The organism is Pantoea trifolii (assembly GCF_024506435.1).
Lineage (GTDB): Bacteria > Pseudomonadota > Gammaproteobacteria > Enterobacterales > Enterobacteriaceae > Pantoea > Pantoea trifolii.
The window spans coordinates 1,263,558-1,492,910 of record NZ_JANIET010000001.1; the positions used below are offsets into that span (position 1 = coordinate 1,263,558).

At 55.9% G+C, this 229,353-nt stretch carries 209 protein-coding genes, 3 tRNA genes and 1 riboswitch (2 of these 213 running past the window's edge); of the genes, 133 read left to right on the forward strand and 79 right to left on the reverse strand.

The features are described 5' to 3' along the window. The 6 genes in view from pxpC to nei are tightly spaced (at most 59 nt apart) and all read left to right on the forward strand, a layout consistent with a single transcriptional unit that may run on beyond the window. Positions 1-321, forward strand: partial view of a 5-oxoprolinase subunit PxpC gene (pxpC, locus tag NQH49_RS05810; RefSeq protein WP_256695931.1) — the end only. Its footprint begins 612 nt before the window's first position; only the last 321 of its 933 coding nucleotides appear in the window; the start codon falls outside the window, past its left edge; its stop codon occupies positions 319-321. Then, positions 311-1,048, forward strand: a complete 738-nt coding sequence (gene pxpA / locus NQH49_RS05815) for a 5-oxoprolinase subunit PxpA (RefSeq protein ID WP_256695932.1) — start codon at positions 311-313, stop codon at positions 1,046-1,048. The genes pxpC and pxpA overlap by 11 nt, the downstream gene beginning before the upstream one ends. 59 nt (positions 1,049-1,107) lie before the next feature. Further along, on the forward strand, positions 1,108-1,836 hold the full coding sequence (locus tag NQH49_RS05820; protein WP_008107005.1) for a DUF969 domain-containing protein: 729 nt from the start codon (positions 1,108-1,110) through the stop codon (positions 1,834-1,836). After that, the gene (locus NQH49_RS05825; RefSeq protein ID WP_256695933.1) at positions 1,836-2,852 is read left to right on the forward strand and encodes a DUF979 domain-containing protein; all 1,017 of its coding nucleotides are present in this window, start codon (positions 1,836-1,838) and stop codon (positions 2,850-2,852) included. Before NQH49_RS05820 ends, NQH49_RS05825 begins: the two co-directional genes overlap by 1 nt. Positions 2,853-2,859: 7 nt before the next feature. After that, entirely contained in the window at positions 2,860-3,507 is a 648-nt protein-coding gene (gene pcp / locus NQH49_RS05830; protein ID WP_256695934.1) for a pyroglutamyl-peptidase I, read from the forward strand. Positions 3,508-3,518: 11 nt separating this feature from the next. Continuing rightward, complete coding sequence (gene nei / locus NQH49_RS05835; protein WP_256695935.1) at positions 3,519-4,307, forward strand: endonuclease VIII; 789 nt, start codon at positions 3,519-3,521, stop codon at positions 4,305-4,307. 36 nt (positions 4,308-4,343) lie between these two features. Here nei and NQH49_RS05840 read toward each other — a convergent pair whose 3' ends face one another. After that, positions 4,344-5,627 (reverse strand): citrate synthase, encoded by a 1,284-nt coding sequence (locus tag NQH49_RS05840; RefSeq protein ID WP_008107361.1) that lies wholly within the window; start codon positions 5,625-5,627, stop codon positions 4,344-4,346. Between the two features lie 594 nt (positions 5,628-6,221). Here NQH49_RS05840 and sdhC point away from each other — a divergent pair. The 22 genes from sdhC to NQH49_RS05950 all read left to right on the forward strand — a co-directional run bounded on the left by sdhC (position 6,222) and on the right by NQH49_RS05950 (position 25,955). Then, the gene (gene sdhC / locus NQH49_RS05845; RefSeq protein ID WP_008107362.1) at positions 6,222-6,653 is read left to right on the forward strand and encodes a succinate dehydrogenase cytochrome b556 subunit; all 432 of its coding nucleotides are present in this window, start codon (positions 6,222-6,224) and stop codon (positions 6,651-6,653) included. Beyond that, the gene (sdhD, locus tag NQH49_RS05850; RefSeq protein ID WP_008107364.1) at positions 6,647-6,994 is read left to right on the forward strand and encodes a succinate dehydrogenase membrane anchor subunit; all 348 of its coding nucleotides are present in this window, start codon (positions 6,647-6,649) and stop codon (positions 6,992-6,994) included. Before sdhC ends, sdhD begins: the two co-directional genes overlap by 7 nt. Continuing rightward, positions 6,995-8,761, forward strand: a complete 1,767-nt coding sequence (gene sdhA, locus NQH49_RS05855; protein WP_036649196.1) for a succinate dehydrogenase flavoprotein subunit — start codon at positions 6,995-6,997, stop codon at positions 8,759-8,761. A gap of 14 nt (positions 8,762-8,775) precedes the next feature. Next, a complete protein-coding gene (locus tag NQH49_RS05860) occupies positions 8,776-9,492 on the forward strand; it encodes a succinate dehydrogenase iron-sulfur subunit (protein ID WP_256695936.1) in 717 nt (238 codons plus the stop codon). Between the two features lie 204 nt (positions 9,493-9,696). Then, positions 9,697-12,504 carry a 2-oxoglutarate dehydrogenase E1 component gene (sucA, locus tag NQH49_RS05865; RefSeq protein WP_256695937.1) on the forward strand — a complete coding sequence of 936 codons (2,808 nt, stop codon included), beginning with the start codon at positions 9,697-9,699 and terminating at the stop codon, positions 12,502-12,504. A gap of 15 nt (positions 12,505-12,519) precedes the next feature. Further along, on the forward strand, positions 12,520-13,743 hold the full coding sequence (odhB, locus tag NQH49_RS05870) for a 2-oxoglutarate dehydrogenase complex dihydrolipoyllysine-residue succinyltransferase (protein ID WP_256695938.1): 1,224 nt from the start codon (positions 12,520-12,522) through the stop codon (positions 13,741-13,743). A gap of 60 nt (positions 13,744-13,803) precedes the next feature. Further along, entirely contained in the window at positions 13,804-14,970 is a 1,167-nt protein-coding gene (gene sucC / locus NQH49_RS05875) for an ADP-forming succinate--CoA ligase subunit beta (protein WP_007890646.1), read from the forward strand. Beyond that, a complete protein-coding gene (gene sucD / locus NQH49_RS05880) occupies positions 14,970-15,845 on the forward strand; it encodes a succinate--CoA ligase subunit alpha (RefSeq protein ID WP_101763214.1) in 876 nt (291 codons plus the stop codon). Before sucC ends, sucD begins: the two co-directional genes overlap by 1 nt. A 662-nt stretch (positions 15,846-16,507) precedes the next feature. Further along, positions 16,508-18,079, forward strand: coding sequence for a cytochrome ubiquinol oxidase subunit I (cydA, locus tag NQH49_RS05885; RefSeq protein WP_154153344.1), 1,572 nt, complete (start codon positions 16,508-16,510; stop codon positions 18,077-18,079). Between the two features lie 11 nt (positions 18,080-18,090). Continuing rightward, a complete protein-coding gene (gene cydB / locus NQH49_RS05890) occupies positions 18,091-19,230 on the forward strand; it encodes a cytochrome d ubiquinol oxidase subunit II (protein ID WP_008107378.1) in 1,140 nt (379 codons plus the stop codon). 15 nt (positions 19,231-19,245) lie between these two features. Further along, positions 19,246-19,359, forward strand: coding sequence for a cytochrome bd-I oxidase subunit CydX (gene cydX, locus NQH49_RS05895; RefSeq protein ID WP_007890642.1), 114 nt, complete (start codon positions 19,246-19,248; stop codon positions 19,357-19,359). Further along, positions 19,359-19,652 carry a cyd operon protein YbgE gene (gene ybgE / locus NQH49_RS05900; protein ID WP_256695939.1) on the forward strand — a complete coding sequence of 98 codons (294 nt, stop codon included), beginning with the start codon at positions 19,359-19,361 and terminating at the stop codon, positions 19,650-19,652. Before cydX ends, ybgE begins: the two co-directional genes overlap by 1 nt. Before the next feature lie 198 nt (positions 19,653-19,850). Next, on the forward strand, positions 19,851-20,255 hold the full coding sequence (ybgC, locus tag NQH49_RS05905; RefSeq protein ID WP_008107385.1) for a tol-pal system-associated acyl-CoA thioesterase: 405 nt from the start codon (positions 19,851-19,853) through the stop codon (positions 20,253-20,255). Next, positions 20,252-20,938, forward strand: a complete 687-nt coding sequence (tolQ, locus tag NQH49_RS05910; RefSeq protein ID WP_256695940.1) for a Tol-Pal system protein TolQ — start codon at positions 20,252-20,254, stop codon at positions 20,936-20,938. Before ybgC ends, tolQ begins: the two co-directional genes overlap by 4 nt. Before the next feature lie 13 nt (positions 20,939-20,951). Then, complete coding sequence (tolR, locus tag NQH49_RS05915) at positions 20,952-21,380, forward strand: colicin uptake protein TolR (RefSeq protein ID WP_008107389.1); 429 nt, start codon at positions 20,952-20,954, stop codon at positions 21,378-21,380. Between the two features lie 25 nt (positions 21,381-21,405). After that, positions 21,406-22,683, forward strand: a complete 1,278-nt coding sequence (tolA, locus tag NQH49_RS05920) for a cell envelope integrity protein TolA (protein ID WP_256695941.1) — start codon at positions 21,406-21,408, stop codon at positions 22,681-22,683. Between the two features lie 116 nt (positions 22,684-22,799). Then, positions 22,800-24,095, forward strand: coding sequence for a Tol-Pal system beta propeller repeat protein TolB (gene tolB, locus NQH49_RS05925; RefSeq protein ID WP_101763208.1), 1,296 nt, complete (start codon positions 22,800-22,802; stop codon positions 24,093-24,095). Between the two features lie 64 nt (positions 24,096-24,159). Further along, positions 24,160-24,675, forward strand: a complete 516-nt coding sequence (gene pal, locus NQH49_RS05930; RefSeq protein ID WP_008107396.1) for a peptidoglycan-associated lipoprotein Pal — start codon at positions 24,160-24,162, stop codon at positions 24,673-24,675. Between the two features lie 9 nt (positions 24,676-24,684). Further along, on the forward strand, positions 24,685-25,482 hold the full coding sequence (gene cpoB / locus NQH49_RS05935) for a cell division protein CpoB (protein WP_256695942.1): 798 nt from the start codon (positions 24,685-24,687) through the stop codon (positions 25,480-25,482). Between the two features lie 166 nt (positions 25,483-25,648). Continuing rightward, a tRNA-Lys gene (locus tag NQH49_RS05940) sits at positions 25,649-25,724 on the forward strand. A 53-nt stretch (positions 25,725-25,777) separates the two neighbouring features. Beyond that, positions 25,778-25,853: transfer RNA gene (locus NQH49_RS05945), tRNA-Lys, on the forward strand. A gap of 26 nt (positions 25,854-25,879) precedes the next feature. Beyond that, a tRNA-Lys gene (locus NQH49_RS05950) sits at positions 25,880-25,955 on the forward strand. Between the two features lie 360 nt (positions 25,956-26,315). Here NQH49_RS05950 and NQH49_RS05955 read toward each other — a convergent pair. Further along, positions 26,316-27,782, reverse strand: a complete 1,467-nt coding sequence (locus tag NQH49_RS05955) for an AlkA N-terminal domain-containing protein (protein WP_256695943.1) — start codon at positions 27,780-27,782, stop codon at positions 26,316-26,318. A gap of 158 nt (positions 27,783-27,940) precedes the next feature. On the opposite strand from NQH49_RS05955, the gene NQH49_RS05960 reads away from it, so the two are divergent. The 3 genes from NQH49_RS05960 to pnuC all read left to right on the forward strand — a co-directional run bounded on the left by NQH49_RS05960 (position 27,941) and on the right by pnuC (position 30,385). Next, the gene (locus tag NQH49_RS05960; RefSeq protein ID WP_154153333.1) at positions 27,941-28,438 is read left to right on the forward strand and encodes a methylated-DNA--[protein]-cysteine S-methyltransferase; all 498 of its coding nucleotides are present in this window, start codon (positions 27,941-27,943) and stop codon (positions 28,436-28,438) included. A 135-nt stretch (positions 28,439-28,573) separates the two neighbouring features. Continuing rightward, positions 28,574-29,635 (forward strand): quinolinate synthase NadA, encoded by a 1,062-nt coding sequence (nadA, locus tag NQH49_RS05965; protein ID WP_256695945.1) that lies wholly within the window; start codon positions 28,574-28,576, stop codon positions 29,633-29,635. 27 nt (positions 29,636-29,662) lie between these two features. Then, positions 29,663-30,385, forward strand: a complete 723-nt coding sequence (pnuC, locus tag NQH49_RS05970) for a nicotinamide riboside transporter PnuC (RefSeq protein ID WP_256695946.1) — start codon at positions 29,663-29,665, stop codon at positions 30,383-30,385. On the opposite strand, the gene zitB is transcribed toward pnuC, so the two are convergent. The 4 genes from zitB to NQH49_RS05990 form a co-directional block, all read right to left on the reverse strand. Beyond that, positions 30,379-31,347, reverse strand: coding sequence for a CDF family zinc transporter ZitB (gene zitB, locus NQH49_RS05975; protein ID WP_256695947.1), 969 nt, complete (start codon positions 31,345-31,347; stop codon positions 30,379-30,381). The genes pnuC and zitB overlap by 7 nt on opposite strands. Then, a complete protein-coding gene (locus tag NQH49_RS05980; RefSeq protein WP_256698381.1) occupies positions 31,316-34,357 on the reverse strand; it encodes an ATP-binding protein in 3,042 nt (1,013 codons plus the stop codon). Before NQH49_RS05980 ends, zitB begins: the two co-directional genes overlap by 32 nt. A gap of 26 nt (positions 34,358-34,383) precedes the next feature. After that, positions 34,384-34,968, reverse strand: coding sequence for a response regulator transcription factor (locus tag NQH49_RS05985; RefSeq protein ID WP_256699407.1), 585 nt, complete (start codon positions 34,966-34,968; stop codon positions 34,384-34,386). Between the two features lie 103 nt (positions 34,969-35,071). Next, entirely contained in the window at positions 35,072-35,407 is a 336-nt protein-coding gene (locus tag NQH49_RS05990; RefSeq protein WP_256698382.1) for a YbgS-like family protein, read from the reverse strand. Positions 35,408-35,707: 300 nt separating this feature from the next. On the opposite strand from NQH49_RS05990, the gene aroG reads away from it, so the two are divergent. Then, a complete protein-coding gene (gene aroG, locus NQH49_RS05995; RefSeq protein ID WP_256695949.1) occupies positions 35,708-36,760 on the forward strand; it encodes a 3-deoxy-7-phosphoheptulonate synthase AroG in 1,053 nt (350 codons plus the stop codon). Positions 36,761-36,820: 60 nt separating this feature from the next. Here aroG and gpmA read toward each other — a convergent pair whose 3' ends face one another. The 6 genes from gpmA to modE form a co-directional block, all read right to left on the reverse strand. After that, positions 36,821-37,573, reverse strand: coding sequence for a 2,3-diphosphoglycerate-dependent phosphoglycerate mutase (gpmA, locus tag NQH49_RS06000; protein WP_256695951.1), 753 nt, complete (start codon positions 37,571-37,573; stop codon positions 36,821-36,823). A 150-nt stretch (positions 37,574-37,723) separates the two neighbouring features. After that, complete coding sequence (gene galM, locus NQH49_RS06005) at positions 37,724-38,758, reverse strand: galactose-1-epimerase (protein ID WP_061717349.1); 1,035 nt, start codon at positions 38,756-38,758, stop codon at positions 37,724-37,726. Further along, positions 38,752-39,900 (reverse strand): galactokinase, encoded by a 1,149-nt coding sequence (galK, locus tag NQH49_RS06010; protein WP_256695952.1) that lies wholly within the window; start codon positions 39,898-39,900, stop codon positions 38,752-38,754. Before galK ends, galM begins: the two co-directional genes overlap by 7 nt. After that, the gene (gene galT, locus NQH49_RS06015; protein WP_256695953.1) at positions 39,901-40,944 is read right to left on the reverse strand and encodes a galactose-1-phosphate uridylyltransferase; all 1,044 of its coding nucleotides are present in this window, start codon (positions 40,942-40,944) and stop codon (positions 39,901-39,903) included. A 215-nt stretch (positions 40,945-41,159) separates the two neighbouring features. Beyond that, positions 41,160-42,632: a molybdate ABC transporter ATP-binding protein ModF gene (modF, locus tag NQH49_RS06020; protein ID WP_256695954.1), complete on the reverse strand. Its 1,473-nt coding sequence runs from the start codon at positions 42,630-42,632 to the stop codon at positions 41,160-41,162. A 76-nt stretch (positions 42,633-42,708) separates the two neighbouring features. Next, the gene (gene modE, locus NQH49_RS06025) at positions 42,709-43,491 is read right to left on the reverse strand and encodes a molybdenum-dependent transcriptional regulator (protein WP_256695955.1); all 783 of its coding nucleotides are present in this window, start codon (positions 43,489-43,491) and stop codon (positions 42,709-42,711) included. Positions 43,492-43,609: 118 nt separating this feature from the next. Between modE and NQH49_RS06030 the strand changes: the two genes are divergently transcribed. The 4 genes from NQH49_RS06030 to modC all read left to right on the forward strand — a co-directional run bounded on the left by NQH49_RS06030 (position 43,610) and on the right by modC (position 46,417). Then, the gene (locus tag NQH49_RS06030; RefSeq protein WP_007890616.1) at positions 43,610-43,768 is read left to right on the forward strand and encodes an AcrZ family multidrug efflux pump-associated protein; all 159 of its coding nucleotides are present in this window, start codon (positions 43,610-43,612) and stop codon (positions 43,766-43,768) included. Positions 43,769-43,896: 128 nt separating this feature from the next. Continuing rightward, positions 43,897-44,670, forward strand: a complete 774-nt coding sequence (modA, locus tag NQH49_RS06035; protein WP_256695956.1) for a molybdate ABC transporter substrate-binding protein — start codon at positions 43,897-43,899, stop codon at positions 44,668-44,670. Then, positions 44,667-45,359 (forward strand): molybdate ABC transporter permease subunit, encoded by a 693-nt coding sequence (modB, locus tag NQH49_RS06040; RefSeq protein WP_176971419.1) that lies wholly within the window; start codon positions 44,667-44,669, stop codon positions 45,357-45,359. The genes modA and modB overlap by 4 nt, the downstream gene beginning before the upstream one ends. Beyond that, entirely contained in the window at positions 45,359-46,417 is a 1,059-nt protein-coding gene (modC, locus tag NQH49_RS06045) for a molybdenum ABC transporter ATP-binding protein ModC (protein ID WP_256695957.1), read from the forward strand. Before modB ends, modC begins: the two co-directional genes overlap by 1 nt. Positions 46,418-46,449: 32 nt before the next feature. Here modC and NQH49_RS06050 read toward each other — a convergent pair whose 3' ends face one another. Beyond that, positions 46,450-47,268: a pyridoxal phosphatase gene (locus NQH49_RS06050; protein ID WP_256695958.1), complete on the reverse strand. Its 819-nt coding sequence runs from the start codon at positions 47,266-47,268 to the stop codon at positions 46,450-46,452. Positions 47,269-47,416: 148 nt separating this feature from the next. Here NQH49_RS06050 and pgl point away from each other — a divergent pair, with 148 nt between their 5' ends. Next, positions 47,417-48,409, forward strand: coding sequence for a 6-phosphogluconolactonase (gene pgl, locus NQH49_RS06055; RefSeq protein ID WP_256695959.1), 993 nt, complete (start codon positions 47,417-47,419; stop codon positions 48,407-48,409). 751 nt (positions 48,410-49,160) lie between these two features. On the opposite strand, the gene NQH49_RS06060 is transcribed toward pgl, so the two are convergent. Together NQH49_RS06060 and bioA are read right to left on the reverse strand one after the other, a co-directional pair. Further along, the gene (locus NQH49_RS06060; RefSeq protein ID WP_256695960.1) at positions 49,161-49,637 is read right to left on the reverse strand and encodes a kinase inhibitor; all 477 of its coding nucleotides are present in this window, start codon (positions 49,635-49,637) and stop codon (positions 49,161-49,163) included. Between the two features lie 29 nt (positions 49,638-49,666). After that, positions 49,667-50,962 carry an adenosylmethionine--8-amino-7-oxononanoate transaminase gene (bioA, locus tag NQH49_RS06065; protein WP_256695961.1) on the reverse strand — a complete coding sequence of 432 codons (1,296 nt, stop codon included), beginning with the start codon at positions 50,960-50,962 and terminating at the stop codon, positions 49,667-49,669. Positions 50,963-51,050: 88 nt separating this feature from the next. Between bioA and bioB the strand changes: the two genes are divergently transcribed. The 4 genes from bioB to bioD are packed head-to-tail and all read left to right on the forward strand — an operon-like array spanning position 51,051 to position 54,641. Further along, on the forward strand, positions 51,051-52,082 hold the full coding sequence (gene bioB / locus NQH49_RS06070) for a biotin synthase BioB (RefSeq protein WP_256695962.1): 1,032 nt from the start codon (positions 51,051-51,053) through the stop codon (positions 52,080-52,082). Beyond that, positions 52,083-53,234 carry an 8-amino-7-oxononanoate synthase gene (gene bioF / locus NQH49_RS06075; protein ID WP_256695963.1) on the forward strand — a complete coding sequence of 384 codons (1,152 nt, stop codon included), beginning with the start codon at positions 52,083-52,085 and terminating at the stop codon, positions 53,232-53,234. Beyond that, a complete protein-coding gene (gene bioC, locus NQH49_RS06080) occupies positions 53,218-53,973 on the forward strand; it encodes a malonyl-ACP O-methyltransferase BioC (RefSeq protein ID WP_256695964.1) in 756 nt (251 codons plus the stop codon). Before bioF ends, bioC begins: the two co-directional genes overlap by 17 nt. Beyond that, a complete protein-coding gene (gene bioD, locus NQH49_RS06085) occupies positions 53,970-54,641 on the forward strand; it encodes a dethiobiotin synthase (RefSeq protein ID WP_256695965.1) in 672 nt (223 codons plus the stop codon). The genes bioC and bioD overlap by 4 nt, the downstream gene beginning before the upstream one ends. A 39-nt stretch (positions 54,642-54,680) precedes the next feature. Here the strand turns inward: bioD and NQH49_RS06090 are convergent, their stop codons facing one another. Then, complete coding sequence (locus NQH49_RS06090; RefSeq protein ID WP_008102708.1) at positions 54,681-55,397, reverse strand: ABC transporter ATP-binding protein; 717 nt, start codon at positions 55,395-55,397, stop codon at positions 54,681-54,683. Positions 55,398-56,298: 901 nt separating this feature from the next. On the opposite strand from NQH49_RS06090, the gene uvrB reads away from it, so the two are divergent. Then, a complete protein-coding gene (uvrB, locus tag NQH49_RS06095; RefSeq protein ID WP_256695966.1) occupies positions 56,299-58,320 on the forward strand; it encodes an excinuclease ABC subunit UvrB in 2,022 nt (673 codons plus the stop codon). A 61-nt stretch (positions 58,321-58,381) separates the two neighbouring features. Here the strand turns inward: uvrB and NQH49_RS06100 are convergent, their stop codons facing one another. Continuing rightward, the gene (locus tag NQH49_RS06100) at positions 58,382-59,284 is read right to left on the reverse strand and encodes a gluconeogenesis factor YvcK family protein (protein WP_256695967.1); all 903 of its coding nucleotides are present in this window, start codon (positions 59,282-59,284) and stop codon (positions 58,382-58,384) included. Positions 59,285-59,480: 196 nt separating this feature from the next. Continuing rightward, positions 59,481-59,617, forward strand: a riboswitch (molybdenum cofactor riboswitch). Here NQH49_RS06100 and moaA point away from each other — a divergent pair. From moaA to NQH49_RS06135, 7 genes are all read left to right on the forward strand, one after another. Beyond that, entirely contained in the window at positions 59,606-60,592 is a 987-nt protein-coding gene (gene moaA, locus NQH49_RS06105; protein ID WP_256695968.1) for a GTP 3',8-cyclase MoaA, read from the forward strand. It overlaps the preceding riboswitch by 12 nt. Positions 60,593-60,609: 17 nt before the next feature. Continuing rightward, entirely contained in the window at positions 60,610-61,125 is a 516-nt protein-coding gene (moaB, locus tag NQH49_RS06110; protein ID WP_256695969.1) for a molybdenum cofactor biosynthesis protein B, read from the forward strand. A gap of 2 nt (positions 61,126-61,127) precedes the next feature. Continuing rightward, positions 61,128-61,613, forward strand: a complete 486-nt coding sequence (gene moaC, locus NQH49_RS06115) for a cyclic pyranopterin monophosphate synthase MoaC (protein WP_154153274.1) — start codon at positions 61,128-61,130, stop codon at positions 61,611-61,613. Beyond that, on the forward strand, positions 61,606-61,851 hold the full coding sequence (gene moaD / locus NQH49_RS06120; protein ID WP_256695970.1) for a molybdopterin synthase sulfur carrier subunit: 246 nt from the start codon (positions 61,606-61,608) through the stop codon (positions 61,849-61,851). The genes moaC and moaD overlap by 8 nt, the downstream gene beginning before the upstream one ends. 2 nt (positions 61,852-61,853) lie before the next feature. Continuing rightward, a complete protein-coding gene (gene moaE / locus NQH49_RS06125) occupies positions 61,854-62,306 on the forward strand; it encodes a molybdopterin synthase catalytic subunit MoaE (RefSeq protein ID WP_256698383.1) in 453 nt (150 codons plus the stop codon). A gap of 80 nt (positions 62,307-62,386) precedes the next feature. After that, positions 62,387-63,481: a DUF1615 domain-containing protein gene (locus NQH49_RS06130; RefSeq protein WP_256695971.1), complete on the forward strand. Its 1,095-nt coding sequence runs from the start codon at positions 62,387-62,389 to the stop codon at positions 63,479-63,481. Positions 63,482-63,540: 59 nt separating this feature from the next. Continuing rightward, positions 63,541-64,248 (forward strand): Bax inhibitor-1/YccA family protein, encoded by a 708-nt coding sequence (locus tag NQH49_RS06135; RefSeq protein WP_176970992.1) that lies wholly within the window; start codon positions 63,541-63,543, stop codon positions 64,246-64,248. A 102-nt stretch (positions 64,249-64,350) separates the two neighbouring features. Here the strand turns inward: NQH49_RS06135 and NQH49_RS06140 are convergent, their stop codons facing one another. The 3 genes from NQH49_RS06140 to NQH49_RS06150 are packed head-to-tail and all read right to left on the reverse strand — an operon-like array spanning position 64,351 to position 67,327. Further along, positions 64,351-65,325, reverse strand: a complete 975-nt coding sequence (locus tag NQH49_RS06140; protein ID WP_008102686.1) for a lysylphosphatidylglycerol synthase domain-containing protein — start codon at positions 65,323-65,325, stop codon at positions 64,351-64,353. Beyond that, the gene (gene clsB / locus NQH49_RS06145) at positions 65,325-66,569 is read right to left on the reverse strand and encodes a cardiolipin synthase ClsB (protein ID WP_256695972.1); all 1,245 of its coding nucleotides are present in this window, start codon (positions 66,567-66,569) and stop codon (positions 65,325-65,327) included. Before clsB ends, NQH49_RS06140 begins: the two co-directional genes overlap by 1 nt. Next, positions 66,566-67,327 (reverse strand): endonuclease/exonuclease/phosphatase family protein, encoded by a 762-nt coding sequence (locus NQH49_RS06150; protein WP_256695973.1) that lies wholly within the window; start codon positions 67,325-67,327, stop codon positions 66,566-66,568. The genes clsB and NQH49_RS06150 overlap by 4 nt, the downstream gene beginning before the upstream one ends. Positions 67,328-67,504: 177 nt before the next feature. On the opposite strand from NQH49_RS06150, the gene NQH49_RS06155 reads away from it, so the two are divergent. The 4 genes from NQH49_RS06155 (at position 67,505) to NQH49_RS06170 (ending at position 72,338) form a co-directional block, all read left to right on the forward strand. Further along, positions 67,505-67,897 (forward strand): YbhQ family protein, encoded by a 393-nt coding sequence (locus NQH49_RS06155; RefSeq protein ID WP_007890591.1) that lies wholly within the window; start codon positions 67,505-67,507, stop codon positions 67,895-67,897. Between the two features lie 215 nt (positions 67,898-68,112). After that, positions 68,113-69,501: an ATP-dependent RNA helicase RhlE gene (gene rhlE / locus NQH49_RS06160; protein ID WP_256695974.1), complete on the forward strand. Its 1,389-nt coding sequence runs from the start codon at positions 68,113-68,115 to the stop codon at positions 69,499-69,501. Positions 69,502-69,505: 4 nt separating this feature from the next. Further along, positions 69,506-70,462, forward strand: coding sequence for a tRNA dihydrouridine(16) synthase DusC (dusC, locus tag NQH49_RS06165; protein ID WP_256695975.1), 957 nt, complete (start codon positions 69,506-69,508; stop codon positions 70,460-70,462). A gap of 673 nt (positions 70,463-71,135) precedes the next feature. Next, positions 71,136-72,338, forward strand: a complete 1,203-nt coding sequence (locus NQH49_RS06170) for an MFS transporter (protein WP_256695976.1) — start codon at positions 71,136-71,138, stop codon at positions 72,336-72,338. Here NQH49_RS06170 and ppk2 read toward each other — a convergent pair. Beyond that, positions 72,335-73,255, reverse strand: a complete 921-nt coding sequence (gene ppk2 / locus NQH49_RS06175; RefSeq protein WP_008102671.1) for a polyphosphate kinase 2 — start codon at positions 73,253-73,255, stop codon at positions 72,335-72,337. The genes NQH49_RS06170 and ppk2 overlap by 4 nt on opposite strands. Before the next feature lie 12 nt (positions 73,256-73,267). Then, positions 73,268-74,878 carry an inorganic phosphate transporter gene (locus tag NQH49_RS06180; protein ID WP_256695977.1) on the reverse strand — a complete coding sequence of 537 codons (1,611 nt, stop codon included), beginning with the start codon at positions 74,876-74,878 and terminating at the stop codon, positions 73,268-73,270. A gap of 162 nt (positions 74,879-75,040) precedes the next feature. On the opposite strand from NQH49_RS06180, the gene NQH49_RS06185 reads away from it, so the two are divergent. After that, complete coding sequence (locus NQH49_RS06185; RefSeq protein WP_061717311.1) at positions 75,041-76,066, forward strand: transporter; 1,026 nt, start codon at positions 75,041-75,043, stop codon at positions 76,064-76,066. Positions 76,067-76,118: 52 nt separating this feature from the next. Here NQH49_RS06185 and NQH49_RS06190 read toward each other — a convergent pair whose 3' ends face one another. Together NQH49_RS06190 and NQH49_RS06195 are read right to left on the reverse strand one after the other, a co-directional pair. Further along, on the reverse strand, positions 76,119-77,171 hold the full coding sequence (locus tag NQH49_RS06190; RefSeq protein ID WP_256695978.1) for a L,D-transpeptidase family protein: 1,053 nt from the start codon (positions 77,169-77,171) through the stop codon (positions 76,119-76,121). Between the two features lie 196 nt (positions 77,172-77,367). Then, entirely contained in the window at positions 77,368-79,182 is a 1,815-nt protein-coding gene (locus NQH49_RS06195) for a glycoside hydrolase family 15 protein (protein ID WP_256695979.1), read from the reverse strand. Between the two features lie 117 nt (positions 79,183-79,299). On the opposite strand from NQH49_RS06195, the gene NQH49_RS06200 reads away from it, so the two are divergent. Beyond that, entirely contained in the window at positions 79,300-80,076 is a 777-nt protein-coding gene (locus tag NQH49_RS06200; protein ID WP_256695980.1) for an SDR family oxidoreductase, read from the forward strand. On the opposite strand, the gene NQH49_RS06205 is transcribed toward NQH49_RS06200, so the two are convergent. Next, a complete protein-coding gene (locus NQH49_RS06205) occupies positions 80,077-80,652 on the reverse strand; it encodes a DedA family protein (RefSeq protein ID WP_137385418.1) in 576 nt (191 codons plus the stop codon). A 166-nt stretch (positions 80,653-80,818) separates the two neighbouring features. On the opposite strand from NQH49_RS06205, the gene NQH49_RS06210 reads away from it, so the two are divergent. From NQH49_RS06210 to NQH49_RS06220, 3 genes are all read left to right on the forward strand, one after another. Then, the gene (locus NQH49_RS06210) at positions 80,819-81,406 is read left to right on the forward strand and encodes a Yip1 family protein (protein ID WP_256695981.1); all 588 of its coding nucleotides are present in this window, start codon (positions 80,819-80,821) and stop codon (positions 81,404-81,406) included. 267 nt (positions 81,407-81,673) lie between these two features. After that, positions 81,674-82,603 (forward strand): D-alanyl-D-alanine endopeptidase, encoded by a 930-nt coding sequence (pbpG, locus tag NQH49_RS06215; protein ID WP_256695982.1) that lies wholly within the window; start codon positions 81,674-81,676, stop codon positions 82,601-82,603. A gap of 164 nt (positions 82,604-82,767) precedes the next feature. After that, positions 82,768-85,209 (forward strand): DUF3772 domain-containing protein, encoded by a 2,442-nt coding sequence (locus NQH49_RS06220; RefSeq protein WP_256695983.1) that lies wholly within the window; start codon positions 82,768-82,770, stop codon positions 85,207-85,209. A 48-nt stretch (positions 85,210-85,257) separates the two neighbouring features. On the opposite strand, the gene dld is transcribed toward NQH49_RS06220, so the two are convergent. Beyond that, on the reverse strand, positions 85,258-86,967 hold the full coding sequence (gene dld, locus NQH49_RS06225; RefSeq protein WP_256695984.1) for a D-lactate dehydrogenase: 1,710 nt from the start codon (positions 86,965-86,967) through the stop codon (positions 85,258-85,260). 154 nt (positions 86,968-87,121) lie between these two features. On the opposite strand from dld, the gene bglX reads away from it, so the two are divergent. Next, complete coding sequence (gene bglX / locus NQH49_RS06230; RefSeq protein WP_256695985.1) at positions 87,122-89,419, forward strand: beta-glucosidase BglX; 2,298 nt, start codon at positions 87,122-87,124, stop codon at positions 89,417-89,419. Positions 89,420-89,564: 145 nt separating this feature from the next. After that, positions 89,565-90,428 carry an oxygenase MpaB family protein gene (locus tag NQH49_RS06235; RefSeq protein WP_256695986.1) on the forward strand — a complete coding sequence of 288 codons (864 nt, stop codon included), beginning with the start codon at positions 89,565-89,567 and terminating at the stop codon, positions 90,426-90,428. 3 nt (positions 90,429-90,431) lie between these two features. Here the strand turns inward: NQH49_RS06235 and NQH49_RS06240 are convergent, their stop codons facing one another. Continuing rightward, positions 90,432-90,725 carry a hypothetical protein gene (locus tag NQH49_RS06240; protein WP_008102643.1) on the reverse strand — a complete coding sequence of 98 codons (294 nt, stop codon included), beginning with the start codon at positions 90,723-90,725 and terminating at the stop codon, positions 90,432-90,434. A gap of 225 nt (positions 90,726-90,950) precedes the next feature. On the opposite strand from NQH49_RS06240, the gene NQH49_RS06245 reads away from it, so the two are divergent. The 3 genes from NQH49_RS06245 to idi all read left to right on the forward strand — a co-directional run bounded on the left by NQH49_RS06245 (position 90,951) and on the right by idi (position 94,929). After that, entirely contained in the window at positions 90,951-92,063 is a 1,113-nt protein-coding gene (locus NQH49_RS06245) for a suppressor of fused domain protein (RefSeq protein WP_256695987.1), read from the forward strand. Between the two features lie 152 nt (positions 92,064-92,215). Beyond that, complete coding sequence (locus NQH49_RS06250; protein ID WP_256695988.1) at positions 92,216-94,111, forward strand: methyl-accepting chemotaxis protein; 1,896 nt, start codon at positions 92,216-92,218, stop codon at positions 94,109-94,111. 284 nt (positions 94,112-94,395) lie between these two features. After that, positions 94,396-94,929, forward strand: coding sequence for an isopentenyl-diphosphate Delta-isomerase (gene idi / locus NQH49_RS06255; RefSeq protein WP_256695989.1), 534 nt, complete (start codon positions 94,396-94,398; stop codon positions 94,927-94,929). A gap of 31 nt (positions 94,930-94,960) precedes the next feature. Here the strand turns inward: idi and NQH49_RS06260 are convergent, their stop codons facing one another. Beyond that, positions 94,961-95,467 (reverse strand): DapH/DapD/GlmU-related protein, encoded by a 507-nt coding sequence (locus tag NQH49_RS06260; protein WP_256695990.1) that lies wholly within the window; start codon positions 95,465-95,467, stop codon positions 94,961-94,963. Between the two features lie 318 nt (positions 95,468-95,785). Here NQH49_RS06260 and osmF point away from each other — a divergent pair, with 318 nt between their 5' ends. Genes osmF through NQH49_RS06280 form a run of 4 tightly spaced genes read left to right on the forward strand, consistent with a single transcriptional unit; the run spans position 95,786 to position 99,523 of the window. Next, positions 95,786-96,694 carry a glycine betaine ABC transporter substrate-binding protein OsmF gene (gene osmF, locus NQH49_RS06265; RefSeq protein ID WP_256695991.1) on the forward strand — a complete coding sequence of 303 codons (909 nt, stop codon included), beginning with the start codon at positions 95,786-95,788 and terminating at the stop codon, positions 96,692-96,694. A gap of 3 nt (positions 96,695-96,697) precedes the next feature. Then, positions 96,698-97,864, forward strand: coding sequence for an ABC transporter permease (locus NQH49_RS06270; RefSeq protein WP_256695992.1), 1,167 nt, complete (start codon positions 96,698-96,700; stop codon positions 97,862-97,864). Further along, on the forward strand, positions 97,857-98,792 hold the full coding sequence (locus NQH49_RS06275) for an ABC transporter ATP-binding protein (RefSeq protein ID WP_256695993.1): 936 nt from the start codon (positions 97,857-97,859) through the stop codon (positions 98,790-98,792). Before NQH49_RS06270 ends, NQH49_RS06275 begins: the two co-directional genes overlap by 8 nt. Then, positions 98,792-99,523, forward strand: a complete 732-nt coding sequence (locus tag NQH49_RS06280) for an ABC transporter permease (protein ID WP_256695995.1) — start codon at positions 98,792-98,794, stop codon at positions 99,521-99,523. The genes NQH49_RS06275 and NQH49_RS06280 overlap by 1 nt, the downstream gene beginning before the upstream one ends. A 170-nt stretch (positions 99,524-99,693) precedes the next feature. On the opposite strand, the gene NQH49_RS06285 is transcribed toward NQH49_RS06280, so the two are convergent. Then, positions 99,694-100,428 carry a MerR family transcriptional regulator gene (locus NQH49_RS06285; RefSeq protein ID WP_256698384.1) on the reverse strand — a complete coding sequence of 245 codons (735 nt, stop codon included), beginning with the start codon at positions 100,426-100,428 and terminating at the stop codon, positions 99,694-99,696. Positions 100,429-100,579: 151 nt separating this feature from the next. Here NQH49_RS06285 and NQH49_RS06290 point away from each other — a divergent pair, with 151 nt between their 5' ends. Continuing rightward, the gene (locus tag NQH49_RS06290; RefSeq protein ID WP_256695996.1) at positions 100,580-101,143 is read left to right on the forward strand and encodes a helix-turn-helix domain-containing protein; all 564 of its coding nucleotides are present in this window, start codon (positions 100,580-100,582) and stop codon (positions 101,141-101,143) included. Then, complete coding sequence (locus NQH49_RS06295) at positions 101,140-101,658, forward strand: GNAT family N-acetyltransferase (protein ID WP_256695998.1); 519 nt, start codon at positions 101,140-101,142, stop codon at positions 101,656-101,658. The genes NQH49_RS06290 and NQH49_RS06295 overlap by 4 nt, the downstream gene beginning before the upstream one ends. A 166-nt stretch (positions 101,659-101,824) precedes the next feature. Here the strand turns inward: NQH49_RS06295 and NQH49_RS06300 are convergent, their stop codons facing one another. Next, entirely contained in the window at positions 101,825-102,796 is a 972-nt protein-coding gene (locus NQH49_RS06300; RefSeq protein ID WP_256695999.1) for a LysR family transcriptional regulator, read from the reverse strand. Between the two features lie 157 nt (positions 102,797-102,953). On the opposite strand from NQH49_RS06300, the gene argH reads away from it, so the two are divergent. From argH to NQH49_RS06335, 7 genes are read left to right on the forward strand one after another with little or no spacing between them, the layout of a single operon-like run. Continuing rightward, positions 102,954-104,381 (forward strand): argininosuccinate lyase, encoded by a 1,428-nt coding sequence (argH, locus tag NQH49_RS06305; RefSeq protein WP_256696000.1) that lies wholly within the window; start codon positions 102,954-102,956, stop codon positions 104,379-104,381. A gap of 10 nt (positions 104,382-104,391) precedes the next feature. Further along, entirely contained in the window at positions 104,392-105,270 is an 879-nt protein-coding gene (locus NQH49_RS06310) for an amino acid ABC transporter permease (RefSeq protein ID WP_176970961.1), read from the forward strand. A 13-nt stretch (positions 105,271-105,283) separates the two neighbouring features. Then, positions 105,284-106,048, forward strand: coding sequence for an amino acid ABC transporter ATP-binding protein (locus tag NQH49_RS06315; protein WP_008102604.1), 765 nt, complete (start codon positions 105,284-105,286; stop codon positions 106,046-106,048). Positions 106,049-106,064: 16 nt separating this feature from the next. Then, positions 106,065-106,886, forward strand: coding sequence for an ABC transporter substrate-binding protein (locus NQH49_RS06320; RefSeq protein ID WP_256696001.1), 822 nt, complete (start codon positions 106,065-106,067; stop codon positions 106,884-106,886). Positions 106,887-106,897: 11 nt separating this feature from the next. Beyond that, positions 106,898-107,743: a polysaccharide deacetylase family protein gene (locus NQH49_RS06325; protein WP_256696002.1), complete on the forward strand. Its 846-nt coding sequence runs from the start codon at positions 106,898-106,900 to the stop codon at positions 107,741-107,743. After that, positions 107,736-108,623, forward strand: a complete 888-nt coding sequence (locus tag NQH49_RS06330) for a polysaccharide deacetylase family protein (RefSeq protein WP_256696003.1) — start codon at positions 107,736-107,738, stop codon at positions 108,621-108,623. The genes NQH49_RS06325 and NQH49_RS06330 overlap by 8 nt, the downstream gene beginning before the upstream one ends. Then, complete coding sequence (locus NQH49_RS06335) at positions 108,607-109,968, forward strand: MmgE/PrpD family protein (RefSeq protein WP_256696004.1); 1,362 nt, start codon at positions 108,607-108,609, stop codon at positions 109,966-109,968. Before NQH49_RS06330 ends, NQH49_RS06335 begins: the two co-directional genes overlap by 17 nt. Positions 109,969-110,148: 180 nt before the next feature. On the opposite strand, the gene NQH49_RS06340 is transcribed toward NQH49_RS06335, so the two are convergent. Next, positions 110,149-111,234 (reverse strand): iron-containing alcohol dehydrogenase family protein, encoded by a 1,086-nt coding sequence (locus NQH49_RS06340; protein WP_256696005.1) that lies wholly within the window; start codon positions 111,232-111,234, stop codon positions 110,149-110,151. Next, positions 111,234-112,190, reverse strand: a complete 957-nt coding sequence (gene speB, locus NQH49_RS06345; protein ID WP_305961168.1) for an agmatinase — start codon at positions 112,188-112,190, stop codon at positions 111,234-111,236. The genes NQH49_RS06340 and speB overlap by 1 nt, the downstream gene beginning before the upstream one ends. A 125-nt stretch (positions 112,191-112,315) precedes the next feature. On the opposite strand from speB, the gene NQH49_RS06350 reads away from it, so the two are divergent. From NQH49_RS06350 to ybiB, 3 genes are read left to right on the forward strand one after another with little or no spacing between them, the layout of a single operon-like run. Continuing rightward, positions 112,316-113,212, forward strand: a complete 897-nt coding sequence (locus NQH49_RS06350) for a LysR family transcriptional regulator (RefSeq protein ID WP_256696007.1) — start codon at positions 112,316-112,318, stop codon at positions 113,210-113,212. A gap of 54 nt (positions 113,213-113,266) precedes the next feature. Next, the gene (gene dinG, locus NQH49_RS06355) at positions 113,267-115,411 is read left to right on the forward strand and encodes an ATP-dependent DNA helicase DinG (RefSeq protein WP_256696008.1); all 2,145 of its coding nucleotides are present in this window, start codon (positions 113,267-113,269) and stop codon (positions 115,409-115,411) included. A 45-nt stretch (positions 115,412-115,456) separates the two neighbouring features. Continuing rightward, on the forward strand, positions 115,457-116,425 hold the full coding sequence (gene ybiB / locus NQH49_RS06360) for a DNA-binding protein YbiB (protein WP_256696010.1): 969 nt from the start codon (positions 115,457-115,459) through the stop codon (positions 116,423-116,425). Between the two features lie 64 nt (positions 116,426-116,489). Here ybiB and NQH49_RS06365 read toward each other — a convergent pair whose 3' ends face one another. The 3 genes from NQH49_RS06365 to hutH all read right to left on the reverse strand — a co-directional run bounded on the left by NQH49_RS06365 (position 116,490) and on the right by hutH (position 121,174). Continuing rightward, a complete protein-coding gene (locus tag NQH49_RS06365) occupies positions 116,490-117,647 on the reverse strand; it encodes a M20 aminoacylase family protein (RefSeq protein WP_256696011.1) in 1,158 nt (385 codons plus the stop codon). 277 nt (positions 117,648-117,924) lie between these two features. After that, positions 117,925-119,610, reverse strand: coding sequence for a urocanate hydratase (gene hutU, locus NQH49_RS06370; protein ID WP_256696012.1), 1,686 nt, complete (start codon positions 119,608-119,610; stop codon positions 117,925-117,927). 10 nt (positions 119,611-119,620) lie between these two features. Further along, positions 119,621-121,174 (reverse strand): histidine ammonia-lyase, encoded by a 1,554-nt coding sequence (gene hutH / locus NQH49_RS06375; protein ID WP_256696013.1) that lies wholly within the window; start codon positions 121,172-121,174, stop codon positions 119,621-119,623. Between the two features lie 319 nt (positions 121,175-121,493). Between hutH and hutC the strand changes: the two genes are divergently transcribed. After that, the gene (gene hutC, locus NQH49_RS06380) at positions 121,494-122,249 is read left to right on the forward strand and encodes a histidine utilization transcriptional repressor HutC (RefSeq protein ID WP_008102577.1); all 756 of its coding nucleotides are present in this window, start codon (positions 121,494-121,496) and stop codon (positions 122,247-122,249) included. Here the strand turns inward: hutC and NQH49_RS06385 are convergent. Further along, positions 122,233-122,772 (reverse strand): HutD/Ves family protein, encoded by a 540-nt coding sequence (locus tag NQH49_RS06385; RefSeq protein WP_256696015.1) that lies wholly within the window; start codon positions 122,770-122,772, stop codon positions 122,233-122,235. The genes hutC and NQH49_RS06385 overlap by 17 nt on opposite strands. Beyond that, complete coding sequence (locus NQH49_RS06390; RefSeq protein ID WP_256696016.1) at positions 122,769-124,124, reverse strand: formimidoylglutamate deiminase; 1,356 nt, start codon at positions 124,122-124,124, stop codon at positions 122,769-122,771. Before NQH49_RS06390 ends, NQH49_RS06385 begins: the two co-directional genes overlap by 4 nt. 85 nt (positions 124,125-124,209) lie before the next feature. On the opposite strand from NQH49_RS06390, the gene hutI reads away from it, so the two are divergent. The 7 genes from hutI (at position 124,210) to NQH49_RS06425 (ending at position 131,183) form a co-directional block, all read left to right on the forward strand. Beyond that, positions 124,210-125,427, forward strand: a complete 1,218-nt coding sequence (gene hutI / locus NQH49_RS06395; RefSeq protein WP_256696018.1) for an imidazolonepropionase — start codon at positions 124,210-124,212, stop codon at positions 125,425-125,427. Then, positions 125,424-126,215 (forward strand): N-formylglutamate deformylase, encoded by a 792-nt coding sequence (gene hutG, locus NQH49_RS06400; protein ID WP_256696019.1) that lies wholly within the window; start codon positions 125,424-125,426, stop codon positions 126,213-126,215. Before hutI ends, hutG begins: the two co-directional genes overlap by 4 nt. 370 nt (positions 126,216-126,585) lie before the next feature. After that, positions 126,586-127,437 carry a transporter substrate-binding domain-containing protein gene (locus tag NQH49_RS06405; protein ID WP_256696020.1) on the forward strand — a complete coding sequence of 284 codons (852 nt, stop codon included), beginning with the start codon at positions 126,586-126,588 and terminating at the stop codon, positions 127,435-127,437. Between the two features lie 12 nt (positions 127,438-127,449). Further along, positions 127,450-128,169 (forward strand): ABC transporter permease, encoded by a 720-nt coding sequence (locus NQH49_RS06410; protein ID WP_256696021.1) that lies wholly within the window; start codon positions 127,450-127,452, stop codon positions 128,167-128,169. Between the two features lie 11 nt (positions 128,170-128,180). After that, positions 128,181-128,909 (forward strand): ABC transporter permease, encoded by a 729-nt coding sequence (locus tag NQH49_RS06415; RefSeq protein ID WP_256696022.1) that lies wholly within the window; start codon positions 128,181-128,183, stop codon positions 128,907-128,909. Position 128,910: 1 nt separating this feature from the next. After that, entirely contained in the window at positions 128,911-129,705 is a 795-nt protein-coding gene (locus tag NQH49_RS06420) for an ABC transporter ATP-binding protein (protein WP_256696023.1), read from the forward strand. Then, on the forward strand, positions 129,702-131,183 hold the full coding sequence (locus tag NQH49_RS06425) for an HAL/PAL/TAL family ammonia-lyase (protein ID WP_256696024.1): 1,482 nt from the start codon (positions 129,702-129,704) through the stop codon (positions 131,181-131,183). The genes NQH49_RS06420 and NQH49_RS06425 overlap by 4 nt, the downstream gene beginning before the upstream one ends. Before the next feature lie 71 nt (positions 131,184-131,254). Here the strand turns inward: NQH49_RS06425 and NQH49_RS06430 are convergent, their stop codons facing one another. After that, positions 131,255-131,884, reverse strand: a complete 630-nt coding sequence (locus NQH49_RS06430; protein ID WP_256696025.1) for a flavin reductase family protein — start codon at positions 131,882-131,884, stop codon at positions 131,255-131,257. 127 nt (positions 131,885-132,011) lie between these two features. On the opposite strand from NQH49_RS06430, the gene rlmF reads away from it, so the two are divergent. Beyond that, positions 132,012-132,938, forward strand: coding sequence for a 23S rRNA (adenine(1618)-N(6))-methyltransferase RlmF (rlmF, locus tag NQH49_RS06435; protein WP_256696026.1), 927 nt, complete (start codon positions 132,012-132,014; stop codon positions 132,936-132,938). Between the two features lie 2 nt (positions 132,939-132,940). Here the strand turns inward: rlmF and ybiO are convergent, their stop codons facing one another. The 6 genes from ybiO to rhtA all read right to left on the reverse strand — a co-directional run bounded on the left by ybiO (position 132,941) and on the right by rhtA (position 139,591). Next, positions 132,941-135,217, reverse strand: a complete 2,277-nt coding sequence (gene ybiO / locus NQH49_RS06440) for a mechanosensitive channel protein (RefSeq protein WP_256696028.1) — start codon at positions 135,215-135,217, stop codon at positions 132,941-132,943. Positions 135,218-135,349: 132 nt separating this feature from the next. Then, positions 135,350-136,072: a glutamine ABC transporter ATP-binding protein GlnQ gene (glnQ, locus tag NQH49_RS06445; RefSeq protein ID WP_061723607.1), complete on the reverse strand. Its 723-nt coding sequence runs from the start codon at positions 136,070-136,072 to the stop codon at positions 135,350-135,352. Beyond that, positions 136,069-136,728, reverse strand: a complete 660-nt coding sequence (glnP, locus tag NQH49_RS06450; protein WP_256696029.1) for a glutamine ABC transporter permease GlnP — start codon at positions 136,726-136,728, stop codon at positions 136,069-136,071. The genes glnQ and glnP overlap by 4 nt, the downstream gene beginning before the upstream one ends. An 85-nt stretch (positions 136,729-136,813) precedes the next feature. Next, the gene (gene glnH / locus NQH49_RS06455) at positions 136,814-137,560 is read right to left on the reverse strand and encodes a glutamine ABC transporter substrate-binding protein GlnH (protein WP_036647919.1); all 747 of its coding nucleotides are present in this window, start codon (positions 137,558-137,560) and stop codon (positions 136,814-136,816) included. A gap of 322 nt (positions 137,561-137,882) precedes the next feature. Next, positions 137,883-138,386 carry a DNA starvation/stationary phase protection protein Dps gene (dps, locus tag NQH49_RS06460; protein ID WP_036620516.1) on the reverse strand — a complete coding sequence of 168 codons (504 nt, stop codon included), beginning with the start codon at positions 138,384-138,386 and terminating at the stop codon, positions 137,883-137,885. A 296-nt stretch (positions 138,387-138,682) separates the two neighbouring features. Next, on the reverse strand, positions 138,683-139,591 hold the full coding sequence (gene rhtA / locus NQH49_RS06465; RefSeq protein WP_256696030.1) for a threonine/homoserine exporter RhtA: 909 nt from the start codon (positions 139,589-139,591) through the stop codon (positions 138,683-138,685). Positions 139,592-139,969: 378 nt separating this feature from the next. Here rhtA and ompX point away from each other — a divergent pair, with 378 nt between their 5' ends. After that, on the forward strand, positions 139,970-140,482 hold the full coding sequence (ompX, locus tag NQH49_RS06470; protein ID WP_256696031.1) for an outer membrane protein OmpX: 513 nt from the start codon (positions 139,970-139,972) through the stop codon (positions 140,480-140,482). Positions 140,483-140,614: 132 nt separating this feature from the next. Here the strand turns inward: ompX and NQH49_RS06475 are convergent, their stop codons facing one another. Further along, the gene (locus NQH49_RS06475; protein WP_256696032.1) at positions 140,615-140,809 is read right to left on the reverse strand and encodes a hypothetical protein; all 195 of its coding nucleotides are present in this window, start codon (positions 140,807-140,809) and stop codon (positions 140,615-140,617) included. Positions 140,810-141,011: 202 nt separating this feature from the next. On the opposite strand from NQH49_RS06475, the gene mntR reads away from it, so the two are divergent. The 7 genes from mntR to NQH49_RS06510 all read left to right on the forward strand — a co-directional run bounded on the left by mntR (position 141,012) and on the right by NQH49_RS06510 (position 149,543). Continuing rightward, positions 141,012-141,470 (forward strand): manganese-binding transcriptional regulator MntR, encoded by a 459-nt coding sequence (gene mntR / locus NQH49_RS06480; RefSeq protein ID WP_008102536.1) that lies wholly within the window; start codon positions 141,012-141,014, stop codon positions 141,468-141,470. 20 nt (positions 141,471-141,490) lie between these two features. Further along, positions 141,491-142,600, forward strand: a complete 1,110-nt coding sequence (locus NQH49_RS06485; protein WP_256696034.1) for an SLC13 family permease — start codon at positions 141,491-141,493, stop codon at positions 142,598-142,600. A 115-nt stretch (positions 142,601-142,715) separates the two neighbouring features. Beyond that, positions 142,716-143,843, forward strand: a complete 1,128-nt coding sequence (locus NQH49_RS06490; RefSeq protein WP_256696035.1) for an HlyD family secretion protein — start codon at positions 142,716-142,718, stop codon at positions 143,841-143,843. Further along, entirely contained in the window at positions 143,840-145,408 is a 1,569-nt protein-coding gene (locus tag NQH49_RS06495) for a DHA2 family efflux MFS transporter permease subunit (protein WP_154153149.1), read from the forward strand. Before NQH49_RS06490 ends, NQH49_RS06495 begins: the two co-directional genes overlap by 4 nt. 1 nt (position 145,409) lies before the next feature. Beyond that, positions 145,410-146,939 carry an efflux transporter outer membrane subunit gene (locus NQH49_RS06500; RefSeq protein WP_256696036.1) on the forward strand — a complete coding sequence of 510 codons (1,530 nt, stop codon included), beginning with the start codon at positions 145,410-145,412 and terminating at the stop codon, positions 146,937-146,939. A gap of 417 nt (positions 146,940-147,356) precedes the next feature. Beyond that, entirely contained in the window at positions 147,357-147,758 is a 402-nt protein-coding gene (locus NQH49_RS06505) for an H-NS family histone-like protein (RefSeq protein WP_008102525.1), read from the forward strand. Positions 147,759-147,950: 192 nt separating this feature from the next. Then, positions 147,951-149,543: an ABC-F family ATPase gene (locus tag NQH49_RS06510; RefSeq protein WP_008102523.1), complete on the forward strand. Its 1,593-nt coding sequence runs from the start codon at positions 147,951-147,953 to the stop codon at positions 149,541-149,543. Between the two features lie 312 nt (positions 149,544-149,855). Here NQH49_RS06510 and NQH49_RS06515 read toward each other — a convergent pair whose 3' ends face one another. From NQH49_RS06515 to NQH49_RS06530, 4 genes are read right to left on the reverse strand one after another with little or no spacing between them, the layout of a single operon-like run. Further along, a complete protein-coding gene (locus NQH49_RS06515) occupies positions 149,856-151,298 on the reverse strand; it encodes an NAD-dependent succinate-semialdehyde dehydrogenase (protein ID WP_256696037.1) in 1,443 nt (480 codons plus the stop codon). Beyond that, positions 151,295-152,341 (reverse strand): aldo/keto reductase, encoded by a 1,047-nt coding sequence (locus tag NQH49_RS06520; RefSeq protein ID WP_154153143.1) that lies wholly within the window; start codon positions 152,339-152,341, stop codon positions 151,295-151,297. Before NQH49_RS06520 ends, NQH49_RS06515 begins: the two co-directional genes overlap by 4 nt. Positions 152,342-152,354: 13 nt before the next feature. Beyond that, positions 152,355-152,855 carry a formaldehyde-activating enzyme gene (gene fae / locus NQH49_RS06525; protein ID WP_256698385.1) on the reverse strand — a complete coding sequence of 167 codons (501 nt, stop codon included), beginning with the start codon at positions 152,853-152,855 and terminating at the stop codon, positions 152,355-152,357. A gap of 12 nt (positions 152,856-152,867) precedes the next feature. Next, entirely contained in the window at positions 152,868-154,232 is a 1,365-nt protein-coding gene (locus NQH49_RS06530; protein WP_256696038.1) for an MFS transporter, read from the reverse strand. A 222-nt stretch (positions 154,233-154,454) separates the two neighbouring features. On the opposite strand from NQH49_RS06530, the gene NQH49_RS06535 reads away from it, so the two are divergent. Beyond that, a complete protein-coding gene (locus NQH49_RS06535; RefSeq protein WP_256696039.1) occupies positions 154,455-155,372 on the forward strand; it encodes a LysR substrate-binding domain-containing protein in 918 nt (305 codons plus the stop codon). Positions 155,373-155,390: 18 nt separating this feature from the next. Next, positions 155,391-155,966, forward strand: coding sequence for a glycerol-3-phosphate responsive antiterminator (locus NQH49_RS06540; RefSeq protein ID WP_256696040.1), 576 nt, complete (start codon positions 155,391-155,393; stop codon positions 155,964-155,966). A gap of 24 nt (positions 155,967-155,990) precedes the next feature. On the opposite strand, the gene NQH49_RS06545 is transcribed toward NQH49_RS06540, so the two are convergent. Continuing rightward, a complete protein-coding gene (locus tag NQH49_RS06545) occupies positions 155,991-157,427 on the reverse strand; it encodes an FGGY-family carbohydrate kinase (protein WP_256696041.1) in 1,437 nt (478 codons plus the stop codon). Position 157,428: 1 nt separating this feature from the next. Further along, entirely contained in the window at positions 157,429-158,700 is a 1,272-nt protein-coding gene (locus NQH49_RS06550) for an MFS transporter (RefSeq protein WP_256696042.1), read from the reverse strand. Positions 158,701-159,093: 393 nt separating this feature from the next. On the opposite strand from NQH49_RS06550, the gene NQH49_RS06555 reads away from it, so the two are divergent. Together NQH49_RS06555 and NQH49_RS06560 are read left to right on the forward strand one after the other, a co-directional pair. Further along, positions 159,094-159,879: an SDR family oxidoreductase gene (locus NQH49_RS06555; protein ID WP_256698386.1), complete on the forward strand. Its 786-nt coding sequence runs from the start codon at positions 159,094-159,096 to the stop codon at positions 159,877-159,879. A 17-nt stretch (positions 159,880-159,896) separates the two neighbouring features. Further along, positions 159,897-161,348 (forward strand): FAD-binding oxidoreductase, encoded by a 1,452-nt coding sequence (locus NQH49_RS06560; protein ID WP_256696043.1) that lies wholly within the window; start codon positions 159,897-159,899, stop codon positions 161,346-161,348. Positions 161,349-161,383: 35 nt separating this feature from the next. Here the strand turns inward: NQH49_RS06560 and moeB are convergent, their stop codons facing one another. Together moeB and moeA are read right to left on the reverse strand one after the other, a co-directional pair. After that, positions 161,384-162,133, reverse strand: coding sequence for a molybdopterin-synthase adenylyltransferase MoeB (gene moeB, locus NQH49_RS06565; RefSeq protein WP_256696044.1), 750 nt, complete (start codon positions 162,131-162,133; stop codon positions 161,384-161,386). Beyond that, positions 162,133-163,368 (reverse strand): molybdopterin molybdotransferase MoeA, encoded by a 1,236-nt coding sequence (gene moeA, locus NQH49_RS06570; RefSeq protein WP_256696045.1) that lies wholly within the window; start codon positions 163,366-163,368, stop codon positions 162,133-162,135. The genes moeB and moeA overlap by 1 nt, the downstream gene beginning before the upstream one ends. Positions 163,369-163,657: 289 nt before the next feature. Between moeA and NQH49_RS06575 the strand changes: the two genes are divergently transcribed. The 5 genes from NQH49_RS06575 to gsiD all read left to right on the forward strand — a co-directional run bounded on the left by NQH49_RS06575 (position 163,658) and on the right by gsiD (position 169,974). After that, entirely contained in the window at positions 163,658-164,623 is a 966-nt protein-coding gene (locus NQH49_RS06575; protein WP_256696046.1) for an isoaspartyl peptidase/L-asparaginase family protein, read from the forward strand. 9 nt (positions 164,624-164,632) lie between these two features. Then, positions 164,633-166,489 carry a glutathione ABC transporter ATP-binding protein GsiA gene (gene gsiA, locus NQH49_RS06580; RefSeq protein ID WP_256696047.1) on the forward strand — a complete coding sequence of 619 codons (1,857 nt, stop codon included), beginning with the start codon at positions 164,633-164,635 and terminating at the stop codon, positions 166,487-166,489. 63 nt (positions 166,490-166,552) lie between these two features. Next, positions 166,553-168,088, forward strand: coding sequence for a glutathione ABC transporter substrate-binding protein GsiB (gene gsiB, locus NQH49_RS06585; RefSeq protein ID WP_256696048.1), 1,536 nt, complete (start codon positions 166,553-166,555; stop codon positions 168,086-168,088). Positions 168,089-168,137: 49 nt separating this feature from the next. Beyond that, positions 168,138-169,058 carry a glutathione ABC transporter permease GsiC gene (gene gsiC / locus NQH49_RS06590; RefSeq protein ID WP_256696050.1) on the forward strand — a complete coding sequence of 307 codons (921 nt, stop codon included), beginning with the start codon at positions 168,138-168,140 and terminating at the stop codon, positions 169,056-169,058. Between the two features lie 10 nt (positions 169,059-169,068). Continuing rightward, positions 169,069-169,974: a glutathione ABC transporter permease GsiD gene (gsiD, locus tag NQH49_RS06595; protein ID WP_061717201.1), complete on the forward strand. Its 906-nt coding sequence runs from the start codon at positions 169,069-169,071 to the stop codon at positions 169,972-169,974. A 67-nt stretch (positions 169,975-170,041) separates the two neighbouring features. On the opposite strand, the gene NQH49_RS06600 is transcribed toward gsiD, so the two are convergent. After that, a complete protein-coding gene (locus NQH49_RS06600) occupies positions 170,042-171,703 on the reverse strand; it encodes a methyl-accepting chemotaxis protein (protein WP_256696052.1) in 1,662 nt (553 codons plus the stop codon). A gap of 115 nt (positions 171,704-171,818) precedes the next feature. Between NQH49_RS06600 and NQH49_RS06605 the strand changes: the two genes are divergently transcribed. Then, entirely contained in the window at positions 171,819-172,268 is a 450-nt protein-coding gene (locus tag NQH49_RS06605; RefSeq protein ID WP_008102491.1) for a DUF4385 domain-containing protein, read from the forward strand. Here the strand turns inward: NQH49_RS06605 and rimO are convergent. Further along, the gene (gene rimO, locus NQH49_RS06610) at positions 172,265-173,590 is read right to left on the reverse strand and encodes a 30S ribosomal protein S12 methylthiotransferase RimO (RefSeq protein WP_256696053.1); all 1,326 of its coding nucleotides are present in this window, start codon (positions 173,588-173,590) and stop codon (positions 172,265-172,267) included. The genes NQH49_RS06605 and rimO overlap by 4 nt on opposite strands. Before the next feature lie 326 nt (positions 173,591-173,916). On the opposite strand from rimO, the gene NQH49_RS06615 reads away from it, so the two are divergent. The 3 genes from NQH49_RS06615 (at position 173,917) to NQH49_RS06625 (ending at position 176,565) form a co-directional block, all read left to right on the forward strand. Further along, a complete protein-coding gene (locus NQH49_RS06615) occupies positions 173,917-174,552 on the forward strand; it encodes a carbonic anhydrase (RefSeq protein WP_256696054.1) in 636 nt (211 codons plus the stop codon). 118 nt (positions 174,553-174,670) lie between these two features. Beyond that, positions 174,671-175,327 (forward strand): DUF3313 domain-containing protein, encoded by a 657-nt coding sequence (locus tag NQH49_RS06620; RefSeq protein WP_008102487.1) that lies wholly within the window; start codon positions 174,671-174,673, stop codon positions 175,325-175,327. A gap of 104 nt (positions 175,328-175,431) precedes the next feature. Continuing rightward, complete coding sequence (locus NQH49_RS06625) at positions 175,432-176,565, forward strand: PQQ-dependent sugar dehydrogenase (RefSeq protein ID WP_256696055.1); 1,134 nt, start codon at positions 175,432-175,434, stop codon at positions 176,563-176,565. Position 176,566: 1 nt separating this feature from the next. On the opposite strand, the gene NQH49_RS06630 is transcribed toward NQH49_RS06625, so the two are convergent. Beyond that, on the reverse strand, positions 176,567-177,223 hold the full coding sequence (locus NQH49_RS06630; protein WP_256696056.1) for an HAD family hydrolase: 657 nt from the start codon (positions 177,221-177,223) through the stop codon (positions 176,567-176,569). Between the two features lie 274 nt (positions 177,224-177,497). On the opposite strand from NQH49_RS06630, the gene NQH49_RS06635 reads away from it, so the two are divergent. Then, positions 177,498-178,703 (forward strand): serine hydrolase, encoded by a 1,206-nt coding sequence (locus NQH49_RS06635; RefSeq protein WP_071531640.1) that lies wholly within the window; start codon positions 177,498-177,500, stop codon positions 178,701-178,703. Positions 178,704-178,766: 63 nt separating this feature from the next. On the opposite strand, the gene ybjG is transcribed toward NQH49_RS06635, so the two are convergent. Both ybjG and NQH49_RS06645 read right to left on the reverse strand, forming a co-directional pair. Then, positions 178,767-179,372, reverse strand: coding sequence for an undecaprenyl-diphosphate phosphatase (ybjG, locus tag NQH49_RS06640; RefSeq protein WP_256696058.1), 606 nt, complete (start codon positions 179,370-179,372; stop codon positions 178,767-178,769). A 352-nt stretch (positions 179,373-179,724) separates the two neighbouring features. Next, entirely contained in the window at positions 179,725-181,413 is a 1,689-nt protein-coding gene (locus NQH49_RS06645) for an aspartate:alanine antiporter (RefSeq protein ID WP_061717183.1), read from the reverse strand. Between the two features lie 254 nt (positions 181,414-181,667). Between NQH49_RS06645 and ybjM the strand changes: the two genes are divergently transcribed. Continuing rightward, the gene (gene ybjM / locus NQH49_RS06650) at positions 181,668-182,039 is read left to right on the forward strand and encodes an inner membrane protein YbjM (protein ID WP_256696059.1); all 372 of its coding nucleotides are present in this window, start codon (positions 181,668-181,670) and stop codon (positions 182,037-182,039) included. A gap of 33 nt (positions 182,040-182,072) precedes the next feature. Here the strand turns inward: ybjM and NQH49_RS06655 are convergent, their stop codons facing one another. Beyond that, positions 182,073-182,336 (reverse strand): GrxA family glutaredoxin, encoded by a 264-nt coding sequence (locus NQH49_RS06655; protein ID WP_256696060.1) that lies wholly within the window; start codon positions 182,334-182,336, stop codon positions 182,073-182,075. Between the two features lie 170 nt (positions 182,337-182,506). On the opposite strand from NQH49_RS06655, the gene NQH49_RS06660 reads away from it, so the two are divergent. The 10 genes from NQH49_RS06660 to rlmC all read left to right on the forward strand — a co-directional run bounded on the left by NQH49_RS06660 (position 182,507) and on the right by rlmC (position 191,260). Continuing rightward, positions 182,507-182,758, forward strand: coding sequence for a DUF1418 family protein (locus tag NQH49_RS06660; RefSeq protein ID WP_256696061.1), 252 nt, complete (start codon positions 182,507-182,509; stop codon positions 182,756-182,758). 16 nt (positions 182,759-182,774) lie between these two features. Then, entirely contained in the window at positions 182,775-183,497 is a 723-nt protein-coding gene (gene nfsA / locus NQH49_RS06665; RefSeq protein ID WP_061717179.1) for an oxygen-insensitive NADPH nitroreductase, read from the forward strand. 17 nt (positions 183,498-183,514) lie between these two features. Next, positions 183,515-184,417: a 30S ribosomal protein S6--L-glutamate ligase gene (gene rimK / locus NQH49_RS06670; protein ID WP_256696063.1), complete on the forward strand. Its 903-nt coding sequence runs from the start codon at positions 183,515-183,517 to the stop codon at positions 184,415-184,417. Positions 184,418-184,504: 87 nt separating this feature from the next. Continuing rightward, positions 184,505-184,984, forward strand: coding sequence for a type III secretion system chaperone family protein (locus NQH49_RS06675; protein WP_008102469.1), 480 nt, complete (start codon positions 184,505-184,507; stop codon positions 184,982-184,984). A 372-nt stretch (positions 184,985-185,356) separates the two neighbouring features. Continuing rightward, positions 185,357-186,466, forward strand: a complete 1,110-nt coding sequence (potF, locus tag NQH49_RS06680) for a spermidine/putrescine ABC transporter substrate-binding protein PotF (RefSeq protein ID WP_256696064.1) — start codon at positions 185,357-185,359, stop codon at positions 186,464-186,466. A 114-nt stretch (positions 186,467-186,580) separates the two neighbouring features. Further along, a complete protein-coding gene (potG, locus tag NQH49_RS06685; protein ID WP_158238594.1) occupies positions 186,581-187,714 on the forward strand; it encodes a putrescine ABC transporter ATP-binding subunit PotG in 1,134 nt (377 codons plus the stop codon). A 9-nt stretch (positions 187,715-187,723) separates the two neighbouring features. Further along, positions 187,724-188,680: a putrescine ABC transporter permease PotH gene (gene potH / locus NQH49_RS06690; RefSeq protein WP_256696066.1), complete on the forward strand. Its 957-nt coding sequence runs from the start codon at positions 187,724-187,726 to the stop codon at positions 188,678-188,680. Continuing rightward, a complete protein-coding gene (gene potI, locus NQH49_RS06695) occupies positions 188,677-189,522 on the forward strand; it encodes a putrescine ABC transporter permease PotI (RefSeq protein WP_008102460.1) in 846 nt (281 codons plus the stop codon). The genes potH and potI overlap by 4 nt, the downstream gene beginning before the upstream one ends. A gap of 85 nt (positions 189,523-189,607) precedes the next feature. Next, complete coding sequence (locus tag NQH49_RS06700; RefSeq protein ID WP_256696067.1) at positions 189,608-190,075, forward strand: YbjO family protein; 468 nt, start codon at positions 189,608-189,610, stop codon at positions 190,073-190,075. Between the two features lie 48 nt (positions 190,076-190,123). Then, complete coding sequence (gene rlmC / locus NQH49_RS06705) at positions 190,124-191,260, forward strand: 23S rRNA (uracil(747)-C(5))-methyltransferase RlmC (protein WP_256696069.1); 1,137 nt, start codon at positions 190,124-190,126, stop codon at positions 191,258-191,260. 62 nt (positions 191,261-191,322) lie between these two features. Here rlmC and artJ (NQH49_RS06710) read toward each other — a convergent pair whose 3' ends face one another. The 6 genes from artJ (NQH49_RS06710) to NQH49_RS06735 all read right to left on the reverse strand — a co-directional run bounded on the left by artJ (NQH49_RS06710) (position 191,323) and on the right by NQH49_RS06735 (position 195,832). Continuing rightward, the gene (gene artJ, locus NQH49_RS06710) at positions 191,323-192,054 is read right to left on the reverse strand and encodes an arginine ABC transporter substrate-binding protein (protein ID WP_097094391.1); all 732 of its coding nucleotides are present in this window, start codon (positions 192,052-192,054) and stop codon (positions 191,323-191,325) included. Positions 192,055-192,186: 132 nt separating this feature from the next. Next, positions 192,187-192,855, reverse strand: a complete 669-nt coding sequence (gene artM / locus NQH49_RS06715) for an arginine ABC transporter permease ArtM (RefSeq protein WP_256696070.1) — start codon at positions 192,853-192,855, stop codon at positions 192,187-192,189. Positions 192,856-192,857: 2 nt separating this feature from the next. Next, on the reverse strand, positions 192,858-193,571 hold the full coding sequence (gene artQ, locus NQH49_RS06720) for an arginine ABC transporter permease ArtQ (protein ID WP_256696071.1): 714 nt from the start codon (positions 193,569-193,571) through the stop codon (positions 192,858-192,860). A gap of 6 nt (positions 193,572-193,577) precedes the next feature. After that, a complete protein-coding gene (gene artJ, locus NQH49_RS06725; RefSeq protein WP_008102446.1) occupies positions 193,578-194,309 on the reverse strand; it encodes an arginine ABC transporter substrate-binding protein in 732 nt (243 codons plus the stop codon). Positions 194,310-194,324: 15 nt separating this feature from the next. Then, entirely contained in the window at positions 194,325-195,053 is a 729-nt protein-coding gene (gene artP, locus NQH49_RS06730; protein WP_008102444.1) for an arginine ABC transporter ATP-binding protein ArtP, read from the reverse strand. A 239-nt stretch (positions 195,054-195,292) separates the two neighbouring features. Then, positions 195,293-195,832, reverse strand: a complete 540-nt coding sequence (locus NQH49_RS06735; RefSeq protein WP_256696072.1) for a lipoprotein — start codon at positions 195,830-195,832, stop codon at positions 195,293-195,295. 98 nt (positions 195,833-195,930) lie between these two features. On the opposite strand from NQH49_RS06735, the gene NQH49_RS06740 reads away from it, so the two are divergent. Beyond that, on the forward strand, positions 195,931-196,251 hold the full coding sequence (locus NQH49_RS06740) for a heavy metal-binding domain-containing protein (RefSeq protein WP_256696073.1): 321 nt from the start codon (positions 195,931-195,933) through the stop codon (positions 196,249-196,251). Next, complete coding sequence (locus NQH49_RS06745; RefSeq protein WP_256696074.1) at positions 196,251-197,075, forward strand: N-acetylmuramoyl-L-alanine amidase; 825 nt, start codon at positions 196,251-196,253, stop codon at positions 197,073-197,075. The genes NQH49_RS06740 and NQH49_RS06745 overlap by 1 nt, the downstream gene beginning before the upstream one ends. Positions 197,076-197,418: 343 nt before the next feature. On the opposite strand, the gene ltaE is transcribed toward NQH49_RS06745, so the two are convergent. The 3 genes from ltaE to NQH49_RS06760 form a co-directional block, all read right to left on the reverse strand. Continuing rightward, positions 197,419-198,420, reverse strand: coding sequence for a low-specificity L-threonine aldolase (gene ltaE, locus NQH49_RS06750; protein ID WP_256696075.1), 1,002 nt, complete (start codon positions 198,418-198,420; stop codon positions 197,419-197,421). A gap of 67 nt (positions 198,421-198,487) precedes the next feature. Continuing rightward, complete coding sequence (gene poxB / locus NQH49_RS06755; protein ID WP_256696076.1) at positions 198,488-200,209, reverse strand: ubiquinone-dependent pyruvate dehydrogenase; 1,722 nt, start codon at positions 200,207-200,209, stop codon at positions 198,488-198,490. A 103-nt stretch (positions 200,210-200,312) separates the two neighbouring features. Next, a complete protein-coding gene (locus tag NQH49_RS06760; RefSeq protein WP_256696077.1) occupies positions 200,313-201,209 on the reverse strand; it encodes a LysO family transporter in 897 nt (298 codons plus the stop codon). Between the two features lie 137 nt (positions 201,210-201,346). Here NQH49_RS06760 and NQH49_RS06765 point away from each other — a divergent pair, with 137 nt between their 5' ends. Continuing rightward, positions 201,347-202,987, forward strand: coding sequence for an ATP-dependent nuclease (locus NQH49_RS06765; RefSeq protein WP_256698387.1), 1,641 nt, complete (start codon positions 201,347-201,349; stop codon positions 202,985-202,987). A gap of 92 nt (positions 202,988-203,079) precedes the next feature. Here the strand turns inward: NQH49_RS06765 and cspD are convergent, their stop codons facing one another. After that, the gene (gene cspD / locus NQH49_RS06770) at positions 203,080-203,307 is read right to left on the reverse strand and encodes a cold shock-like protein CspD (protein WP_007887624.1); all 228 of its coding nucleotides are present in this window, start codon (positions 203,305-203,307) and stop codon (positions 203,080-203,082) included. Positions 203,308-203,630: 323 nt separating this feature from the next. Between cspD and clpS the strand changes: the two genes are divergently transcribed. Both clpS and clpA read left to right on the forward strand, forming a co-directional pair. Next, positions 203,631-203,951, forward strand: a complete 321-nt coding sequence (clpS, locus tag NQH49_RS06775) for an ATP-dependent Clp protease adapter ClpS (RefSeq protein WP_007887621.1) — start codon at positions 203,631-203,633, stop codon at positions 203,949-203,951. A gap of 55 nt (positions 203,952-204,006) precedes the next feature. Further along, entirely contained in the window at positions 204,007-206,286 is a 2,280-nt protein-coding gene (clpA, locus tag NQH49_RS06780; RefSeq protein WP_008102430.1) for an ATP-dependent Clp protease ATP-binding subunit ClpA, read from the forward strand. Between the two features lie 89 nt (positions 206,287-206,375). Here clpA and infA read toward each other — a convergent pair whose 3' ends face one another. From infA to trxB, 5 genes are all read right to left on the reverse strand, one after another. After that, complete coding sequence (gene infA, locus NQH49_RS06785) at positions 206,376-206,594, reverse strand: translation initiation factor IF-1 (RefSeq protein WP_002211347.1); 219 nt, start codon at positions 206,592-206,594, stop codon at positions 206,376-206,378. A 346-nt stretch (positions 206,595-206,940) separates the two neighbouring features. Then, positions 206,941-207,633, reverse strand: a complete 693-nt coding sequence (gene aat / locus NQH49_RS06790) for a leucyl/phenylalanyl-tRNA--protein transferase (RefSeq protein ID WP_036647907.1) — start codon at positions 207,631-207,633, stop codon at positions 206,941-206,943. A 33-nt stretch (positions 207,634-207,666) separates the two neighbouring features. Beyond that, on the reverse strand, positions 207,667-209,397 hold the full coding sequence (cydC, locus tag NQH49_RS06795; protein WP_256696079.1) for a heme ABC transporter ATP-binding protein/permease CydC: 1,731 nt from the start codon (positions 209,395-209,397) through the stop codon (positions 207,667-207,669). Then, on the reverse strand, positions 209,397-211,166 hold the full coding sequence (cydD, locus tag NQH49_RS06800) for a heme ABC transporter permease/ATP-binding protein CydD (protein ID WP_256696080.1): 1,770 nt from the start codon (positions 211,164-211,166) through the stop codon (positions 209,397-209,399). The genes cydC and cydD overlap by 1 nt, the downstream gene beginning before the upstream one ends. 145 nt (positions 211,167-211,311) lie before the next feature. Beyond that, entirely contained in the window at positions 211,312-212,277 is a 966-nt protein-coding gene (gene trxB, locus NQH49_RS06805; RefSeq protein WP_256696082.1) for a thioredoxin-disulfide reductase, read from the reverse strand. 519 nt (positions 212,278-212,796) lie between these two features. Here trxB and lrp point away from each other — a divergent pair. From lrp to serS, 5 genes are all read left to right on the forward strand, one after another. Next, positions 212,797-213,291 (forward strand): leucine-responsive transcriptional regulator Lrp, encoded by a 495-nt coding sequence (gene lrp / locus NQH49_RS06810; protein WP_006118610.1) that lies wholly within the window; start codon positions 212,797-212,799, stop codon positions 213,289-213,291. Between the two features lie 119 nt (positions 213,292-213,410). Continuing rightward, the gene (locus NQH49_RS06815) at positions 213,411-216,797 is read left to right on the forward strand and encodes a DNA translocase FtsK 4TM domain-containing protein (RefSeq protein ID WP_256696083.1); all 3,387 of its coding nucleotides are present in this window, start codon (positions 213,411-213,413) and stop codon (positions 216,795-216,797) included. Positions 216,798-216,972: 175 nt separating this feature from the next. After that, positions 216,973-217,584 (forward strand): outer membrane lipoprotein periplasmic chaperone LolA, encoded by a 612-nt coding sequence (gene lolA / locus NQH49_RS06820; protein ID WP_256696084.1) that lies wholly within the window; start codon positions 216,973-216,975, stop codon positions 217,582-217,584. Positions 217,585-217,591: 7 nt separating this feature from the next. Beyond that, a complete protein-coding gene (locus tag NQH49_RS06825) occupies positions 217,592-218,938 on the forward strand; it encodes a replication-associated recombination protein A (RefSeq protein WP_256696086.1) in 1,347 nt (448 codons plus the stop codon). Positions 218,939-219,037: 99 nt separating this feature from the next. Beyond that, entirely contained in the window at positions 219,038-220,330 is a 1,293-nt protein-coding gene (gene serS / locus NQH49_RS06830; RefSeq protein WP_008102413.1) for a serine--tRNA ligase, read from the forward strand. Positions 220,331-220,498: 168 nt separating this feature from the next. Here the strand turns inward: serS and NQH49_RS06835 are convergent, their stop codons facing one another. Next, entirely contained in the window at positions 220,499-220,696 is a 198-nt protein-coding gene (locus tag NQH49_RS06835) for a hypothetical protein (RefSeq protein WP_256698477.1), read from the reverse strand. Here NQH49_RS06835 and NQH49_RS06840 point away from each other — a divergent pair. Continuing rightward, complete coding sequence (locus NQH49_RS06840) at positions 220,644-221,795, forward strand: MFS transporter (RefSeq protein WP_256696087.1); 1,152 nt, start codon at positions 220,644-220,646, stop codon at positions 221,793-221,795. The genes NQH49_RS06835 and NQH49_RS06840 overlap by 53 nt on opposite strands. 55 nt (positions 221,796-221,850) lie before the next feature. On the opposite strand, the gene pflA is transcribed toward NQH49_RS06840, so the two are convergent. From pflA to ycaO, 4 genes are all read right to left on the reverse strand, one after another. Beyond that, positions 221,851-222,591 (reverse strand): pyruvate formate lyase 1-activating protein, encoded by a 741-nt coding sequence (gene pflA, locus NQH49_RS06845; protein ID WP_256696088.1) that lies wholly within the window; start codon positions 222,589-222,591, stop codon positions 221,851-221,853. Positions 222,592-222,755: 164 nt separating this feature from the next. Further along, the gene (gene pflB / locus NQH49_RS06850) at positions 222,756-225,038 is read right to left on the reverse strand and encodes a formate C-acetyltransferase (protein WP_256696089.1); all 2,283 of its coding nucleotides are present in this window, start codon (positions 225,036-225,038) and stop codon (positions 222,756-222,758) included. 69 nt (positions 225,039-225,107) lie between these two features. Next, positions 225,108-225,968: a formate transporter FocA gene (focA, locus tag NQH49_RS06855; protein WP_008102405.1), complete on the reverse strand. Its 861-nt coding sequence runs from the start codon at positions 225,966-225,968 to the stop codon at positions 225,108-225,110. Between the two features lie 357 nt (positions 225,969-226,325). Beyond that, positions 226,326-228,089: a 30S ribosomal protein S12 methylthiotransferase accessory factor YcaO gene (gene ycaO, locus NQH49_RS06860; RefSeq protein WP_256696090.1), complete on the reverse strand. Its 1,764-nt coding sequence runs from the start codon at positions 228,087-228,089 to the stop codon at positions 226,326-226,328. Positions 228,090-228,398: 309 nt separating this feature from the next. On the opposite strand from ycaO, the gene serC reads away from it, so the two are divergent. Then, a protein-coding gene (gene serC, locus NQH49_RS06865; protein WP_256696091.1) for a 3-phosphoserine/phosphohydroxythreonine transaminase crosses the window boundary here: on the forward strand, positions 228,399-229,353 show its 5' portion. 131 nt of this gene lie beyond the right edge of the window; 955 of the gene's 1,086 nt are visible here — the first part of the coding sequence; the start codon lies at positions 228,399-228,401; its stop codon lies off the right edge, out of view.

The window sequence follows — 229,353 nt, forward strand, 5'->3', positions numbered from 1 at the left end:
AACCGCATGGGCTATCGCCTGCAGGGGCGTCAACTGCATCGCGATGCAACGCGCGATTTGCTGTCGCACGGTTTAGTGCCTGGCGTGGTGCAGGTGCCGCCTAATGGTCAGCCGATTGTGTTGATGGCGGACGCACAAACTACCGGCGGCTATCCGCGCATTGCCTGCATCATCGAAGCCGATCTCTATCATCTGGCGCAAATTCGCCTCGGCGAACCGATTCACTTTATCCACTGCACGCTGGAAGATGCGATTCACGCCAAACAGCATCAACAACGTTCCTTCGACCAAATAGCCTGGGGATTGGCACATGAAGATTGATCTTAACGCCGATCTCGGCGAAGGCAGCGCCAGCGATCAGGAACTGCTGACGCTGGTGAGTTCAGCCAATATCGCCTGCGGCTTTCACGCCGGTGATGCGCAAACCATGCTGCAATCGGTGCGCTGGGCCAAAGCGTCTGGCGTGGCGATTGGTGCCCATCCAAGTTTCCCCGATCGGAAAAACTTTGGTCGTACCGCCATGCAGCTGCCGCCAGAAACCGTGTATGCGCAGATGATCTACCAGATTGGTGCGTTGAAAAGCATTGCGGAGAGCGAAGGCGAACGGGTGGTGCACGTCAAACCGCACGGCATGCTGTACAACCAGGCGGCGGGCGATCCGCAGTTGGCGGATGCCATTGCGCGCGCGGTGAAAGCCGTGGATGCCGGATTGATTCTGGTGGGATTGGCGGGCAGCGCGTCGATTGCGGCGGCGGCGCATCATGGTCTGCGCACCCGCGAAGAGGTGTTTGCCGATCGCGGCTATCTGGCGAGCGGGGCGCTAGTGCCACGCAGCCAGCCGCACGCGATGATTGAAGATGCCGACCAGGCGCTGGCGCAAACGCTGGCGATGGTACAGCAGCGTCAGGTGCAGAGCATCAGCGGAGAATGGGTCAAGGTTAACGCTGAAACCGTCTGTTTACATGGCGATGGCGCACATGCGCTGCAGTTTGCCCGCACGCTGCGCGCGGCGTTTGCGACCAATCAGATTGCGGTCACCAGCGCATAACGTTTTTACTCATTGCCCGGCATCACGCCGGGCTTTGTCTTTTCACATAAGGGAACAACATGGATAACGTGGTAAACCTCTGGCCGCTGTTGGGTATCGCCGCCATCATTCTGGGTTTTGTGCTGCGCTTTAACCCGGTGCTGGTGGTAATTGTGGCGGGCTTCGTCACCGGGCTGGCGGCACATCTGCCGCTGGCAGACATTCTGGAAAAACTCGGCTCGGGCTTCCTCAATACGCGTAACCTGCCGCTGATTCTGCTGCTGCCGCTGGCGGTTATCGGCCTGCTGGAGCGTCATGGTCTGAAAGAGCGCGCGCAAAGCTGGATCGCGCAGATCAAAACCGCCACCGCAGGACGCTTACTGATCGTTTACCTGTTTGTGCGTGAAGCCACCGCCGCGCTGGGCTTAACCAGCCTCGGCGGCCATCCACAAATGGTGCGTCCGCTGCTGGCGCCAATGGCTGAAGGCGCTACCGAAAACCGCTACGGTGACGTCCCACCAGACGTGCGCCATCGTCTGCGCGCCATGTCTGCGGCGACCGATAACATCGGTCTGTTCTTCGGCGAGGATATCTTCGTTGCCTTTGGCGCGATTATCTTCATGCATAACTTTATGCAGGAATCTGCCGGTATCAGCACCGAACCGCTGCATATCGCGTTGTGGGGCATTCCGACCGCCCTTTGTGCTTTCCTCATTCACTCTGCTCGTCTGGTGCGCCTTGATCGCCAGCTGTCGCGTGAATTGGGCGCGTTGAACCAGCAGGCGCTGAACGCTAAAGGAGGGAAGTAATGTTCCAGCAACAATATTTGATGTGGCTGGCAGGCGTGATCCTGCTGGTGGTTGCCGTGCTTTCCTGGCGTGACAGCGCTAACCCGCGTCGTTTTACCACCGGCCTGTTCTGGGCGCTGTATGGTCTGATTTTCCTGATTGGTGATGGTGCCTATCAGCTGATGGGACAATGGGCGGGCGATGCCGAACTGGGCCGCCGCTGGTTGCATATCGGCGTGGGCGTGGCCGTGGTGTTAATGGCGCTGATTGCCGGTTTCGGTGGCGTGCGTCTGGGGCGTTATCATCAACGTAGCGATGAGCAGAAGCAGGAGAGCGCTAAACGCCTGCATAACAAACTGTTCCTGCCAGCGCTGGCGATTCCGCTGGTAACGGTGATTGGCGTGCTGGCGTTTAACCATATTCCCGGTTTGCAGGACAGCGTGTTTGGTCCAGGTAATCACTCCACATTGGTGACGCTATTCTCCATGATGATTGGTTGCCTGCTGGGCTGGCTGATCGCGTTGAAAATTACCCATGAAAAGCCGTTGCAGTCGATGCAGGAAACCCGTCGCCTGCTGGATGCGGTGGGTTGGGCGTTTATCCTGCCGCAGATTCTGGCCACGCTTGGCCTGCTATTCACCAGCGCCGGTGTCGGCACGGCGATTTCGCATCTCACCGAGCAGTATCTGGCGGTGGATAATCGCCTGATTGCCGTCGCGGTCTATGCGGTAGGTATGGCTTTGCTGACCATGGTGATGGGCAATGCGTTCGCTGCCTTCCCGATTGTGACCGCCGGCATTGGTATTCCGATTCTGGTGCTGCAACACGGCGGCAATCCGGCGGTCATGGCGGCGATTGGTATGTTCTCCGGCTATTGCGGCACGCTGATGACGCCGATGGCGGCCAACTTCAACATCGTGCCCGCGCGCCTGCTGGAGCTGCCGGACCGCAACGCGGTGATCAAAGCTCAGGTGCCAACCGGTGTGCTACTGTTGGTAGTGAATATTTTCCTGCTCTACTTCCTGATGTTCTTGTGAGGTTGCAATGAAAACGGTGTTAATGACGGCGTTTGAGCCTTTTGGTGGCGAAACCATCAACCCTTCGTGGGAAGCAGTGCGTACCTTCGACGGCAAAGAGATCGCCGGTGCGCGCATTGTGGTACGCCAGCTGCCGGTGGTGTTTGCCACCTGCGGTGAAGTGCTGACGCGCGCGCTGGACGAGATTCAACCCGATCGCGTGCTGTGCGTCGGGCAAGCTGGCGGTCGCGCTGACATCACGGTTGAACGTGTCGCGATCAACGTGGATGACGCCCGTATTCCGGATAACAACCAGCAGCAACCGATCGATCAGCCGATTGAGGCGGATGGCCCGGCGGCCTATTTCTCCACGCTGCCGATCAAAGCGATGGTTGCCGCGCTGCGTGAAGTAGGCGTACCGGCTTCGGTATCGCAAACGGCCGGCACCTTCACCTGTAATCACGTCATGTACAGCCTGCTGCACTGGATTCACACCACCAACAGCAAGGCGCGCGGCGGTTTTATCCACATCCCGTATATGCCGGAGCAAGCGGTGCATCATCCGGGTGTGGCCAGTATGGCCACTTCCAGTGTGATTAAGGCGCTGGAAACCTCGCTGCAGGTGATCCTGAGTACCGAAAATGATATCCGCGTCGTCGGTGGCGCCACGCATTAACAGGAGTTTTTATGCCTGAGGGACCGGAGATCCGCCGCGCGGCGGATCAACTGGCAGAGGCGATGGTCGGCAAACCACTTACCGATGTGTGGTTTGCCTTTCCACAGCTGAAAACCTACGAACCGGCGCTGATGGATGCCACCATCAACGCCTTTGAAACACGCGGTAAAGCGCTGCTCACCCACTTCTCCAACGGGCTAACGCTCTACAGCCACAATCAGCTGTACGGCGTGTGGCGCGTGGTGCCAACCGGCACGCAGCCGAATACCACGCGCCAGCTGCGCGTACGGCTCGCTACCGCAGATAAAACCATTTTGCTGTATAGCGCGTCGGATATTGAGCTGCTCAATGCTGATACCTTAGCGGCGCATCCGTTTTTGCAACGGGTAGGCCCGGATGTGCTGGATGCCAGTTTAACGGTGGAGGAGGTGCGCGAGCGTTTGCTGTCGCCGCGTTTTCGCCGTCGCCAGTTCAGCGGCTTGTTACTCGACCAGGCCTTTTTAGCCGGCCTCGGCAACTATCTGCGCGTGGAGATTTTGTGGCACGCCGGATTGCTGGCGTCGCATCGGGCGCAGGATCTCAGCGAGCAGCAGCTGACGGCATTAAGTGAAGCGATGTTGGCGGTGCCGCGTTTGTCGTATCAGATGCGTGGCAGCATGAAGAAATATCACGAAGAGGCAGCGTTTCGCTTCGAGGTGTTTCATCGGCAGGGCAAAAAATGTCGGCGGTGTGGCGCGGCTATAGAAAAGGGCGTGCTGTCATCGCGGCCGTTTTATTGGTGTCCGGGATGCCAGTTGTAGCGCAATAAAAAAGGCGGCCAGATGGCCGCCTTTCTCTTATTTATCCAGCGCCGAGGTGAATGGACGCTCGGTGTAACCGGTATACAGCTGACGCGGACGGGCGATTTTCATGCCTTCGTCATGCATCTCTTTCCAGTGTGCAATCCAACCCACGGTACGCGCCATCGCGAAGATCACGGTAAACATGGAAGACGGAATGCCCATCGCTTTCAGAATGATGCCTGAATAGAAATCGACGTTTGGATAGAGTTTACGCTCGATGAAGTACGGGTCGTTCAGCGCGATGTGTTCCAGCTCCATCGCCACTTCCAGTAGATCATCTTTCATGCCCAGTTCGTTCAGCACTTCGTGACAGGTGTCGCGCATCACGGTGGCACGGGGATCGTAGTTTTTATACACGCGGTGGCCGAAGCCCATCAGACGGAACGAATCGTTCTTATCTTTCGCACGTTTAACAAACTCAGGGATATGATCAACGGTGCTGATCTCTTCCAGCATACGCAGTGTCGCTTCGTTAGCACCACCGTGCGCCGGTCCCCACAGTGAAGCGATACCGGCGGCGATACAGGCAAACGGGTTTGCGCCTGAGGATCCTGCGGTACGCACGGTAGAGGTTGAAGCATTCTGCTCATGGTCGGCGTGCAGAATCAGAATACGGTCCATCGCGCGTTCCAGTACTGGATTCACTTTGTACTCTTCGCACGGCGTGGCGAACATCATGTGCAGGAAGTTACCGGCATAAGAGAGGTCGTTACGCGGATACACAAACGGCTGGCCAATCGAGTACTTGTAGCACATCGCTGCCATGGTCGGCATTTTCGACAGCAGGCGGAACGCTGCGATTTCACGGTGACGTTCAATGTTGACGTCTAAAGAGTCGTGATAAAACGCTGCCAGCGCACCGGTCACACCACACATTACTGCCATTGGATGCGAATCGCGGCGGAAGCCGTGGAACAGTCGGGTGATTTGCTCGTGAATCATGGTGTGGCGGGTAACGGTGGTGCGGAACTCTTCAAACTGGGCTTGGGTCGGGGCTTCGCCATTCAGCAGGATGTAACACACTTCAAGATAGTTAGAGTGGGTTGCCAGCTGATCAATCGGGAAACCGCGGTGTAACAGAATACCTTCGTCACCATCAATAAAGGTGATTTTAGACTCGCAGGACGCCGTAGAGGTGAAGCCGGGATCGAAGGTGAACAGGCCTTGTGAGCCAAGGGCGCGGACATCAACAACATCTTGTCCCAGCGTGCCTTGCATCACGTCCAGTTCAACAGAAGTATTATCTTGTAGGGTTAGCGTCACTTTTTTATCTGTCATTATTTCGTCTCCATAGCGCCTTTAAGGTAAGGATCTTAGACACCAGAATAGCCATGTTGTTACGTAAAACCACAATCTTCACAGCATCACTCTGCGGTAACGTTGGTCGTGCAGGGTTACAGAGTGAATGCTGAGCTGGGCCATTCGGTGGCATCGGGGCATGACATGCTGCACATCGAGGATGTTAAAGTTCCTGTCACGACATAACTTCTTGGTAACCAATAACCTGATGCTTTATATAACTTGTATTGGCAATGTTACATAACTTGAGCTTAGGGGAAAGTGTATCCCCATAACTTTTGTGCATCATAGGGCTTTAATGCGATTGTTTGTAACTGAAATGTTGATTCTTTGTCAAATCAGATAATTAAAAATGTATAAATTGTGAAATTCGTGAAGGTGATCACTGTTCAGCCTAAATGTGACCAAAGAGATTGTAGGGGAATTGTAATCAGAATGTGATCCTCCTATACTGCGGCCAGGTCTCCGGAACACCCTGACACCAGGAGCCACCCAGCGTTTTACCCGCTTTATTTAACACTGGATGTTGCTATTTTGGTGGCGGTTGCAGTCTGAACACACGCTGTGTCTCTGATGCAACTCAGGACCGGAGGAAGCAAAATAAAAAAGAGCTGTGTGGGCAAAACCGTGAAAAAACAAAGACCTGTTAACTTGGATCTCTCGACGATCCGGTTTCCCGTTACTGCAATATCGTCCATTCTCCACCGCGTCTCCGGCGTGATTACCTTTGTCGCTCTCGGAATTCTGCTCTGGTTACTGGGTCTCTCCCTCTCTTCTCCTGAAGGCTTCCTGCAAGCGGCATCCATCATGGATAGCTTCTTCGCCAAATTCATCATGTGGGGCATTTTAACTGCGCTGGCTTATCACGTCGTGGGCGGTATTCGTCATATGTTGGCTGATTTTGGCTTTATGGAAGAAACCCTGCAGGTGGGAACCCGTTCCGCGCAAGCGGCTTTTGTTATCACTGTCGTGCTCTCAATTTTGGCTGGAGTCCTCGTATGGTAAGCAATGCTTCTGCATTAGGACGCAACGGTATCCATGACTGGCTGTTACTGCGTGCTGCTGCAATCTTAATGACGCTTTACATCATCTACATCCTCGGTTTTGTCGTGATGACAGGCACGCTGACGTATGACGTCTGGCATGGCTTCTTCTCATCCGCCTTCACGAAAGTGTTCACCATGTTGACGCTGTTCTCGATTCTCATCCACGGTTGGATTGGAATGTGGCAGGTGCTGACTGACTACGTGAAACCGGTAGCAACCCGTTTGCTGCTGCAGTTTGTGATTGTGGTTGCGCTGCTGTCGTACGCAATTTATGGATTTGTTGTGGTGTGGGGTGTGTAAATGAGTTTGCCAGTCAGAGAATTTGATGCCGTGGTGATCGGCGCGGGTGGCGCAGGTATGCGTGCCGCCTTGCAAATCTCCCAATCGGGCCAGACTTGTGCCCTGTTATCCAAAGTTTTCCCAACCCGTTCCCATACCGTATCGGCGCAGGGCGGTATCACCGTTGCGCTGGGTAACACCCATGACGATAACTGGGAATGGCACATGTACGATACCGTCAAAGGTTCCGACTTTATCGGCGACCAGGACGCGATCGAATATATGTGTCATGTCGGTCCAGAAGCGATTCTGGAACTGGAACATATGGGATTGCCTTTCTCCCGTCTTGATGACGGCCGCGTTTATCAGCGTCCGTTTGGTGGTCAGTCGAAGAATTTCGGCGGTGAGCAGGCGGCGCGTACCGCGGCGGCTGCTGACCGTACCGGCCACGCCTTGCTGCATACGCTGTATCAGCAGAACCTGAAGAACAAAACCACCATCTTCTCCGAATGGTATGCGCTGGATCTGGTGAAAAACGAGGACGGTGCGATTGTCGGCTGTACGGCTATCTGCATGGAAACCGGCGAAACCGTCTATTTCAAAGCCAAGGCCACCATTCTGGCGACCGGCGGCGCGGGCCGTATTTACCAGTCCACCACTAATGCTCACATCAACACCGGTGACGGCGTTGGTATGGCGCTGCGCGCAGGCGTGCCGGTGCAGGATATGGAAATGTGGCAGTTCCACCCAACCGGTATTGCCGGTGCGGGCGTGCTGGTGACCGAAGGTTGCCGTGGTGAAGGTGGTTATCTGCTGAATAAGCACGGTGAACGTTTCATGGAACGTTACGCGCCAAACGCCAAAGATCTGGCGGGTCGTGATGTGGTTGCACGTTCAATGATGGTGGAAATCCGTGAAGGTCGCGGTTGCGATGGCCCTTGGGGTCCGCACATTAAACTGAAGCTCGACCATCTCGGTGCCGATGTACTGGAATCGCGACTGCCAGGCATCCTTGAGCTGTCGCGCACTTTTGCGCACGTTGACCCCATTAAAGAACCGATTCCAGTGATCCCAACCTGCCACTACATGATGGGCGGCGTGCCGACCAAAGTGACCGGTCAGGCGCTGCGCGTGAACGAGCAGGGCCAGGATGAGGTGATTCCAGGTCTGTTCGCTGTCGGCGAAATCGCCTGCGTATCGGTACACGGCGCAAACCGCCTCGGCGGCAACTCGCTGCTCGATCTGGTGGTGTTCGGCCGCGCAGCCGGTGTGCATCTGCTGGAGTGTATTGAAGAGCAGGGCGAACTGCGTGAAGCCACGCAGGAAAATCTTGATGAAGCGATGGCGCGATTTAACCGTTGGGAAAATAACACCACTGGTGAAGATCCGGTCGAAATCCGTAAAGCGCTGCAGCGCTGCATGCAGAACAACTTCTCGGTATTCCGCGATGGCGATGCGATGCGTGAAGGTCTGGAAGAGCTGAAAGTGATTCGTGAGCGATTGAAATCGGCGCGTCTGGATGACCGTTCGCCGGACTTCAACACCCAGCGTATCGAGTGCCTTGAGCTGGATAACCTGATGGAAACCGCTTACGCCACCGCTGTCGCCGCCAACTTCCGTACCGAAAGCCGTGGCGCGCATAGCCGCTTCGACTTCCCGGATCGCGATGATGAAAACTGGCTGTGCCACAGTCTCTATGTTCCGCAGACGGAAAGCATGACGCGCCGTGAGGTGAACATGCAACCGAAACTGCGTGCGGCCTTCCCGCCAAAAGCGCGTACCTACTAATTGCGGAGATCATCATGAGACTCGAATTTTCTATTTATCGTTACAATCCGGAAGTCGACGACAAACCGCGTATGCAGGAATACACGCTGGAGTCGGAAGATGGTCGCGACATGATGCTGTTGGATGCGCTGATCCGTCTGAAAGAGAAAGACCCAACGCTGGCTTTCCGTCGCTCATGCCGTGAAGGCGTGTGCGGTTCAGATGGTCTGAACATGAACGGTAAAAACGGTCTGGCATGTATCACGCCGGTCTCTGCGCTGGGTAACGGCACGAAGAAAATTGTTATCCGTCCACTGCCTGGTTTACCGGTGATCCGCGACCTCGTGGTAGACATGGGACAATTCTATGCACAGTATGAGAAGATTAAGCCTTTCCTGTTGAATAATGGGGAAAATCCTCCGGCGCGCGAGCATTTACAGAGCCCAGCCGAGCGTGAGCATCTGGACGGTTTGTACGAGTGTATTCTCTGCGCCTGCTGCTCAACGTCGTGCCCGTCGTTCTGGTGGAATCCGGACAAGTTTGTCGGTCCGGCTGGCCTGCTGGCCGCTTACCGTTTCCTGATCGACAGCCGCGACACGGAAACCAATGCGCGTCTCGACAATCTCAATGATGCTTTCAGTGTTTTCCGCTGTCACAGCATCATGAACTGTGTGAGCGTGTGCCCGAAAGGCCTAAACCCAACGCGCGCCATCGGCCATATTAAGTCGATGCTGCTGCAACGCGGGGCGTAACAAAAGTCACTGTCCGGGAACCCAGGTTCCCGGATGTTTACGGAAGCCTCTATAAGCGCGGTGCTGACCACGCTTATAAAGGTTCCCTTACGAGCCAGGCGCCGGTAGCGCACAGGTTCGTATCGCTGAACTCACTACGGCAAGCCGCGTAAGCGGTAAAAAATGAAACCTCATAAAAAGCAGATTAATGCTTAAGGGATCACAATGCAGAACAGCGCGATGAAACCCTGGCTGGACTCCTCCTGGCTGGCCGGCGCGAACCAATCTTACATAGAGCAACTCTATGAGGATTTCCTGACCGATCCTGACTCAGTTGATGACATGTGGCGCGAGCTGTTCCAACAGCTGCCGGGCACTGGCGTGAAACCTGAGCAATTTCACTCCACCACGCGTGATTACTTCCGCCGCCTGGCTAAAGACGCCACGCGTTACACATCAACCGTGACCGATCCGGCAACCAACTCCAAACAGGTTAAAGTGCTGCAGCTGATTAATGCGTTCCGCTTCCGCGGCCATCAGCATGCCAACCTCGATCCGCTTGGCCTGTGGAAACAGGACAGGGTAGCCGACCTCGATCCGGCTTATCACGATCTGACCGACGCCGATTTTCAGGAAAGCTTTAACGTAGGTTCTTTTGCTATCGGCAAAGAGACTATGAGGCTGGCCGATCTGTTTGCGGCGCTGCAGCAGACTTACTGTGGCTCGATTGGTGCAGAGTACATGCACATCAACAACACCGATGAGAAGCGCTGGATTCAGCAGCGTCTGGAATCGGTGGTGGGCCATGCGTCTTTCAGCAGCGACGAGAAAAAAGGTTTCCTGAAAGAGCTGACCGCGGCAGAAGGCCTGGAAAAATATCTGGGCGCGAAATTCCCGGGTGCGAAGCGCTTCTCGCTGGAAGGCGGTGATGCGCTGGTGCCCATGCTGCGCGAGATGATTCGTCACGCCGGCAAGAGCGGTACGCGCGAAGTGGTGCTGGGTATGGCGCACCGCGGTCGTCTCAACGTACTGATCAACGTATTAGGTAAGAAGCCGCAGGATCTGTTTGACGAATTCTCCGGCAAGCACAAAGAACACCTCGGCACCGGCGATGTGAAATACCACATGGGCTTCTCGTCTGACGTCGAAACCGAAGGCGGCCTGGTGCATCTGGCGCTGGCGTTCAACCCGTCGCATCTGGAAATCGTGAGCCCGGTAGTGATGGGTTCGGTGCGTGCGCGTCTGGATCGTCTGGCTGAGCCAAGCAGCAACAAAGTTCTGCCAATCACCATTCACGGTGATGCTGCCGTTATCGGCCAGGGCGTGGTGCAGGAAACCCTGAACATGTCCCAGGCGCGTGGTTACGAAGTGGGCGGTACCGTTCGCATCGTGATTAACAACCAGGTTGGTTTCACCACCTCCAACCCGAAAGATGCGCGTTCTACGCCGTACTGCACTGATATCGGCAAGATGGTGCTGGCACCGATTTTCCACGTTAACGCGGACGATCCAGAAGCGGTGGCGTTTGTGACTCGCCTGGCGCTGGATTATCGCAACACCTTTAAACGTGATGTGTTCATCGATCTGGTGTGCTACCGCCGTCACGGCCACAACGAAGCCGACGAGCCAAGCGCAACTCAGCCGTTGATGTACCAGAAAATCAAAAAGCATCCAACGCCGCGTAAAATCTACGCCGATCAGCTGGAAAGCGAAGGTGTTGCGACCACCGAAGATGCCACCGAGATGGTTAACCTGTACCGCGACGCGCTGGATGAAGGCGAATGCGTGGTGCCGGAATGGCGTCCGATGAGCCTGCATTCGTTCACCTGGTCGCCATATCTGAACCACGAGTGGGACGAAAGCTACCCGGCAACCGTGGAACTGAAACGCCTGCAGGAACTGGCGCGCCGCATCAGCAGCGTACCGGAATCGGTAGAAGTGCAGTCTCGCGTGGCCAAGATCTACAACGATCGCAAAGAGATGGCCGAAGGTAACAAAGCGTTCGATTGGGGCGGTGCAGAAAACCTCGCCTACGCCACGCTGGTTGACGAAGGGATTCCGGTGCGTCTTTCCGGTGAAGATACCGGTCGCGGTACCTTCTTCCACCGTCATGCGGTGATCCACAACCAGTCCAACGGCTCAACCTACACGCCGCTGCACCATGTCCATAACGGTCAAGGTCAGTTCAAAGTGTGGGATTCCGTGCTGTCTGAAGAAGCGGTACTGGCCTTCGAATACGGTTACGCCACCGCAGAACCGCGCGTGCTGACCATTTGGGAAGCACAGTTCGGCGATTTCGCCAACGGCGCACAGGTAGTGATCGACCAGTTCATCAGCTCCGGCGAGCAGAAATGGGGCCGTATGTGTGGCTTGGTCATGTTGCTGCCGCACGGTTATGAAGGTCAGGGTCCTGAGCACTCCTCAGCGCGTCTGGAGCGTTATCTGCAACTCTGTGCTGAACAGAACATGCAGGTGTGCGTGCCTTCAACCCCAGCGCAGGTTTACCACATGCTGCGTCGTCAGGCGCTGCGCGGTATGCGCCGTCCGCTGATCGTCATGTCACCAAAATCACTGCTGCGTCATCCACTGGCGATTTCCAGCCTGGAAGAGTTGGCCACCGGCAGCTTCCAGCCGGCGATTGGTGAGATCGACGATCTCGATCCGCAGCAGGTTAAACGCGTCGTACTGTGTTCGGGCAAAGTTTATTACGATCTGCTGGAGCAGCGTCGTAAAAACGAGCAGACCGACGTGGCTATCGTGCGTATCGAACAACTCTATCCGTTCCCGCACAAAGTCGTGCAGGACGTATTGAAAAACTATGCTCATGTGCAGGATTTCGTGTGGTGTCAGGAAGAGCCGCTGAATCAGGGCGCATGGTATTGCAGTCAGCATCATTTCCGCGAAGTGGTTCCATTTGGTGCGTCACTGCGTTATGCAGGCCGTCCGGCTTCTGCTTCACCGGCCGTGGGCTACATGTCCGTACATCAAAAACAGCAGCAAGACCTGGTTAATGACGCGCTGAACCTTGGTTAATAAAAAGGAAAGAAAATGAGTAGCGTAGAAATTCTCGTTCCCGATTTGCCTGAATCCGTAGCGGACGCAACGGTTGCAACCTGGCACAAAAAACCTGGCGACTCCGTGAGCCGCGATGAAGTACTGGTAGAGATTGAAACTGACAAAGTGGTGCTGGAAGTGCCTGCTTCAGCGGACGGCATTCTGGAAGCCGTGCTGGAAGAGGAAGGCGCTACCGTCACTTCTCGTCAGATTCTGGGCCGTCTGAAAGAGGGCAACAGCGGCGGGAAAGAGACTGCGGCAAAAGCGGAAAGCAAAGAGTCTACACCAGCACAGCGTCAGACCGCTTCTCTGGAAGAAGAGAGCAACGATGCGCTCAGCCCAGCGGTTCGCCGTCTGATTGCTGAAAACAACCTCGATGCCAGCCAGATCAAAGGCACCGGCGTTGGCGGCCGTCTGACGCGTGAAGATGTGGAAAAACATCTGGCGAAGAAAGCCGACAGTGGCAAAGCCGCACCAGCGCCAGCCGCTGCTGCTGCACCGCAGGCCGCTGTGGCTAACCGCAGCGAAAAACGCGTACCGATGACACGTCTGCGTAAGCGTGTTGCCGAGCGTCTGCTGGAAGCGAAAAACAGCACCGCGATGTTGACCACGTTCAACGAAATCAACATGAAGCCAATCATGGACCTGCGCAAGCAGTACGGCGATGCGTTCGAGAAGCGTCATGGCGTGCGTCTGGGCTTCATGTCCTTCTACATCAAAGCGGTGGTTGAAGCGCTGAAACGCTTCCCGGAAGTGAACGCGTCCATTGATGGCGAAGATGTGGTTTACCACAACTATTTCGATGTGAGCATTGCGGTTTCTACTCCGCGTGGTCTGGTAACGCCAGTGCTGAAAGATGTTGATGCGCTGAGCATGGCCGACATTGAGAAGAAAATTAAAGAGCTGGCGGTGAAAGGCCGTGACGGCAAGTTGACGGTTGAAGAGCTGACCGGCGGTAACTTCACCATCACCAACGGTGGTGTGTTTGGTTCGCTGATGTCGACACCAATTATCAACCCACCGCAGAGCGCGATTCTGGGCATGCACGCCATCAAAGAGCGCCCAATGGCGGTCAATGGTCAGGTTGTGATTCTGCCAATGATGTATCTGGCGCTCTCTTACGATCACCGTTTGATTGATGGTCGTGAATCCGTTGGCTATCTGGTCGCGGTGAAAGAGATGCTGGAAGATCCAGCTCGCCTGCTGCTGGACGTCTAATTTCGCCGGGCGCGCGGTGTGAAGGCGCGCCCAAACTCATACCTGAATGGATAGAACATCATGAATTTACATGAATACCAGGCGAAGCAGCTGTTTGCACGCTATGGCATGCCAGCACCGACAGGCTACGCCTGCACCACGCCACGTGAAGCCGAAGAAGCCGCGTCTAAAATCGGCGCAGGCCCGTGGGTGGTGAAATGTCAGGTTCATGCCGGTGGCCGCGGTAAAGCGGGTGGCGTGAAAGTGGTTAACAGCAAAGAAGACATTCGTGCTTTTGCTGAGCATTGGCTGGGCAAGCGTCTGGTGACCTATCAAACGGATGCGCACGGTCAGCCGGTAAACCAGATTCTGGTTGAAGCCGCGACTGATATCGATCAGGAGCTGTATCTGGGTGCGGTGGTTGACCGTGCGACTCGTCGCGTGATCTTCATGGCCTCGACGGAAGGCGGTGTTGAGATTGAGAAAGTGGCAGAAGAAACGCCACACTTGATCCACAAGATGGCACTGGATCCATTAGCGGGTCCACAGCCGTATCAGGGCCGCGAGTTGGCGTTCAAACTCGGCCTGACCGGTAAGCAAGTTAGCCAGTTCACCAAAATCTTTATGGGTCTGGCGACCATGTTCCTTGAGCGCGATCTGGCGATGGTTGAGATCAACCCGCTGGTGATCACCAAGCAGGGCGACCTGATCTGCCTCGACGGCAAACTGGGTGCAGACGGTAACGCACTGTTCCGTCAACCGGAACTGCGTGAAATGCGCGATCCGAGCCAGGAAGATCCCCGTGAAGCACACGCTACGCAGTGGGAACTGAACTACGTTGCGCTGGATGGCAACATCGGCTGTATGGTGAACGGCGCCGGTCTGGCAATGGGCACCATGGACATCGTGAAACACCACGGTGGTGAGCCAGCAAACTTCCTGGACGTTGGCGGCGGCGCAACCAAAGAGCGCGTAACCGAAGCCTTCAAAATCATCCTGTCTGACGATGCGGTAAAAGCCGTGTTCGTTAACATCTTCGGCGGCATCGTGCGTTGCGACCTGATCGCAGACGGCATCATCGGTGCAGTGGCAGAAGTGGGTGTAAACGTGCCAGTTGTGGTACGTCTGGAAGGTAACAACGCCGAGCTGGGCGCTAAGAAACTGGCGGACAGCGGTCTGAACATCATTGCAGCAACCAGCCTGACAGACGCTGCACAGCGTGTTGTAGCTGCAGCGGAGGGTAAATAATGTCCATTTTGATCGACAAAAACACCAAAGTCATTTGCCAGGGTTTCACCGGTGGTCAAGGGACGTTCCACTCTGAGCAGGCGCTGGCCTATGGTACGCAGCTGGTTGGCGGTGTCACGCCAGGCAAAGGCGGCACCACGCATCTCGGCCTGCCGGTGTTCAACACCGTGCGTGAAGCAGTAGAAGCGACTGGCGCAACCGCCACGGTTATCTACGTTCCAGCGCCGTTCTGCAAAGACGGTATTCTGGAAGCGATCGATGCGGGTATCAAACTGATCATCACCATCACCGAAGGTATCCCAACGCTGGATATGCTGACCGTGAAAGTGAAGCTGGATGAAGCTGGCGTACGCATGATCGGCCCGAATTGCCCAGGCGTGATCACCCCAGGCGAATGTAAGATCGGTATCATGCCGGGCCACATTCACCAGCCAGGCCGCGTCGGTATCGTATCGCGTTCAGGTACGCTGACTTATGAAGCCGTTAAGCAGACCACTGACATCGGCTACGGCCAGTCTACCTGCGTGGGTATCGGTGGCGACCCGATCCCAGGCTCTAACTTCATCGACATCCTGAAACTGTTCCAGGAAGATCCACAGACCGAAGCGATCGTGATGATCGGTGAGATCGGTGGTAGTGCGGAAGAAGAAGCAGCAGCCTACATCAAAGCACACGTGACCAAGCCGGTTGTCGGCTACATCGCGGGTGTGACTGCACCGAAAGGCAAACGTATGGGCCACGCAGGCGCCATTATTGCCGGTGGTAAAGGTACTGCTGATGAGAAATTTGCTGCGCTGGAAGCGGCTGGTGTGAAAACCGTACGCAGCCTGGCAGACATTGGTGACGCGGTTAAAGCGGTTCTGCCAATCAAATAAGCCAGTATTGACGGATATTGAAAAGCCACCTTCGGGTGGCTTTTTTTTGGGTAATAACCCGCCGAAAACAGGGGCAAAAAGCGCAACGGTTTCAAGAACAGCGGCTATGCTTACTCTGTCCTCAGGGTAAAGAAGGGAAAAATCACTGGATCTTCTTCAAACAATTGGCGCACGACTTTCCAGAACGAGGTTAAATAATTGTGGAAAAGGTAATTATATTCTTAATTATAAGGCGATGTTTTGACATCTAATTAACAACCACACTAACACTACATATCTGGAAATTTATAGTCTTAATCCAGATCAATAAATAGCGTGTTATAGGAAACTTTACCGCTAGCAAAACAGCGACTAACCGGTATAAATTGCGCTGCATCAATTCAGTCTTCGTCATAATTTTTCGGGAGTTTGTGCCAGGCGTTGTTATATCAATTCTGCCGCCTCCTCATTCCACTCCTGCTTAAAATTGACTGAAAGGATCGGTTTTTAAGGGAATTTTATCACTGTTACTCGCCATCTTCGGGCAACAGCTTTCTCTGTTCTATCAGTAACAAAACTGGAATCAATAATCAGTCGTTCCTGAATCTTATTCTGCGCGTCAATGTCTGTTGTTTGCCGTTGTCATCCGCAGGGGAAGTTCATGCGAGGAGCAAGGAGTCATCATGTTAGATATTGTCGAGCTGTCGCGTTTACAGTTTGCCCTGACGGCGATGTACCATTTCCTGTTCGTGCCATTAACGCTGGGTATGGCGTTTTTATTGGCGATCATGGAAACCGTATATGTCCTGACGGGGAAACAAATTTATAAAGATATGACTAAGTTCTGGGGCAAGTTGTTTGGTATCAACTTTGCGCTTGGCGTGGCTACCGGCCTGACCATGGAATTCCAGTTCGGTACCAACTGGTCATATTACTCACATTACGTCGGCGATATCTTCGGTGCGCCGCTCGCCATTGAAGGATTAATGGCGTTCTTCCTCGAATCCACCTTTGTTGGCCTGTTCTTCTTCGGCTGGGATCGTCTGGGCAAGGTGCAACACCTTGCTGTGACCTGGCTGGTGGCGCTCGGTTCCAATATGTCCGCGCTGTGGATTCTGGTGGCGAACGGCTGGATGCAAAACCCGATTGCTTCCGAGTTCAATTTTGAAACCATGCGTATGGAGATGCTGAGCTTCTCCGAGCTGGTGCTAAACCCGGTTGCGCAGGTGAAGTTTGTGCATACCGTGGCCGCTGGCTACACCACAGGTGCAATGTTCATCCTGGGTATCAGCGCATGGTATCTGCTGAAAGGGCGCGATATTGCTTTCGCTAAACGCTCTTTCGCTATCGCAGCCAGCTTCGGTATGGCGGCGATTTTGTCGGTGATCGTGCTGGGTGACGAATCTGGTTATGAAATCGGCGACGTGCAGAAAACCAAACTGGCGGCGATTGAAGCAGAATGGGAAACCCAACCGGCTCCAGCTGCGTTTACGCTGTTTGGTATTCCGGACCAGGAAACGCAGGAAAACAAATATGCGATTCAGATTCCGTATCTGCTCGGTTTGATCGCCACGCGTTCTGTTGATACGCCCGTGACCGGTTTGAAAGATCTGCTGGCGCAGCATGAAGTTCGTATTCGTAACGGCATGAAAGCCTACGCGCTGCTGAACGAACTGCGTGGTGGTAGTAAAGATCCTGCTGTGCGCAGCCAGTTTGAAGCCAGCAAAAAGGATCTGGGTTATGGCCTGCTGCTGAAGCGCTATACACCGGATGTGGCTAACGCCAGCGAAGAGCAGATTCAGAAAGCCACGAAAGACTCAATCCCACGCGTTGCACCGCTGTACTTCGCCTTCCGCATCATGGTGCTGGGCGGCGTGCTGATGCTGGGCATCATTGCACTCTCCTTCTGGAGCGTGATTCGTAACCGCATCGGTAAGTCGCGCTGGTTACTGAAAGCCGCGTTGTATGGCATTCCATTGCCATGGATTGCGATTGAAGCGGGTTGGTTCGTTGCCGAGTATGGTCGTCAGCCGTGGGCAATTGGTGAAGTGCTGCCAACCGCAGTCGCTAACTCCTCATTGACCGTCGGCGATCTGCTGTTCTCAATGACGCTGATTTGCGGTCTCTACACTTTGTTCCTCGTGGCGGAAATGTACCTGATGTTCAAGTTCGCGCGCCTCGGTCCAAGCAGCCTGAAAACCGGCCGCTATCATCATGAAACGCTGAAGACATCATCTCAGCCGGCGCGTGGATAAGGAGAGCGACCATGTTTGATTACGAAGTATTGCGCTTTGTCTGGTGGCTGCTGATTGGCGTGTTGCTGATTGGTTTTGCGGTCACCGATGGCTTTGATATGGGCGTCGGTATGCTGACCCGCATTCTCGGACGCACCGATACCGAACGTCGCATCATGATTAACAGCATTGCGCCGCACTGGGACGGCAACCAGGTTTGGCTGATCACCGCCGGTGGCGCGCTGTTCGCCGCCTGGCCAATGGTGTATGCGGCTGCGTTCTCCGGCTTCTATGTGGCAATGATTCTGGTGCTGGCTTCACTGTTCTTCCGTCCGGTGGGTTTTGATTACCGTTCGAAGATTGAAGATATGCGCTGGCGTGGCATGTGGGATTGGGGCATTTTCATCGGCAGCTTTGTCCCGCCGCTGGTAATTGGTGTGGCATTCGGCAACCTGCTGCAAGGCGTGCCGTTCCATGCTGACGAATATCTGCGCCTCTTCTATACCGGCAACTTCTTCCAGCTGCTGAATCCGTTTGGCTTGCTGGCCGGCGTGGTGAGTGTGGCGATGATTCTGACGCAGGGCGCAACTTATCTGCAGATGCGTACTGCCGGCGAGTTGCACGTTCGCAGCCGCAGCACCGCGCAAATCTCGGCGCTGGTGATGATGGTGTGCTTCATCCTTGCCGGTGTGTGGGTGAAATACGGTATTGACGGTTATGTGCTGAAGAGCGTTATCGATCATCACGCCGCATCCAACCCGTTGGGTAAAGATGTGGTGCGTGAGGCTGGCGCATGGATGGTGAACTTCGAGCAGATGCCAGTGTTGTGGCTGTTCCCGCTGTTGGGCGTTGTGTTACCGCTGCTGACCATTCTCTTTTCGCGTATCGAGAAGGGCGCTCTGGCGTTTATCTCTTCTTCACTGACGTTAGCGTGCGTGATCATGACGGCCGGGATTGCGATGTTCCCGTTCATCATGCCATCCAGCACTGTGCCAGGCATCAGCCTGACGATGTGGGATGCCACGTCTAGCCTGCTGACGCTGAAAGTGATGACCATTGCCGCCATCATCTTTGTACCGATTATCCTGGCGTACACCGCCTGGTGTTATTACAAGATGTTTGGTCGTATCACCAAAGAACACATTGAGAGCAATACGCACTCCCTGTACTGATTAAGGAGATTGAGCATGTGGTATTTTGCCTGGATTCTTGGCACCTTGCTGGCCTGTGCGTTCGGTGTGATTACGGCGCTGGCGCTGGAGCATGTTGAAGAGAGCAGCGCCAAGGACGAGCAAGTCTGATGCGCACACTGATTCAGACGCTGTATCGTCTGATGGACAAGGGCCCACTTCGGGCCCTTTCGCTAATCCTCGCGTTGTGGCTGGCAGGCTGTGTGATTTGGCAGCCAACGCGCTTTGCCGCGCGTACCAGTGATTTAGCGATATGGCATGGAATGCTGCTGATTTGGGCCGTTTGCACCGGCGTGATTCACGGCACCGGCTTCCGCCCGCAGCGCCTGCGCTGGCAAGCGCTGTTTTCTCCGCTGCCGGCAATGTTGGTGTTAATCGTGGGAATTTTCTGGTTCTACCATTAAGTCCAGGCTCAGAACTTAAAAACGCTGCATTTTCAGGCGCTGACGTGAGGTTTTGTCAGCGTCCGGTCAAGAAACATCCTATAAATCCTTCCAGTTGTTAACGTGTGATAATTATTTTCGCCTGGCTCTGGCGGACCATTCCCAAGCCGATCTCACTTGCGTATAGTAGCAACGTTTAAAATGAGACCGGGATGTAGAGTGAGTACTACGCTGTTTCGCTGGCCGGTTCGTGTCTATTACGAAGACACCGATGCCGGTGGTGTGGTTTACCACGCCAGTTATCTTGCTTTCTATGAACGAGCACGTACCGAAATGTTGCGCCAGCACCATTTCAATCAGCAGGTCCTGTTGGAAGAGCAGGTGGCTTTTGTGGTACGACGCATGACGATCGATTTTGTTGCGGCTGCACGTCTGGACGATCTTTTGGAAATTCAAACCGAAGTGACCTCAATGACGCGTGCTACGATGACGTTCTCGCAGCGTATCGTGAATGCAGAAGGCAAAGTGCTAAATGAAGCAGAAGTCCTGATTGCCTGCATCAACCCACATCTAATGAAGCCAATTGCGCTTCCCAAGTCTATTGTCGCGGAGTTTAAGCAGTGACTGACATGAATGTTCTTGATTTGTTCCTGAAGGCGAGCCTTCTGGTCAAACTTATCATGTTGATTTTGATCGGCTTTTCTATTGCCTCATGGGCGATCATTATTCAGCGTACGCGCATTTTGAATGCGGCGGGGCGCGAAGCCGAAGCCTTTGAAGATAAGTTCTGGTCGGGTATCGAGCTGTCACGCCTGTATCAGGAAAGCCAGGGACGCCGCGACGAATTGAGCGGATCTGAGCAAATTTTCTATTCGGGTTTCAAAGAGTTTGCGCGCTTGCACCGTGCTAACAACCATGCGCCGGAAGCGGTTGTAGAGGGCGCGAGCCGTGCGATGCGTATCTCCTTCAATCGCGAACTGGAAACGCTGGAAACTCACATTCCTTTCCTTGGCACCGTTGGCTCCATCAGCCCGTATATCGGTCTGTTTGGTACGGTGTGGGGGATCATGCACGCCTTTATCGCCCTCGGTGCGGTAAAACAGGCCACGCTGCAGATGGTTGCTCCGGGTATTGCCGAAGCGTTGATCGCGACCGCAATCGGTCTGTTTGCGGCCATTCCTGCCGTTATGGCGTACAACCGTCTGAACCAGCGCGTTAACAAGCTGGAACAGGGCTACGACAACTTCATGGAAGAGTTCACGGCTATCCTGCATCGTCAGGCTTTCTCCACCGAAAACACGAAGTAAGTCGAGGTTTACGATGGCCAGAACCCGTGGTCGCGGTAAACGCGACCTTAAGTCGGAAATCAACATTGTTCCACTGCTGGACGTGCTGTTGGTGTTGCTGCTCATCTTTATGGCAACCGCGCCGATTATTACCCAGAGCGTGGAAGTGGATCTGCCGGATGCGACAGATTCCAAAACCGTCTCAACTGATGATAATCCACCGGTGATTGTTGAAGTGTCTGGTGTTGGCCAGTACAGCCTGGTGGTGGATCACGATCGTATGACGCAGTTGCCGCCGGAGCAGGTGGTGAGCGAAGCGCAGCGCCGGATTGAAGCCAATCCGAAAACGGTCTTCCTGATCGGCGGTGCGAAAGACGTCCCTTACGACGAAATCATCAAGGCGCTGAACCTGTTACATCAGGCAGGCGTGAAATCTGTCGGTTTGATGACGCAGCCGATTTAAAGCGAACCGTTTTTGGGAACCGAGTGTGTCGAAGGCAACCGAGCAGAACGACAAGTTAAAACGCGCAATAATCGTTTCGGTGATTCTGCACATCGTGCTGATCGCCTTACTGATTTGGAGCTCGTTTAACGAAAAAATCGAATCCAGCGGTGGTGGCGGTGGCAGTGATATTGACGCAGTGATGGTCGATTCCGGCGCCGTGGTTGAACAGTATAACCGCCAGCAGAATCAGCAACGAGACAGCCAACGCGCCGAGCAGCAGCGTCAGAAACAGTCGCAGCAGCAGGCCGAAGAGTTACAGCAGAAACAAGCTGCTGAGCAGCAGCGCCTGAAAGAGATGGAAAAAGAGCGCTTGCAGGCCCAACAGGAAGCCAAAGAGCAGGCGAAGCAGCAGGCTGAGCAGCAGAAAGCCGCTGAAGCCGCCGCTAAGCAGGCGCAGGAACAGCAGAAAACTGCCGAAGCTGCCGCAGCGAAAGCCAAGGCCGATGCTAAAGCGGAAGCCGATGCGCAAGCAAAAGCGGCCGCCGACGCCAAAGCCAAAGCGGCAGAAGAAGCTAAGCAAGCCGCAGCTGACGCGAAGAAGAAAGCGGACGCGGAAGCCAAAGCTGCCGCTGCTGAAGCGGCCAAAGAGAAAGCGGCGCAGCAGGCAAAAGCGGCCGCAGAATCGAAAGCCAAAGCGGATGCTGAAGCCAAAGCTCAGGCTGCTGCCGATGCAAAGGCGAAAGCGGCTCAGGAAGCGAAAGAAGCTAAAGAGCAAGCGGCTGCTGAGGCGAAAGAAAAAGCCGCTGCAGAAGCGAAAGAAAAGGCTGCTGCCGAGGCGAAAGCCAAGGCCGATGCAGCTGCGAAGGCCAAAGCGGATGCAAAAGCGAAAGCCGCTGCTGATGCCAAAAAAGCCGCCGCGGAAGCTGCGAAGAACGCAAACGCCGTTGACGATCTGTTAGGTGGTTTGTCTTCTGGTAAGAATGCACCGAAAAGTGGTACTGCGTCGGGTGGCGCTGCAGGGCAGGGCAATCAGAAGAAAGCGGGTGCATCCGGCGCGGACATCAACAATTACCTGGGCCAGGTGGTTGGCGCAATTCAAAGCCGTTTCTACGATGCGGATTTGTATAAAGGTAAAGAGTGCAACCTGCGCATCAAGCTGGCACCGGATGGTTTACTGATTGATGTTAAATCGGAAGGCGGCGACCCAGCCTTGTGTCAGGCCGCTATCGCTGCCGCGAAGCAGGCGCGTATTCCAAAGCCGCCTTCGCAGGCGGTGTATGAAGTGTTTAAAAACGCACCTATGCGTTTCAAACCAGAATAATGCAGTAACGTACGGCAGGTTGAACTAAGGTTAGCTCGCCGTACTCTATAAGTACTCGTGTTTTTCAGGAACTGTGCGAATTATCATGAACCTCTGGTTCAGGTAAGGGAGAAAAAATGAAGCAGGCACTTCGTGTAACCTTAGGTTTTTTTGTACTGCTGTGGGCAGCAATGCTTCATGCAGAAGTCCGTATTGAAATTACGCAGGGCGTTAACACCGCACGCCCTATTGGTGTGGTTCCGTTCCAATGGGCTGGCCCAGGCGCGGCACCAGAAGACATCGGCGGGATCGTTTCTGCTGACTTACGCAACAGCGGTAAATTCAATCCGCTGGACCGTTCACGTCTGCCACAACAGCCAGCCAGCGCGCAGGAAGTTCAACCTGCCGCATGGAGCGCATTGGGTATTGATGCGGTCGTGGTCGGCCAGGTAACGCCAAACGCTGACGGCAGCTATCAAGTTGCCTATCAGCTGGTGGATACCGGCGGCGCGCCAGGCACCGTGCTGGCACAGAACTCTTACAAAGTGACTAAACAGTGGCTGCGTTATGCGGCGCACACTGCCAGTGACGAAGTGTTCGAGAAGCTGACCGGCATCAAAGGCGCATTCCGCACCCGTATTGCCTATGTGGTGCAGACCAATGGCGGTCAGTTCCCGTATGAGTTGCGCGTGTCGGATTACGATGGCTACAACCAGTTTGTGGTTCACCGTTCACCGCAGCCATTGATGTCTCCGGCCTGGTCGCCAGATGGCAGTAAAGTGGCTTACGTGACCTTCGAAAGCGGCAAATCTGCGCTGGTCGTGCAGACGCTGTCCAACGGTGCAATCCGTCAGGTGGCTTCGTATCCGCGTCACAACGGTGCGCCAGCCTTCTCACCAGACGGTTCTAAACTGGCCTTCGCGCTGTCGAAAACCGGTAGCCTGAACCTGTACGTGATGGATCTGGCTTCTGGGCAGACGCGTCAGGTGACGGATGGTCGTTACAACAGCACTGAACCGACATGGTTCCCGGATAGCCAGACGCTGGCTTACACCTCGGACCAGGCCGGTGCGCCACAAATTTATAAAGTTGGTATCAACGGCGGTGCGCCACAACGTATTACCTGGGAAGGTGCGCAAAACCAGGATGCGGATGTGTCAACCGACGGCAAAACTATGGTGATGATCAGCAGCGCCGGTGGCGCTCAGCACGTCGCCAAACAGGATCTGGTAACGGGAGCCGTTCAAACAATAACGGACACGTTCCTGGATGAAACGCCGAGTCTGGCGCCAAACGGCACAATGGTAATCTATAGCTCTACTCAGGGGATGGGTTCCGTGTTGCAGTTGGTTTCAACCGACGGGCGTTTCAAAGCGCGTCTTCCGGCAACTGATGGACAGGTCAAATTCCCTGCCTGGTCGCCGTATCTGTGATGCATAGATCCCCTGCACGGCGGGGGATTAAAATGTATGGCAAACAAAATAATAGGATAAAGAAATGCAACTGAACAAAGTGCTGAAGGGTTTGATGCTGGCTCTGCCGGTTATCGCAGTAGCTGCATGTAGCTCACACAAAAACAACAACAACGATCAGACTGGTATGGGCGCTAACGACGGTGCTTACGGTGCTGGTCAGAACGGTAACATGTCTTCTGACGAGCAAGCGCGCCTGCAGATGCAGCAGCTGCAGCAGAACAACATCGTTTACTTCGGTCTGGACAAGTATGACGTGGCTTCTGACTACGCTCAGATGCTGGATCAGCACGCGGCATTCCTGCGTGGCAACCCGTCTTACAAAGTGACCATCGAAGGTCATGCGGATGAGCGCGGTACTCCAGAATACAACATCGCCCTGGGCGAACGTCGTGCAAGCGCCGTTAAGATGTATCTGCAAGGCAAAGGCGTTTCTGCTGACCAGATGTCTATCGTATCTTACGGTAAAGAAAAACCAGCTGTACTGGGTCATGACGAAGCGGCTTACGCTAAAAACCGTCGTGCCGTACTGGTTTACTAAGAAAATATCATGATGAGTAACTTCAGACTTCATCTGTTGAGTCTGTCGTTACTGGTTGGTTTAGCGGCCCCTTTGGGGGCTGCTAATGCCCAGGCGTCAATCAGTAGCGTTGGCTCAGGCTCGGTCGAAGACCGCGTCACCACTCTTGAACGTATCTCTAATGCCCAGGCTCAGCTTCTGCAGCAATTGCAGCAGCAAATGAGCGATAACCAAAGCGATATCGATTCGCTGCGCGGGCAAATCCAGCAAAACAGCTATCAGCTTAATCAGGTGATTGAGCGCCAGAAACAGCTTTATCAGCAAATCGACAGCCTCAGCTCCGGCAGTAACGGTGCGCAGGCCGGCGGTAGTACTGATGCCGCTGCTGCGGGTGCTACAGCGGCTGATAGCGGTAGCAGCGATAGCGCCAGTGCGGCCGCGCCAGCACAAACCGGCGATGCCAACACGGATTACAATGCTGCAGTTGCGCTGATTCTGGAGAAGAAGCAGTACGATCAGGCGATTACTGCCCTGCAGGCTTGGGTGAAGAAATATCCTGATTCTACCTATCAGCCTAATGCCAATTACTGGCTGGGTCAGCTGTATTACAACAAGGGTAAAAAAGACGATTCGGCCTATTATTTTGCCACTGTGGTAAAAAATTACGCGAAATCGCCAAAAGCCCCGGAAGCGCTGTTTAAGGTTGGCGTGATCATGCAAGAGAAGAACGACACGGCGAAAGCCAAGGCTGTCTTCCAGCAAGTGATCAAACAATTCCCAAATAGTGATTCTGCTAAGCAGGCGCAAAAACGTCTTGCCGGGTTGTAATTTGTGCTTAAAAGACCGGATTTCGTGTGATTTCTGGTCTTGCAGCATGAAAGGTAAGCAATTGAGACATTTAGTGGAAAATAAGGGTTGCGCCCTCCCGCTAAATCAGTAATATATGCCGCCGTTGCCGGGACATATCTTAACAAGTATCGGCAGCACTGAAGATGGGTCGTTAGCTCAGTTGGTAGAGCAGTTGACTTTTAATCAATTGGTCGCAGGTTCGAATCCTGCACGACCCACCATCTCAACCCGTTGTAAGTGAGATGATTTCTTCAGTAAGCTTCACAACCTTGATGGGTCGTTAGCTCAGTTGGTAGAGCAGTTGACTTTTAATCAATTGGTCGCAGGTTCGAATCCTGCACGACCCACCATCAAATAAAGGTTGTAAGCCCAGAGCGGGTCGTTAGCTCAGTTGGTAGAGCAGTTGACTTTTAATCAATTGGTCGCAGGTTCGAATCCTGCACGACCCACCAGTTATGTAGAAAGGCGCCCTAAAGGCGCCTTTTTGCTTTTCTACATTTAGAAAAAATTCTAGCGATGTTGCTTTGGGTTCGGTGCCGGGCTCTAAAAGGCGGGACGGATCGCGAAGACACAACACATCCCTGTGGATCGGCCTCGCCATCCATGGCTCGGACGCTTCGCTCCTTCCGCTCCCGCCTTTCAGAGCTTTCAGGCTCAAAAGTCGCTTCTAAAATTAGTGCACATTTTTGCATAAAGGCGGGGATAAGGGGCGGTGGAGTAAAGCTTCCGGCGCATGGATGCGCCGGCAGAGCCTACAGGGATGTATCCACGGCGACTTTACGCAACCGCCCCTTATTTCCGCCTGAAACGCACTATTTAGATTTCTTAACCGGTGTCAGACTTTTCCAGATATGCAGCACCGCATAGCTGCGCCACGGTCGCCAAACCTGCGATAACTGCTCCGCCACTTTGGCACTCACGCCGCCGAGGTTATTACGAATCGCAATATCCTCTTTGGGGAACGCATCAGGCCAACGCAGTGCGCGCATCGCGATATAACTTGCCGTCCACGGCCCAATCCCTTTCAGTGCCAGTAACTGCTGCTGAACCACATCAGGATTCACCGCACCGTTGAAGCGCAATGCGCCAGAAGCACAGGCCTGAGCCAGTGCCTGAATGGCATGTGAACGCGCATTGACAATCCCCAGGCTGGCGATATCATCGATGCTCGCCGCCGCAAGCGACTCCGCATTCGGCGGCAAACGCGAAAGTTCTGGCCACGGCGTTACCAGCGGCTCACCAAAGCGCTGTGCCATTCGGCTACTTAACGTGGTTGCCGCTTTAACCGTAACCTGCTGTCCGAGTATCGCGCGCACACCCAACTCAAAGCCGTCAAACGCACCAGGAACGCGTAAACCGGGGAAGCGCGACAAGCTCTCGGCTAAAAGCGGATCGTGGCTTAGATGCTCTGCTATGCGCTGTGGCTGAGCATCCAGGTCAAACAGATCGCGCAGACGACGCAGCAAAGCGGGCAGCACCGGCGTCAATGACGTTGTGAATTGCACCTTCAGCGACTGTTTCTCCGCAACATGGCTCACGCGCACCCAGCCGCGACAGTTGCCCAGCGCCACGGTGCGGTGATAAATGCCCTCGTTCACCCATTCCACTTCCTTCATCACGCGCTGCTGCAGGAAATCGAGCATCGCATCCCAATCGTAAGGCGGCCGATAACTCAGGCGCAGTTCAGCGCTCTCCTGCGTGCTCTTCACGGCGTCGGGTTGATTCTGTTTGCGCAGGCGGGAAGGCGTCATGCGATAGCGCGCCTGGAAGACATCGTTGAAACGCCTCAGACTGCGAAAGCCGCTGGCATAAGCAATTTCCGTAACCGGCAGAGAGGTTTCCGTCAGAAGTTGCTTAGCGAGCAGCATACGACGTGTCTGACGCAGCTCTAAAGGCGATACGCCGAGCTCCTGCTGCACCACGCGACGTAATTGACGTTCACTCAGGTCAAACTCGCTAGCGATGTCTGCCAGCGTTTCCTGTTCTTCCAGCATGCCCTCTTCGATGCGGCGTATTAAACGGTCGGCAATGCGGTGATGGCTATCCACCGGCGCAGATCCGGGTGCCAGTTCCGGACGGCAGCGTAAACACGGACGGAAGTGCGCTTTCTCGGCGGCCTCTGCGCTGTTAAAAAACAGGCAGTTCTTCTGCATCGGCGCTTTTACCGGACAAATGGGGCGGCAATAAATGCCGGTGGATGTCACGCCAACAAAAAACAGCCCGTCGAAGCGGCTATCGCGCGACGTCAGGGCCTGGTAAGCAATTTCAGCATCAAACATCATTGTCTCCGGCAAATAAACGGCATAGTCGCGCAAGCTGAACAGGAAAACTCGCTGCTTTCGGACAGCTAACCAGTTTATGCTGATGACCGAAAACAGCCAGTTTCCTGCGGCGGAAATGCGATAATCGCCAGCAGAGATTAAGCCGGAGGTGCACCATGTATCATGCCAAAATCATCGCAACGCCCGTTGGCGAGCTCACGCTTGTTGCCACCGATAAGGGATTGTCGGCGATTCTGTGGGAAAACGAAGGCGCGCAGCGCGTGCCGTTGAAGCCGATTAGCCGTAACGATCAGCATCCGATTCTGTGTGAGGCTGAACGCCAGCTGCGCGAATATTTCGCCGGTGAACGTCAGCAGTTTGATATGCCGTACGACACTGTCGGCACCGAGTTTCAGAAAAAAGTGTGGCAAGCGTTACTGACTATTCCGTTTGGTGAAACGCGCAGCTACCTGCAAATCGCCGAGCAGATCGGCAATCCCAAAGCGGTGCGCGCCGTGGGCGCAGCCAACGGTAAAAATCCGCTATCAATTATGGCGCCATGCCATCGCGTGATTGGCAGCAACGGCAAACTCACCGGTTTTGCAGGCGGACTCAGCGTCAAAGCCTTCCTGCTGGAGCTGGAAAGTCCACAGAAGAGCACATTGTTGCTGTAGAGCGCGCAAAAAAGAGACGACACTCTCGCGCAATTCCGTTATCGTGTTTAGCATATAAAACACGATGGCGGTTTTGATGCCGCATCATTGCCGTAAAAGGCAATTTTGTTAAATTGATAAAACGAGAGCCGTGTCATGAGTCTGATGTTTGATCCTGAAAGCGCGATCTATCCTTTCCCGCCGAAACCGGCACGTCTCAGTGACGATGAGAAATCCCACTACAAAAACAAAATCAAACGCTTGCTGAAAGAACGTGATGCGGTGATAGTGGCGCATTACTATACCGATCCAGAAATTCAGGCGCTGGCGGAAGAGACCGGCGGCTGCGTATCGGACTCACTGGAAATGGCGCGTTTCGGCAGCACCCATCCCGCCAAAACCTTGCTGGTGGCGGGCGTGCGTTTTATGGGCGAAACTGCAAAAATCCTTAGCCCGGAAAAAACCGTGCTGATGCCCACCTTGCAGGCGGAATGCTCGCTCGATCTCGGTTGCCCGATTGAGGAATTTAACCGCTTCTGCGATCAGCATCCCGATCGCACCGTGGTGGTGTATGCCAACACCTCGGCGGCGGTGAAGGCGCGCGCGGATTGGGTCGTCACCTCAAGCATCGCGGTTGAGCTGATTGAACATCTCGACAGCCTTGGCGAGAAAATTATCTGGGCACCGGATCGCCATCTTGGCCGCTACGTCACGCAAAAATCCGGCGCAGATGTGCTGTGCTGGCAGGGCGCTTGTATCGTGCATGACGAGTTCAAAACGCAGGCTTTGCAACGTATGAAGGCGCTCTATCCGGATGCGGCGGTGCTGGTGCATCCTGAATCACCGCAGGCGATTGTCGATCTGGCCGATGCGGTGGGATCGACCAGCCAGCTGATTCAGGCGGCGCAAAGCTTGCCGCATCCACAGATGATCGTCGCCACCGATCGCGGCATCTTCTACAAAATGCAGCAGGCGGTGCCGAACAAAGAGTTGCTGGAAGCGCCAACTGCAGGCGAGGGCGCAACCTGCCGCAGCTGTGCGCACTGTCCGTGGATGGCGATGAACGGCCTGAAAGCGATTGCCGAAGGACTGGAACGTGGCGGCAGCGAGCATGAAATCCATGTCGATGCTGCGCTGCGCGAGGCCGCGTTGATCCCGCTTAATCGCATGCTATCCTTTGCTGCAGATCTCAAACTTAAAATCAAAGGGAATGCATGACGGGCTCCCGTTACACAGGCACCTTATATGGACTTCTTTAGCACGCAAAATATTCTGGTTCACATTCCGCTTGGCGTTGGCGGCTACGATCTGTCATGGATCGAAGCCGTTGGCACGATTGCGGGCTTGCTGTGTATCTGGCTCGCCAGCCTCGAAAAAATCATCAACTACTTTTTCGGGCTGATTAACGTCACGCTGTTTGCGGTGATCTTCTTCCAGATTCAGCTCTACGCCAGCTTATTGCTGCAGCTGTTCTTCTTCGTCGCCAACGTTTACGGCTGGTACGCGTGGAGTCGGCAAACCGCCAATAACGAAACTGAGCTGAGAATTCGCTGGCTGCCGCGCTCAAAAGCCTTGGGTTGGGGCGCGGCGTGCGTGGTGGCGATTGCGCTGATGACGGTGTATATCGATCCGGTGTTTGCCTTCCTGACCAAAACCGCAGTCGGCATCATGCAGAGTCTTGGCCTCAACGTGGCGATGCCGCAGCTGCAGCCGGACGCTTTCCCGTTCTGGGATTCGTGCATGATGGTGCTGTCGATTGTGGCGATGATTCTGATGACGCGAAAATACGTTGAGAACTGGCTGCTGTGGGTGGTGATCAACGTGATTAGCGTGATGATCTTTGCGCGTCAGGGCGTTTATGCCATGTCACTGGAGTACGTCATTCTGACGCTGATTGCGCTCAACGGTTCGCGTCTGTGGATGCAAAGCGCACGCGAACATGGCTCGCGCGCGCTGTCACATCAGTGATGATGATGAGCATGACCTTCCAGCGCAGCATGATCGTGGTGATCGTGCTGCGCAGCGCTATTATTTAAACACAACTCGCAGTCCGGTCCGCTGCACGGTTGATACTCCATCTGCACCGTGGCGTGGGCAATCTGATAGTGCTCATGTAGATATTTGTGGATGCGCTTAAGCAGGCCGTCATGATCGTAAGGCGGAATCACCTGTACATGCAGCGTCAGCACCGGCTTCTCACCCACTTGCCACAGATGAACGTGATGCACGTTACGCACTTCATCGATATTGCGCGTCAGCTCGCGCGACAATTTATCCGCGTTGATATGACCCGGCGCACCTTCCAGCAGCTCATGCAGACTCTCGCGCAGCAGCGACCAGGCACTGCGCACCACCAGCAATGACACCAGCAGCGACAGAATCGGGTCGATTGGCGTCCAGCCGGTCAGCATGATGATCACCGCCGCGACAATCGCACCGACCGAACCCAGTAAATCGCCCAGCACATGCAACGCCGCCGCACGCACGTTGAGGTTTTTCTCTTCGCTGCCGCGATGCAGCAGCCAGAATGACAGCAGATTCGCCAGCAATCCGGCAATGGCGATGCCGAGCATCAATCCGCCGGCAATTGGCTGTGGCTCGTAGAAGCGACGCAGCGCTTCCCAGACAATCAGCACCGTTATCACTAAAAGCGCAATGGCGTTGACGAACGCCGCTAAGGTGGTAAGACGCAGCAAGCCGAAGGTATGACGTGCGTTGGGTTTACGCTGGGCAAATTGCACCGCAAGCAACGCCATCAGTAGCGCGGCGGCATCGGTCAACATATGCCCGGCATCAGCCAGCAGCGCCAGCGAGCCAGAAACCAGCCCGCCAATCACTTCTGCCACCATAAACACTGCCGTTACGCCAAACGCCGCGGCCAGCCGCGTGCGGTTACTGTTAGCTGCGCCGTGGGAATGAGTGTGTGCCATAATTTTCCAGTTGTTTAAGTAACCTGTTTGTTAATGATATCAGTAAATTGAGATCCTCAAGCGGCAACTGCTGCCGTTGGGTCTGCACAATCAACTGCTGACAGCGCTCGGCAACCTCATCCATACCGAGCATCAACCAGCTGCCTTTCATGCGGTGCGCCGCCTGTTCCAGCGCTGACCAGTTTTGCGCATCGCGCGCGCTGAGCAGCGAATCCCGATCCTGTTGCAGCGTGCGCTGCAAGGTCTGGCAGATGCGCGGAATAAACGCCTGATTATTGTGCGCCAGAATCAGCAGGCTGTTTGGCAACGCATCCAGTGGATCTTTTATCGCGCGCGCCAGCAACGGTGCCAGATGATCGAGCTCGATGGGTTTAAGCAGCAAGGCTTCGTCATCCTGCAGGGCGATTTTCAGCAACTGAACATCCGCAGAGCACAGCACGCGCAGCGTGGCGGTGCCGCGCTGGCGCTGACGGCGGCGCAGAATGCGCAGCAGCGTTAAGCCATCCGGACGCGGCATCATTTGATCGATAAACAGAATATCGAAGGCGCGCTGGGCATCGGCGCGCAGCAGCGAACGGCCCTCTTCAAACACCTGCGCCTGCACACCAAAGTTCGCCAGCTGCTGCTGCATCACCAAAAGATTGGTTGGATGATCGTCCACGATCGCTACGCGCAGCTGCGGGTAACGTGGCCAGCTTGCTGTACGCTCGGTTAATGGCTCTTCGCTCAGTACTAACGGCAACTGCACGCTGACCGTGGTGCCGCTGCCAGGTTGTGAAGTGAGTGTTAGCGTACCGCCCATTCGCTGCACAATCTCGCGACAGATAAACAAACCCAACCCGCTACCTTGTACCGCATGGCTTTTGCCGGATGGCGCCTGATACCAGGGTTCAAACAGCTCTGCCTGCTCGTTAAGCGGAATACCGCTGCCGGTGTCGGCCACCGTAAGTTGAATATGCGCATCAACCGCCAGCGACAGGCGCACTTCGCCTTCGCGGGTAAACTTCAGGGCGTTGGCCACCAGATTATTCACCACCTGCTGCAGGCGATCGCCATCCAGCAGCACGCTGGCAGGCAGCGGCGTCAGCGCTTCGGCAATCAGGTTTGGCCCGGCATCGCGCATCAAGGGATGATAGAACTGCTGCTGTTGCTGCAGCCAGAGCGTCAGATTGAGCGGGCGCGGCGCCAGGCGGAAGCTCTGGCTCTCAATGCGAGCGTGATCCTGCAAGTCGTTTAGCAGCGCCATCAGCGAGCGCGCACTGCTGTGCATCAGCGCCAGCCGTTCGCTCGGGTGCTGCTGCTGTTCCAGCTCCAGCAAACCGAGAATCGCCTGCATCGGCGTGCGCAGTTCGTGGCTGGCGGTGGCGAGAAACTGGCTCTTGGCGGCATTGGCGCGTTCGGCCTGTTCACGCTGCAATCGGTCACGACGCTGTTGCCAGTAACGACGCGTCAGCAAGCCCAACAGCAAAAGAATAATCACGCCTGCCGCAATCAAGATCATCAGCGGGATATTGCGCATCGCCATCGTCGTACCGGGCTGCGGCGGCTGTGACCAACTGACGCGCATCTGATTAAGCGTATCGGGCGGGATCTGCTGTAATGCATGGTCGAGCAGGGCGCGCAGCTCGGGTTGTTGTGCACTGACCTGCGGCGCCAGCGGCCAGGCGATATCGCTGGCGGCAAACGCCAGATGCACACGATTATCTTCGTGACTCGCCATGCGCCAGCGTGCGGACAGCACGTTATCCACCAGCGCATCAATCTGGCCGCTATTCAGCGCTTGCCACAGCTGCGCCCGGTCGTCGAACGGTTGTGGCGTAAAGCCCGATGGCAGTAAACGCGAGGCTAAATCGTCACGCAACACACCCACGCGCTGGCCTTGTAACGATTGCCAGTTCATCGGTTGATGGGTGGCGAGCGTGTAAATCCCCCAAATGGCGCGCCATACCGGCAAGGTGTTGCTGCCGGGATCGTCGCCGTACAGCGGCTGTAACAGATTCAGCATCACCTGCTGTTGCTGCAAAAGCGTGGCGGCCTGCTGCGGATTGTTGACCCAGCGCGGAGTAAAACGCAGGCCGGTACTTTGGCTCAAGGCGTTGAGCAGGTCGATGCCGAAGCCGCGCGCATTGCCGCTGCTGTCGCGATAACTCCATGGCGCGTTATCTGCCTCAACCGCATAGGGAATTTCGTTGTGCTGTGCCAGCCACTGCTTTTCGCCGGCCGACAGCATCAATGTTTGCGTGTCCTGATAGCGCAGCAGCGGCGGGCTCCAGCGCTGCTGGACGCGACTGCTGAACTCGGCGGGAAGCAGGCGCAGCTGACTGTTAAGCCAGTGGATCAAGGCGGCATCGCGCGCCAGCGCACGTAGCGTCAGTTCACCCGCGCCGGGATCGGCGGTGATTTGGTAGATTTGTCCTTGCTGCAGCTGGCCCAGCAGGAAACCGGCGCTGGCTTCATCGGCGACCAGGTAATCGCTCTGCTGATTGAGCAGCGCGTACAGCGCCTGCAGATCGCCCGGCAAAGTATGCCAGCGATGCTGCTGGACAAATTCGGCGGGCAATTGCGCTAACGTCGCCTCGGCAATGGTTAGCTGCGCGGTATCGCTGTTGAACATCACCGCGCGCTGATTATCCCGGTTGCGATAGATACGAATTGGGCTGCTGTACCAGCTGTCGCTGAGCAAAACATCGGGCGGTAGCTCGGCGTGTTGATTACTTAACACCAAATCCACCTCGCCGCGCTGCAAGGCTTTCAGTTGCTGCGCGCGATCGGCATAGCTTTGCAGCGTGAAACGGGTGCCGGTCAGCTGGCTAAGCGCGCTGAGATAATCGGCGTCGATGCCCCAAATGTGATCGCCAATGCGCATCGCCCAGGGCGCGCTGTTTTGTGCCGGCACCGCGACGCGCAAAGTTGCCCCCGGCCACGGCTCGGCGTGCGGCGCTGGCATCATCGCGGGTAACATCACGCTGCTGGCGGGTTGCAGATCGGCTTTCGCCAGCACACTCAGCATCAGCAGGCTGAGCAGTAGCCAAATCCTCACTGCTGCGCTTTCCACAGCTCAGCCAGCTCAACCACCGATTGCACGCCGGTTTTCTCCAGGATGTTTTTCTTGTGGGTGCTGACGGTTTTATTGCTGATGTGCAGCTGCTCGCCAATCTGCAGATTCGATAAGCCGCGCACCAGCAGCGCCACAATCTGCTGCTCTTTCTCGGTTAACGGCAGTTCGATACGCTCTGGCAGCGGCGGAAAAGCCTGTTGTCCGCCAAGTACTGCCAGAATCGCACTCAATAGTTGCGCCATGCTTTGGCTTTTCACCACGTAACCGGCGGCGCCCAGCGATACCGCGCTGAGCAGCGTGTGGCGGCTCTGCTGCGCGGAATAGATTAATACCGGGCAGTGCTGATTGCGCACGCGTAACCGGCGCAGCAGCTCAAGGCCGTCGCAATCGGGTAAGCCTATATCCAGCACAATTAAATCGATGGGATGATGCTGCAGCAGTTGGCGTGCCTGAGCTTCGTCGCCAGCGGCGTGAATTTTCAGCGTGATGGGAGCATTAACGCAAGCCGCTTCCAGTGCGACTTCAACTAACGGGTGATCATCAATAAGCAGCAATGAAGCCATGAATCAGTTCCTGTGAATTTCATTGCTTCAGCATAGCGGAAAAGGGCGGGGGGCAAAATAAAAGGGAGAGCCGAAGCTCTCCCGATTGATACCAATGACTTACTTATTGCGTGGTGCCATCGGTCTTATGATGCTTGGTTCCGACTTTTTTGTTCATGTCAGGGCATTTGCCCTCTTTACACATTGAATTTTTATGAACCTGTTCCGCAGACATATTGCTGGTGTCGGTGCCGGATGTTGCAGCGCTATTGGTGTTCATGCTGCCGCTGTTGATTTTGCTATTATCAACTTTATTCGGTGGCAGATTTTGTTTTGCACCACCGGCTGCTGCGCCTGCTTCTGCTGAAGCGTTAGCCGCGCCATTATTGTCTGCAGCCATTACAACACCGCTACCTAAAGTCATCGCTGCCGTCAGAAAGATCATTGCAAACTTATTCATCATTATGCTCCAGTAATTAATGGATAGTTGCCGTCAAACACGCACGGGTGTTAAGTGACGAAAATAGCGTGCCGCGATGGAATAAAATTCCACCTTATACGCTTCGCTTAAATATTAAATTTTGTAAACACTTCATTCCTTAGTGCTTACATTTAAAAAGCTTAGTGCATGGATATATAAATGCAAATTTGAGATGTACATTTTAAGCGCGGTGCGTAATTTACAGCTACCGCGCGAAGGGCTAAAGTGGGCGGGTTGCGCCCGACGGACGTTGGGCCAGAAATTTGAATGGAATTGTGTATGGATTACCAGAACGACGACTTACGCATCAGAGAGATCAAAGAGTTACTTCCTCCTGTTGCCTTGCTTGAAAAATTCCCCGCCACCGATAAAGCAGCCCAAACCGTTGCGCAGTCACGTCAGGCGATTCACCGCATTCTGCATGGCGAGGATGATCGTCTGCTGGTGGTGATCGGTCCGTGCTCGATTCACGATACTCAGGCTGCGCAAGAGTATGCGTCGCGTCTGCTGACATTGCGTGATGAGTTGAAAGACGATCTCGAAGTGGTGATGCGCGTTTATTTTGAAAAACCGCGCACCACGGTGGGCTGGAAAGGGCTGATCAACGATCCCTTTATGGATGGCAGCTTCCAGATCAACGACGGCCTGCGCCTGGCGCGCAAGCTGCTGGTGGATATCAACGACATCGGTTTGCCTGCAGCGGGTGAGTTCCTCGATATGATCACGCCACAATATATGGCCGATCTGATGAGCTGGGGCGCGATTGGCGCGCGTACCACCGAATCGCAGGTGCACCGTGAACTCTCTTCCGGTCTCTCTTGCCCGGTGGGCTTCAAAAACGGTACCGACGGCACCATCAAAGTGGCGATTGACGCGATTGGTGCCGCCAGCGCGCCACACTGCTTCTTGTCGGTCACCAAATATGGTCATTCGGCGATTGTCGAAACCAGCGGTAACGAAGATTGCCACATCATTCTGCGCGGCGGCAAAGAGCCGAACTACAGCGCTGAACACGTGGCGGCAGTGAAAACCGGTCTGGAGAAAGCAGGCTTGCGTCCGCAGGTGATGATCGACTTCAGCCATGCCAACAGCAGCAAGCAGTTCCAGCGTCAGATGGTCGTTGCTGATGACGTGGCGCAGCAAATTGCCGGCGGTGAGCAGGCGATTACCGGCGTAATGATCGAGAGTCATCTGGTGGAAGGCAATCAGAGCCTTGAAAGCGGCAAACCGCTGGTGTACGGGCAGAGCGTGACCGATGCCTGCATCGGCTGGGAAGACACTGAGAAAGCGTTGCGTCAGCTGGCTCAGGCGGTCAAACAGCGTCGCGGTTAAGATTTGTGGCAATAAAAAAGGCCAGACTTGCGTCTGGCCTTTTTGCGTTTCAGCGGTCGCTTACTTCGCTTTACCCTGGTTTGCTACGGCTGCGGCTTTCGCAGCGATCTCGTCAGCATCACCCAGATAGTAACGTTTGAGCGGCTTGAAGTTCTCGTCGAACTCATACACCAATGGCACGCCAGTTGGGATGTTCAGTTCGAGAATCTCGTCTTCGCTCAGGTTGTCGAGGTATTTAACCAGCGCACGCAGTGAGTTGCCGTGTGCAGCAATAATCACTTTCTCACCGCTCTTAATACGCGGCAGAATGCTTTCGTTCCAGTAAGGAATCACGCGTTCGATGGTCAGCGCCAGGCTTTCGGTGGTTGGCAGCTGCGCGTCAGTCAGTGAAGCGTAACGCGGATCGTGGCCAGGGAAACGCTCATCAGCGCGATCCAGCTCTGGTGGAGTGATGGCAAAGCCACGACGCCACTGTTTCACTTGCTCGTCACCGTATTTTGCGGCGGTTTCAGCTTTATCCAGACCTTGCAGCGCACCGTAGTGACGCTCGTTCAGACGCCAGGTTTTCTCAACCGGCAGCCAAGCCTGATCCAGCTCATCCAGCACGTTCCACAGGGTGTGGATAGCGCGCTTCAGCACTGAGGTGTAAGCGAAATCAAACACGAAACCTTCTTTCTTCAGCAGCTGACCGGCTGCTTTGGCTTCAGTGCGACCTTTGTCAGACAGATCAACGTCGTACCATCCGGTGAAGCGGTTTTCCTGGTTCCACTGGCTTTCGCCGTGTCGCACCAGTACCAGCTTAGTTACGGCCATAGCTTTACTCCTTAATGCTCGATTTACGATTAGTATTGAAACCGGCTGCGGCCGCTGAGAAGCGGCTCACTAATAGCGCCATACCATAGCGGAAAACAACGCACGGCGTAAGCCTGTCGGCAGCGCAGTGCGCGTTTTTCATCCGGTGGCTCAGTGCGGCGTGAAGCGATAACGCGTCACGGACTGCCAGCTGTCGCCGGGTTGCAGCCAGCAATCGGGCTGCGGCCACTCTGCATGGTTGGGCGAATCCGGTAAAAATTCGCTCTCCAGAGCGATGCCCTGGAAAGCAGTATAGCTGTCCTGCTCACGGGCGCGTGTTCCCGCCAGATAGTTGCCGCTGTAGAACTGCAGTGCCGGGGCGGCAGTAAACACGCTCAGCTCCAGCTTGCCATCCGCAGACCACAAATGGGCCGCAGGCTGGCTGCTGTCGCCAGCGGTGTTGAGCAAAAAGGCATGGTCATAGCCTTTCACCGCTTTTTGATCGTCATCGGCGAGGAACTCATCAGCGACGCGCTTCGGCTGGCGGAAATCAAAACTGTTTCCCGCTACCTCTTTCAGCGGCGCGTTAGGAATCCCTTCGCTATCCACCGGCAAGTAACGATCGGCGTGCAGTTGTAAGCGATGCTGGCGCGCATCACCATGATGCGCATCAAGATTAAAGTAAGCATGGTTGGTCAGGTTGACCGGGCAGGGCTTGTCGGTTTGCGCTTCGTAGCGAATTGACAGGCAATTATCATCATCAAGTTGATAGATGACATCGGCGATTAAATTGCCGGGATAGCCCTGATCGCCATCCGGCGAATCGAGGCGATAGTGCACTTCGCTTTCGCTCTGACTGAGGATCTGCCAGCGACGCTTATCGAAACCTTCCGGTCCGCCGTGCAGCTGATGTGCGCCCTGATTCGCCGCCAGCAACAGATTAAGCGGCTTCAGTTCGGCCGAGGCGATGCGGTTTGCGTAGCGGCCAATGGTCGCGCCAAGATAAGCATCCTGATGCAGATAATCAGACGGCGTGGCGCAGCCGAGCAGCGCTTCACGCACGCTGTGATCCAACATGGGCACGCGCGCTGACAACCAGGTCGCGCCCCAATCCATAAAGGTCGCGACCATGCCGTTGCGATTGCGCAGCACGGTGATGCGCCACGGTTGCCCGTCTGGCGCGTGGGAATTCACATCACTTACCATTGGCCTGCTCCTGCGGACGCTTTGCACACGTAGAAAGTCTCTTTGATGCCGGTTTGCGCCTCATACTTCTCGGCCACCACCGCTTTCACGGCATCGACCAGATCGGTCGGCATCAGCGCCACGATGCAGCCACCAAAGCCGCCACCGGTCATACGCACGCCGCCGCGCGGGCCGATTTGTGCTTTCACAATCTCAACCAGCTGATCGATTTGCGGCACGGTGATTTCGAAATCGTCACGCATCGAGGCGTGCGATTCAGCCATCAGTTCGCCCATACGTTTCAAATCGCCAGCGCTTAACGCATCGGCTGCTTCCAGCGTGCGTGCATTCTCGGTGATGACGTGACGTACACGTTTCGCTACCAACGCATCCAGTTCGCCTGCTGAGGCTTCGAACTCTTCCAGCGTCACATCGCGCAGCGCCGGCTTATTGAAGAAGCGCGCGCCGGTTTCACACTGTTCACGACGCGTATTGTATTCGCTGCCCACCAGGCTGCGACGGAAGTTGGAGTTGATGATCACCACTGCGACATCTTCCGGCATCGATACCGCGCGCGTACCGAGCGTGCGGCAATCCAGCAGCATGGCGTGATCCGGCTGACCGAGCGCGGAGATCAGCTGATCCATGATGCCGCAGTTGCAGCCGACAAACTGGTTTTCCGCTTCCTGACCGTTCACCGCAATCGCTGCGCCGTCGAGGTTCAACGCATACAGCTGCTGGAATACGGTGCCGACCGCCACTTCCAGCGACGCCGAAGAGCTCAGGCCCGCGCCTTGTGGCACGTTGCCGCTGATCACCATATCGACGCCACCAAAGCTGGCATCGCGTTTCTGCAGATGTTTCACCACGCCGCGCACGTAGTTGGCCCACATTGGTTCTTTCAACGGCTCGATCGGCGCATCCAGCGAGAAGCTATCCTGCTGATTGTCGTAATCGACGGCAATCACGCGCACCTGACGATCGTCGCGTTTGGCGCAGGCGATCACGGTTTGATAATCGATGGCGCACGGCAGCACGAAGCCATCGTTGTAATCAGTGTGTTCGCCGATCAGATTGACGCGGCCCGGCGCCTGAATGCTGTGCGTGGCTGGATAGCCGAAGGTGTCAGCGAATACCTGTTGAGTAATGGATTTTAATGACATTTATTGCGCCTCGCGGAAATGGACATCGCTGACAGAACGCAGACGTTCAGCTGCCTGTTCCGCCGTTAAATCACGTTGGGTTTCGGCCAGCATTTCATAGCCAACCATAAATTTGCGTACCGTGGCTGAACGCAGTAACGGTGGATAGAAGTGCGCATGCAGCTGCCAGTGATCGTTACTTTCGCCGTTGAACGGCGCGCCGTGCCAGCCCATCGAATAGGGGAAAGAGCACTGGAACAGGTTGTCGTAGCGGCTGGTGAGCTGCTTGAGCGCCAGCGCCAGATCGGTGCGCTGCGGCTCGGTGAGATCGGTGATGCGTTTCACATGGGCTTTCGGCAGCAGCAAGGTTTCAAACGGCCACGCCGCCCACCACGGCACCACCGCCAGCCAGTGTTCGGTTTCCACCACCGTGCGGCTGCCATCGCTCATCTCACGCGCCGCGTAATCGACCAGCATCGGCGTGCCTTTTTCGGCAAAATAGTGACGCTGATGATCATCTTCTTTCTGCGCTTCGTTCGGCAGGAAGCTGTTGGCCCAAATCTGACCGTGCGGATGCGGGTTGGAGCAACCCATCGCCGCACCTTTGTTTTCAAACACCTGCACCCACGGATAGTGCTGGCCGAGATCGGCGGTCTGTTCCTGCCAGGTACGCACGATATCTTCCAGTCCGCTCAGTGGCAGCTCCGGCAGCGTTTTGCTGTGGTCCGGCGAGAAGCAGATCACCCGGCTGGTGCCACGCGCGCTTTCGCAGCGCATCAACAGGTCGTCGCTCTGCGGTGCATCTGGCGTGTTGGTCATCAGCGCGGCAAAGTCATTGGTGAACACGTAAGTGCTTTTATAGTTAGGGTTTTTGTCACCGGTAATGCGGGTGTTTCCCGCACAGAGGAAGCAGTCAGGATCGTGCGCCGGCAGTTGCTCCAGCGCCGGGGTTTCCTGCGCACCTTGCCACGGACGCTTAGCGCGATGGGGTGAGACCAGCACCCATTGATCGATCAATGGGTTATAACGGCGATGCGGATGATCGACCGGGTTAAATTTTTCCATGATGAGTCCTGGTAAACGGCAAACAGATAAAAATGATTTTGATCAAAGTAGCACAAAGACCAGCGTGAAAGCGTGATCCAGTCTGGATAAATGGTATCGTTTACACAAGGTGACGATTCTCATTTTGTGGGGTTGTTGCGTGTGTTTGTTGAATTACCAGGCGATGAAATGGTAGCGGTTACATTCGTAGGGTCGCCATTAATGGCGACCGCTATTTAACGCAGCGACTCTTGCAGAAAACCGTAACCCTGTTCCTGCGCGACAAAACTCAGGCGGTGAGTGATGCACTGCGGCGCATCTTCGGCGTGGTGGGAAACAAACAGCAGCTGCGTGCGACCTTCGCCAATCAGCACATCGACAAAGCGACGCACCAGCTGGCGGTTAATCGGATCCAGCCCTTGCAGCGGTTCATCGAGGATCAACAGCGTAGGATGCTTCACCAACGCGCGCGCAATCAACACCAGCCGCTGCTGTCCCCACGACAAACTGTGGAACGGCGCATCGGCCAGCTGATTATCCATACCGAGCAACGCCAGCCACTGACGCGCCAGCGCTTTTTGCCGATCGGACACCGCCTGATACACACCAATCGAGTCAAAGAAGCCGGAGAGCACCACGGTGCGCACATTGCAGCTGACGCGATAATCGAGGTGCAGGCTGCTGCTGACGTAGCCGATATGCTGCTTGATATCCCAGATGGTTTCACCGCTACCGCGTCGGATGCCGAACAGCGTCAAATCGTTGCTGTAACCCTGCGGATGATCGCCGGTCACTAAACTGAGCAGAGTAGATTTACCCGCGCCGTTCGGCCCCACGATTTGCCAGTGTTCGCCGGGATTAACCTGCCAGTTCAGGCCATCAATCACCGCTTTATCGTTGTACGACACCACGCCATTGCGCAGAACCACGCGCGGCGCGTCTTCGGCCAGCTGCGGCAGCTGATCGGGTTGATCCGCTTCCGGCAGCGCCATGCCATCAAGCGTTTCGCTGTGCGCCAGCTGCGCCACCAGCGCTTCAGCCAGAATCGCGCGACGCTCGCCCACGTGGGTTAACGTGCATTCCGCCAATACGCCAACCTTCTCGACAAACTCAGGAATATCATCAAAGCGATTGAGCACCAGCACCACGCTATAACCGCTTTGATGCAAATCGTTGAGGGTTTGCGCCAGGCTGGCGCGCGACGCCACATCTAACCCATCGAAAGGTTCATCGAGGATCAGCAGATCCGGCTGCGCCATCAGCGCCTGACACAGCAGCGTTTTGCGCGTCTCGCCGGTGGAGAGATATTTGAAGCGACGATCGAGCAGGTAAGTGATGCCAAACTGCTGCGCCAGCGCCTGACAGCGCACCTCATCTTTCACTTCGTCCTGAATGATTTGCGCGGCGGTGCGGCCGGTATCGTCTTCGCCTTCACTCAGCAGATCGGTGTTATTGCGTTCCCACTCATCGCTGACCAGTTTTTGCAGCTGCTCTAACGAAAGACGCGTGCGGCGCTGAAAATCCTGCTGCACGTTGCCTTTGCCGGGCAGCAACTCGCCGGAGAGGGCGCGCGCCAGCGATGACTTGCCGCTGCCGTTGGCGCCGACGAACGCCCAGCTTTCGCCGCTGTTGAGAATTAAATCGTTGAGGGAGAGTGCTCGGGTGTCGCTAAGGTGAAACGTGCCTTGCGAAATTTGCAATGAAGCCATGATTTATTCCGTTTTATGCATCGTGCTGCTCAGTTTTAGCCAGCGATGCAAGCGAAGTCAAATCATGGCGTGGATTTCAGAGCAGTGTGGCGATGATGGCGTGTTCGGCATTAAAACTGGCGGTGACGCTGGCGCCAACCTGCAGATTCTGCTGTTTCACCGCGTCATTGCTGACGGTCGCGCACAGCGTTTCGCCGCTCGGCAACGCCATCAATACTTCGCTGACCTGATCGCCAGGCTCAATCGCGCTGATCTGCGCGGCCAGCTGATTATCGCTGCTATCGGCGGCGTGACTGACGTGAATCCACGGTGCTTTAATCAGCACCAGCACCTCTTTGCCGCTGTCGAGTTGCAGGCGTTCAGCGCTGCGGGCGGTAATTGCCACCTGCAGGCGCGTCACGCCATCGGCAAGCAGCACCTCAATGTGTTGCTGTATCTGCTGATGATCGCTGGCCAGCACCGTACCAAACAGCTGATTGCGCGCGCTGGTTTGCAGCGAGAAGCGCGCAATCGCTGCCAGCAAACTGTCGAGCGGCAAGCTGTCGTTTTGCAGCGCATTGAAGGCTTTCTGTTGAATTTGCTCCATCAATTGGAACAGCTGAATCAAGCGCTCGCCATAACGCGTAAGCTGCGCACCGCCGCCGCCTTTGCCGCCAGTCGCGCGATCCACCAGCGTTTGATCGGCCAGCTGATTCATCTCATTGATCGCATCCCAGGCACTTTTGTAGCTGATGCCCGCCAGTTTCGCGCCCTGGCTAATCGAGCCGGTTTGCTGCACGCGTTTCAGTAATTCGATGCGACGCGGATCGGCAAACAGCTTTTGCTGAAGACGAATATGGAGAGAAAGTTCTGCCTGCATGTCAGCTCCTTAGGTTAATCAGCTCAGTTTACTGCTTAAAAGTAAAAGCACGAAAAGGGCAGTGCGTTTTTTTCGCTAAACGTTACAATCACTTTTTTATTTTCTGCGTGAGGTTTCCATGCTGGAACTGTTAAAAAGCCTGGCTGTGGCTATCATCATGGTGCCGATTGTGATGGCTATTATGCTCGGTCTGATTTACGGCCTGGGTGAAGTTTTCAACGTCATCTCAAAATTTGGCCGCCGCGACGATCGTCCTGCCAACAGCTCACAACACTAATTTCTCAACGCCCGCTTCCTGCGGGCGTTTTGTTTCTGAACTTCCGTAAAATCCTGCCGATATAAAGCTCATGACGCATTTGTGCGTACGTTGTATTATCAAATATATAACGTAATGAGGAGCAACAAATGCCAACAATCAATTACCGCTGGGCTGCTGCAACCGTTTTAGGTGTTTCGTTGGCGGGTCACGCCGTGGCCGCAGAAAAAATTACCGTGTTCGCGGCGGCGTCGCTGACCAATGCGCTGCAGGAGATTGCGACGCAGTATCAGAAGAAAAGTGGCGTAGAAGTGGTCTCGTCTTTTGCCTCTTCTTCGGTGCTGGCGCGCCAGATTGATCAGGGCGCACCGGCCGATCTGTTCATCTCTGCCGATCAGCAGTGGATGGACGATGTGGTGGCGAAAAACAGCGTGGTGACCAGCACGCGCTATACGCTGCTCGGCAATGATCTGGTGCTGATTGCGCCGAAAAGCGCTGGGGCTAAAGCGGTCACCATTGACAGCAAAACCGACTGGAAAAGCCTGCTGAAAGGCGAGCGTCTGGCGGTGGGCGATCCGGATCACGTGCCCGCTGGCATTTATGCCAAAGAAGCATTACAAAAACTCGGCGCGTGGGACGCTTTATCCCCGCAGCTAGCGCCGGCTAATAATGTGCGTGCCGCGCTGGCGCTGGTTGAGCGTAATGAAACGCCGTACGGCATCGTGTATGGTTCGGACGCGGTGGCCAGCCAAAACGTGCAGGTCGTGGGACGATTCCCGGAAGATAGCCACAAGCCAGTGGAATATCCGATGGCGATTGTCAAAGAACATCAGAACGCAACGGTAGAAGCCTTCTACAACTATTTGCAGGGGCCGGATGCCGCTGCCGTGTTTAAACAGTATGGATTCACGCCGAAGAAATGATATTGAGCGATCCCGAATGGCAGGCCGTTTTTCTCAGCCTGAAAGTGTCCTGTGTAGCTGTGATCTGCAGCTTGCCGTTTGGCATCCTAATGGCCTGGATTCTGGCGCGCTGCCGCTTTCCGGGCAAAACCCTGTTGGACAGCATCGTCCATTTGCCGCTGGTGCTGCCGCCGGTGGTGGTGGGTTATCTGCTGCTGATCGCTTTAGGCCGTCGCGGTTTTATCGGCGAATGGCTGTATGACTGGTTTGGCTTCACCTTTGCCTTTAGCTGGCGCGGCGCGGTGATCGCTTCGGCCGTGATGGCGTTTCCGCTAATGGTGCGCGCGATTCGTCTCGCGCTGGAAGCGGTGGATACCAAACTGGAGCTGGCCGCCCGTACGCTGGGTGCCGGGCGCTGGCGCGTGTTTTTCACCATCACACTACCGCTCACCTTGCCAGGCATTATTGTCGGCACGGTGCTGGCCTTCGCCCGTTCGCTGGGCGAATTTGGCGCCACCATCACGTTTGTCTCCAACATTCCCGGCGAGACGCGCACCATTCCGTCGGCAATGTTCACCCTGATTGAGACGCCGGGTGCGGAAGGCACCGCAGCGCGACTTTGTGCGGTGGCGATAGCGTTAGCGCTGATGTCGCTGGTGGCGTCTGAGCTGCTGGCGCGCTGGGGCCGTAAACGGCTGGGAGCGGCATAATGCTAAATCTGCAGCTTTCTCAGCAGTTGGGCGATCACCTGCTCGACGTCAACGTCAACATTCCCGCCAGCGGCATCACCGCCATTTTCGGCGTGTCGGGTGCGGGCAAAACCTCATTAATTAACGCGATTGGCGGATTAACCCAGCCGCAAAGCGGGCGCATCGAGTTAAACGATCGCCTGCTGTTCGATTCGGCCACGCGCGTGAATTTGCCGCCAGAGAAGCGCCGTATCGGCTATGTGTTTCAGGATGCGCGACTGTTCCCGCACTATCGCGTGCGCGGCAATCTGCAATACGGCATGTCGCCCTCAATGAAGCCGCAGTTCAACGCGCTGGTGGCGCTGCTCGGTTTAGAGTCGCTGCTAACGCGTTTTCCCGCGTCGCTTTCGGGCGGTGAAAAACAGCGCGTGGCAATTGGCCGCGCTTTGCTGACCGCGCCCGATATTCTGCTGATGGACGAACCGCTGGCATCGCTCGATCTGCCGCGCAAACGTGAGCTGATGCCCTATCTGCAAAAGCTGGCAAAGCAGGTCGATATTCCGATTCTTTATGTGTCGCACAGCCTCGATGAAATCCTGCAGTTGGCGGACAACGTGCTGGTGCTGGATGCCGGCCAGGTGAAAGCCTTTGGTCCGCTGGAGAAAGTGTGGAGCAGTTCGGCGATGCGTCCGTGGCTGCCGCTCGCCGAGCGCACCAGCGTGCTGCGCGTGCAGGTGCTGGAGCAGCATCCCGATTACCCGATGACCGCGCTGTCGCTGGGCGATCAGCATATTTGGGTGAGCCGGGTGAATCAGCCGCTGAAAACGCCGCTGCGTATTCGTATCGCCTCGGCCGATGTGTCGCTGGCCTTGCAGCCGCCGCACAATACTTCGATCCGCAATATTTTGCCGGCGCAGGTGGTTGAGCTGCTGGAGATTGACGATCAGGTGGAAGTGAAGCTGCGTATTGGCATCAGCGAGTTATGGGCGCGCATTTCACCGTGGGCGCGCGATGAGTTGGGGATTCGTCCCGATCAGTGGCTGTATGCGCAGATTAAGAGCGTGTCGATAGCGGCATAACAAGCGGTCGCCATGAATGGCGACCCTACGGATTACAATACTTCCTGATAAATCACTTCGGCGATACCCGGCTCCAGGTTGGTGCCAATCACTTTTTTGGCGCGCGATTTGATGGCGTCATCGGCATTGCCCATCGCCACGCCTAATCCCACCTGTTCCAGCATGCTGAGATCGTTGTAGTTGTCGCCAAACGCCAGCACGTCTTGCATGCTAAAGCCCTGACTTTCAACCCATTGCGCCAGACGCTTGCCTTTGCTGTTGCCGCCTTTGGCGATATCCACCTGATCGTGCCACGACCATTCACACGCCAGACCGAGTTCGGCTTCGGTTCGTTCGGCAAACTGCTGCAGCGCGCGCGTGTCGGGATGCGACAGCGCGAATTTCCAGATCGAATCAGCGTCAATCGCCGCCTGCGCCAGGCTTGGCACCTGCAGGAACAGCGGACGCTGCGCTTCCGGCAATGATTGCGCCCAGTTAAGCGTCCGCGTCACATGGCCGGTTGGCGTCTGGTAGAGCATCGCATCATCGACATACAGCAGACCGTGGATGTTCTCCTCATCCAGCATCTTAATCACACGCGCGGCTTTGCTTTTATCCAGCGGATCGGCGGCCAGCACCTGTTTCGCCGGATAATCATACAAATAGGTGCCATTACAGCAGATTGCGGGTGTATCCAGCTTAAGTGCCTGATAAAAAGGGTGGATAGCGCAGTGGTGGCGACCGGTAACGATCAACACTTTCACGCCCGCCTGTTGCGCGCGGGCCAGCGCTTCGATGGATTCAGGCAAGATGGTTTTGTTCGGGGTCAGCAGGGTGCCGTCGAGGTCAAGGGCGATTACGCGGTAGCTCATTACACTTTCCGTCCGGGAGTTGGCAAAGCATTGAGTCTACACCCGGCAGCGGCCCTGAGACAAAAAACAGGGCACAAATGAATCCAGCGCGACAAAATGAAACGCGCTACAGTTATCCCTTTCATCAGGCAGCGAATAAGGAAAACGCATGAAACAAGTCGTGTATACCGCCAGTCCCGAGAGCCAGCAGATTCATGCCTGGCAGTTGCAGGAAGATGGCGCACTGACGTTATTGCAGGTAACGGATGTTGCCGGCCAGGTGCAGCCGATGGTGGTGAGCCCGAAGAAAGATTTCCTCTATGTAGGTGTTCGTCCGAATTTTCGCGTGCTGGCGTTCCGCATTGCGGCCGACGGTTCGCTGAGCCTGGCCGGTGAAGCGCCGCTGCCGGGCAGCCCAACCCACATCTCCACCGATCGTCACGGCAATTATCTGTTCTGCGGCTCGTACAATGATGCCTGCGTCAGCATCAGCCCGATTGGCAGCGAGGGTTTGCCGCAAGCGCCGAGTCAGGTGATCAGCGGCTTGGACGGCTGCCACTCCGCCAATATCGACCTGAACAACCAAACGCTGTTTGTTCCGGCACTGAAGCAGGATCGCATCTGCCTGTATCAACTCAACGCAGACGGTACGCTGTCCCCGCGTGAACAAGCGCAGGTCACCACCGTTGAAGGTGCGGGTCCGCGTCACATGGCTTTCCACCCGAACGGCGCGTATGGCTACGTGGTGAACGAACTGGATAGCAGCGTCGATGTCTGGGCGCTGAACAATGTGCACGGCCAGGTTGAGCGCGTGCAGAGCCTCGACATGATGCCGAAGGATTTCAGCGATACGCGTTGGGCGGCGGACATCCACATCACGCCGGATGGCCGATTCCTTTATGCCTGCGACCGCACCAGCAGCACCATTACGGTGTTCAGCATCAGTGAAGATGGTTCGGTATTGGCGATTGAAGGCTACCAGCCGACGGAAACCCAGCCGCGCGGCTTCAATATTGATCACAGCGGTCAATATCTGGTGGCAGCGGGACAGAAATCGCACCATATAGAAGTGTATAAGATTCAGGAGCGCGGCCTGCTTAATCCGCTGGCGCGTTACGCGGTAGGACAAGGCCCAATGTGGGTGGTTATCCACCAGCTGTGATATCTCGTAGGGTCGCCATTCATGGCGTAATGCATGTCAGATAAGCAGTGTGCTGACATCGCAGGGATTCCGCCCGCTAAGCATCTGGCAGTTTCAGAATGCCAAAAGCAGGCGGCCGGGCTAAGGTCCGAAGGCGCGGACCTTAGCAATCCGCGCCTGCGCCGTCCTCGCTGTTCCCTCGCTTATCCTTCCGGCCTGACGGACCGCGCGGATTCGCCTTCCTGGCTCATGCCGCGCTTTCGCCGACGTCCTGTCGGCTCATCCTGGCCGTCACTCTGCGCTCGGCGCTGCGAATGGCGCTCAACACCGCCGCCTGTGATAACAGTGCCCGAATTGGTTTTTTCGTAGGGTGTGCATTTATGCGCACCAGGTTGCCATGAATGGCAACCCTACGGGATTTATAGCGATTTTGAGTTAAGAATACACACGACTGCTGCAGGGCGGGTGTTGAGGCGACATCCCAAAACGCTGAACGAGTGAGGGATTCCAGGGCGAGCCGCATGGATGCGGCGAGAGGTGGCGCTAAGCAGGAGCGAATCGCCGCCGGTCCGTCAGGAATCGTGAATGAGTGAAGGTACCGCGCAGCGGCGGGTTGGGCTGGCGCAAGGCCCGGGAGTGCAGAGGGCGCGGCCAGGCGTCCTCTGCTCGGTCGCCGCACAAAGGTGCTGCAACTACCTTAGCAAATGGCGAACGAAAGTCGCTCCAGGCTTAACTGAGCGGCATTACGCCATTCATGGCGACCTTTTTTTTATTACGCGTACTTCACCGTAATCGACGCACTGGCCAGCGCATGGAAATGCACGTTAAAGCCTACCATTGCACCGCTCGCGCCTTCGTCTACCTCAATCTTATCCGTGTCCAGCGCATGCACCGTAAAGATGTAGCGATGGGATTCGCCCTGCGGTGGCGCTGCGCCGCCATAGCCGGTTTGGCCAAAATCGGTGCGCGTCTGAATGGCGCTCTCCGGCAGTTCTGCCACGCCGGAACCGGCACCTTGCGGCAACTCGGTGACTTCTGCCGGAATGTTCGCTACCACCCAATGCCACCAGCCGGAACCGGTTGGTGCGTCGGGATCGTAGCAGGTGACCACAAAGCTTTTGGTGCCCGCCGGCACATCATCCCACGCCAGATGCGGTGACAAATTGTCGCCCTGGTAACCCATGCCGTTGAAAACGTGTCGCTCTGGCATTTTATCGCCGTCGTTAAAATCCTGGCTAACTACGCGCATGATCGCTCCTTATTGGTTGTGCAGTGCCCTCAATCATGGTGGAAATGCGCCGCAACATCCAGTGCCGCACCGACCGCTTGCGTCAGTTTCGTCAGTTCGGCGGCAGAAATCAGATAAGGTGGCATCAGGTAAATCAATCGCCCAAACGGACGAATCCACACGCCGCGCTCCACGAAGAAGTGCTGCAACGCCGCCATGTTCACCGCCTGATGGGTTTCGATCACGCCAATCGCCCCCAGCACGCGCGCGTCGGCCACCGCGTGATGACCGCGCAGCGGCAGCAGCTCGGCACGCAGCTGCTGTTCAATCTGTGCCACTTGCCACTGCCAATGCCCTTCATTCACCATTTTCAGACTTTCCACCGCCACCGCGCAGGCCAGCGGATTGCCCATAAAGGTGGGGCCGTGCATAAAGCAGCCCGCAGCGCTGCGGCTGATGGTATCCGCGACGTCACGCGTGGTCAGCGTGGCGGAGAGCGTCATGGTGCCGCCGGTCAGCGCTTTGCCGAGGCAGAGAATGTCTGGCGTGATGCCCGCATGGTCACAGGCAAAAAGTTTGCCGCTGCGGCCAAATCCGGTGGCGATCTCATCGGCAATCAGCAGCAAACCGTAGCGATCGCACAGCTCGCGTACCTGCTGCAGATAGCGCGGATGGTAGAAACGCATGCCGCCCGCGCCTTGCACAATCGGCTCAAGAATCACCGCCGCAATCTCGCGATGGTGGATCTCGGCCAGTTGCGCGAAATCGGCGAAATCCGCCTCATTCCACGCATCATCGAAAGCGCACTGCGGCGCGTGGGCGAACAGATGTTCCGGCAAATAACCGCGCCACAGGCTGTGCATCGAATTCTCCGGATCGCACACCGACATCGCGGCAAAGGTATCGCCGTGATAGCCGCGCTTCAGCGTGAGGAACTTTTGTCGGGTTTGGTTGCGTCCCAGCCAGTATTGCAGCGCCATTTTCATCGACACTTCGACGGCGATCGAACCTGAATCGGCGAGGAACACGCACTCCAGCGCCTCAGGTGTCATGGCAACCAGCTGACGACTCAGCTCCACCGCCGCCGGATGGGTAATGCCGCCAAACATCACATGCGACATCTGCGTCATTTGCTGCTGCAGCGCCTGATTGAGGCGCGGGTGGTTATAGCCGTGGATCGCCGCCCACCACGACGACATGCCGTCCACCAGTTCACGTCCATCGGCCAGCTGCAGCTGGCAGCCGTGCGCCGCGACAACCGGATAACAGGGCAGGGGATCGCGCATCGACGTATAGGGATGCCAGATATGCTGGCGGTCAAAGTTGAGGTCGTCCTGAGTGAACATGCGAGTTGTAAACCATTTTAAAAAGATTTAGTTTACAAGTATAACCACGTTAATCGTCGGGATGAACCCCCTTTTTCTGGAGTAAGCAATGGCAAACCGCTGGACACTGACACAAGCTCAGGCACTGTTCGATAAACCTTTCCTTGAGTTGATGTTTGAAGCGCAGCAAGTGCATCGTCAACATTTCGATCCACGCCAGGTGCAGGTCAGCACGCTGCTATCGATCAAAACCGGCGCCTGTCCGGAAGACTGTAAATACTGTCCGCAGAGCGCACGCTACAAAACCGGTCTGGAATCAGAACGTCTGATGGAAGTGGATGCGGTGCTGGAATCGGCGCGCAAAGCCAAGGCGGCGGGATCGAGCCGCTTCTGCATGGGCGCGGCGTGGAAAAATCCGCACGAGCGCGACATGCCGTACTTGCAGCAGATGGTGCAGGGCGTGAAAGCGATGGGCATGGAAACCTGCATGACGCTCGGCACGCTAGATGGCAGCCAGGCACAACGTCTCGCCGAAGCCGGGCTTGATTTCTACAACCACAACCTCGACACCTCGCCAGAGTTCTACGGCAACATCATCACCACGCGCAGCTATCAGGAACGTCTGGATACGCTGGATAAAGTGCGCGGCGCGGGCATCAAAGTGTGTTCCGGCGGCATCGTGGGGTTGGGTGAAACGGTGCAGGATCGCGCGGGCTTGCTGGTGCAACTCGCGAATCTGCCAACGCCACCCGAGAGCGTACCGATCAACATGCTGGTGAAGGTCAAGGGCACGCCGCTGGCCGATAACGACGACGTGGAACCGTTCGACTTCATCCGCACCATCGCGGTGGCGCGCATTATGATGCCATCCTCGCACGTGCGCCTTTCAGCCGGTCGCGAGCAGATGAGCGAGCAAACGCAGGCAATGTGCTTTATGGCCGGTGCAAACTCAATCTTCTACGGCTGCAAGCTGCTCACCACGCCAAACCCGGAAGAGGATAAAGATCTGATTCTGTTCCGCAAACTGGGCCTGAATCCGGAGCATACCGCGACAACCGCCGGTGACAACGAGCAGCAGTATCAGCTCAGCGAGCAGCTGTTGCACGCGGATACCGAGCAGTTCTATAACGCGGCTGTGTAAATGGGCTGGTCACAACGTATTGATGAGGCGCTGGCGGCGCGGCGCGCCGCGGATGGCTGGCGGCTGCGGCGTCCCGTTGAGCACAACAGCGTGCGGGAAATTACGCTCGAAGGGCAGCGTTATCGCCACTTCTCCAGCAATGACTATCTCGGCTTGAGTCAGCATCCGGCGGTGATCGCTGCCTGGCAGCAGGGCGCGGCCGAGACGGGCGCGGGTGCGGGCGCATCCGGTCATGTCACCGGCTACAGCCGCCATCATGCGCAGCTCGAAGCGGAGCTGGCGGACTGGCTGGGCTATTCGCGCGCGCTGCTGTTCATTTCGGGATTTGCCGCCAATCAGGCGGTGATCCATCTGCTGGCGGAAAAGCAGGATCGCATCTTCGCCGATAAGCTAGCGCATGCTTCACTGCTGGATGCCGCCAGCCACAGCCCCGCCAGCCTGCGTCGTTTTGCCCACAATCAGCCGGAAAGTCTGGCGAAGCTGCTGGCAACGCCGTCGGATGGCGGCACGCTGGTGGTGACCGAAGGCGTGTTCAGCATGGATGGCGACAGCGCACCGCTGGCCGAGATTGCTGAACAGACGCGGCGCGGCAACGGCTGGCTGCTGGTGGATGATGCGCACGGCATTGGCGTCACTGGTGCGCAAGGGCGCGGCAGCTGCTGGCAGCAGCAGGTCAAACCGGAACTGCTGATTGTCACCTTCGGCAAAGGGTTTGGCGTCAGCGGTGCGGCGCTGCTGTGCGATGACGCCACTGCCGATTACGTCGAGCAGTTTTCACGCCATCTGATCTACTCCACCGCGATGCCACCGGCGCAGTGCTACGCGTTGCTGGCGGCACTGCGGCAGATTCAACAAGGCGATGCGCTGCGTGAAAAACTGCACAGCCACATCGCGCGTTTCCGTGCGGGCGCCGCCGATTTGCCATGGCAATTAGGTGCCTCTGCAAGCGCCATCCAACCGCTGATCGTCGGTGAAAACAGCGCGGCGCTGGCGTTGTCACAGCGGCTGGCGCAGGCCGGCTGCTGGGTCAGCGCCATTCGTCCCCCGACCGTGCCGCCGGGCACCGCGCGGCTACGCATCACGCTCACCGCTGCGCATCATACCGATGATATTGATCGTCTGCTGGAGGCGCTATATGACGCTGCAGGTTAACAAGCAGGCCGTGGCAAACGCCTTTGGTCGTGCGGCTGCGCATTACGAGCAGCACGCGCAGTTACAGCGGCTGAGCGGTGATGCGCTGCTGGCGCTGGCGCCCGCCGGTTTTGGCCCGCACCTGCTGGATGCTGGTTGCGGCACCGGCTGGTATAGCCGCTATTGGCGCGATCGCGGGCGCACGCTGACGGCGCTTGATCTGTCGCCCAACATGTTGCAAACCGCGCGCGATCAGCAATCGGCGCAGCACTATCTGCTGGGCGATATTGATGCGGTGCCGCTACCAGATGCCAGCGTTGACGGCGTGTGGAGCAATCTGGCGGTGCAGTGGAGCAGCGACTTGCACACCGCGCTGCTGCAGTTTTTACGCGTCACGCGGCCAGGCGGCACGGTGCTGTTTTCCACGCTGCTCGACGGATCGCTGCACGAAGTGCATCACGCGTGGGCAAAACTGGATGGTCGTCAGCACGCCAATCGTTTCCTCAGCGCCGCGCAGTTTGACACGGCCACCGCGACGCTGCCGATCGCTAAGCAGCAGCAGGTTATCACGCTGCATTTTCCCAGTGCGCTCAGCGCCATGCGCTCGCTGAAAGGCATTGGTGCCACGCATTTGCACGACGGACGCGGCGCCAGCGTACTGACGCGCGCTCAGCTGGCACAACTTGAGCAGCACTGGCCGCAGGACGAGGCGGGTTATCGCCTGAGTTATCACCTGATGTATGGAGTTTTACGCAAATGACACGCTGGTTTATTACCGGAACCGATACCGAAGTGGGCAAAACAGTGGCCAGCGGCGCGCTGCTGCAGGCGGCGAGCGCCGCCGGTTTACGCACCGCAGGCTACAAGCCGGTGGCTTCCGGCTGCGAGATCACGCCGCAAGGCATCCGCAACAGCGACGCGCTGGCGTTACAGCGCTACAGCAGCTTGCCGTTAAGCTATGAGCAGGTGAACCCGCTGGCGTTTGTTGAGCCGACCTCGCCGCATATCATTAGCGCGGAAGAGGGCCGACCGATTACTTTTTCCACGCTTTCAGCAGGCTTGCGCGCGCTAGAGCAGCAGGCGGAATGGGTGCTAGTTGAAGGCGCAGGCGGATGGTTTACGCCGCTGTCGGAAACGCAAACGTACGCCGATTGGGTGGAAGCCGAGCAGTTGCCGGTAATTCTGGTGGTGTGCGTGAAACTGGGTTGCATCAACCATGCGATGCTCACCGCCGAAGCGGTTAAAGCGCGCGGATTGCGCCTTGCGGGCTGGATTGCCAATGATATTCAACCGCCCGGCAAACGCCATCAGGAGTATATGGCTACGCTGCGTCAGCGCATTCATGCGCCGTTCCTTGGTGAGATTCCGCACCTTAGCGATGAGGCCGAGCAGGCCGAATGTGGGCGTTATTTGAGGTTGCCGCAATAAATAACCCAGGTCGCCATTCATGGCGACCTGGCTACATCGTCACGTCGCGGTCAGCCACTTATTCACCGTCAAATCATCCAGCTGCGCCACTTTGCCATGCGCCACGTTACGTCCACGATGCAGCAGCAGGAAATAATCGGCGACGCGGCGCACAAACGACACGTGCTGCTCCAGCAGCAGAATGGTTAAACCATACTCACGGTTTAGCCGACGAATCAGATTGCCCATCTCCTCTTCCAGCCACGGCGACATCCCTTCCGTCGGCTCATCCAGAATCACCAGCTTGGGTTGCAGCACCAGCGCGCGCGCCAGTGCCAAATGTTGCTGTTGCTCCATCGGCAACTCGCCGCTGCGCTGATGGCGCAATGAATAGAGCGCCGGAAAAAGATCAAATACCATTTCCGGAATAGCGCGGCTACGATCGTCCTGCGCCGCCATCAGGGCGATCAGCAGGTTATCCTCCACGCTCATCTGCGAGAAAATATGCCGTCCTTGCGGCACGTAACCAATGCCGGTGCGCGCGCGCAGCTCGGCCGGTTGCAGCAGCAAATCTTCCGGCGGCGCGCCATCTTCCTGCCAGGTCATTGAGCCGCTGTTAATCGGCAGGCGGCCCATAATGCAGTTCACCAACGTGGTTTTGCCCATGCCAGGGCTGCCCAGCACGCCGGTGCAGGTGCCCGGCGGCAGATCGAGATCCACATCCCACAGAATGTGATTTTGACCGTAAAACTGATTCACCGAACGTAAACTCAGCATCTGACATCCTCCTTCCAGATTATAAGCCTGAATGCTCCCGCTCTGTGTCGTCTGGCATACAGTCGTGCACGATTGATGGACACCGCTGTCGTCGGCAAGCGCCGATATGGACTCGTCACTCCATATAGCAAACACTGCAATTCCCAGGCCAGGTTAGGAATTCAGGCCGTTCTGCGTCGCAAACCTGACAAATCAACCGCTAAAAGTTGAGAAATACTTAACAATTGCCGGCGGTGATAAATGAGCTGCACTTTGACGGTGCTAACGGCTTAACGTTTCTGGTGCATTTGATCGTTCGTAAGGCAATAACCGGGGAAATAAATGGCCTAAAGGCTGGCTTTTCTCCAGGTAAGGAGAGGTAAACCGGGAAAAAGAAGGGTTAATGCGACACGCAGGAGGAGAAAAATAAATGCGAAAAAATTTTTTTTCGCGCTTAAGAATGGGCGGGAGAAAATTATACACAGCCGATGGGCTCGGGGCTGGATTCACTTATCCACCATTACTGTGGATAACCTTGTGCATTAGCGACTGAAAACCGTGTGCAAGCGAGTAAATTCGCGGCCTTCATACATTATGATGAGAAACTGGGCTTTTGAGTCAATGTCAGTAAAAACAGCAGGTTAGTTAAAATCAAGCATGCGAATTATCTGGCTTGTCATCGGACTGCAATTTAATGACACTCTATTGACAAATGTTAAAAGCGTCCTCCGCTTGGGGATAACATTGCGCAACAAGCGCTTGCTGGCTGCCGCTTAAATTGCACTGAAGAAAATCCGCTTCAGATTCCATTATCGTGCAAGGTTACTGTAATTATGTCCAGTATTTTTTTCTGGCAAATTCGCCATAGCAGAGTAGAATTAGCAGCCTGCCCGCCGACTTCATCTGCTGGAACCGCTAAAACATGAGCAAAGTCTTTAAACTCAACTCCGCTTTCAAGCCTTCAGGCGATCAACCTGAGGCGATTCGCCGTCTCGAAGAGGGGCTGGAAGATGGACTCGCGCATCAAACGCTGTTGGGCGTGACGGGCTCGGGTAAAACGTTTACCGTGGCGAACGTAATTGCCGACCTTAACCGCCCGACCATGGTGCTGGCACCGAACAAAACCCTGGCGGCGCAGCTCTACGGCGAGATGAAAGAGTTTTTCCCGGATAACGCAGTGGAGTTTTTCGTCTCTTATTACGATTACTACCAGCCTGAAGCCTATGTGCCGAGTTCTGACACCTTTATTGAGAAAGATGCCTCGGTGAATGAGCACATTGAGCAGATGCGTCTGTCGGCGACCAAAGCGCTGCTGGAGCGTCGTGATGTGATTGTGGTGGCATCTGTTTCGGCGATCTACGGTCTGGGCGATCCCGATCTCTACCTGAAAATGATGCTGCACCTGACGCGCGGCATGATTATCGATCAGCGCAGCATTCTGCGTCGCCTGGCGGAACTGCAATATACCCGCAACGATCAAGCCTTCCAGCGCGGCACCTTCCGCGTGCGCGGCGAAGTGATCGATGTATTCCCGGCCGAATCGGACGACATTGCGCTGCGTATTGAGTTGTTCGATGAAGAAGTTGAAAGGCTGTCGCTGTTTGATCCGCTCACCGGTCAGATTGATTCTGTTATCCCACGCTTTACCGTCTATCCCAAAACGCACTACGTGACGCCGCGTGAGCGCATTCTTAAGGCGATGGAAGAGATCAAAGATGAGCTGGTGATCCGCCGCAAAGTGCTGCTGGAGAACAACAAGCTGCTTGAAGAGCAGCGTATTTCCCAGCGTACGCAGTTCGATCTCGAAATGATGAACGAGTTGGGTTACTGCTCCGGCATCGAAAACTACTCGCGCTATCTCTCCGGGCGCGGACCGGGCGAGCCGCCGCCGACTTTGTTCGACTATTTACCGGCGGATGGTTTGCTGGTGGTCGACGAATCGCACGTTACTATTCCGCAGATTGGCGGCATGTATCGTGGTGACCGCGCGCGTAAAGAGACGCTGGTGGAATACGGCTTCCGCCTGCCGTCGGCGCTGGATAACCGCCCGATGAAGTTTGAAGAGTTTGAAGCGGCCGCGCCGCAAACCATTTATGTGTCGGCCACGCCGGGCAATTACGAGCTGGAAAAATCGGGCAGCGAAGTGATTGATCAGCTGGTGCGCCCAACTGGCCTGCTGGATCCGGTGCTGGAAGTGCGTCCGGTGGCGACGCAGGTTGACGATTTGCTGTCGGAAATCCGCAAGCGTGTCGAAATCAACGAGCGCGTGCTGGTGACGGTACTGACCAAGCGTATGGCGGAAGACCTCACCGAATACCTTGTGGAGCACGGCGAGAAGGTGCGCTATCTGCACTCGGATATTGATACCGTAGAACGTATGGAGATCATCCGCGATTTACGCCTCGGCGAATTTGATGTGCTGGTCGGCATCAACTTGCTGCGAGAAGGTCTGGATATGCCAGAAGTATCGCTGGTGGCGATTCTCGATGCCGATAAAGAGGGCTTCCTGCGTTCCGAGCGTTCGCTGATTCAGACCATTGGCCGCGCCGCACGTAACATCAACGGCCGGGCGATTCTCTACGCTGACAAAATCACGCCGTCGATGGAGCGCGCGATGGGCGAAACCGAGCGTCGTCGCGAGAAACAGCAAAAATACAACGAAGAAAACGGTATCGTGCCGCAAGGGCTCAACAAGAAGATCACCGATATTCTTGAGCTCGGTAAAAACGTGGTGAAAACGCGCGGCAAAGGCAAAACCGCGTCACGCACTGCGGCAGAAGCCGAAGCTAACTATATGGCGCTTACGCCGCAGGCGATGCAGAAGAAGATTCACGAGCTGGAAGGGCAGATGCAGCAACACGCGCAGAACCTGGAGTTCGAAGAAGCCGCCAGCGTGCGCGATCAGTTACATCAACTGCGTGAGCTGTTTATTGCGGCTTCGTGATGGTAGTAACCGAGTCGCCATAATCGTAATGGTTGTAACCAGGTCGCCATAAATGGCGACCCTACACGGCCTGAATCGCGTGTTCCAGCGCGATGCGCAGCAGCTGGCGGTCGTGGCGATATTTGATGTCGGCGGCTTCCAGCGGTTCGCGAATGATTAAGCGCTCTTCCACGCCGCGAATATCGGCGGCTGGACTGACTACCACCGCATCAATCACCCGCTTGCCAATCGCTTTCTCCATGATCGCCAATTTATCGGCCACATTCAGGCTGGCTGCCGCCGGGCTCAGTTCGCGGCCCAGATTACCAATAAACACCATGGTGGCAGGTGTACGACGCATCGCGCGCGCCATATCTTCCATCAGCAGAATCGGCATCAGGCTGGTGTAGAAGCTGCCGGGGCCAATCAGAATCAAATCCGCTTCGCCTATCGCCTCAATCGCTTCGCGGGTCGGCAACACGTTGGGATGCAACATCAACTCTTCGGGCGGCTGCTTCATCTCATCAATCGCGGTTTCGCCGTACACCATGTTGCCTTCGCCATCCTGCGCCACCAGATCAACCGGCTGTTCCGACATCGGAATCAGAAACGCATCAACCTTAAGCAGATTGCGAATGATATTGATGGCTTCCAGCGGACGTACGCTTAGGTGATCGAGCGCCTTCAGCATCAGGTTGCCCAGGTTGTGGCCGGCCAGCTCGCCATTGCCGGTGAAGCGATACTCAAACATCGCGGTGGCGACGCTCGGCTCGGTGATCAGCTGATTGATGCAGTTGCGCATATCGCCCCACGCAATGCCGCCTTCCGAGCGGCGAATGCGGCCGGTGGATCCGCCGTTATCGGTGGTGGTGACGATGCCGGTCAGGCGCGAGCCTAACGGTGCCAGCGCCGACATCACGCGGCCCAAACCGTGTCCGCCACCTAATGCCACTACGCGGTCCAAATCTGCCAGGGTTCGATTCATGTTTCTCCTTTGTCACTGACGTCCTCGCGTTGAGGCGTAGTTGAACTGATGTGCATCAATATCTGTGGTGCATTTTACCGTATCCTGTCGCGAAAATGCGGTGAAAAATACGTTATACATCAAGATATATAGCGAAATTCACTGATGGATGCGAATCGCTAATCGCGCTACCATTCGTTTTAACCGTGTTGTCCATAATGACAACAAACTCCCAAGCCTGGTTTCCTAAGTCGTTAACGATATGGAAGGCAGGCCGCAGCCTTGAGCTGCCAGGGTGCAGAAAGAAATGACTGCATCTCCCGACTTTGGAAAGGTGTTCAGGTGCCACAATTTACAGATGCCTACGCGCGCAGCTTTTACTATCTGCGCCTGTCGGTCACGGATGTGTGTAACTTCCGTTGTACCTACTGCTTGCCGAATGGCTACAAGCCGAACGGTTCGAACAATAAAAGCTTTCTCTCGCTGGATGAGATTCGTCGCGTGACGCGTGCCTTTGCGGCTGCGGGCACGGAAAAAGTGCGCCTGACGGGCGGCGAACCTTCTATGCGTCGCGATTTCACCGACATCATCGCCGCCGTGCGTGAAAATGCCGCTATTCGCCAGATCGCGATGACCACCAACGGTTACCGCATGGCGCGTGACGTACGTGCGTGGCGCGCCGCCGGTCTCACTCATATCAACGTTAGCGTCGACAGCCTCGACGCACGCCAGTTTCACGCCATTACCGGCCAGGACAAATTTGCCGAGGTGATGGCGGGAATCGACGCCGCCTTTGATGCCGGTTTCGAGAAAGTGAAAGTGAACAGCGTGCTGATGCGCGATGTGAACAGCCACAGCCTCAGCACCTTCCTCGAGTGGCTGCGCCTGCGACCGATTCAACTGCGCTTTATCGAACTAATGGAAACCGGCGAAGGCAGCGATCTGTTCCGCCGTCATCACATCTCCGGTGAAGTGATCCGCGACCAGCTGATCCTGCAAGGCTGGCAACGCCAGCCGCGCGGCCGCAGCGACGGTCCGGCGCAGGTGTTCCGTCATCCCGATTATCAGGGCGAAGTCGGCCTGATCATGCCGTACGAGAAAGATTTCTGTGCCAGCTGCAACCGCCTGCGCGTCTCGGCGCTGGGCAATTTGCATCTGTGCCTGTTTGGCGATGGCGGCGTGTCGCTGCGCGATCTGCTGGCCTCTGACGATCAGCAAGACGCGTTGCAGGCACGCATTGCGCACAGCCTTGGACAGAAAAAGCAGACGCATTTCCTGCATCAGGGCAACACCGGCATCACACAAAATCTCTCCTTTATTGGTGGCTAAACACAGGAGTTACGGCCATGGGTAAACCTACCGGCGAATTTGTCGCCTTGAATGTGGCGGTGATGACCGTCTCGGATAGCCGCGATGCCAGCAACGACACATCTGGCGATTATCTGCGCGAAGCGCTGGCGGAAGCCGGACATCAGGTGGTGGATCGCGCGCTGGTGCCGGATAACCGCTATCGCATTCGCGCCACGGTGTCGCGCTGGATCGCCAGCGACGATGTGCAAGTGGTGATCGTGAACGGCGGCACCGGTTTCAACAGCCAAAACAGCACGCCAGAAGCGTTGCTGCCGCTGCTGGACCGTGAAATCGAGGGCTTTGGCGAGCTGTTCCGCATGATCTCCTATGAAGAGATCGGCAGCTCAACGCTGCAGTCGCGCGCGGTGGCCGGATTAGCCAATCAGACGCTGATTTTTGCCGTGCCGGGATCGACCAACGCCTGCCGCAGCGCCTGGGAACGCATTATTGAAGATCAGCTGGATGCACGTACGCGTCCGTGTAATTTCGTTTCACATTTGAAGAAGTTGTAAGCATGTCATCGTTAACTCATATCAATGCCGCTGGCGAAGCCCACATGGTGGATGTCTCCGGCAAAACCGAAACGGTACGCGAAGCGCAGGCCGAAGCGCTGGTGCTGATGAGCGCCGAAACGCTGCAGATGATTATTGACGGCAGCCATCACAAAGGTGACGTCTTCGCCACCGCGCGCATCGCCGGTATTCAGGCAGCAAAACGCACCTGGGAACTGATTCCACTCTGTCATCCGCTGATGCTGAGCAAAGTAGAAGTCAGTTTGATTGCTGAACCCGAGCACAATCGCGTGCGCGTCACCTCGCTGTGTCGTCTGACCGGCAAAACCGGCGTCGAGATGGAAGCGTTGACGGCGGCCTCCGTCGCGGCGCTGACCATCTATGACATGTGCAAAGCGGTGCAAAAAGACATTGTCATCGACCAGCTGCGTTTGCTGACTAAAAGCGGCGGCAAGTCTGGCGATTTCAAGGCGGTGAGCCATGATTAAGGTGCTGTTTTTTGCTCAGGTGCGTGAATTGACCGGCACCAGCTCACTGGATTTGGCTCCAGAATATGAGGACGTCGCGACATTGCGCGCGGCATTAGCGGAGAAGGGCGAACGCTGGGCGCTGGCGCTGGAATCCGGCAAGCTGCTGGCGGCGGTTAACCAAACGCTGGTGCCAATGACGCATCCGCTACGTGCCGGTGATGAAGTGGCCTTTTTCCCGCCGGTGACCGGAGGCTGATGATGGAAACGCGGATTCGTGTCGGATCAGAACCTTTCAACGTCGGCGAGGAGTACGGAAAACTCGCCGCCCATGACAGCGATGGCGCGGTCGTCACCTTTACCGGCAAAGTGCGCAATCATAATCTCGGTGCCAGCGTGGCGGCCTTGACGCTGGAGCACTATCCCGGCATGACGGAAAAAGCGCTGGACGATATTGTTGAAGATGCGCGTCAGCGCTGGGCGCTGCAGCAGGTCACGGTAATTCATCGCGTTGGCGAACTGTTCCCCGGCGATGAGATCGTGTTTGTGGGCGTCAGCAGCGCGCATCGGGGCAGTGCATTCGCCGCTACCGAGTTCATCATGGATTACCTGAAAACTCGTGCGCCGTTCTGGAAGCGCGAAGCCACTGTCGCAGGCGAACGCTGGGTTGATGCGCGTGACAGCGATCATCAGGCTGCTGAGCGCTGGAGCTAGCGCGCAAAATCCCCCGGCTCCGATAGCGGCAGGCCACTGAAAACGTTAAGGTACGGTTTTTGTTGGCGTCAGGGAGCAGGATGAACACGAGCAAGATGATGAAAGGCGCAGCATTGCTGGCTGCGCTGGTACTGGTTGGTTGTAGCACTAAAAAAGAGCCGCAGGTGCCAGCGCGTCAGCCCGCCGATGTGAAAAGCCAAATCCAGCAGTTGTTGCCCAGCGACGTGAAGCAAAAATCCGCTTGGGCCGACGACATCTATACCGCGTTCCGCGTGCAGCAAATCGATGCCAGCGTCAGCAACATCTGCGCGGTCATTGCCGTCACCGATCAGGAATCCAACTTCAGTGCTGATGCGGAAGTGCCGGGCTTGCCGAAAATCGCCTGGGGCGAAATCGATCGCCGCGCCGCCAAAGTGCACGTTCCGGCATTTCTGGTGCGCACCGCACTGTTAATCAAATCGCCGAACGGTGAAAGCTATGCCGCGCGTCTGGATAAAGTGCGCAGCGAGAAAGAGCTGAGCGCCATCTTTGATGATTTTATCGATATGGTGCCGATGGGGCAGAAGCTGTTTGGCAATCTTAACCCGATTCATACTGGCGGGCCGATGCAGGTCAGCATTGAGTTTGCGGAAGCGCACGCCAAAGGCTATCCGTATGCGGTTGACGGCTCGATTCGTCGAGAAGTCTTCACGCGTCGCGGTGGTATCTATTTCGGCACGCTGCATCTGCTTGGCTATCCGGCCGATTATAGCCAGCCGCTCTATCGCTTTGCCGACTTCAACGCCGGTTGGTACGCCAGCCGCAACGCGGCATTCCAGGCGGCGATTGCGCGCGCCAGCGGCATCAAGCTGGAACTTGATGGCGATTTGATTATGTATGGCAGCGAGCAGGCCAGCTCCACCGAATTGGCGGTGCGCAGCCTGAGCAAGCAGCTGGATATGAGCAATCGTGAAATCCGCCGCGATTTGGAGAAGGGCGACACTGAAGATTTTGCCAAAAGCACGCTGTGGAAGCAGACCTTTATTCTTGCCGATAAGATGGCCGGAAAACGTCTGCCGCGCGAAATGCTGCCGGGCATCAAGCTGGAGAGCCCGAAAATCACCCGCAATCTCACCACCGCGTGGTTTGCCCAGCGCGTTAATGGCCGCTATCAACAGTGCTTGACGCGCCGTTGACGCAAACGGGTGTACACTCCACACTTACAGAGTTTGTCTAACATTTAATGAGGCGCTTCATGGATCGATATCCACGTAATGATTCAATCGTGCAGCAGGCATCCACTTCGCTGCAGACCTACATGGCGCAGGTGTATGGCTGGATGACCTGTGGCTTGCTGCTCACCGCGTTTGTTTCGTGGTTTGCTGCCCGTACACCTGCAGTAATGGAATTGGTGTTTGCTAACCGTATCACTTTCTTTGGTCTGATCATCGCGCAACTGGCGCTGGTGTTTGTGCTGTCTGGCATGGTGCAACGCATGAGCGGCGCAGTGGCTACCGCGCTGTTTATGCTCTATTCGGCGCTGACCGGTCTGACAATGGCGAGTATTTTCCTCGTCTACACCTACTCATCGATTGCCAGCACCTTCTTTGTGACGGCCGGGATGTTCGGTGCCATGAGCTTCTACGGTTACACCACCAAGCGCGACCTGAGCCGTTTTGGCAGTCTGCTGTTTATGGCGCTGATCGGTATTTTGCTGGCGTCGCTGGTGAACTTCTGGCTGAAAAGCCCGGCGCTGATGTGGGCGATTACCTATATCGGCGTGGTGGTGTTTGTTGGCTTAACCGCCTATGACACGCAGAGGCTGAAGGCGATTGGCGAGAACATCAACGTCAATGACAAAGAGAACCTGCGTCGCGCCTCAATCATGGGCGCGTTAACGCTGTATCTCGACTTTATCAACCTGTTCCTGATGCTGCTGCGCATCTTCGGCAACCGCCGCTAAACCACGCACCAAACTGTTCCCTCTCCCGCGTGCGGTCTGCACCAATCCGTCCCCTCTCCCGCCTGCGGGAGAGGGCCAGGGTGAGGGGAATCCCGCACAAAACTAGCGCGAAACCGATTTCTCCATCTTCTGCTCATTCTTCTGCCGCAAATGCTTCGCGCGGCTCTCCAGCCACAAATAGAGCACCAATGCCACCAACAGCGGCAGGATAAAGTAGAGCACGCGATAAGCCAGCAACGCCGCGATAATGCTGCCGTGCGAGGCATGTTGCCCACTCAGCAGCGCCAAAAATACCGCCTCCAGCACGCCAATCCCCGCGGGAATATGAATAATCACGCCCGCGATACTGCTGATCAACAGCACGCCTAACACAATCGGATAATCCACCTGACGTGCCAGCAGCAGCCAGATAATCATGCCCATCACCATCCAGTTGGCGCAAGAGACGGCAAACTGGAACAGCGCCATGCGCAGCGAAGGCAGCTGCAGATGCTGGCCTTTTACCGTCCAGCGGCGCTTCTTCGCGAAGGCGCACGCCCACAAATAGACGGCCACCATCACCAGCAGCACCGCGCCAATAATGCGCAGGGTGGTTTCGCCAATGAACCAACCAGAAGGAATTGGCACCATGCCCGCCGCAAACACCACGCCGGCCAGCAGAATGTAGCCAAGCCAGTTGGTGGCGATGCTCAGCGAGAAGATGCGTGTAATGGTGTTGCCCGGCAAACCGAGACGCGAGTAGAGCCGATAACGCATCGCCACGCCGCCAACCCAGGTGCTGAGCGTCAGGTTGAAGGCATAGCAGATAAACGACACCAGCATCACCTGACGTTTCGCCAGCTTATGGCCGCAGTAGGCGCGTCCAATCAGGTCGTAAAGGCCGTAAGTCAGATAACTCACCACCACCAGCGCGGCGGCGCTTAGCACTACATAGCGGTTGTAGCCGACGATCACTGTATAAACGTCTTCCCAGTTCACCTTGCGCGCATACACCACCAGCAGCACAATCACCGCGATAAAAAACAGCCAGGTGAGGATTTTCTTCGCCAGTTGCCAGCGCGGATTCTTTTTCGACATTAGGGTTTCGCTCCTGAATTATCGGCTTCAACCCGATCCTGGGTTTCCATTTCAGGCTGCACCGGCGGCGCAACCTGCGACAAGCGCGGCGTATGCGCAGGTAACCAACCGGCGATGGCCGGGAAGTGGCGTAAAAAGTGGAACACAATCACGCCTTTGGTCAGCTGCCACCAGTTGCGCGGCGGCAGCTTGTCATCTTCCACGCGCACACAGTCCTGCTGAATCAGCAGCTCCAGATTGTCGCGCAGCGTCTGATTGAAGGCGCGATCGTGCACCATCAAATTGGCTTCGAGATTGAGGGATAAACTCAGCGGATCAAGGTTGCTGGAACCGACCGTGGACCACTGCTGATCCTGCACCGCAATTTTGCCGTGCAGCGGGCGGCGGCAGTATTCATACACTTCTACGCCACCATCGACCAAATAGTTGTACAGCAGCTCGGCGCCGACTTTAACGATCGGCATATCGGGTTCGCCCTGCACGATCAGCCGGACGCGCACGCCGCGCTGTGCCGCGCTGCGCATCTCGCGCAGCAAACGATAGCCGGGGAAGAAGTAGGCGTTGGCGATGATCACATCCTTCTGGGCTTTGCGCAGCATGGCGAGATAGTGCTGCTCAATGTCGTCACGGTGTTCGTCGTTATCGCGATAAACAAACAGCACCTGCGCTTCACCGGGCATGGCGTTAACCGCCGGACGGTGGGAACGCGCGCCCCACCAGCGCCGCGTGTGCTGTTCGCTGCCCATTTGTTGCTGCACGTATTGGGCAATATCCAAAACCACCGGACCTTTCACCTCCACCGCATAATCCTGCTTGGCTTCTGCACCGAAATCGATGTTGTGTTCAGCGGAGAAGTTGATGCCGCCGACAAAGGCGATCGCTTCATCAATCACCACAATTTTGCGGTGCAGGCGACGAAACACGTTAGTGCGCATACCGAGCACCAGCGGACGCGGATCGTAATAGATAAAGCGCACGCCAGCGGCGGTCAGGCTATTAACAAATCGATCGGAGAGATCCGGCGAGCCGTAACCATCGACCATCACTTCAACTTTCACTCCACGCTGTGCAGCGTTAAGCAACGCTTCGTGCAGGTCGTTGCCCACTTCATCCTCAAACAGAATAAAGGTTTCCAGCAGCAGCGTGCGCTCGGCACGCTGAATCGCGCCCCATACGCGCGGGAAAAATTCGTCACCGTTCTCAAGCAAACGGAGCTGATTACCGTCGCGCCAATTGAAACTCATAGGAAAATCTCCACCGCTAATGGCGCATGATCGGACAGGTGTGACCAGGGTTTAACCGGCAGCGCCCACGGCTTACTGACCGTGGCGTTGCGGATGTAGATACGATCAAGCCGTAACAACGGAAAACGTGCCGGAAAAGTGCGGGCAGGGCGGCCAGTTTTGATACTGAACACTTCCTCTAAGCCCACCGCGCGCTTGAGAAAGCGATTGGCGCTGACCTGCCAGTCATTAAAATCACCGGCCACCACCAAGGGCGCATTGGGCGGCAGCGTATCAATGAAGTCGCACATCATCTTCATCTGCGCCTGACGATGCTTCTCCTTCAGACCGAGATGTACGCAGAACACATGCAGCGGCTCAGCACGATCCGGCAGGCGAATTTGGCAGTGCAACATGCCGCGCTTTTCACTTCCAGCGACGGAAATATCGCGGTTTTCATATTCAACGATGGGAAATCGTGACAATATCGCGTTCCCGTGATGTCCCTCGGGATAAACGGCGTTGCGGCCATAGGCGAAATCGTTCCACATGGTATCGGCCAGAAACTCGTAATGTGAGGTTTCCGGCCAGTTTTCGATGTTCAGTGAATGGATGGCGTGGGTGCCCATCACCTCTTGCAGGAAGACGATATCCGCCGATGTGGCGCGGACTGCGTCGCGCAATTCCGGCAGGATAAAGCGGCGATTAAAGCTGGTGAACCCCTTGTGGGTATTGATCGTCAGGACTTTAAATGAAAATCCTTGCGTATTTTGTGGCATACTTCGACGCGCTCCTTTTCATCATCAACAGCACAAAGTGTAGTCTTTGTCACAAATGGATGGTGTTAAGGGCAGAAAATTAGGGCGTAATCCGAAATTTGCTTTACATTGAGGACGTTCGTCTGGCCTCCAGCCAGATACACTTGGGCGACCTGTTGGGTCTGCCAGGAGAAGAGAATGAAATGGTCTAATCGTGTTCAGATTGTTACCGGACAAACCTGTTTGCACATTGCAATGCACCTGCTGGTGATTGCCGCGCTGGTTTGGGGCTGGAAACATAGGGCGCTGGTTGAAGTGAGCAGTACCCTGGTGGCAGCTTATGCGGTGGTATTCATTACCATGCTGGTCATGCAGCGTAGTGCCCGTTTACGTAGAATGGGTGATTCCCTCGAAGAGGTGACCACCACGTACTACTTTGGCGCAGCGATGTTAACGCTGTTCCTGATCTCCCGCTTTATCCACAACAACCTGCTGATTGGTATTCTCGGCGTGGTGATGTTGGTGGGACCGGCGCTGGTATCACTGCTGGCGAAAGAGCCGGTCCAGCGCATCGAGAAGAAGCGCAGTTGATTGATTAGGGACCGCAATCCTGCGGACCTGACAAAAAGGAGCCGAATGCGGCTCCTTTTTTTATGGATGCTGTACGCGCGGAAAGCTGCTAAACTCGCGCCCTTACGCATGGTAGTTTGTGCCCTTTTCACACGTGAGCCTCGCGCTTGCGTCATATCCCTCCTGAAAACTACATCGCCCACGGCGATCAGGACGGTTCGGAGTAATACACCTGCATGTCATTTGACTCTCTCGGCTTAAGTGCCGATATTTTGCGTGCGGTAGCAGAACAAGGCTACCAAGAGCCGACGCCGATTCAGCGTCAGGCAATTCCTGTGGTGCTGGCTGGTCGTGACCTGCTGGCGAGCGCCCAAACCGGCACCGGTAAAACCGCCGGCTTTACGCTGCCATTGCTGCAGCGTCTGACTGCAAAACCGTCCACGGCGCGTGGCCGCCGTCCGGTGCGTGCGCTGATCCTTACCCCGACCCGCGAACTGGCGGCTCAGGTTGGCGAGAACGTGCGTGAGTACAGCCAATATCTGGATATCCGTTCGCTGGTGGTCTTCGGCGGCGTGAGCATCAACCCGCAGATGATGAAACTGCGCGGCGGCGTTGACGTATTGGTGGCAACACCGGGCCGTCTGCTCGATCTGGCACACCAGAACGCGGTTGATCTGTCACAGGTTGAAATCCTCGTGCTGGATGAAGCGGATCGCATGCTCGACATGGGCTTCATCCACGACATCCGTCGCGTGCTGGCGCGTCTGCCTGCTAAGCGTCAGAACCTGCTGTTCTCGGCCACCTTCTCTGACGAGATCAAAACGCTGGCGGAAAAACTGCTCACCAACCCAGAACAGGTTGAAGTGGCGCGTCGTAATACCGCATCTGAGCAGGTTTCTCAGCAAGTGCACTTCGTGGATAAGAAGCGCAAGCGGGAACTGCTGTCGCTGATGATTGGTCGTGATAACTGGCAGCAAGTGCTGGTGTTCACCCGTACCAAACACGGCGCCAACCACCTGGCTGAACAGCTGAACAAAGACGGCATCACTGCCGCCGCGATCCACGGCAACAAGAGCCAGGGCGCGCGTACCCGTGCATTGGCTGACTTCAAATCTGGCGGCATTCGCGTGTTGGTCGCCACCGACATCGCGGCGCGTGGTCTGGATATCGAAGAGCTGCCACACGTGGTGAACTACGAGCTGCCAAACGTGGCGGAAGATTACGTGCACCGTATCGGTCGTACCGGCCGTGCAGCTGCTACCGGCGCGGCACTGTCGCTGGTGTGTGTGGATGAACACAAACTGCTGCGTGACATTGAGCGTCTGCTGAAGCGTGAAATCCCGCGCATCGAGCTGCCTGGTTTCGAAGTCGATCCAAGCATCAAAGCCGAGCCCATCCAGAACGGTCGTCAGCAGCAGGGCGGCGGTCGCGGCCAAGGTGGACGTGGTCAAGGCCAGGGTCGCGGACAGGGCGGCAACGTCTCTCGTCCACACAGCGGCAATGCACCACGTCCGCAGGGTGAAGCGCGTCCAGCGCGTCGTCCAGCGCAGGGCGCAAGCCAGGCCGCGCCAGCCGCCAACAGCGGTCGTCGTCGTCCGGCACCGAAGAAAACCGGGAACGCCTAACGTCATGAGGGTTTTGCTGGCGCCGATGGAGGGCGTGCTCGATTCGCTGGTGCGTGAGCTGCTCTCCGGGGTTAATGATTATGACTTATGCGTGACCGAGTTTTTGCGCGTGGTCGATCAGCTGCTGCCGGTAAAATCCTTCTATCGTTTGTGTCCTGAGCTGCATAACCACAGCCGCACGCCGTCAGGCACGCGGGTGCGCATGCAGCTGCTCGGGCAATATCCCGAGTGGCTGGCAGAGAACGCCGCGCGCGCGGTGGAACTCGGTTCCTGGGGCGTCGATCTCAACTGCGGCTGTCCGTCGAAGCTGGTAAACGGCAGCGGCGGCGGCGCCACCTTGCTGAAAGATCCCGAACTGATCTATCGCGGCGCGAAAGCGATGCGTGAAGCGGTGCCGGATCATCTGCCGGTGACGGTGAAAGTGCGCCTTGGCTGGGATTCCGGCGATCGTCGCTTTGAGATCGCCGATGCGGTGCAGCAAGCCGGTGCCAGCGAATTGGTGGTGCACGGCCGTACCAAAGAAGATGGCTATCGCGCCGAAAGCATTAACTGGCAGGCGATTGGCGAAATCCGCCAGCGTCTACGCATTCCGGTGATCGCCAACGGTGAAATCTGGAACTGGCAGGATGCGCAGGATTGCATGCGTATTACCGGCTGTGATGCGGTGATGATTGGGCGCGGTGCGCTCAACGTGCCGAATCTGGCGCGCGTGGTGAAGTACAACGAAGCACCGATGCCGTGGCCTGATGTGGTCGCATTGTTACTGAAGTATACCCAGCTGGAAAAGCAGGGCGATACCGGCATGTATCACGTGGCGCGCATCAAGCAGTGGCTTGGCTACCTGCGCAAGGCGTATCACCAAGCCGACGGCTTATTCAGCGAAGTCCGCACCCTCAAAGTCTCCGCCGACATCGCCACCGCAATCGAGCGCCATGCCGCAGCATTAATCAAATCCTCGTAGGGTCGCCATTCATGGCGTAATACTCGTCAGTTAAGAAAGCATGTTGCTTTAAACTGGTGCGGGCTCTGACACATCTGCTGCGTCACGGGCCGTCCTCGCGCCGCTAGCGCGGTGCCTTCGGCTTTCACGTCGTGCCAACGGACCGTTCGCGGATCGGCCGTCCTGGCCGGCCCCGAACTGCCTCACGCATCCATGCGCGAGGCTCCTGGCCCAACGTAAAAGCCGCAGCGCTGCGAATGGCCCTTTTGCCGCAGCAGACGCGCCAGCGCCTCTCAAAATTGAGCCGTTTTCAACAACACGCACGGAAGCTAAGAAGCAGGCCGGGGTCGCTTTTGGGCAGGCAATCCGCAGCGCTGAACGAAGCGAGGAAGCCAGGAGAGCCCGCAGGACGCGGGCGAAAGGCGGAGCCGGGACATGGAGGTCCCGCCTCCGCCGGTCCGTCAGGCAGACGAGCAAAGTGAAGGTACCGCGATAGCGGCGCGAGGACCGCAGGACCAAAAGTGGCCCCGGCCTGCGCACTCATCGTTGGCTTAACTGACAAGCATTACGCCATTCATGGTGACCTCTCCTAAAAAAACGATTAAAACTTTATAACTAAAAAATCCGCGATCTCTTAGCACGCTAAGGTTATAGTTGTCGTTCAATTTCATCATCATGCCCGACGCCACCTTCCATGTCTGACGCCGCTGTACTGAGTAACGCTCAGTTAAATAAACGTATTCTCTCCGTCATTGTCTTCACCTTCTTTTGCTACCTTTCGGTGGGTTTGCCGCTCGCGGTGCTGCCGGGATTCGTGCATAACCAGCTTGGATTCAGCTCATTCATCGCCGGATTGATTATCAGCCTGCAGTACTTCGCCACGCTGTTAAGTCGCCCGCACTCCGGTCGTCTGGCGGATCGCTACGGTCCAAAACGCGTGGTGATGATGGGATTGGTCTTCTGCGGCATGAGCGGCGTGTTATCGATTATCGCCGCGCTGTGCAGCGATATGCCGCTGCTAAGCCTGGCGCTGCTGGCGGCGGGGCGCTTATTCCTCGGCGTCGGCGAAAGCTTCAGCAGCACCGGATCGACGCTGTGGGGCATGAACATTGTCGGCCCGCTGCAAACCGCGCGCGTGATCTCGTGGAACGGCGTGGCGACCTATTTCGCCATGGCGATTGGTGCGCCACTTGGCGTGCTGCTTAATCAGTGGTTTGGCATCAGCGGCTTTGCCGGTTTGGTGGCGATCATGGGCGTTGCCGGATTCTGGATGGCGAGCCGCAAAGCGGGCGTCAGCGTTACCGCCGGCGTGCGCATTCCGTTTCATCGCGTGGTCAGTCGCGTGTGGATGTTTGGCCTGGCGCTCGGCTTTGGCACCATCGGCTTTGGCGTGATCTCCACCTTTATCACCCTCTATTTCGCCAGCCGCGACTGGAGCGGTGCCGCGTTCGCGCTGACACTGTTCAGCCTCGGCTTTGTGATTGTACGCCTCGGTTTTGGCCGCTACATCACGCGTTTAGGTGGCCTGAAAGTGGCGCTGGTGTCGTTTGTGCTGGAGTGTGCTGGATTGCTGCTGATTTGGCAGGCCGACAGTATCTGGCTGGTGGATTTGGGCGCGTTCCTTACCGGCGGCGGTTTCTCGCTGGTGTTCCCGGCGCTGGGCGTGGAAGCAGTGAAGCGCGTCCAGCAGCAGGATCAGGGTTCGGCGCTCGGCACCTATTCGGCGTTTCTTGATTTAGGGCTGGGATTAACTGGGCCGGTAGCGGGCTTGCTGATCGGTCATTGGGGCATGCAATCGGTCTATCTGGCGGCAGCGCTGATGGTGTTGGGCGCGTTTATGATTACGCTGCGCCTGCACCAGCAGCACCGCAGCCAGACGGCCGCGCAAGCGCTTTAGTATTTCTCAGGCACCACCATGTGCTCGGGTACCGGCGCGCGGCGATAGTCTTCAGAACGTTCGCGCGGCGGTAACATAATCGGTTTGGCTTCGCTCTCTTCGTACGGCATCTGCTGCAGCAAATGGCTGATGCAGTTAAGGCGCGCGCGTTTCTTGTCCACGCCTTGCACCACCCACCACGGTGCTTCGGGGATGTTGGTGCGCTCCAGCATCTCCTCTTTCGCCTCGGTGTAATCTTCCCAGCGACGACGGCTTTCGAGATCCATCGGGCTCAGCTTCCACTGTTTAAGCGGATCGTGAATACGGCTGAGGAAGCGCAGCTCCTGCTCCTCATCGGTGATCGAGAACCAGTATTTGATGATCTGGATGCCGCTGCGCGTCAGCATTTTTTCAAACTCCGGCACGCTGCGATAAAACTCTTCCACTTCATCTTCGTTACAGAAACCCATCACGCGCTCAACGCCCGCGCGGTTGTACCAGCTGCGGTCAAACATCACAATCTCACCGGCGGCCGGCAGATGGGCGATATAGCGCTGGAAATACCACTGCGTTTTCTCGCGATCGTTGGGCGCGGGCAGGGCGGCTACGCGACAGGTGCGCGGATTGAGACGCTGAGTGATACGTTTGATGACGCCGCCTTTCCCCGCCGCATCGCGCCCTTCAAACAGGATTACCACGCGATGTCCGGTACGCATCACCCAATCCTGCAGTTTCACCAGCTCGCCTTGCAGATGCAGCAGTTCGCGGAAATAGCGGCGACGAAAGGCTTTATCGTCATCCGCCTGCGGCTCGCCGCTGTCATTAAAACGCAGGTCATCCAGCTCCATCTCCAGCTCTTCGTCGTAGCTGTCGTAAAACTCCTGCAGCAGACGCTGATTAAAGGTCTCGCTGTGGAAGCTATTGTCGTGGGTCGCCATCATTTTCTCCCGTTACAGGTGGATAAACAGGGCGTAAAGGAGCCCCGAAAGTAAAACAGAAACCGGCAGCGTCAGCACCCACGCCATCGCCAGATTGCGGATGGTGGAAAGTTGCAAACCTGAACGGTTGGCAGCCATCGATCCGGCGACGCCCGAAGAGAGCACATGCGTGGTGGAAACCGGCAGGCCAAACACATCCGCCGCGCCAATGGTCGCCATTGCCACCAGTTCGGCGCTGGCCCCTTGCGCGTAGGTGAGATGGGTTTTACCGATGCGTTCGCCCACCGTGACCACAATGCGACGCCAGCCAACCATGGTGCCGAGGCCCAGCGCTATCGCCACCACCACTTTCACCCACATCGGGATAAAGCGCGTCGCGGCATCCAGCTCTTTCTTCACCGCCGCCAGGTTGCGTGCGGTCTCTTCCGGCAGCGTCACTTTGGCATTTTGCAGATGCTTGATGGTTTCCGATGCCAGATACATGTCGTTTCGCGTGTTAGTCACCGCCTGCGCCGGAATATTCTCCACCGCGCCGTAGCGGCGAATCTGATCGCCAATATCGCCGAGCATCATGCCGAGCGCCGGTATCACTTGCGGGCGATTTTGGTTGGTACGCACGAATTCGGTCAGCACTTCACGCGGTGCGGGCATGGCGGCGGGCGCTGGTTGCAGCATCAACAGCTGCTGTTCCGTCACCTGAGTTAAGGCGGCGACGCGCGGAATCTGTTCCGGCGGCAGCGAGCGGTTCAGCGCATAGGCAATCGGCATGGTGCCGACCAGAATCAACATGATTAAGCCCATGCCTTTTTGGCCGTCATTCGAGCCATGCGCGAAAGAGACGCCGGTGCAGGTGAGGATCAGCAAGCCGCGAATCCATACCGGCGGCGGCTGATTGCCCTTCGGCGCTTCATACAGCTGGCGATTGCGGATAAAGGCTTTCATCGCCAGCAGCAGCAGCGCGGCGCAGACGAAGCCAACAATCGGCGACAGCAGCAGCGCGTAACCGACTTTAATCGCCTGATCCCAATCCACGCCGCTGGTGCCGCTGCGGCCATGCAGCAAGGCGTTCGCCACGCCGACGCCGATGATCGAACCGATCAACGTATGCGAAGAGGAGGCCGGCAAACCAAAATACCAGGTGCCGAGGTTCCAGATAATCGCCGAGAACAGCAGCGCATACACCATGGCAAAGCCGTGGCCGCTGCCCGCTTGCAGAATCAACTCTACCGGCAACAGCGAGATGATGCCGAACGCCACCACGCCGCTGGAGAGCAGCACGCCCAAAAAGTTACAGAAACCGGACCACATCACCGCCACGCCCGGCGACAGCGAATGGGTGTAGATCACCGTAGCCACGGCGTTGGCGGTATCGTGGAAACCGTTCACAAATTCAAAGCCGAGCGCGATGATCAGCGCCACGCCAAGCAGTACGAACGGCGTATAACTGGTGACCGGCGCGCCGGTCTCTTCCACGTCGTTAAACAGGTTAATGCCGGCATACATCAGCCCAGCAATCAGCAACAGTACAAAGATCAGGCGTGAGGCTGGACCATTGCCGCGGTTAAGGTTCGGGCGTCCGCTGTGGGACGAGGAGGTCGATGCAGGTAAACTGTTTTCAGCCATAAAACACCTCAGTGTTAAATCACGATGCTCGAACGGCATCCGTTAATGGCAGTGTGATACGTGGTTTGTATGACAGAATGATGATGGCGATCACGCTGTGTCATCGTGCTGCAACAAAGCTGTCGCACGCTGTGGATCTGACCGCTGCGGAATGACCTGCTAATGCTCCAGCCCGTACTACCACTCGCCTCGCTGCCGGACTTCAATAATGAAGTCGCCGGATTGATTCACGGTTATCTGTTTACCCCCACGTCGCCGCCACAGCGGCTCAATGCGCGCGAAGCGGCCCAGCTGGCGCAGCAGCAGCTGCCGGAGTCGTACTTTATCTGGCTGCACATCAACCTGAATCACGCGCGAGCAGAGCGTTGGGTTCAGGACCACTTTGGCGTAGACCACGACTTTTTCGACGAGATACATTCCGCTTCGCCGCGCACCCGTTTAGCCCATCAAAACGATGCGCTGTTGGCGGTGCTCAATGACGTGACTTTCAGTAAGGAGGAGCGCAGCACGCAGAACGCCACGCTGTGGATGTGGTGCTGCCCGCGAGTGGTGGTCACCGCGCGTTTTCGTCCGGTTGGCATGATTGAGCGCATGCATCAGCAGATGGATCGCCTGAAGTTCGCCGAGCCGGATGCGATGCTGCTGTGGCTGCTCGGCGAGCAGGAAGCGCAGCTGGAGCAAGTGGTAAGGCGATCCAGTCAGGCGGTGGATGCGATTGAAGAGCGGTTGCTGAGTGCAGCGATCAAAACTAATCGCCGCGAGCTGGGGCAACTGCGCCGTATGCTGCTGCGCGTGCAGCGTTTGCTGGCACCGGAACCGGCGGCGCTGTTCCGCCTGTTGAATCGTCCGCCCAAATGGCTGAAGCGCGAACCGTTAGGCGAGCTGCGGATTTTTACTGAAGAGTTCAGCGTAGCATTGAATGATTTGGCGAGTTTGATGGAGCGGATTCGTTTGTTGCAGGAAGAGATCGCCGCGCGTTTGATGGAGCAGAGCAACCGCACGCTGTTTTTGCTGACGGTGATTACCGTGCTGGCGCTGCCGATCAATATCGTGGCGGGATTTTTTGGTATGAATGTGGGCGGGATTCCGCTGGCGAATAATCCGCACGGTTTTTTGCTGCTGGTGTTGGTGGTGCTGGCGTTTACGCTGGTGGCGGGGTGGCTGGCGTTTCGACGACCGCGTGATTAAAAATCAATAAAAAACCAGCCCGCAGGCTGGCTCTTCACATCTTCAACCGTGATTACAGGCTGGAGGTCGGCTGCGCCGCTGGCGCTGCACCGTTGATACCTTGCGGTGTCATTGGCTCTTCTTTCGGCAATGCGTCAGAAGACTCCTGAACCGGAACCGGTGCTGGCTGAACCTCGCCTGCTGGACCGTTAATCTTGATCGGCATACCGTTACGCGCCTGGATAGCGTTGTTGACCGCATCCTGGTTGGTGCTGGCATCGGCAATCACTTTGGTCACCGCGGAAGTCAGGTTAATCGGCACCACTTCGCGTGAGTTGAACTGCTCTTCGGTGGTCGACAGCGGATTGTGCACTTCCACATAACGCGAACCATCTGGCTCAACGGTGGCTTTCACCGGCTGATCGATGAACTGAACGCGCGTGCCAACCGGCACGTTGTCGAACAGCCATTTAATGTCGTCAGCACGCAGACGCACGCAGCCGTGGCTCACGCGCAGGCCAATACCGAAGTTGGCGTTAGTACCGTGAATCGCATACAGGCGGCCAATATACAGCGCGTGCAGACCCATCGGGTTATCCGGGCCAGCCGGGAACACCGCAGGAATGCTCTCGCCGCGTGCCGCATATTCTGCGTGCATCGCTTTGGTTGGCGTCCAGGTTGGGCCATCTTTCTTACGCTCAACCGCCGTTGTCCAGTTGATCGGCGTATCTTTACCCAGCTCGCCGATACCGATTGGCAGCACGACCACAGTTTTGGTGCCTTTCGGGTAGTAATAAAGACGCATCTCAGCGCTGTTGATCACGATGCCTTCACGCGGCGCGTCAGGCAGAATCAGTTGCTGTGGGATGATCATTTTAGTGCCAGCTTTCGGCAGATAAACGTCAACGCCCGGATTGGCTTCCAGCATGTTGCTGAGGCCCATCTGATACTGAGCAGCAAAGGCTTCCAGCGGAAGTTTGCTGTCATCAGGGACGGTGATTTCAATGTTTTCGCCGATCAGACGGCTGTTAGCCGGCGGCAGCGGATAGACTACTGCAAATGCCGACTGGCTGAACGCCGCCAGTGCGAGGGCGAGTGAAGCGAACGCGCGAATGCTCATTTTCATGTTTTTCAAGTCGTTATGGCCATGTTTCAGGCTTGTCAGTGTGTCGAATCCATCGTGGTCAGTATGACCCGCTGCGCATTATATGTGCATTGACGCATTGATGGAAATCAGGATTTTTACTGGCTGCAGATACTTTACGCAATTCCTTGTCTTTACCAGACAATTCTCTTGGATCCGCAGCCCAAAAAGTGAATTTTCACGGCTGCCACAGCGTCACTTCATTACTCAGTTTACGATTGAGGAAAAAAGCGGCACTGATTAAGGCCAGATGCGTCAACGCCTGCGGCATGTTACCCAAGGCTTCACCGTGCGAAGTGAACTCTTCGGCATACAGACCAAGCGGGTTGGCGTAACTCAGCAGCTTTTCAAACTCAAAATGCGCCTCATGTACGCGACCCGCACGCGCCAGACACTCCACATACCAGAATGAGCAGGCGGCAAAAGAGCCTTCTCCACCTTTTAAAGCATCGGCAGGCGTCTCGTGAATGTTATAGCGTCGAACTAAACCGTCGCTCACCAGATGCGTTTTAATCGCGTCCAGCGTCGAAATCCAGTCGGGATCGGTGGAGCTAACAAAGCGCACCAGCGGCATCAATAGCATCGACGCATCAAGGAAGGTTCCGCCGCGCGTGGCGGTGAAATGGCCCAGTTCCGGGTTCCAGAAGTTCTGCCAGATATCATCGCGGATCTCGCTGCGCACCCGATCCCAGCGTTCGTATGGCATCGGCAATGAACGCTTCATGCCTAATCGCAGCGCACGATCGAGCGCGACCCAACACATCAGGCGTGAATGCAGGAAATGCTCTGGTTCACCGCGCATCTCCCAGATTCCAGCATCGGGCTGATTCCAGTTTGCGCAGACGTAATCGATCATATCGGAGACGTACTTCCAGCCGCGATGCGAAATCGCTTCGCCATATTTGTTGGCGAGATAGATGGCATCCATCAACTCACCGTAAATATCGAGCTGCGTCTGACGCCAGGCATCATTGCCGATGCGTACTGGACGCGAATTGGCGTAGCCGGAAAGATTAAGCAGCTCGGTTTCATGCAGCTCGGTGCCGCTGTCGAGGCGATACATCACCTGTAAGTGCGGCGTGTCGTCGTGGCTGTGCTCGACGCAGCGGCCGACCCACTTGGTGAAGTCACGCGCTTCTTCGGTGTAGCCGAGGCGCATTAGCGCGTACATGCTAAATGAGGCATCGCGGATCCATGAGGCGCGATAATCCCAGTTGCGCTCGCCGCCCAACTCTTCCGGTAAGCCAAAGGTGGCGGCCGCGGCGATGGAACCGTGCTGATGCGAGGTGAGCAGCTTCAGCGCCAGCGCCGAACGCGTCACCATCTCCTGCCAGCGGCCGCGATAGGAACTGTGGCTGCTCCAGCGCCGCCAGTACTGGAGCGTGTCATGGAAACACTGTTCGGTGGCGATCCTGGCCACGTTGGCATCGTCATCGTTGCCAAAGACAAATTCAGCGGTTTCACCGGCTTTCAGGGTGAATTCCGCTACCGCGCTGTGATTTTCGCGCGTCATCACCACCGTAGCGCTCAGGCGCAACGTGGGTTGTCCGGGTGCCAGAAACGCAATGCCGCCGGGGCGCAGTTCGGTGGTGGTTTCGGCGCGGGCATAGTCATGGCGCGGGGCGCACAGCAGATGAAATTTTGCCGTACCGCGTACCATCTTCACGCGACGCACGATACGCGGCACTTTGCTGTGTTCATCGCAAATCGGCATGTAATCGGTGATCTCTGCCACGCCCGCGTCATCCAGCCAGCGGGTTTGCAGAATATTGGTATCCGGCAGGTAAAGCTGCTGCTGGCGGGCATGTTTCCAGTCCGGCGCGAGGGAGAAAAGGCCAGCCTCATCGCTGTCGAGCAGGGCGGCGAAAACCGACGGGCTATCGAGCTCCGGCCAGCATAAATAATCGATGGTGCCGTCATTCGCGATCAGGGCGCAGGTGCGTAAATCACCGATCACACCGTGGTCGTCTATTCTTCGTTTTATCTCGCTCATCGTGCCCCCTAATCCGTATGTAATTGTTAACTATAGACGAAACGGCAGATTCGGCGGCGCCGAGGCACAGAAGGATAACTTCTATACTGTTAAGACACCCTCAATCAGGAGAATGTTATGAGTTCAGGAAAACAGAAAGTCGCTGTGGTCACCGGATCCAGTTCTGGCATTGGTCGCAGCTGTGCGGTGATGCTGGCCGAAGCGGGCTATACGCTTGGCATCACCTGGAGTTCGGATGAAGAGGGCGCCCAGGAAACCGCACGCATGGTGGAGAGCCGTGGACAGCAGGCGCAGGTAAGGCAGGTTAATCTTGCCGATCCGCAAGCTGGCGCACAGCAACTGGCGCAGCTGATCAACTCGCTGGGACGTATCGATGTACTGGTGAGCAATGCGGGCGTGATGACCAAAGCCGACTTTCTCGACGTCACCTTTGAAGATTGGCGCAAAGTGTTCAATGTGGATGTCGATGGCGCGTTTCTGTGCGGGCAGATTGCCGCGCGCCATATGGTGGATCAGGGCGACGGCGGACGCATCATCAACATCACCTCGGTGCATGAACACACGCCGCTGCCGGATGCCACCGCCTATACCGCCGCGAAACATGCGCTTGGTGGCCTGACCAAGTCGATGGCATTGAGTCTGTTGCCGCACCATATTCTGGTGAACGCGGTCGCGCCGGGCGCGATTGCCACGGCGATGAACGATATGAAAGATGACCAGCAAGGACGACGTATGCCGGAAATCCCGATTGGGCGTCCCGGCGATACGCGTGAAGTGGCGAGTCTAGTGGCATGGCTCTGTTCGGAGTGGGCAACTTATACCACCGGACAATCGTTTATTGTCGACGGTGGTTTTATGTTGGCCAATCCGCAGTTTAAGGGGTACCACTCGTAATCAACCGGCGCGGCGGTGATTCCAGTGGCGAATGATGTAACGCAAGACGATGCCAAAAATCACCGCCGCCGCCAGCCACAATAGCGGCTTGAGGTGCTGATCGATCTTGTGCAGCCACGGCGCGACAATCTGTCCGGCAAAGTAGCCAAGCGAGACAAAGATCAGCGCCCACAGCGCCGCACCAACCACGTTCAGAATGAAGAAACGCAGCGGCTTAAGGCGGCTGGTGCCAATAATGATCGGCCCGACAATGCGGAAGCCGTACATAAAGCGCACGCCAATCACGAACAGGCTCGGGTGTTTTTGAATTAGCCGCTTAGCCTTGCCAATTGTTTCCTGATGTTTACTGAAACGGCGCAAAATGCGCGTGCCATAACGGCGTCCCAGCCAGAACAGCAGCTGATCGCCAATAATGCCGCCGATCATCGCCGCCAGCACCACGCCGCTGAAGTGCAATAAGCCTTCATGCGCCGCCACCCCGCCCAACAGCGTGAACGTTTCCCCTTCAGCGATACAGCCAATCAGCAGCGCCAGATAACCGTATTGGGTGATTAATCCATTGATATCGAGATGCAAATTATCCTCCCTGCAAAGTGTGAAATCGTTATTAGTGTATACCAGCGGCTTAATTTGTGTGGCGACCCGCAAAAACGGCGCTGACGATTATACTTGAGTTAACGCTGCCTCCGTTGATCAGGCCGTTAGCTGTAAGGGCAGCCCATCGCAGCAAAGGAGTAGATGTATGAATCATGTCTGGGGTTTACTGGCGCATCCAGGTCAGGAAATGCGCGATATTAAACAGGAAAATGAGAGCGTTTCGCACCATTACACCCATCATGTTCTGTTAATGGCGGCGATCCCGGTGATCTGCGCCTTTATCGGGACCACGCAACTGGGCTGGAATCTGGGCGAAGGGCAATTCGTACAACTCAATCTACTGACCGGTATCGGTCTCGGCATTCTGTTCTATCTGATTATTCTCGGCGGCGTGGCGGTAATGGGGCGGGTGATCCACTGGATGGCACGTAACTACCCGCAGCGTCCTAGCCTGCAGCGCTGCACGGTGTTTGCCGGCTATGTGGCAACGCCGCTGTTCCTCAGCGGGCTGGTGGCGCTCTATCCATTAGTATGGCTTTGCGTGCTGGCGGGCGCGATGGCGCTGGTTTATACCGGTTATTTGCTTTACGTCGGCATTCCGGTATTCCTGAGCATCGACCGTGAAGAGAGCCTGCGTTTCTCCGGTTCAACGTTGGCGATTGGTGTGCTGGTGTTTGAAGTGCTGCTGGCGCTGACGGTGGTTCTGTGGGGTTACGGGCCACGGTTGTTCTGATGTTAGCCAGGTCGCCATAAATGGCGACCCTACAAAAAACGCACTCACCTCGTAGGGTCGCCATTCATGGCGACCTTCCCCTAAAACGCACCCAACCCGTAAGATCGTCATTCATGGCGACCTTTTTAACGCCCGGAAACAATCTCTATAAGAAATTTCTCAGGTAAGTGCGTATGATACTGCTGCCAGCCCGCATCCTGTCTGGATTGTTGCGGGCGGCCTGTGTCTCAACACAGCGCAAACTCCTTACCGGATTTTTTTGACACGATGTCTGCAAAAATGCGTATTTCCTTGCTGTCGCTGGCGCTGTTTGTCGCCGCGCCAGCCGCTGTAACGCTCGCGTACGCTGCGCCGGCGGCACTCTCGAACCTGGCGCCGATTGCTCAACCGCAAATCGCCTCCGGCAGTGCCATGATTGTTGATTTGGAAAACGGCAAAGTGCTGTTTTCCAGCCATCCTAACCGCGTACGTCCAATCGCTTCACTTACCAAAGTAATGACGGCGATGGTGGTCCTGGATGCCAAGCTGCCGATGGATGAAATGCTGTCGGTGGATATCAGCCATACCGCTGAGATGCGCGGTGTGTTCTCCCGCGTCAAACTGAACAGCGAAATTAGCCGCCGCAACATGCTGCTGCTGGCGCTGATGTCCTCGGAAAACCGTGCTGCCGCCAGCCTGGCGCATCACTATCCGGGCGGTTACGATGCGTTTATCCGCGCCATGAACGCCAAAGCGCGTGCACTTGGCATGACGCACACGCGCTATGTGGAGCCGACGGGCCTGTCGATTCAGAACGTTTCCAGCGCGGAAGATTTGGTTAAGCTGGTGAAAGCCACGCGTCAGTACCCGCTGATTGGCGAACTGAGCACCACCAAAGAAGATACTGCGGTATTTAAACATCCGAACTACGCGCTGCCGTTCCGTAACACCAATCATCTGGTGTACAAAAACGACTGGCGTATTCAGCTGACCAAAACCGGTTACACCGACGAAGCCGGGCACTGCCTGGTGATGCGCACGGTGATCAACAACCGTCCGGTAGCGCTGGTGGTGCTGGATGCCTTTGGCAAATACACCCATTTCGCCGATGCTAATCGCCTGCGCGACTGGCTGGAAACCGGCAAAGCCGCACCGGTTCCGGCCGCAGCGCTGGCGTATAAAAAGCAGAAGTCCGGTTTGACGGCCAATAACGAATAATTCTCCCGCAGGTGCTTCCGGGCACCTGCAAAAACGCTTATCGTAAGCGCCAAAGTTTTACACCTTCATTCCTATAGTTTCAGTGTCGGCAACGTCTTAAACTAGCCGCCATTCACGATCGCACTTGCGTTTATCGGCTGTTATTGCGCTGGAATCTCATTCATATGTTCAAGTTTCGTCATCTGTTTACCCCGTTTTTACTGCTATTCGTGCTGTTAGCCCCCACGCTGAGCGTGGCCGCCGACACGCCGCCCAACGATCAGGCAGAAGACGCCGCACCGAAGGTTAATGCCTCGGTCGAGCTGCCTAAGATGCAGAAAATTCTCGACAAAATTAAAGGTCAGGTCTCAGGCGATACCAATGAAAGTCAGCTCAACCAGCTCAATGAGATGGCGCTCGAGCTTTCCGGTAATGCCGAAACCCTCGGCCAGGCGTTGATTCCGCAGGGGCAGCAGCTGGATGCCCAGTTAGCGGTGCTCGGCCCGGCCCCCAAAGCCGACAGCGGCGTGAAAGAGACGCCCGAAGTGACGCGCAAACGTGCGGCGCTGGAGAGCCAGAAAGCCAAGCTGGACGATCAGATCAAACAAGCCGATGGCATCAAAAATGGTGCACTGGTGCTGTCATCACAGATCGTCAACCTGCGTCGTGACCAGCTGAAAAGCCAGCTGGCGCTGAACTCCGGCAGTATCCTCGGCCCGCGTTTCTGGGCGCCGGTGATGAGCAGCCAGGATCTGGATGGCGAGAAGATCAGCGATTTTATCGCCGAATTGCAGGACACCGCCGCGCTGTCGTGGGAATCGGGTTGGCGTTTTGGCACCATCGCCTGGCTGTTTGCGGCGATGCTGGTGATGACGCTGGGACGCCGCTACAGCGAAGAGTTCTTTGCCTGGGTCAGCATTCATAAAATGCCGGAAGGACGCTTACGTCGCAGCTTCCTCGCCGCCACCACCGCGCTCACCACGCTGGCGGCGGTGGTACTCACCTTCAACTTCATCGCGCTGGCCTTTACGCGCCGCGACGAAGTCTCTGGTGATGTGCAGGATTTTGTCGAGCGTCTGGTGCAGCTCAGCGTCTATTGCGGCTTGATTGCCGGTTTAGGCCGCGCGTTCCTCTCAACGCGTCGCCCAAGCTGGCGTCTGCCGGCCATCTCCAACGAAGTAGCGCTGGCACTGAAGCCGTTCCCGCCATTCACCGCCGCGCTGGTGTTTGTTTTCCAGACGGTGGAAGCCTTCAACTACAGCGTCGGCACCAGTCTGAACACCACTATTTTTGCTAACGGCTTGACCGCGCTGCTGATTGGCAGCACCGGACTGGCGATCGGCATGCGCATCAACCGCGTACGCCGCCGCATGGTGCAGGAAGGTCATCAGCCTGAAGCGCGCTCAACGCTGGTGGGATTGGTGCAGCTGGCGCTGATGCTGACGGCGCTGGGCATCCTGGTTTCGCTGATTATTGGTTACGTCACGCTGGCACGCTTCCTCAGCTATGAAGTGATTTGGTGCGGCATCTTGTTTGGTTCGTTCTACTTCCTCAGCCATCTGGTAAATGACGGCTGCGAAAGCCTGTTCTCAACCAGCAATGCCACCGGAAAGCGCCTGCAAACCACGCTGAATATCGATGAGCGCTACCTGCAACAGGCGGCGACGCTGCTCAGCGCGCTGGGTAAAACCTTGCTGATTGCGATTCTGGCGCTGGCGCTGCTGAACGGCACGTTTGCCTCATCAACGCCGATTGAGCTGATCCAGAAGGTGATTGAATTCTGGGGCGGTAAAGGGCTGGAGTCGCTGAACATTGTGCCGGCGCACATGGTCAATGCGATTCTTTGTCTGGTGGTGGGGATTTACGTGCTGCGTTCGGTGCGTCGCTGGCTGGATAAAGATTTCCTGCCAAAAACCACCATGGACGTTGGCATGCGCGTGTCGCTGGTGACGCTGTTCAGCAACATCGGTTACGTGCTGATTATCCTGCTGACGCTATCGATCATGGGCCTGCAGTGGAACAAGCTGGCGTGGATCGTCAGCGCCTTGTCGGTCGGTATCGGTTTCGGTTTGCAGGAGATTGTGAAGAACTTTATCTCCGGCCTGATTCTGTTGACCGAACGTCCGGTGAAAGTCGGCGATCTGGTGAGCATCAGCGGCATTGAAGGGGATATCCGTCGCATCAACGTGCGCGCCACCGAAATTCAGCTGGGCGACAAATCAACGGTGATTGTGCCGAACTCGCAGTTTATCTCGCAGAACGTGCGTAACGCCACCATGGGCAATGCGCAGGGCGTGGTCACCATCTTGCTGACCTTCCCGCTGGATATCGATCCGGTGCGGGTGCGGGAAATTCTGCTGGAAGTGTATCAGGAGAACGAACGTATTCTGGAGACGCCGGAGCCGTCCGTGTCGTTCAAAGATTTGACGCCGGCGGGCATCGTGTTGAGCGTCACCGGCAACGTGGCGGGTCAGCGCCAGATTTCCGGCGCCAAGAGTGATTTGCTGTTCGATATTCTGACGCGTCTGCGCAAAGAGGGCATTATGCTGTCAACGCCGCAAACCATGATTATCGAGCGCCGCGCCATGGCTGCGGCACAAGATCAGCAAAGCGATCCGTTGCCATAAATCCGTAGGGTGGCCATTCATGGCCACCTTTACCACAACCGCACTGAATCAAACCTTCACCGCCCAACCCTTCTGCTTACTGGTTTTACCAATCCCCGGATTAAAACTGTTGGTAGGATCGAGCTGCTGATAAAACGCCTGCAGCTGCGGTTTCGCCTGATACAGATGGCCGACGTTATGTTCGGCCGGGTATTCGGCACCGCGCGCGGCTAAAATCGCCAGCATCTTCTCTTTCAGCGCGTGCGCATCCACGCCTTTTTTCACGATGTAATCCTGATGGAACACGTGGCAGAAGAAGTGGCCGTAATAAAGACGATGGCTTAAATCCTTATCGAACTCGGCTGGCAGGCGCTCAAACCACTCTTCATCATTACGACGCAGCGCGATATCCAGCGCCAGAATGTCTTCCACTTCATCGGCATGCACCGCGTGATAGCGCACTGCAGCACCGGCGGCAGCAAAGCGATGCAGGAACGCGTGCGCACCCTCTTTGGCGTCGCAGGCGAAAAACGCGCCGCCGCCTTCGCGGAAATATTCGGTCAGATAGGCCTGCGCTTCGGCCACGCCGTCGCCAGACATCTTCAGCATCAGGTGATGCTCATATTTATCGCGATACAGTTTAAGGCGCTTAGGCAGATGCGCCGGTAGCCAGCCGCTGACGCGCTGTAATAAACGATCGCTGAGATGCGGTTTCACCCAGCTCAGCTTGCTCAGCCAGGCATCGACGCGGCCTTTGAGGGTGAAAAACAGCGGCATTTTATCGGTGCCGAGTTTATCGATCATCACAAAAGTATCTTTGCCGTACACCTCGGCGATGTCGAAAATGTCGCGGTGCATATATTCGCCCGCTATCGGCAGATGGGTAAACTCCGCCAGAATATGGCGACGAATATCGCCCAGCTCCGCTGGATTGTTGGTGCCGATATAGAACACCTGCTGCTGCGGTTCAGTGGGGAAGGTATCCAGACGCACGGCAAACACCGCCAGCTTCCCGGCGCAGCCGGAGGCTTCAAACAGGCGACGCTCATCGGCGTTAAAGCGCGCTGGCGTCTGCGCATTAATATCGCGCACGCGCTCGGCGTAGTCGTGATCCGAGGCGTGACGTTCATCCCAGCGCACATCACTCTGCTGCCAGCGATCGTCATCCAGCCGCCCCAACATCTCTTCCGGCGAATGGCCGAGATCGATGCCGAGATGGTTCACCAGCTTGAGTTTGCCGCTGGCATCGATCTGCGCAAACAGCGCCATTTCGCTGTAGGCCGGACCGCGTTTGATCAGCGATCCGCCCGAGTTATTGCAAATGCCGCCCATCACCGAGGCGCCAATGCAGGAGGAACCGATCACCGAATGCGGTTCGCGTCCAAGCGGCTTCAGCGCCTTTTCCAGCTGATACAGCGTGCTGCCGGGGAAGGCGAGGATCTGTTTGCCGCTGTCGATCAGCTGCAATTTATCCAGACGCAAAGTGCTGATGATCACCACCGGACGATCGTAATCGTTGCCGTTTGGCGTTGAACCTTCGGTCAGGCCGGTGTTGGCGGCTTGCATCAAGATGATCGCATCGGCGCTCACCAGCGCCTGCAACGCACGCCACAGCTCAAGCAGCGAACCGGGAAAAATCACCGCCAGCGCCTCGCCTTCGCCTGAGCGAAAACCTTTGCGGTAGCGCGCGGTTTGTTCCGCGTCGGTTAACAGGTTCGACGATCCGACCAGACGACGCAGTTCGGCGAGCAGAGTAGGGTGCGAAGTGTTGTTATTCATTGGCCTATCCTTGTCTTTAACATGGCGCATTTACTGTAGCACGCGTCAGCGACAGGGTCGCGGTGTGACATGGCGGCTACCTGCTATCCTCATCTTGTGGCAAACTGCCCCGGTTATTTCGATATTGCGCAGTCACTTAAGAGAACCCGACCTGATGAAATGGATTTACTCTGTTAGCCTCGCTGTCTCCTTAGCCATTCAGCCCGCTTTCGCGGACGACTTGTTTGGCCCACATCCGATGACTGAACAGGCGCGCGACGCCTTTGTGAATCAGCTGCTCAGCAAAATGACCCTTGATGAAAAAATCGGGCAGATGCGTTTGATCAGCGTAGGACCGGATACGCCAAAATCGGCGGTTCGCGACATGATTCAGCACGGTCAGGTCGGGGCAATTTTTAACACCGTGACGCGTCAGGATATTCGCGCTATGCAGGATCAGGTGATGCAGCTCAGCCGCCTGAAAATTCCGCTGTTCTTCGCCTATGATGTGGTGCACGGTCAGCGCACCATCTTCCCGATTCCACTCGGCCTGGCGGCGAGCTGGGATCTGGATGCCATCGCCGAGGTGGGACGCGTCTCTGCTTATGAAGCCGCAGATGATGGCCTGAATATGACGTGGGCTCCGATGGTTGATGTGTCACGCGAACCCCGTTGGGGGCGCGGCTCAGAAGGCTTCGGCGAAGACACCTTCCTCAGCGCGCAAATGGGCAGCAGCATGGTGAAAGCCATGCAGGGCAAAAGCGCGGCGGATCGCTTCTCGATCATGACCAGCGTGAAGCACTTCGCGGCCTACGGCGCAGTGGAAGGCGGACGAGATTACAACACCGTCGACATGAGCCCGCAGCGGCTGTTCCAGGATTATCTGCCGCCGTACAAAGCATCACTGGATGCCGGCAGCGGTGGCGTAATGGTGGCGCTCAACTCGCTGAATGGCACGCCGGCTACGGCAGACAGTTGGCTGCTGAAAGACATCCTGCGTGGCGACTGGAAATTCAAAGGCATCACCATTAGCGATCACGGTGCGATTAAAGAACTGATTAAACACGGTGTGGCCAGCGATCCGCAGGATGCGGTGCGCATTGCGATGAAATCAGGCATCGACATGAGCATGAGCGACGAGTATTACAGCAAATATCTGCCGGGCCTGGTGAAGAGCGGCGCGGTGAGCATGGCGGAAGTGGATGATGCCGCGCGCCACGTGCTGAACGTCAAATATGACATGGGCCTGTTTAACGATCCTTACAGCCATTTAGGACCGAAGGAGAGCGATCCGCAGGACACCAATGCCGAAAGTCGTTTGCACCGCGCCGAAGCGCGTGATGTGGCGCGCAAAAGCATTGTGTTGTTGAAAAACTGGCGTGAAACGCTGCCGCTGAAAAAAGACGCCACCATTGCGTTGGTGGGGCCGTTGGCGGACAGCCAGCGCGACATCATGGGCAGCTGGTCGGCCGCTGGCGTGGCGAAACAATCGATCCCGCTACTGCAAGGCATGCGCAATGCGATGGCGGGCAAAGGCACGGTGCTGTACGCCAAAGGCGCTAACATCAGCGACAACAGAGGCATTCAGGACTTCCTCAATCTGTATGAGCAAGCGGTAAGCGTGGATAAGCGCTCGCCGCAGGAGCTGATTGATGAAGCGGTAGCACAGGCGAAAAAAGCCGATGTGGTGGTGGCCGCCGTCGGTGAAGCGCAAGGCATGGCGCACGAAGCCTCCAGCCGCAGCGATCTCGTTATTCCACCTGGCCAACAGAAGCTGCTGGCGGCGCTGAAAGCCACCGGAAAACCGCTGGTGATCGTGCTGATGAACGGCCGTCCGCTGACGGTGGTGAATGAAGATAAGCAAGCCGATGCGATGCTGGAAACCTGGTTCAGCGGCACCGAAGGCGGCAACGCCATCGCTGATGTGCTGTTTGGCGATTACAACCCGTCAGGCAAATTGCCGGTCTCCTTCCCGCGTTCTGTGGGCCAGATTCCGATTTACTACAACCATCTGCCAACCGGTCGTCCGTACAACTTTGCTAAGCCGAACAAGTACACTTCGCATTACTACGATGCGGTGAACGGTCCGCTTTATCCGTTTGGTTACGGTCTGAGCTACACCACCTTCAGCGTATCGCCGGTGAAGATGTCGTCACGCACCATGCCGCGTAACGGCTCGGTGGAAGCGTCAGTGACCGTCACCAACAGCGGTAAACGCGATGGCGCGACCGTGGTGCAGCTCTATCTTAACGATCCGGTGGCCAGCATTAGCCGTCCGGTGCAGGAGCTGCGCGGCTTCCAGCGCATCATGCTGAAAGCCGGTGAATCACAGACTGTGAAGTTTAAAATCGACGTTGATGCGCTGAAATTCTGGAACCAGAAGATGCAGCACATCGCCGAGCCGGGCAAAATCAACGTAATGATTGGACTGGATTCGGTGCGCACTCAGGATGCGCAGTTTGATTATCTGTAATCGCTGATGCCCCTCACCCTAACCCTCTCCCGCACGCGGGAGAGGGAACCGATGGGTGCGGAATTCAATCCCGTCGCGATCCTCTCCCTCTCCCGCTTGCGGGAGAGGGCCGGGGTGAGGGCATTAACCGCACAAGCACAAACCCATGAACATCCGCGAACGCATCCAACAGCAAGTCTTCCGCCTTAACGGCCTGTCACTCAACGAATTCGACATCTCGCAACCGCCTGGCGATCCCGGCTTATTTGGCCCGGACCACGTTATCTGGCGCGTCCACGGCGACTTCACCTCCATGCTGTGCGGCGGCATCAGCGCCTTGATGCTGCAAATGCTGCATCCGGCGGCGCTGGCGGGCGTATGGGATCACTCCAATTTCCGTCAGGACATGATGGGCCGCCTACGCCGCACCAGCCAGTTTATTGCCGTCACCACCTTCGGTAATACCGCCGATGCCCATATCCTGATCGACCGCGTCAAACGGATTCACCTGCGCGTCACCGGTGTCGATAACGCGGGCAAGCCGTATGCCGCCAGCGATCCGCATCTGCTCACCTGGGTGCACGTCGCGGAAACCAGCCGTTTTCTGGCGGCGCATCTGCGCTACAAAAATCCGCAGCTCAGCCTCGCCGATCAGGATCGTTACTATCAGGAAGCGGCATTCGTTGCCGAAGCGCTGGGTGCGCAGCAGGTGCCGAAAAGCGTGCAGGCGGTTGAGGCGTATCTTCAGAGGATGCGGCCTGAGTTGATCTGCGATGCGCGTACGCTGGAGGTGATGCAGTTATTAATCAACGCGCCCGCACCCAGCTGGCAGGCAAAACCGGCCATGCGCGTGATGCTGAAAGCGGGGATGGGATTGTTGCCGGACTGGGCGCAACAGCAGATCCAGCAGCCGGTTGCGCCGCTGACGCAGTGGCGAGTGGATCGGGAAATGGCGGTGATCGCCGCACTGCTGCGCTGGTCGATTCAGCGCGGCGCTTATAGCCGTGCGATGCAGCGCATGGGCCGCTGAAGGTTACAGATGCAGCTCATCCTGCTTGTTTGTGTAGGTGCGCGGTGTGCGCGCTTGACGTTTTAGCGCCAGCTGACGTTGCTGATAATGGTGCAGCAACATGCCGAGCCCGAGGCCAATCAGCGCCAGCGGCAGCAGGCTGTAATAGATATCAATCGGTAATAACACCAGCAATGCCACGCCACTTAATAACAAGGTCAGCGACGACATCACCCATGTATAGCGGATAAACAGCCACACCAACATCACGAAAATAACCACATCCCGCAGGTTCAGATCGAGGTTTTGCAGCACCATGATGGCAGCTCCAAAGAGGCGAATGTGCAAACAATATCACGCGAAATGGTAAATGAATCGCAAATTAATCTGAAGCTTGTCAGCCAGTTAAGCGGCGATTTATAAGCCGCTCTCATCTATTTCCCACCGCACTTTGAGAGTTTTACCCTTGTGTCACATGGCACGAGTGCCGATCCTGCTCTATTCTCGGGGAAAATGGATTCCTCCAGGTAATATCGAGGCGTTATGACCCACCAACCTCTGATTGCTGAGGTGCCGAATCAGCAACACACACTAACCGCGATCGTCGAGCAGGATGCGCGTACGGCCTATTTTTATATCTGGCCGAATGACCTGTTTCGCAGCCAATACGCGGTGCGCGGCTGCTGGCTGCGTAACCTGCTGCCTGCCCCCGCGCAGGAAGATCGTGAAGCGATGGAGCAGGGCATCGCGCCGCTGCTGAGTGCCGAATATTGCCGCACGCTGGAAGCCGAGCCGATGCTCGATCCGGCGGGATTACAGGTGCTGTGGGAGCCCAGCGATGACGGCGCCGCGCTGTGGTATTACGGCCAATTGCTGGCGGTGATCCCCGGCTGGAGCCTGTATCAGGATAAGCAGGTGAGTTTTTCTGCTGCCTGCATCAAAGAGAATCGCCTGACCGCGCCGCTCGGATCGGCCTCCACCAACGAATACTACGCGCGCGCTGAACAGCAGCGTCACTTTTGGCGCGACTGGCACGACGGCCATTTGTGGGATGTGGTGCAGCGCGAGCTGATGCAGTGTTATCAGGCGCAGTTTGGCGAGTCGGTAAAATATTACTCCATCGATCAGGGCAACTGGCCGCCGATGGCGATTTCGCAGCACTTGCATAACGGCGTTTGGTACTTCCTCACCCTGGGCATGGGAATCCGCCCGATGCCGCAGGTGGATCATCTGTTTGACGAGCTGGCCCCGCAGTATCGCCGCGTCGAGCTGGCGATGGCGGTAGACGGTGAAGTGATGACCGAAGCCAATGCGGTGCAGATGGCGAGCGCGCTGGCGGAGTTTGCCCATCTGCCGTGGGCGCGTCTGACCTGGATTGGCGAAGGGCATACGCTGGCGTCGGAAGTCGCACCGGTGGGCTTTGAAAGCTTCCTGCTGGCGAATGATCTCGCTCCCGAAGCGGCGCAGTTCCGCCTGCCGAAACGCGATGGTGATCGCGTGAATCTGCTGTGGTCCACGCCGATTACCGAGGCCGAACGCCAGTTCGCCCAGGCTGACGATCGCGGTGGACAGCAGCTGCTGCAACGTTTGCTGGCGGACGGTAATAATCATGTGTTTCGGCCACGGCAGGAAGTGGTGGAAACCCCCGCACCGTAAATCAGGTCGGCACCAATGCCGACCCTACGATTTTAAATTATCACCCAAATCAACTATTTCATTGCTTTGTGATCGCGCTCACCTCAAGTTCCCCATTAACACGCCGTTAACCTCGATCAGGCAACTCGCCAACCAGGGTAAGGGCACACATAATGTTCAAAACAACACAATCCCGTTTCACCGCGACGCTTGTCGCCTTTTTTGCCGCTCTGATGCTGGTTACCGTACTGGTAATCAATCAGTTCATCGCGCCGCAACTCACTGAAAATGAAAGTCGTCTGGTGCGTTACGAAGTGGACGGCCTGGCCGGACGCATCGTCGAGCAGATGAACCGCGTGCAGGCGCAGCAACGCGCCATTACCGAAGCCGCAGGCGTGATGGACAGCGCAGCCATCGATACCTTGCTGCCCGCCTTAGTTAACCAATATCAGGACAGCAATGTGTTCGGCGGCGGCATCTGGCCGTTACCAAACCGTCGCGATCCCGCCAAAGAGAAAAACAGCTCATTCTTTGCGCGCAACGCCAGCAACCAGCTGCAGGTCAACACCTACTGGAACTCGGATGCCGCCGACAAATACTGGGAGCAATCCTGGTATAAAGATGGTTTAGCCGCGCCCAAAGGCCAGTGCGCCTGGGCGAAAGCCTATCAGGATGCCGCCAGCCCGCAGCCGCGTACCAATTGCGCAATGGCAATCTATCGCGATGGCACCGCGTGGGGCGTGGCAACCATTGACGTGACGCTCGGCTTCTTCAACCAGCTGGCAAAACAGATGGGTGAGGCGATTCAGGGCCGCGTACTGATCGTTGAAGCTGATGGCAAAGTGGTGGGTAACGCCGCGCTGGTGGATGGCGCGCCGAAGCTGGAAAACCTCGCGGATACCCAGCTGCCGATGGCGTCCGCGCTGAAAGGTCTGTTGGCGCAGGCGGGCAGTCAGCCCGCGCAAACCACCTTTGCAGGTGAAGATGGCGAACACACGCTGTTCGTACAGGCGATTGCTGGCAGCCCGTGGTATCTGGCCAGCGATGTGCCGTCGAGCTTGCTGGATGCACAAACCCACAGCATGTTGACGCGTCTTGGTCTGGTGCAGATTCCGCTGGCGGTGATCCTGCTGCTGGTGCTGCTGGGCTTCGTGCGAGCCATGATGAAACGTCTCGCCGTGCTGAACAGCAACATTGAAGCCTTATCAACCGGCGGCGCCGATTTGACGCAGCGTCTGCCTGCCAGCAACAGCCCGGAATTCAACGCCGTGGCGCAGAGCTTCAACCAGTTCATCGCCTATCTGCAAGGCCTGATGCGTCAGGTGGGCGACAGCGCGCTGGCGATCACGGCGGCTTCGCGTGAAATCGCCAGCGGCAACGCCGATCTCTCGGCACGTACCGAATCGCAAGCCAGTTCGATTGTTGAAACGGCGGCGTCGATGGAAGAGCTGACCGGCACGGTGCGGCAGAACGCCGACAACGCCACGCATGCGAACCAGCTGGCGGACGGCGCGTCGCAGGTTGCCGCACGCGGCACTGAAGTGGTGCGTCAGGTGGTCACCACCATGGGCGCGATCAATCACTCATCGCGTAAAGTGGTCGATATCATCAGCGTCATTGATAGCATTGCCTTCCAGACCAACATCCTGGCGCTGAACGCCGCGGTCGAAGCGGCGCGCGCCGGTGAACAGGGTCGCGGTTTTGCCGTGGTAGCATCGGAAGTGCGTAACCTGGCACAGCGCTCGGCTAACTCGGCGCGTGAAATCAAAAAGCTGATTGAGGAGTCGGTGGCGAATATCGATACCGGCAGCCAGCTGGTGGAGCAGGCCGGGCAAACCATGGATGAGCTGATGCAGGGCGTGAGCAGCGTGACCACGCTGATGAGCGAAATCATGTCGGCCAGCCGCGAGCAGAGCATGGGCATCGATCAGGTGAACGTGGCGATTACTCAGCTGGATGGCAGCACCCAGCAGAACGCCGCGCTGGTCGAGCAGGTTTCCGCCGCCGCGCAGTCGATGCAGCAGCAAAGCGTGCAGCTGGAGCAGGTGGTGCAGAGCTTTAAGTTGTAAGTTTTGTGAAATCGGTCGCCATAAATGGCGACCCTACAAAATCTCCCGGCCGTTGAAAAATTGCGGTCGGCACAACTCTCCCGTAAGGTCGCCATTTATGGCGACCTTCTCATCCTCCGCACACATCTCCTCCGTTAACGCCATTCCCCACCTTTTTATGCTGAATTGTCCGCAGGCTGCTACGCTTTAGTGTGCCCACGTTAACGCACGGAATGTGCGCTATTTCCTCCATCAACACGTTGGAGGTTGTGTACAATAGCTGCGAATTTTCCGAAGGAGTTGTCATGCCCGCCATTGAAGTTATTCTCGTTGACCACCTCGATCGCCCTATCGGCAAAATGGAAAAGCTGGAAGTGCATGAAAAAGGATTGCTGCATCGCGCGGTGACGGTTTACGTGTTCAATTCGCGCCATGAAGTGCTGCTGCAACGCCGTGCCAGCACGAAATATCACTGTGGTGGATTGTGGAGTAACACCTGCTGCAGTCATCCCTATCCGCAGGAATCGACGCGCGACGCGGCTGAGCGCCGTTTGCGTGAAGAGATGGGCATGAATCTGGCGTTAACGCCGGTGTTTGAGCTGAGCTACAACCTGCCGCTGAGTAACGGCTTAACCGAGCATGAGTATGGTCACGTGTTCTTCGCCATCAGCGATGAGCAGCCGGTCCTCAACCCGGAAGAGGCCGATGCGTGGTGCTATTGCTCGATTGCACAAATTCAGCAGGAAATGCAGGAGAATCCGGCGCAGTTCACGCCGTGGTTTCTGCACACCTTCCCGCGCATCCCTCATACGCTTGGTGAGTTTCGCCTGACGGCATAGAAGCATGGACATTGCTTTGCGGGGGCGACGTTCATAAGTTCCGTTTAAAGATAGCCGGTGCGCCGGCGTAGAGGGCGTTCTCTGGCACATTCGCTGTAACAACGCTATTTGCTGCGATAACGCTATTATCTCCGATTGTTACGCCGGGTAAGACCACGACGCCGGCCCCTAACCACACATTTTTTCCGAGAGTTATCGGGGCTGTAATCAATTGATAGCTTCTTTGAGCCGGGCCACATGGATGGCTTGCTGTCGATAGCGTCACGTTCGGCCCTATCAATGAATTATCCCCAATCGTTATTGCCGAATTATCGAGAAAAACGCAGCCGGCATTAATGTATACGTGGCAGCCAATCGCTATATTGCCAAATTCATAAAAGAAAGGCGTTGTAACGATGCTTTCATCCCCAATTTTTACCCCAGATTTGGCCAAAAGGCGATTGTGTCGTTTACGGGATAAATTTCTGCTGTTGATAAGATTTCGGGCTACAGGAACCTCAACATATTTTACGAAGTGAGACAGGAAATACATCAGCATATTTTTTAATCTTCCATAATTTTGGCTCAACGATACAAATCGCAAGCATTTAATTTAATCCTTTTCTTTCTACCAATTCGAAAATTTCTTTGCAATAAATGCTGCAAGGCATAAAAAGTATTTATTACACTCTTTGACACTCCTCATTTCACAGTGAAATTCTTTACATTCCTTTTGGCTATATGAGCTGCGTTTTGGTTATAGCCAATACGATATTGATAGCAAAAAAAGCACGAAGTAAGCCGCTTGACCGCGCCCATCCCGATTCGCCAGGCTACGCTTGATAGTCACACAATGAAAACAAATGAGGGAAGCGAGATGATAAAGCAGGGTTTATTGGGAATGATTGCATTGGCAATGAGCGTGGGTGCAGCGCAGGCGGCGGATCCGGTCAAAGTCGGTTCCAAGATTGATACCGAAGGCTCGCTTCTCGGCAACATTATTCTGCAGGTGCTGGACAAACACGGGGTAAAGACCGTCAACAAAATCCAGCTCGGTACCACGCAAGTGGTGCGCGGTGCGATCACCGCCGGCGAGCTGGATATCTACCCGGAATATACCGGCAACGGCGCCTTCTTCTTCAACGATGAGAAAGACACGGCATGGAAAAACGCCCAGCAGGGCTACGAGAAAGTGAAAAAACTCGACGCCGAGAAAAATCATCTGGTGTGGCTGACACCCGCGCCAGCTAACAACACCTGGACGATTGCGGTACGCGGTGACGTAGCGCAGAAGAACAACCTTAACTCGCTGGACGATCTCAGCGCCTACCTGAAAAAAGGTGGCACTTTCAAGCTGGCCGCCTCGGCGGAATTTATCGAACGCAGCGATGCCTTACCGGCGTTTGAAAAAGCCTACAACTTCAAACTCGAGCAGGCGCAGCTGCTGTCGCTGGCCGGTGGCGACACCGCCGTGACCATCAAAGCGGCGGCGCAGCAAACCTCTGGCGTGAACGCGGCGATGGCGTACGGCACCGACGGTCCGGTGGCGGCGCTGGGCCTGCAAACGCTGAGCGATCCGAAAGGCGTGCAGCCGATTTACGCCCCTTCGCCGGTGATCCGCGAAAGCGTGCTCAAGCAATATCCGGACATCGGCAACTGGCTGCAGCCGGTCTTCAGCAAGCTGGATGAGAAAACCCTGCAGCAGCTGAATGCACAGATTGCGGTGGATGGTCAGGATGCCAGCCAGGTCGCGAAACAGTGGTTACAGACCAATAAGTTGCTGTAAGCAGTGTCATCGTTGTTACTCAGACCGCGCCAGCAGCCGGTGCTGCTGGTGTTAATCACGCTTATCACGCTGGCGCTGTTTGCCTTGCCGCTACTGAGCTATGCCGCCAATCGGCTGGTCTCTGGCCAACCGCTGACCTTCTGGCAGGTGACCAACAGCGCACTGCTGTTGATTCCGCTGCTGTGGCTTTGGCAGAGCTTGTGGTGGTCGCCGCGCCGCATTCACGCGATAACGGTGCTGCTGGCGGCGGAGTTGCTGCTGGCCTTGCTCATCTGGCTCGCCGGACAGCAAGCCAGCGAACTGGCGAACAGCGGCAGCCCGCTGGCACGCACCGCGTTTGGTAGCGGCTTGTGGTGCGCGGCGGCGCTGGCGCTGCTGCTGGCGGCGGAAGCGGTTCGGCAAATCACGCGCAGTACGCCGTGGCGCATTGTGCTCAATCTGCAAATCTGGCTGTTGCCGCTGGCGCTGTTACTCAGCGGTCATCTCGATCGTCTCTCGCTTATGAAAGAGTACGCCAACCGCACGGCGGTGTTTGATGCGGCCTTCACGCAGCATTTGTGGCTGCTGGGCGGCACGCTCCTGCCGACGGTAATCATCGGTTTGCCGCTCGGCCTGGCGATTGCGCGCCGTCCGCGCTGGCAAAATGCTGCGTTTAGCCTGCTCAATCTGATCCAAACCGTGCCGTCGGTGGCGCTGTTCGGCTTGCTGATTGCGCCGCTGGCGGGATTGGTGGCGCATTTTCCGCTGCTGGCGCGTTGGGGCATCAGCGGCATCGGCATCGCACCGGCTTTGATTGCGCTGGTGCTCTACGCGCTGCTGCCGCTGGTGCGCAGCGTGGTGGCCGGTTTGCAGCAGGTGCCGCAGGAAGTGCGTGAAACCGCGCGCGGCATGGGCATGAGCGCGTGGCAACAGTTCTGGCACGCCGAGTTGCCGCTGGCGCTGCCGGTGTGGCTCTCCGGCCTGCGTGTGGTGGTGGTGCAAACCGTTGGTCTGGCGGTGGTCGCAGCGCTGATTGGGGCAGGCGGATTCGGCGCCATTGTTTTTCAGGGATTGCTGAGCAGCGCGCTGGATCTGGTGCTGCTGGGTGTGATTCCGGTGGTGGCGCTGGCGGTGATTTTTGATGCACTGCTGCGTTTACTGTCGGCACTGCTGGAGAGACGTCATGATTGAATTTCACCAGGTGAGCAAAGTGTTCGCCGGGAAAGAGGCGATACGTAACCTGTCGCTGAAGATTGAGAAGGGCAGTTTTACCGTGCTGATCGGCACGTCGGGTTCCGGCAAATCGACCACGCTGAAGATGATCAATCGGCTGGTAGAGCACGACAGCGGCGAAATTCGCTTCGCCGGAGAAGCCATCGAAAACATGGATGCGCGCGCGCTGCGTCGCCGCATCGGTTACGCCATTCAGTCGATTGGTCTGTTTCCACACTGGAACGTGGCGAAGAACATCAGCACCGTGCCGTCGCTGCTCGGCTGGCCGCAGGCAAAAATCAACCAACGCGTTGAAGAGCTGCTGGCGCTGCTCAATCTTGATAGCCATCTGGCGACGCGCATGCCGCATCAGCTGTCGGGCGGACAGCAGCAGCGCGTCGGCGTGGCGCGTGCGCTGGCGGCGGATCCTGAATTGCTGCTGATGGATGAACCTTTTGGCGCGCTTGATCCGGTCAACCGTCTGGCGCTGCAACACGAAATGTTGCGCATTCAGAAAATGTCGGGTCGCACCGTGGTGCTGGTGACGCATGACATCGACGAAGCGCTGACGCTGGCCGATCAACTGGTGCTGATGGACGGCGGCGAAATCGTGCAGCAGGGCAGGCCGATCGATCTGCTGACGCAGCCGGTGAATGACTTTGCCCGCGAGTTCTTTGGCCGCAGCGAACTTGGCGTGCGTTTGCTGGCGCTGGGGCGTGCGGGCAGCGCGGCGCGGCGCGGAGAATGGCTCGATGCCGAACCGATTGCCGCATCGCTGACGCTGCGTGAAGCGCTGTCGCAGTTTATTGCGCGCCGCACCGACAAATTGCCGGTGATCGATCAGCATCAGCAACCGCTCGGCGTGCTGCACTTCAGCGATCTGCTGCGCCAGCGGGAGGCGAGCTGATGCGGCTGTTACGCGATCCGCTTTACTGGCTGCTGGCGGCCTTCCTGCTGTTGCTGTGGGGCTTGCCGCACAGCGGCCCGCTGTTTGCCCATTGGTTTCCGCAGCTGGAGCGCCCGCTCTATCAGCAGGAGAGTTTCTGGCGGCTGGCGCTGGCGCATCTGGCGTTGGTGGTCAGCGGCAGCCTGCTGGCGTTGCTGGTCGGCGTCGGCTGTGCGGTGTTTGCTACGCGTCACGCCGGGCGCGCCTTTCGTCCGCTGCTGGAAACCGTGGCGGCGGCCGGGCAAACCTTTCCGCCGGTTGCGGTGTTAGCAATTGCGGTGCCGGTGATGGGATTTGGCGCGACGCCCGCAGTAATGGCGCTGTTTCTCTACGGTTTGCTGCCGATTTTGCAGGGCACGCTGGCGGGCTTAGATAGCGTACCAGCCAGCAATCGCGAAATCGCGGTCGGCCTCGGCATGGGGCCGTGGAAACGCTTGTGGCAGATTGAACTGGCGCTGGCAGCACCGGTGATTATGGCGGGCGTGCGAACCTCGGTGATGATCAATATCGGCACGGCAACCATCGCTTCCACGGTGGGCGCGGAGAGTCTGGGATCGCCGGTGATCATAGGTTTGAGCGGCTTTAACACCGCCTATGTGATTCAGGGCGCGCTGCTGGTGGCGCTGTTGGCGTTGATCTGCGATCGCCTGTTAGAGCGCGTGCAGCGTAAACTTAGTGGGTATGCACAATGAGGCTGTAGCCGACCAGCATCATACCGCCCATGCCGCCAAGCGCCATAATGGCAAACAGGGAACCGATAAGGAGTTTATTCCAGTTCATGAGGAGACCTGAGAAAAGAAATTTAGGGCGGCATGATAACGCGCACACCACGCCAGGCAAAGGCCGTGTGTGCGATTTTTACTTATGCGGGATCGTGCAGGTGAATGGCAAAACCTTGTGCCTGCCAGTGTTCAAACTGCTCGACCTGGCGACGCGTTGGCTTTTTGCCGGTCCAGATAAACAGATTTTGTCCGGGGAATAACTCAGGGCGCGGCATGTCCAGCGGCTCCGCCAACACATCCATGCGCCAGCCTTGCTGCGACAAACGCCAGGCTTCCAGCCAGATGCGGGTACGATCTTCCACCGCCCAACCCAGCATCAAGGCATCTTTACCGGCTTTTTTACGTCCACAGGCCAGACAAAACGCCACATAATCAATCAGCGCGCCATCAAGCAGACTGCACATGGTACGCGCGGTGTTCTGATCTAAACCGAGACGCTGGCGAACCGGCACAAATACGTGATCGATTAACGCATCCACCGGATGTTCCCGGCCAATAGTGGCAATTTTAACGCGCAATTTCGCCGGCCGAACGTGGCGCAGTACGCTCATCAACTCTTCCTGCAGCGCCGACCAACCGTCATCCACATTGACGGTGGCGCCTTCCAGCAACGCTTTCACTTTGCCAACGGGCACGCCACTCTCTATCCAGCGTTTTATCTCTTCGATACGCTGAACATCTTCATCATCAAACTGCCGATGACCACCTTCGGTACGCTGGGGTTTTAACAGACCGTAACGTCGCTGCCAGGCGCGAAGCGTTACCGGGTTGATTCCACAGCGTTCGGCCACATCCCCGATACTGTATAAGGCCATAAAGTCCTCAAAAATACTGACCTGCATAACAACACCTTAACCCTCAGGCTTGGGTTGTACAACGATTTTTTAGTTGTACAACTTGACCGTGTTGAGGATTCGTAGTGTTATCTCATATGTGAGATTTATTTCCCATAAATGAGAGGTAAAGATGTCTGCTTCGGATACCGACGATCGACTGGCGGCACGACTGGCCGAATTACGCGTACAACGCGGTTGGTCATTAGATGATTTGGCGATGGCGACCGGCATCAGTCGGGCGTCATTGTCGCGCATTGAACGCGCTGAAACGAGCCCAACAGCCGCTTTGCTTAACCGCCTTTGCGTGGCCTACGGATTGACCATGTCGCGCCTGCTCAGCGAGGTGGAAGAGGAAGCCGCGCTGCTGCTGAAAGCGGAGCAACAGCCGGTGTGGCGCGACGACGCCAGCGGGTTCCTGCGCCGCAACGTATCGCCGCCCGGCAGCCACTTTAAAGCGGAAGTGGTGGAAGGCGTACTGCGTCCCGGCGCGCGCATTGATTACGACGCGCCGCCGATTCAGGGGCTGGAGCAACATATCTGGCTGCAATCGGGCGAGCTGACCATCAGCATGGACGATCAACACTGGACGCTGCAGGCGGGCGACTGTCTGCGCTTCCATCTTACCGGCAAATCCGCGTTTGCCGCTCATGCCGAAGCCGGCGCGCGCTACATTTTGGTGGTATGCAAACCATGATTGAAATCGAACGTCTCAGCGCCACCCAGGCGCAGCCGCTTCTGGCGGCATTATGTGATGTGCTGCAGGGCTGTGTCGCCGACGGTGCCAGCGTGGGCTTTATTGATGCCGACGATCGCGCGGCCATTGCGCGCTTCTGGCAGGACAAAATTTACAGCCTGGCGAGCGGCGACAGCCAGCTGCTGGTGGCGTATCAGCAGGGCGTGATTGTGGCGACGGTGATGGTCGGTTTCAGCGCGATGCCGAATGGTCGCCATCGGGCGGAGATCAGCAAGCTGCTGGTGCATCCGCGCGCCAGACGGCAGGGCATTGCGCGCCGCCTGATGCAGCAGGCCGAACAACTGGCGGCAGCGCAGGGCAAAACCTTGCTGGTGCTGGACACGCGCAGCGGCGACGTGGCGACGGATTTGTATTTGTCGATGGATTGGCAGATTGCGGGGTCGATTCCCATGTATGCCGAGTCAACAGAAGGTGTGCTAGATGCGACCACGGTGATGTTTAAGGTTTTGCGGTGATTGTGATTGTGCCTGCTGTCCCCCTCCTCGGTCCTCCCCCATAAATGGGGGAGGAAGATGCTGCCACATGTCAGTGTTGAAGCTGCATGTGGCAGCGTCTCCTTCCCCCGCTTGCGGGGGAAGGCCGGGATGGGGGACAGCGAGCACAATCTTAAAACGCACCAAATCAGTGCGCTGCCTCCGCCTCTGCCACGCCCAGCGCCTGCATAAACAGCCGGATAATCGGGTTTATTTTGCGGCCCTTCTTCATCATCAAACAAAACGGGTTTTCACGGCGAATCGAATCATCGCCCAACTCACACAGCTGACCACGCGCAATAAACGCGGCGGCATAATGTTCCGGTAAATAACCAATAAAATGGCCGGTTAAAATCAGCATGGCGACAGATTCAACCTGAACCGCCTGCACGCCGCTGTCCTGCAACGGAATGATGCGACGATCGTCGCGCGGCGTCACATATAAATGATTAATAATTTTCTGCTCACGTAATATGTCCGTCGATATATTTTTATCGCACGATCCAGAATATAAAGGATGTGACATGGAGCCATATAATTTTGAATATTCCTTATAAAGCGGGAAGTAATCAAAATCACTTTTCATTTCATAAACTGGTGCAATACCACAATGAAAACGGCCTTCACTGATGCCGCGCTCAATATCATCTAACTGTGAGGTTTGCAGTCGAATTTGTACCTTTGGCGCTTTCTGGTGCAGCTGTTGCACCGCCGCGGTGACCGGCGATTGCGGATCGGAAATGGTGTTATCCACCACGCAAATGGCAATGTCGCCCAGCAGTTCATTGCGGCTGTTGTGTAAGCGCTCGCGAAACAGATTCAGCGAGACGAACAGCTCCAGCGTGGCCTGATACACGTTGATGCCGTATTGCGTCAGCTCAAAACCTTCGCGTCCGCGGCTGCATAATGTCATGCCGAGACGAATTTCCAGATCGGAAACCTGTTTACTGATCGCCGCCAGACCAATATTCAATTCGTGACTGGCAGCGGTTAATCCGCCGGCTTCTACTACGCATTTAAATACCCGCAGTAATTTTAAATCGATATTACTCAGTGCCAGAACCGCATTATCGCTGCGATTATTTGCATTGTTTCCGGACTGGGAAACTTTACTTTCCATTTTTGCTATTCAACTCCGGAATAATTGCGGTGAAAGTACAGTGAACCTGAAATAGGCCCTATTTACCAGTGTAGCCATAAAATAAGCTTTCATTATCTCAACTGGCTCATTCATATCTTTTTCATATCGCTGATGATTATCTGTAAGGGGAAATAGCATGTCTGATAATGCCGAACTGTTATGGGGCGCGCGTTTTAAAGCGGCACCGGCGGCGAGTTTAACCGCGCTGTCTCGTAGCCCGGATTATTACTTTGCATTGGCACCTTACGATCTGGCGGGCTGTCGGGCGCATGCCCGTGAACTGGCGCGCGGCGATCTGCTGAGCGCCGACGAGCTCAGTACCATGCTGGACGCCATTGACGCCTTAGACGCCGATTATCGCGCCGGTGAGCTGCATCCGATTGCCGCCGACGAAGATGTGCACACCTTTATCGAACGCGCGCTGACCGAGCGTTTAGGTGCGCTGGGCGGCAAGCTGCGCGCCGGCCGTTCGCGCAACGATCAAACCGTTAACGACCTGCGTCTCTATCTGCGTGACAACGGCCGCAAAGTAGTCAGCGCCTTGCTGGCCCTGCAGCAGGCGCTGGTCGAGCAGGCGGCGCAGCACACCGATAGCGTCGCGCCCGGTTTCACACATTTGCAGCAGGCGCAGCCGATTGTGTTCGGCCATCAGCTGCTGGCCCATGCGCAATCCTTCGCCCGCGATATCGAACGTATGCAGGATTGGGATCGCCGCAGCGCACGCTGTCCGCTCGGTGCCGCGGCCATGGCCGGTTCCGCCATTGCGCGCCAGCCGGAGCACGCCGCCGCCGATCTCGCTTATCTCGCGCCGTGCGAGAACTCCATCGATGCCGTGGCCAGCCGCGACTACGCCGCTGAATTCCTGTTTGTCACCAGCATGATCGGCATCAACCTGTCACGCCTGTGCGAAGAGGTGTGCATGTGGGCATCCCGCCAGTTCCGCTGGGTTGAGCTGCACGACAGCTACGCCACCGGCAGTTCCATCATGCCGCAGAAGAAAAACCCGGACATCGCCGAACTGACGCGTGGCCGCTCTGGCCGCCTGGTCGGCAACCTGATGGCGCTGCTCACCACCATGAAAGCGATGCCGCTCTCCTACAACCGCGATCTCAGCGACGACAAACGCAACGTGATCGATGCAGTGGATACGCTGCTGCTGGTGCTGCCAGCGATGGCGGGCATGATGTCGACGCTGAAATTCAACACCGACGTGATGCGTGAGCAGGCGCCGGACGGCTTCACGCTGGCGACCGAAGTGGCCGACTGGCTGGCGATGCGCGGTGTGCCGTTCCGCGAAGCGCATGAGATCACCGGCCAGCTGGTGCAGCTGTGCGAGCGCGAAAACTGCGGTCTGTCCGATCTCAGCGATGCGCAGCTGCACGCGGTGGATGCCCGCTTAACGCCAGAGGTGCGCAGCGCCCTGACGCTGGAAGCCGCGCTGGCGGCCCGCAGCGGCTACGGCGGTACCGCACCGGCACGCGTGCGTGAGCAGCTGGCACGTCTGCAAACTCTGATGCAGGACCAGCAGCGCTGGACCGAAGATTACGCTGGCCCACGCGCCTGAGGAGAGCTTTATGTCGCAATCAACGCCGATTGAGCCGAGTTTGAACAACAGCCGCGAGCAGACGCATTACGATCTCGATCGTTATCAGGTGGTGCCGCGCCGTTATTACGGCCGCATCACCGCGTCGGCGGTGATTCTGGTGCTGCTGGCGCTGCTGGTGAACGCCTTTGCCCACGGCAATATCGAATGGTCGTTTGTTGGCCAGTTCTTTACCGCCCAGGCGATTCTCAATGGCGTGGTCAACACGCTGATCATGTCGGTGCTGGCGATGGGGCTTGGCGTGCTGTTTGGCGTCATCACCGCCATCATGTACATGTCGCCCAATCCGGTGCTGCACTACATCGCCGTGGGCTATGCGTGGATTTTTCGCGGCACGCCGCTGATTTTGCAGCTGCTGCTGTGGTTCAATCTCGCGCTGGTGTTTCCCACCATCAGCATTCCCGGCGTGTTCAGCGTGCAAACCGTCACCATCATGACGCCGTTCCTCGCCGCGCTGCTCGGTTTGAGCATCAATCAGGGCGCGTACACCTCGGAAGTGGTGCGTGCGGGCTTGCTGTCGGTGGATACCGGGCAATACGAAGCGGCGAAAGCCATCGGCATGCCGCGTCTGCAGGCGCTGCATCGCATCATTCTGCCGCAGGCTATGCGCGTGATTCTGCCGCCGGTCGGCAACGAATTTATCAGCATGATCAAAACCACCAGTCTCGCCAGCATGATTCAGTACTCCGAACTGCTCTACAACACGCAAACCATCTACTTCGCCAACGCGCGCGTCATGGAACTGCTGTTCGTGGCAGGCATTTGGTACCTGATTGTGGTCACGGTGTTGTCGTTTGGACAGAGCCGACTGGAACGTTATTTCTCACGCGGCCATCGTCAGCGTCAGTAATCAGGAGCCCAACATGAGAAACATCGTGCGCGCCGTCAAGGTGAACAAATATTTCGACCAGTTCCACGCCCTGAAGGATGTCAGCCTCGAAGTGAACTACGGCGAGGTGATGTGCATCCTCGGTCCCTCCGGTTCCGGCAAAAGCACCTTTTTGCGCTGCATCAACCAGCTTGAGAAGGTCGATAAAGGCGGGATTTGGGTCGACAACGAGCTGGCGGGCTATCGCATCGCCGGGAACAAACTGCATGCGCTGAGCGACAAGCAGATTGCGCGTCAGCGCCTGCAAACCGGCATGGTGTTCCAGCGCTTTAACCTGTTCCCACACAAAACCGCGCTGGAGAACATCATCGAAGGGCCGTGTCGCGTGCTGCTGCGTCCAAGACGTGAAGCCAGCGAAGAAGCCATGGCGCTGCTCGATCGCGTCGGTCTGGCGCACAAAGCGCACGACTATCCGCAGTCGCTCTCCGGCGGCCAGCAGCAGCGCGTGGCGATTGCCCGCGCGCTGGCAATGAAACCCAAACTGATGCTGTTTGACGAACCCACCTCGGCGCTGGATCCGGAGATGGTGGGCGAAGTGCTGGCGGTGATGCGTCAGCTGGCAAAAGAGGGCACCACCATGCTGGTGGTCACCCACGAAATGGGCTTTGCCCGTGAGGTGGCCAATCAGGTGGTGTTTATGGACGAGGGACGCATTATCGAGCAGGGCGCACCGGAAGACATTCTGCTGAACCCGCAAAATCCACGGATGAAAAACTTTATTAACGCGATTCTTCTTTAACATTACCGGGGTGAATATGAAAAAGCTGTTATTGAGTGCCATCAGTGCCGCCGTTTTGCTGCAATCCTCTGCCTGGGCAGATATCGCGGTTCCTGCTGCGATCAAAGAGAAAGGGCTGACCGTGGCGATCATGCCGAACTACCCGCCGATGGATTTTAAAGATCCGGCCACTAACCAGCTGACCGGCGTGGATTACGATCTCGGCCAGGCGATTGGTGAAAAGCTCGGCGTGAAGATCAACTGGCAGGAGATCGCCTTCGAGCAGATGGTTAACGCGGTGGTGACCAAGCGCGTCGATCTGGTGATGTCCGGCATGACCGATACCAAAGAGCGCCAGCAGGTGGTTAACTTTATCGACTACTTCAAAACCGGCCCGCAGTTCTATACCCAATCCGCGCGCAACGATATCAACAGCGCAATGGATCTGTGCGGCAAGAAAGTCGGCACCAGCCGTCGCACCACCTTCCCGCTAGAGATTGCCAACTGGTCAAAAGCGCACTGTGAAGCGGCCGGTAAGCCCGCGATCATCGTGGTAGGCGCCGAAGGCACCGCCGATGCGCGTACTCAGCTGCGCCAGAACCGTCTGGATGGCGTGGTGCAGGGCAGCGAAACCCTGCCGTACATCATGGATCTGGAAAAGGGCAAATATAAGGCGCTGGATAAAGCCTTCTCCTTCCAGTACACCGGCATGGCGATTGGTAAAGATGCGGGCGAGCTGACCACGGCGATTCAGGCGGCGATCGACGCGATGATTGCTGATGGCTCTTACCAGAAAATCCTCGGCAAATGGGGCCTGGCAGACAACGGCGTGGCGAAGGCTACCGTTAACCAGGGCTAAGGAGCGCGCAGATGCAACAACCGGGCGCAGTGCGCTGGCCGCAGGGTAAACGCGGCTGTATGGCGCTGGCGTTTGACCTCGACGGTCCCACCGGCGATGCCATGCTGAATGGCAGCCTGTGGTCAACGCCAGAGTATTTTACCTTTGGGGCCTACGGGCCGTACCGTGCGCTCGGGCGTCTGCTTGACCTGCTGCGCGCCTTCGAGCTGCCCGCCACCTTTTTTGTGCCGGCGTGGGTGGTGGAGCAGTGGCCGCAGCAGTGTCAGGCGATTATCGAACAGGGCCACGAAGTGGCCTATCACGGCTATCGCCACGAATCCTTCTGGGCGATTTCACCGGATGAACAGCGTGCGGTAATGGCGAAATCCGCTGAAATTTTCCACAACATTCTCGGTATCACCGCCTGCGGTTTTCGTACGCCGTCGGGCGACTGGCATGCCGAAACGCCACAAATCCTGCGCGATGCGGGCGTGATCTACTCCAGCAGCATGCGCGGCGACGATCGTCCATACAGCATTCCGGTGGCCGGCCATACGCCGCTGGTGGAGATCCCCGGTAAATGGGAGATGGATGATTACGCCTCGCTGGCCTACACGCGCCAGCCTGATTTCCCCAAAGGCGGCGACCGCATCGCCAGCTATGCGCACACGCGCGATAACTGGCAGCGCGAGTTCGATGGCGCGATGGATGAAGGCTTGTGCCTCACCACGCTGTTTCACCCGAAAATCTCCGGCCAGCCGGGACGCATTTTGCTGCTCGAACAGCTGTTTGAACATATGACGGCGCGCGATGACGTGTGGTTCGCGCGCTGCGATGCGGTGGCGCAGTGGTATTTGCAGGAGCAACAGCATGACTGAACCTTCACGCTGGCCGCTGGGCTTCCAGTCGGCAGCGATCCTCACCCTCGACTTCAACGACATTCACGGCATTCTCACTCAGGCGCCTGCGGTGGCGGGGCGCGATAAAACGCTGTCGGTGTGGCGCTACGGCACGCTGCGCGGCGTTGATCGCTTGCTGGCGCTGCTGGCGGAAAAACAGCTTAAAGCCACATGGTGTATGCCCGCGATTGTTGCCGAAGAGCAGCCGGAACTGGTGCTGCGCATGGTGGCCGACGGCCATGAAATTGCCTGCAGCGGCGATATGCATGAAGATTTCTCGTTACTCACGCTGGAGCAACAAATTGCCAGCGTGACGCGCGGCTGCGACAAACTGGCGCACATTACCGGTAGCCCAATCGTCGGCTTCCGCACGCCCGCCGGGCAGTGGAAACCGGGATTGGCCGCGGCGCTGATAGAACGCGGTATTCGCTGGTCATCCAGTTGGCGCGGCGACGATTTGCCGTACTTCCATCCCGGTACGCGCCTGGTGGAACTGCCGATGCACTACACGCTGGAAGATGAGCCCTATTTCGCCTTCAACCTCAGCCCGGCGATTCCGCCGGGCCAATCGCGTATCGCGCCTTATGCGGAAACGCTGGCGAATATGACGCAGGATTTCCACGGCTTCCACCGCTTTGGGCTGTGCTACCTGCTGCGCCTGCATCCGGAAATTATCGGCACCGCCGGACGTATTGGCCTGCTGCGGGCGCTGCTTGACACGCTGCAACAGCACAACGTGTGGATCGCCACTGCCGAGCAGGCGGCGGCGCACTGGCAGACGCAGCCGGATAACGATGTCTCCCATCCGGCGGAAGTGTTTACCCGCATCATTGGAGGTGCGCATGGCGAGCACGCTTGATCAACTGGCGGCCTTTATCGCCGAGACGCGTTATGCACAACTGCCTGCGCCGCTGGTGGAGCAGGCGAAACGCCATCTGCTGGATACGCTCGGTGCTTCGCTGGCGGGCTGCGACAGCCCGATTTGGCGCGAATGTCTGGCTCTGGTGCAGGCCGAAGGTGGACGCGAGCAGGCGCAGATTTGGGGCAGCGCGCAACAGGCCAATCCGCGTCAGGCGGCATGGCTGAACGGCGTGGCGGCTCACATTTATGAACTCGACGACACTGGCGGCTGCGATCACTCCGGCGCGGTAGTCATTCCGGCACTGCTGGCGGCCTTGCCACTGGCGACGCAGCCGGTGGACGGGCCAGCGCTGCTGGTGGCGATGGTGATTGGTTATGACGTCGGCCGCCGGGTGCTAGAAGCCTGCGGCGGTTACTCGGCGCACAACGGCGCAGGCTGGCACTCTACCGCCAGCTGCGGCGTGTTTGGTGCGGCGGCGGCGGTGTGTTCGCTACTGCAGCTGGATCGCGCGCAGTGTGCGTCTGCACTGGGCATTGCCGCCAGTTTCAGCGGCGGTTTGTGGGGCTTTATTCACGACGGCTCGCATACCAAAAAACTGCATGCCGCGCGTGCCGCAGAAGGCGGCGTGCAGGCCGCGCTGCTGGCACAACGCGGTATCAGCGGTCCTTCGGCGGTGTTTGAACCGCGCTGGGGCGGCTTCCTGCAAACCTTAGCGGCAGATACTCAGCAGCCACAGGCCTTTACGGCGGATCTCGGTGAGGTATGGAAACTGGCGCGCTGCTCGATCAAACCTTACGCCTCGTGCCGTGGTACCCACGGGGCGATTGATGCGCTGGGAATCCTGCTGCAACAGCATGATGTGCGCGTAGAGCAGATTGCGCGCATTGTGGTGGGCGTGAATCCGTTCCTGCTGGAGATGTGCGGCGGTCGTGAGTTACACAGTCTGGCGGCGGCGCAAATGAGCTTGCCGTATGCGCTGGCGGCGCGTGCGCTTTACGACTCGGCGGAGCTGGCAAGTTATGAAGACGCCAAACGTCTGCACCCTGATGTGGAAGCGTTGCTGGCGCGTATCGAGCTGGTGATCGATGCGCAGCAGAGCCGCGACGACGAACCGTGGGTGCGGCTGGAAACCGAGCAGGGCGTACAGTGGCAGCAGCATGTGCCGGTGCCGTCAGGCGCGCCGACCAATCCGCTCACGCTGGATGCGCTGCTGGCGAAGTACCGCAGTTTGGCGGCGCGCGTGTTGCCGCTGGATCAGGTCGAACGGCTCGAGGTGGTGTGTCTGGAGTTGGATGAGGTGGCGGATGTAAGGGAAGTGGTGGGATTGTTGGCGATAAGGTGATTTTATTGTGCCCGCTGTCCCCCTCCTCGTTCCTCCCCCATAAATGGGGGAGGAAGATGCTGCCACATGTCAGTGATGAAGCTGCATGCGGCAGCGTCTCCTTCCCCCGCTTGCGGGGGAAGGCCGGGATGGGGGACAGCGAGCACATTCAAACCACAGCGAGCACATTCAAACCATAAACTAAACCCTGCCCGACAACCCCTCAATCCGCACCATCGCCGCCAGCAAGCGCGCTTCGGTCACCGCTTCGGCCATGTTCTCCATATCCGGCGCATGCACCGATTCGCGCACAATCCGCGCCAGCTCATGCTCATCCAGCTCGGCAATCTCGCTCAGCGTCAGCGGCACGCCGCAGTCGCGTGCCAGGCGCATCTCATCCAACACCTCCTCATCGGCGCGATTCTCCAGCGCCAGCAAACAAAGATTGCCGAAGCCGACCAGCAAGCCGTGACCAAACTCGCGGGTTTTATCGCAGAAGGTAAAACCTTCATAAATCGCATGCGAAGCCGCTGCGTGTGCGCCATTGCTCATCAGCGAGGTTAATCCTGCCCAGGTGAAAATCGCATCCAGCACCTGATCAAGCGACGCGCTGCTCTCACCACGCAGCACTGCGGCATAGGCCGCCGGGCCGTGTTCGGCAATCACGTCATAACAGATCTGGCTGTGCGCCAGTGACGACAGCGCATTGCCGTCGCATGCCGGATGGCGTGCGCTGACCGCACGGAACTCGTACCACTTCGCCAGCGTATCGCCCAGCCCGGCGGCCAGCCAGCGGGCGGGCGCTTTTGCCAGCAGCTCGCTGTCGATAATCACTGCTGCCGGTGCCTGCGGCAGCGGGAAGATGTCGAAGAAATTGCCGTTATCGTCATAGCGAATACTCAACGGCGTTACCGCAGAACAGGTGGCGGCGATGGTTGGCAGCGTTACTACCGGCAAGCCGAGCTGTGCGCCCACCGCTTTCACCGTATCCAGCGATTTACCGCCGCCGACGCCAATCAGCACCTCGGCCTGCAGTTCAGTCGCCAGCGCTGCTAAACGGTTGATGTGATTGATCGAGGTTTCGCCGCCAAACCACTCTTGCGCCAGCAGCGTGACGTTGGCTGCCAGCAGTTGCGCGCGAACCTGCGCTTCTACCGCCTGCAACGCCTGATGGCCGCCAATCAGCAGCGCACGCTGGCCCAGCCCGGCGCAGATCGCGCCTAATTGGTTGATCACGCCCGCACCGCGCAGCACGCGCGCCGGGAACACCAGATTCTGTTGTGTCATCACTTGTTCTCTGTGTAACGGACGCCGGGCAACACGCACAGCATCTCATAAAGGATATTGGCCGCCAGCTGCGAGGTCATGCCGCTGATGTCATACGGCGGCGAGACTTCCACCAGATCGCCGCCCACCAGATTGAGTCCACGGCAGCCGCGCACGATCTCCAGCCCTTGCATTGAGGTTAAACCGCCCACTTCCGGCGTACCGGTGCCGGGCGCCCACGCCGGATCAAAGCTGTCGATATCGTAAGAGAGATACACCGGGCCGTTTCCGATACGCGCGCGCACCTCGGCCATCAGCGGCGTCATGGAGCGATACCAGCACTGCTCGGCGGGCACCAGATGGAAACCCTGATCGACGCCCCACTGAAAATCATCGGCGGCGTAGCCTTGCGCACGTTGTCCAATCTGCACCACGCGCTGACAGTCGAGCAGGCCTTCTTCCACCGCACGGCGGAACGTGGTGCCGTGCGCAATCTTCTCGCCAAACATCTCGTCGTTGGTATCGGTGTGCGCATCAACGTGAATCAGCCCCATCGGGCCATGCTTCTTCGCCAGCGCGCGCAAAATCGGCAGCGTTAGCGTGTGATCGCCGCCCAGCGTTAACGGGATAATCGGCCAGGTATTCAGCTCGGTATAATAGTTTTCGATGATATCAACCGATTTCAGCAGGCTGTAGGTGTTGATCGGCACATCGCCGAGATCGCCGACGCGCAGCGAATCAAAGGGCGCGGCGCCGGTGGCCATGTTGTATGGACGGATCATCACTGAATCGGCGCGGATGGCGCGCGGGCCATAGCGCGTGCCGCTGCGCTGCGAGGTGCCGATATCCAGTGGAATGCCGACGAACGCCACATCCAAATCGGCCGGTGTCTCAGCGGCGGGCAAACGCATCATGGTGCCGCGTCCGGCAAAACGGGGCATCTCGTTACCGCCTTGCGGCTGGGGGAAATCGGTCATCACGCACTCCTTCAGTCAGGTGAAACCCATCATTACCCAGCCCGCGAGCCGGAAAAATCCTTGACAGCCGATAATCACTTCAGAGATTACTTAACTTTAGTCAGCAATCACTGAAGGAAAAATCGGTGCAGACGCTTCCCAATCTTAAACTGCTGCAGGTGTTCGCCAGCGTGGTGGAAAATCAGGGCTATTCGCGCGCGCAGCAAGCGCTGAACATGACCACGCCGGCCATCAGCGCCTACATGAGCGAGCTGGAGAGCCAGCTCGGTTTTATCCTCTGCCAGCGCGGACGCGGCGGCTTTACCCTGACCAGCAAAGGCGAGCAGTTTTATCGCTACAGTCAGGAGATGCTGGCGACGCTGGCGGGTTGGCAGGAGCAGGTAGAAACGCTGAAAAGCGCGCAGGGCGGGACTTTCTCGCTTGGCGTGGTGGACGCCACCGTCACCGACAGCACGCTGGATCTGCCTGCCGCCATCGCGCGCTTTAACCAGCGCTTTCCGGCGGTGTTTTTTAATCTGAGCGTGCGCGATCCCAATGAGTTGCAGCAGCAGTTGCTGGAGGATCGGCTCGATTTGGCGATTGGTCACTTTCCGCTGCGCGCCAGCAATCTGGTGACCATTCCGCTGTATGAGGAGCAGCATTGGCTCTATTGCAGCCCGCAACATCCGCTGGCTGAAGGCCATCCGGATGTGCGCACCGTGCAGCAAACCGGCATGGTGACGCGGCGCTACTGGAATCAGCAGGAGCTCAACAAGCGCGGCTTCCGCCAGAGCAATGCGTCGGTGGAGAGCATCGAAGCGCAGCTGACGCTGATTCTTTCCGGCCGCTTCATCGGCTATTTACCCGAACACTACGCGCGCAGCGGGGAACAGCAGGGCGCGCTATGCCGCCTGCTGCCGCACCATTTCCACTTCCGCGCGCCTTTCTCTTTTGCGTTTCGCCGTGGGCGCGCGCGGGAAACCTTGATCCGCGCGATGCGGGAAATTCTGAATCCAGCGCGAAAAAATAGCAGCGAAAGCTGACGCTGCGCCAATACTGTGTAAAAATACAGGCCAATTCAGCAAACAGTAACGAAAATGGCCCTGACAGCAGCGATAAAAAGCCAGATTGCGCAATGGTATAAGGCGCTGCAGCAGCAGGTTCCTGACTTTATCCCGCGCGCGCCGCAGCGCCAGATGATTGCCGAAGTGGCGAAAAGTCTGGCCGGTGACGAAGGGCGTCATCTGGCGATTGAAGCGCCCACCGGCGTCGGCAAAACCCTCTCTTATTTGATTCCCGGTATTGCGGTAAGCCGCGCTGAGGAGAAGCGGCTGGTGATCAGCACCGCCAACGTGGCGTTGCAGGATCAGATCTTCACCAAGGATCTGCCGCTGCTGAAGAAAATCATCCCTGATCTCACCTTTACCGCTGCCTTTGGCCGTGGACGCTATGTTTGTCCGCGCAACCTTGCGGCGCTGGCAGCGACCGAAGATCAGCAGGGCGATTTGCTGCTCTATCTTGATGAAGAGGCGGTCACCGGCTCGAAAGAGGAGCAGAAATTCTGCGCCAAACTGGAGAAGCAGCTCAGCAGCTACCGCTGGGATGGCTTGCGCGATCACACCGATGTCAACATTGACGACAGCTTGTGGCAACGCCTCTCCACCGACAAAGCCAACTGCCTCGGCCATCACTGCCGCTGGTATCGCGAATGCCCGTTTTTTGTCGCGCGTCGCGAAATTGAGCAGGCGGATGTGGTGGTCGCCAACCATGCGCTGGTGATGGCGGCGATGGAGAATGAATCGGTGCTGCCACCGGCGAAAAACCTGATGCTGGTGCTGGACGAAGGCCATCATCTGCCGGAAGTGGCGCGCGATGCGCTGGAGATGAGCGCGGAGATCACGCCTGGCTGGAGCAGTTTACAGCTCGATCTGTTTGTGCGGCTGGTGGAAACCATCATGGCGCAGTTCCGCCCAAAATCGCCGCCGCCGCTCACCAATCCGGAACGCCTGAAAGGCCACTGCGACGAAATGCGCGAGCTGCTGCAGATTCTCTGCGATGCGCTCAATCCGCTGTTGCCGGGCCATAATCAGCCGGGCGAATTCCGCTTTGTGCTGGGTGAATTGCCGGAAGAGTTGCTGAGCCTGTGCGCGCGGCTGTTCAAACTGAGCGATGCGCTGCGCGGCTTAAGCGAAGGCCTGCTCAACGAGTTGGGCGATCAAACCGGTAAAGCCGATATCATGCGGCTGCATAAAGCGATTATTCAGCTCAATCGCCACTTCGGTTGGTTCGAATCAATCAGTAAATTGTGGCGGCTGGCGGCGATGGAGAAAGCCTCAAATGCGCCAGTGTCGAAGTGGATTACGCGTGAGATCCGCGAAGGCCAGGCGCATCTGCTGTTCCACTGCGCGGGCATTCGCGTGAGCGATCAGCTGGAAAAAATCCTGTGGCGCAAAATCCCGCATGTGGTGGTGACCTCCGCCACGTTGCGCTCGCTCAACAGCTTCAACCGTTTGCAGGAGATGTCTGGCCTGAGCGAGAAAGCCGGCGACCGCTTCGTGGCGCTGGATTCACCGTTTAACCATATCGATCAGGGCAAACTGGTGATTCCGCAGATGCAGTTTGAGCCGCAGATGGCGCAGGAAGCGGAACACATCGCCGAGATGGCGCGTTTCTTCCGTCAGCAGATTGCCGAAGAGAAGCACAAAGGCGTGCTGGTGCTGTTTGCCAGCGGCCGCGCGATGCAGCAGTTTGTCGCACACATTCCGGAGCTGCGTTTATCAATGCTGGTGCAAGGTGACCAGCCGCGCTCGCGCCTGGTGGCGCTGCACCGGGAACGCGTCGAAGCCGGTAAAACCAGCATTTTAGTGGGGCTGCAATCGTTCGCTGAAGGGCTGGATTTGAAAGGCGATCTGCTGTCGCAGGTGCATATCCATAAAATCGCTTTTCCGCCGGTGGACAGTCCGGTAATTTTGACCGAGGGCGAATGGCTGAAGAGCCTGAAACGTTATCCGTTCGAGGTGCAGAGCTTGCCGAGCGCCTCCTTTACCTTGATTCAACAGGTAGGACGTTTGATTCGCAGCCACAGCTGCTTTGGCGAAATCGTGATTTACGATCGCCGCCTGCTCAACAAAGCTTATGGCAGCCGACTGCTGGCCGCGTTACCGGTGTTCCCGATTGAGCAACCGCCGATGCCGGAAGCTAGCAGTGACAAGCCGAAAAAAAGTCGCAGTAAGAAAATCTAACTTTGGCAGCCGCATGGCGGCGCGCCCTGGAAGCGGGAATGCCTGATGGAACTGAATAAAATCATTAAAGAGATTGGGCGCGGGAAAAACCACGCGCGCGATATCGATTTCGACACCGCGCAGGCGCTCTACAGCGCGATGCTGGCCGGTGAAGTGCCGGAGCTGGAGCTGGGTGGCGTGCTAATTGCACTGCGCATCAAGGGCGAAGGCGAAGAGGAGATGCGCGGTTTTTACCACGCGATGCAGCAGCAGATGATGCAGTTGCAGGCACCGGCTCATCGTCCGATGCCGATTGTTATTCCCAGCTACAACGGTGCGCGTCGTCAGGGCAATTTGACGCCGCTGCTGGCGCTGCTGCTGGTGAAAATCGGCTTCCCGGTGCTGTTACATGGCGTTAGCGACGATCCCACGCGCATCACCACCGAAGCGGTGCTGGCGGCGCTGGACATCGCGCCTGTGACCTCCGCCGCACAGGCGCAGGCGAAGCTGGATAACGGAGAGTTGGCGTTTATCACCATTGACCATCTATGTGCGCCGATGGCGCAACAGCTGTCGCTGCGCTGGCGTATGGGCGTGCGTAACAGCGCGCATACGCTGGCGAAACTGGCGACGCCGTTTGCCGAACGCGCCGCGCTGCGTCTGGCCAGCGTCTCGCATCCGGAATATGTGCCGCGCGTCGGGAAATTTTTCCAGGATATCGATGCACCGGCGATTCTGCTCAACGGCACCGAAGGCGAGGTGTACGCCAATCCGCAGCGCTGCCCGGCGATTAACTACATTCGCGGCGCGGGTGCAGAAGCGGAAGTGTGGGTTGAGCGCCAGCCGGAAGTGAGTGTGGAACTGCCGGAAAGCAAAAGTGCGCAGGATACCGCTGTGTGGATCAATCAGGTGTTAGCCGGGGAACGCGCTGTACCGCAGGCGCTGCGTTTGCAACTGGCGTGTTGTTTGGTGGCGACCGGGGAATCGGCCAGCATGGCAGATGCGGAAGGGCGCTTACAGCGAGCGGGGATCTGAGGCCTGCCAGGCGCATCGCAAGGTTTCCGTAGGGTCGCCATTTATGGCGACCGCAATCTTACCATCACGCTTTCGCTAACACGCTCTCCACCAACCGCTGCCAGAAGGTAATACCGATCGGCAGCAGCTCATCATTAAAATCGTAATTCGCGTTATGCAGCGGGGCGGACGGCGTCGTGCCATCGGCACCGAGCCAGAAATAGGCGCCGGGACAGGCTTGCAGCATGCAGGCAAAATCTTCCGAAGCCATTGAAGGGTTCACCTGCCAATGCACCTGCGACTCGCCGAGCACATCAACCGCCACCGCACGTACCTGTTCGGCTTGCTCTGCATGGTTAGCGGTGACCGGATAACCGGGATACCAGTGAATCTCGCCGCTGACGCCAAACGGGCGCGGCAACGTAGTGACAAAATCCTCAATCAGACCGCGCACGCGATTGCGCACGTCGGTCTGCAAACATCGTACCGTGCCACGCAACACAATCTGCTCAGGAATAACGTTAATCGCTTCACCGCCGTGAATCTGCGTCACGCTCACCACCGCCGAAGCCAGCGGTGACAGACGACGCGACGGAATGGTTTGCAGCGCCAGAATCAGTTCGGCGGCGACCACCATTGGATCTGCACCACTTTCCGGCATCGCCGCATGGCAACTTTTACCGTGCAGCGTAATTTCAAACGAGTCGAGTGACGCCATCATCGCATCCGGGTTAACCGCCAGCGTGCCCACCGGCATGCCCGGCCAGTTATGCATGGCGTAAACCGCATCCATCGGGAAGCGCTGGAACAGACCTTCTTCCACCATCTTGCGCGCGCCACCGAGATTCTCTTCGGCGGGCTGGAAGATGAAGTGAAGGGTGCCGCTGAAGTTACGCGTGGCCGCCAGCTGACAGGCCGCTGCCAGCAGAATCGAAGTGTGGCCATCGTGACCGCAGGCGTGCATGACGCCAGCTTTCTGCGACTTCCACTGCGGTGCACCTTTTTCGGTGATCGGCAGCGCATCCATATCGGCACGCAGGCCAATAACCGGTCCGGGGCCGTTCTCTAAGGTGCCGATGACGCCGGTGCCGGCTAAGCCACGAAACACCTGTAATCCGGCCTCGGTGAGTACCTTCGCGACGAGCTCGCTGGTCTGCTGCTCCTGGTAACCCAGTTCAGGATGTTGGTGTAACTGACGACGCCAGTTGAGGGCGTTTTCCAGCAGTGCAGCAGGCAGGCTCATAAGGTAAGGCTCTCCATTAGCAGCGTGAGCTGCAAAATAATGTATTTACTGTAGTGGCAAGCGCATAGCGGCGTCTATCGTGGAACGGAATGATTTGGCTATAGGGTATAGCGGAATGGAATATAGAAAGGGGCTCGATCGGCTCCTTCTCCCGCACGCGGGAGAAGGCTGGGATGAGGGGGAATGCGGCACAATGTTGAAAGATGCGCGCTGTCCCTCACCCTAACCCTCTCCCGCAGGCGGAAGAGGGGATCGATCGGAGTGCGCGAGGTGAACGTTATTTTTGCATCGGCAGGTTTAAGCCGTGTTCCTGCGCGCAGCTTTGCGCTAATTGATAACCGGCATCCGCGTGACGCATTACGCCAGTGGCCGGATCGTTCCACAACACGCGGCCTAAGCGCGTATCGGCTTCTTTAGTGCCGTCACACACGATCACTACGCCGGAGTGCTGCGAGAAGCCCATACCAACGCCGCCGCCATGGTGCAGGCTGACCCAGGTCGCGCCGCCTGCGGTGTTCAGCAGGGCATTCAGCAGCGGCCAATCCGATACGGCATCCGAGCCATCCTTCATCGCTTCGGTTTCACGGTTCGGTGACGCCACGGAACCGCAATCCAGATGATCGCGACCAATGACGATCGGCGCTTTTAGCTCGCCGTTGCGCACCATTTCGTTGAACGCCAGCGCCGCTTTGTGACGCTCGCCCAGACCCAGCCAGCAGATACGCGCTGGTAAGCCCTGGAAGGCGATGCGCTCCTGCGCCATGTCGAGCCAGCGGTGCAGATTCTGGTGATCCGGGAACAGCTCTTTCAGCTTGGCATCGGTTTTGTAGATATCTTCCGGATCGCCTGACAGCGCCACCCAGCGGAACGGACCTTTGCCTTCGCAGAACAGCGGACGAATATAGGCCGGCACAAAGCCTGGAAAATCAAAGGCATTTTTCACGCCTTCATCCAGCGCTACCTGACGGATGTTGTTGCCGTAATCCACGGTCGGGACGCCCATGTGATGGAAGTCCAGCATCGCCTGTACATGCACCGCCATTGAGGCGCGTGCGGCTTTCTCCACCGCTTTCGGGTTGCTGACACGCTCGGCTTCCCAGCGCGCCACATCCCAACCGACCGGCAGATAACCGTTAATCGGATCGTGCGCCGAAGTTTGATCGGTGACGATATCCGGCTTCATGCCGCCCGCTTTGGCACGTTTCACCAGCTCCGGCACGATTTCAGCGGCGTTGCCCAGCAGGCCAACAGAAATGGCGCGCTTCTCTTTATTCGCCTGATCAATCAGCGCCAGTGCTTCGTCCAGCGTATAGGCTTTGTGATCGACGTAGCGAGTACGGATACGGAAATCGATGCGTGATTCCTGGCACTCAATCGCCAGCACGCTGGCACCGGCCAACACGCCCGCCAGCGGTTGTGCGCCGCCCATGCCACCCAAACCGGCGGTGAGGATCCAGCGGCCGCTGAGATTGCTGTCGTAATGCTGGCGACCGGCTTCGGCGAAGGTTTCAAAGGTACCTTGCACGATGCCCTGCGCACCGATGTAGATCCATGAACCGGCAGTCATCTGGCCGTACATCATCAGGCCTTTTTGATCCAGCTCGTGGAAGTGATCCCAGTTGGCCCAATGTGGCACCAGATTCGAGTTAGCCAGCAGCACGCGCGGTGCATCAGCATGCGTGCGGAATATGCCCACCGGTTTGCCGGACTGGATCAGCAATGTCTCTTCCGGCTGCAGCGCACGCAGCGAACGCAGAATCTGCTCGAAGCACTCCCAGTTTCGCGCGGCTTTACCGATGCCGCCGTACACCACCAGATCTTCCGGGCGCTCTGCCACGTCAGGATCGAGGTTGTTCTGGATCATGCGGTAAGCCGCTTCAATCAACCAGTTGGCGCAGTGCAATTCATTACCGCGCGGCGCACGGATTTCACGGGCTACAGCCTGAGTCAAAGTTTCGCTCATCATCGATTCCTTAATTAACAGTCTTACGCTGGCTTGGCAGCAGCGCGGTAAGGGATTCAGGCCATGCGGATGCGCTGGCCCACAGACGCATGGATTCGATATCCGGCGCCAGTAAACGGTCGTGATCGAGGAAGGCCACGTTCTCGCGGATGCGGCTCATCTCCTGTTCCAGCGTCGGCGAGCTCTGCAGCGGACGATGGAAATCAATGCCTTGTGCAGCGGCCATCGCTTCAATACCCACTACGGCGGCGGTGTTGAAGCACATGCTGCCGAGGCGGCGGGCTGCGTAGGTCGCCATCGAGACGTGATCTTCCTGGTTAGCGGAGGTCGGCAGGCTGTCAACGCTGCCAGGATGCGCCAGCGATTTGTTCTCAGACGCCAGCGCCGCCGCAGTGACCTGGGCGATCATAAAGCCGGAGTTAACGCCGCCATCATTGACGAGGAACGGCGGCAAACCGGAGAGGCCGGTATCCAGCAGCAGCGCCAGACGACGCTCGGAGATCGCGCCGATTTCGGCAATCGCCAGTGCCAGAATATCGGCGGCGAAGGCCACCGGCTCGGCGTGGAAGTTACCGCCGGAAATCACATCGCCGCTGTCGCTGAACACCAGCGGATTATCCGAGGCGGCGTTGGCTTCAATCTGTAATATGCGCGCGGCATGCGTCAGGTTATCCAGGCAGGCGCCCATCACCTGTGGCACGCAGCGAATCGAGTAGGGATCCTGCACGCGACCACAGTTGGTGTGCGAGCTGAGGATTTCACTGCCGGATAATAAAGAGGAGACGGCGGCGGCAACGTTGATCTGTCCAACCTGACCCCGCGCTTCGTGAATACGCGCATCGTAAGGTTTTACCGAGCCTTTAATCGCTTCCAGCGACAGCGCGCCGGCCATCAGGCCCGCCGCGAAAAGGTTTTCCGCTTCGAATAGACCGCGCAGCGCCAGCGCATTCGAGACCTGCGTGCCGTTGAGCAGCGCCAGACCTTCTTTAGGGCCCAACACAATCGGCTGCAGGCCAACGCGCGCTAAGCCTTCAGTAGCAGGAATTAATTCGCCCTCGACGCGCACCTGACCTTCGCCCAGCAGCATCAAGGAAAGATGTGCCAGCGGCGCCAGATCGCCTGACGCGCCCACCGAACCTTTCTCCGGGATGCATGGCATCACGCCCGCGTTGAACAGCGCCAGCAACGCTTCAATCAGTTCGATGCGCACGCCAGAGTGGCCGCGCGCCAGGCTGATAATTTTGGTGGCGACCACCAGCCGCGTCACATTATCCGGCAGCAAATCGCCGAGGCCAACGCTGTGCGACAGCACCAGATTGCGCTGCAGTTCTGCCAGCCGCGCCGAAGGGATTTGCGTCTGCGCCAGCTTGCCGAAACCGGTGTTGATGCCGTACACCACGTTGCCGGATGCGACGATGGCATCGACGGTTTCATGGGCACGGGCAATCGCTGCGCGCGCGTCATCGGCCAACGTGAGCGTTACCTTGCTTTGATAAATACTGCGCAAGGTCGCGAGGTCCACTTCACCGGGAACGAGGCGAATTTCCTGAACCGAACCTGACATAGTCTACTCCTGTCTATACAAGTGATCTGGCATGAATCGGACGCCGATATTTTGCGATGGGGCGGTCCGATTTGCCGTGGATTGCGATGAGTGAAGCATAAGTGTCTAATCTTGTCTATACAAGTAGCAAGCACTATGCCAGATTGTTCTTGTTCTGTGAAATGCGGCGCAAAGCGGTGAAACAGGCGCAACCGCAACGTGATTGCACCGCAATGGCACGAAAGCTGCACCAATGCTGGGCGGATTGCACAATTAGATGTATATACATTTACCGGCTGAGACAGTAAACTTTGGGCATTATTCTTCAAAGGAACAGGAAATGGCGGAGCAAACAGCAGTAGCACAGCTGGCTGCGGCGATGGGCGATGAGCCTGCGCCGATTTACCAGCGGGTGAAGCAGGCAATCGTTAGCCAAATCCGTGAAGGCCACTGGAAAGCCAATCAGCGCGTGCCGTCTGAAAGTGAACTGGTGAACGAGCTGGGCGTCAGTCGCATGACCATTAATCGCGCGCTGCGTGAGCTCACCAGCGAAGGTTTTCTGGTGCGCATGCAGGGCGTAGGCACTTTTGTCGCTGAGATGAAGGGCTACACCGCGATGCTGGAAGTGCACAACATCGCCGATGAGATTGCGCAGCGCGGACATCGTCACAGCTGCAAGATTTTGTCGATTGGGCAGATGAAGGCCGATCCCGAACAGGCGGCGGTGCTGGGATTATCTACCGGGCAAACGCTGTTCCATTCGCTGATTGTGCATTACGAAAACGATCTGCCGGTGCAGCTGGAAGATCGTTTGGTCAATCCGCTGGTGGCGCCGGATTATCTCAGTCAGGATTATCATCAGCTGACGCCGTACACCTATTTGATGCGCGTCGCCCCGCTGACCGCCGGTGAGCATATTGTTGAAGCGGTGCTGCCGGATCTGCGCCAGCGTAAGCATCTGGCGCTGGATGAACATGAGCCGTGCCTGTTGATTCGTCGTCAGACGTGGAGCGACAACAAGATTGTGACCTACGCGCGCCTGCTTTATCCAGGATCGCGCTATAAGTTGCTGGGTCGCTTTAGAGGACACGGTTAAGCTTGACAAATAACAGTCTGGCATCCGACGTTTGTGGTGCCAGCTGTAGCGTTTCATCCAGCCACCACATCCCCTGATCCACCGCCAGCATTTCTCCGGCCGATGTTTGCCATGTGCCCGCCACCACCCACGCCACGCCGTTTTCGCTGCTGACCGTTTTTTGCGCGATGCTCACCGCAGACCGCCAGCTGTCGCGCCGCGTCATGATATTGAAATCCTGACAGCTGCCAGAAATTTTAGCTTCAATCGCCCATTCACCGGGAAACGCCCATGGCTGCAGCGGGGTTAAGCGCTGCTGAGCCTGTTCACTCTCAAGTAAAACGCTGTCGCCATGCAGCAAGGTAATCACGCGGTCGATGCCGGGGAAGGGCGAAAACGGCCCGTCGGCGGAGATGGTGGCGATGCTGGCGCGCCAGGCAAACTGTGCGTCGTCCGGCGGATAGCTGGCGATTTCCCGCGTTTCACCGCCGCCATTGCGCCAGCGGCTGACCGGAAGCTGGTCATAGGCAAAACGGGTTCTCATTGCAACGCCCTCATCGCCTCGGCGAAGTGGATCGCGGCGTGCTCTTCTGCCGCATGATGGCCTTCGCTGATAACCTGTTTGCCCGCCACAAACACATCGCGGATCTGTTCGCGCTGTCCGCCAAACAGCCAGCGATTTAACAGCGATGCGCTGCTGACGCTGCTGAGAAACGCGTCTTCTGCCAGCACCAGCCAATCGCCACGTTTGCCGATCGCCAGTTCACCCGCCGACAAACCACACGCCTGCGCGCCGCCCTGTGCGGCTTGCTGCCACAGCAGATCGCCGACGGAAGGTTGATTGGGCAAGGTGATGCGGTTGCGACGACGATCGCGCAGTCGCTGACCGTACTCCAGCCAGCGCAGCTCTTCCAATGCACTAAGCGATACATGGCTGTCGGAGCCAATGCCCCAGCGGCCGCCGCGCGCGATGTATTCCACCGCCGGGAAAATGCCGTCACCGAGATTGGCTTCGGTGGTCGGACACAAGCCCGCCACCGCGCCGCTCGCCGCCATGCGCTGAATTTCATCGTCATCAAGATGGGTAGCGTGAATCAAACACCAGCGCTGATCGACCTTAAAGCGGTTGAGCAGCCAGGCCACCGGACGTTCGCCACTCCACGCAAGGCTGTCGTTAACCTCTTTCTCCTGCTCGGCGACGTGAATGTGCACCGGCACATCCTGCGGGCAGGCGGCTAAGACTTCATGCATCTGCGCTTCATTCACCGCGCGCAGCGAATGGAAGCAGATGCCATGATTAAGCAGCGGCTTATCCGCGCTCCAGCTTGCCACGCGCTGCTGCTGTTGCAGGTAGGCGTCGGTTTGCTGAATGAAACGGCGCTGGCCGTTGCTGGCCGGTTGCGAACCAAAACCGCTGTAGCTGTAGAGCACCGGCAGCAAGGTTTGGCCGATGCCTGCGTTCTCCGCCGCCGCCATCAGTGCCAGCTGCATGGCATCATCGGCGTAAGGTTTACCCTGTGGATCGTGGTGCAAATAGTGGAATTCCGCCACCTGGCTGTAGCCGCCTTTCAGCATGTCGATGTAGAGATGCGTTGCGATAGCGCCAACCTGCTCGGGCGACAGGCGCTGCACCATGCGGTACATCAAATCGCGCCATGTCCAGAAGCTGTCCTGCGGATCGCCTGCCACTTCGGCCAGTCCTGCCATCGCGCGCTGGAAGGCGTGTGAATGCAGATTCGCTATCGCTGGAATTACCGGTCCGGCAAGACGCGTGGCATCGCCGGGCTCGCTGTTGGGCGCGAGTTGTGTGATCTGTCCAGCTGCGTTGGTGGTCATCAGCACGCGCTCATGCCAGCCGTCGGCCAGCAGCGCGCGTGGGGCAAAATAGGTTGTCATGGTTGATCCTGCATGGCGAAAGGTTGTATATACATATACATACTTTGAAGCCTGGTGTAAATCGCCGAACGCGAAGGGGAGTGGGATGGCAGAAACAGAGCAGATCGACAGCCTGTGGCTGGGGGCCGACATCGTTACGATGCGTGACGGACACTACAATCTGATTGCCGACGGCGCGCTGGCGGTCGATCAGGGAAAACTGATTTGGGTGGGGCCGCGCAGAGAATGCCCGGCTTTTGCCGCGCGTGAACAGCACCAATTTTCCGGCGGCATCATCACGCCTGGTTTGGTGGATTGCCATACGCATCTGGTGTTTGGCGGCGATCGCAGCCAGGAGTTTGAGCAGCGTCTCAATGGCGTGAGCTATGCAGACATCGCTGCGCAGGGTGGCGGCATTCTCTCCACGGTGCGCGCCACCCGCGCCGCTTCCCAGCAAGAGCTGGTGGCAAGTGCGCGCTGGCGGCTGGATCGCCTGCTGGCGGAAGGCGTCACCACGGTGGAGATCAAATCCGGTTACGGTCTTGATGAAGCCAGCGAGCTGACCATGCTGCGCGCCATTCGTGAGCTGGCGGAAACGGTGCCCGCCGATGTGCAAGCTACTTGCCTGGCTGCGCACGGCTTCCCGCCGGAGTTTAAAGACAATCCGCAAGGCTGGATCGATATCATCTGCCAGCGCCTGCTGCCGCAGGTGAAAGCCGAAGGTTTGGCGGATGCGGTAGATGCGTTTTGCGAGCATTTGGCCTTTTCTCCTGAGCAAGTTCGCACGGTCTTTGATGCAGCCAAAGCATTGGGCATGCCGGTGAAACTGCACGCCGAGCAGCTATCGGCGCTCGGCGGCGCGGCGCTGGCGGCGGGTTACGGTGCGCTCTCCGCCGATCATCTGGAATATGCTACCGAAGCCGACGCGCAGGCGATGGCGCAACACGGCACCGTTGCGGTGTTGCTGCCGGGCGCGTTTTATCTGTTGCGCGAAACCCAGCGTCCGCCGGTGGCGCTATTCCGTGAACACGGCGTGCCGATGGCGCTGGCCAGCGATGCCAATCCGGGCACCTCACCGGCGCTGTCGCTGCGTTTGATGCTGAACATGGGCTGCACGCTGTTTGGTTTAACGCCGGAAGAGGCGTTGGCGGGCGTGACCTTGTGGGGCGCGAAAGCGCTGGGCTTACAGCACTCGCACGGTTCGCTGGAAGCGGGCAAGGTGGCGAATTTTGTTCACTGGCCGCTGGCGCGTCCGGCAGAGCTGGTTTACTGGCTGGGCGGCGAATTGCCGTGCCAGGTTATTTATCGTGGAGAAGCGCAATGACACCTTTTCATTTCACCGCCGGTAATGTTCCGCTGCTGGTCAGCATTCCGCACGCTGGTACGCAATTAACGCCGGAAGTGGATGCCGGTTTGAGCGACGCAGCGCGCGGCCTGCCGGATACCGACTGGCACTTGCCGCTGCTGTATGACTTTGTGCGCGATCTCGGTGCCAGCGTGTTGATTGGTCACTATTCGCGTTTTGTTATCGATCTCAATCGCCCAGCAGATAATCAGCCGCTCTACACCACGGCGACCACCGGCTTGTATCCGGAAACCTTGTTCGACGGCAGCCCAACTTTTGCTGCAGGTAAAACGCCGAGCGCCGAGGTGCGTCAGGGTTATCTGGAAAGCATCTGGCAGCCGTATCACCAGCAGCTGCAACAGGAGCTGGCGCGGCTGAAAGCGCAGTACGGTTATGCGCTGCTGTTTGATGCACACTCGATCGCTTCGGTGATTCCGCGCCTGTTTGAGGGACGTTTGCCGGATCTCAACATCGGGACCAACGATGGTGCCAGTTGTTCAACGGCGGTGATTGAGGCGATTAAGCAAGTTTGCAGCGAGCAGCAAGAATACAGCTGGATCGCGAATGGGCGCTTTAAAGGTGGCTACATTACCCGCGCCTACGGGCAGCCGGAGCAGGGCGTGCAGGCGGTACAGCTGGAGCTGGCGCAGCTCAATTATATGGATGAAACTCCGCCGTTTGCCTGGCAGCAGGATCGCGCTGCACAGCTGCAGAAGGTGCTGAAACCGCTGATGCAGGCGTTTCTTGCAGCGGGTAAACCTCAATAAAAACCACCTTCGTAGGGTCGCCATTCATGGCGACCAATTAACGCTGTACGTACATGTAGATGGTCGCCATGAATGGCGACCCTACTGCACCATCGCAATGCATTCTCTGCTACATCACAGTGCAACATTACGTCCATCCCGTGACAATCCCCCTGATTTTGCGGCTTTGCCGATTTGGCATAGCGCTTGCTAGGTTGTATGTACAAGTAAAGACCACGCAGCGATTATCAATTTTTATACTGGCTGGCTCACAAAAAGCTTATGCCGGCAATGATCTGCCGCACGCTAACTTGTATATACATGAAAGGTCATCTGCAAATATTGCACAAGCAGAGACTGACAAACTCGATTAATAGCCAGGAGAAGCCGCATGACGCACCGTGTTCAGATTCGCCGTTTTTGCCTCACGACCCTGTTTGCCAGCCTGATGATGAGCGGCATTGCCGTACAGGCGAAAGAGTGGAAATCGATCACCATCGCTACCGAAGGCAGCTATGAACCCTGGAACCTGACGCTGCCGGGCGGCAAGTTAGGCGGCTTTGAACCGGAACTGATGGAAGACCTGTGCAAGCGCATGGGCATTCAGTGCAAGCTGGTGGTGCAGAACTGGGACGGCATGATCGCCGGCCTCAACGCCGGTAAATATGACGTGATCATGGATGCGATTGTCATCACGCCGGATCGTAAAAAAGTGGTCAACTTCACCACGCCATACGCCTCAACGCCGGCCACTTTCATCACCACCAAAGATAGCCCGCTGCTGCCAGCCGATCACAACATCATCAAGCTGCATGACGATGAGAAAGAGATCAACGCGGCGATTGCCCCCCTGAAAGCGGCGCTGAAGGGTAAAACCATCGGTATCGCCTCCGGCACGGTTTACACGCCATTTATCGATAAGTACTTCAAAGGCGATGCTGACGTACGCGAATACACCTCGTCGGCAGATGCGATGCTCGATCTGCAATCGGGCCGTATCGATGCGGTGTTCGATGACGTGACCTTTGCGCAATCAATGTTGGCGCGCAAAGAGAACAACAATCTGATCTTCAGCGGTCCACAACTCGGCGGCCCAATCTGGGGCGAGGGCGAAGCGATGGGTGTACGCATGGCGGACAACGACCTGAAGGCCAAGCTGGATGAGGCGATTCATGCCGCACTGGCTGACGGCACGGTGAAAAAGCTCAGTGAGAAGTGGTTTAAAACTGACGTAACCCCGTAAGTGAGGTGAAAGATGATGAGCCTGCTGAGTTTTGGTGCTGATGGTTGGGGCCGCCTGATCCTGAGTGCCGCCTGCACCACGCTGCTGCTATCGCTGGTGGCGCTGATGATGGGTGCGGTGGTCGGTTCCGGCGTGGCGGCCGCCAAATTATCGCCTCAGCGCTGGCTGCGCTGGTTGGGTGAAAGCTATTCAGTGGTGTTTCGCGGCATCCCGGAACTGCTGGTGATCTACCTGTTCTATTTTGGGGGATCCGGCCTGATTACGCTGGTTGGGCAGATGTTCGGCGCGGATGGCTTTATCGAAGCGCCGCCGTTCCTGATTGGTGCGCTGGCTATCGGGCTCATCTCTGGTTCGTATCAGGGTGAAGTGTATCGCGCGGCGCGCCTGGCGCTGTCGAAAGGCGAGGTGGAAGCTGCGGTGGCGATTGGTATGCCGCGCTGGCGCATTGCCCAACGTATTCTGCTGCCGCAGGTGGTGCGTTATGCGCTGCCGGGTATGTCGAACGTGTGGCAGATGAGCCTGAAGGATTCGGCGTTGGTGTCGGTCACCGGCATTGTCGAGCTGATGCGTGCCAGCCAGGTTGCGGCCGGATCCACGCGCGATTACTTCACTTTCTATCTGATCGGCGGCGCCTGTTATCTGGTGCTGACGCTGGTGTCTAATCATGCGTTTCGCCGGGCGGAATCGCGTCTTGGTCGTGCGTGGCAAAGTCGCACTGCGGCACAGCATTAAGGAGCAGCAGCATGATCGACTTCGCTTTTCTCTTTGATACCTTTCTCAAGCTGAGCGCCGCGCTGCCGGTGACGCTGGGCCTGTTTATCAGCGCCTTTATTTGCGGCGGCATTCTGGCGATTGGCATTTTGTCCCTGCGCATGAGCCGCTGGCGCGTGCTGAGCGGTTTCGCGCGCGGCTACATTCTGGTGTTTCGCGGCTCGCCGCTGATGATCCAGCTGTTTCTCATCTATTACGGCCTTGGGCAGTTTGGCGTGATCCGCCACAGCTTCGTTTGGCCGTTCCTGCGCGAACCCTTTATCTGCGCGGTGCTGGCGCTGTCACTTTGTACTGCGGCTTATACCGCCGAGATCTTGCGCGGTGCGCTGCTCGCGGTGCCAGCCGGGCAAGTGGAAGCGGGCCTCGCCTGCGGCATGTCGCGCTGGCTGCTGCTGCGCCGCATCATCGCGCCGATTATGCTGCGCTATGCCCTGCCTGCGTACTCCACCGAAGCGATTCTGCTGGTGAAATCCACCGCGCTCGCCAGCCTCGTCACCGTGTGGGACGTGACCGGCGTAGCGCAGCAGATTATTCAGCGTACCTATCGCACCATGGAAGTGTTTGTCTGTGCGGCGGCGATCTACCTGATTCTCAACTTTATTATCGTCCAGCTGTACGCGCTGTTAGAGCGTCGTCTGACCCCGGCGCATCGTGTCGCAAAAAAGCCGTTGCCCGCCGTTAAACCGCTTGCCGGAGAGTAATATGCATTCCACATCACCCGTTACCTTATCCGCCACCGACATCCATAAATCTTTTGGCGCGATGGAAGTTCTGAAAGGCATTTCGCTGCAGGCGCATAAAGGCGATGTCATCTCGATTCTTGGTGCCAGCGGCTCGGGAAAAAGTACTTTGCTGCGCTGCATCAACCTGCTGGAAACGCCGGACGCCGGTGTAGTGAGCGTTGGCGGTGAAACCATTGAGATGAAACGCCATGCGCGCGGCCATCAGCTGGCAGCCAATCCGAAGCAGATTGAGCGTTTGCGTTCACGCCTCGGCATGGTGTTCCAGAGCTTTAATCTGTGGTCGCACATGACGGTGCTGCAAAACGTCATCGAAGGGCCGCACTATGTGCTGAAGCGCGACAAGAAAAGCTGCATCGCCCAGGCGGAGCAGCTGCTGGATCGCGTCGGCTTACTCAATCGCAAAGATTTTTACCCGGCGCAGCTGTCGGGCGGTCAGCAGCAGCGCGTGGCGATTGCCCGCGCGCTGGCGATGGATCCGGAAGTGATGCTGTTCGATGAACCGACCTCAGCGCTCGATCCGGAGCTGGTGGGCGAAGTGCTGAAAGTGATGCGTAGCCTGGCCGAAGAGGGGCGCACCATGCTGGTGGTGACGCACGAAATGGGCTTTGCGCGTAATGTCTCTAACCGCGTGGTGTTTATGCATCAGGGCACTATTGATTGTCAGGGCGCGCCGGAAGAGATGTTTGGTGCCGAGGGATCGCAGCGCTTTAAGCAGTTTATCTCCAGCCATCACGGCGCGGAGCAGCCAGCATGACCGTGGTGTGGGGCGATGGCCCATTAACCTGGCAAGAGCTGGTGCAGGTGGCGCGGCACGACGCGGAACTCAGTTTGAGCGTCAGCGCCTGGCAGCGTATTGCGCAAGGGCGCACCATTGTCGATGAGATTGTCGCCAGCGGCCAGATTGCCTACGGCATTAATACCGGATTGGGCGCGCTGTGCAATATCACGCTGCCGGAAGATCAGCTTAGCCAGCTGTCGCGCAACACATTGTTGAGCCACGCCTGTGGTGTCGGCCCGCTGCTGACGCGTGAACAGGCGCGCGCCATTCTGTGCGCGGCCATCGCCAATTACAGCCACGGCAAATCGGGCGTGTCGGTGGCGCTGGTGCAGCATCTGCTGGCGCTGCTCAATCAGCAGATTACGCCGCAGGTGCCGTCGCAGGGTTCGGTGGGCTATCTCAGCCATATGGCGCATATCGGGCTGGCGCTGATTGGTGTTGGTGACGTCGAGTATCAAAACCAGATTATGCCTGCCGCGCAGGCATTAACGCTGGCGGGATTGCAGCCCTATCGTCCGGGTGCCAAAGAGGGTTTGAGCCTGGTCAACGGCACGCCGTGCATGACCGGCTTATCCTGCCTGGCGCTGGATGATGCGGCGCGTTTACTGGATTGGGCGGATGTCACCGGCGCGATGAGTTTCGAGGCGCTGCGTGGACAGCTGGTGGCTTTTGATGCCGAGGTGATCGCGCTGAAAGCCAGTCCGGGCATGCAATTGAGCGGTCAGCGTTTACGCGATCTGCTGAGTGATAGCCCGCTGCTGGCGACCAGCGTTGGTATTCGTACCCAGGATGCGCTCAGCCTGCGCTCCATGCCGCAGGTGCACGGCGCCAGCCGCGATCAGTTCGATCACGCGGCGCGCCAGATTGAGACCGAACTTAATGCCTGCACCGATAATCCGCTGGTGCTCGGCACGCCGGATAACTGGCGCGTGGTGTCTCAGGCTAACCCGCACGGCGAATCGGTGGCGATGGCGGCGGATCTGCTGGCGATTGCCATGGCGGAAGTCGGCAGCATCGCCGAGCGGCGGCTTGATCGTTTAGTCAATCCGCTGGTGAGCGGCTTACCGGCGTTTCTGGTGGCGCAGCCGGGCGTTAACTCCGGCATGATGATTGCGCAGTATGTGGCGGCGTCACTGTGTGCGGAGAATCGTCAGCTGGCGCAGCCGGCGGTGCTGGATAACTATGTGACGTCGGGTTTGCAGGAGGATCATCTCAGCCTCGGTACCGGCGCGGCGCTGAAGCTGCTGAAGCTGGTGGGCAACGTATGGCAGATTCTGGCGATTGAGTATCTGCTGGCGGCGCAGGCGCTGGATTTCCACGGCGAAGATCAGCTGGCGCAAGGGACGGCGCAAGCATTGCGTCGCCTGCGCGCGGTGGTTGCCAACTGGCAGGAAGACCGCTGGCTGGCGCCAGAGATTTCGCGTGCGGTGCAGGTGTTGAAGAGCGGTTTGTAACACGGTCGCCATGAATGGCGACCCTACAAAATCCGGTCGTAGGGCGCCATTCATGGCGACCTGGCCGACGATCAGCGGCGCGCATCCGGGCGCACCAAATCAAAGCGCAGTTCTTCGCTGATGCCGTAATAGGCCGACGGGCCACCGGCACGCAGGATTGGCTGCGCTTTGGCGGTTTGATAGATCCCTTCTTCCAGCAGTGATTCATCAATATGAATGGCGACCGCTTCGCCCATCACCAGCCAGCTATCAATTGGGTTGCCTTGCGCATCCTGCAGTTGAATCAGCTGCGTCAACTTACACTCAAAATTCACCGGGCTTTCCGCCACCATGCTGACATTGACGTGTGATGCGGCAAGCGGCGTTAATCCTGCCAGCGCAAACTCATCCTGTTCAGACGGCACCGATGCGGAGCTCTCATTCATCGCCTCGGCCAGCGGACGCGTGGCCAGATTCCAGACAAACTCTTTGGTCTCCGAGATATTCTGCACGCTGTCTTTCCAGCCACTGCTGGCGAAACCGATAATCGGCGGATGATAGTTGAAGCAGTTAAAGAAGCTGTAGGGCGCTAAATTGCGTACGCCGCTGGCGCTTTGCGAGCTGACCCAACCAATGGGGCGAGGGCCGACGATCGCATTCAAAGGGTCGTGCGGCAAACCGTGTCCAGCGCGGGGCTGATAAGAGTAACGCTGACGAGTCATAACTATCCTTAAAGAGGAACCTGAGTGTGGTGCACTAATCTCATCTAATACGCTGAATTCGATTAAGCGCATTGTGCGATGCCGCTAGCCAGAGTATCTTACGCCCGCGCTATTTTCCGGAGAAACTATGAACAAGCCAGCCGCCACGTCACCTTTCCATCCGCGTAACCGCCATCAAGGCCGTTATGATTTTGCTGCTTTGACCGCAGCCCATCCGCCGCTGGCGGTGAAAGTGCGTCCCAACGGCTACGGCGAGTTGTCGGTGGATTTCGCCGATCCTGAAGCGGTGATGCTGCTCAATCAGGCGCTGCTGAAGTTGTTCTATAACCTCAACTGGCAGCTACCCGCAGGTTATCTGACGCCGCCGGTGCCGGGCCGTGCAGATTATGTGCATGCGCTGGCCGATCTGCTGGCAAGCGACAACGGCGGCGTGGTGCCGCGCGATCTGGATGTGATGGATATCGGCTGCGGCGCGAACTGCATCTATCCGCTGATTGGCAACGCCGAATATGGCTGGCGCTTCACCGGCACCGATATCACTGCCGAAGCGATTACCGTTGCCGGACAGATTGTGGCGAGTAATCCGGGCTTGCAGCGCGCCGTGCGTCTGCGTCGGCAAAAGGATACCTCGGCGATTTTCGCTGGCGTGGTGCATAAGAACGAGCGCTATCACGCGGTGCTGTGCAATCCGCCGTTCCATTCGTCTGCGGAGGAGGCGGCCAGCGTAGGTCAGCGTAAAACGCGTAACCTCGGCCTGGGCAAAAACGCGCCGCTCAATTTTGGTGGTCATCATAATGAATTGTGGTGTGACGGCGGCGAGCGCAAGTTCGTCGGCCAGATGATCGCTGAAAGCGTGGCGCACTCCGACCACATTATTTGGTTCACCTCGCTGGTCTCGCGCAAAGAGAATTTACCGGCGCTGCGCGACCAGCTGCGCGATCTTGATGCCTACGAAGTGCGCATCATCGAAATGGCGCAAGGGCAGAAGCAGAGCCGCTTTATCGCCTGGACGTTCCAGCCGCCAGCTACACGCGCCAAGCGGCTGAAACGCTAAGCTTATTGCGCCGGTGGCAACGCCGGTAAGCTGGCAGCGGAGGCAATATCGCTGCCGGTTTGCATAACTTCTACCGTTTGATGTGGCGCTTTAATGCCGGCCGCATCAAAATGCTTCTTCACCTTATCATCCAGCGCAAAACGTACCGTCCACTGCTTCAGCGGCTGGGTGGTGAATGACACGCGCACGGTAAAGGAATGGTTGGTTAATCCCACTAATCCGGCAAAACTCGGCTCGCCAATCACCATGCCGCGAATTTCCGGGTTCTCCAGCAGCTCTTTCACTGCGCTCTGCAGCGTTTGGTTAACACGTTCGGTATCTTCACTGCGAGCGACATCATAGTTGGCCACAAACGATCCGATGCCGCGCACAAAGTTGGCGAAGGTGGTGATCGATGACCACGGAACAATGTGATACGCGCCGGTATCCTGACGCACGCCCACCGAACGAATCGACATACGCTCCACCGTGCCGGTGATTGGGCCAATGGTGACTAAATCACCGGTGTTCATGCCGTTCTCAAACTGGATAAAGATGCCGGTGATGATGTCCTTCACCAGCGTTTGCGAACCGAACGACACCGCCAGACCAAGCGCACCGGCACCGGCCAGCAGCGGCGCGATATTCACACCGACTTCCGACAGCAAAATCATAATGGTGATGGTGCTGATCACCACCGCCAGCGCGTTACGGAACAGTGTCAGCAGCGTGCGGGTGCGTGCGCTTGGCATTGGGCGGCCGTGCGAATCCGAGGCGAGGCGGCTTTCGATTAAACTCGCCAGCAGCGTCCAGCCGATTGCCGACAGCAGCACAATCATCACGATACGAATCAGGATATCCACCATTTTCTGTCCGGTACCGAGAGTGAGCCAGTGCCAGAGATCAAACAGATTCCAGGCGTTGAGCAGCAGCAACAGCGTGGCAAATACCGTGACCACGCGCGCCAGTTTCAGCAGCGCTTTTACCCAATCGTTGACGCGCTTTTGCAGCTCGGGATAGTTGCGGCGCATATCAGGCGACAGCGTGACGGTTTTGCCAATCCAGCGCGTTAGCATGCCGGAAATCAGCGCGGCAATAACCACGATCGCCAGGCTGCGGACCGTGGCGGACATCATAAACTTCAGGCTGTCGCCGGGATTGAAGATCGAGAACAGGAACAGCGCGATAAAGTAGGCGCTGGCCAGCCAATGCCACACCATGCCGAAGGCGCGGATGAACAGCGCAAAGAAGCTCATGCTGCGATCGGCGAGACGCGACAACTCCTGATGAATGTTGCTTTTGTTGCGGAAAATCAGCCACAGCGCCCAGCCGGTCATGATCCCCATGATCAGCATATTGACCAACGCGGCTACCTGAATGTTGACCTGATTGGAGACAATCGGCACCACCACCAGTAAACCGTAACCGATGATGCCGCTCAGCCAGCTCAAACGCGTGTTCCAGTAGCTGGCGCGCGCATCGGTTAAGTGGAAGAAACGCAGCGTGGGGAAGCGCGGGCAGAAAATCAGCCGCAGCACCGCTTTAAAGAATTCAATCAGCGCAAAGGCGTTAAGGAACAAACCTTGCTGATAGGCGATGGTGCGGTTGTTGTTGTGATAGTTGTCGCTGATGATCTGCCCGACAAACAGCGTCAGCGCCAGCAGCACAATATCGAGTACAAAGGCCATTAAGATGGCAGCGGGCAGGTGTAGCCACTTAGTGCCCTCAAGATTTTGATCGCGTCCCCAGCGTCCCATACGTCGCCAGACCGGCCACATCATACGGCGTGTCAGCCAGTAAAACGCAAACACCGAGGCGGCGAGGGCGGCAAAGTATTTCAGCGCGTTGAGGAAGGTTTGTTGGTTAAAGGCTTTGTGCGGCGCATTGGTGATGTTGTCATGCAGTTGGACAAACTGCGCGGCTACCGCACCGCCATATTCACGCATTACGCTGGTGACGCTCTCCAGCACCGTGGGATCTTCTTCATTGGCCTGCGGCGGTGCCAGCACCGGCGGTTCGCTGGTGGATTGACTGTTTGCGGCCTGACGTAACTGATCGATCAGCTCCTGGCGCGAAGCGTTGTTATCCAGAATATTTGCCAGCGCGGCGTAAGCGGCTTTTTTCTCGTCTAAGCTGGGTTCGCTTTCGGTTGTGCTATTCGTTGCCGGGGTTTGTGACTGCTGAGCTGCAACGACTGCCTGCGGCAGGTTAACCGCCTGCGCCGGGGCAATGAGAAACAGGGTGAACAAACTGAAGAGTAACCACATGGCTAAACGCCATGGTGGGCTGGCAGACGACATCGCTTTTCTCCTTTAGCTTCGCGCAGCGGCACAAGAGAGAAGTATAGTCAGTGATGGAAGGTTAGGATTCTGAAAGGAAAATTGCGTGGGTGCGGGTAAGAAGAAGGTCGCCATGAATGGCGACCCTACGGATTAGGAGACGTGCTGCAGGAATTCGCGCAGACGATCGCTTGGCGGGTTGGTGATCAAATCGTCCGGGTTGCCATCTTCTGCAATGGTGCCTTTATCGATAAAGATCAGACGCGAAGCCACTTTCTGAGCGAATCCGACTTCGTGCGTCACGATGACCATCGTCATGCCTTCTTCCGCCAGATCCTGCATCACTTTCAATACTTCGTGACGCAGCTCGGGATCCAGCGCTGAGGTTGGCTCATCAAACAACATCATCTTCGGCTTCACTGCCAGCGCACGGGCAATCGCCACGCGCTGTTGCTGACCGCCAGAAAGCTCAGACGGGAAGTGGTGTGCACGCTCGGCGAGGCCAACTTTACCCAGTAGCTCACGCGCCAGTTTATGCGCTTCCTCTTTCTTCGCACCGCGTACGCGAATCGGGCCAAAGGCGACGTTATCCAGCGCGCTCATCTGTGGGAACAGATGGAACTGCTGGAACACCATGCCCGCTTCCTGACGAATCAGGCGCTCATCCACTTTCGGATCGTTGACCTTCATGCCATCGACAATCAGATCGCCGGTGGTGATCTCTTCCAGCTTGTTGATGCAGCGCAGCAGCGTGGATTTACCGGAACCGGACGGCCCAATAATCACCACCACTTCGCCTTGATTAATCTTCAGGTTGATGTCGTGCAGAACCTGAGTCTGGCCGAAATTCTTCGAGACGTTTTTAAATTCAATCACAGAATTTTCATCCTTTTCTCAATACGGCGCAGCACAAAGCTCAACACCAACGTAATAACCAAATAGATAATGGCAACGGCGCTCCAGATCTCCAGCGCGCGGAAGTTACCGGCAATGATCTCCTGCCCCTGACGCGTCAGTTCGGCCACGCCAATTACGATAAACAGCGACGTATCTTTGATGCTTACAATCCACTGGTTACCCAACGGTGGCAGCATACGGCGCAATGCCAGCGGCATGATCACGTAACGCAGGGTTTCGCGGCGCGACAGACCCAGCGCCAGACCCGCTTCACGGAAGCCTTTGTTGATCGACAGCACCGCACCGCGCGTGATTTCTGCGATGTAGGCGCCGGAGTTAATCATGATAGTGACCACCGCCGCGCTAAACGGATCGATACGCAGATCCGGAAAAGCCATCGGCAGGGCGAAGTAGATAAACATCACCTGAACTACGATTGGCGTACCGCGAATCAGTTCGATAAACACTAACGCGATGTTGTTGGTGATCCAGCCGCCGTACGCGCGGGCAAAACCGGCGACTAAACCGATAATTAAACCGCCGACCAGGCCGAGGACCGAGATCAGCAGGGTCATTTTGGCACCGTCGATTAAAATCGGCAGGGCAGGCCAAATGACGCTCCAGTCAAACTCCATGGTGTGACTCCAAAATCTGTTGCGTGGAAATGTAAAAAGCAGGGAGTGTTAAGCTCCCTGCTGGAAAAATCGGCTTAAGCCGCAATTATTTTGGTTCAGTACCGAACCATTTTTTATAGATGGTGTTGTAAGTGCCGTTGTCGCGCAGGGTTTTCAGTGCGCCGTTCACTTTTTCACGCAGATCGTCGCTGCCTTTCGGGAACGCGATGCCATACTGCTGTGCTTCAATCGACTCGCCAACCGCTTTGAAGCGGCCTTTACCGGCGGTGTTGATGAAGTACAGGATGTTCGGGGTATCGTGCAGCACAGCGTCAGCACGATTAGTGCCTAACTCCATGTAAGCGTTATCGATGTTCGGGAATTGACGCAGATCTTTCGATTTGATGTGCGCTTTCGCGTAATCCACCGAACCGGTACCGCTCTTCACCGCCACCACTTTGCCGTTCAGATCGTCGATGCTCTTCACGTCTTTTTCGTTCTCGCGCACCATCACCAGCAGGCCGCTTTTGTAGTAGCCGTCAGAGAACTCAATGGCTTTTTTACGTTCTTCGGTGATGGTGATACCCGCCAGCGCCAGGTCAATGTTTTTGGTTTGCAGCGCAGGGATGATGCCGCTGAAATCCATTGGCTTGAAGGCGTAATCGAGTTTCAGTTCTTTCGCGATGGCATCCCACAGATCGATATCAAAACCGACGTATTTATCGCCTTGTTTGAACTCGAAGGGAACGAATGCGGTGTCGGTCGCGACGATCAGTTTTTTGTCTGCTGCGGTGGAAGAAAGCGAGAAGGCCAGCGCTAACGCGGCCACGGAGACTTTAATCAATGACTTCATCATTTTTTTCCTTATTACCCCTCAGGCCTGGTGGCCCGATGTACGGCCTATCATATGAAAAAATTATGCCAACTTTTCAATTTGCTCGAAATCAGTAGTTTTAAGCACTTGCTGACACGATTTTGCGCAGAAGAAAAGTTTTGCACCTTATTGGTGCTTCATTTTGGTGCATGGTGCTGTTGTGGTGCAGACACAGTGTGCACCAAGGGCGGGTAGAGCGAAAGAAGGGATTAAGGAATTGTTAACGACGTCAAAAAAAGCACCACAATGTTACAGACGTAAAAAAAGGCGGGATAACCCGCCTTCGTTATAACACTGAAATTTATTCAATATTCGATTCGATAAACCACAGGAATTTATCCAGATCGCGCGATGCCGCAGTGAAGATATCAGCGGTATCTTCATCGCTGACTTCAGTGATAGCTTTACGCGTGTCATTCGCCACAATCGCATAGCGATCGGCCAGCGCTTTCAGGTGATCCTGCACGCTATGAATGTTCAACGGATAGCTTTTCAGTGGTGTTTTATCGTTAACGATCTGAGTGGTACCCAGCGCCACGCCGCCTAACTGAACTACACGTTCAGCGATAGTGTCCTGGTGATCGGTAATGGCGGTACGGAAACCATCCAGCATCTCATGTACGCCAATAAAGTTGGCGCCACGCATGTTCCAGTGCGCCTGCTTGGTGATCAGCGACAGGTCAATAAACTCCACTACCAGACGGTTGAGCACCTCGATGGTCGCTTTTTTATCGCTGTCAGCGACGTCATTACGGGTGTAAATCAGATCAGACGATTTAGTTTTAACCAGTTTTGCGGTACTCATCATTAATGTCCTCTTATTGATGGTTGTCCTAATCAAGCACGGAAATAAGTATAGCAGCAGTTTTTTAATCTGCAGGATTGATCAGATCAATAACAGGAATAGATAAACCTTAATGTTGCTCAGGGATTGTACGGTTTAAGTATTAGTTGATGTAAAACAGAAGGTTGTGGAATGTGTTAATTATTTATTAATCGTGTTGCAAAATAATAACGGAGAAATCCTAACGCCACCTTAAAAATGAAAATGAGAATGCTTCTATATTTAGCCTGCGGCGAAGCAGGCTAACGAGTGAATATTTATTGCGTATGAGTAATATCCACTTCGCTTATTTTTGCGCTTTTTTGTTTCATGGTCAGCGTTGAACCTGCCGAAGCGACAATGATCGCCAGCAGCGCCATCCACTGTTGCAGCGTTAATAGTTCGCCGAGGAATAACATGCCTGAAAGCGCAGCCATCGCCGGTTCCAGACTCATTAAGGTGCCGAAAATGCGCGCCGGCAGTCGCGTCAGCGCCATCATCTCTAAAGAATAGGGAATGGCGCTGGAGAGCAGGGCGATCAGCAGCGCTAACGGCAACACTTCCCAATGCCAGATGCCCGGCGCGGCGAATGTCAGGCCGAGCGGCACAAAAATCACCGAGGCAATCAGCGAACCCATCGCCACCGTTGCTGGGCCATGTTCCGCCCCCGCCCGCTGACCTGCAAGAATATAGACCGCCCAGCAGGCACCCGCGCCCACCGCTAACAGCGCACCGAGCGGATCGATGTGACTCATCCCTTCACCGATTGGCAACAGGAACCACAAACCCACTACCGCCAGCAGCACCCAAAGAAAATCAAGTGGACGACGCGCGCCGATCAACGCCAAAGTCAGCGGACCCAAAAACTCCAATCCTACGGCCACGCCCAGCGGCACGGTGCGAATCGCTAAATAGAAGAGATAGTTCATGCAGCCCAGCGCTAAACCGTACATCAGCAGCGGCTTGCGCTGCTCGCGCGTAAAGCGCAAACGCCAGGGTTTGAAGATGATGCAGAGAATCAGCGTGCCAAGACCAAGACGCAGCGCGGTAATGCCGGGCGCACCAACGGTGGAAAACAGTGATTTTGCCAACGAAGCGCCGCCTTGCAGCGAGAGCATGGCAATCAGCAGTACGGCAATAGGGAACAACACCGGGGCCAAATTTTTGGTCGTTTGAGGCGCAGACATCCTGTAATCCAGTCCTTTATTTATTAACAGCAGGGTAACAAGCGCTCAGTGTAAAGGAATCTTCAGCAAATAAGGAGACGCGAATCGGGGAATTAAAAAGCGCTAACAGGTCAGAAATTGGCCAGATTTAGTGCCATTTCCGTAAAGAAACGTCAGGTTAGTTTAGGAATTTACTTAAAGGCATTTTTTGTGATCGGAATTTATGTTGCAGGAATATGATGCTTTTTATAAGTAAAATGAATGACATAGGAAACTTCATTAACTTTCTGTTACACCAAACAATCTGTTAGACAACAAAATGCGGGCAGAGTTTCTTGCTGTTTTTTGTTATATTTATAGCGTTGTCAGGAGAGAAGTATATTCACATTTGAGGTGGTTATGAAAAAAATTGCATGTCTTTCAGCATTGGCTTGTGTACTTGCAGTTTCTGCAGGTTCTGCCATGGCACAAAGCACCGTTACTGGTGGTTACGCTCAGAGCGATTATCAAGGCGTTGCTAACAAAGCAAACGGCTTCAACCTGAAATATCGTTACGAAGACGGTTCTAACCCACTGGGCTGGATCGGTTCTTTCACCTATACCGAAAAAGATCGTACTGATGCTGGCGCTTATAACAAAGCTCAGTACTACGGCATCACCGGTGGTCCTGCTTACCGTCTGAATGACTGGGCGAGCATCTACGGTGTTGTTGGTGTAGGTTACGGTAAATACCAGCAGAACGACAATTCAGTACGTTCTAAGTCTGATTCAAGCGACTACGGTTTCTCTTACGGTGCGGGTATGCAGTTCAACCCAATCGAGAACATCGCAGTTGACGTAGGTTACGAGCAGAGCCGTATCCGCAACGTCGATGTTGGCACCTGGATTGCTGGCGTAGGTTACAGCTTCTAAGTTCTTGCTTAGACCAGTTGCACAATAAACGGTCCTTCGGGGCCGTTTTTTTATGGGCGCAATATACAGTTTACCGACTACCAGAAACACAAAACCCGCTACGTGAGCGGGTTTTATTGGAAGTCGGGAACGTTAACCGCGCCAGATCAGATTTGGACACGGACGTTCAACCAGCTGTTTGCCGGTGAGCTTTTCAATCAGCATCAAACGCAGCGCAAACGGCGAGCGGGTAAACAGGCACAGCAGCGATTTCAGCTCAAAAGACGGTTTGCTCTGTTCAGCCTGGAAACATTTGCCACAGTCGAGGCAGTTTTTCATGGTAGTCATGTTCACCTCCCGAGTGAATGACGACAATATCTTTGTAGCCTTTATAAGCTATTCGCTTACATTATCGACAAAGATAGCACTGGCTATACTCTTTAGCCAACACTATTTAGGAAAAATTTGTGCTTATTTGTGCCTGGTTTACAATGAGCGCAGCCAGCCCGCACCGTAGGTAAAGTGCGGCAGATAATAAAGAGGAAGTTAGATGAGTCGTCGTGCAAAAATCGCCACCAACATGCCCCAGGGCCCGCTAAAAGAGATAGAGGAGCATGTCGAAGGATTTCGTCAGGTGCGTGAGGCGCATCGTCGTGAGCTGATCGATGACTATGTAGAATTAATCTCTGATTTGATTCGTGAATTTGGCGAAGCGCGTCAGGTGGATATGGCCGCACGTTTGGGCGTTTCCCAGCCAACCGTGGCGAAAATGCTGAAGCGTTTGGGTACCACCGGTTTAGTCGAGCAAGTGCCGTATCGCGGGGTGTTCCTCACTGCTGAAGGTGAGAAGCTGGCGGAAGCGAGCCGCGTTCGTCACCATATTGTTGAAACCTTCCTGTTGGCGCTGGGTGTTAGCCCGGAAACCGCGCGCCGTGATTCAGAAGGCCTGGAGCATCACGTCAGTGATGAAACCCTGGCCGTGTTCCAGAAATTCTACGAGAGTCGCTAACTACAAGGCCTTCCACCATCATGCCCAATCTGCTTCGTTCCTTAATGCGCGATCGTATTTTGCATTTGTTGTTGCTTTTAGGTGTGATTATGTTGCCGCTGGCGAAATTCCGCTGGTCGCAATTGCCTGCCGCGGTGGACTGGCACACTATCATGACGCTTACCGGCCTATTGATGCTGACCAAAGGATTAGAAAACAGCGGCTATTTTGATGTGCTCGGCGCGCGCTTGATCCAACGCTTTCAACATGAACGCACGCTGGCGCTGTTTATGGTGTGCGCCGCCGCGTTGCTCTCTACTTTTCTCACCAACGATGTTGCGCTGTTTATTCTGGTGCCACTGACGCTGACGTTGCGCAAATTCTCGCGCTTGCCGATTTCCCGTCTGATCATTTTCGAAGCGCTGGCGGTGAATGCAGGTTCCTTACTGACGCCGGTCGGTAACCCGCAAAACATTCTATTGTGGAGTCACGGCACACTCAGCGTACCCGGTTTCATTGCGCAAATGGCGCCGCTGGCGGCATTTTTAATGCTCACGCTGATGGCGTTGACGTGGTGGAGTTTCCCGGCGCGCGTAATCCAGAAACATGAACAAACCGAAAGCCAAACATGGTACAAGCCGCTGTTCACGATTAGCGTGCTGCTGTACATCGTGTTTGTCGTGGCGCTCGAGCTGAAAATGACTGGCTGGGCGTTGCTGCTGGTGGCGGCCTGTTTCCTGATCATGGCGCGCAGCGTGTTAATCAGCATCGACTGGAGTTTGCTGCTGGTGTTCGTGGCGATGTTTATCGATGTCTTCCTGTTGATGCATTTGTCCTGGTTGCAGCCGCATTTTGCCGCTATTGGCCAAATCAGTGAGGGCGGACTTTATCTGCTGGCCATAGGCCTGTCGCAATTCATCAGTAACGTGCCCGCCACCATTCTGCTTTTGCAGAAAGTGCCACCGTCCGACGTGCTGGCGTGGGCGGTAAATATCGGTGGATTTGGCTTATTGCCAGGATCGCTCGCCAACCTGATCGCCTTGCGTATGGCGCAGGATGCGCGCGTTTGGTGGCGTTTCCACTTGTTTTCCATCCCGATGTTAGCCTGGTCGATGTTGGGCGGATGGCTGCTGTTACACCTGATCCGTTAGCGCGACGCCAATGTCGGCTTGTGTAAAGTTGCATTGGCATTTGTCAATTTCCCATCTAAGGTTATGTTGACCGTTTTTGCCCGGCAATCGGGACAACCGCCTACGATGAAAAATTATGGAAAACAAGAATCAACCGTCTGAACGCGATCAGCAGGATCCGCAAAACACCTCGAATACCCATCAAGATAACAATGAACCAGAACGTAAACGTCCCGGAAAGAAGCCACTGATTTTTCTCGCCATTGTGGTGGTGATCATGATCGTGGTGGGATTATGGTTCTGGCTCACCACACGCAATATTGAAAGCACGGATGATGCCTTTACCGAAGGCAACGCGGTGACTATCGCGCCGAAAGCGGCCGGTTACGTGGTCAAGCTGCTGGTGCGCGATAACCAGCGCGTGAAGCAGGGCGATTTGCTGGTGGAGATCGATGCACGCGACAGTGAAGCGCAGCGCGATCAGGCCAAAGCCCAGCTTGGTCTGGCACAGGCGCAGCTGCATCAGGCGCAGGCGCAGTTAGCTTTGTCTCGCGTGCAGTATCCGGCGCAGCGCGATCAGGCACTCGCCGATCAGGCTAAAGCGCAGGCAAATTTACTTAATGCGCAGGCTGATTATCGTCGCCAGCGCGGTGTTGATCCGCGTGCCACATCTCAGCGCAATATTGATACTGCCGCCGCGCAGCTGCGTTCGGCTGAAGCGCAACTGCAAAGCGCTAAAGCGCAGGTTGAAGTGGCTTCTCAGGTGAAGCTGCAAATCCGGCAGCAGGAAACCAATGTTGAAGCGCGTGAGCAGCAGGTTGAGCAGGCGCAGGCGCAGCTCAACACCGCCGAATTGAATCTCTCTTATACCCAGGTTCGCGCGCCATACGATGGCTTTGTCACCAAGCGTAACGTGCATCTCGGCACGCTGGTGCAGGCCGGCAGCGCGCTGTTCTCGCTGGTTTCGCCTGAAATCTGGATTAATGCCAACTTCAAAGAGTCGCAGCTGGCGCGTATGAAGCCGGGCGACAAAGTGGAAATTAGCGTTGATGCCTGGCCGGATATGGAGCTGGAAGGGCACGTGGATAGCGTGCAGATGGGATCCGGTTCACGCTTCTCCACCTTCCCGGCGGAAAACGCCACCGGCAACTACGTGAAAATCGTGCAGCGCGTGCCGGTGAAAATTGTCATCGATAAAGGGTTAGATCCCAATCATCCGCTGCCGCTGGGCTTGTCGGTTGAGCCGAAGGTTACAGTGGAATGAGTGCGAGCGAAAGCTGGCGTCCGGCCAGCAATCCGTGGCTGGTCGCTATTACGGTGACGCTGGCGGTGTTTATGGAGATCCTCGACACCACCATCGTCAACGTCGCGCTGCCGCACATTGCCGGTTCGCTCTCCTCCAGTTACGACGAATCGACCTGGGTTTTAACCTCTTATCTGGTCGCCAACGGCATCGTATTGCCGATCTCGGCGTTCTTCAGCCGCCTATTTGGCCGCAAGCAATTCTTCCTGATCTGCATCGTGATGTTCACCATCTGTTCCTTCCTGTGCGGTATCGCCACGGAACTGTGGCAGATCATTCTGTTCCGCGTGCTGCAGGGCTTTTTTGGCGGCGGATTGCAGCCGGTGCAACAATCGGTGCTGCTCGATTACTTCAAAGCGGAAGATCGTGGCAAAGCTTTTGGCCTGTCGTCGATTGCGATTATCGTCGCACCGGTAATTGGTCCCACGCTCGGCGGTTGGATCACCGATAACTACAGCTGGCGCTGGGTGTTCTTCATTAATATCCCGGTTGGTATTTTGACGGTAATGGCGATTTATCAATTGCTGGAAGATCCACCGTGGGAACGCAAGTGGGATAAAGGCCGCCTGAAAATCGATTACATCGGCATCAGCCTGATCACGCTGGGGCTGGGCTGCTTGCAGGTGTTCCTTGATCGTGGCGAAGATGAAGATTGGTTTGCCTCGCACTTTATTCGCCTGTTCGCCATGCTGGCGGTGATCGGCATTATCGGCGCCATTTATTGGCTGCTGTATGCCCGTAAACCGGTGGTCGATCTCACCGTAATGAAAGACCGCAACTTCTGGGTGGCGGGCTTGCTGATGGCGGGCATGGCGATGATTCTCTATGGCAGCTCAGTGGTGCTTCCCCAGCTGGCGCAGCAGGATCTCGGCTACACCGCAACCTGGTCGGGGCTGGTGCTGTCGCCCGGCGCGATATTGATTGTGCTGACGATACCCATCGTGCTGAAGCTGATGCCGATCGTGCAAACGCGCTACATCATTGCGTTCGGCTTCACCTGCCTTGCCAGCGCGTTCTTCTATTCCACCACGTTAACGCCTAACGTCGATTTCACCACGCTGGTGATGATGCGGAGCGCGCAGTCGATCGGCCTTGGTTTCCTGTTTGTGCCGCTGACCACCATTGCGTTCATCACCGTGCCGCAGCGATTAAACGCCGATGCCTCAGCATTGTTCACCATGTTCCGTAACGTCGCGGGCTCGATCGGCATTTCGCTCTCGACGGCGGGCATTACCGAACGTATGCAGACGCGTTCGGCCAGCATGGTGCACAACATGTCGCCGCTCAATGAGCCTTACAATCTCACGCTGCAACACTGGGCTGATTCGATCCGTAATTTCACCACCGCCGTGGGCGATCCACTGGTGCTGGCGAGCGGGCAGCTCTATCAGGAGATGATCGCTCAGGCGCGTATTCTGGCGTACATCGACGTCTTTATGGGCCTGAGTATTGTGGCGCTGCTATTGATTCCATTCTGTTGGTTGCTTTCGCCAATTAAGAGCGAAGGCGGTGCAGGAGCACATTAAAATGAAAATGATTTCACGATCTCAGCCGTCACTGACGTTGCTGGCGCTATCACTGTTGCTGGCCGGATGCGCGGTAGGACCGGATTATCAGCCGCCGCAGGCGCACACGCCGGGCGGTTACCACGATTTGCCTTCACAGCAAGCATCTAAGCCGCTGGCGGCGGCGACCAATCCGCTGTGGTGGAAAAGCTTTAACGATTCCCAACTTGATAGCCTGATTGAGCGCGCCATTGCCGGCAACTTAACGCTGCAACAATCGGTACTGCGTATTGCCGGTGCGCGCGAGCAGCTGGCGCAGGCGCGCGGTGGCTTATTTCCGTCGCTTAACGGCTCGGCAAAAGTCACACGCCAGCAATTGGGTTTAAAGGGTTTGCTGAAATCCAACGGCGTTTATGACCAGGTTGATAGCGATGTCGCCAGCCAGCTTAACGGCTTAGATCATTCCGTTACGTTGTATCAGGGCAGCTTTGACGCCAGCTGGGAACTGGATCTGTGGGGCAAAGTGCGCCGCCAAATGGAAGCCGCAGATGCGCAGCAGCAGGCGGCAATCGAGCAGCGCAACGATGCGTTGGTGTCGCTGGAAGCTGAAGTCGCGCGTGCCTATCTGCAACTGCGCGGTTCGCAAGCGGTGCTGGCGACCTTGCAACAGCAGATCGAGGTGGCGCAGCAAACCTGGGAACTGACCAAAAGCCAGCAGCAAAATGGCTTAGCGCCCACCACCGATGTGGAAAACGCCCGCGCGCAGTTGGCCTCACTGAATGCGCAGCTGCCGCAATATCAGGCGCAGCAGCAGCAGGCGATGAACGGTTTGGCGGTGCTGTTGGGTAAAACGCCGGGCGCGCTGGATAATGAACTGATGAACATCAAGCCGCTGCCCGATTTGCCGAAATTGGTGCCGGTGGGCATTCCGTCCACGCTGGCGCGGCGACGTCCGGATATTCGTCAAGCTGAAGCCACGCTGCATGCGGAAACCGCGAACATTGGCGTATCGGTTGCTGACCTGTTCCCCAGCTTGTCGCTCACCGGGCAACTGGGTGTACGAAATACCGATGCCAGCTATCTGGATGACTGGAGCAGCCACTTCTTTAGTGTTGGGCCGTCGCTATCGATTCCTATATTTCAAGGCGGCCGTTTAGTTTCCAGCGTGAAACTGGCGCGCGCGCAGCAAGCCAGCGCGGCGCTTGATTATCGGCAAACGGTATTAACCGCGCTGCAGGATGTGGAGAATGCGCTGGTGAGTTATCGCGCCGATCAGCAGCAGGTTATTGCACTGGATGAAACCACCGGCGCACTGCAACGCGCATTTGATTTAGCCAGCGACAGTTATCGTCAGGGTATTTCTACGTTCCTCGATGTATTAGATGCGCAGCGACAACTGGCACAAGCCAAAGCACAATCGACGCAGGCGCGCATGCAAAGTGCGCTCGATTTAGTGGCGTTATATAAAGCGCTGGGTGGTGGCTGGGAAGCTTATCAAAATGTCAACCTGCCGGACTATTCTGTGTTTGGTCCCGCGACAGAAGTGCATTAATTTCACTTAGTAGCCGGTTAACCGCCGGCTTTTTTATCGGTACGATATGAAAAAAATGAGATACTTCTCTCATCCTCCATCAATATATTACGCCACATTGAAAATAGGTTTTTCGTTACACCATTAATCCTTGCTTACCTTTGTGCTCACTAATGCTGCAACGCGCAATAGCCGCTAAATGATTGTTTATTACCTGAGAATATTGGTCTGAAATCGATTCCAGTTCCGCCATAAGGAACAACTCTGGTTGTTAATTCAGGGTTAATTAAAGCAACCCTTGCCGTTTTAAAACGCAATGTAAGAATTAGGTAAGCAAGTTCAGATTAATCCGGGCAATAAAATTAATTTATTTTTTTATTTGAATTAGGTAATCTTGCCACTACAGTTTATTTAAACCCCTTAAGCAAGGACATTGTGATGAGTGACGCATTTAAAGTTCTGAACAACATTCGCACATTACGTGCGCAGGCTCGTGAACTGCCATTGACCGATCTGGAAGAAATTCTGGAGAAATTAACTGTTGTTGTGACTGAACGTCGTGACGAAGTAAACGCTGAAGAAGCGCAGAACCGCGAAAAAGAAGAGAAGCTGTCTAAATATCGCGAAATGCTGCTGGCTGACGGTATTGATCCGAACGAATTACTGGGTGCTCTGGAAGTTGGTAAAAAGCGCGCTAAGCGTGCACCACGTCCAGCAAAATATTCTTACACCGATGAAAACGGCGAAGTAAAATCATGGACCGGTCAGGGCCGTACCCCAGCTGCGATTAAAAAAGCGCTGGATTCTGGTAAAAGCCTCGATACTTTCCTGATCAAATAATCCGCACAATCCTTGTAAGTGGGAGCCGGGGGCAAATGCCCCCGGCTTTTTTGTTATTTTTATTTCTGTATGAGCAACAACACCTTTAGCCCATAGCAACGTTTGCCTCTGGCGCAGAGGTGGCGTCCGGGTGCCCGCTTCTGGCATAATGCCCGCTGTTTTTTCCTCCACTGCGTAACAAAGGTCAATGCCGTGTTAGTTTCCAGCAATATCACCATGCAGTTCGGCAGTAAGCCGCTGTTCGAAAATATCTCCGTTAAATTTGGCGGCGGTAATCGTTACGGTTTAATCGGTGCGAACGGCAGCGGTAAATCTACCTTTATGAAAATACTGGGCGGCGACCTGGTGCCGACGGGTGGAAATGTTTCCCTCGACCCCAATGAGCGTATCGGTAAGTTACGTCAGGACCAATTCGCCTTTGAGCAATATAGTGTGCTGGACACCGTGATCATGGGCCACAATGAATTGTGGGCTGTGAAGCAAGAGCGTGACCGTATATATGCTTTACCGGAAATGAGCGAAGAGGAAGGCTATAAAGTCGCCGACCTTGAAGTCGAATACGGCGAGATGGACGGTTACAGTTCGGAATCACGTGCCGGTGAATTATTACTGGGCGTTGGCATTCCGGTGGAGCAGCACTACGGTCCGATGAGCGAAATTGCGCCGGGCTGGAAATTGCGTGTCCTTTTAGCGCAGGCATTATTTGCCAATCCGGATATTTTGTTGCTCGATGAACCGACCAACAACCTGGATATCGATACCATTCGTTGGTTGGAGCAAGTGCTCAACGAACGTAACAGCACCATGATCATCATTTCGCATGACCGTCACTTCCTGAATATGGTGTGCACGCATATGGCGGATCTGGATTACGGCGAACTGCGCGTTTATCCGGGTAATTATGACGAATATATGACCGCGGCTACTCAATCACGCGAACGTTTATTATCGGATAACGCCAAGAAGAAAGCGCAAATTGCCGATCTGCAATCGTTCGTCAGCCGTTTTAGCGCCAACGCCTCTAAATCTCGTCAGGCAACTTCCCGCGCCAAGCAGATTGATAAAATTAAGCTGGAAGAAGTTAAAGCGTCCAGCCGTCAAAACCCGTTTATCCGTTTTGACCAGGATAAGAAACTGTTCCGTAACGCGCTGGAAGTTGAAGCGCTGACCAAAGGTTTTGATAACGGTCCGCTGTTTAATAAACTCAACCTGATGTTAGAAGTCGGCGAGAAATTGGCGATCCTCGGTGCCAACGGTATCGGTAAAACCACGTTGCTGAAAACGCTTGTCGGTGAACATACGCCGGATAGCGGCACGGTGAAATGGTCCGAGAATGCGCGCATTGGTTATTACGGCCAGGATCACGCGGAAGACTTTGCTGAAGACCTGACGGTATTCGACTGGATGAGCCAGTGGAAGCAGGAAGGCGATGACGAACAAGCGGTGCGCAGTATTCTTGGCCGCCTGCTGTTTGGTCACGACGAGATCAACAAGCCAGCCAAAGTGCTGTCGGGTGGTGAGAAGGGCCGCATGCTGTTTGGCAAACTGATGATGCAGAAGCCGAACATCCTGATCATGGATGAACCGACTAACCACCTTGATATGGAATCGATCGAGTCGCTCAACATGGCGCTGGAGATGTACGAAGGCACCCTGATTTTCGTCTCGCACGACCGTGAATTTGTCAGCTCGCTGGCTACCCGCGTGATGGAGATGAAAGCCGATCGTATTATCGACTTCACCGGAAACTATGAAGATTACCTGCGCAGCCAGGGGATTGTTTAAGGCTGGTGAGATTTCGGTGCTGATCAGGCGAAAATACCGGGTCGCTGCGTAAAGACGGCGTAAATACATCCCTGTAGCCTCGGCCGCCGCATCCCTGCGGCGGACGCTTTACTCCGGACCCGGCATTCACGCCTTTATGCCCGTCAGGTGCGGCATTTCAACAGCCGCACCTCTGCTTGATGGGTGAGGGAGTGACGCCCGAAGAGCAAAGCGTCCGAGCCATGGATGGCGAGGCCGATCAGCATGGATGCGGTTATCCTTTGCGATCGGGCGTCATTCCCTCAACCTTGCCCGAGAAAGCAGAAAATTCTGCTATACCCCAATCTGCCCAATATTGACATACTGCGTTTCCAGATATTCCTCCAACCCCACATCCGCACCTTCACGTCCCAAACCTGACGCCTTCACGCCGCCAAACGGTGCCACTTCGGTGGAAATAATCCCTTCGTTCACGCCCACCATGCCGCTTTCAAGCTGTGGCGTGACGCGCAGCGCGCGGGCTAAATCACGCGTCCACAGATAAGCCGCCAATCCATATGGCGTGGCGTTAGCGCGCGCGATCACCTCATCTTCAGTGGTGAAGCGGAAGCAGGCGGCTACCGGGCCGAACGTTTCCTCATGCGCCAGCAGCATCTGCTCATTGGCATCGGCGAGCACCGTGGGCTGATAGAAACTGCCACCCAGCGCATGACGCTCACCGCCGCACAGCAAACGTGCACCATGCTGCATCGCATCCTTAACATGGGTTTCAACTTTCTCCATGGCGCGCCGATGGATCAGCGGTCCTTGCTGCGCGCCTGGCGTCAAACCCGGTGCCACTTTCAATGCCCGCGCCGCATCGGCCAGTTTATTGACGAAACGATCGTAAACGCCGTCCTGCACGTAAAAGCGATTCACGCAAATACAGGTTTGCCCGCTGTTGCGGAATTTTGCCGCCATTGCGCTTTCTACCGCTGCATCAATATCCGCATCGTCGAACACGATAAAGGGCGCGTTGCCGCCTAATTCCAGCGACAACTTCTTCACCGAACTGGCGGCATCACGCATCAACAATTTCCCCACCGCCGTTGAGCCGGTGAAGGAGATTTTGCGTACGCGATCGTCATGCGTCAGCGTATGGCCAATCTCCACCGTGGCGCCGCTCACGGCATTCAGCACGCCCGGCGGTACACCGGCTTGCTCCGCCAGCACCAGCAAGGCAAAAGCCGACAGCGGCGTTTCATTGGCGGGTTTGACGATGGCGGTACAACCTGCCGCCAGCGCTGGGCCCAGTTTGCGCGTCAACATCGCCAGCGGGAAATTCCATGGCGTGATGGCAGCGACCACACCAACCGGCTGTTTCAGCGTCAGGATCAGATTGCCCGCTTTGGTGGACGGAATGGTTTTGCCGTTGGCGCGCTTGCCTTCTTCGGCGAACCATTCAATAAAGCTGGCGGCGTACAGCACTTCGCCACGCGCTTCGGCCAGCACTTTGCCTTGTTCCTGCACCACCAGTTGCGCCAACGCTTCCTGGTTTTCTACGATCAATTGATACCAGCGCTGCAAAATCACCGCGCGTGCTTTGGCGGTCAGGGCGCGCCAGGCGGGCAGCGCAGCAGTAGCCGCATCAATCGCACGGGTGGTTTCGGCTTCACCCACGTGAGCAACGTGCGCCACCACGCTATCATCGGCTGGATTATTCACCTCATAGGTGCGCTCGCTCTCCAGCCATTGTTCATTGCAGTACCAGCCGGTCCGTAGCAGTGAAGTTGTCATGCAATATTCCTCGCAGGTTGAATCTGATCGGCAAACACCGTGCGTGCCGCGCGGCTGTGGCGGGTAATGCGTTTACCGGCGGTGTAGTCGTTAATTACATCGCATGGCGTGTAATTGCGTTCCAGCTCGAAACGCTCTTCGCTATCCAACGGCGTATCCAATGCGGCAATCGCGCTATCCAATTGCGCTACGCTGTCGGCCCCGACCAGCATCGCATCCACGCCGGGGTGGGACAGCACCCAGGCTTGCGCGATTTGCGCGCTGGAAAGTCCACGCGCCGCCGCCACGCGACCCACCGATTCGGCGATCTGTAATGAGGCTTCATCACCATACATTTCGCGAGTAAAGAAGTCGGTTTGATTGCGCACCGACTGCACATCGCCGCTCAGCAAACCGCGCGCTAACGGACTGAACACCGAGACGCCCAACCCCTGATCGCGGCAGAACGGCAGCATTTCACGCTCCTCTTCGCGATAGGCACAGTTAAGCTGCAACTGCATGTTGATGGGTTTAACGAAACCGTTGCGCTCGCAGCACCACAAAATCTTCGCCAGCTGCCAGCAATACATGGTAGAGACGCCGACATAGCGCGCCTTGCCGCTGCGCACGATGCTGTTCATCGTCTCCCACGTCTCTTCGATCGGCGTATTCACATCGAAATAGTGCAGCATATACATATCGACATAATCGGTGCCGAGGCGACGCAAGCTGCCGTCAATGCTGTCGAGGATGTGCTTACGCGAATGGCCCTGATTGTTGTGCCCGCCGCCAAGCGGATAACCGACTTTGGTGGTCAGCACCAGTTCGTCGCGTTGTGCCACGCGCTTCAGCACGCGGCCCACCACCTCTTCACCGGCTCCGCTGGAGTAGAAATCAGCCAGATCGATAAAGTTAATGCCGTTCTCCAGCGCGTGACGAATGATCGGCTCACTCTGCGCTTCATCAAAAATCCACGGTTTCCAGCTCTTGCTGCCCATGTTCATGGTGCCGAGACAAAGACGGGATACGCGTAAACCGCTGTGGCCGAGATTGATGTATTCCATGCTGCAACTCCTGTTACTTCGGGGTATAGAACGGATTGCCCAACTGCGGCAGCGCCTGCTGCAACTGCTGGCGCCCCGGTAATTTTTCCATTGCCGCCTCAATGGCCACCGTGCAGGCGCGATAGTTATTGGCGAACACCTCATCCAAATCAGTACAGCCTGGATTCACCCAGTTGGCCGTGACGATGCACCACTCATCTTCGGCTTCGGCGGGCAGCGTACCTTTCAGCAGCGCCTCGGTGACCGCTTTGGCAATCGCCGCCTGCGAAGCGCCCCAGGTGGCGTTGCCGTGCAGTTCGCCATCAATTGCGGCTTTATTTACATACAAGGTCATGGGTTTGGCCGGCACATTGGGTTTAATCACCACCATAAATGGACAGTGCCCTTGCGACGGTGTCGCCAGGCTGGTGGAGAACGCCTGTCCCACCACGCCGTCACGCGGTCCAATCATGATATTGATGTGCGAGGCATTCACGCCGTCGCCTGCAAAACCTTCACCGATATACATTTCCATCATTGCCTCCCGTTACAGCTGTTGCGTTGAAGTTGAAGCGTGCGGGCTGAGCGACTTGTCAGCCGGCGGTGTGTCTTGTGACGCGTCGGTTAGCGTCAATCCTTTGGTTTCAGGTGCCCAGGCGATGGAAACCAACGCGCCCAGCACCAGAATCGCGGCCAGTAACGCCATGGTGCCGCCGATGCCGTAATTCACGATCGCCAGCGGCAGCAACAGCGTGCCGACCGCCGATCCAAGGCGGCTCATTGAGGTGGCGAAACCCACGCCGCGTGAGCGCACATCCGTTGGGAAACTTTCGGCGGGGAAAACGCCAACCAGGTTGCTCACTGCCGACATCACCAGGGTGAAAGCCGCGAACAGCACAATTAGCCAGACGCCCGCGCTGTTGTGCAGCAGACTCAGCAGCAACAAGCAGGCGGCGAGGAAGATGAACGAGCCAATCAGGAAGCCGCGACGTGAACACATGGCGGTAAGCACAATGCCCAACACCGCGCCGACCAATAACAGGCCGCTCAACAGCAAATCGGTGGCGAAACCCTGATCCAAACCCATCTGACGCAGAATCGCCGGCAGGAAGGTGTAGATGGCGAAGTACGGGATCACCAGACAGACAAAGAACAAGCAGTTAAAGGCGGTGCGACGACGATAGCGCGGGCTGAACAGCGCGCTCAGGCCGCCATCGGGCGCGTGCTGGCGCTCTTCCGGCAAGGTCACATTCGGGCCAAACAGACGCGCGACAATCGCCAGCGCTTCGTCCCTTCGCCCACGTCGCAGTAGCCAGCGCGGGGATTCCGGCGTGCCGATGCGCAGTAGCAGAATCGCCAGCGCCGGTAGCGCCGAAGAGGCGAGCAGCCAGCGCCAGCCGTCAGCATGCGCGTTGAGCGCCAGATGTCCGGCAAAACTCGCTGCCACATAGCCAACCGTCCACAACACGCTGAAGGCGCCAAGTAGCACGCCGCGATGCTTACGCGGCGCAAACTCCGCCAGAATGGTGTGACCGACGGCGAAGTCGCCGCCGAGGCCGAAGCCAATCAGCACACGTAGCAGGAACAACTGCTCTGCCGACTGTGCAAAGAACTGCATGCCGGAGGCGAGGGTGATGAGAATAAAGCTGAAGCAGAAGATCTTCTGGCGGCCAACGGAATCGGCGATCCAGCCAAGAATCAAGCTGCCAAGAAACAGGCCGATTAAGGCGGAGCTGCCAATCATGCCCTGCCAGAACGGCGACAGATTCATTTGCGGCGTCATTTGCGTCAGCGCGAAGCCAACAGAACCGAGGATATAGCCGTCGGTAAGGTGCGCGCCGAAGGTCAAACCGGTGATTTTGAGGTGAAAGCGATTTAAGGGTACATCATCCATCAGCGTTGTTTGATTCATGTTCCTTCCTTCTGGGTTGGAGAGATGATTGTTATTTTATTGTTATCTGGATGCGAAATTACTGTGGCATTTGAACGGGGTGCAGGCGAGTGCGAAAAAGTCATACCCCTATTCCGCAATTTCCTGTGATTGCTCTCATAAAATTGGCGTTTGATTCTCCCTGGCTGAAAGGGCTGTGGTTACATTGGCGCAACATTTCACCCATGTCTGCCGGAGGCAGAGATGAGAAAGTTACCTTCTCTCAATATGTTGCGGCTGTTCGAAGAGACCTGTCGCACCCTGAGCTTTAGCAAAGCCGCCGATGCGCTGTTCATGACGCAGAGCGCCGCCAGTCGACAGATGCGTCAGCTGGAAACCTTCCTCGGCAAAGATCTGTTCGTGCGTAGCCATAGCGGTTTGCTGCTTACACCGGAAGCGATCCAACTGCTGCCGGTGGTGCGCCAGTCGCTGGATTTGCTGGAAGAGGGCGTGCGCGGCGTACAGCAGCACAACCCGCGCCAGCACCTGCGTTTGCAGGTTGCGCCTACTTTTGCCACGCGCTGGTTAGCGCCACGGCTGGTTACGCTGCGTCAACAGCATCGCCATCTGCAAATCATGCTGATCAGTGAAGCGCGCCAGAAATACAGCGACTTTGACTGCGCTATCCGCTTTGGATCGCAGGAAGAGGCGCAGGTGGCGGGTGGAGAAGGGGAATGGCTGTGTCATGAAACCCTGGTGCTGGTGGCCAGTCCGCTGCTGATGCTGGATGGGGCCTGGCCGGATATCAATTTGATGCCGCAGTTGCACATTCTCAATGGCGACAGCCGGCTGGATAACTGGGCGCGCTGGTGTCAGGCTTGCAGTGAAGCCCCGGTGCTGGAAGATAACGGGCTGGCCTTCAGTACTCAGGATCAGGTGATTAACGCCTGCGTGACGGGCGCGGGTTATGCGGTGCTGGATCGTGCGATGGTGCGTAATGAACTGAACAACGGCGTGCTGGTGCAGGTATCGCCACAGATGCTCGCCAGCGCAAACGGTTATTGGCTGGAAGTGCCGGGCGGCAAACAGACGCTGCCGCGTGTTACCGTATTTCGCGATTGGCTGTTGACGGAGATGCAGCGTTTTAACTCTGCCGCGCCGATTGCCACGATGACGCTTTAATGAAAAAGGGGGTGTGCAGTGGATTTAGTTGAGTTGTTAAAGAACGCGCCGGTGGTGGCGGCGGTGAAAGATGCGCAAAGTCTGCAGCAGGCGCTGGATTCACCTTGTCAGGTGGTATCGGTGCTCTACGGCAACATTTGCAACATCGGGCGTATCGTTGGACAGATCAAACAGGCCGGAAAAATGGCCTTCGTCCATGTCGATCTGCTGGAAGGCAGCTCGCGTCAGGAAGTGGTGATTCAGTTTCTGAAAATCGTCACCCAGGCGGATGGCATCATCAGCACTAAACCGGCGATGCTGAAAGCCGCGCGCCAGCACGGATTCTGGGCGATTCACCGGCTCTTCGTGCTCGACTCCATCTCCTTCAACAACATTGAGAAGCAAGTGGCGCAGTCAGCGCCGGATATTGTTGAAATCCTGCCTGGCTGTATGCCGAAAGTGCTGGGCTGGATCACCGAACGCATCAGCCAGCCGATCATTGCCGGCGGGCTGGTGTGCGATGAAGAGGATGCACGTCTGGCGCTGGCAGCTGGCGCGCTGGCGGTGTCCACGACCAATGCCAGCGTGTGGCCATTGGCTGCCGGTATTTCGTAGGGTGCGCATTCATGCGCACCGGTTTTATCCGAGGTTGCTTAACCGCTGTAGCAGCGGATCCAGCGCAGCATGCAACTGCTGATAAACATGCTGGTTCAGTTGCTGATAGTGCGCATGATGTGCGGCGTTGGGCATGAAGGTCTCGCCTGGCTGCACCAGCGCTGTCACCGCATCGGCGTAATCTTGCCACACGCCAACCGCCATGCCCGCGCTGATGGCACAGCCGATCGCCGCTGAACTGCGCATGGCATTACGTCGTGCTGGCACGCCAAAGATGTCGGCAAACAGTTGCATAAACAGATCGCTATTGGCACCGCCACCCGAAATCACCAGCTGCGCCAGCGGGCGCTCCAGCGCCTGCATCATCGGATCCAGATGATTCTTCATCGTGAACACAATGCCCTCCAGCAGCGAGCGGAACAGATGCGCGCGCGTATGGCGGCCATCGAATCCGATGATTGCCCCTTTGCGCCACGGTGCGTGCGCCGGTGCTGCCCAATCATGTAGTGTGATCAACCCGTTGCTGCCCGCGGCCACACGGCTGGCTTCGGCACTTAGCAAGCTCTCAATGTCGATGCCGCGATCCTGCGCATCCTGGACAGCGGCGGCGCCAAACTGATCGCGGAACCAGCTGATGGTCCACATGCCGCGCCGCACGCCCATGCATTCGTAGAGAAAACGTTGTGGCAGCGCGGCCTGAAACGGCCAGAAGTGATCGCTACTGCGCGGGGTTTCATCGCCGTGCACCATCGCACCGATATACGTGCCGAGTGAGATCAGCGCTTCATTATCGGCTAACGCACCCGCGCCCAAGGCTTCCACCGCTTTATCATGCGCGGTTGCCACAATCGGCAGGCCTTGCGGCAGGCCGCTGGCTTTGGCGGCGGCAGACGTTACCTGACCGAGTACGTCGCCCGGCCGCACCACATCAAACAGCTGTTCGCGGCGCAGATTGCAGGCTGGCATCTGCAGGTTATCCCAATCCTGGCGCACATCATCCATCGGCCAGCAGCCGATATAATTGGCGCTGGTATCGCGCGTTTCGCCGGTAAGACGATGGGTGATATAGCCGGATGTGGTGGTGATCCAGCGAACGTCGCCATAAGCCGTTTCGTGCTGATAAGGCTGATTGAGACGCACATCCATCCAGTTGATCACCGGCCAGGCCAGTTCACCGTCAGCGCGCATTAGCACACGGCAGCAGCGGATCACGCACAACCCGGCGGCCAGCAGCTGATGCGGTTGCCCGCCCAGCTGGTGAAAACGCAGCATTGCCGCGCGACAGGCTTGTTGCACCGATGTCCAGAGATCGTCTTCAGGATGTTCAGCACGGTTTGGCTGCGGAATAGCCAGCGCGCGCAGTGGTTGCTGAGCACTGCACAGCATCTTGCCATCGGTTTGGAAGATCACCACTTTGGCACTTTGCGTGCCCACATCGATGCCCATCAAATAGCCAGACATATCAGACTCCTTTTGCCAGCGCTGTCGCAGCCGCGACGCGCTTGATTTGTCCCATTAATAATGCGGTAAACACCAGCACCACCACGCTGGCCGAGGCGCCCATCATCCACATATTGCGATAGGCGAGAGCGGGCGGCAGCGTATCCTGCCAGTGGCCAATGATCGGGTAGACGAAGACATCCGGCAGAAAACCAATCACCGAACAGATGCCGATGGTGGTGCCCAAAATTTGTTTTGGCGTATTCACTTCGCCGATGCAGGCAAAGTAGAGCCCGCGCGAGGCATAGCAGGTAAAGGCCATCAACAGAATCAGGCCAATCGCCAGCACTAAACTTACCGGTTGCCGGGTAACCAGCCACAGCAGAATCAGCGTGGTGAAACTCACGAATGCGAATACCTGTATCACGCGCGTTGGCGAGCGCCAGCGGCTGTAGCTGGTGAGCATACCGCCCATTGGGCCACAAATGGCGCGAAACACTTTGTTGATGATGATGCCCATATAGCTGGCGGCGACCAGCGACATGCCGTAAATCTCTGAGAGATAGTTGGTGGAGTAGCTGAGAATAGCGTAAAGCGTATAGACGCCGAAGATGATCATGCTGCAATACCACGTGGTGGGCATTTTCAGCACGCGCAGCGCATGTTGCAGGCTGAAGGCAGATTGTGCCTCGTCGCCGCTCTGGGCAAAGCCATCGCTGACCAGAAACCAGCAGGCGATCCCCAGCGCAATATAGGTGCCGCTGTAAATCAGGATCACCGCTTTAAGACTGTTGGGATCGTCCGGATGAAAGCGTGAAAACGCCCACACGGTAAACAGCGCGAGGCCCATCACGCCGACACCGCGCAGGCCTTCCATCCAGCCCATGATTTTGCCTTGTTCCTCACGCGTGCCGAGCAGCGATGCCGCTTTGATCGATACGGCCCACAGCAGCAAAATGGTGGTGATGGCGAAGGCAATCTGAATCAGCAACATCGCCCACAGCGGCGGATAAGTTGCCATAATCATGCCCAATAAGCCGGTGGCGATCATCGCGCCGGACATCACTTTGCGGTGCGAGAATTTGTCAGAAATGATGCCGCCAGGCGCGTAAAGTAAAATCGCTGTAATACCGAAGGTGCTCATAATGACACCAATTTCGGTATTGGAAAAACCCATAAATTTCGCCATGGGAATTTGATAGATATAGCGTAAATAGGCGAGATCGAAACTAATGCCCCCGCTGATGCTTATTACCGCCAGGGTTAGCCAGCGCGTGGTATTTTTAGCGTGCATCTCAAATCCCCAAAATTAGAAACAAAAAAAAGAGAAAAGCGTCCTCTCCGCAATTGCGGAAAGTTACTTTTCTCTTCGTCTCAGACAGTAACGGACGCCATTTTTAACACGCAGCTAAGAGTTTGCGTTGTGAAGAAAATCACAAAAGCCAGTTTCACTGCGCTCTCGGTTTTATCCTATGTATTTTGTGCGCAGTAAATTATAAGGCGTGATTAGCGCGTACTTTTGTTGCAATAACTTTTGTGATTACGATCGCTTTTTATTTTTAAATCGCCATGCTAGCGTAATTGGCAGTTACTCGAGATTAGGAGAAAAGTAACTTCTTCGCTTCACCGCGAAGGAGCTTGCTTTTCTCCTTTTTTATTGCCCGTTATTTAGCCAGGAGGTGAAATGATGACGACGGAAGCGCTGGAGAGTTTTTCTCTCGACTTCTTTGGGTTGCAAGGAAAAAGCGCCATTGTCACCGGCGGCAACAGCGGTCTCGGCCAGGCCTTTGCCGTGGCGTTAGCCAAAGCGGGTGCCAACGTGTTTATTCCGGATCTGGCGCCAGCCAATGCCGAAACGCGCCAACTGATTGAAAGTTGTGGCGTTCGGGCGGAGTTCATGCAAGCCGATATCACGCAGGCGGGTGAACCGGCACGCATTATTGCCGAATGTCTGGAACGCTTTGGCCGGCTGGATATTCTGGTGAATAACGCCGGGATCTGTAAGTTAAATTCGGTGCTGGAATTTGATCGTCAGGATTGGGATCCGATGATTCAGGTGAATCTCACCGCAGCATTTGAAATGAGTCATCAGGCGGCAAAAATAATGGTGCCGCAGAAGTCGGGCAAGATAATTAATATTTGCTCGCTCTTCTCCTGGCTAGGAGGACAAGGATCGCCCGCCTATGCCGCCACCAAACATGCGATTGCCGGTTTAACCAAAGCGTATTGTGACGAGTTAGGCCAACACAATATTCAGGTCAACGGCATTGCGCCGGGTTATTACGCGACGCCGATTACGTTAAATACCCGCAGTAATCCCGAAACCAATCAACGCGTGCTGGATCATATTCCCGCTAATCGCTGGGGAAATACGCAGGATTTAATGGGCGCGATGGTCTATTTAGCCAGCCGCGCATCAGATTACGTTAACGGTCATTTGTTAGTCGTCGATGGCGGCTACCGCGTTCGATAAAAATTGAGGAATGAATTATGACGCTTTCACGCGAAGCTATTGTTGAACAATTAAAAGAGATCGCCGGTCCGCAGCAGGTGATTACCGATGAAGCAGAATTAAAGCGCAGCAGCCACGATCGGTTCCGTAAATATGCCGATATTCACGGCGTGTATACCATGCCGATTCCGGCAGCGGTGGTGAAATTACAAAACACCCAGCAGGTTTCCGAAGTGCTGGCCTTTATGAATCGCCACCAGATTAACGGCGTGCCGCGTACCGGCGCATCGGCTACCGAAGGCGGGCTGGAAACTGCAGCGCCGAATTCAGTGGTGCTGGATGGTTCTGGCATGAATAAGGTTATTAAGATCGATATCGAGAACATGCAGGTTACCGCGCAGTGTGGCGTAACGCTGGAAGTGCTGGAAAATCAGCTGCGCGCGCAGGGGTACACCACCGGCCATTCACCGCAGTCGAAGCCTTTAGCGCAGATGGGCGGCTTGGTCGCCACGCGCAGTATTGGGCAATTCTCCACGCTGTATGGCGCCATCGAAGATATGGTGGTGGGCCTGGAAGCGGTGTTCCCGAACGGTGACATCACCCGCATCAAAAACGTTCCGCGTCGTGCGGCCGGTCCGGATATCCGCCATGTGATTATCGGCAACGAAGGTGCGCTCTGTTACATCACCGAAGTCACGGTGAAAATGTTTAAATATCAGCCAGAAAATAACCGTTTTTATGGCTATCTGCTTGATTCGATGAAAACCGGCTTCGCCATCCTGCGTGAAGTGATGGTTGATGGCTATCGCCCGTCGATTGCGCGTCTCTACGATCCTGAGGATGCCAATCAACACTTTAGTCACTTCTCGAAAGACAAATGCGTGCTGATTTTCATGGCGGAAGGGACGCGCGGGATCAGCGAAGCCACCGGGAAAGGCATTGAGGCGATTGTGGCGCAGCACCGCGAATGCCAGCCGGTTGACAGCAAGCTGATCCAAAACTGGTTCGAAAACCTCAATTGGGGACCGGAGAAAGTGCAGGCCGAGCGCGACTTTATTATGCGCACCGGCAACATGGGCTTCACCACCGAAGTGTCGGGCAACTGGTCCACCATTAATGCCATCTACGAAAACGTGCTGAAGCGCATTCGCAACGAATTCCCGCATGCGCAGGACATCACTATGCTTGGCGGGCACTCGTCGCACAGCTACATCAACGGCACCAACATGTATTTCGTCTATGACTACAACGTGGTGGATTGCCGCCCAGAAGAGGAGATGGCGAAATACCATGTTCCGCTTAATGGCATGATTGTGGAAGAGACGCTAAAACTGGGCGGTTCGATGGTGCATCACCACGGCATTGGTAAGCATCGCGTGCAGTGGGCGAAACAGGAGCACGGCAGCGCCTGGCCGATTTTGCAGGCGCTGAAGACCGCGTTTGATCCGAAGGGGATTATGAATAAAGGCACCATTTTCCCGCAGGAATAATGTTGTTTTTGATTAGGTCGCCATAAATGGCGACCCTACCCACACACTTCGCAGTGCGCGTCCTGCTCCACCTTCATGCTGCGGAATTCTGCGCTCATCGCGTCGTACATCAGTAAGCGCGCGCTAGCGGGTTGACCGAAAGCCGTCAGCACTTTTAAGGTTTCCATCGCCTGCATCGCGCCAACCACGCCAACCAGCGGTGCCATCACGCCCGCTTCGACGCAACTTAACACCTGATCGCCAAACAAACGGCTGATGCAGCGATAACAGGGTTCGCCGGGCTGCCAGGTGAAGACGCAGAGCTGGCCTTCCATGCGGATCGCCGCGCCGGAGATCAGCGGCACCTTGTGCTGAAAACACAGGCGATTGATCTGCTCGCGGGTATCGACGTTATCGGTGCAATCCACCACCGCGTCGTGACGCGCAATTAACGCGCTGAGCTGCGCGTCGTCCAGCTGAGCATCAATTGGCTCCAGCTGACAATGCGGATTAATTGCGTCTAACTGCTGCTGCGCCGAGGCGACTTTTGCCATGCCAATTTTTGCATCGCTGTGCAGGATCTGACGCTGCAGATTGCTCAGGCTAACGGTATCGAAATCGAGCAAGGTGAGATGTCCCACGCCCGCTGATGCCAGATAAGGCGCAGCCGCACAGCCGAGACCGCCGAGACCGATCACCAACACGCGTGATGCCTTCAGTTTCTCCTGGCCATCAAAATCAAAACCGCGCAGTACGATCTGGCGGTTATAGCGCAGCATCTCGTCATCGCTCAACTCAACGCTCATTAGCCCTCCAGCAGCGTATTAAAGGCTTCGATCTCCACCCATTCGCCGGGTTCGACATCGCCGCGATCGCGCTCAAGCACCACAAAGCAGTTGGCCAGCGCAAACGAACTGAACACATGCGAACCTTGTGCACCGGTGCTGCGCACTTCCAGCACGCCGTCATCGCCACGGCTAACAATTGCACGCTGGAAGTCGAGACGACCCGGCGATTTCTTCAAACGCTGGGTGGCGCGTGCGCGTTGGCGCAGCGGCATAATGCGCGTGGTTTGGCCGGTTAAGGTGGCCAGCAGCGGCTGAACTAATTGATAGAAAGTGACCGCCGCAGAAACCGGATTGCCCGGTAAACCGCAGAACCAGCTATTAGCCAGACGCCCAAAGGCAAAAGGTTTGCCGGGTTTGATAGCCAGTTTCCAGAAGGTGATGGCGCCGAGCTCTTCCAGCATCGCACGGGTGAAGTCGGCTTCGCCAACCGACACGCCGCCGGTGCTGATCACCACATCGGCCTGACGATCGGCTTCGGTAAAGGCGGTACGCAGCGCCGCCTGATCGTCGGCAATGACGCCAAGATCGATCACTTCGCAGCCGAGTTTGTTGAGCATTAACGCCACGGTAAAGCGGTTGGTGTCGTAAATCTGGCCTTCCGCCAGCGGCTGACCGACCGCTTGCAACTCATCGCCGGTGGAGAAAATTGCCACGCGCAGTTTGCGCAGCACGCTCACTTCAGCAATGCCCAGCGACGCCAGCAGCGGCAATTCGGCCGCGCCGAGACGCACACCGGCGTCCAGCACCTGTTTGCCCGCCTGAATGTCTTCGCCGATACGACGAATGTTCTGCGCGGCCTGCACCGGCGCGGTAATCACTATGCCGCCGTCGCGCTGCTCCGTTTGTTCCTGCATCACCACGGCATCACAACCGGCGGGAATCGGCGCGCCGGTCATGATGCGGATCACGCTGCCCGCTGGCCATTCGCCGTTAAACGGCGCACCAGCAAAGGCTTTACCGGCCACCGGCAACACGCGATCGGGCGCGATATCGGCCAGACGCAGCGCATAGCCGTCCATCGCCGAGTTATCAAACGAGGGCACATCAAGCGGTGAAAGAATCGGTTTCGCGGTGATACGTCCGGCGGCTTCAAACAGCGAGACGTTGAGCGAATCGCTGATCGGCGTCAGCTGTTGCAGCATCTTTTGCTGCGCGTCTTCGAGGGAGATTAATCCTGCGGTAAAAGGTTCCATGTCCAATTCTGCCTGGTTAATTTCAGATGCGGTCTATTATGGGTAATGCGTGGCCGTTAAGCGAGAGTTGGTGGTCAGGAAGGGGAATTTGTAGGGTCGCCATTTAGGGTGATCAGGAAAACCACTCACAACCAAAAAAGCATAATCCACAATAAAAGGTTATGACCGCGCAGGCAGTTTCTGCTTTACAAGATGAGGGTGCCTTTCTATAGTCGAAAATTGCCAAAAAAAGATGAAAACCATTCTAAATCAGTGTTTTTGGTTCTGATTCCTTCACAGGGTACCGGTTATGGCTAAAGCAGTTATCGCAATTCACGGCGGTGCGGGCGCGATTACGCGTGCGGCAATGAGCGTCGAAAAAGAGCAGCACTATCGTCAGCAACTCAGCGCAATCGTTACCGCAGGCCAGCAAATTCTGGCCGCCGGCGGCAGTGCGCTGGATGCCGTTACAGAAGCCGTGCGCCTGCTGGAAGAGTGTCCGCTGTTTAACGCAGGCAAGGGCGCGGTGTTCACCCATCAGGGCACGCATGAACTCGATGCCAGCATTATGGATGGCCGCACGCTGGACGTCGGCGCGGTCGCGGGCGTCAGCCACATTCGCAATCCGATTCTGGCGGCGCGTAAAGTGCTGGAAAACAGTCCGCACGTGCTGTTTATCGGTGCGGGCGCAGAAGCCTTTGCCGCAGCGCAGGGTTTAGCGCCGGTCGAGGCCGATTTCTTCTCCACGCCGGAGCGCTGGGAACAGCTGCAGCGCGCGCTGCACAGCCAGCAGATGGTGCTGGATCACGACGGTGAAGCAAACAGCCACAGCGACGATCCGCTGGACCCGGATCGCAAATTCGGCACCGTCGGTGCGGTGGCGCTCGATCTTCAGGGTAATCTGGCGGCCGCCACCTCAACCGGCGGCATGACCAACAAACAGGCCGGTCGCGTGGGCGATTCGCCGTTGGTCGGCGCGGGCTGCTACGCCAGCAACGACACCGTGGCGGTCTCCTGTACCGGCACCGGTGAGGTGTTTATCCGCACGCTCGCCGCCTATGACGTGGCGGCGCAGATGCATTACGCCGGACGCTCGCTGCAGCAGGCCACCGCCAACGTCATTCATGACAAAGTGCAGGAGCTGGAGGGCAGCGGCGGGCTGATTGCCATTGACGCCGCAGGCAATGTGGCGCTGCCGTTTAACAGCGAAGGCATGTATCGCGGATTCGCCTATGTGGATGGCGACGTTGAGGTAGCAATTTACCGCGACAGCTAAGGAGCAGGCATGACGGACCAAAAGCTGCAGTTTGCGCCGGAGCAGGTTCTGGCGGTGCGCGATCTTAACGTGCGCTTTGAGCATGAAGGGCGCATTACCGAAGCGGTACGCAACCTGTCGCTCAACCTGCATCGCGGTGAAACGTTGGCGCTGGTGGGCGAATCGGGCTCGGGAAAATCTGTCACCTCGTTGGCGCTGATGCGCTTGATTCAGCAGGCCGGTGGTGAAGTGAGCGGCGAAATCGAGCTGCGTCGTCGCAATGGCGAGGTGCTGGATGTGATGCGCGCGTCGAACGGTCAGATGCGCAACGTGCGCGGCGCCGATATGGCGATGATTTTTCAGGAGCCGATGACCTCGCTCAATCCGGTATTCACGGTTGGCGAGCAGATTGCGGAATCCATCCGTCTGCATCAGGGCAAAAGTCATCAGCAGGCGTTGGCGGAAGCACGGCGCATGCTCGATTTAGTGCGCATTCCCGAAGCGCAAAATGTGTTATCGCGCTATCCGCATCAACTCTCTGGCGGCATGCGCCAGCGTGTGATGATTGCCATGGCGCTGTCGTGCAAACCGGCGTTGCTGATTGCCGATGAACCCACCACCGCACTCGACGTCACCATTCAGGCGCAAATTCTGCAATTGATCCGCGTGCTGCAAAAAGAGATGCAGATGGGGGTGATTTTTATTACCCACGATATGGGCGTGGTGGCGGAGATGGCCGACCGCGTGCAGGTAATGTATCGCGGTGATGTGGTGGAACGCGCGCCGGTGCAGCAGCTGTTTGCTGAACCGCAGCAGCCGTATACCCGCGCGTTACTGGCAGCGGTGCCCAAACTGGGGGCGATGCACGGCCAGCCGCTACCGGCTAAATTTCCCTTATTGCATGCCAACGGACGCGAAGAGCAGGCCGCGCCGCAGGACACGGTGCGTCACGATCGACCGCCGATTTTGCAGGTGCGTGATTTGGTCACGCGCTTTGATATTCGCGGCGGCTTGCTCAATCGCGTCAAGCGTCGCGTGCACGCGGTGGAGAAAGTCAGTTTCGATCTCCATGCCGGTGAAACGCTGGCGCTGGTGGGGGAATCCGGCTGCGGAAAATCCACCACCGGACGTTCACTGCTGCGGCTGGTGGCCAGCCAGGGCGGCACCATCACCTTTGACGGCCAGCGCATCGATGCGCTGCAGGGCAATGCGCTGGCGTCACTGCGCCGCGATATCCAGTTTATTTTCCAGGATCCTTACGCCTCGCTTGATCCGCGTTTAACCGTCGGTTTCTCGATCATGGAACCGCTGCTGGTGCATAAAACGCTGGATCGCCGTCAGGCGGAGAAACGCGTTGCCTGGCTGCTGGAGCGCGTCGGTTTGCTACCGGAACATGCGCAGCGCTATCCGCACGAATTTTCCGGCGGCCAGCGCCAGCGTATCTGCATTGCGCGCGCGCTGGCGCTCAATCCCAAAGTGGTGATCGCCGATGAATCGGTGTCGGCGCTGGACGTGTCGATTCAGGCGCAGATCATCAACCTGATGCTCGATTTGCAGCGTGAATTTGGTATCGCCTTCTTATTTATCTCGCACGATATGGCGGTGGTGGAACGCATCAGCCATCGCGTGGCGGTGATGTATCTCGGACAGATTGTGGAGATGGGGCCGCGCCAGGCGGTATTTGAGCAGCCGCGCCATCCGTACACTAAAAAACTGATGGCCGCTGTGCCGGTGGCCGATCCGGCGCATCGGCATCGTGAGCGGGCGCTGATGGTGGATGAGATCCCCAGCCCGATTCGCCCGCTGGGCGATGAGCCGGAAGTGGCGCCTTTACTGGAAGTGGCACCGGGCCATTTTGTCGCCCGGCACGCAATTAGCGGCGCCTGAGCAGCAAACAACCGCACATCTTTGGATGTCGCGCATGACAGGGATTACAGGAGAACGATAACGATGCACCATATTATGCGAAAAGGGGTTATCACTGCCGGTTTGTTGAGTTCGGCGCTGGCGCTGCCCGCGTGGGCGGCGAAAGATGCGGTGATTGCGGTGGCCTCGACCTTTACCACGCTCGATCCGTATGACGCGAACGATACGCTGTCGCAGGCGGTGGCGAAGTCCTTCTATCAGGGCTTGTTCGGCTTCGATAAAGACATGAAGCTGACCAACGTGCTGGCAGAAAGCTATCAGGCGAGCAGCGACGGTTTGACCTACACCATCAAGCTGCGCCCCGGCGTGAAATTCCAGGATGGCACCGACTTCAATGCCGAAGCGGTAAAAGTAAACCTCGATCGCGCCAGTAATCCGGATAACCATCTCAAACGCTATAACCTGTTCAAATATATCGCCACCACCGAAGTGGTCGATCCGAGCACGATCAAGATTACCCTGAAGCAGCCATTCTCGGCCTTCATCAACAACCTCGCGCATCCGGCGGCGGTGATGATTTCGCCGACTGCGCTGAAGAAATATGGCAAGGATATCGGCTTCCATCCGGTGGGAACCGGCCCGTTTGCCTTTGATACCTGGAACCAGACCGACTTCGTGAAAGTGAAGAAGTGGGATGGCTACTGGAAAAAAGGCTATCCGAAGCTGGATAGCATTACCTGGCGTCCGGTGGTGGATAACAACACCCGCGCGGCGATGCTGCAAACCGGCGAAGCGAGCTTTGCTTTCCCGGTGCCGTTCGAGCAGGCCAAACTGCTGGAAGGTAACAGCAAGCTCGATGTGGTCACCACGCCATCGATCATGCAGCGCTACATCAGCCTCAATGTGACGCAAAAGCCGTTTGATAACCCGAAAGTGCGTGAAGCGCTAGAGCACGCGATTAACCGTCAGGCGCTGGCGAAAGTCGCCTTTGCCGGTTACGCCACGCCAGCCACCGGCATCGTGCCGCCGAGCATCGACTTTGCGCAGAGCTATCCGGCGATCAAATACGATCCGGCCAAAGCGCGCGAACTGCTAAAGGAAGCGGGCTTCCCAAACGGTTTCGAAACCACCTTGTGGTCGTCGCATAACCACAGTACCGCGCAGAAAGTGCTGCAGTTCACCCAGCAGCAGCTGGCGCAGGTGGGCGTGAAGGTGAAAGTGACGGCGATGGATGCCGGTCAACGTGCGGCTGAAGTGGAGAGTAAAGGTCAGAAAGAGAGCGGTGTACGCATGTTCTACACCGGCTGGTCAGCCTCAACCGGTGAAGCCGACTGGGCGCTGACGCCGCTGTTCGCCACCACCTCATGGCCGCCAGCGATCTTCAACACCGCCTTCTACAGCAATCCGCAGGTGGATAAAGACCTTGCCGATGCGCTTAAAACCACCGATCGCGACCAGAAAGCTAAGCTGTACAAAGACGCGCAGGATCGCATCTGGAACGACCATCCGTGGATCCCGCTGGTGGTGGAACAACTGCTGTCAGCCAACAATAAAAACCTCAGCGGTTTTTATGTCATGCCCGATACCTCATTCAATTTTGATGAGGCCGATCTGAAGTAACAGACGCGGCCAGCCTTAGCGGGCTGGCCGATGCTGCGCAGGACTTCGCATGCTCAACTATTTTCTCAAACGATTACTGGGACTGATTCCCACGCTGCTGATTGTGGCGGTGCTGGTGTTCCTGTTCGTCCATTTGCTGCCGGGCGATCCGGCGCGCCTGATTGCCGGCCCGGAAGCGGATGCCTCGGTGGTGGCGCTGGTGCGTCAGGATCTCGGTCTTGATCAGCCGCTGATCAAGCAGTTCTGGCACTTTATGATCAATGCGGTGCAGGGCGATTTCGGCCATTCGCTGGTCTCGAAACGTCCGGTGATTGACGAAATTGCCGCGCGCTTTTTCCCGACGCTGTGGCTGACACTGAGCAGCATGGTGTGGGCGGTGATTTTCGGTATGGCGATTGGCATCACCTCGGCGGTGTGGCGCAATCGCTGGCCCGATCGCATCGGCATGACGCTGGCGGTGTCGGGTATTTCTTTCCCGGCGTTTGCGCTTGGCATGCTGCTGATGCAGGTGTTTTCCGTCGAGCTTGGCTGGTTGCCGACCGTCGGCGCGGATAGCTGGAAACACTACATTTTGCCATCGATCACCTTGGGTGCAGCGGTGGCGGCGGTGATGGCGCGCTTCACCCGCGCGTCGTTTGTGGAGGTGATGCAGGAAGATTACATGCGCACCGCGCGCGCCAAAGGGGTACGCGAATCGCTGGTGGTGGTGAAACACGGCCTGCGTAACGCCATGATTCCCGTGATTACCATGATGGGCCTGCAGTTTGGTTTCCTGCTCGGCGGCTCGATTGTGGTGGAAGTGGTGTTCAACTGGCCAGGCTTAGGCCGCTTGCTGGTGGATTCAGTCGAGATGCGCGATTACCCGGTGATTCAGGCCGAAGTGCTGCTGTTCTCGCTGGAATTCATTCTGATTAACCTGATTGTTGACGTGCTGTACGCGGCAATCAACCCGGCCATTCGCTACAAGTAAGGAGTCGCAATTGAAGAACTGGCGACGAGCCGCGGCATTGAAAACCATGCCGACTATCACGGAAAACCGGGTACGCACGCCGTGGCGCGAATTCTGGCGGCGCTTTCGCCGTCAGCATGTGGCGCTGCTGGCCGGATTGTTTGTGCTGCTGCTGATTGTGGTGGCGTTTATCGCGCCGCTGATTGCGCCTTTTGATGCGGAAAACTATTTCGATTACGACCGGCTGAACGAAGGGCCATCGCTGATGCACTGGTTTGGCGTTGATTCGCTGGGGCGCGATATCTTCAGCCGGGTGCTGGTCGGCACGCGCATTTCGCTGATTGCCGGTTTCTTCTCGGTGGCGATTGGCGCGCTGATCGGCACCGTGTTAGGTCTGCTGGCGGGCTATTACGAAGGCTGGTGGGATCGCATCACCATGCGCATCTGCGATGTATTGTTCGCGTTCCCCGGCATTTTGCTGGCGATTGCGGTGGTGGCAATTATGGGCAGCGGCATGAGCAACGTGATTGTTGCGGTGGCGATCTTCAGCATTCCGGCATTTGCCCGTTTGGTGCGCGGCAATACGCTGGTGCTGAAACATCAAACCTATATTGAATCGGCACGTAGCATTGGTGCGTCGGACTGGACCATTATCATGCGTCACATCCTGCCCGGCACGGTGTCGTCGATTGTGGTCTATTTCACTATGCGTATTGGTACGTCGATTATTACGGCGGCGAGTTTGTCCTTTCTCGGCCTCGGCGCGCAGCCACCCACGCCGGAGTGGGGCGCAATGCTCAATGAAGCGCGCGCCGATATGGTGATTGCGCCGCATGTCGCCATCTTCCCAAGCCTGGCGATTTTCCTCACCGTGCTGGCGTTTAACCTGCTGGGTGATGGTTTGCGTGATGCGCTGGATCCGAAATTGAAGACCTGATGGTGGTTTGGTCGCCCGTAAGGTCGCCATTTATGGCGACCTTTTCGACAACCGCACAATCCCGCCCTTAAAACGTTTCCCAATTGTCATTATTGTGCGCGGTGGCAGGTGCGGCGCGGGTTGGCGTTATCACCGGTTTCACCATCTTCGCCACCGGCGCAGCGGCCTGGCGAGCGCCGGTTTTGAAGCGGGCCACCGCAGAAGAGAGGCTGCTGGCCTGCTGTTCCAGCGATGCCGACGCATTAGCGGATTCCTGCACCAGCGTGGCGTTCTGCTGCGTGACGCGATCCATCTCGTTCACCGCCTGCCCAATCTGGTCGATGCCGCGACTCTGCTCATCAGATGCCGAAGCAATCTCGCCCATGATATCGGTGACGCGGGTGACAGCGCTGACGATCTCCTGCATGGTTTCACCGGCGCTGCTCACCTGTTGCGAACCGGTGTTGACGCGCTGCACGGAATTCTCAATCAGCAGTTTGATCTCTTTCGCCGCCTGGGCGCTGCGCTGTGCCAGATTGCGCACTTCGCCTGCCACCACGGCAAAACCGCGACCCTGTTCACCGGCGCGTGCCGCTTCTACTGCTGCGTTGAGCGCAAGGATGTTGGTCTGGAAGGCGATGCCATCAATCACGCTGGTGATATCGGCGATTTTCTTCGAGCTGTCGGCGATATCGCGCATGGTTTTCACCACGCCATCTACCACGTTGCCGCCTTTGTCGGCGGTTTCCGAGGCGGTTTTCGCCAGTTGCGTCGCCTGACGGGCGTTATCGGCGTTCTGTTTCACCGTGGCGGTCAGCTCTTCCATGCTCGCCGCAGTCTCTTCCAGTGACGCTGCCTGTTGTTCGGTGCGTGAGGAGAGATCGTTATTTCCCGTGGCAATCTCGCTGGCGCTGCCAAAAATCGCGTCCGCGCTATCACGCACATTGTTGATGGTGCTGAGCAGCGACTGCTGCATGTGGTTGAGGCTGGCGGCAATCGACGCCATTTCGCTGCGGCCTTCCACCTGCAAACGGGCAGAGAGATCGCCATCGGCGAAGCGTTCCATCTGCTGTTGTACCAGCTTCATCGGTGCCAGCAGAATGCGACGCACCAGAATCCACACGGCAACCAGCAGCAGCACCACAACCACCGCCATTACGGCGACCAACACCAGCATGTGCTGATAGTTATTGTCATATTCCGCATTGCGCTCGGCCAGCAGCTGCACGTTCTGCTCACGCCACTGTTTGTAAGCCACTTCCAGATCGTCCTGCGCCTGCTGGGCATCAAGGTTGCCATAGGCGGCGTAATCATTGGCTTTCAGGAACGCCGCCGACTGTTTCAGCAATTCAGCGAAGGCAGCAAACTTAGCGTCGACTACACTGGCTGAATCCGCGCTTTGTCCGGCGATACGCGGCATGCTCTTATAAAGATCAAAATGTTGCTTCGCTTCATCCAGTGACGCACCTGCGCTGATCAGCAGTTTGTTGATGGCGGCGACTGACGCTTCATCCGTCTGTTTTTTCAGGATACGAATGGCGACGCGGTTGATGATCACGCGGGTCTTCACCAGCGTTTGCCAGCCATCGGCCAGCTCCCGTTGCTGGTGCGACAGCTGATTGCTGGTGGTGAAATTATGCTGTCCGGTAATCAGTGATGATAAAAACAGCGAGCCGGAAATCGCCTGCATCGCGGTGAAAACCACCAATATCATCATGATGGCCGTCACAATTTTCATTCGTTTAAACATAGGTGCGTCTCTGAGGAAGTAGGCTGATAGTGAAGTTATCGGTATAAAAGCAAATCGCTTAAGTGCCAGCGGGAAATAATTACGTCACAGGATGACGAGAGGCGGGAAAAAGCAGATGAAAGCGTTTAATTATGAGCAGGATTTCAAGCACATCGATTTTCGCCAGCAGCCAGAACTGTATCAGGTGGGGCGCGGCGAGCAGGGCGTGTTGATGGTCGAACCTTACAAAAGTGAGATTCTGCCGCACTGGCGTTTTCGTACCGTCGAGTTGGCAAAACAGTCTTCGCAGCAGATTATGCAGTTATTTGAAGCGTATCGCGCGCAGGACGATTTTGTCGGCATGGACATGGCGCGCAAATATATTCAGATGGGTTATACGCGAGCGCGCCGCTACAGCAATCATCAGGGCGGACGAAAATATGACGAGGCGGGCAACGAACTGCCGCGTACCACAGAAAAAGAAAAGGCCGCTGCGGCGGCCGTTTTCAAAGCGTGCTGGGATAAACTGCGCGCGGATACTGACTATCTGGCGCGCAAGCGTGCGCACCAGCAGAAGTATGGTTAAACGCGCGTGCCCCACAGATCGTATTCGTCGGCGTGTTCGACTTTAACGCGCACCACATCACCGACTTTCACCTGACGATCGCCGTTCAGATAGACCGCGCCATCAATTTCCGGCGCGTCAGCCATGCTGCGGCCGACCGCGCCTTCTTCATCCACTTCATCAATCAGCACCAGCACTTCGCGGCCGATTTTTTCCTGCAGACGTTCGCTGGAGATCTTCTGTTGCAGCTGCATGAAGCGATCAAAACGATCCTGCTTCACGTCATCCGGTACCTGATCCGGCAACTGGTTGGCGGTTGCGCCATCTACCGGGCTGTACTGGAAGCAGCCAACGCGATCGAGGCGCGCTTCCTGCAGGAAGTCGAGCAGCATCTGGAAATCGTCTTCGGTTTCGCCAGGGAAGCCGACGATAAAGGTTGAACGCAGCGTCAGCTCTGGGCAGATTTCACGCCAGCGCTTAATGCGCTCCAGCGTACGCTCTACCGCGCCTGGACGCTTCATCAGCTTGAGGATGCGCGGGCTGGCGTGCTGCAGCGGAATGTCGAGGTACGGCAGAATCTTGCCTTCAGCCATCAGCGGAATAACGTCATCCACATGCGGATACGGATAAACGTAGTGCAGACGCACCCACACGCCGAGTTTGGCTAACTGCTCGCACAGGCTCACCATGCTGGTTTTCACTGGCGATCCGTTCCAGAAACCGGTGCGATGTTTGACATCCACGCCGTAAGCGGAGGTGTCTTGTGAGATCACCAGCAGCTCTTTCACGCCGGCTTCTACCAGACGTTTGGCTTCGTCGAGCACTGAACCAATTGGACGGCTATCCAGATCGCCACGCATCGATGGAATGATGCAGAAGGTGCAGCGATGGTTGCAGCCTTCGGAAATTTTCAGGTAGGCGTAATGGCGCGGCGTCAGTTTGACACCTTGCTCTGGCACCAGGCTGAGGAACGGGTTGTGCTCCGGCTTAGGCACATAGGTGTGCACGTGCGAAAGCACCTGCTCGTAGCTGTGCGGGCCGGTGATTTCCAGCACCTTCGGATGCACTTCGCGGATCTGATCCACTTTGGCACCGAGGCAGCCGGTGACGATCACTTTGCCGTTCTCGTTCAGCGCTTCACCAATCGCTTCCAGAGATTCCTGTACGGCGCTATCAATAAATCCACAGGTGTTAACGATGACGATCTCCGCATCATCGTAGCGTGGCACCACGTCATAGCCTTCGGTACGCAGCTCCGTCAGGATGCGTTCAGAGTCGACGAGGTTTTTCGGACAGCCGAGGGAGACGAACCCCACGCGCGGTGGATTTTTGACTTGGCTCATAAGGTTAAAAATTCATCATAATTAGTGTGGATAGGGGGGCGATTGTACAGAGGTTGCAGAGGAAAATGTATAGGCTGTGTAAGAATCTCCTTATCGACAACCAACGTGCTGGAGATATGCTTAACTCAGTGAGCGACGCGCGCTCTCATTAAGCGCCGCGCCTGCGTTGCTCGTCTGCGAACGTGATCCGAGTTGTGTAAGCTGACGTGTTTTGCTTAAATGTTGGGTCGGTAAAGGTAAGTACTTATCTTCACTGAAAATTTCAAATCGCACTGATAGTGAATCCTCACTGCCAGGGCAGAAGTGGATAATGTGAGAGCAGACATATGCAAGAGATCGTCAAAGGTTTTCTGAATTTTCAACAGAATGTGTTCCCTGAAAGGAAGGATCTTTTCAAAAGTTTGGCATCCAACCAAAATCCCAAAGCCCTGTTTATCTCCTGCTCAGACAGCCGTCTGGTGCCAGAGCTGGTGACGCAGTCGGAGCCGGGTCAGCTGTTCGTGATCCGAAACGCCGGTAACATCGTACCGCCGTTTGGTCCAGAGCCGGGCGGCGTGTCCGCCACCATTGAGTATGCGGTTGTTGCTTTGGGCGTGACCGAAATTATTATTTGTGGTCACTCCAACTGCGGTGCTATGAACGCGATTGCTTCCAATGCCGATCTGGAAACCATGCCCGCGGTTGACCACTGGTTGCACTACGCCAACGCGGCGAAAGCGGTGGTGGAAGAGCGCAACTACGATTCGGTTGAGAAACGTCTCAACGAAATGGTGAAAGAGAACGTGATTGCGCAGCTGAACAATATCAAAACACACCCTTCCGTGGCGGTGGCGCTGCGTAAAGGCAAAGTGCGCCTGCACGGGTGGGTTTATGATATTGAGAGTGGTGGCATCATTGCGCTGACCAAAGGTGGTGAATCCTTTATTTCACTGTCGGAAAACCCGGAAACCTGCTTCGAGTAATTCCGCCTAACCACCTGCAATGCAGGTGGTTTTTCCTCGCATTTCGCTAATATTTCCTCCCGCGCTGAAAACCAACTTCTACACTTGAGAAGCAATTACCTCTGATAAGGGCTCTCTCATGCGATTTCCCCTTTGTGTTCCCGTGTTAACGCTGGCGCTGCTGGCTGCGGGTTGTACCTCTCATGTGGCCGACAAAAAACAATATTCCGGCTTCCTCGGCGATTATAGTCAGCTGCAATCGACCCAATCGCCAAGCGGTAAACCGACGCTGCGCTGGATCTCTCCCGATTATCACGATGCCGATTATCGAGGCGTGGTTTACACGCCGGTGGTCTATTATCCGGCGGCGCACCCGACTGCACGTATCAGCCAGCAAACGCTGGATGAGGTGCGCAGTTACACCGATAGCCAGCTGAAGCGGGCGATTTCTGAACGCAAGCCGCTGGTGACCACCAAAGGCCCGCGTACGTTGCTGGTGAAAGCGGCGATTACGGCGGTATCGGCAGAAAATGAAGGCGTGCAGTTCTACGAAGTGGTGCCGATTGCTGCCGTGGTCGCCAGCACCATGGCGGCAACCGGACATCGCACACAAGAGAGCTCGCTGTTCCTCGAAATCGAAGCGGTGGATGCACAAACCGGCAAGCCGATGATTAAAGTAGTGCGCAAAGCCTTCGGCAAAACCCTACCGAATAACAACACGCCAATTACCCTCACCGATCTCCGTCCAGGCATTGACGAGATGGTGCGTGACACGCTGGCGTTCTCCGTGCCCTGAACCTGTGCCCGGCCGCGCGCCGGGCTTAATGTTTTGTAAATCCTGCACATCCTTTGTCACGCGCTGACTACCCTTAACGGCAGACCGTGATAAAGGAGAATGCCATGCGTTTACTGCCCGCCGCGTTGCTGTTTGGCGCTTTAAGCACGACCTTACCGTTATTCGCTGCCGATGTGCAGGTTCAGGTGCTGCAGGATAAGCTCGATCATCCGTGGTCCGTGGCTTTTCTGCCCGACAATCAAACGCTGTTAATTACTGAACGATCCGGCCAGCTGCGCAGCTGGCAGCCGGGCAAAGGCCTGTCGCAACCGATCGGCGGCGTGCCGAAGGTGTGGGCGAATCGTCAGGGCGGCCTGCTGGATGTGGTGCTGGCGCCGGACTTTGCCCAAAGCCGCCGCGTGTGGCTCAGCTACACCACCGCCGATGCCAGCGGCCGCGCCGGCGGCGTGGTGGGTTATGGCCGATTAGGCGATGACAATCGCCAGCTGAGCGACTTTAAAGTGGTGCTGGAGCAAACGCCGAAGTTGTCGAGTGGCGCCAATATCGGCACGCGACTGGCGTTTGATCGTCAGGGTTTTCTCTATATCGCCTTCGGTGACAATTTCGCCAGCAGCAGCGCGCAGCAGCTGGATAAGCTCTCCGGCAAAATTGTGCGTCTGACCAAAGACGGTGAAATCCCGCCGGACAACCCGTTTGTTAATCGCCAGGGCGCGCGTGCTGAAATCTGGTCTTACGGCATGCGCAATTCGCAAGGGCTGGCGCTCAATCCGTGGACGCAGCAAATGTGGGAAAGCGAACACGGCCCGCGCGGCGGCGATGAGGTAAACATTCCGCAGAAGGGCAAAAATTACGGCTGGCCGCTGGCAACGTACGGCATTGATTACAGCGGAGAGAAAGTGCCGGAAGCGAAAGGCAGTGAAGTCGAAGGTACCGAGCAACCGCTGCACTACTGGAAAGTCTCGCCCGCCATCAGCGGCATGGCGTTCTACAATAGCGCGCGCTTCCCGCAATGGAAAAACTCACTGTTTATCGGCGCGTTGAAGGAGAAGAGTTTGATTCGCCTGCAGGTGAATGGCGCGAAAGTGGTGGAGGAACAGCGCTTACTGGAGGATCGTGGCGAGCGTATTCGTGATGTACGACAAGGCCCGGATGGCTATCTCTACGTGCTAACCGATGAATCCAACGGCAAGCTGCTGAAAGTGGGGCTGCCAGACGCCGCCAGCGCCCCACGCGGTTAACTTAGCGTGCCCAGTTACACACTTCCCATCCGCGCTGCTGTGCTTCCTGCAGCAGCAGCGAATTGGGATTCACCACCCATGCATGGTCGGCATGCGCCAGCAGCGGTAAATCATTCATTGAATCGCTGTAAGCCCAGGTGCGTTCAAAGCGTTGGTCCTGCTGTAACGCTTTCCAGTCGCTGAGGCGCGTCACTTTGCCTTCGCGATAGGTCATGGTGCCGTAAGTTTGCCCGCTGTAGCGTTCATCCACCACTTCAACGCCAATCGCCAGTGCGCCGTGAACACCAAGGCGCTCGGCGATGGGAACAGCAAGATGATCGCCGCTGGCGGTAATGATCATCACCGTGTCGCCGCGCTGCTGATGCCACTCAATACGCTCGCGGGCGGCGGGAAAAACGCGCGGCATGATGTCGCGATGGATAAAGCGGCGTACCCAGCCTTCAACGGTCATGGTGGCCATACCGGCGAGTGGCGCCAGCGTGGTGTTCATGTACTCTTCAATCGATAACGTACCGGTGTGATATTTCTCCATCAGGATTTTCTCCTGCTGGATGATCTCTTCGGGGGCGAATCCCTGTGAAACCAACCAGCGCAGCCACAGGCTGGTGCTGTCTTCACAAATCAGGGTTTCGTCCAAATCGAAAATGGCTAAGTCCATCGCGGCTCTCCTCAGGCTGACTGAATTCAGGTTAGCGGAAATTTGTGACTGGCTTAACCGTTCTGCGAAAAATCGGAATTACACGCAAAATTTTTCAATAGTCAGATGGGCAAAAGTGGCGGCGCTGCGCGGTTGGTGCCAGGGTTACTCTAATAAACTCTATAAAACTTTACGATTGGACGGTTTTTTTCGCTGGCCTGAACCGTTAGCGTGGGATGAGACATGTCTTATCTGCAAAAAACCAAGATTTAACAAGGACAATCTGGTCATCCTCATGAGAAAAAACACCTTCGCTACTGCATGGCGGCCTCTGGCTGCATCGTCACTATTATTACTTTTCATTCCTATTTCAACGCTGGCAGAACAAGCTCCAGCCGCTCCGCAGATAGACGCCAAAGCCTGGATCTTAATGGATTACAACAGCGGCAAAGTGCTGGCGGAATCCAATGCCGATCAGCGCCTTGACCCCGCCAGTTTGACCAAAATGATGACCAGCTATGTGGTCGGCCAGGCGCTGAAATCGGGCAAGATTACCAACGATGACATGGTCACTATCGGGCAGGATGCATGGGCAACCGGCAATCCCAAACTGCGCGGTTCATCGCTGATGTTCCTCAAACCCGGCGATCGCATTCCGGTCTCTGAACTGAATAAAGGCGTGGTGATTCAATCTGGCAACGACGCTTGTATCGCATTGGCTGATTATGTTGCGGGCAGTCAGGATTCGTTTATCGGGTTGATGAACAACTATGTCAAAGCCTTTGGCCTGCAAAACACCCACTTTATGACGGTACACGGCCTGGACGCTGAAGGGCAATACAGCACCGCGCGCGACATGGCGATTATCGGCCAGCGCCTGATCAGCGATGTGCCGGAAGAGTATGCGATCAACAGCGAAAAAGAGTTCACCTTCAATAAGATTAAGCAGATGAACCGTAACCGTCTGCTGTGGAGCACTAATCTGAAGGTGGATGGTATTAAAACCGGTCACACGTCTGGCGCGGGCAACAATCTGGTGGCCTCGGCAACCGAAGGTGATATGCGCCTGATTTCCGTGGTGCTCGGCGCGGCAACGGATGCTACGCGTTTCCGTGAAAGCGAGAAGCTGCTGACGTGGGGCTTCCGCTTCTATGAAACCGTGACGCCGATTAAGGCCGACAAGCCGTTTGCGCAGCAGCGCGTATGGTTTGGCGATCATAGCCAGGTCAATCTCGGTGTAGCAAAAGACGCAGCCATCACCGTGCCGAAAGGGCAGATGAAAAACCTCAAGGCCAGCTTTACCCTGAACTCACCGCAGCTGGAAGCGCCGCTGGAGAAGAATCAGGTGGTGGGAACCATTGATTTCCAACTGGATGGCAAAACCATTGAACAACGTCCGCTGGTGGCGATGGAAGCGGTGCCGGAAGGCGGCTTTATTGGCCGGATTTGGGATTTCATTATGATGAAATTCCACGGCTGGTTCGGGAAGTGGTTTAGTTAATAAAAAACGGTGCGCATCAAGCGCACCGTGTTGTAGGGTCGCCATTCATGGCGACCTCATCCCTCACTCACGTATCCACCCTTTCTTAATCGGCATAGCAAACAGTGCGCGATACACCTGATGGGTAAACGCCAGCATGCGCTCGCCATACAGCTGCCACGCCATGTGCGACGCCAGACACGCCAGCAAACCAACCAGAAATCCGCCCAGCATATCCATTGGCCAGTGCACGCCAAGGTAGACGCGTGACCACGCAATGGCGCTGCCGATCACCAGTAAAAGCACGCCCGACCACAAGCGATGCCAGAAGATAAATGCCAGCGCAAAGGTAAAAATGGTGGTGCCGTGATCGCTCGGATAAGAGTCATCTGCGGCGTGAGATAAGAACTGATGCCCGAATCCTATGGCAAAAGGACGCGGATGTGGCAACAGTTGACCGACGCACCATGAGATGCTCAGCGCGTACAGCAGCGCCATGCCGGTTTTCAACACCAGCGCGCGTTGAGATTCCAGCTGATCGCGCGGTCCCCACAGCCACAGCGCCACAATCAGCAGCGGCACGATGGCAATCACATCTTTGGCGATAAAGGTCGCCAGACTAATCAGCCACTGTGGCGAATCCTGCGTGGCGTTGATCCATAAAAAAAGCGTGTGGTTCAGTGCTTCCATCACGATTCCTTGTCCTCGTCTTGTTTACCCGAAAAACAGCAGCGCAAAGATGGCTGCAAAATAAGTTTGATAGCCTAAAAGCGGACCAGCTATGAGTACATAGTCGCGCTCTTAAACTTATTGCGGGTTGTTGGAGTGTTTAACTTTGATGAAAGTTGCAAGAAGGTTTAATTAAAACAGGGCGTAGCAAGAGGATGACGAAGGAGATTTTGGCAAGCTGGCGAAATCGCCATAAAAAAACCCGCAAGTCAGTGACCGGCGGGCTCCACAATTTGGGGATTTCAAAGAAAAGCAGTGGCACTTATTCAGACTGCGACCCCAGAAGAAAGTTCTGGACAGCGCAAAAATATTTTTATAAAGGCAAAAGCGGCCAGATTATCACGATCAGGGTACCGGCCAGCGTCAGCAAAACATTCGCGATCGCATACGTTCCTGCGTAGCCAAGGGCTGGAATGCTGCTGCGCGCGGTATCGCTGATGATCTCCATTGCTGGCGCACAGGTGCGCGCGCCCATGATGGCACCAAACAGTAGCGCGCGGTTCATGCGCAGCACATAAGCGCCGAACAGATAGCAAATCACCACTGGCAGCAAACTCACCAGTAGGCCACTTACCAGCATCAACGCACCGGCGCTGCCAAAACCGTGTTGCAAACCGCTGCCCGCGCTCAGGCCAACGCCCGCCATAAACACCATCAAACCAAACTCTTTCACCATCGTCAGCGCACCCTGCGGGATGTAGCCAAAGGTGGGATGGTTGGCGCGCATAAAGCCGAGCATGATGCCCGCGAACAACAAACCGGCGGCGTTACCGATGCCAAAGCTGAAGTTGCTGAACTGGAAGGTGATCATGCCGATCATCAAGCCGACGATAAAGAAGGCGCAGAAGGCGAGCAGATCGGTGATTTGGCTGTGAATGGCGATAAAGCCAATGCGATCGGCCAGGCTTTTCACGCGACGTGCTTCACCGCTTACCTGCAGCACATCACCTTTGTTGAGCATAATGCTGTCATCGATTGGCATCTCGATCTGGCTGCGAATCACGCGGTTAAGGAAGCAGCCGTGATCGGTCAGTTTGAGATGGCTCAGGCGCTTGTTCACCGCGTTATGGTTTTTCACCACGATCTCTTCGGTGACGATGCGCATATCCAGCAGATCGCGATCGAATACCTCTTTGCCGTTACGGAAGCTAGGATCCAGGCGCGCATGCGCATCGGGATAACCCACCAGCGAGATATCGTCGCCCAGTTGCAGCATCGCGTCACCGTCCGGGCTGGCGAGAATACCGTTGCGGCGCAGACGTTCAATGTAGCAGCCGGTCTGGCGATGAATGCCCAGCTCGCGCAGGTTTTTGCCGCCGCTCCACTCCACCAGTTCCGGGCCGACGCGATAGGCGCGGATCACCGGCAGAAACACTTTGCGCTGGCTGTCGGCGTCAAGGCCGCGCTCACGTGCGATTTGCTGCGCGCAGGTTGGCAGATCCTGATGTTGCAGGCGCGGCAGGTAACGCGCGCCAAAAATCAGGCTGACTAAACCCACCAGATAGGTGAGTGCATAACCGAGGCTGAGATTATCCTGCATCAAGGTGAGCTGATGGCTGTCGCTGATGCTTTGTCGCAGCGTATCGCCAGCGCCCACCAGCACCGGCGTCGAGGTCATCGAACCGGCTAACATGCCCGCGGTTAAACCAATATCCCAGCCGAATACCTTGCCAAGCGTCAGCGCGATTAACAGCGCACTGACCACCATGACAATCGCCAGGAAGAAGTAATTTTTACCGTCGCGGAAAAATATCGAGAAAAAGTTAGGTCCGGCTTCCACGCCGACACAAAAAATAAACAACATAAAGCCAAGACTTAATGCGTCAGTATTAATGGCGAAGTGCTGTTGACCTAAAATCAACGAAACAACCAGCACGCCAATGGAATTACCGAGTTGGACCGAACCGAGGCGTAATTTACCTAAGCAGAGTCCGAGTGCTAAAACGACAAATAATAACAGAACGTCATTTCCGCTTAACAATTCTGCGACGTTAATGTTCACGGTTTAACTTCTTCTTAACCTTTAACACGTTGATGAAAGTGACTTTTTTCGCTATCTTGTGCCGAACGTTAAGGTTCCTGCAACAAAAGCGTTCAAGCCGAAATTTAAAGCGGCGTCATTCTAATCATAATTAACACCCTCAGCTATCGGCAGTTTTCATTCCTTTCGCCTCCAGCTGTTTCTTTTTATTTCCAGTCGTGCGCATCAGGGCAGAAAAAGTTTCATAATTGTTAACGTCAAAGTTGAGGATAATTATGTTGCAGCGCAATAATCGCTGGCCAGCATCGATTCTGGGCGTGATGCTTTATACGCTGGTGTTTATTTATGCACATCATTTCTGGGCCGCCGCCAGTGAACAAGCCGTGCGCGGACAGCCAGAATTACTGCTTTTTTTACTGCCGGGATGTTTGATGGCGCTACTGCAGGCGGAAAGTCCGCTGATCAGCACCTTGTGGGTGGCGCTGGGCGGTACGCTGCTGGGCATGATGTGGTTAATGCTGGCGGTGCCAATCACGCATAGCGGCTTGTTGATTGTGGCATGGAGTTTAAGTGCGCTGTTCTGGGCGGGATGTGGAGCGCTGCTGGTGCGCTTGCTGCGCATTATGCTGGCGATGCGTGCCGAATAGCACCAGCCAAAACGGGCCCGCAGGCCCGTTCTCTTATGCTTCGATACCCAGGTTTTCTTTGGTCCAGGCCGCGAATTCGGTGTAACCACCAATGTGCTGATCGTCGAGGAAAATCTGCGGCACGGTTGTCACCGGCTTGCCGGCACGGGCTTCCAGATCGGCTTTAGTAATGCCGGTGGCCTGAATATCAACGTACTGATAGTTGAAATCGTCGCGCTCGCTGGTCAGCCTGGCGGCCAACTCTTTCGCACGTACGCAGTAAGGGCAGCTAGAACGGCCAAAAATCACTGCAATCATTGCTTCTCTCCTTCCGCTGCTGTTTTGTGACTAGAATCACATCACAGCGTGAATAATGCGTCACATCATGCCCGCCCATCCTGCTTAATGAAAGAAGAAGTTACCTGTTATTCTGATACCTGCTGCCTATGCAGATGCTAAAACTGATTGAACGCCAAGGGAACCTTCGCATGCGTGATCTCGCTAGATTACCGAAACCCGTGTTGCTGCTCGAAGTGCTCGGCGTGCTTGCCGTGATTGGGGCATTATTGCTAACCAACGATTGGGTGAGCGCGCCTGATTTCATCGCGAAAAAGCCGCTGGCGACGCTGCTGTTTTTTCTCGGCATCGCGCTGATGCTGCCTGCCGCATGGATGATGATGTGGCGCACGGCGAAGGCGATGGCTCCACAATTGTTCAATCATTCCAACAAAAAGAAGTAACCACCGGAGAGGATTTATGACGCCGACTATCGATTTACTGTGCAGCCACCGTTCCATTCGCGCTTTTACCGAACAGGGCATTGATGAGGCGCAACGCAGCGCCATTATTGCAGCGGCACAAGCGGCTTCGACCTCCAGCTTTTTGCAGTGCTCCTCGATTATTCGTATTACCGATCCCGCAAAGCGCGAGCAGCTGGTACAGCTGACCGGCGGCCAGCCTTGGGTCAGTGCAGCAGCGGAGTTTTGGGTGTTCTGCGCGGATTTCAATCGTCATCAGCAGATCTGCCCGGATGCGCAACTCGGGCGCGCTGAACAGCTGCTGCTCGGCTGCGTTGATACCGCGCTGATGGCGCAAAATGCCATGGTGGCGGCGGAATCGCTGGGCCTTGGCGGCGTATTCATTGGCGGGATTCGTAATAGCATCGCTGAAGTAACCGAGTTGCTGGAACTGCCGAAGTTTGTGCTGCCGCTGTTCGGCTTCTGCGTCGGTCATCCGGCTGATGCGCCGGACGTCAAGCCACGCATGCCGCAAGCGATGCTGGTGCATGAAAATCGTTATCAGCCCGTCGATAAAAAGGTGCTGGCACAGTACGATGAGCAAATTACTGCCTATTATCAGCAACGTGATAGCAACCAGCGTTCCGAAACCTGGAGCCAGCTGATTCAACGCCTGATTATTAAAGAAACGCGTCCCTTCATTCTGGATTACCTGCATCAGCAGGGCTGGGCGACGCGCTAAGCACAAGGAACTTTGCAATGAAAATGGCCATTCTCACCCGCGATGGATCGATCTATTCGTGTAAGCGTCTGCGCGACGCTGCGGAGGAGCGTGGTCATCAGGTGCAGATCATCGATCCGCTCTCCTGCTACATGAACATCAATTCCGATTCACCGGCGGTGCACTATCGCGGCGAGACGCTGGGGCATTTTGATGCGGTGATCCCGCGCATCGGCACCGCCACCACCTTTTACGGCACCGCCGTGCTGCGCCAGTTTGAGGTGCGTGGCAGCTATCCCCTTAATGAATCGGTGGCCATTACCCGCGCGCGCGACAAGCTGCGCTCGCTGCAGCTGCTGGCGCGTGAGGGCATTGATATGCCGATCACCGGTTTTGCCTCGTCGCCGGATGATACCGATGACTTGATTGCGATGGTGGGCGGTGCGCCGCTGGTGGTGAAGCTGGTGGAAGGCACGCAGGGCATCGGTGTGGTGCTGGCGGAAACGCGCCAGGCGGCGGAGAGCGTGATCGACGCTTTTCGTGGCCTCAATGCGCATATTCTGGTGCAGGAGTTCATCAAGGAGGCGCAAGGGCGCGATATTCGCTGCCTGGTGATTGGCAATGAAGTGGTGGCAGCGATTGAGCGCGAGGCGAAAGAGGGCGATTTTCGCTCTAATCTGCATCGCGGCGGCAAAGCCCGCGCCGTGCACATCACCGATCAGGAGCGGGATGTCGCGGTAAAAGCCGCCAGCACGCTGGGGCTCGAGGTGGCGGGCGTGGATATCCTGCGCGCAAATCGTGGACCGCTGGTTATGGAGGTGAACGCCTCGCCCGGACTGGAAGGAATTGAGGGCATTACCGGATTAGATATCGCCACCATGATGATCAAGTGGATTGAGCAGCACGCTTGCCCCGGCTATCGTCCTAAAACCGGCGGCTAACCCGCGCTTTTCAGCGGTTTTCGTGGCATCCAGATCGGTTTTTCCGTAAGCTAAGGCGCTCATTTCTTCACCCCACAGGATATTACGATGGATTCACTGGTCGTTCCGGACATTGACGTGCTGCGTCGCTGGCTGGATCAACAAAATATCACCTGGTTTGAATGCGATGCCTGTCAGGCACTGCATCTGCCGCATATGCAGAATTTTGACGGGGTGTTTGATGCAAAAATTGACCTGGTGGATAACGTTATTCTCTTCTCCGCGCTGGCAGAAGTAAAACCGACGGCGCTGATTCCGCTGGTGGGCGATTTATCGCAGATCAACGCCAGCTCGCTCACCATTAAAGCCTTTGTTGATATTCAGGACGACAATCTGCCGAAGCTGATTGTCTGCCAGTCGATCAGTACCAGCGCCGGATTAACCTTCGGTCAGTTCTCCCACTTTATGAAGCAGAGTGAAGAGGGCGTTTCTATGGTGATCATGGAAGCCTTTGCTAACCACTTGCTGGTGGTCGAAGAAGAAGAGGAGCGACAACCCAGCTCCAGCAGCCACGCGATGCTGCACTAAGTTCCCCGCCTCGCTAACTGCCGCTTTTTGCGGCAGTTTTCATTTTTGCCCCACCACTTTTTATTCTGCACTTTGCCCTTTATTGCCAGATATTAGTCGTGCTTTATGCCACTAACGCCAAACCCCATAGCAGAAACATGCATAACGTATCGCGAAAAGGCGTTTTTTAAGCTGGGATCTGGTGCAGGTGATGCGGGGGGGCTATTCTTGCGGGGCTGCTTGAGACGTGCAACCTCAGCGCAGGTATAGGTTTTTGCTATTAAACTCCCGCTGAATATTGATTCATTGTGTGCCTGTGATTTAACAGAAAACGCAACGTCCGGATCGCCGTGTATGCAGCGTTGTGATGACCCGCTCAGGAGGAAGTAAAACATGTTCAACCAACGTAAAAAATGGTTGTCAGGTGTGGTTGCTGGTGCATTGATGGCTGCGGCCGGCGGTGCGCAGGCCGAAGGTAGTACGGTTCATGTGTATAACTGGTCCGATTATATCGCGGCGGATACCGTGCCGAACTTCGAAAAGCAGACCGGCGATAAAGTGGTTTATGACGTCTTTGACTCCAACGAAGTGTTGGAAGGCAAACTGATGGCCGGTAGCACCGGTTATGACGTGGTGGTGCCGTCGTCGAGCTTCCTCGCGCGTCAGCTGCAATCGGGCGTGTTCCAGGAGCTGGATAAGAGCAAGCTGCCGAACTACAAAAATCTTGATCCCGATCTGATGGCGAAAGTGGCCCAGCACGATCCGGGTAACAAATACGCGATTCCTTATCTGTGGGGCACCACCGGCATCGGCTATAACGTCGATAAAGTGAAAGCCGCATTGGGCAAAGATGTGCCGCTGGATAGCTGGGATCTGGTGCTGAAACCAGAAAACCTGGAAAAACTGAAAGGTTGTGGCGTCTCCTTCCTTGATGCACCGGAAGAGATCTTCGCTACCGTGCTCAACTACCTGGGTAAAGATCCAAACAGCTCTGACGCGAAAGATTACTCTGGCGCGGCGACCGATTTGCTGCTGAAACTGCGTCCAAACATCCGTTACTTCCACTCGTCGCAGTACATCAACGACCTGGCGAACGGCAACATCTGCGTGGCGATTGGCTGGTCGGGCGATATTCTGCAGGCGAAAGATCGTGCGGATAAAGCCAACAACGGCGTGCATCTGGGCTACATCGTGCCGAAGCAGGGCGCATTGGCGTTCTTCGACATGTTTGCGATTCCTAAAGACGCGAAAAATGTGGAAGGGGCGTATCAATTCCTCAACTACATGATGGAACCCAAAGTCATCGCTGATGTTTCCAACAACATGAACTATGCCAACGGTAACAAAGCCTCGCTGCCGCTGATCAATGCGGACGTGCGCAACAATCCGGGCATCTTCCCAACGCCGGATGCCATGGCCAAACTGTTTGTGCTCAAGGTCCAGGATCCGAAACTGGATCGTGTGCGTACCCGTGCATGGACTAAAGTAAAAAGTGGTAAGTAATTCGTTCTGAACGATTATTGCCTGAAGACGACAGCAGAGGCGCAGTGATGGCCTCTGTTGTGCCATTTTTAGCGGCTGGCTGTGCCGCGCGATTTTAGCGCCGGAGAAATGTTAGTGAACGACGCGATTCCCCGCCCCCCAAATAAAACGGCTAAGGCGATGACGCCGCTGCTGGAAATTCGCAATCTGACCAAATCTTTTGACGGGCAGCACGCCGTGGATGATGTCAGTCTGACCATTTATAAAGGTGAGATTTTTGCGCTGCTGGGCGCATCCGGCTGTGGCAAATCGACCTTGCTGCGCATGCTGGCGGGATTCGAACCGCCAACCAGCGGCCAGATTGTGCTTGATGGCCAGGATCTCTCCCATGTTCCGCCGTATCAGCGCCCCATCAACATGATGTTCCAGTCCTACGCGCTGTTCCCGCACATGACGGTGGAGCAGAACATTGCCTTTGGCTTGAAGCAGGACAAACTGCCGAAGGGCGAAATCTCTAGCCGCGTCGAAGAGATGCTGTCGCTGGTGCACATGCAGGAGTTCGCAAAGCGCAAGCCGCATCAGCTCTCTGGCGGTCAGCGTCAGCGTGTGGCGCTGGCGCGTAGCCTGGCGAAACGTCCTAAGCTGCTGCTGCTCGACGAACCGATGGGCGCGCTGGATAAAAAACTGCGTGACCGCATGCAGCATGAAGTGGTCGATATTCTCGAGCGTGTCGGCGCTACCTGCGTGATGGTAACGCACGATCAGGAAGAAGCGATGACCATGGCGGGCCGTATCGCCATCATGAACCGTGGCAAATTCGTGCAGATTGGTGAGCCGGAAGAGATCTACGAGCATCCAACCAGCCGCTACAGCGCTGAGTTCATCGGTTCGGTGAATGTGTTTGAAGGCTTGCTGCGCGAACGCGGTGAGGACGCGCTGATCATTGATGCGCCGGGCTTAGTGCATCCGCTGAAAGTGCAGACCGATGTTTCCGTGGTGGATAACGTGCCGGTGCACGTGGCGCTCCGTCCGGAAAAAGTGATGTTGTGCGAAGAAGTCCCAGCCGATGGCTGCAACTTTGCCGTGGGTGAAGTGGTTCACATCGCCTATCTCGGCGACCTGTCGATTTATCACGTGCGTCTGCGCAGCGGCCAGATGATCAGCGCACAGTTGCAAAACGCCCATCGCTACCGCAAAGGCGCGCCAACGTGGGGCGATGAAGTGCGTCTCTGCTGGGACGCCGACAGCTGTGTGGTTCTGACGGTTTAAGGGGGCGATATGAGCCAGATTTCTCAACGCAGCAAGCCCGAAGTGGTGGGCACGCCGCTGCAGCGCTGGGCAACGCGCATTAAGATGCAGCATGGCCGTAAGCTGGTGATTGCCTTGCCGTATCTGTGGCTGATCCTGCTGTTCCTGCTGCCGTTCCTGATCGTACTGAAAATCAGTTTCGCCGATATTGCGCGCGCCATTCCGCCGTACACCGATTTGGTCACCTGGGCCGATGGCGAGCTCAATCTGGTGCTCAACCTCGGAAACTACTTCACACTGACCGACGATCCGCTGTATGCCGACGCGTATCTGACGTCGCTGAAAGTGGCGGGCATCTCCACCATTATCTGCCTGATGATCGGATATCCGCTGGCGTGGGCGGTGGCGCACAGCAAGCCGTCAATGCGCACTATTCTGCTGCTGCTGGTGATCCTGCCGTCGTGGACCTCGTTTCTGGTGCGCGTATACGCGTGGATGGGCCTGCTCAACAACAACGGCATTCTTAACCGCTTCCTGATGTGGCTCGGCGTGATCGATCACCCGCTGGTGATCCTCTATACCAACACGGCGGTGTATATCGGTATCGTTTACTGCTATCTGCCGTTTATGGTGCTGCCAATTTATACCGCGCTGACGCGTATTGATTATTCGCTGGTGGAAGCCTCGCTGGATCTCGGCGCTCGTCCGTTGAAAACCTTCTTCAGCGTGATTGTGCCGCTGACCAAAGGCGGAATTATTGCCGGCTCGATGCTGGTGTTTATCCCGGCGGTCGGCGAGTACGTGATCCCGGAACTGCTCGGCGGTCCGGACAGCATCATGATTGGTCGTATTTTGTGGCAGGAGTTCTTTAACAACCGTGATTGGCCGGTAGCGTCCGCGCTGGCGGTGATCATCCTGTTGATTCTGATATTGCCGATTATCTGGTTCCACAAGCACCAGAACCGTGACGTGGGAGAGAAAGAATGAGCCAGTTACCGACCATTCGCTCTCCGTGGCGCACCGTGATTCTGGTGCTGTGCTTTATGTTCCTGTACGCGCCGATGCTGCTGCTGGTGGTTTACTCCTTCAACAGTTCGCCGCTGGTCACGGTGTGGGAGAACTTCTCGTTCCACTGGTACAAGGTGCTGTTCCAGGATCAGGCGATGCTGGATGCGGTGGGTCTCAGCCTGACCATCGCCGCGCTCTCCGCCACCATGGCGGTGGTGCTTGGCACCATGGCGGCGGTGGTGATTGTGCGCTTTGGTCGCTTCCGTGGGCATAACGGTTTCGCCTTTATGCTGACGGCGCCGCTGGTAATGCCCGATGTGATCACCGGTTTATCGTTGCTGCTGCTGTTCGTGGCGATGGGTAATACCTTTGGCTGGCCGAGCGATCGCGGCATGCTGACCATCTGGCTGGCGCACGTGACCTTCTGTACCGCTTACGTGGCGGTGGTGATTAACTCGCGTCTGCGTGAGTTGGATCGCTCGATTGAAGAGGCGGCGATGGATCTCGGCGCAACGCCGGTGAAAGTATTCTTCGTGATCACCGTACCGATGATCGCGCCCGCTATCGTTACCGGCTGGCTGCTGGCGTTTACCTTGTCGCTGGATGATTTGGTGATAGCCAGCTTCGTGACCGGCCCAGGCGCGACCACCTTGCCGATGGCGATTTTCGCTACCGTGCGTCGTGGCGTGAATCCGGAGATCAACGCCTTAGCCTCGCTGATTCTGTTTGTCGTCGGTTTAGTCGGTTTTATCGCCTGGCGCTTTATGGCGCACGAAGAAAAGCAGCGTTTACGCGATATTCAGAAAGCAAAACGTGGCTGAACGCCGTAACATTAAGGTCGCCATTAATGGCGACCCTACGTCGTAGGGTGCGCATTTATGCGCACCTCAGTTACGGAGCAATACCATGTCGGAAACCCTGAAAAACGGTTCAATGATTAACGCTACGCCGGTGCCGGTGATGGTCGCAGGCTGCGCCATCATCATTACGCGCTGCCTCAGCGTGTTGCTGCTGGCCAACGAACTGGGTTACGACGAACTTGCCAATTTCGTGCATCGCAGCGCGCAAGCCTGGGATTCCACCCTGATCTTTATCGCCAGCCAGCTGATTTTCCTGTTTGAACTGCGCTGCGCCTTTACCCTGATGCGCGGCAATAATCGTGGGCGCTGGGGCTATGTCGCGACGCAAATCATTGTGCTGATCTACATGTTGATGGCATCGGTGGGCTGGATCTACCCGGAAATTTTCAGTATCCCTGGCGAAAGCAATGCGCAGATCATTCATCACACGCTGCTGCAAAAGCTGCCGGATGTGCTGGTGTTAGCGCTGCTGTTTGTGCCCGCCAGCAGTCGCGCTTTTTTCCGCCACCGGTGATACAATCGCCCCCCATTTTTTCTCCCGATTTTGAATACAGGCATTTGCATGCATTGCGCGCTTTATGATGCCGGTCGCTGTCGTTCGTGCCAGTGGCTGGAAAAACCCTATCCGCAACAGCTCAACGACAAGCAGTCGCTGCTGGAACAACTGCTGGCTGAGAGGCCGGTAGGCGAATGGCTGCCGCCGGTGCAATCCGCGCAGCAAGGGTTTCGTAATAAAGCCAAAATGGTGGTGAGCGGTAGCGTGGAGCGGCCGATTTTCGGCATGGTGGCGCGCGACGGTGAACCGGTCGATCTCTGCGCTTGTCCGCTCTATCCCGAGAGCTTCAGCGCGGTGTTCACACTACTCAAGCCCTTTATCGCCCGCGCGGGTTTAACGCCGTATAACGTGGCGCGCAAACGCGGTGAGCTGAAGTTCCTGTTGCTGACGGAGAGTACGCAGGGCGGCATGATGCTGCGTTTTGTGCTGCGTTCCACTAGCAAGCTGCAGCAGCTGCGCGATGCCTTGCCGTGGCTGCAACAGCAGCTGCCGCAGCTGAAGGTGATCTCCGCCAATATTCAGCCGGTGCATATGGCGATTCTTGAAGGCGATGAGGAGATTGCGCTGACGCCGGATCAGGCGCTGGCGGAGCGCTTTAATCAGGTGCCGCTCTATATTCGTCCGCAAAGCTTCTTCCAGACCAATCCACAGGTTGCCGCCGATCTCTACGCCACCGCGCGCGATTGGGTCGCGCAGTTGCCGGTTAGCAGCATGTGGGATCTGTTTTGTGGCGTTGGGGGATTTGGCCTGCACTGCGCCACGCCAGAGATGCAGCTGACCGGCATCGAAATCAATGCTGAAGCCATCGCCTGTGCGCAGCAGTCGGCGCAGCAGCTTGGATTAGAAAAAGTGAGTTTTGCCGCGCTGGATTCCACGCAGTTCGCCACGTCGCGGGAAGCGGTGCCGCAGCTGGTGCTGGTGAATCCGCCGCGTCGCGGTATCGGCGCGGAGTTGTGTGCTTATCTCAGTGAGATGGCACCCGATTACATTCTCTATTCCAGCTGCAATCCCACCAGCATGGCGCAGGATATTGCGCGTCTGGCGGAGTATGACGTGAGCCGCGTGCAGCTGTTCGACATGTTCCCGCATACCGCGCATTTTGAAGTGCTGTGTTTGTTAAGCAAGAAGGGCGGAACAGCGTAGCGTTCACCGGAACGGAGGACGTGCAGAACCTGTCTGGCGCCCGCCACGCTATCCCATAATGCTTATTCCGGGAACCACTTCTGATTGATTTGCTGCCAGGTGCCGTTGGCTTTAAGCGCGACTAACGCGCTGTTCAGCTCATTCAGCAGCGGTTCATTGCCTTTGCGTACCGCAATGCCTAAACCGGTGCCAAAGAAGTCGGTATCGGTGATGTGCTCGCCGACCGCACTAAGATCGTCATTGGCCTTCAGCCACTGATTCACCACCGCCGTATCACCAAACACGCCATTCAGCCGACCGTTTTTCAGATCGAGAATCGCGTTCTGATAGCTGTCATACGCCACCGCAATCACCTCCGGGTGTTTCTCCAGCAGGTATTTCTGATGCGTGGTGCCGTTCTCAACGCCAACACGTTTGCCTTTCAGCTGGCTGAAGTCGGTGAACTGGCCTTTATGCGCAATCACAATCGCCGAGTTAGCATAGTAAGGCTGGGTGAAATCGACCTGCTTGCTGCGATCGGCGGTGATATCCATGCCGGAAATGACCGCGTCGTAGCGACGGAATTTCAGCGACGGAATCAGGCTATCGAAGGCGTTGTTGGTGAAAGTGCAATCCGCTTTCATCTGCTGACACAGTGCTTTTGCCAAATCGATATCGAAGCCAACGATTTGGTTGTCGTGATCAAGGGATTCGAACGGGGGATAAGTTGCGGAAGAGGCGAAGCGGATTTTTTCAGCCGCATAAGCATTCATTGCCAGAGTTGCCAGCGCAGCAGCAACAATCCATTTTTTCATTATGTAACTCCTGTAAACCATGCCAGATACGGAACGGGTTACACGATGCCAGTTAATGAATTTATATGCAATATTTTTGCTTATTAATTTAAATGGAAACAGGCGCCGTTTCAGGCGCCTGTTGTGGTGACATTAGTTGCGGCGCTCAAATGCCAGCGCACGCTTCTCAACCAAGCGCATCATCAATGTTAGCAAGCCGTTAACCACCAAATAGATCAGGCCCGCGGCCGCGTACACCGAAATATCGTAAGTACGGCCATACAACAGCTGCCCGTGGCCCATCACTTCCATCAGCGTAATGGTGTAAGCCAGCGAGGTACTTTTGAATACCAGCACCACTTCATTGGAGTAGGACGATAGGGCGCGCTTGAAGGCGTACGGCAGCAGAATGCGCAGCGTATCTTTGCGGTTCATGCCGAGTGCCGCGCAGGATTGCCATTGACCAGATGGAATGGCACGCACCGCACCGTAAAACAGCTGGGTGGTGTAAGCCGCACTGTTGAGTGACAGCGCCAGCAGTGCGCACAGCCAAGGCTGCGACAGCAGATGCCACAGCCACGGAATGTTCTGGATGCTGGGGAACTGGCCGGGACCGTAATAGATCAGAAAGATCTGCACCAGCAGCGGCGTGCCGGTGAACAAAGTGATATAGCCTTTCACCAGCCAATTCAGCACCGGCACTTTGAGCGCCAGCACGATGGTGCAGAGTACCGAGAGCACCAAAGCCGCAAACAGCGAAGCCACGGTTAACGTCAGGCTGGTGTGTAACCCTTTCAGCAGCTCGGGTAAGTAATCCAGCATGCTTAAGCCCCTCGCTCAAAACGCGTGGTGCGCAATTCAATGCGGCGCAGCACGAACTGACTGAACAGCGTGATAATCAGATAGATCGCCGCCGCCACCAGATACCAGGTAAACGGCTCTTGCGTGCGGGTGGCAATGCTTTTGGTTTGCAGCATCAGGTCGTTGACACTGATCAGCGATACCAACGCGGTATCCTTCAGCAAAACCAGCCATTGATTGCCCAAACCTGGCAGCGCGTGACGCCACATCTGCGGCATGATCAGGCGCAGAAAAATCGCCGACTTTTTCATACCCAGCGCCTGGCCCGATTCCCATTGGCCGACCGGCACCGCTTTCAGCGCGCCGCGCAGGGTTTGTGACGCATAGGCGGAATAGAGCATCGCCAGCGCAATCACACCACACAGGAAAGGACTGACGTCGAAGTTTTCAATCTGCACCTGCACCGGAATGTTGAACAGGCCGAGATTGATGTGGAAGCCATCTGAGAGCGTCAGCAGCAGCTGAGAAGCGCCGAAATAGATAAACAGCACCACCAGAATTTCCGGCAGGCCGCGAATCAGCGTGACCAGCGCGGTACCGATCCACGCCAGCGGTTTCCAGCGTACCGATTCCCAACCAGCAAAAATCATCGCCAGCACAAGGCCGGAGATCAGTGCACAAACGGCAAGGCCGACGGTCATACCGGCGGCGCTTGCGAGTGGAATCATTTCATTCATCAGAAATTACTGCTGGAACCATTTGCTATAGATGGTTTTGTAGGTGCCGTCCGCTTTGATCTTCTCCAGCGCCGCATTGAACTTGCCCTGCAGCTCGCTGTTGCCCTGACGCACGGCAATCCCTAAACCGGTACCGAAGTAATCTTTGTCCGTCACTTTCTCACCCAGCGGCGCGAGGTTGGCGTTCTGCTTCAGCCACTCGTTCACTACGGCGGTGTCACCGAATACCGCGTCGATGCGGCCGTTTTTCAGATCCAGCACTGCGTTCTGGTAGCTGTCGTAAGGCACAACGGTGATGTCGCTGTGTTTGTCAGAGAGGTATTTCTGGTGCGTGGTGCCGTTCTGCACGCCAACACGCTTGCCTTTCAGCGCGGCCACGTCAGCCATTTTGCCTTTCTGCGCAATGAAAATGGCAGAGTTGTCGTAGTAGGGCTTGGAGAACAGCACTTGCTTCTCACGATCTGGCGTGATGTCCATGCCTGCCATCACCGCGTCAAAACGGCGGAACTTCAGGCTGGGGATAAGGCTGTCGAACGCCTGATTAGTGAAGGTGCAGGTCGCATCCATCTCTTTACACAGCGCGTTAGCCAGATCGACATCAAAGCCCTGAATTTTGTTATCAGAGTCGACGAATTCAAACGGAGGATAAGAAGCCTCGGTAGCAAAACGCAGTGTCTGTGCCGCTGAAGCGCTGAGGCTCAGGCCAGCAAGGAGGGCAGCAATTACAACTTTTTTCATTAGAAGCATCCTGACTTAATGCGAAAGATAATTAGCAAACGCGTCGGTTTGCGGCTGTGTAAAGTGGCTGGCATCGCCTTGCTCAACAATGTGACCGTTTTCCATATACACCACGCGGCTGGCGGTTTTACGCGCCACTTCCACTTCGTGCGTGACGATCACTTGTGTGATGTTGGTCTGTGCCAGCTCACGAATAATGCTGACGATCTGGGCGGTGATTTCAGGGTCGAGCGCGGCGGTCGGTTCATCAAACAGCAGCACCTGCGGCTCCATCATCAGTGCACGGGCAATCGCGACGCGCTGCTGCTGTCCACCGGAAAGATGCAGCGGAAAGCGATCGGCGTACGGCGTCAGGCGCAGACGATCCAGCAGCTTTTCAGCACGCGCACGTGCGGCGTCTTTGCTGAGACCGAGCACGCGGCACGGCGCTTCAATCAGGTTTTGCACCACGCTCAGGTGCGGCCACAGATTGTATTGCTGGAATACCATGCCCACGTTCTGCCGCAGCTCGCGAATCGCGCTGTCGGAAGGGGCTTTGGTGAAATCAAACTGGTTGCCGGCAATCTGCAGGCTGCCGGAACGCGGTTGCTCCAGCAAGTTGAGGACGCGCAGGAGCGAACTTTTACCCGCGCCACTCGGGCCGAGCAACACCAGCGTTTCACCCTGCGGACAAGCCAGGTTGATATCGAACAGTGCCTGATGGGCACCGTAAAAACAGTTTATGGCGTTTAGTTGAATACTCATGCGCTAAAAATGAATAGTAATTAGTGTCGCGGATTTTAACGTCACCAGAATAGTTATGCAATTGTGGTGGGTTAATATTTATTTAAGAGCAGTGAAACCTTCAAAGCGTAGCACAATATCGCGCAACTCAAGGTGGATGAGGGCTGGCGCGCGCTATTTAGTTCACAAAATATCAACAAAAAGCGCCGCAAGGATGCGGCGCGCTAATCAATGGTGTTAACTGCGGGAAAAGTGAACGGTTACTTTTTTGCTTCCAGCAGTTGCGTCAGTGAACCGCCGCCAGCGTGGGGCACCTGGCCGACATAACGCACATCATCAACCACCCAGCAAGTGCCTTCATGGATCATCAGCACTTCATCTTTCCAGGTTTTGTTATCGCGGCTCAGCTCAACGCGCAGCGGGATATTGCGCGCATCGCGATTAGGAATGGTGGATGCGCTGGCAACCTCCGCCGAAGTTGGGCCTTGCGCCAGGCTGGAGAAGAGATCGCCTTGGCTCCAGGCCGCCGGTTTCGGGTTTTGGCCGTTGGCGGTAAGCAATTTTTGATAGAGACGATCGCTCAGGTAAGGGCGATATTTCGCCAGCGTGTTGCTGTCTGGCAAACCTTGTGTCGGCTGGCTGACGCGTAAATCGTAGAACTGTTGCGCCACGCTATCCGGACCGCCTTCAACACAGGCCGCGGTGCGCGGACCATTATCCTTAATGACCGGCTCAACGGTGGTACACGCACTCAGCAGCAACGCTGCAGGAATAAGCAGCGCAAAGGCATTGTTTCTCATCTCGATTTCCTTATTGTTCACTGGCAAAGCGCCATTTTTAGCATAGAGTATAGCCTTGCTTTTAAGCGCTACGAGCTGATTCAGAAAAGGAGAACACCATGAAATTTTCTACAACGCCCACGCTGGAAGGACACAGCATCAGTGAATATTGCGGCGTGGTCGCCGGCGAAGCGATTCTCGGCGCCAATATTTTCCGCGATTTCTTCGCCGGCATCCGCGATATCGTCGGTGGCCGTTCTGGCGCCTACGAAAAAGAGTTACGTAAAGCGCGTCAAATCGCCTTCAGCGAGCTTGAGGAGCAGGCCAAAGCGCTCGGCGCCAACGCGGTGGTGGGCATTGATATCGACTATGAAACCGTGGGTAAAGAGGGCAGCATGTTGATGGTGAGCGTCACCGGCACCGCCGTGATCATTCGCTAATGCGCGTGGTGGTTCTGTTGGCGATGGCGCTGTTACTGAGCGCTTGTCAGTCATCAATTGAAGCGCGTCACGGTTATTGGGTCGATACCGCGCATCCGGCGCAGGGCGCGCGACCGCGCATTAAAGTGGTGGTGATTCACTACACCGCCGAGGATTTCTCCCGTTCGCTGGCAACGCTGACCGATAGGGACGTTAGCGCGCACTACCTGATTCCGCAGCATCCGCCGCAGAAAAACGACAAGGGCGTGGTGTGGCAATTGGTGCCGGAAAGCCAGCTCGCGTGGCATGCGGGCCCGAGTTTTTGGCGCGGCGCAACGCGCATCAATGACACTTCGATTGGCATTGAAATCGTCAACAGCGGTTATCGCCGCACTTTGACGGGTTTGCAGTGGCAGCCTTTTACGCCGCAGCAAATCAGCGCGCTGATGGCGCTGGTGGAGGACATCACCCAGCGCTACGGCATCGCGCCGGAAAATGTGGTCGGACACAGCGATATCGCGCCGCAGCGTAAGCAGGATCCCGGTCCGCTGTTTCCGTGGCAGCAACTGGCTGAGCAGGGTTTAGGCGCGTGGCCTGAGCAGGCAACGGTGCAGCGTTATCTTAACGGGCGCGCCGCGGATGAGGGCGTGGATCAGGCAGAATTGCTGGATGCGCTGCAGCGCTATGGCTACGACGTCGCGGCGGCAACCACGCCGCAGATGCAGCGCAAGCTGATTGCAGCGTTTCAGATGCATTTCCGCCCGCGTGATTATCGCGGCATCGCCGATGCGGAAACCCTCGCGATCGCGCGTGCGTTATTAGCGAAGTACGGTGCGGCGCAGTGATGCTTGTTATCAATAAAGCATCTTGCATTTGACCCCTTTTGAACAACACGCACTGAAGTTTCGACGCAGGCCGGGGGCGCTTTTGGGCTGGCTATACGCAGCGCTGAACGAAGCGAGGAAGCCAGGAGAGCCCGCAGGACGCGGGCGAAAGGCGAAGCCGGGACATGGAAGTCCCGTCTTCGCCGGTCCGTCAGGCAGACGAGCGTAGTGAAGGTACCGCACAAGCGGCGCGAGGACTGCCGGACCAAAAGTGACGTCGGCCAGCGCACTCATCGTTGGCTTGACGGACTAGCAGTGGTCGCCATAAATGGCGACCCTACAAAGTATGAATGCGCACCAGGATTTACTGCTGCAGGAACGCCTGCCAGTGCGCCACCAGCCGTTGCAGATCCTGACGGCTGACATCCAGATGCGTGACAATACGCGTCACGGGCCCGACGCTGATTAACACATCGCCCGACTGCATCCAGCTTTTCAGCGCTTCAACTTTCTCCGTTGGCACTTTCACAAACAGCATGTTGGTGTGCTGATTGATCACCTCAACGCCGATGGCACTGAGCTGCTCGCCTAACCACGCCGCGTTGTCATGATCGTCTTTGAGACGCGCGACATTGTGCTTTAATGCATACAGGCCCGCAGCGGCCAGAATGCCCGACTGACGCATTCCGCCGCCGGTCATTTTGCGCCAGCGCCGCGCTTGCTCAATGTACGCTTCATCGCCACACAGCAGCGAACCAATCGGCGTGCCGAGTCCTTTTGACAGGCAGATGGTTAAGGTGTCGCAGTATCGCGCAATCGCTTCCAACTCAACATTCTGTTCCACCACGGCGTTAAAAATACGCGCGCCATCAATGTGCAGCGCCAGCTTCCGCTCGCGGGTGAATGTCCACGCTTGCTCCAGATAGCTCAGCGGCAGCACTTTACCGTGATGGGTGTTTTCCAGGCTCAAGAGACGCGTGCGGGCGAAGTGGAAATCGTCGGGTTTGATGGCGGCGGCGACATCCGCCAGCGGCAGAGAGCCATCTGCGGCATGCAGAATCGGCTGCGGCTGAATGCTGCCGAGCACTGCCGCACCACCGGCTTCATATTTGTAATTGTGCGCCTGCTGACCCACGATATATTCATCACCGCGCTGGCAATGGCACAGCAGCGCTACCAGATTAGCTTGCGTGCCGGTGGGGAAGAACAGGGCGGCGGCTTTGCCGCTCAAGCGTGCGGCTTCGACTTCCAGTGCGTATACGGTGGGGTCATCGCGGTAGACATCATCGCCGGTTTCGGCTGCCATCATGGCATCGAGCATGGCAGCACTCGGGCGGGTTACGGTATCACTGCGTAAATCGATCACGTCGCTCTCCTGAAATAAAAAAGCGGGCAGAGCGCCCGCGTTATCATCATGTTTGGCCTGAATTGTTTTACCTCAGCCAGTTGGTTTTCGCCAGCTCCACTATCTCATCACCACGTCCATTCAGAATGGCGCGCATCATATAGAGGCTAAAACCTTTGGCCTGCTCGGCTTTGATCTGCGGCGGCATCGACAACTCTTCCTTGGCGGTAATCACGTCAAGCAGCACCGGACCATCATGCGCAAAGGCTTCCTGCAGCGCGCCGTTAAGATCGGAGGCTTTCTCGACGCGAATGCCTTTGATACCGCAGGCGGCTGCGATGGCGGCGAAATCAGGGTTTTCGAGATCGGTGCCATCGGTTAGATAGCCGCCAGCTTTCATCTCCATCGCCACAAAGCCCAGCACGCTGTTATTGAAGATCACCAGTTTCACCGGCAGTTTCAGCTGCGCCACCGAAATGAAATCGCCCATCAACATGCTAAAGCCGCCGTCGCCACACAGCGCAACCACCTGACGCTGTTTGTCCAGCGACTGCGCGCCTAACGCCTGCGGCATGGCGTTGGCCATCGACCCGTGATTGAACGAGCCGATTAACCGGCGTTTACCGTTCATCTTCAGATAGCGCGCCGCCCACACGGTTGGTGTGCCGACGTCGCAGGTAAAGATGGCGTCGTCATCGGCATATTCACTGATTTGCTGGGCCAGATATTGCGGGTGAATTGCCAGCTTATCGTTGGCGGTGGCCAACTCATCCAGCCCTTTACGCGCATCGACATAATGCGCCAGCGCTTTATCCAGATGCTGACGATCGGTTTTACTGCTGAGCTGCGGTTGTAACGCATGCAAGGTGGTTTTGATGTCACCGACCAGCGCCATATTGACATGGCTGTGCGATCCGAGGCTGCCGGGATTGATGTCGATCTGGATGATTTTGGCATCGGCCGGATAGAAGGCGCGGTAGGGGAATTGCGTCCCCAGCAGCACTAAGGTATCGGCATTCATCATGGCGTGGAAACCGGAGGAGAAGCCAATCAATCCGGTCATGCCGACATCATAAGGGTTGTCGTATTCGATGTGCTCTTTACCGCGCATCGCATGCACGATTGGTGCTTTCAGCGTTTCTGCCAGCTTCACCACTTCGTCGTGTGCGCCAGCACAACCGCTGCCGCACAGCAGAGTGATATTTTCCGCTGCGTTCAGCGTTTCGGCTAAGGCGGATACTTCGCGGGCGTTAGGCACCACGTGTGGCAACTGCGGTGGATACCATTCGCTGCGTGCGCTTTCCGGCGCCGGCTGCAACGCCACGTCGCCGGGGATCACAATTACCGACACGCCACGATTAAGAATCGCTTTACGCATCGCAATGCCCAGCACCTGCGGCAACTGCTCCGGATTGGAAACCAGCTCGCAATAGTGGCTACATTCGCGGAATAATTCTTGCGGGTGGGTTTCCTGAAAATAGCCGCTACCAATTTCGCTGGAAGGAATGTGGGCGGCGATGGCCAAAACCGGAACGTGATTGCGGTGGCAATCAAACAAACCGTTGATGAGATGCAGGTTGCCCGGTCCACAGGAACCGGCGCATACCGCCAGTTCGCCGCTGATTTGTGCTTCAGCGCCGGCCGCGAAGGCCGCCACTTCTTCATGGCGCGTCGGCATCCATTCGATGGTGCCCATGCGATTCAGGCTGTCGCTCAGCCCGTTGAGAGAGTCACCGGTGACGCCCCAAATGCGTTTCACGCCGGCGTTTTCCAAAGTTTTTGCCAGCATTGCCGCCACAGTTTGCTTCATCGTTATGCTCCTTTCTGGTGTTGAGCCATCCATGCCGATGGCGAAAACGTGTCAGTCAGAAAGCGTAGACGATGAAGCTGGCGTGCAGGCGTGAAAAAATGCGTTATGCCGAGAACAGGGCGATCAGGATCGGTGCCAGCAAACTCATAATAAAACCGTGCACAATCGCAGCGGGCACGATCTCCATGCCGCCGGTGCGTTGCAGAATCGGCAGGGTGAAATCCATTGAAGTCGCGCCACTCAAGCCCAGCGTCATGCTGCGTTGACGCGTTATCAGCAGCGGAATCAGCATAATGGTGATCAGCTCTCGCAGCAGATCGTTGAAGAAGGCGGCGCTGCCTATCACCGGGCCGAACGATTCGCTCATCAAAATGCCGGAAAGCGAATACCAGCCGAAGCCGCTGGCTAACGCCAGGCCAGTTTTAAGCGGCAGATCTAACAGCAGCGCGGCAATCACGCCGCCCACCAGCGCACTGCACAGCGATACCAGCGCCACCAGCATGCCACGCCGGTTGATGGTGATTTGACGCAGCGTCATGCCGCTGCTGCGCAGCTGAATACCGACCAGCAATAGCATCAGCATCAACGCGTATTCACTGATGGTCGAGGCGTGACGCAGCGGCGCCCACTGACTCAAACCAAGCAGAAAGCCCGCCAGCACCGAACCGCACAGCTTAAGCGATTCCAGCGCCATATGCAGCCTTGACGGCAGCGCTTGAGGTTTGTGCTGATGACGCCACGGCCAGCGCCGCTCCAGCAGCCACAGCGCCAGCAGCGAGCAGGCAAGAATACTCAGCATACTTACCAGCGCGATGTGGAAAATGGCCAGCAGATTGCTGCTCAGGTTATCGAGAAACGCCAGGCTGGTGCCCATAAAGAACAGAATGATGTAGACCAGCGCGCTCAACGTGCGGCCAACCGCGTGTAAAAGTGTGGTGTGCCGCAGCGGCAGCAGATAGCCGAAAATCAGCGGCAAAAGGATGATAATCAATCCGTACATATGAGGTTTCTATCCATGATTGGCGGGCTGCCACGCTAGCGAAAAACGGTTGAAGTGTAAACCTTTTCCCCCGGCGCTGACTTGACCAACGCAGCGTGGCGGACCATGCTCAGGCAAAGCATCGGATGGAATGTATGATGATTCTGGAACATATCGATATTCACGGTTTTCGCGGTATTAACCGGCTGTCATTGCCGTTGACCAACACAAATTTGCTGATTGGGGAAAACGCCTGGGGTAAATCGAGCCTACTCGATGCCTTAACGCTGTTGCTGGCACCCGCCGCCGAACCCTATCAATTCACTGAACACGACTTCCACTTTCCTCCCGGAGATATTGATGCCCGCATGCGTCAGTTGCAGCTGGTATTTCGTTTTCGCGCCCAAAGCAATGATGAAAGCGCGTTGTTTCAGCCCTTCTGGCAGCACGATGAGCACGGCCGCTATATTCGTTTTAGCACCCGCGCTAAACGTCAGGATCAGGGTGTAAAAACCACCTGGCGTTTCATCGATCAACATAACGATGTGTTGCCGCTGGCGGGCACCGACGCGGCGCTGGCACATCTGCGCGCTTTTTATCCGGTATTGCGTTTACGCGATGCGCGTTTTGGCCGTCGTAACCGCCATGCTGACAGCGATGTGGAACGCCGCGCGACGACGCTGACGGCACTGGCACAGGAAGTGGAAAATCTGACGCGTGATTTGGTGGTGCGGCCACAAATGCTAAGCGACGATCTGTTGCGTCAGGGGTTGCACACCATGCAGCAGCTGCTGGAACACTATTTTCTGGTGCAGCAGTCAGGCAGTAGCGCGCCGCGCGTGGCACCGGAAGTTCGTGATGGCAGCGAAGGTTGGCGATCGCTGGATAAACTAAACCACCTGATTGCCGGTACGGAATCGCGCAGTCGTCAGGTGATTTTGCTGCGTATGTTCTCGCTGTTGATTCAGGCGCACGGCAACGAACCGCTGCCAGCAGGCGCGCATCCGCTGCTGCTGGTGGAAGATCCGGAGACGCGGCTGCATCCCATTATGCTGTCGGTGGCGTGGAATTTACTGGAGCTGATGCCGCTGCAAAAAATCGCCACCACCAACTCGGGCGAACTGTTATCGCAGGTGCCGCTGGAGAATATCTGTCGGCTGGTGCGCGAACCCGCGCGCGTGGCGGCATGGCGTATTGGGCCCGAAGGTTTAAGTGCTGAAGAGAGCCGCCGTATCGGTTTCCATATCCGCGTGAATCGTCCTTCGGCGCTGTTTGCCCGCTGCTGGCTGCTGGTGGAAGGCGAAACCGAAGTGTGGATTATTAATGAGCTGGCGCGGCAGCGTGGCTATCACTTCGCCGCAGAAGGGGTGAAAGTGATTGAGTTTGCGCAATCGGGTTTGAAACCGCTGCTGAAGTTTGCCCAACGCATGGGCATCGCCTGGCATGTGCTGACCGATGGCGACCAGGCGGGCAGCAAATATGCGGCTACCGCCCGCAGTCAGCTGCCATCAGCGGCGCGGGAAAGCGATCATCTCACGCAATTTCCGGCACCGGATATCGAACATTTTCTCTACAAGCAGGGTTTCAGCGATGTTTATCACCAGACGGCGCACCTGCCGTTAAACGCGCCGATGAATACGCGGCGTATTATTAGTAAAGCCATTCAGCACAGCTCGAAACCTGAGCTGGCGATTGCCGTCGCGATGGTTTCGGCTGAACGCGGGCCACAGGCGATTCCGCCGTTGCTGGATCAGCTGTTTGCGCACGTGATGTGGTTGGCGCGCGGTCGGGCGGATTGAGGAAAGGGTAAGATGCGCCAAATAAAAATGCCAGCGTCTGCGGCTGGCATTTTTTTTCGGGAGTGGTCAGAATATGTGAAACAGCATGCGCGTTAAGCGACCGCGGCTTGCGTGGCTTCACAGGGCACGATCAGGCTGGCATGATTGCCTTTTGGTCCTTCATGGACATCAAACTGAACCTGCTGGCCAGCTTTCAGCGTTCTGTATCCCTCCATCTGAATCGTGGAGTAGTGTGCGAAGATATCGTCGCCGCCGCTAATCGGACAGATAAACCCGAAGCCTTTGGCGTTGTTGAACCATTTTACTGTACCCGTCTCCATGCTTTTACTTCCCTCGCAAGACATTTTGATAAGTAGGTGAGGTCATTGAAGCTGTGAGTCGAGTTTGTTTAAAACTCAATCAGCTTGTGTTAGTAGAATGTAGAGAAACGGACCTTATCGTCAAGCAAACGGCCCTGGCGGACGCGGATAAATTCATCAAAATTTGAGGCAGTTAACGCTATTGCAAATTTTGTGATACAGGTCGCGCATGTGCTTTTAGGGCCAGTTTTTATCAACTGAAAACCGGCTTGACAGGCATGTTAAACTCTAGGATTGGGCGCAGAGATTTGCACAACCGTAACGCAGAATTTCGACGGAACATTATGGCAAACACAAACGACTGGCTTAATTTTGAACATCTAGCCGAAGATAAAGTACGCGAAGGGTTAAAGCCGCCTTCAATGTATAAAGTCATTCTCAATAATGACGATTATACACCTATGGAATTTGTTATTGACGTTCTGCAAAAGTTCTTTTCTTATGATATTGAACGTGCAACGCAGCTGATGTTGAAAGTTCACTACCATGGAAAAGCAATCTGTGGTGTATTCACTGCAGAAGTGGCGGAGACCAAAGTAGCCCAGGTGAACAATTACGCACGAGATAATGAACATCCGTTGCTGTGTACGCTAGAAAAAGCCTGAAGCCATCTCCATATAGGAGATAGGTTGTCAGAGCGATAATTGGGGGAGGTGCCAAATGCTCAATCAAGAACTGGAACTCAGTTTAAATATGGCTTTCGCCAGAGCGCGCGAGCACCGTCATGAGTTTATGACCGTCGAGCATCTGTTGCTGGCATTGCTCAGTAACCCGTCGGCCAGAGAGGCACTGGAAGCCTGCTCGGTGGATATCGTGGCTCTGCGTCAGGAACTCGAAGCCTTCATCGAACAAACCACGCCGGTGCTGCCTGCCAGTGAAGAGGAGCGCGATACCCAACCTACGCTCAGCTTCCAGCGCGTGTTGCAGCGTGCGGTATTCCATGTCCAGTCTTCCGGTCGCAGCGAAGTCGCAGGTGCGAACGTGCTGGTCGCGATTTTTAGCGAGCAGGAGTCGCAAGCGGCTTATCTGCTGCGCAAACACGAAGTGAGCCGCCTCGATGTGGTGAACTTCATCTCCCATGGTACGCGTAAAGACGAACCCGGCCAGCCGCAGAACAATGCGGAGAATCCGGTTAACGAAGAGCAAGCAGGCGGGGAGGATCGTATGGAAAACTTCACCACCAATCTTAATCAGCTTGCTCGTGTCGGCGGAATCGATCCGCTGATCGGCCGCGATAAAGAGCTGGAACGTACTGTTCAGGTATTATGCCGTCGTCGTAAGAACAACCCGCTGCTAGTGGGCGAATCGGGCGTGGGTAAAACCGCGATTGCTGAAGGACTTGCCTGGCGCATTGTGCAGGGCGACGTACCGGAAGTGATGAAAGAGTGCACCATCTATTCACTCGACATCGGTTCGCTGCTGGCGGGTACCAAATACCGTGGTGATTTTGAAAAACGTTTCAAAGCGCTGCTAAAACAGCTGGAACAGGACAGTAACAGCATCCTGTTTATTGATGAAATTCATACCATTATCGGTGCCGGTGCGGCATCGGGTGGCCAGGTCGATGCGGCAAACTTGATCAAACCGTTGCTCTCCAGCGGTAAAATCCGCGTGATGGGTTCAACCACGTATCAGGAGTTCAGCAATATCTTTGAGAAGGATCGTGCGCTGGCGCGTCGTTTCCAGAAGATCGATATTACCGAGCCTTCTGTGGAAGAGACCGTGCAGATTCTTAACGGGCTGAAGCCGAAGTACGAAGCGCACCATGATGTGCGTTATACCGCGAAAGCGGTACGTGCGGCGGTGGAGCTGGCGGTGAAATATATCAACGATCGCCATCTGCCGGATAAAGCCATTGACGTGATCGACGAAGCCGGTGCGCGTGCGCGTCTGGTGCCGGTCAGTAAGCGTAAGAAAACCGTCAACGTTTCGGATATCGAAACGGTGGTGGCGCGCATTGCGCGTATTCCTGAGCAGAGCGTGTCAGCAACCGATCGCGATACGCTGAAAAATCTCGGCGATCGTCTGAAGATGCTGGTGTTTGGTCAGGATAATGCGATTGAAGCACTGACTGAAGCGATCAAGATGAGTCGTGCAGGTTTGGGTCAGGATCGTAAACCGGTTGGTTCCTTCCTGTTTGCGGGCCCAACCGGTGTTGGTAAAACAGAAGTTACTGTCCAGTTAGCGAAAGCGCTGGGTATCGAGCTGCTGCGTTTCGATATGTCTGAGTATATGGAACGTCACACCGTCAGCCGTTTGATTGGTGCGCCTCCGGGTTACGTTGGTTTTGATCAGGGCGGTTTGCTGACCGATGCGGTCATTAAACATCCGCACGCTGTGGTGCTGTTGGATGAAATCGAGAAAGCGCACCCGGATGTCTTCAACCTGCTGCTGCAGGTGATGGACAACGGTATGTTGACCGATAACAACGGCCGCAAAGCAGACTTCCGTAACGTGGTGCTGGTGATGACCACCAACGCCGGTGTGCGTGAGACTGAACGTAAGTCGATTGGCCTTATTCATCAGGACAACAGTACCGACGCGATGGAAGAGATCAAAAAGATCTTTACGCCAGAGTTCCGTAACCGACTCGACAACATTATCTGGTTCCGTCACCTGTCTCAGGAAGTGATTCATCAGGTCGTGGATAAGTTTATCGTCGAGTTGCAGGCTCAGCTGGATGCGAAGGGCGTATCACTGGAAGTTAGCGATGACGCGCGCGATTGGCTGGCTGATAAAGGTTACGACAAAGCGATGGGTGCACGTCCGATGGCACGTGCCGTACAGGAAAACCTGAAGAAACCGTTGGCGAATGAACTGCTGTTTGGTTCACTGGTTGATGGTGGATCGGTATCAGTAGCGCTGGATAAAGATAAAAACCAGCTTACTTACCACTTCCTGAGTGCGGAGAAACGTAAAACCGAAGGTACTGTGCACTAAGCGAAATGCAGATATGAAAAAGGCCGGATGCGAATCCGGCCTTTTTTCGCGCTATGTAAATATAACCATCGCGAGATGTGAATATTTACTTAGCGACTACGGAAGACAATGCGGCCTTTGCTCAGGTCGTACGGGGTCAACTCGACAGTCACTTTGTCGCCCGTCAGGATGCGGATGTAGTTTTTGCGCATTTTACCGGAGATATGAGCGGTAACCACGTGCCCGTTTTCAAGCTCTACGCGGAACATGGTGTTCGGTAACGTATCCAGTACGGTACCTTGCATTTCAATATTGTCTTCTTTGGCCATCGAATCCTCTGGGTGTACTACCAAACTGTTGAACCGGCAAGATAATGCCGAATTCCATGATTTATGTAAAGAACCGTTGATGATTTTGCCAACGCTTCGCCGTGCGTCGCGCCGTTGCGCGTGCAGTACGGATAAATTAGGGTGTTTTTTGACGTCTGCGGGGGATTAGCGGGCTAAGAATCTGTAGCAATCGGCATCAGTTGCACAATCAAAACAGCTTCGGGAAATGTGTGAGATTCCCAACCTGGCAATTCCGGCTCGCCACAGCGAAGCGCGGACGACATACCAAACTCGCTTATTGTATCACTTTTGTCGGGAATTGTGTGCAAAACATCGGTGACCGATGTCAAAAAAGGGTTTGTGTTTGCCAGCAACTCTCGGAAACCGGTTGCCACGCCAGTGTTTGCACGTACTGTAGATAATCGACGCGAGGAATTTCAACCGCACCAAGGGAAGCGGTATGCGGGTTCAGCACCTGACAATCAATCAGCCGGCCCTGATGCGCGAGAAAATGTTGCGCAAAAACCCAGAGCGCGGTTTTCGAGGCATTTTCCTGACGGCTAAACATCGATTCACCGCAAAAAATTTGCCCCAGCGCCAAACCATACATCCCGCCGACCAGTTGCTGATCGCACCAGACTTCGATCGAATGGGCATGACCCAATTCATACAATCGCAACCACGCCCGTTTCACTTCAAACGTAATCCACGTGCCTTCCTGTCGACCACTGGCACAGCCTTCCAGCACCTGCGGAAACGCATGATTCATGGTGACGCGATACGGTGAGCGCTTATGGAAGCGCGCCATACTGCGGCTGAGATGGAAGGATTCTGGCAGCATTACCGCGCGGGGATCCGGCGACCACCAAAGAATCGGATCGCCCGGAGAAAACCACGGGAAAATGCCACGCTGATAAGCATTCATCAGGCGAGCAGGGGAGAGATCGCCGCCCATCGCCAATAATCCATTGGGCTCGCGCAGCGCCATTTCCGGTGGTGGGAAATTTAATGAATCTCGTGAAAGCTGTATCAGTCTCATTGCGTCAATCACACTCAGGGCTGTTGGCTAAGACTATAGCGTAAAGCGCTGATGGAAACGCCAGTAGCGGCCTGCTTTTGAGATTAATTCGGCGTGCGAACCGGATTCAATAATCTGTCCTTGATCCATAACGCAAATACGGTCCATGGCATCTAAACCGCTTAAGCGATGCGTCACCATAATTAGCGTTTTACCACGGGTGACGTGCTGCAATAGCGTCAGAATCTGCTGCTCGGTGCTGGCATCAAGACCTTCAGTGGGTTCATCCAGCAGCCACAAATCGCCATCGTGCAGCAGAGCGCGCGCAATTGCCAGGCGACGCAGTTCACCGCCAGATAACGGTCGACCGCCATCGCCCATCCATGCGTTCAATCCTTCGTTGTGTTCGGCCAGATGAGCCAGACCGACCTTGTTTAATGCATCAACCAGTTGCTCATCGCTGGCATCCGGTTTTGCCAGCAACAAATTGTCGCGTAGCGTTTGGCTAAACAGATGCACGCGCTGTGTTACCACGCTAATACGGCTGCGCAGCGAAGCTTCGTCCCATAAAGCGATATCGCTGTCGTTCAGGCTAATCGAACCTTGTTGCGCTTCCCAACCTCGGGTAATCAGCGCCAGCAGGCTGGATTTGCCGCAGCCGGTTGGACCGAGCAGCGCCAGATGTTCGCCTGCATTTAGCGATAGAGAGAAATGCTGCAACACCGGTTCAGGACGCTGCGGATAGCTGAAACTGATGTTTTCCATTTTCAGGTTAATACCTGAAGCACTACTGATTTTAGCGTGAGGAAAATGTATCGCAGCGGGCTGTTCAATGATTTCCTGTACCCGCTTAGCGGCGCTGGTCACATGCGACAGTGGCAGAAACGCACCGGCAACCGGGGTCAGCGCTTCAAATGCCGCCAGTCCGCAAAACACAAACAGCGCGATAAATGCGCCTGGTGTACTGTTTCCCCCCACGCCATTGGCGGAAATCCATAACAACAGCGTCACCGTCGTGCCGCTGATGACCAGTAGCAGGCTTTGCGCCAGCGCCTGCAGGCGATGTTGCCTGCGTTGCGCCTGTTGCCAGTTAAGTTCTTCTTTATCAAGCTGGGCGCGCCACAGATCTGCAGCGCCATAAATTTTCAGCTCAGACAGGCCGGTAATCCAGTGCGTCAACTGCATGCGCCAGCTGGCCTGATGCTGGGCAATCTGGTGTCCGGCTGAAGTGCCAAGCCGCCAGAACAGCGGCGGCATGAGCAACAGCGTCAGTAGCATAATGCCGCCGAGCAGCAAAGCTAAGGGTACATCCAGTAGCGCCAAACCGCAGGTGACCACCACAATCACTACGGCTGCGCCAATTAACGGCGAGAGCACACGCAGGTAGAGATGATCGAGTGTATCGACGTCGCTGACAAAGCGGTTGAGTAATTCACCCTGACGAAAACGAGCCAGCTGTTCTGGCGCGAGGGTGATAAGTTTGCCAAAGGTAAACACGCGCAAATGTTGTAGCACGCGGAAGGTGGCATCGTGGCTCACCAGACGCTCAAAATAACGCGCGGCCGTGCGGGTGATCGCTGCGCCGCGCACGCCGGCAGCGGGCAGCATGTAGTTGAACGTGTAAAGTCCTGTTACGCCCGCCAGCGAAGAGGCGGCGAGAAACCAGCCGGATAAGGTCAGCAGTCCAATACTGGCAAGCAAGGTGACGATGGCAAGAACAACGCCAAGCCCTAAACGCCATGGATGACGGCTAAAAAGACGCAGGAAAGGCAATAAATTGTTCATTACACGATCTCCTTTTGACGATGCTGCGCCATTTCCCGCAGTGGTCCATCTTGTTCAATCAGCTCCTGCCAATGGCCTTGTTGCACCAGTTGCCCCGCCTGCATCACCCACACTTCATCCCAACTCGCGAGCTCGTTAAGTTGGTGCGTGATCATCAGCGTGGTTTGCTGAGTGGCTGCTTGTTGCAAGGCATTGATGACATGCTGCTCGCTCTGACTATCCAGTCCGGAACCGGGCTCATCAAGCAGCAGCAGTTGTGCGGGTTTAAGCAAGGCACGCGCTACGGCGATACGCTGCGCCTGCCCAACGGAAAGGCCCACGCCACCATCGCCTAAAACGGTTTCTAATCCTTGTGGCAGACGATCTAAAAACTCATCAACGCCCGCGCGTTGTAGAACCGACATGAGCGTAGCGTCATCAATGCGGCTATTGAGCAGCAGATTTTCACGCAGCGTTTGCGCGGGTAAATGGGGATTTTGGCCAACCCAGGCGATATGTTTTTGCCAGCTATCACGGCTAATATCGCGGAGCTCCTGTCCATTGATCTGCAGCGAACCATGATAAGGCAGGAAACCCAGTAAGACGTTCATTAGCGCGGTTTTCCCTGCGCCGCTTTGTCCTACCAACGCCACGCGTTTACCGGCGTCGAGAGTAAAATTTAGTGATTGAGACAGCGCTTCACCGCTGGCGGTCATTACCACCAAATCCTGAGCATGAAGATGAAGCGGTGCCGTGAGGGAAAGCTCGCGAGAAGCGTGTTCTATGGTTGGGTCGGGACTTTCACGGAGAAACTGTTCCAGCGCATCAGCTCCGCCAATCGCTTGCGCTTTGGCGTGATAAAAAGTGCCTAAATCGCGTAACGGCTGGAAAAATTCAGGTGCCAGAATTAATGCCAGGAAACCGGCAAACAGGGTTACGCCGGTGCTGTAATGACCAAAATTCAGTTCGCCAAGGTAAGAGAAACCGAAATAGACCGCGACGACAGCAATCGCCAGTGAGGCAAAAAACTCCAGCACGGCGGAAGAGAGAAACGCCAGGCGCAACACTTCCATGGTGCGTTGACGGAAATCGGTGGTGCTGGCGGCAATTGCCTCTTGCTCTGCCGCGCCGCGATAGAACAGGCGCAACGTTTCACGTCCACGCAGACGATCGTAAAAATCACCGCTCAGCCTTGCGAGAGCAACAAAGTTGCGGCGGTTGGCATCCGCCGCGCCCATACCAACCATCGCCATAAACAGAGGAATCAGTGGCGCGGTCACCAGCAGAATCAATCCTGCCGCCCAGTTAATCGGGAAAATGGCGATCAAAATAGCTAACGGAATGAAGACAGCTAGCGACATTTGTGGCAAATAGCGCGCGTAGTATTCCTGCATCTCTTCGATTTGTTCGAGCAGCAGCGTAGCCCAACTGCCTGCGGGTTTACCCTGAATCCAGGCGGGACCGAGCACATTGAGGCGATCCAGAACCTGCTGACGCAGCGTACGGCGAATGGCGACGCCAGCGCGATGTCCTGCCATTTCGCGGGCGTAATGCAATCCAGCACGTAAGACAAAGCACAGCAGCAGCAACAGAAAATCGGTGAGCAGTGAGGCGCGAGGTTGTTGCGCGACCACCAGATTTTGCAGCAGTGAAGCCAGTAACCAGGCTTGGGCGATAATGACCAGTGCGCCAGCAAAACCCAACAGCGAAGCCACACGCAAGTTGCGCGCACCGTGATGACGTTGCTGACGGAGCCAGCGAAGAAGTTCTTGTTGCCGTGATTTGTTCATGCGATGCCGTTTGGTAACTCAAAAGAGATGTGAATCCCGGATGAAAACCCAGCAATGTCGGGCGCGTGAACTGTAGCACGCAGGTAACAAAAAAGGCGACCAAAACTGGCCGCCTTTAGGCGATTATGATCAGGTTATTAACAACTTACTTATCGTTTTTAACCAGTCCATCAAGGAAGCGTTCCGCATCCAGCGCAGCCATACAGCCGGTACCGGCAGAGGTAATGGCCTGGCGATAAATATGATCCATCACATCGCCGGCAGCGAACACGCCTGGGATGCTGGTTTGAGTGGCGTTACCATGCAAACCAGACTGCACTTTGATGTAGCCATTTTCTAAATCCAGCTGACCATCAAAGATTGCGGTATTTGGACTATGGCCGATAGCAACAAACAGACCAGCGACATCGATTGATTCCGCCGCTTCACCTTTGGTAGAAAGCAGTTTCAAGCCTGTCACGCCCATTTGATCGCCGACCACTTCGTTCAGCGTGCGATCGGTGTGCAGCACGATGTTGCCATTACGCACTTTTTCCATCAGACGGTCGATGAGGATTTTCTCCGCGCGGAAGCTGTCGCGACGGTGAATCAGATGCACTTCAGCGGCAATGTTAGCCAGGTAAAGTGCCTCCTCAACGGCAGTGTTGCCTCCACCAATCACGGCAACTTTCTGGTTGCGGTAGAAGAAACCATCACAGGTCGCGCAAGCAGATACGCCTTTGCCTTTGAACGCTTCTTCTGATGGCAGACCGAGATAACGCGCTGAGGCGCCAGTTGCGATGATCAAGGCATCTGCAGTGTATTCACCGCTGTCGCCGACCAGACGGAACGGACGGTTCTGCAAATCGACGGTATGAATGTGGTCAAAAATGATCTCGGTGTTGAATTTCTCAGCATGCTCTTGCATGCGTTCCATCAACGCTGGACCGGTCAGATCGTTTGCATCGCCTGGCCAGTTCTCCACCTCGGTGGTGGTGGTGAGCTGACCCCCTTTTTCCAGCCCGGTGATTAATACCGGATTCAGGTTAGCGCGCGCTGCATATACCGCAGCAGTGTAACCGGCAGGGCCGGAGCCCAGAATGAGCAGCTTACTGTGTTTGGCCGTACTCATGCGTTCCTCAATTTTTCTGACAACATAGTTTTTGATTGTAGGGAAATTAACGTCGCAAAAAAAGGCTTCAGCAATTTTGTTAACAATCACTGCGAGCGGCGTAGACGATGAGTGTAAATTTTGCACGCGCGTTGCGCCAAAAGGGGGCAATGCTCGGCAATTAGTGGTGCAGCAGCATAAAAATTCTCATTTAAAAACAGCAACCCAGAACTCTATCTGGCATCTTGTACTGAATTTGGATGTTTTACTTTGACAATCGCCTGCGCTTTTGCGAAAACATTGGGAGAAGCAGAGAATATTTAGCGATTCAAAACAGAATTTCATTTCTGTTTTGGCCTTTTTAGCCGAATAAACTCAGCCTGACATTGGTAGTGACGCATGATGTGGACAGACAACATGCGTCATACGGATGGACGCGTTACTGCACAGGCTTATGGTCTTCACTTCAGTAAGGCCCTGAACAATGAGCGTTTTCAGGGTGTGGCAGGTAAAGGGAAGGAATTAAGAGAGACAATAATAATGGTAGACAATAAGAAACGCCCCGGAAAAGATTTAGATCGTATCGACAGAAATATTCTGAATGAACTGCAGAAAGACGGTCGAATTTCCAATGTCGAGCTTTCCAAACGTGTTGGATTATCGCCAACGCCTTGTCTTGAGCGCGTACGCCGCCTCGAACGTCAAGGCTTCATTCTGGGCTACACCGCGCAGCTCAATCCCCATTATCTGGATGCTTCATTGCTGGTTTTCGTTGAGATTACTCTGAATCGTGGTGCACCAGATGTGTTTGAGCAATTTAACGCCGCTGTGCAAAAACTTGAGGAAACTCAAGAATGTCACCTCGTTTCCGGTGACTTTGACTACCTGCTGAAAACCCGCGTACCGGATATGTCCGCCTATCGTAAACTGCTGGGCGAAACCTTGCTGCGTCTGCCGGGCGTAAACGACACCCGTACTTACGTGGTGATGGAAGAGGTCAAACAGAGCAATCGTCTGGTGATCAAAACCCGGTAGTGCAGGGCAGGTGCAAAGCTTGCAGGATTTCGGTACACTCCTGTGAATTCATACAGGACCAGCGTCGGGCATGCCCGGCGTTGTTGCCTTCTTAATTTACAGGCACCTGGAGAGTTCTCTTGAGCCAGGAATATACAGAAGATAAAGATGTTTCGTTACAACCGCTGAGCAGTGGACGTCGTCTGCTGGAAGCGTTGCTCATTCTTGTGGCCTTGTTCGCCATCTATTTGATGGTGTCGCTGGTTAGTTTTAACCCTTCAGATCCAAGCTGGTCACAAACCGCATGGCACGAACCTATCCATAATTTGGGTGGTAGCGTCGGCGCATGGCTGGCCGATACGCTATTGTTCATTTTTGGCGTGATGGCTTACGCCATTCCTCCCGTCATTATTGGTCTGTGTTGGATCACCTTCCGCCAACGCGATCGCCAGGATTACATCGACTACTTTGCCGTGGGTTTACGTCTGATTGGCGTACTGGCGCTGGTGGTAACAACCTGTGGTCTTGCGGCGCTCAACGTAGATGACATCTGGTATTTTGCTTCCGGCGGCGTCATTGGCAGCCTGGTCAGCAATGCAATGGCACCTTGGTTCAGTTCGGCTGGTGGCACCTTAACGCTGCTGTGCGTCTGGGCTGCCGGGATCACCCTTTACACCGGTTGGTCATGGCTGACGATTGCCGAGAAGATCGGTGGCGTGGTGATGGGTGTTCTGACCTTTGCCAGCAACCGTTCACGCCATGATGAACCCTGGCAGGAAGAAGAATACGACGACGAAGAGCAGGCTGATGAGGCGTCGCCTTCAATGCCTGCTTTACAGCCTGCAAATGAAGAAGACGATGTCTTGTTAGCCAAACCGCGCAAGATCAGCGAACCCGTTGCTGCAGAGTTGGGCGACGATCCGCTGCTGGCGAAGGCCAGTGCGGCAACTGCTGCTGCGATTGCGGTTACCACGCAAGCCGCACAGCAAAGCCCAGCCGTCGCGCAGCCTGGGACAAGTGCACCTGCAGAACCCGTCGCGATGCCGCGCGTTGCAGAATCTGCTGCCCAGCCAACGTCGGTTCCACAGCCTGTCGCTGCGGCGCCCGATCCGATCGCGCAACCTTCTACGCCGCTCTATCGTTTCGAGATGCCAAATGAACCGGCACCTTCGCCGTTTTCGCCGGCTGATGACGATGAAGGCCCAAGTATGGGCAACTGGCAGGATGCCGCTTCATCTTCAGCGCCTTTAAACAGTGTCGCCGCCGCTTCACTGGCTGCGGGAGCAGTAAAAGCAGCATCTTCAACAGCTGCTTATTCGCCTGCTTTCGATATCGTGCCTGAGCGTGATTACAACCCGCAGGTGAAGCAGGGCATTGGCCCAGAATTGCCGCGTCCGAATAAGGTTAAGTTGCCAACTCGACGCGAGTTAGCGTCGTACGGTATCAAGTTGCCTTCGCAGCGTATGGCGGAAGAGCAGGCTAAAGATGCTGAGCAGCAACAGCCGGAAGTCACCGCGTCTTACAGCGTTCCTCCTCAGGAGGATGATGTTGAGCTGCAAGAGGCGCAGTTGCGTGAAGCCTTCGCATCACAGCAGCAGAATCGTTACGGTGAAAGCTGGCAGGGCGCGTCTGAGCCTGAAGATGAGGATGCATTGCAGCAGGCTCAACTGGCACGTCAGTTCGCCATTCAGCAGCAGCAACGCTATAACGAATCTGATGTGAAAGAAGCGCCGGTCTTTAATCTGGATACCTCGTCTGCGTTTGATTTTTCGCCAATGAAAGATCTGGTCGACGACAGCCCAAGCGAGCCGCTATTTACGATCTCTGCAACGCCAGAGCCGGAAGAACCCGCGCAGTGGCAGCAACCTGCTGCGCCGGAGCCTGCGTCATTACCTTCATTAAGTGCTGAATCTAGCCCGTGGTCGTCACCGGAACAGGAAGCCTATTCTGCGCCGCCTGCACCAGTGAAACCTGCAGCGCCAGCACAGGATAGCTTGTTCCATCCGTTCCTGGTTCGCCATGAACAGCCACTGGAAAAACCTTCTACGCCGCTGCCAACGCTGGATCTGCTCACGTCACCACCGGCAGAAGAAGAGCCGGTGGATATGTTTGCGCTGGAGCAAACGGCGCGACTGGTTGAGGCTCGACTGGCTGATTATCGTGTGAAGGCGGAAGTGGTAGGTATTTCGCCTGGGCCGGTCATCACCCGTTTTGAGCTCGACTTAGCGCCAGGCGTTAAAGCTTCACGTATCTCTAACTTATCGCGTGACCTGGCGCGTTCACTGTCAGCGGTTGCCGTGCGCGTGGTGGAAGTCATTCCAGGTAAGCCTTATGTCGGGCTTGAACTGCCAAATAAACATCGTCAAACAGTTTATCTGCGCGAAGTGCTGGATTGTCCTAAATTCCGTGAAAATCCGTCACCGCTTGCAGTGGTATTAGGGAAAGACATTGCTGGCCAGCCGGTTGTGGCTGATTTGGCGAAAATGCCTCACTTACTGGTTGCCGGTACCACTGGTTCCGGTAAATCGGTGGGCGTTAACACCATGATCATTAGCATGTTGTATAAAGCCACGCCGGAAGAAGTGCGCTTTATCATGATCGACCCGAAAATGCTTGAGCTGTCAGTCTACGAAGGCATTCCGCATCTGCTGACCGAAGTGGTTACTGATATGAAAGATGCGGCCAATGCGCTGCGCTGGAGTGTCGGTGAAATGGAGCGTCGCTATAAGCTGATGTCTGCGCTGGGCGTGCGTAATCTTGCCGGATATAACGAGAAGATTGAGCAGGCTGCGGCGATGGGCCGACCAATTCCCGATCCGTTCTGGAAGCCGGGCGATAGCATGGATACCACGCCGCCGGTGCTTGAAAAACTGCCTTATATCGTGGTACTGGTCGACGAATTTGCCGATCTGATGATGGCGGTCGGTAAGAAGGTTGAAGAGTTGATTGCTCGTCTGGCACAGAAAGCACGTGCGGCGGGTATTCACCTGGTGCTGGCGACACAGCGTCCGTCGGTCGATGTGATTACCGGTCTGATCAAAGCCAACATCCCGACGCGTATCGCCTTTACCGTTTCCAGTAAGATTGACTCACGCACCATCCTTGATCAAGGCGGTGCGGAATCGCTGCTGGGCATGGGTGACATGCTGTACATGCCGCCAAACTCCTCAATGCCAGTGCGCGTGCACGGTGCATTCGTGCGCGACCAGGAAGTCCATGCGGTCGTTCAGGACTGGAAAGCACGCGGTCGCCCGCAATACATCGAAAGCATCACCGCTGGTGAAGAGAGTGATAGCGCGGCTGGCGGTATGATGGGTGATGAAGAGCTGGATCCGCTGTTCGATCAGGCGGTCTCTTTCGTGGTGGAAAAACGCCGGGCGTCCATTTCTGGGGTTCAGCGCCAGTTCCGTATTGGTTATAACCGTGCTGCACGCATCATCGAGCAGATGGAAGCGCAGGGCATCGTTTCTGAACCGGGACACAATGGCAACCGTGAAGTGCTTTCACCGCCGCCACACGAAATGTAAATTATCGCGTGCGATTGTCTGCTTATGGGCCAGTTAACACTGGCCCATTGTTTATCTGTTGGTCGATCCCCATATCTTCGGGAGCTTTCGGCTTTTTCTCCTGTCGAAGAGACAGGACGACAACTACGTTTAATGCAGTAAGTGTCGGGAAACAATGAATAAGGAATCGAATCAGATGAAATTACGCGTTATTGCCTGTGGCCTGTTGGCCAGTTTTGTTTCCGCATCAGTATTGGCGGATGCGTCCAGCGATCTGCAACAGCGTCTCAATAAGGTGAACAGCTTCCATGCCAGCTTCAGTCAGAAAGTGACCGATGGCAGCGGCGCCAACGTGCAGGATGGTGAAGGTGAGCTGTGGGTTAAGCGCCCAAGTTTGTTTAACTGGCACATGACCGCGCCGGACGAAAGTGTAATTATCTCTGATGGCAAAAATCTATGGTTCTACAATCCCTTCGTTGAACAAGCGAGTGTTAGCCTGCTGCAAAAAGCGGCCAGCAATACGCCGTTTATGCTGATTGCGCGTAACCAACCAAGTGACTGGAAACAGTACAATATTAAGCAGCAGGGCGATAATTTCGAGCTAACGCCGAAAAGCAGTGATGGCAACCTCAAGCAGTTCACCATCAATGTGACATCGTCTGGCACCATCAATAAGTTCAGCGCGATTGAGCAAGATGGTCAGCACAGCGATTATCAGCTGAAGAGCCAAAACAACGGTGCCATTAGCCCAGACAAATTCACCTTTACGCCGCCAAAAGGGGTAACGGTGGACGATCAACGTCAGTGAGGTCTCGGTGAGTAACCTGTCTCTGGATTTTGCACCTTCGAATGAGTTTCAGCCGCTGGCCGCGCGTATGCGGCCAGCTACGCTGCAACATTACATTGGGCAGCAGCATTTGCTGGCGCCTGGTAAACCGCTGCCGCGCGCTATTGAGGCTGGGCATCTGCATTCGATGATTTTGTGGGGACCGCCGGGGACAGGGAAAACAACATTAGCCGAGATCATCGCCCATTACGGTAAAGCTGATGTTGAGCGGATTTCTGCGGTGACTTCTGGCGTCAAAGAGATTCGTGAAGCGATAGAGCGCGCCCGGCAAAATCGTCAGGTGGGCCGACGCACCATTCTGTTTGTCGACGAAGTTCATCGCTTTAACAAAAGTCAGCAGGATGCATTCCTGCCACATATTGAAGATGGCACCATCACGTTTATCGGTGCCACCACCGAAAATCCCTCGTTTGAGCTCAACTCGGCGCTGCTATCGCGTGCTCGTGTCTATTTACTCAAATCTCTCACCACTGCTGATATCGAACAGGTTTTGCTGCAGGCGATGCAGGATGACGATCGCGGTTATGGCAAAAGCGATATTGTGCTGCCGGATAATACGCGCCACATGATTGCAGAGTTGGTGAACGGGGATGCGCGTCGGGCACTGAATACGCTGGAAATGATGGCGGATATGGCTGAGAGCAACGCCAAAGGCCAGCGTGAATTAACGCCACAATTGCTTAACGAAGTTTCCGGTGAAAGAGCGGCGCGTTTCGATAACAAAGGCGATCGTTTCTACGATCTGATCTCCGCTCTGCATAAATCGGTACGTGGTTCAGCACCCGATGCGGCACTTTACTGGTATGCAAGAATCATCACCGCCGGCGGCGATCCGCTGTATGTCGCGCGCCGTTTGCTGGCTATCGCTTCGGAAGATGTCGGGAACGCCGATCCGCGCGGCATGCAGGTTGCGTTAGCGGCCTGGGATTGCTTCACTCGCGTCGGTCCAGCTGAAGGCGAAAGGGCAATTGCGCAGGCGATTGTCTACCTTGCCAGCGCACCCAAAAGTAATGCCGTTTACACCGCGTTCAAAGCCGCGATGCGCGATGCGCGCGAGTTTCCTGACTACGATGTGCCGGAACATTTACGCAATGCGCCGACCAAATTGATGAAGGAGATGGGGCTGGGTAAAGAGTATCGCTATGCGCACGACGAGACTAACGCCTATGCCGCTGGCGAAGTCTATTTCCCGCCAGAAATGGCGCAGACACGCTACTATCAACCGACGAATCGCGGGCTTGAAGGGAAAATTGGCGAAAAACTCGCCTGGCTGGCTGAGCAGGATCAAAATAGCCCGATAAAACGCTACCGCTGATAAACACCTTACGGTAAGGTGAGCAAGGATTTCATTGCATTCCATAGGGATGCAAGTCCCGCCATTCGTTCAATCAACCTTTTATTACACAGGATTAGCATGCTCGATCCCAACCTGCTGCGTAACGAGCCAGACGCAGTCGCAGAAAAACTGGCACGCCGAGGATTTAAACTGGATGTGGAAACCTTACGTTCGCTCGAAGAGCGTCGTAAAGTCTTGCAGGTAGAAACTGAAAATCTGCAAGCTGAGCGTAATTCCCGATCCAAATCCATCGGTCAGGCCAAAGCACGTGGGGAAGACATCGAGCCGCTGCGTCAGGAAGTGAACGCACTGGGCGAACGCCTGGATGCGGCTAAAGCAGAACTGGATGCCCTGCAAAACGAAATTCGTGACTTTGCCCTCGCATTGCCAAATCTCCCGGTTGACGAAGTCCCGTTGGGTAAAGATGACAGCGAGAACCAGGAAGTCAGCCGCTGGGGCCAGCCACGCCAGTTCGATTTCCCGGTAAAAGACCATGTTGAGTTGGGTGAAGCCGCAAAAGGTCTGGATTTTGCCGCAGCGGTGAAACTGACGGGTTCACGTTTCATTGTCATGCAGGGCCAGATTGCGCGTCTGCACCGTGCGCTTAGCCAGTTTATGCTTGACCTGCACACGCAGCAGCACGGTTATCTTGAAACCTATGTTCCGTATCTGGTTAATCAGGAAACACTGTATGGAACCGGTCAACTGCCAAAGTTTGGTGAAGATCTGTTCCATACCAAGCCGCTGGGCGAAGAAGCAGGTAGCAGCAACTATGCGTTGATCCCAACCGCTGAAGTGCCGCTGACCAATCTGGTGCGCGATGAAATCGTTGAAGAAGAATCTTTGCCGCTCAAACTCACCGCACACACGCCATGCTTCCGTTCTGAAGCCGGTTCTTACGGACGGGATACGCGCGGTTTAATCCGTATGCACCAGTTCGACAAAGTGGAAATGGTGCAGATTGTAGCGCCTGAAACTTCTATGGACGCACTCGAAGAGTTGGTCGGCCATGCAGAGAAAGTGCTGCAGCTGCTCAATCTGCCATACCGTAAAGTGCTGCTTTGCACCGGCGATATGGGCTTCGGCTCTGCCAAAACTTACGACCTGGAAGTTTGGCTGCCAGCTCAGGACACTTATCGTGAGATCTCCTCTTGCTCCAACATGGGGGATTTCCAGGCTCGTCGTATGCAGGCACGCTGCCGCAGCAAAACCGACAAGAAACCACGTTTGGTGCATACGCTGAATGGTTCTGGTCTGGCGGTTGGTCGTACTTTGGTCGCTGTGCTGGAAAACTACCAGCAAGCAGATGGCCGCATTGAAGTGCCAGAAGTGTTACGTCCTTATATGGGCGGACTGGAATTCGTTGGCTAATTAACGCGCAATGATATAAGCCCGGCAATGCCGGGTTTTTTGTTTCTTAAGCTTAAAGATAATTATTTTTTAGTCGGAATTAATCAGAAATAAACGTTATCGACAATAAATGGCCATTAACCATTAAAAATCATAAATTCAAATAGATAGATGTCTGCCTGTTATCTTTCATCTTGCCGCTAACCCGCTGAAGATAAATAAAATAAATTGTGCTGCAGCAAATCGTGCGGCGACGATTTTTTGCACATTGACTTTAAAATAGCAAATGGCAAACTGCGCGCAATTATCGTCATCTCTTTTGGTTTTATTCCCTATGTCAACCTGGTCGCGCCCCGTCGTTTTGCTGCTTTGCGGCTTAATGCTCATGACGGTGTCTATTGCTGTGCTTAATACGCTGGTACCGTTATGGCTTACCCATGATCAATTGCCAACCTGGCAAGTGGGTATGGCTAGCTCATCGTATTACACCGGTAATTTGCTGGGCACTTTGCTCGCGGGCTGGTTGATCACTCGTTACGGTTTTAATCGCTGTTTCTACCTGGCCAGTGTGCTTTTCGCCGTTGCGACCATGGGCATGGTGATGCTGGACGGTTTTTATAGCTGGACCATGCTGCGCTTCACCGCAGGTGTGGGTTGTGCACTGATTTGGGTGGTGGTTGAGAGCGCCTTATTATGCAGCGGTACCGTACGTAATCGTGGTCAGCTGCTCGCGGCATATATGATCATCTACTACCTCGGCACGGTTGCCGGCCAGTTGTTGGTGAGTCGTGTGTCGACAGAACTGCTCCACGTGATTCCGTGGGTGACTGCGCTGATTATCTGTGCGGTGTTGCCGGTCGTATTTGTGCATGTCAACGCCAGCGCTGCGACGGAGGAGGCTTCAACGAGTCACCTTTGGGTGATGTTGCGTCGTCGTAGCTCTCGTCTCGGCATCAATGGCTGCATCATTTCCGGTATCGTTCTCGGCTCGCTTTATGGCTTGATGCCTTTATATCTGTCGCATCAGGGCATGAGTGATGCAACCGTCGGTTACTGGATGGCGTTACTGGTCAGCTCGGGCATTGTCGGCCAGTGGCCAGTAGGACGTTTAGCCGATCGCTTTGGTCGCCTGTTGGTGCTACGTGTGCAAGTATTCGTGGTTATTCTCGGTGCGATTGCCATGTTGGGTGATGCTGCGATGGCCCCAGCACTGTTTGTGCTGGGGCTGGCGGGTTTTACTCTCTACCCAGTGGCGATGTCCTGGGCGTGCGAAACCGTGGCGCATCATGAGTTAGTGGCGATGAATCAGGCATTACTGTTCAGCTATACCGTGGGTAGTTTGGTGGGGCCGGGAATGACGTCAATGCTGATGCAGAACTACTCTGACCGCCTGCTGTTTGTGATGATTGCTGCAGTTGCACTGGTTTATCTGGTGATGTTACTGCGCAAAGCCGATCATCAGGCAACGCCGGTTGCACATGCTTAACGCATTAATATGAAATAGTAAAAAGGGGAGCCAGCGGCTCCCCTTTTGTTTGCGGTTAATACATCACTTCATGACCGTAGCTGGCGAGGATATTCTTCACTCGCTCCATGGTTTCTTTGCTCGGCGGCTTGACACCATCCAGCTTGTACTCTTCACCCATGGCAATCCATTTGTGTTTGCCTAACTCGTGATAAGGCAGCAGTTCAATCTTCTCAATGTTATCCATATCCTTAGTGAACTCACCTAAGCGATGTACGGAATCATCATCATTAGAGTAACCAGGCACAACAACGTAACGAATCCAGGTACGTTTGCCTCTCTTCTGCAGATAGCGCGCAAAGTCCAGCGTACGGTGATTGGAAACGCCCACCAAAATCTCATGTACATCATCATTGATCTGTTTTAAGTCGAGCATGACCAAATCAGTGGCATCTAGCAATTCATCGATCACCGGGTCGTAGCGACGAACAAAGCCGTTGGTGTCGAGACAGGTGTGAATGCCTTCGGCCTGGCAGGCGCGGAACCAGTCACGCACAAACTCGGCTTGTAAGATCGCTTCGCCACCCGACGCCGTAACGCCGCCACCAGATGCATTCATGAAGTGACGATATGAGAGCGCATCCTTCATCAACTCTTCGACGGTAACTTCTTTACCGCCATGCGTGTCCCATGTATCGCGGTTATGGCAATACAGGCAGCGCATTAGACAGCCCTGAAAAAAGGTGATGAAACGGATGCCTGGGCCGTCAACGGTGCCGCAGGATTCAAAGGAGTGGATACGACCGATGGTTGACATTGCGATGGATTCTCCAGGTGAGCCTGAACATCAGGCAGCACAATCTATGTCGTGCTCTAACAGTGAAAGTCGATTTTGCCAGGTAGCCAGCACCAGCAAGCTGGCAAAACGGACTTGTGGAGAAAAGGCTCCCGCAGGAGCCTTTTAATCTCAGCAAAGTGCTCTTACAACGACTGAGTGAAGGTACGGGTAATTACATCTTTCTGCTGCTCTTTGGTGAGCGAGTTGAAGCGAACAGCATAACCGGATACGCGAATGGTCAACTGTGGATACTTCTCAGGATGCTCCATCGCATCCAGCAGCATCTCACGGTTCATCACGTTAACGTTCAGATGCTGACCGCCCTCAATGTTAGCTTCATGGTGGAAATATCCATCCATCAAGCCAGCAAGGTTAGTTTTACGCACGTTATCATCTTTACCCAGCGCATTTGGCACGATGGAGAAGGTATAAGAGATACCGTCTTTAGCGTAAGCGAAGGGCAGTTTCGCGACAGAGGTCAGTGAAGCCACCGCACCTTTCTGGTCACGGCCGTGCATTGGGTTAGCACCCGGCCCGAATGGCGCACCCGCACGACGTCCGTCAGGCGTATTACCGGTTTTCTTACCATAAACCACGTTAGAGGTAATGGTCAGCACTGACTGTGTCGGCACCGCATTGCGGTAGGTTTGCAGTTTCTGAATTTTCTTCATGAAACGTTCAACCAGATCGCACGCCATGTCATCAACGCGAGAGTCATTGTTACCAAACTGCGGATATTCCCCTTCAATTTCGAAGTCCACCGCTAAACCATCTTCATCACGGATGGTTTTCACTTTGGCGTATTTGATAGCAGAAAGTGAGTCAGCCGCAACAGACAGACCCGCGATACCACATGCCATGGTGCGATAAACGTCACGGTCGTGCAGCGCCATCAGTGAAGCTTCGTAGCTGTACTTATCGTGCATGTAGTGAATGATGTTCAGGGAGGTGACGTACTGCTTCGCCAGCCAATCCATGAAGTGATCCAGACGCTCCATCACGATGTCAAAATTAAGAATCTCGTCAGTGATTGGCGCTTCTTTCGGGCCTACCTGCATTTTCAGTTTTTCATCAACGCCACCGTTGATTGCATACAGCAGGGTTTTTGCCAGGTTGGCACGCGCACCGAAGAACTGCATCTGCTTACCGACAATCATTGGGCTAACGCAGCAGGCGATAGCATAGTCATCGTTGTCGAAGTCAGGGCGCATCAGGTCGTCATTCTCATATTGCAATGAGGACGTATCGATAGAAACTTTTGCGGCGTATTTCTTGAAGTTAACCGGCAGTTTTTCTGACCACAGGATGGTCATATTTGGCTCCGGAGATGGTCCCATGGTGTAAAGCGTATTCAGGAAACGGAAGGTGCTTTTGGTCACCAGAGTACGGCCATCGACGCCCATACCCGCTAATGATTCTGTTGCCCAGATTGGATCACCGGAGAACAGCTCATCGTATTCAGGCGTACGCAGGAAGCGCACCATACGCAATTTCATTACCAGATGGTCAATCAGTTCCTGTGCGTCTTCTTCAATCAGTTTCCCGGCCTGAATATCGCGTTCGATATACACATCAAGGAAGGTGGATACGCGACCGAAGGACATCGCCGCACCATTCTGTGATTTCACCGCCGCGAGATAGCCATAGTAAGTCCACTGTACGGCTTCTTGTGCATTGGTCGCGGGCAGTGAGATATCTGAACCATACTTCGCAGCCATCTCTTTGATCTGACCTAGCGCACGGTGCTGTTCAGAGATCTCTTCACGCAGGCGAATGGTGGCTTCGAGGTCAACGCCATTCTCCATATCGCTCTGCAGAGAATTAAACTGTGCAACCTTGTCTTTCATCAGGTAATCGATGCCGTACAGCGCGACGCGGCGATAGTCACCAATGATACGACCGCGGCCATAGGCATCAGGCAAACCTGTCAGTACGCCTGATTTACGGCAGCGCATGATGTCTGGGGTATAAACATCGAATACGCCCTGGTTATGAGTTTTACGGTAATCAGTGAAGACCTTTTTCAGCGCGGGATCGAGTTCGCGGCCATAAACCTTGCAAGAGCCCTCAACCATTTTGATGCCGCCAAACGGAATGATGGCACGTTTCAGAGGCGCTTCAGTTTGCAGACCGACAATTTTTTCCAGAGATTTGCTGATGTAGCCGGCGTCGTGAGAGGTGATGGTTGAAGCCAAATCGGTGTCAAAATCCACCGGCGCGTGAGTGCGGTTCTCGATTTTAATACCTTCAAGCACGCTATCCCACAGCTTAGTAGTGGCCGGCGTCGCGCCCGCGAGGAAGGATTCGTCGCCTTCATACGGTGTATAGTTTTTCTGGATAAAGTCACGGACGTTGACGCTGTTCTGCCATTCGCCGGCGCTAAATCCTTCCCAGGCTAACGCCATTTTTTCATTCAGTTCGGACATGATATACCTGCCTTATTTAGGGAGACTTTGACGTATGGCGCGCTGCTTCAGCACGCCCGTACCAATTCATTAATGCACCGGCTCATCGCCACGCAGATAGATTACCCAGTAGGTCAAACCGACTAATAATCCGCCGCCAATAATGTTGCCGATGGTTACGGGAATAAGGTTGTTAAGAATAAAATCGCTAACGCTGAGTGATGGAAACTGTGCTGCGCTTGCCCCCGCCATTTGCCAGAATTCCGGGCTGGCAAAGTCACGGATAACAATGGCCATCGGAATCAGGAACATGTTTGCGATGCTATGTTCAAAGCCGCAGGCAACAAACATCGCTACCGGTAAAATCATCGCAAACATTTTATCCATCAGGCTGCGGCCGGAGTAACTCATCCATACCGCCAGGCAAACCATTAAATTGGCGAGCGTGCCGAGACTGACGGCTTCGATAAAGGTGTGATGCATCTTGTGGTCAGCGGTTTGCAGAAGGTTTAAGCCCCAGGCACCATTCGCCACCATGTGTTCACCGGCTAACCAGATAAGTGCTACAAAGAACAGCGCGCCAAACAGATTACCAATGTAGACGGTCAACCAATGTCGACCGAGTTGCAGCCAGGTGATACGGCCGCTGGCTTTTGCCACCACGATCAGAACAGTTGAGGTGAACAGGTCCGCTCCGCACACGACCACTAACATTAAACCGAGTGAGAAACAGATACCGCCGATCAGTTTTGCTATGCCGTAGGGCATGGCTCCACTTCCGGTGGTCGCAGTGATATAGAAGACAAATGCGATAGAAATAAATACGCCAGCAGTAATGGCAAGGAAGAATGTGGTTAAAGGACGTTTAGTAGCTTTATATATGCCGGCCTCTTCTGCAACTTTCGCCATTGCCGCCGGTAATAATGAATTAAAAGGGTTGTCAGCTTTCACACTAACGCTCTCCAAAAATTGCCTGTAAAGATACTAACAAAGGAGTATAGGTCAGAAATTGATGTGGATCATATTTGACCGGAAGGTACCTGATAAGCGAAGCGAGTTGGCATGCATTTTTCAATTAACTAATTGAATTTATTAAAATAAATAATTTTTAATTTATGCAAAATAAGTTGAAGGCGACTGCAGTTGAGGGTCGATTTTGTTAAATATCATTAACGAATGAAGCATAATTGTTATTCAATAATACGCTTTAATCTCTTTGCATGTTCAATATAAAAAAATGGCACTGATTTTTTTCAGTGCCATTTAGCAATACGCTAATGTCTATAAATAAGAATTAAAGCGTTAAGGCTATTTTTGTGCCCAGTAACGACGTTTAGCTGTCTGCAATTTTTCATAGGCAGCGAGTAATGATTGATGCGCAGGGAATGCTTTCAGGTCCAGATCGACCGCTTGCAATCCATAGAAAGGCGCTTCACCACTGATAGCCGCTGAAGCAGCCTCAACTGCCGCCTGGCCATACATACGGATAAAGGCACGATGATATTGAAGCGGATCGCGTTCCTCTTCCATTGCCAGCAGCAGCAATGTTTGCAGGCAGCGGTAGTAGTTAGCGCGTTCTTCGCTGAAGATGGACTGGTTGAATTCCATCGTCCATTCAGTCCAGATCAGAGCCTGATCCAGGTCGCCACCTGCCAGCGCTAGCATCGCTTTCAGCTCGCCGATACGCAGTGTGTACCAGCCATTGTCTTTACCCGATGCCAGACCCAGCAGTTCGCGCACGCGAGTAAAGTCATCATGACCTTCCTCGTCCAGTTGCACGATCAGCTCGAGATAAGCTTCAGGTTCCCATTGGCTTTTCGGCAGCGCCAGCAGCGTTTCGCGCAGTGGTGCACCCATGCTGTTATTCGCCAGCAGTAGGTCTTCCGCTGGATAAATATCAGACATACCAGGCACGATAATGCGGCAAGCGTAAACGCTCAGATGTTCATAGTCAGCGATATAGACTTCTTTATCTTCCGCACGGAAGATCGCCATCAGCGTATCAAACTCTTCGTGCGTGGTACCCGCAAAGCTCCAGTCGACGAAAGGATAGTCAGCATCGTCTTTGAACATATCCCATGAAATCAGACCGCTTGAATCGATGAAATGCGTTTCCAGGTTAGCGTGTTCCGCCACTTCTTCATCATCAAACGTTGGCGGAGTGAACACGTCGAGATCTTTCAGACCGCGGCCCTGCAGCAGTTCAGTAACGGTACGCTCAAGTGCGACGCCAAAGTCCGGATGTGCACCAAACGAAGCGAAACAGGTACCATTTGCTGGATTGAACAGCACAACGCAGATAACCGGGTATTTGCCGCCGAGTGAAGCATCGTAGGAGAAGATTGGGAAACCTTCAGCTTCCAGACGTTCAATCGCTTCAATTACGCCAGGATAACGCTGCATCACCTCTGCTGGAATTTCTGGCAGGCTGATGGATTCGGCGATGATGCGATTCTTGATATGGCGCTCAAAAACCTCAGACAGGCCCTGTACGCGCGCTTCATTCGCGGTGTTACCGGCTGACATACCATTCGATACGTACAGATTTCCGATGATGTTCATCGGGATATAAACCGTTTGCTGGTCAGATTGGCGGGTAAATGGCAGGCCACAAATACCGCGCTCATCATTGCCGGATTGCAGATCAATCAGCTCTGAAGCACCCAGGCTCTCTTCAGGATCATAAAATTTGCGGAGGCGCGCATCCAGAATGCCTTCTGGCAGGCTGTCGTCCTCGGTGAGCGGGAACCACTTTTCATTCGGATAGTGAACAAAATCACCATTAGCGATGGATTTACCTAACCAGAAATCGGCGAAGAAGTAGTTAGTAGAGAGGCGCTCAAAATATTCGCCCAGTGCTGAAGCCAGAGCGGCTTTTTTGCTAGCACCTTTGCCATTTGTAAAGCACAGCGGGCAGTCGCGATCGCGAATGTGCACTGACCAGACGTGTGGTACCGGATTCAGCCAGGAAGCTTCTTCAATATTGAAACCAAGGTCTTGCAGTTTCTGTTGAAAGCGTGCAATGGAATCTTCCAGTGCGGCGTCTTTTCCGGGGATAAACGTTTGCGTCATGGTGGCGCTCTCTTAAGTCAATGGGGTGGGCGTAAAGCGCGCAATAATACGGGTTTTATGCATGCTTCGCTATTCAGTCAGCCAAATTTATCTCAGTCTGGTTAAGGTTTTTATGCCATTCGGCTGCCCGCTTTTCTTTCTGGAACTACATCACAAAATTCCATGGCTTAATGCATTTATGACATAAGCTGCGGTGGAGCTGGCTCTGGAAATGTGATCGCTGCCGGATTAATGATTGCAGCCATCTGGAGGCAATGATAAAACCGGTGAGGTATTCATAACCGTTCGATATGACAGTGGTGAGGGGAAATGACTCAGGTTTATAATTTTAGCTCTGGCCCGGCTATGCTGCCGGTAGAAGTGCTCCGTCGCGCAGAACAAGAACTGACAAACTGGCACGGGTTAGGCACCTCGGTGATGGAGATCAGTCATCGCAGTAAAGAGTTTATTGCTGTTGCTGAAGCAGCAGAACAAGATTTTCGCGATCTGCTGAAGATCCCAGCCAATTACAAAGTTTTATTCTGCCACGGCGGTGCGCGTGCACAATTCGCGGCCATCCCCGGCAACTTATTGGGTGACGCAAAAACCGCAGATTATATTGACGGCGGTTACTGGGCTCACAGCGCAATTAAAGAAGCCGAAAAATTCTGCTCGCCAAATACCATTGATATAAAAGCCACGCGTGATGGTAAACGTGCTTTATTACCAATGCGTGAATGGCAGCTGAATGATGATGCGGCTTACGTCCATTTCTGCCCGAACGAAACGATTGATGGCATTGCCATCGATGAAGAGCCGGATTTTGGCGATAAGATTGTGGTTGCCGATCTCTCTTCTACTATTCTGTCTCGTCCAATCGATGTGAGTCGTTATGGCGTGATCTACGCTGGCGCGCAAAAAAATATTGGCCCGGCGGGCTTAACCTTAGTGGTTGTGCGCGAAGACCTGCTGGGTAAAGCACAGCGTTATGTGCCTTCTATCCTTGATTACAAGGTGCTGGCCGAAAACGAATCGATGTTCAACACCCCGCCAACTTTCGCATGGTATCTCTCTGGCCTGGTATTCAAATGGCTGAAAGAGAAGGGCGGCGTGGCCGAGATGGACAAGCTGAATCAGGCAAAAGCCGACTTACTGTATGGCGTGATTGATAACAGCGCGTTTTATCGTAACGATGTCGCAAGCGAAAACCGTTCACGTATGAACGTGCCATTCCAGTTAGCCGATTCATCTCTGGATAAAGTGTTCCTGGAAGAGTCCCTCAAGG

What these genes read in the sequence shown, in the direction of transcription:
- NQH49_RS06150 (WP_256695973.1), bottom strand. Translation starts at nt 67,327, where the DNA reads ATGCCACAAAATACGCAAGGATTTTCATTTAAAGTCCTGACGATCAAT.
- modF (WP_256695954.1), bottom strand. Translation starts at nt 42,632, where the DNA reads ATGGCTTCATTGCAAATTTCGCAAGGCACGTTTCACCTTAGCGACACC.
- glnH (WP_036647919.1), bottom strand. Translation starts at nt 137,560, where the DNA reads ATGAAGTCATTGATTAAAGTCTCCGTGGCCGCGTTAGCGCTGGCCTTC.
- serS (WP_008102413.1), top strand. Translation starts at nt 219,038, where the DNA reads ATGCTCGATCCCAACCTGCTGCGTAACGAGCCAGACGCAGTCGCAGAA.
- rlmF (WP_256696026.1), top strand. Translation starts at nt 132,012, where the DNA reads ATGAACAAGCCAGCCGCCACGTCACCTTTCCATCCGCGTAACCGCCAT.
- NQH49_RS06320 (WP_256696001.1), top strand. Translation starts at nt 106,065, where the DNA reads ATGAAAAAGCTGTTATTGAGTGCCATCAGTGCCGCCGTTTTGCTGCAA.
- gsiA (WP_256696047.1), top strand. Translation starts at nt 164,633, where the DNA reads ATGACGGACCAAAAGCTGCAGTTTGCGCCGGAGCAGGTTCTGGCGGTG.
- NQH49_RS06060 (WP_256695960.1), bottom strand. Translation starts at nt 49,637, where the DNA reads ATGCGCGTAGTTAGCCAGGATTTTAACGACGGCGATAAAATGCCAGAG.
- artQ (WP_256696071.1), bottom strand. Translation starts at nt 193,571, where the DNA reads ATGAATGAAATGATTCCACTCGCAAGCGCCGCCGGTATGACCGTCGGC.
- speB (WP_305961168.1), bottom strand. Translation starts at nt 112,190, where the DNA reads ATGACCGATTTCCCCCAGCCGCAAGGCGGTAACGAGATGCCCCGTTTT.
- lrp (WP_006118610.1), top strand. Translation starts at nt 212,797, where the DNA reads ATGGTAGACAATAAGAAACGCCCCGGAAAAGATTTAGATCGTATCGAC.
- moaE (WP_256698383.1), top strand. Translation starts at nt 61,854, where the DNA reads ATGGAAACGCGGATTCGTGTCGGATCAGAACCTTTCAACGTCGGCGAG.
- galM (WP_061717349.1), bottom strand. Translation starts at nt 38,758, where the DNA reads ATGGTAAGTGATGTGAATTCCCACGCGCCAGACGGGCAACCGTGGCGC.
- dps (WP_036620516.1), bottom strand. Translation starts at nt 138,386, where the DNA reads ATGAGTACCGCAAAACTGGTTAAAACTAAATCGTCTGATCTGATTTAC.
- NQH49_RS06410 (WP_256696021.1), top strand. Translation starts at nt 127,450, where the DNA reads ATGATGAGCCTGCTGAGTTTTGGTGCTGATGGTTGGGGCCGCCTGATC.
- tolR (WP_008107389.1), top strand. Translation starts at nt 20,952, where the DNA reads ATGGCCAGAACCCGTGGTCGCGGTAAACGCGACCTTAAGTCGGAAATC.
- NQH49_RS06200 (WP_256695980.1), top strand. Translation starts at nt 79,300, where the DNA reads ATGAGTTCAGGAAAACAGAAAGTCGCTGTGGTCACCGGATCCAGTTCT.
- nei (WP_256695935.1), top strand. Translation starts at nt 3,519, where the DNA reads ATGCCTGAGGGACCGGAGATCCGCCGCGCGGCGGATCAACTGGCAGAG.
- cydD (WP_256696080.1), bottom strand. Translation starts at nt 211,166, where the DNA reads ATGAACAAATCACGGCAACAAGAACTTCTTCGCTGGCTCCGTCAGCAA.
- galK (WP_256695952.1), bottom strand. Translation starts at nt 39,900, where the DNA reads ATGTCATTAAAATCCATTACTCAACAGGTATTCGCTGACACCTTCGGC.
- poxB (WP_256696076.1), bottom strand. Translation starts at nt 200,209, where the DNA reads ATGAAGCAAACTGTGGCGGCAATGCTGGCAAAAACTTTGGAAAACGCC.
- sdhC (WP_008107362.1), top strand. Translation starts at nt 6,222, where the DNA reads ATGCAACTCAGGACCGGAGGAAGCAAAATAAAAAAGAGCTGTGTGGGC.
- NQH49_RS06285 (WP_256698384.1), bottom strand. Translation starts at nt 100,428, where the DNA reads ATGGCCTTATACAGTATCGGGGATGTGGCCGAACGCTGTGGAATCAAC.
- NQH49_RS06050 (WP_256695958.1), bottom strand. Translation starts at nt 47,268, where the DNA reads ATGAGCTACCGCGTAATCGCCCTTGACCTCGACGGCACCCTGCTGACC.
- cydC (WP_256696079.1), bottom strand. Translation starts at nt 209,397, where the DNA reads ATGAACAATTTATTGCCTTTCCTGCGTCTTTTTAGCCGTCATCCATGG.
- NQH49_RS06420 (WP_256696023.1), top strand. Translation starts at nt 128,911, where the DNA reads ATGCATTCCACATCACCCGTTACCTTATCCGCCACCGACATCCATAAA.
- NQH49_RS06555 (WP_256698386.1), top strand. Translation starts at nt 159,094, where the DNA reads ATGACGACGGAAGCGCTGGAGAGTTTTTCTCTCGACTTCTTTGGGTTG.
- pbpG (WP_256695982.1), top strand. Translation starts at nt 81,674, where the DNA reads ATGTCTGCAAAAATGCGTATTTCCTTGCTGTCGCTGGCGCTGTTTGTC.
- pflB (WP_256696089.1), bottom strand. Translation starts at nt 225,038, where the DNA reads ATGTCCGAACTGAATGAAAAAATGGCGTTAGCCTGGGAAGGATTTAGC.
- NQH49_RS06500 (WP_256696036.1), top strand. Translation starts at nt 145,410, where the DNA reads ATGAAAATGATTTCACGATCTCAGCCGTCACTGACGTTGCTGGCGCTA.
- pgl (WP_256695959.1), top strand. Translation starts at nt 47,417, where the DNA reads ATGAAACAAGTCGTGTATACCGCCAGTCCCGAGAGCCAGCAGATTCAT.
- cydB (WP_008107378.1), top strand. Translation starts at nt 18,091, where the DNA reads ATGTTTGATTACGAAGTATTGCGCTTTGTCTGGTGGCTGCTGATTGGC.
- NQH49_RS06840 (WP_256696087.1), top strand. Translation starts at nt 220,644, where the DNA reads ATGTCAACCTGGTCGCGCCCCGTCGTTTTGCTGCTTTGCGGCTTAATG.
- ppk2 (WP_008102671.1), bottom strand. Translation starts at nt 73,255, where the DNA reads ATGGCGACCCACGACAATAGCTTCCACAGCGAGACCTTTAATCAGCGT.
- ompX (WP_256696031.1), top strand. Translation starts at nt 139,970, where the DNA reads ATGAAAAAAATTGCATGTCTTTCAGCATTGGCTTGTGTACTTGCAGTT.
- NQH49_RS06365 (WP_256696011.1), bottom strand. Translation starts at nt 117,647, where the DNA reads ATGAGCCTGCCTGCTGCACTGCTGGAAAACGCCCTCAACTGGCGTCGT.
- pcp (WP_256695934.1), top strand. Translation starts at nt 2,860, where the DNA reads ATGAAAACGGTGTTAATGACGGCGTTTGAGCCTTTTGGTGGCGAAACC.
- aroG (WP_256695949.1), top strand. Translation starts at nt 35,708, where the DNA reads ATGGATTACCAGAACGACGACTTACGCATCAGAGAGATCAAAGAGTTA.
- NQH49_RS06210 (WP_256695981.1), top strand. Translation starts at nt 80,819, where the DNA reads ATGAATCATGTCTGGGGTTTACTGGCGCATCCAGGTCAGGAAATGCGC.
- NQH49_RS06235 (WP_256695986.1), top strand. Translation starts at nt 89,565, where the DNA reads ATGAACATCCGCGAACGCATCCAACAGCAAGTCTTCCGCCTTAACGGC.
- hutU (WP_256696012.1), bottom strand. Translation starts at nt 119,610, where the DNA reads ATGAGCGAAACTTTGACTCAGGCTGTAGCCCGTGAAATCCGTGCGCCG.
- pnuC (WP_256695946.1), top strand. Translation starts at nt 29,663, where the DNA reads ATGGACTTCTTTAGCACGCAAAATATTCTGGTTCACATTCCGCTTGGC.
- cydX (WP_007890642.1), top strand. Translation starts at nt 19,246, where the DNA reads ATGTGGTATTTTGCCTGGATTCTTGGCACCTTGCTGGCCTGTGCGTTC.
- NQH49_RS06280 (WP_256695995.1), top strand. Translation starts at nt 98,792, where the DNA reads ATGCGGCTGTTACGCGATCCGCTTTACTGGCTGCTGGCGGCCTTCCTG.
- bioA (WP_256695961.1), bottom strand. Translation starts at nt 50,962, where the DNA reads ATGTTCACTCAGGACGACCTCAACTTTGACCGCCAGCATATCTGGCAT.
- NQH49_RS06735 (WP_256696072.1), bottom strand. Translation starts at nt 195,832, where the DNA reads ATGAGAAACAATGCCTTTGCGCTGCTTATTCCTGCAGCGTTGCTGCTG.
- ybgE (WP_256695939.1), top strand. Translation starts at nt 19,359, where the DNA reads ATGCGCACACTGATTCAGACGCTGTATCGTCTGATGGACAAGGGCCCA.
- rimK (WP_256696063.1), top strand. Translation starts at nt 183,515, where the DNA reads ATGAAAATGGCCATTCTCACCCGCGATGGATCGATCTATTCGTGTAAG.
- bioF (WP_256695963.1), top strand. Translation starts at nt 52,083, where the DNA reads ATGGGCTGGTCACAACGTATTGATGAGGCGCTGGCGGCGCGGCGCGCC.
- NQH49_RS05825 (WP_256695933.1), top strand. Translation starts at nt 1,836, where the DNA reads ATGTTCCAGCAACAATATTTGATGTGGCTGGCAGGCGTGATCCTGCTG.
- bioB (WP_256695962.1), top strand. Translation starts at nt 51,051, where the DNA reads ATGGCAAACCGCTGGACACTGACACAAGCTCAGGCACTGTTCGATAAA.
- NQH49_RS06515 (WP_256696037.1), bottom strand. Translation starts at nt 151,298, where the DNA reads ATGACAACTTCACTGCTACGGACCGGCTGGTACTGCAATGAACAATGG.
- NQH49_RS06630 (WP_256696056.1), bottom strand. Translation starts at nt 177,223, where the DNA reads ATGGACTTAGCCATTTTCGATTTGGACGAAACCCTGATTTGTGAAGAC.
- NQH49_RS06130 (WP_256695971.1), top strand. Translation starts at nt 62,387, where the DNA reads ATGAACACGAGCAAGATGATGAAAGGCGCAGCATTGCTGGCTGCGCTG.
- rlmC (WP_256696069.1), top strand. Translation starts at nt 190,124, where the DNA reads ATGCATTGCGCGCTTTATGATGCCGGTCGCTGTCGTTCGTGCCAGTGG.
- NQH49_RS06310 (WP_176970961.1), top strand. Translation starts at nt 104,392, where the DNA reads ATGTCGCAATCAACGCCGATTGAGCCGAGTTTGAACAACAGCCGCGAG.
- NQH49_RS06385 (WP_256696015.1), bottom strand. Translation starts at nt 122,772, where the DNA reads ATGAGAACCCGTTTTGCCTATGACCAGCTTCCGGTCAGCCGCTGGCGC.
- NQH49_RS06560 (WP_256696043.1), top strand. Translation starts at nt 159,897, where the DNA reads ATGACGCTTTCACGCGAAGCTATTGTTGAACAATTAAAAGAGATCGCC.
- NQH49_RS06220 (WP_256695983.1), top strand. Translation starts at nt 82,768, where the DNA reads ATGTTCAAGTTTCGTCATCTGTTTACCCCGTTTTTACTGCTATTCGTG.
- pflA (WP_256696088.1), bottom strand. Translation starts at nt 222,591, where the DNA reads ATGTCAACCATCGGTCGTATCCACTCCTTTGAATCCTGCGGCACCGTT.
- NQH49_RS06535 (WP_256696039.1), top strand. Translation starts at nt 154,455, where the DNA reads ATGAGAAAGTTACCTTCTCTCAATATGTTGCGGCTGTTCGAAGAGACC.
- artM (WP_256696070.1), bottom strand. Translation starts at nt 192,855, where the DNA reads ATGCTGGATTACTTACCCGAGCTGCTGAAAGGGTTACACACCAGCCTG.
- modB (WP_176971419.1), top strand. Translation starts at nt 44,667, where the DNA reads ATGATATTGAGCGATCCCGAATGGCAGGCCGTTTTTCTCAGCCTGAAA.
- NQH49_RS06340 (WP_256696005.1), bottom strand. Translation starts at nt 111,234, where the DNA reads ATGACACAACAGAATCTGGTGTTCCCGGCGCGCGTGCTGCGCGGTGCG.
- NQH49_RS06250 (WP_256695988.1), top strand. Translation starts at nt 92,216, where the DNA reads ATGTTCAAAACAACACAATCCCGTTTCACCGCGACGCTTGTCGCCTTT.
- NQH49_RS06100 (WP_256695967.1), bottom strand. Translation starts at nt 59,284, where the DNA reads ATGAATCGAACCCTGGCAGATTTGGACCGCGTAGTGGCATTAGGTGGC.
- fae (WP_256698385.1), bottom strand. Translation starts at nt 152,855, where the DNA reads ATGGAAATGTATATCGGTGAAGGTTTTGCAGGCGACGGCGTGAATGCC.
- sdhD (WP_008107364.1), top strand. Translation starts at nt 6,647, where the DNA reads ATGGTAAGCAATGCTTCTGCATTAGGACGCAACGGTATCCATGACTGG.
- trxB (WP_256696082.1), bottom strand. Translation starts at nt 212,277, where the DNA reads ATGAGTACGGCCAAACACAGTAAGCTGCTCATTCTGGGCTCCGGCCCT.
- dld (WP_256695984.1), bottom strand. Translation starts at nt 86,967, where the DNA reads ATGAATAACAACACTTCGCACCCTACTCTGCTCGCCGAACTGCGTCGT.
- NQH49_RS06605 (WP_008102491.1), top strand. Translation starts at nt 171,819, where the DNA reads ATGAAAGCGTTTAATTATGAGCAGGATTTCAAGCACATCGATTTTCGC.
- hutC (WP_008102577.1), top strand. Translation starts at nt 121,494, where the DNA reads ATGGCGGAGCAAACAGCAGTAGCACAGCTGGCTGCGGCGATGGGCGAT.
- NQH49_RS06180 (WP_256695977.1), bottom strand. Translation starts at nt 74,878, where the DNA reads ATGGCTGAAAACAGTTTACCTGCATCGACCTCCTCGTCCCACAGCGGA.
- ybjG (WP_256696058.1), bottom strand. Translation starts at nt 179,372, where the DNA reads ATGGAAGCACTGAACCACACGCTTTTTTTATGGATCAACGCCACGCAG.
- NQH49_RS06545 (WP_256696041.1), bottom strand. Translation starts at nt 157,427, where the DNA reads ATGTCTGGCTATTTGATGGGCATCGATGTGGGCACGCAAAGTGCCAAA.
- sucA (WP_256695937.1), top strand. Translation starts at nt 9,697, where the DNA reads ATGCAGAACAGCGCGATGAAACCCTGGCTGGACTCCTCCTGGCTGGCC.
- rhlE (WP_256695974.1), top strand. Translation starts at nt 68,113, where the DNA reads ATGTCATTTGACTCTCTCGGCTTAAGTGCCGATATTTTGCGTGCGGTA.
- NQH49_RS05980 (WP_256698381.1), bottom strand. Translation starts at nt 34,357, where the DNA reads ATGCTGAGTGTGCTGGCGAAAGCCGATCTGCAACCCGCCAGCAGCGTG.
- galT (WP_256695953.1), bottom strand. Translation starts at nt 40,944, where the DNA reads ATGGAAAAATTTAACCCGGTCGATCATCCGCATCGCCGTTATAACCCA.
- clpS (WP_007887621.1), top strand. Translation starts at nt 203,631, where the DNA reads ATGGCAAACACAAACGACTGGCTTAATTTTGAACATCTAGCCGAAGAT.
- gsiC (WP_256696050.1), top strand. Translation starts at nt 168,138, where the DNA reads ATGCTCAACTATTTTCTCAAACGATTACTGGGACTGATTCCCACGCTG.
- cpoB (WP_256695942.1), top strand. Translation starts at nt 24,685, where the DNA reads ATGATGAGTAACTTCAGACTTCATCTGTTGAGTCTGTCGTTACTGGTT.
- nfsA (WP_061717179.1), top strand. Translation starts at nt 182,775, where the DNA reads ATGACGCCGACTATCGATTTACTGTGCAGCCACCGTTCCATTCGCGCT.
- NQH49_RS05955 (WP_256695943.1), bottom strand. Translation starts at nt 27,782, where the DNA reads ATGTTTGATGCTGAAATTGCTTACCAGGCCCTGACGTCGCGCGATAGC.
- modA (WP_256695956.1), top strand. Translation starts at nt 43,897, where the DNA reads ATGCCAACAATCAATTACCGCTGGGCTGCTGCAACCGTTTTAGGTGTT.
- uvrB (WP_256695966.1), top strand. Translation starts at nt 56,299, where the DNA reads ATGAGCAAAGTCTTTAAACTCAACTCCGCTTTCAAGCCTTCAGGCGAT.
- NQH49_RS06185 (WP_061717311.1), top strand. Translation starts at nt 75,041, where the DNA reads ATGCTCCAGCCCGTACTACCACTCGCCTCGCTGCCGGACTTCAATAAT.
- odhB (WP_256695938.1), top strand. Translation starts at nt 12,520, where the DNA reads ATGAGTAGCGTAGAAATTCTCGTTCCCGATTTGCCTGAATCCGTAGCG.
- NQH49_RS06615 (WP_256696054.1), top strand. Translation starts at nt 173,917, where the DNA reads ATGCAAGAGATCGTCAAAGGTTTTCTGAATTTTCAACAGAATGTGTTC.
- NQH49_RS06740 (WP_256696073.1), top strand. Translation starts at nt 195,931, where the DNA reads ATGAAATTTTCTACAACGCCCACGCTGGAAGGACACAGCATCAGTGAA.
- NQH49_RS06290 (WP_256695996.1), top strand. Translation starts at nt 100,580, where the DNA reads ATGTCTGCTTCGGATACCGACGATCGACTGGCGGCACGACTGGCCGAA.
- pxpA (WP_256695932.1), top strand. Translation starts at nt 311, where the DNA reads ATGAAGATTGATCTTAACGCCGATCTCGGCGAAGGCAGCGCCAGCGAT.
- tolB (WP_101763208.1), top strand. Translation starts at nt 22,800, where the DNA reads ATGAAGCAGGCACTTCGTGTAACCTTAGGTTTTTTTGTACTGCTGTGG.
- NQH49_RS06260 (WP_256695990.1), bottom strand. Translation starts at nt 95,467, where the DNA reads ATGCTGATGTATTTCCTGTCTCACTTCGTAAAATATGTTGAGGTTCCT.
- moeA (WP_256696045.1), bottom strand. Translation starts at nt 163,368, where the DNA reads ATGGAACCTTTTACCGCAGGATTAATCTCCCTCGAAGACGCGCAGCAA.
- NQH49_RS06700 (WP_256696067.1), top strand. Translation starts at nt 189,608, where the DNA reads ATGTCGGAAACCCTGAAAAACGGTTCAATGATTAACGCTACGCCGGTG.
- ybiB (WP_256696010.1), top strand. Translation starts at nt 115,457, where the DNA reads ATGGAACTGAATAAAATCATTAAAGAGATTGGGCGCGGGAAAAACCAC.
- NQH49_RS06530 (WP_256696038.1), bottom strand. Translation starts at nt 154,232, where the DNA reads ATGAATCAAACAACGCTGATGGATGATGTACCCTTAAATCGCTTTCAC.
- NQH49_RS06520 (WP_154153143.1), bottom strand. Translation starts at nt 152,341, where the DNA reads ATGGAATACATCAATCTCGGCCACAGCGGTTTACGCGTATCCCGTCTT.
- NQH49_RS06835 (WP_256698477.1), bottom strand. Translation starts at nt 220,696, where the DNA reads ATGAGCATTAAGCCGCAAAGCAGCAAAACGACGGGGCGCGACCAGGTT.
- lolA (WP_256696084.1), top strand. Translation starts at nt 216,973, where the DNA reads ATGAAATTACGCGTTATTGCCTGTGGCCTGTTGGCCAGTTTTGTTTCC.
- hutI (WP_256696018.1), top strand. Translation starts at nt 124,210, where the DNA reads ATGGCAGAAACAGAGCAGATCGACAGCCTGTGGCTGGGGGCCGACATC.
- dinG (WP_256696008.1), top strand. Translation starts at nt 113,267, where the DNA reads ATGGCCCTGACAGCAGCGATAAAAAGCCAGATTGCGCAATGGTATAAG.
- rimO (WP_256696053.1), bottom strand. Translation starts at nt 173,590, where the DNA reads ATGAGCCAAGTCAAAAATCCACCGCGCGTGGGGTTCGTCTCCCTCGGC.
- zitB (WP_256695947.1), bottom strand. Translation starts at nt 31,347, where the DNA reads ATGGCACACACTCATTCCCACGGCGCAGCTAACAGTAACCGCACGCGG.
- argH (WP_256696000.1), top strand. Translation starts at nt 102,954, where the DNA reads ATGTCTGATAATGCCGAACTGTTATGGGGCGCGCGTTTTAAAGCGGCA.
- NQH49_RS05840 (WP_008107361.1), bottom strand. Translation starts at nt 5,627, where the DNA reads ATGACAGATAAAAAAGTGACGCTAACCCTACAAGATAATACTTCTGTT.
- NQH49_RS05985 (WP_256699407.1), bottom strand. Translation starts at nt 34,968, where the DNA reads ATGGCTTCATTGCTGCTTATTGATGATCACCCGTTAGTTGAAGTCGCA.
- NQH49_RS06245 (WP_256695987.1), top strand. Translation starts at nt 90,951, where the DNA reads ATGACCCACCAACCTCTGATTGCTGAGGTGCCGAATCAGCAACACACA.
- infA (WP_002211347.1), bottom strand. Translation starts at nt 206,594, where the DNA reads ATGGCCAAAGAAGACAATATTGAAATGCAAGGTACCGTACTGGATACG.
- aat (WP_036647907.1), bottom strand. Translation starts at nt 207,633, where the DNA reads ATGAGACTGATACAGCTTTCACGAGATTCATTAAATTTCCCACCACCG.
- pal (WP_008107396.1), top strand. Translation starts at nt 24,160, where the DNA reads ATGCAACTGAACAAAGTGCTGAAGGGTTTGATGCTGGCTCTGCCGGTT.
- NQH49_RS06275 (WP_256695993.1), top strand. Translation starts at nt 97,857, where the DNA reads ATGATTGAATTTCACCAGGTGAGCAAAGTGTTCGCCGGGAAAGAGGCG.
- NQH49_RS06550 (WP_256696042.1), bottom strand. Translation starts at nt 158,700, where the DNA reads ATGCACGCTAAAAATACCACGCGCTGGCTAACCCTGGCGGTAATAAGC.
- NQH49_RS06335 (WP_256696004.1), top strand. Translation starts at nt 108,607, where the DNA reads ATGGCGAGCACGCTTGATCAACTGGCGGCCTTTATCGCCGAGACGCGT.
- ycaO (WP_256696090.1), bottom strand. Translation starts at nt 228,089, where the DNA reads ATGACGCAAACGTTTATCCCCGGAAAAGACGCCGCACTGGAAGATTCC.
- modC (WP_256695957.1), top strand. Translation starts at nt 45,359, where the DNA reads ATGCTAAATCTGCAGCTTTCTCAGCAGTTGGGCGATCACCTGCTCGAC.
- NQH49_RS06415 (WP_256696022.1), top strand. Translation starts at nt 128,181, where the DNA reads ATGATCGACTTCGCTTTTCTCTTTGATACCTTTCTCAAGCTGAGCGCC.
- sucC (WP_007890646.1), top strand. Translation starts at nt 13,804, where the DNA reads ATGAATTTACATGAATACCAGGCGAAGCAGCTGTTTGCACGCTATGGC.
- modE (WP_256695955.1), bottom strand. Translation starts at nt 43,491, where the DNA reads ATGCAGGCAGAACTTTCTCTCCATATTCGTCTTCAGCAAAAGCTGTTT.
- NQH49_RS06315 (WP_008102604.1), top strand. Translation starts at nt 105,284, where the DNA reads ATGAGAAACATCGTGCGCGCCGTCAAGGTGAACAAATATTTCGACCAG.
- artP (WP_008102444.1), bottom strand. Translation starts at nt 195,053, where the DNA reads ATGAGTATTCAACTAAACGCCATAAACTGTTTTTACGGTGCCCATCAG.
- clpA (WP_008102430.1), top strand. Translation starts at nt 204,007, where the DNA reads ATGCTCAATCAAGAACTGGAACTCAGTTTAAATATGGCTTTCGCCAGA.
- moaB (WP_256695969.1), top strand. Translation starts at nt 60,610, where the DNA reads ATGGGTAAACCTACCGGCGAATTTGTCGCCTTGAATGTGGCGGTGATG.
- glnP (WP_256696029.1), bottom strand. Translation starts at nt 136,728, where the DNA reads ATGGAGTTTGACTGGAGCGTCATTTGGCCTGCCCTGCCGATTTTAATC.
- NQH49_RS06135 (WP_176970992.1), top strand. Translation starts at nt 63,541, where the DNA reads ATGGATCGATATCCACGTAATGATTCAATCGTGCAGCAGGCATCCACT.
- potH (WP_256696066.1), top strand. Translation starts at nt 187,724, where the DNA reads ATGAGCCAGATTTCTCAACGCAGCAAGCCCGAAGTGGTGGGCACGCCG.
- potF (WP_256696064.1), top strand. Translation starts at nt 185,357, where the DNA reads ATGTTCAACCAACGTAAAAAATGGTTGTCAGGTGTGGTTGCTGGTGCA.
- NQH49_RS06475 (WP_256696032.1), bottom strand. Translation starts at nt 140,809, where the DNA reads ATGACTACCATGAAAAACTGCCTCGACTGTGGCAAATGTTTCCAGGCT.
- artJ (WP_008102446.1), bottom strand. Translation starts at nt 194,309, where the DNA reads ATGAAAAAAGTTGTAATTGCTGCCCTCCTTGCTGGCCTGAGCCTCAGC.
- sucD (WP_101763214.1), top strand. Translation starts at nt 14,970, where the DNA reads ATGTCCATTTTGATCGACAAAAACACCAAAGTCATTTGCCAGGGTTTC.
- NQH49_RS06660 (WP_256696061.1), top strand. Translation starts at nt 182,507, where the DNA reads ATGCGTGATCTCGCTAGATTACCGAAACCCGTGTTGCTGCTCGAAGTG.
- NQH49_RS06240 (WP_008102643.1), bottom strand. Translation starts at nt 90,725, where the DNA reads ATGGTGCTGCAAAACCTCGATCTGAACCTGCGGGATGTGGTTATTTTC.
- NQH49_RS06655 (WP_256696060.1), bottom strand. Translation starts at nt 182,336, where the DNA reads ATGATTGCAGTGATTTTTGGCCGTTCTAGCTGCCCTTACTGCGTACGT.
- NQH49_RS06485 (WP_256696034.1), top strand. Translation starts at nt 141,491, where the DNA reads ATGCCCAATCTGCTTCGTTCCTTAATGCGCGATCGTATTTTGCATTTG.
- moaC (WP_154153274.1), top strand. Translation starts at nt 61,128, where the DNA reads ATGTCATCGTTAACTCATATCAATGCCGCTGGCGAAGCCCACATGGTG.
- gpmA (WP_256695951.1), bottom strand. Translation starts at nt 37,573, where the DNA reads ATGGCCGTAACTAAGCTGGTACTGGTGCGACACGGCGAAAGCCAGTGG.
- NQH49_RS06600 (WP_256696052.1), bottom strand. Translation starts at nt 171,703, where the DNA reads ATGTTTAAACGAATGAAAATTGTGACGGCCATCATGATGATATTGGTG.
- NQH49_RS06745 (WP_256696074.1), top strand. Translation starts at nt 196,251, where the DNA reads ATGCGCGTGGTGGTTCTGTTGGCGATGGCGCTGTTACTGAGCGCTTGT.
- idi (WP_256695989.1), top strand. Translation starts at nt 94,396, where the DNA reads ATGCCCGCCATTGAAGTTATTCTCGTTGACCACCTCGATCGCCCTATC.
- NQH49_RS06405 (WP_256696020.1), top strand. Translation starts at nt 126,586, where the DNA reads ATGACGCACCGTGTTCAGATTCGCCGTTTTTGCCTCACGACCCTGTTT.
- nadA (WP_256695945.1), top strand. Translation starts at nt 28,574, where the DNA reads ATGAGTCTGATGTTTGATCCTGAAAGCGCGATCTATCCTTTCCCGCCG.
- hutG (WP_256696019.1), top strand. Translation starts at nt 125,424, where the DNA reads ATGACACCTTTTCATTTCACCGCCGGTAATGTTCCGCTGCTGGTCAGC.
- NQH49_RS06140 (WP_008102686.1), bottom strand. Translation starts at nt 65,325, where the DNA reads ATGTCGAAAAAGAATCCGCGCTGGCAACTGGCGAAGAAAATCCTCACC.
- NQH49_RS06430 (WP_256696025.1), bottom strand. Translation starts at nt 131,884, where the DNA reads ATGACTCGTCAGCGTTACTCTTATCAGCCCCGCGCTGGACACGGTTTG.
- NQH49_RS06760 (WP_256696077.1), bottom strand. Translation starts at nt 201,209, where the DNA reads ATGTACGGATTGATTATCATCCTTTTGCCGCTGATTTTCGGCTATCTG.
- NQH49_RS06300 (WP_256695999.1), bottom strand. Translation starts at nt 102,796, where the DNA reads ATGGAAAGTAAAGTTTCCCAGTCCGGAAACAATGCAAATAATCGCAGC.
- NQH49_RS06765 (WP_256698387.1), top strand. Translation starts at nt 201,347, where the DNA reads ATGATTCTGGAACATATCGATATTCACGGTTTTCGCGGTATTAACCGG.
- NQH49_RS06325 (WP_256696002.1), top strand. Translation starts at nt 106,898, where the DNA reads ATGCAACAACCGGGCGCAGTGCGCTGGCCGCAGGGTAAACGCGGCTGT.
- NQH49_RS06675 (WP_008102469.1), top strand. Translation starts at nt 184,505, where the DNA reads ATGGATTCACTGGTCGTTCCGGACATTGACGTGCTGCGTCGCTGGCTG.
- moaD (WP_256695970.1), top strand. Translation starts at nt 61,606, where the DNA reads ATGATTAAGGTGCTGTTTTTTGCTCAGGTGCGTGAATTGACCGGCACC.
- cspD (WP_007887624.1), bottom strand. Translation starts at nt 203,307, where the DNA reads ATGGAGACGGGTACAGTAAAATGGTTCAACAACGCCAAAGGCTTCGGG.
- NQH49_RS06330 (WP_256696003.1), top strand. Translation starts at nt 107,736, where the DNA reads ATGACTGAACCTTCACGCTGGCCGCTGGGCTTCCAGTCGGCAGCGATC.
- ybiO (WP_256696028.1), bottom strand. Translation starts at nt 135,217, where the DNA reads ATGTCGTCTGCCAGCCCACCATGGCGTTTAGCCATGTGGTTACTCTTC.
- NQH49_RS05820 (WP_008107005.1), top strand. Translation starts at nt 1,108, where the DNA reads ATGGATAACGTGGTAAACCTCTGGCCGCTGTTGGGTATCGCCGCCATC.
- mntR (WP_008102536.1), top strand. Translation starts at nt 141,012, where the DNA reads ATGAGTCGTCGTGCAAAAATCGCCACCAACATGCCCCAGGGCCCGCTA.
- bioD (WP_256695965.1), top strand. Translation starts at nt 53,970, where the DNA reads ATGACACGCTGGTTTATTACCGGAACCGATACCGAAGTGGGCAAAACA.
- NQH49_RS06425 (WP_256696024.1), top strand. Translation starts at nt 129,702, where the DNA reads ATGACCGTGGTGTGGGGCGATGGCCCATTAACCTGGCAAGAGCTGGTG.
- NQH49_RS06575 (WP_256696046.1), top strand. Translation starts at nt 163,658, where the DNA reads ATGGCTAAAGCAGTTATCGCAATTCACGGCGGTGCGGGCGCGATTACG.
- potI (WP_008102460.1), top strand. Translation starts at nt 188,677, where the DNA reads ATGAGCCAGTTACCGACCATTCGCTCTCCGTGGCGCACCGTGATTCTG.
- bioC (WP_256695964.1), top strand. Translation starts at nt 53,218, where the DNA reads ATGACGCTGCAGGTTAACAAGCAGGCCGTGGCAAACGCCTTTGGTCGT.
- NQH49_RS06090 (WP_008102708.1), bottom strand. Translation starts at nt 55,397, where the DNA reads ATGCTGAGTTTACGTTCGGTGAATCAGTTTTACGGTCAAAATCACATT.
- osmF (WP_256695991.1), top strand. Translation starts at nt 95,786, where the DNA reads ATGATAAAGCAGGGTTTATTGGGAATGATTGCATTGGCAATGAGCGTG.
- NQH49_RS06190 (WP_256695978.1), bottom strand. Translation starts at nt 77,171, where the DNA reads ATGAAAATGAGCATTCGCGCGTTCGCTTCACTCGCCCTCGCACTGGCG.
- NQH49_RS05990 (WP_256698382.1), bottom strand. Translation starts at nt 35,407, where the DNA reads ATGAATAAGTTTGCAATGATCTTTCTGACGGCAGCGATGACTTTAGGT.
- artJ (WP_097094391.1), bottom strand. Translation starts at nt 192,054, where the DNA reads ATGAAAAAATGGATTGTTGCTGCTGCGCTGGCAACTCTGGCAATGAAT.
- NQH49_RS06390 (WP_256696016.1), bottom strand. Translation starts at nt 124,124, where the DNA reads ATGACAACCTATTTTGCCCCACGCGCGCTGCTGGCCGACGGCTGGCAT.
- NQH49_RS06625 (WP_256696055.1), top strand. Translation starts at nt 175,432, where the DNA reads ATGCGTTTACTGCCCGCCGCGTTGCTGTTTGGCGCTTTAAGCACGACC.
- NQH49_RS05960 (WP_154153333.1), top strand. Translation starts at nt 27,941, where the DNA reads ATGTATCATGCCAAAATCATCGCAACGCCCGTTGGCGAGCTCACGCTT.
- NQH49_RS06170 (WP_256695976.1), top strand. Translation starts at nt 71,136, where the DNA reads ATGTCTGACGCCGCTGTACTGAGTAACGCTCAGTTAAATAAACGTATT.
- clsB (WP_256695972.1), bottom strand. Translation starts at nt 66,569, where the DNA reads ATGAGTTTCAATTGGCGCGACGGTAATCAGCTCCGTTTGCTTGAGAAC.
- NQH49_RS06620 (WP_008102487.1), top strand. Translation starts at nt 174,671, where the DNA reads ATGCGATTTCCCCTTTGTGTTCCCGTGTTAACGCTGGCGCTGCTGGCT.
- NQH49_RS06495 (WP_154153149.1), top strand. Translation starts at nt 143,840, where the DNA reads ATGAGTGCGAGCGAAAGCTGGCGTCCGGCCAGCAATCCGTGGCTGGTC.
- dusC (WP_256695975.1), top strand. Translation starts at nt 69,506, where the DNA reads ATGAGGGTTTTGCTGGCGCCGATGGAGGGCGTGCTCGATTCGCTGGTG.
- NQH49_RS06030 (WP_007890616.1), top strand. Translation starts at nt 43,610, where the DNA reads ATGCTGGAACTGTTAAAAAGCCTGGCTGTGGCTATCATCATGGTGCCG.
- moeB (WP_256696044.1), bottom strand. Translation starts at nt 162,133, where the DNA reads ATGAGCGTTGAGTTGAGCGATGACGAGATGCTGCGCTATAACCGCCAG.
- hutH (WP_256696013.1), bottom strand. Translation starts at nt 121,174, where the DNA reads ATGTCAGGTTCGGTTCAGGAAATTCGCCTCGTTCCCGGTGAAGTGGAC.
- cydA (WP_154153344.1), top strand. Translation starts at nt 16,508, where the DNA reads ATGTTAGATATTGTCGAGCTGTCGCGTTTACAGTTTGCCCTGACGGCG.
- NQH49_RS06505 (WP_008102525.1), top strand. Translation starts at nt 147,357, where the DNA reads ATGAGTGACGCATTTAAAGTTCTGAACAACATTCGCACATTACGTGCG.
- NQH49_RS06490 (WP_256696035.1), top strand. Translation starts at nt 142,716, where the DNA reads ATGGAAAACAAGAATCAACCGTCTGAACGCGATCAGCAGGATCCGCAA.
- NQH49_RS06155 (WP_007890591.1), top strand. Translation starts at nt 67,505, where the DNA reads ATGAAATGGTCTAATCGTGTTCAGATTGTTACCGGACAAACCTGTTTG.
- NQH49_RS05860 (WP_256695936.1), top strand. Translation starts at nt 8,776, where the DNA reads ATGAGACTCGAATTTTCTATTTATCGTTACAATCCGGAAGTCGACGAC.
- rhtA (WP_256696030.1), bottom strand. Translation starts at nt 139,591, where the DNA reads ATGTCTGCGCCTCAAACGACCAAAAATTTGGCCCCGGTGTTGTTCCCT.
- NQH49_RS06295 (WP_256695998.1), top strand. Translation starts at nt 101,140, where the DNA reads ATGATTGAAATCGAACGTCTCAGCGCCACCCAGGCGCAGCCGCTTCTG.
- bglX (WP_256695985.1), top strand. Translation starts at nt 87,122, where the DNA reads ATGAAATGGATTTACTCTGTTAGCCTCGCTGTCTCCTTAGCCATTCAG.
- gsiB (WP_256696048.1), top strand. Translation starts at nt 166,553, where the DNA reads ATGCACCATATTATGCGAAAAGGGGTTATCACTGCCGGTTTGTTGAGT.
- NQH49_RS06195 (WP_256695979.1), bottom strand. Translation starts at nt 79,182, where the DNA reads ATGAGCGAGATAAAACGAAGAATAGACGACCACGGTGTGATCGGTGAT.
- sdhA (WP_036649196.1), top strand. Translation starts at nt 6,995, where the DNA reads ATGAGTTTGCCAGTCAGAGAATTTGATGCCGTGGTGATCGGCGCGGGT.
- NQH49_RS06635 (WP_071531640.1), top strand. Translation starts at nt 177,498, where the DNA reads ATGAGAAAAAACACCTTCGCTACTGCATGGCGGCCTCTGGCTGCATCG.
- ybjM (WP_256696059.1), top strand. Translation starts at nt 181,668, where the DNA reads ATGTTGCAGCGCAATAATCGCTGGCCAGCATCGATTCTGGGCGTGATG.